229 protein-coding genes, 1 tRNA gene, 2 pseudogenes and 1 riboswitch (2 of these 233 running past the window's edge) are annotated in these 230,686 nt (G+C 37.4%); of the genes and pseudogenes, 77 read left to right on the top strand and 155 right to left on the bottom strand.

Annotation, left to right across the window (positions count from 1 at the left end; genetic code table 11):
* Positions 1-346: the start of an SDR family NAD(P)-dependent oxidoreductase gene (locus tag ACFX4W_RS19245; RefSeq protein ID WP_043982166.1), read on the bottom strand. Its footprint begins 434 nt before the window's first position; only the first 346 of its 780 coding nucleotides appear in the window; its start codon is at positions 344-346; the stop codon falls past the left edge of the window.
* A 308-nt stretch (positions 347-654) separates the two neighbouring features.
* Here ACFX4W_RS19245 and ACFX4W_RS19240 point away from each other — a divergent pair, with 308 nt between their 5' ends.
* Positions 655-1,887 (top strand): helix-turn-helix domain-containing protein, encoded by a 1,233-nt coding sequence (locus tag ACFX4W_RS19240; protein WP_043982164.1) that lies wholly within the window; start codon positions 655-657, stop codon positions 1,885-1,887.
* Positions 1,888-1,961: 74 nt separating this feature from the next.
* Here the strand turns inward: ACFX4W_RS19240 and ACFX4W_RS19235 are convergent, their stop codons facing one another.
* The 9 genes from ACFX4W_RS19235 to ACFX4W_RS19195 form a co-directional block, all read right to left on the bottom strand.
* On the bottom strand, positions 1,962-3,449 hold the full coding sequence (locus ACFX4W_RS19235; protein WP_043982162.1) for a phytoene desaturase family protein: 1,488 nt from the start codon (positions 3,447-3,449) through the stop codon (positions 1,962-1,964).
* A 116-nt stretch (positions 3,450-3,565) separates the two neighbouring features.
* On the bottom strand, positions 3,566-4,156 hold the full coding sequence (locus ACFX4W_RS19230) for a superoxide dismutase family protein (protein ID WP_025752148.1): 591 nt from the start codon (positions 4,154-4,156) through the stop codon (positions 3,566-3,568).
* 188 nt (positions 4,157-4,344) lie between these two features.
* Positions 4,345-4,830, bottom strand: a complete 486-nt coding sequence (locus tag ACFX4W_RS19225; protein ID WP_013056838.1) for a YusW family protein — start codon at positions 4,828-4,830, stop codon at positions 4,345-4,347.
* A gap of 116 nt (positions 4,831-4,946) precedes the next feature.
* Positions 4,947-6,329 (bottom strand): aspartate kinase, encoded by a 1,383-nt coding sequence (locus ACFX4W_RS19220; protein ID WP_043982160.1) that lies wholly within the window; start codon positions 6,327-6,329, stop codon positions 4,947-4,949.
* A gap of 195 nt (positions 6,330-6,524) precedes the next feature.
* On the bottom strand, positions 6,525-8,396 hold the full coding sequence (locus ACFX4W_RS19215) for a PTS fructose transporter subunit IIABC (protein WP_013056836.1): 1,872 nt from the start codon (positions 8,394-8,396) through the stop codon (positions 6,525-6,527).
* Positions 8,397-8,408: 12 nt separating this feature from the next.
* A complete protein-coding gene (pfkB, locus tag ACFX4W_RS19210) occupies positions 8,409-9,323 on the bottom strand; it encodes a 1-phosphofructokinase (RefSeq protein WP_025752144.1) in 915 nt (304 codons plus the stop codon).
* On the bottom strand, positions 9,320-10,072 hold the full coding sequence (locus tag ACFX4W_RS19205; protein ID WP_013056834.1) for a DeoR/GlpR family DNA-binding transcription regulator: 753 nt from the start codon (positions 10,070-10,072) through the stop codon (positions 9,320-9,322). The genes pfkB and ACFX4W_RS19205 overlap by 4 nt, the downstream gene beginning before the upstream one ends.
* Positions 10,073-10,453: 381 nt before the next feature.
* The gene (locus tag ACFX4W_RS19200) at positions 10,454-10,594 is read right to left on the bottom strand and encodes a hypothetical protein (protein WP_013056833.1); all 141 of its coding nucleotides are present in this window, start codon (positions 10,592-10,594) and stop codon (positions 10,454-10,456) included.
* A gap of 122 nt (positions 10,595-10,716) precedes the next feature.
* Entirely contained in the window at positions 10,717-11,070 is a 354-nt protein-coding gene (locus ACFX4W_RS19195) for a YolD-like family protein (RefSeq protein ID WP_043982157.1), read from the bottom strand.
* Between the two features lie 248 nt (positions 11,071-11,318).
* On the opposite strand from ACFX4W_RS19195, the gene ACFX4W_RS19190 reads away from it, so the two are divergent.
* The gene (locus ACFX4W_RS19190) at positions 11,319-12,158 is read left to right on the top strand and encodes a YitT family protein (protein WP_043982155.1); all 840 of its coding nucleotides are present in this window, start codon (positions 11,319-11,321) and stop codon (positions 12,156-12,158) included.
* 157 nt (positions 12,159-12,315) lie between these two features.
* Here the strand turns inward: ACFX4W_RS19190 and ACFX4W_RS19185 are convergent, their stop codons facing one another.
* The 9 genes from ACFX4W_RS19185 to ACFX4W_RS19145 all read right to left on the bottom strand — a co-directional run bounded on the left by ACFX4W_RS19185 (position 12,316) and on the right by ACFX4W_RS19145 (position 21,181).
* Complete coding sequence (locus tag ACFX4W_RS19185; RefSeq protein ID WP_043982153.1) at positions 12,316-13,311, bottom strand: ketoacyl-ACP synthase III; 996 nt, start codon at positions 13,309-13,311, stop codon at positions 12,316-12,318.
* Positions 13,312-13,443: 132 nt separating this feature from the next.
* The gene (locus ACFX4W_RS19180) at positions 13,444-13,596 is read right to left on the bottom strand and encodes a Fur-regulated basic protein FbpA (protein ID WP_043982152.1); all 153 of its coding nucleotides are present in this window, start codon (positions 13,594-13,596) and stop codon (positions 13,444-13,446) included.
* A 347-nt stretch (positions 13,597-13,943) separates the two neighbouring features.
* On the bottom strand, positions 13,944-14,108 hold the full coding sequence (locus tag ACFX4W_RS19175) for a YezD family protein (protein WP_013056824.1): 165 nt from the start codon (positions 14,106-14,108) through the stop codon (positions 13,944-13,946).
* Between the two features lie 372 nt (positions 14,109-14,480).
* Positions 14,481-15,860: a sensor histidine kinase gene (locus tag ACFX4W_RS19170; protein ID WP_043982151.1), complete on the bottom strand. Its 1,380-nt coding sequence runs from the start codon at positions 15,858-15,860 to the stop codon at positions 14,481-14,483.
* 1 nt (position 15,861) lies between these two features.
* Positions 15,862-16,536, bottom strand: a complete 675-nt coding sequence (locus ACFX4W_RS19165; protein WP_013056822.1) for a response regulator transcription factor — start codon at positions 16,534-16,536, stop codon at positions 15,862-15,864.
* A gap of 144 nt (positions 16,537-16,680) precedes the next feature.
* Positions 16,681-17,568: a UTP--glucose-1-phosphate uridylyltransferase GalU gene (galU, locus tag ACFX4W_RS19160; protein WP_043982149.1), complete on the bottom strand. Its 888-nt coding sequence runs from the start codon at positions 17,566-17,568 to the stop codon at positions 16,681-16,683.
* Positions 17,565-17,969 carry a GtrA family protein gene (locus ACFX4W_RS19155; protein WP_043982148.1) on the bottom strand — a complete coding sequence of 135 codons (405 nt, stop codon included), beginning with the start codon at positions 17,967-17,969 and terminating at the stop codon, positions 17,565-17,567. The genes galU and ACFX4W_RS19155 overlap by 4 nt, the downstream gene beginning before the upstream one ends.
* A complete protein-coding gene (locus tag ACFX4W_RS19150) occupies positions 17,962-18,927 on the bottom strand; it encodes a glycosyltransferase family 2 protein (RefSeq protein WP_028408710.1) in 966 nt (321 codons plus the stop codon). The genes ACFX4W_RS19155 and ACFX4W_RS19150 overlap by 8 nt, the downstream gene beginning before the upstream one ends.
* A gap of 13 nt (positions 18,928-18,940) precedes the next feature.
* Positions 18,941-21,181, bottom strand: a complete 2,241-nt coding sequence (locus ACFX4W_RS19145) for a glycosyltransferase family 39 protein (protein WP_377559935.1) — start codon at positions 21,179-21,181, stop codon at positions 18,941-18,943.
* Between the two features lie 240 nt (positions 21,182-21,421).
* Between ACFX4W_RS19145 and ACFX4W_RS19140 the strand changes: the two genes are divergently transcribed.
* Positions 21,422-21,994, top strand: a complete 573-nt coding sequence (locus tag ACFX4W_RS19140; protein ID WP_280559535.1) for a GNAT family N-acetyltransferase — start codon at positions 21,422-21,424, stop codon at positions 21,992-21,994.
* Positions 21,995-22,062: 68 nt separating this feature from the next.
* Positions 22,063-22,539 (top strand): hypothetical protein, encoded by a 477-nt coding sequence (locus tag ACFX4W_RS19135; protein ID WP_013082943.1) that lies wholly within the window; start codon positions 22,063-22,065, stop codon positions 22,537-22,539.
* Between the two features lie 120 nt (positions 22,540-22,659).
* Here ACFX4W_RS19135 and ACFX4W_RS19130 read toward each other — a convergent pair whose 3' ends face one another.
* The 3 genes from ACFX4W_RS19130 to ACFX4W_RS19120 all read right to left on the bottom strand — a co-directional run bounded on the left by ACFX4W_RS19130 (position 22,660) and on the right by ACFX4W_RS19120 (position 24,862).
* Entirely contained in the window at positions 22,660-23,532 is an 873-nt protein-coding gene (locus ACFX4W_RS19130) for an STAS domain-containing protein (RefSeq protein ID WP_043982146.1), read from the bottom strand.
* A 263-nt stretch (positions 23,533-23,795) separates the two neighbouring features.
* A complete protein-coding gene (locus tag ACFX4W_RS19125; protein ID WP_043982145.1) occupies positions 23,796-24,488 on the bottom strand; it encodes an LrgB family protein in 693 nt (230 codons plus the stop codon).
* Positions 24,458-24,862 (bottom strand): CidA/LrgA family protein, encoded by a 405-nt coding sequence (locus ACFX4W_RS19120; RefSeq protein WP_043982144.1) that lies wholly within the window; start codon positions 24,860-24,862, stop codon positions 24,458-24,460. The genes ACFX4W_RS19125 and ACFX4W_RS19120 overlap by 31 nt, the downstream gene beginning before the upstream one ends.
* A 191-nt stretch (positions 24,863-25,053) precedes the next feature.
* Between ACFX4W_RS19120 and ACFX4W_RS19115 the strand changes: the two genes are divergently transcribed.
* Together ACFX4W_RS19115 and ACFX4W_RS19110 are read left to right on the top strand one after the other, a co-directional pair.
* Complete coding sequence (locus ACFX4W_RS19115; RefSeq protein WP_043982142.1) at positions 25,054-25,485, top strand: MarR family winged helix-turn-helix transcriptional regulator; 432 nt, start codon at positions 25,054-25,056, stop codon at positions 25,483-25,485.
* A 105-nt stretch (positions 25,486-25,590) separates the two neighbouring features.
* Positions 25,591-25,872 carry a hypothetical protein gene (locus tag ACFX4W_RS19110; RefSeq protein ID WP_078081757.1) on the top strand — a complete coding sequence of 94 codons (282 nt, stop codon included), beginning with the start codon at positions 25,591-25,593 and terminating at the stop codon, positions 25,870-25,872.
* Positions 25,873-25,908: 36 nt separating this feature from the next.
* Here the strand turns inward: ACFX4W_RS19110 and ACFX4W_RS19105 are convergent, their stop codons facing one another.
* Positions 25,909-26,421, bottom strand: coding sequence for a GNAT family N-acetyltransferase (locus ACFX4W_RS19105; protein WP_043982636.1), 513 nt, complete (start codon positions 26,419-26,421; stop codon positions 25,909-25,911).
* A gap of 190 nt (positions 26,422-26,611) precedes the next feature.
* Positions 26,612-28,036 (bottom strand): phospholipase D-like domain-containing protein, encoded by a 1,425-nt coding sequence (locus ACFX4W_RS19100; RefSeq protein WP_280560795.1) that lies wholly within the window; start codon positions 28,034-28,036, stop codon positions 26,612-26,614.
* Positions 28,037-28,207: 171 nt separating this feature from the next.
* Here ACFX4W_RS19100 and ACFX4W_RS19095 point away from each other — a divergent pair, with 171 nt between their 5' ends.
* Positions 28,208-28,474, top strand: a complete 267-nt coding sequence (locus tag ACFX4W_RS19095) for a hypothetical protein (RefSeq protein WP_043982140.1) — start codon at positions 28,208-28,210, stop codon at positions 28,472-28,474.
* Positions 28,475-28,476: 2 nt separating this feature from the next.
* On the opposite strand, the gene ACFX4W_RS19090 is transcribed toward ACFX4W_RS19095, so the two are convergent.
* From ACFX4W_RS19090 to ACFX4W_RS19080, 3 genes are all read right to left on the bottom strand, one after another.
* Positions 28,477-29,076 carry a DUF3298 and DUF4163 domain-containing protein gene (locus ACFX4W_RS19090; RefSeq protein ID WP_043982138.1) on the bottom strand — a complete coding sequence of 200 codons (600 nt, stop codon included), beginning with the start codon at positions 29,074-29,076 and terminating at the stop codon, positions 28,477-28,479.
* Between the two features lie 362 nt (positions 29,077-29,438).
* Positions 29,439-30,293: a bifunctional methylenetetrahydrofolate dehydrogenase/methenyltetrahydrofolate cyclohydrolase FolD gene (folD, locus tag ACFX4W_RS19085; RefSeq protein ID WP_016763907.1), complete on the bottom strand. Its 855-nt coding sequence runs from the start codon at positions 30,291-30,293 to the stop codon at positions 29,439-29,441.
* Between the two features lie 248 nt (positions 30,294-30,541).
* The gene (locus tag ACFX4W_RS19080; protein WP_043982136.1) at positions 30,542-31,942 is read right to left on the bottom strand and encodes a tannase/feruloyl esterase family alpha/beta hydrolase; all 1,401 of its coding nucleotides are present in this window, start codon (positions 31,940-31,942) and stop codon (positions 30,542-30,544) included.
* 201 nt (positions 31,943-32,143) lie between these two features.
* Here ACFX4W_RS19080 and ACFX4W_RS19075 point away from each other — a divergent pair, with 201 nt between their 5' ends.
* Both ACFX4W_RS19075 and ACFX4W_RS19070 read left to right on the top strand, forming a co-directional pair.
* Positions 32,144-32,614, top strand: coding sequence for a staygreen family protein (locus ACFX4W_RS19075; RefSeq protein ID WP_043982134.1), 471 nt, complete (start codon positions 32,144-32,146; stop codon positions 32,612-32,614).
* 52 nt (positions 32,615-32,666) lie between these two features.
* On the top strand, positions 32,667-33,146 hold the full coding sequence (locus ACFX4W_RS19070; protein WP_016763905.1) for a hypothetical protein: 480 nt from the start codon (positions 32,667-32,669) through the stop codon (positions 33,144-33,146).
* A 33-nt stretch (positions 33,147-33,179) separates the two neighbouring features.
* Here ACFX4W_RS19070 and gltD read toward each other — a convergent pair whose 3' ends face one another.
* Positions 33,180-34,661, bottom strand: a complete 1,482-nt coding sequence (gltD, locus tag ACFX4W_RS19065; RefSeq protein WP_043982133.1) for a glutamate synthase small subunit — start codon at positions 34,659-34,661, stop codon at positions 33,180-33,182.
* Between the two features lie 16 nt (positions 34,662-34,677).
* The gene (gltB, locus tag ACFX4W_RS19060; RefSeq protein ID WP_043982131.1) at positions 34,678-39,231 is read right to left on the bottom strand and encodes a glutamate synthase large subunit; all 4,554 of its coding nucleotides are present in this window, start codon (positions 39,229-39,231) and stop codon (positions 34,678-34,680) included.
* A 134-nt stretch (positions 39,232-39,365) separates the two neighbouring features.
* Between gltB and gltC the strand changes: the two genes are divergently transcribed.
* Together gltC and ACFX4W_RS19050 are read left to right on the top strand one after the other, a co-directional pair.
* Positions 39,366-40,268 carry a glutamate biosynthesis transcriptional regulator GltC gene (gene gltC / locus ACFX4W_RS19055; RefSeq protein WP_013056801.1) on the top strand — a complete coding sequence of 301 codons (903 nt, stop codon included), beginning with the start codon at positions 39,366-39,368 and terminating at the stop codon, positions 40,266-40,268.
* A 160-nt stretch (positions 40,269-40,428) separates the two neighbouring features.
* Positions 40,429-41,499 carry a DUF3900 domain-containing protein gene (locus ACFX4W_RS19050; RefSeq protein ID WP_043982129.1) on the top strand — a complete coding sequence of 357 codons (1,071 nt, stop codon included), beginning with the start codon at positions 40,429-40,431 and terminating at the stop codon, positions 41,497-41,499.
* A gap of 69 nt (positions 41,500-41,568) precedes the next feature.
* Here the strand turns inward: ACFX4W_RS19050 and ACFX4W_RS19045 are convergent, their stop codons facing one another.
* The gene (locus ACFX4W_RS19045; RefSeq protein WP_043982127.1) at positions 41,569-41,748 is read right to left on the bottom strand and encodes an H-type small acid-soluble spore protein; all 180 of its coding nucleotides are present in this window, start codon (positions 41,746-41,748) and stop codon (positions 41,569-41,571) included.
* Between the two features lie 77 nt (positions 41,749-41,825).
* Positions 41,826-42,185, bottom strand: coding sequence for a hypothetical protein (locus ACFX4W_RS19040; RefSeq protein ID WP_043982126.1), 360 nt, complete (start codon positions 42,183-42,185; stop codon positions 41,826-41,828).
* 220 nt (positions 42,186-42,405) lie between these two features.
* On the opposite strand from ACFX4W_RS19040, the gene ACFX4W_RS19035 reads away from it, so the two are divergent.
* The 3 genes from ACFX4W_RS19035 (at position 42,406) to ACFX4W_RS19025 (ending at position 43,344) form a co-directional block, all read left to right on the top strand.
* Positions 42,406-42,714, top strand: a complete 309-nt coding sequence (locus tag ACFX4W_RS19035) for a hypothetical protein (protein WP_043982124.1) — start codon at positions 42,406-42,408, stop codon at positions 42,712-42,714.
* 141 nt (positions 42,715-42,855) lie between these two features.
* Positions 42,856-43,002: a hypothetical protein gene (locus ACFX4W_RS19030; protein WP_013056796.1), complete on the top strand. Its 147-nt coding sequence runs from the start codon at positions 42,856-42,858 to the stop codon at positions 43,000-43,002.
* Positions 43,003-43,131: 129 nt separating this feature from the next.
* A complete protein-coding gene (locus ACFX4W_RS19025; RefSeq protein WP_043982123.1) occupies positions 43,132-43,344 on the top strand; it encodes a hypothetical protein in 213 nt (70 codons plus the stop codon).
* Between the two features lie 60 nt (positions 43,345-43,404).
* Here ACFX4W_RS19025 and ACFX4W_RS19020 read toward each other — a convergent pair whose 3' ends face one another.
* The 4 genes from ACFX4W_RS19020 to ACFX4W_RS19005 all read right to left on the bottom strand — a co-directional run bounded on the left by ACFX4W_RS19020 (position 43,405) and on the right by ACFX4W_RS19005 (position 45,917).
* Positions 43,405-43,839, bottom strand: coding sequence for a MerR family transcriptional regulator (locus ACFX4W_RS19020; RefSeq protein ID WP_013056794.1), 435 nt, complete (start codon positions 43,837-43,839; stop codon positions 43,405-43,407).
* Between the two features lie 523 nt (positions 43,840-44,362).
* Positions 44,363-44,971 (bottom strand): methyltransferase, encoded by a 609-nt coding sequence (locus ACFX4W_RS19015; RefSeq protein ID WP_043982122.1) that lies wholly within the window; start codon positions 44,969-44,971, stop codon positions 44,363-44,365.
* Positions 44,972-45,030: 59 nt separating this feature from the next.
* Entirely contained in the window at positions 45,031-45,207 is a 177-nt protein-coding gene (locus ACFX4W_RS19010) for a hypothetical protein (protein WP_013056791.1), read from the bottom strand.
* Between the two features lie 95 nt (positions 45,208-45,302).
* Entirely contained in the window at positions 45,303-45,917 is a 615-nt protein-coding gene (locus ACFX4W_RS19005; RefSeq protein ID WP_230183946.1) for a poly-gamma-glutamate hydrolase family protein, read from the bottom strand.
* A 391-nt stretch (positions 45,918-46,308) separates the two neighbouring features.
* On the opposite strand from ACFX4W_RS19005, the gene cyoE reads away from it, so the two are divergent.
* Positions 46,309-47,226, top strand: a complete 918-nt coding sequence (gene cyoE, locus ACFX4W_RS19000; protein ID WP_013056789.1) for a heme o synthase — start codon at positions 46,309-46,311, stop codon at positions 47,224-47,226.
* A 24-nt stretch (positions 47,227-47,250) separates the two neighbouring features.
* On the opposite strand, the gene ACFX4W_RS18995 is transcribed toward cyoE, so the two are convergent.
* Both ACFX4W_RS18995 and ACFX4W_RS18990 read right to left on the bottom strand, forming a co-directional pair.
* Positions 47,251-48,189: a carbohydrate kinase family protein gene (locus ACFX4W_RS18995; RefSeq protein WP_162214123.1), complete on the bottom strand. Its 939-nt coding sequence runs from the start codon at positions 48,187-48,189 to the stop codon at positions 47,251-47,253.
* A 1-nt stretch (position 48,190) separates the two neighbouring features.
* Positions 48,191-48,400 (bottom strand): cysteine-rich CWC family protein, encoded by a 210-nt coding sequence (locus ACFX4W_RS18990; protein WP_043982119.1) that lies wholly within the window; start codon positions 48,398-48,400, stop codon positions 48,191-48,193.
* 176 nt (positions 48,401-48,576) lie between these two features.
* Here ACFX4W_RS18990 and ACFX4W_RS18985 point away from each other — a divergent pair, with 176 nt between their 5' ends.
* On the top strand, positions 48,577-49,935 hold the full coding sequence (locus tag ACFX4W_RS18985; protein WP_043982117.1) for a D-serine ammonia-lyase: 1,359 nt from the start codon (positions 48,577-48,579) through the stop codon (positions 49,933-49,935).
* A gap of 31 nt (positions 49,936-49,966) precedes the next feature.
* Here the strand turns inward: ACFX4W_RS18985 and ACFX4W_RS18980 are convergent, their stop codons facing one another.
* The 3 genes from ACFX4W_RS18980 to ACFX4W_RS18970 form a co-directional block, all read right to left on the bottom strand.
* Positions 49,967-51,349: a PH domain-containing protein gene (locus tag ACFX4W_RS18980; RefSeq protein WP_280559531.1), complete on the bottom strand. Its 1,383-nt coding sequence runs from the start codon at positions 51,347-51,349 to the stop codon at positions 49,967-49,969.
* Positions 51,342-51,824: a PH domain-containing protein gene (locus tag ACFX4W_RS18975; RefSeq protein ID WP_257042551.1), complete on the bottom strand. Its 483-nt coding sequence runs from the start codon at positions 51,822-51,824 to the stop codon at positions 51,342-51,344. The genes ACFX4W_RS18980 and ACFX4W_RS18975 overlap by 8 nt, the downstream gene beginning before the upstream one ends.
* A 142-nt stretch (positions 51,825-51,966) precedes the next feature.
* Positions 51,967-53,298 (bottom strand): NAD-dependent malic enzyme, encoded by a 1,332-nt coding sequence (locus ACFX4W_RS18970; protein ID WP_043982112.1) that lies wholly within the window; start codon positions 53,296-53,298, stop codon positions 51,967-51,969.
* A gap of 310 nt (positions 53,299-53,608) precedes the next feature.
* On the opposite strand from ACFX4W_RS18970, the gene ACFX4W_RS18965 reads away from it, so the two are divergent.
* Entirely contained in the window at positions 53,609-54,187 is a 579-nt protein-coding gene (locus ACFX4W_RS18965; protein WP_043982110.1) for an LOG family protein, read from the top strand.
* Between the two features lie 29 nt (positions 54,188-54,216).
* Here the strand turns inward: ACFX4W_RS18965 and ACFX4W_RS18960 are convergent, their stop codons facing one another.
* Positions 54,217-55,428: a cytochrome P450 gene (locus ACFX4W_RS18960; protein WP_043982109.1), complete on the bottom strand. Its 1,212-nt coding sequence runs from the start codon at positions 55,426-55,428 to the stop codon at positions 54,217-54,219.
* A 285-nt stretch (positions 55,429-55,713) separates the two neighbouring features.
* On the opposite strand from ACFX4W_RS18960, the gene ACFX4W_RS18955 reads away from it, so the two are divergent.
* Both ACFX4W_RS18955 and ACFX4W_RS18950 read left to right on the top strand, forming a co-directional pair.
* Positions 55,714-56,445: a ZIP family metal transporter gene (locus ACFX4W_RS18955; protein WP_116733234.1), complete on the top strand. Its 732-nt coding sequence runs from the start codon at positions 55,714-55,716 to the stop codon at positions 56,443-56,445.
* An 83-nt stretch (positions 56,446-56,528) separates the two neighbouring features.
* Positions 56,529-57,077, top strand: coding sequence for a DUF4825 domain-containing protein (locus tag ACFX4W_RS18950; RefSeq protein WP_043982107.1), 549 nt, complete (start codon positions 56,529-56,531; stop codon positions 57,075-57,077).
* Positions 57,078-57,097: 20 nt separating this feature from the next.
* On the opposite strand, the gene ACFX4W_RS18945 is transcribed toward ACFX4W_RS18950, so the two are convergent.
* Positions 57,098-58,000 (bottom strand): GNAT family N-acetyltransferase, encoded by a 903-nt coding sequence (locus tag ACFX4W_RS18945; RefSeq protein WP_043982104.1) that lies wholly within the window; start codon positions 57,998-58,000, stop codon positions 57,098-57,100.
* A 154-nt stretch (positions 58,001-58,154) separates the two neighbouring features.
* Positions 58,155-60,011 (bottom strand): N-acetylmuramoyl-L-alanine amidase, encoded by a 1,857-nt coding sequence (locus ACFX4W_RS18940; RefSeq protein WP_043982102.1) that lies wholly within the window; start codon positions 60,009-60,011, stop codon positions 58,155-58,157.
* 472 nt (positions 60,012-60,483) lie between these two features.
* Here ACFX4W_RS18940 and ACFX4W_RS18935 point away from each other — a divergent pair, with 472 nt between their 5' ends.
* Positions 60,484-60,864 (top strand): plasmid mobilization protein, encoded by a 381-nt coding sequence (locus ACFX4W_RS18935; RefSeq protein WP_013056777.1) that lies wholly within the window; start codon positions 60,484-60,486, stop codon positions 60,862-60,864.
* Positions 60,865-60,920: 56 nt separating this feature from the next.
* Here ACFX4W_RS18935 and ACFX4W_RS18930 read toward each other — a convergent pair whose 3' ends face one another.
* The 12 genes from ACFX4W_RS18930 to ACFX4W_RS18875 form a co-directional block, all read right to left on the bottom strand.
* Complete coding sequence (locus ACFX4W_RS18930) at positions 60,921-61,115, bottom strand: DUF8096 family protein (RefSeq protein ID WP_043982100.1); 195 nt, start codon at positions 61,113-61,115, stop codon at positions 60,921-60,923.
* 84 nt (positions 61,116-61,199) lie between these two features.
* A complete protein-coding gene (locus ACFX4W_RS18925; RefSeq protein WP_043982098.1) occupies positions 61,200-62,198 on the bottom strand; it encodes an N-acetylmuramoyl-L-alanine amidase family protein in 999 nt (332 codons plus the stop codon).
* A gap of 96 nt (positions 62,199-62,294) precedes the next feature.
* Entirely contained in the window at positions 62,295-62,831 is a 537-nt protein-coding gene (locus tag ACFX4W_RS18920; RefSeq protein WP_043982096.1) for a hypothetical protein, read from the bottom strand.
* Positions 62,832-62,966: 135 nt separating this feature from the next.
* The gene (locus ACFX4W_RS18915; RefSeq protein ID WP_043982094.1) at positions 62,967-64,289 is read right to left on the bottom strand and encodes an LLM class flavin-dependent oxidoreductase; all 1,323 of its coding nucleotides are present in this window, start codon (positions 64,287-64,289) and stop codon (positions 62,967-62,969) included.
* A gap of 1 nt (position 64,290) precedes the next feature.
* Positions 64,291-65,013: a riboflavin kinase gene (locus ACFX4W_RS18910; RefSeq protein ID WP_043982631.1), complete on the bottom strand. Its 723-nt coding sequence runs from the start codon at positions 65,011-65,013 to the stop codon at positions 64,291-64,293.
* 165 nt (positions 65,014-65,178) lie between these two features.
* The gene (locus ACFX4W_RS18905; RefSeq protein WP_025752086.1) at positions 65,179-65,952 is read right to left on the bottom strand and encodes an amino acid ABC transporter ATP-binding protein; all 774 of its coding nucleotides are present in this window, start codon (positions 65,950-65,952) and stop codon (positions 65,179-65,181) included.
* The gene (locus tag ACFX4W_RS18900) at positions 65,949-66,659 is read right to left on the bottom strand and encodes an amino acid ABC transporter permease (protein ID WP_043982092.1); all 711 of its coding nucleotides are present in this window, start codon (positions 66,657-66,659) and stop codon (positions 65,949-65,951) included. Before ACFX4W_RS18900 ends, ACFX4W_RS18905 begins: the two co-directional genes overlap by 4 nt.
* A gap of 27 nt (positions 66,660-66,686) precedes the next feature.
* Positions 66,687-67,385 (bottom strand): amino acid ABC transporter permease, encoded by a 699-nt coding sequence (locus ACFX4W_RS18895; RefSeq protein WP_043982091.1) that lies wholly within the window; start codon positions 67,383-67,385, stop codon positions 66,687-66,689.
* 74 nt (positions 67,386-67,459) lie between these two features.
* Positions 67,460-68,281, bottom strand: coding sequence for an amino acid ABC transporter substrate-binding protein (locus ACFX4W_RS18890; protein WP_165575240.1), 822 nt, complete (start codon positions 68,279-68,281; stop codon positions 67,460-67,462).
* A gap of 69 nt (positions 68,282-68,350) precedes the next feature.
* A complete protein-coding gene (locus ACFX4W_RS18885) occupies positions 68,351-68,617 on the bottom strand; it encodes a glutaredoxin family protein (protein WP_043982088.1) in 267 nt (88 codons plus the stop codon).
* Between the two features lie 26 nt (positions 68,618-68,643).
* A complete protein-coding gene (locus tag ACFX4W_RS18880) occupies positions 68,644-69,168 on the bottom strand; it encodes a GNAT family N-acetyltransferase (RefSeq protein WP_013056766.1) in 525 nt (174 codons plus the stop codon).
* A 10-nt stretch (positions 69,169-69,178) separates the two neighbouring features.
* Positions 69,179-69,709 (bottom strand): hypothetical protein, encoded by a 531-nt coding sequence (locus ACFX4W_RS18875; protein WP_043982086.1) that lies wholly within the window; start codon positions 69,707-69,709, stop codon positions 69,179-69,181.
* Positions 69,710-70,039: 330 nt separating this feature from the next.
* On the opposite strand from ACFX4W_RS18875, the gene ACFX4W_RS18870 reads away from it, so the two are divergent.
* Positions 70,040-71,065 (top strand): LLM class flavin-dependent oxidoreductase, encoded by a 1,026-nt coding sequence (locus tag ACFX4W_RS18870; protein WP_043982084.1) that lies wholly within the window; start codon positions 70,040-70,042, stop codon positions 71,063-71,065.
* 226 nt (positions 71,066-71,291) lie between these two features.
* Positions 71,292-72,113 carry a Cof-type HAD-IIB family hydrolase gene (locus ACFX4W_RS18865; protein WP_013082899.1) on the top strand — a complete coding sequence of 274 codons (822 nt, stop codon included), beginning with the start codon at positions 71,292-71,294 and terminating at the stop codon, positions 72,111-72,113.
* A gap of 47 nt (positions 72,114-72,160) precedes the next feature.
* On the opposite strand, the gene ACFX4W_RS18860 is transcribed toward ACFX4W_RS18865, so the two are convergent.
* Entirely contained in the window at positions 72,161-73,504 is a 1,344-nt protein-coding gene (locus tag ACFX4W_RS18860; protein ID WP_013082898.1) for a 2-hydroxycarboxylate transporter family protein, read from the bottom strand.
* Positions 73,505-73,647: 143 nt separating this feature from the next.
* Positions 73,648-75,357 carry an NAD-dependent malic enzyme gene (locus ACFX4W_RS18855; RefSeq protein ID WP_043982083.1) on the bottom strand — a complete coding sequence of 570 codons (1,710 nt, stop codon included), beginning with the start codon at positions 75,355-75,357 and terminating at the stop codon, positions 73,648-73,650.
* Between the two features lie 494 nt (positions 75,358-75,851).
* Between ACFX4W_RS18855 and ACFX4W_RS18850 the strand changes: the two genes are divergently transcribed.
* Positions 75,852-76,256, top strand: a complete 405-nt coding sequence (locus tag ACFX4W_RS18850) for a hypothetical protein (RefSeq protein ID WP_013056760.1) — start codon at positions 75,852-75,854, stop codon at positions 76,254-76,256.
* A gap of 27 nt (positions 76,257-76,283) precedes the next feature.
* Here the strand turns inward: ACFX4W_RS18850 and ACFX4W_RS18845 are convergent, their stop codons facing one another.
* The 7 genes from ACFX4W_RS18845 to ACFX4W_RS18815 form a co-directional block, all read right to left on the bottom strand.
* Positions 76,284-77,774, bottom strand: coding sequence for a peptide MFS transporter (locus tag ACFX4W_RS18845; protein WP_016763874.1), 1,491 nt, complete (start codon positions 77,772-77,774; stop codon positions 76,284-76,286).
* Positions 77,775-78,302: 528 nt separating this feature from the next.
* Complete coding sequence (locus ACFX4W_RS18840; RefSeq protein ID WP_043982081.1) at positions 78,303-79,667, bottom strand: allantoinase; 1,365 nt, start codon at positions 79,665-79,667, stop codon at positions 78,303-78,305.
* A 522-nt stretch (positions 79,668-80,189) separates the two neighbouring features.
* Entirely contained in the window at positions 80,190-81,617 is a 1,428-nt protein-coding gene (locus tag ACFX4W_RS18835; protein ID WP_043982080.1) for a sensor histidine kinase, read from the bottom strand.
* Positions 81,607-82,281, bottom strand: coding sequence for a response regulator transcription factor (locus tag ACFX4W_RS18830; protein WP_013056756.1), 675 nt, complete (start codon positions 82,279-82,281; stop codon positions 81,607-81,609). The genes ACFX4W_RS18835 and ACFX4W_RS18830 overlap by 11 nt, the downstream gene beginning before the upstream one ends.
* A gap of 364 nt (positions 82,282-82,645) precedes the next feature.
* Positions 82,646-83,521: a peptidylprolyl isomerase gene (locus tag ACFX4W_RS18825; protein ID WP_043982079.1), complete on the bottom strand. Its 876-nt coding sequence runs from the start codon at positions 83,519-83,521 to the stop codon at positions 82,646-82,648.
* A 25-nt stretch (positions 83,522-83,546) separates the two neighbouring features.
* The gene (locus ACFX4W_RS18820) at positions 83,547-84,548 is read right to left on the bottom strand and encodes an acyltransferase family protein (RefSeq protein ID WP_043982078.1); all 1,002 of its coding nucleotides are present in this window, start codon (positions 84,546-84,548) and stop codon (positions 83,547-83,549) included.
* A gap of 296 nt (positions 84,549-84,844) precedes the next feature.
* Positions 84,845-86,257, bottom strand: a complete 1,413-nt coding sequence (locus ACFX4W_RS18815) for an amino acid permease (protein ID WP_025752074.1) — start codon at positions 86,255-86,257, stop codon at positions 84,845-84,847.
* Between the two features lie 362 nt (positions 86,258-86,619).
* Here ACFX4W_RS18815 and ACFX4W_RS18810 point away from each other — a divergent pair, with 362 nt between their 5' ends.
* Positions 86,620-87,273, top strand: a complete 654-nt coding sequence (locus ACFX4W_RS18810; RefSeq protein WP_034275912.1) for a GntR family transcriptional regulator — start codon at positions 86,620-86,622, stop codon at positions 87,271-87,273.
* A gap of 179 nt (positions 87,274-87,452) precedes the next feature.
* Here ACFX4W_RS18810 and nhaC read toward each other — a convergent pair whose 3' ends face one another.
* Positions 87,453-88,859, bottom strand: a complete 1,407-nt coding sequence (gene nhaC, locus ACFX4W_RS18805; RefSeq protein WP_043982077.1) for a Na+/H+ antiporter NhaC — start codon at positions 88,857-88,859, stop codon at positions 87,453-87,455.
* A 322-nt stretch (positions 88,860-89,181) separates the two neighbouring features.
* Between nhaC and msrA the strand changes: the two genes are divergently transcribed.
* Positions 89,182-90,099, top strand: a complete 918-nt coding sequence (gene msrA / locus ACFX4W_RS18800; protein ID WP_043982076.1) for a peptide-methionine (S)-S-oxide reductase MsrA — start codon at positions 89,182-89,184, stop codon at positions 90,097-90,099.
* Positions 90,100-90,102: 3 nt separating this feature from the next.
* Here msrA and ACFX4W_RS18795 read toward each other — a convergent pair whose 3' ends face one another.
* Complete coding sequence (locus ACFX4W_RS18795) at positions 90,103-90,798, bottom strand: YqjF family protein (protein ID WP_043982075.1); 696 nt, start codon at positions 90,796-90,798, stop codon at positions 90,103-90,105.
* A 19-nt stretch (positions 90,799-90,817) separates the two neighbouring features.
* Complete coding sequence (locus tag ACFX4W_RS18790; RefSeq protein ID WP_280559520.1) at positions 90,818-91,771, bottom strand: NAD(P)/FAD-dependent oxidoreductase; 954 nt, start codon at positions 91,769-91,771, stop codon at positions 90,818-90,820.
* 199 nt (positions 91,772-91,970) lie between these two features.
* On the opposite strand from ACFX4W_RS18790, the gene ACFX4W_RS18785 reads away from it, so the two are divergent.
* Positions 91,971-92,303, top strand: a complete 333-nt coding sequence (locus ACFX4W_RS18785; protein WP_043982072.1) for a hypothetical protein — start codon at positions 91,971-91,973, stop codon at positions 92,301-92,303.
* A 35-nt stretch (positions 92,304-92,338) separates the two neighbouring features.
* On the opposite strand, the gene motB is transcribed toward ACFX4W_RS18785, so the two are convergent.
* The 3 genes from motB to ACFX4W_RS18770 form a co-directional block, all read right to left on the bottom strand.
* Complete coding sequence (gene motB / locus ACFX4W_RS18780) at positions 92,339-93,172, bottom strand: flagellar motor protein MotB (protein ID WP_014460419.1); 834 nt, start codon at positions 93,170-93,172, stop codon at positions 92,339-92,341.
* Positions 93,165-93,959, bottom strand: a complete 795-nt coding sequence (gene motA / locus ACFX4W_RS18775; protein ID WP_280559518.1) for a flagellar motor stator protein MotA — start codon at positions 93,957-93,959, stop codon at positions 93,165-93,167. The genes motB and motA overlap by 8 nt, the downstream gene beginning before the upstream one ends.
* A gap of 129 nt (positions 93,960-94,088) precedes the next feature.
* Positions 94,089-94,232: a hypothetical protein gene (locus tag ACFX4W_RS18770; RefSeq protein ID WP_014460421.1), complete on the bottom strand. Its 144-nt coding sequence runs from the start codon at positions 94,230-94,232 to the stop codon at positions 94,089-94,091.
* Positions 94,233-94,372: 140 nt separating this feature from the next.
* On the opposite strand from ACFX4W_RS18770, the gene ACFX4W_RS18765 reads away from it, so the two are divergent.
* On the top strand, positions 94,373-94,651 hold the full coding sequence (locus ACFX4W_RS18765; RefSeq protein ID WP_013082883.1) for a hypothetical protein: 279 nt from the start codon (positions 94,373-94,375) through the stop codon (positions 94,649-94,651).
* A 13-nt stretch (positions 94,652-94,664) separates the two neighbouring features.
* On the opposite strand, the gene ACFX4W_RS18760 is transcribed toward ACFX4W_RS18765, so the two are convergent.
* The 7 genes from ACFX4W_RS18760 to ACFX4W_RS18730 form a co-directional block, all read right to left on the bottom strand.
* A complete protein-coding gene (locus ACFX4W_RS18760) occupies positions 94,665-95,324 on the bottom strand; it encodes a serine/threonine-protein kinase (RefSeq protein WP_043982069.1) in 660 nt (219 codons plus the stop codon).
* Between the two features lie 119 nt (positions 95,325-95,443).
* Entirely contained in the window at positions 95,444-96,730 is a 1,287-nt protein-coding gene (locus ACFX4W_RS18755) for a cytochrome P450 (protein WP_080781701.1), read from the bottom strand.
* 107 nt (positions 96,731-96,837) lie between these two features.
* Positions 96,838-98,331, bottom strand: coding sequence for an aldehyde dehydrogenase family protein (locus ACFX4W_RS18750; protein ID WP_280560794.1), 1,494 nt, complete (start codon positions 98,329-98,331; stop codon positions 96,838-96,840).
* A 128-nt stretch (positions 98,332-98,459) separates the two neighbouring features.
* Positions 98,460-101,372 (bottom strand): type I pullulanase, encoded by a 2,913-nt coding sequence (pulA, locus tag ACFX4W_RS18745; protein WP_483879989.1) that lies wholly within the window; start codon positions 101,370-101,372, stop codon positions 98,460-98,462.
* A gap of 149 nt (positions 101,373-101,521) precedes the next feature.
* On the bottom strand, positions 101,522-102,916 hold the full coding sequence (locus ACFX4W_RS18740; protein WP_025752064.1) for an L-cystine transporter: 1,395 nt from the start codon (positions 102,914-102,916) through the stop codon (positions 101,522-101,524).
* 253 nt (positions 102,917-103,169) lie between these two features.
* Complete coding sequence (locus ACFX4W_RS18735; protein ID WP_013082877.1) at positions 103,170-103,538, bottom strand: hypothetical protein; 369 nt, start codon at positions 103,536-103,538, stop codon at positions 103,170-103,172.
* Positions 103,539-103,642: 104 nt separating this feature from the next.
* The gene (locus ACFX4W_RS18730) at positions 103,643-104,926 is read right to left on the bottom strand and encodes an ATP-binding protein (protein ID WP_043982065.1); all 1,284 of its coding nucleotides are present in this window, start codon (positions 104,924-104,926) and stop codon (positions 103,643-103,645) included.
* Positions 104,927-105,251: 325 nt separating this feature from the next.
* Between ACFX4W_RS18730 and ACFX4W_RS18725 the strand changes: the two genes are divergently transcribed.
* Both ACFX4W_RS18725 and ACFX4W_RS18720 read left to right on the top strand, forming a co-directional pair.
* On the top strand, positions 105,252-106,628 hold the full coding sequence (locus ACFX4W_RS18725; protein WP_162214109.1) for a M28 family peptidase: 1,377 nt from the start codon (positions 105,252-105,254) through the stop codon (positions 106,626-106,628).
* Positions 106,629-106,793: 165 nt separating this feature from the next.
* The gene (locus ACFX4W_RS18720) at positions 106,794-108,272 is read left to right on the top strand and encodes a potassium/proton antiporter (protein WP_043982063.1); all 1,479 of its coding nucleotides are present in this window, start codon (positions 106,794-106,796) and stop codon (positions 108,270-108,272) included.
* A gap of 39 nt (positions 108,273-108,311) precedes the next feature.
* Here ACFX4W_RS18720 and ACFX4W_RS18715 read toward each other — a convergent pair whose 3' ends face one another.
* Complete coding sequence (locus ACFX4W_RS18715; protein ID WP_043982062.1) at positions 108,312-109,079, bottom strand: polysaccharide deacetylase family protein; 768 nt, start codon at positions 109,077-109,079, stop codon at positions 108,312-108,314.
* Positions 109,080-109,223 (bottom strand): hypothetical protein, encoded by a 144-nt coding sequence (locus ACFX4W_RS18710; RefSeq protein WP_165575249.1) that lies wholly within the window; start codon positions 109,221-109,223, stop codon positions 109,080-109,082.
* A 139-nt stretch (positions 109,224-109,362) separates the two neighbouring features.
* Between ACFX4W_RS18710 and ACFX4W_RS18705 the strand changes: the two genes are divergently transcribed.
* Both ACFX4W_RS18705 and ACFX4W_RS18700 read left to right on the top strand, forming a co-directional pair.
* Complete coding sequence (locus tag ACFX4W_RS18705) at positions 109,363-109,872, top strand: hypothetical protein (RefSeq protein WP_043982061.1); 510 nt, start codon at positions 109,363-109,365, stop codon at positions 109,870-109,872.
* Positions 109,873-109,893: 21 nt separating this feature from the next.
* Positions 109,894-110,469 (top strand): hypothetical protein, encoded by a 576-nt coding sequence (locus ACFX4W_RS18700; protein ID WP_043982060.1) that lies wholly within the window; start codon positions 109,894-109,896, stop codon positions 110,467-110,469.
* A 45-nt stretch (positions 110,470-110,514) separates the two neighbouring features.
* On the opposite strand, the gene ACFX4W_RS18695 is transcribed toward ACFX4W_RS18700, so the two are convergent.
* From ACFX4W_RS18695 to ltaS, 3 genes are all read right to left on the bottom strand, one after another.
* On the bottom strand, positions 110,515-111,660 hold the full coding sequence (locus ACFX4W_RS18695; RefSeq protein ID WP_013056731.1) for a toxic anion resistance protein: 1,146 nt from the start codon (positions 111,658-111,660) through the stop codon (positions 110,515-110,517).
* Between the two features lie 24 nt (positions 111,661-111,684).
* Positions 111,685-112,329, bottom strand: coding sequence for a 5-bromo-4-chloroindolyl phosphate hydrolysis family protein (locus ACFX4W_RS18690; RefSeq protein ID WP_043982059.1), 645 nt, complete (start codon positions 112,327-112,329; stop codon positions 111,685-111,687).
* A gap of 166 nt (positions 112,330-112,495) precedes the next feature.
* Positions 112,496-114,433 (bottom strand): lipoteichoic acid synthase, encoded by a 1,938-nt coding sequence (gene ltaS / locus ACFX4W_RS18685; protein ID WP_013056729.1) that lies wholly within the window; start codon positions 114,431-114,433, stop codon positions 112,496-112,498.
* A 670-nt stretch (positions 114,434-115,103) separates the two neighbouring features.
* Between ltaS and ACFX4W_RS18680 the strand changes: the two genes are divergently transcribed.
* Complete coding sequence (locus ACFX4W_RS18680; RefSeq protein ID WP_013082868.1) at positions 115,104-115,556, top strand: hypothetical protein; 453 nt, start codon at positions 115,104-115,106, stop codon at positions 115,554-115,556.
* A 2-nt stretch (positions 115,557-115,558) separates the two neighbouring features.
* On the opposite strand, the gene ACFX4W_RS18675 is transcribed toward ACFX4W_RS18680, so the two are convergent.
* Both ACFX4W_RS18675 and ACFX4W_RS18670 read right to left on the bottom strand, forming a co-directional pair.
* Positions 115,559-116,071 (bottom strand): glycosyl-4,4'-diaponeurosporenoate acyltransferase CrtO family protein, encoded by a 513-nt coding sequence (locus ACFX4W_RS18675; protein WP_016763851.1) that lies wholly within the window; start codon positions 116,069-116,071, stop codon positions 115,559-115,561.
* Positions 116,014-117,117 carry a glycosyltransferase family 2 protein gene (locus ACFX4W_RS18670; protein ID WP_162214106.1) on the bottom strand — a complete coding sequence of 368 codons (1,104 nt, stop codon included), beginning with the start codon at positions 117,115-117,117 and terminating at the stop codon, positions 116,014-116,016. Before ACFX4W_RS18670 ends, ACFX4W_RS18675 begins: the two co-directional genes overlap by 58 nt.
* A gap of 136 nt (positions 117,118-117,253) precedes the next feature.
* Between ACFX4W_RS18670 and ACFX4W_RS18665 the strand changes: the two genes are divergently transcribed.
* Positions 117,254-118,765 carry a phytoene desaturase family protein gene (locus ACFX4W_RS18665; RefSeq protein WP_162214105.1) on the top strand — a complete coding sequence of 504 codons (1,512 nt, stop codon included), beginning with the start codon at positions 117,254-117,256 and terminating at the stop codon, positions 118,763-118,765.
* A gap of 31 nt (positions 118,766-118,796) precedes the next feature.
* Here ACFX4W_RS18665 and ACFX4W_RS18660 read toward each other — a convergent pair whose 3' ends face one another.
* Positions 118,797-119,549 (bottom strand): SDR family NAD(P)-dependent oxidoreductase, encoded by a 753-nt coding sequence (locus ACFX4W_RS18660; RefSeq protein WP_013082864.1) that lies wholly within the window; start codon positions 119,547-119,549, stop codon positions 118,797-118,799.
* Between the two features lie 220 nt (positions 119,550-119,769).
* Between ACFX4W_RS18660 and ACFX4W_RS18655 the strand changes: the two genes are divergently transcribed.
* Entirely contained in the window at positions 119,770-121,143 is a 1,374-nt protein-coding gene (locus ACFX4W_RS18655) for an MATE family efflux transporter (RefSeq protein ID WP_098249889.1), read from the top strand.
* 86 nt (positions 121,144-121,229) lie between these two features.
* Here the strand turns inward: ACFX4W_RS18655 and ACFX4W_RS18650 are convergent, their stop codons facing one another.
* Together ACFX4W_RS18650 and ACFX4W_RS18645 are read right to left on the bottom strand one after the other, a co-directional pair.
* On the bottom strand, positions 121,230-121,508 hold the full coding sequence (locus ACFX4W_RS18650) for an AbrB/MazE/SpoVT family DNA-binding domain-containing protein (RefSeq protein WP_025752053.1): 279 nt from the start codon (positions 121,506-121,508) through the stop codon (positions 121,230-121,232).
* A 374-nt stretch (positions 121,509-121,882) separates the two neighbouring features.
* Positions 121,883-122,263 (bottom strand): replication termination protein, encoded by a 381-nt coding sequence (locus ACFX4W_RS18645; RefSeq protein WP_013056721.1) that lies wholly within the window; start codon positions 122,261-122,263, stop codon positions 121,883-121,885.
* Between the two features lie 229 nt (positions 122,264-122,492).
* On the opposite strand from ACFX4W_RS18645, the gene ACFX4W_RS18640 reads away from it, so the two are divergent.
* Positions 122,493-122,927, top strand: coding sequence for an Hsp20/alpha crystallin family protein (locus ACFX4W_RS18640; protein ID WP_013082862.1), 435 nt, complete (start codon positions 122,493-122,495; stop codon positions 122,925-122,927).
* 42 nt (positions 122,928-122,969) lie between these two features.
* Here the strand turns inward: ACFX4W_RS18640 and ACFX4W_RS18635 are convergent, their stop codons facing one another.
* The gene (locus ACFX4W_RS18635) at positions 122,970-123,731 is read right to left on the bottom strand and encodes an anti-sigma factor (RefSeq protein WP_237074837.1); all 762 of its coding nucleotides are present in this window, start codon (positions 123,729-123,731) and stop codon (positions 122,970-122,972) included.
* Positions 123,728-124,294, bottom strand: a complete 567-nt coding sequence (locus ACFX4W_RS18630; RefSeq protein ID WP_025752052.1) for an RNA polymerase sigma factor — start codon at positions 124,292-124,294, stop codon at positions 123,728-123,730. The genes ACFX4W_RS18635 and ACFX4W_RS18630 overlap by 4 nt, the downstream gene beginning before the upstream one ends.
* A gap of 149 nt (positions 124,295-124,443) precedes the next feature.
* Here ACFX4W_RS18630 and ACFX4W_RS18625 point away from each other — a divergent pair, with 149 nt between their 5' ends.
* Positions 124,444-124,842, top strand: coding sequence for a thiol-disulfide oxidoreductase DCC family protein (locus tag ACFX4W_RS18625; protein ID WP_013082859.1), 399 nt, complete (start codon positions 124,444-124,446; stop codon positions 124,840-124,842).
* 159 nt (positions 124,843-125,001) lie between these two features.
* On the opposite strand, the gene proC is transcribed toward ACFX4W_RS18625, so the two are convergent.
* From proC to ACFX4W_RS18605, 4 genes are read right to left on the bottom strand one after another with little or no spacing between them, the layout of a single operon-like run.
* Positions 125,002-125,805 carry a pyrroline-5-carboxylate reductase gene (gene proC, locus ACFX4W_RS18620; RefSeq protein WP_237074835.1) on the bottom strand — a complete coding sequence of 268 codons (804 nt, stop codon included), beginning with the start codon at positions 125,803-125,805 and terminating at the stop codon, positions 125,002-125,004.
* Positions 125,806-125,808: 3 nt separating this feature from the next.
* Positions 125,809-126,471, bottom strand: a complete 663-nt coding sequence (gene bshB2 / locus ACFX4W_RS18615) for a bacillithiol biosynthesis deacetylase BshB2 (protein WP_013056715.1) — start codon at positions 126,469-126,471, stop codon at positions 125,809-125,811.
* A gap of 23 nt (positions 126,472-126,494) precedes the next feature.
* Positions 126,495-126,842: a YojF family protein gene (locus ACFX4W_RS18610; protein ID WP_013056714.1), complete on the bottom strand. Its 348-nt coding sequence runs from the start codon at positions 126,840-126,842 to the stop codon at positions 126,495-126,497.
* 46 nt (positions 126,843-126,888) lie between these two features.
* Positions 126,889-127,572 carry a 5'-3' exonuclease gene (locus tag ACFX4W_RS18605; RefSeq protein ID WP_377560546.1) on the bottom strand — a complete coding sequence of 228 codons (684 nt, stop codon included), beginning with the start codon at positions 127,570-127,572 and terminating at the stop codon, positions 126,889-126,891.
* Between the two features lie 397 nt (positions 127,573-127,969).
* On the opposite strand from ACFX4W_RS18605, the gene ACFX4W_RS18600 reads away from it, so the two are divergent.
* The 6 genes from ACFX4W_RS18600 to ACFX4W_RS18575 all read left to right on the top strand — a co-directional run bounded on the left by ACFX4W_RS18600 (position 127,970) and on the right by ACFX4W_RS18575 (position 137,712).
* Positions 127,970-128,854, top strand: coding sequence for a 5'-3' exonuclease (locus ACFX4W_RS18600; RefSeq protein ID WP_377559915.1), 885 nt, complete (start codon positions 127,970-127,972; stop codon positions 128,852-128,854).
* Positions 128,855-128,886: 32 nt separating this feature from the next.
* Positions 128,887-130,197 carry a hypothetical protein gene (locus tag ACFX4W_RS18595; RefSeq protein WP_377559914.1) on the top strand — a complete coding sequence of 437 codons (1,311 nt, stop codon included), beginning with the start codon at positions 128,887-128,889 and terminating at the stop codon, positions 130,195-130,197.
* A complete protein-coding gene (locus ACFX4W_RS18590; protein WP_377559912.1) occupies positions 130,194-132,965 on the top strand; it encodes a hypothetical protein in 2,772 nt (923 codons plus the stop codon). The genes ACFX4W_RS18595 and ACFX4W_RS18590 overlap by 4 nt, the downstream gene beginning before the upstream one ends.
* A gap of 20 nt (positions 132,966-132,985) precedes the next feature.
* A complete protein-coding gene (locus ACFX4W_RS18585; protein WP_377559910.1) occupies positions 132,986-134,776 on the top strand; it encodes a hypothetical protein in 1,791 nt (596 codons plus the stop codon).
* A gap of 3 nt (positions 134,777-134,779) precedes the next feature.
* Positions 134,780-135,589 carry a restriction endonuclease subunit S domain-containing protein gene (locus tag ACFX4W_RS18580; RefSeq protein ID WP_377559909.1) on the top strand — a complete coding sequence of 270 codons (810 nt, stop codon included), beginning with the start codon at positions 134,780-134,782 and terminating at the stop codon, positions 135,587-135,589.
* 380 nt (positions 135,590-135,969) lie between these two features.
* Positions 135,970-137,712 carry a hypothetical protein gene (locus ACFX4W_RS18575; protein WP_377559907.1) on the top strand — a complete coding sequence of 581 codons (1,743 nt, stop codon included), beginning with the start codon at positions 135,970-135,972 and terminating at the stop codon, positions 137,710-137,712.
* Between the two features lie 157 nt (positions 137,713-137,869).
* Here ACFX4W_RS18575 and ACFX4W_RS18570 read toward each other — a convergent pair whose 3' ends face one another.
* The 6 genes and pseudogenes from ACFX4W_RS18570 to ACFX4W_RS18545 all read right to left on the bottom strand — a co-directional run bounded on the left by ACFX4W_RS18570 (position 137,870) and on the right by ACFX4W_RS18545 (position 145,535).
* Positions 137,870-139,513, bottom strand: coding sequence for a hypothetical protein (locus ACFX4W_RS18570; RefSeq protein WP_377559905.1), 1,644 nt, complete (start codon positions 139,511-139,513; stop codon positions 137,870-137,872).
* Positions 139,514-141,292: 1,779 nt separating this feature from the next.
* Positions 141,293-142,054: pseudogene (locus ACFX4W_RS18565) on the bottom strand (AAA family ATPase); the annotation flags it as partial.
* 104 nt (positions 142,055-142,158) lie between these two features.
* The gene (locus ACFX4W_RS18560; RefSeq protein ID WP_377559903.1) at positions 142,159-142,806 is read right to left on the bottom strand and encodes an ABC-three component system middle component 4; all 648 of its coding nucleotides are present in this window, start codon (positions 142,804-142,806) and stop codon (positions 142,159-142,161) included.
* A complete protein-coding gene (locus tag ACFX4W_RS18555; protein ID WP_377559901.1) occupies positions 142,803-144,317 on the bottom strand; it encodes a hypothetical protein in 1,515 nt (504 codons plus the stop codon). Before ACFX4W_RS18555 ends, ACFX4W_RS18560 begins: the two co-directional genes overlap by 4 nt.
* 486 nt (positions 144,318-144,803) lie before the next feature.
* Positions 144,804-145,055, bottom strand: a complete 252-nt coding sequence (locus ACFX4W_RS18550; protein ID WP_377559899.1) for a hypothetical protein — start codon at positions 145,053-145,055, stop codon at positions 144,804-144,806.
* A gap of 120 nt (positions 145,056-145,175) precedes the next feature.
* Positions 145,176-145,535, bottom strand: coding sequence for a GIY-YIG nuclease family protein (locus tag ACFX4W_RS18545; protein WP_377559896.1), 360 nt, complete (start codon positions 145,533-145,535; stop codon positions 145,176-145,178).
* 272 nt (positions 145,536-145,807) lie between these two features.
* On the opposite strand from ACFX4W_RS18545, the gene ACFX4W_RS18540 reads away from it, so the two are divergent.
* Complete coding sequence (locus ACFX4W_RS18540; RefSeq protein ID WP_377559894.1) at positions 145,808-146,206, top strand: hypothetical protein; 399 nt, start codon at positions 145,808-145,810, stop codon at positions 146,204-146,206.
* Positions 146,207-146,757: 551 nt separating this feature from the next.
* Here ACFX4W_RS18540 and ACFX4W_RS18535 read toward each other — a convergent pair.
* Positions 146,758-147,036: a hypothetical protein gene (locus ACFX4W_RS18535; RefSeq protein WP_377559892.1), complete on the bottom strand. Its 279-nt coding sequence runs from the start codon at positions 147,034-147,036 to the stop codon at positions 146,758-146,760.
* Positions 147,037-147,279: 243 nt separating this feature from the next.
* Here ACFX4W_RS18535 and ACFX4W_RS18530 point away from each other — a divergent pair, with 243 nt between their 5' ends.
* Entirely contained in the window at positions 147,280-147,591 is a 312-nt protein-coding gene (locus ACFX4W_RS18530) for a hypothetical protein (protein ID WP_016763842.1), read from the top strand.
* 50 nt (positions 147,592-147,641) lie between these two features.
* Here the strand turns inward: ACFX4W_RS18530 and ACFX4W_RS18525 are convergent, their stop codons facing one another.
* Together ACFX4W_RS18525 and panE are read right to left on the bottom strand one after the other, a co-directional pair.
* Entirely contained in the window at positions 147,642-148,442 is an 801-nt protein-coding gene (locus ACFX4W_RS18525; RefSeq protein ID WP_043982045.1) for a GIY-YIG nuclease family protein, read from the bottom strand.
* Positions 148,442-149,371 carry a 2-dehydropantoate 2-reductase gene (gene panE, locus ACFX4W_RS18520; protein WP_025752046.1) on the bottom strand — a complete coding sequence of 310 codons (930 nt, stop codon included), beginning with the start codon at positions 149,369-149,371 and terminating at the stop codon, positions 148,442-148,444. The genes ACFX4W_RS18525 and panE overlap by 1 nt, the downstream gene beginning before the upstream one ends.
* A gap of 253 nt (positions 149,372-149,624) precedes the next feature.
* Here panE and ACFX4W_RS18515 point away from each other — a divergent pair, with 253 nt between their 5' ends.
* Complete coding sequence (locus tag ACFX4W_RS18515; protein WP_377559890.1) at positions 149,625-150,545, top strand: CobW family GTP-binding protein; 921 nt, start codon at positions 149,625-149,627, stop codon at positions 150,543-150,545.
* 32 nt (positions 150,546-150,577) lie between these two features.
* Here ACFX4W_RS18515 and ACFX4W_RS18510 read toward each other — a convergent pair whose 3' ends face one another.
* The gene (locus ACFX4W_RS18510) at positions 150,578-150,736 is read right to left on the bottom strand and encodes a hypothetical protein (protein WP_013056708.1); all 159 of its coding nucleotides are present in this window, start codon (positions 150,734-150,736) and stop codon (positions 150,578-150,580) included.
* A gap of 297 nt (positions 150,737-151,033) precedes the next feature.
* Here ACFX4W_RS18510 and ACFX4W_RS18505 point away from each other — a divergent pair, with 297 nt between their 5' ends.
* Complete coding sequence (locus ACFX4W_RS18505) at positions 151,034-151,360, top strand: MerR family transcriptional regulator (protein WP_013082852.1); 327 nt, start codon at positions 151,034-151,036, stop codon at positions 151,358-151,360.
* Positions 151,361-151,451: 91 nt separating this feature from the next.
* Here the strand turns inward: ACFX4W_RS18505 and rarD are convergent, their stop codons facing one another.
* From rarD to ACFX4W_RS18435, 14 genes are all read right to left on the bottom strand, one after another.
* On the bottom strand, positions 151,452-152,378 hold the full coding sequence (gene rarD / locus ACFX4W_RS18500) for an EamA family transporter RarD (protein ID WP_043982042.1): 927 nt from the start codon (positions 152,376-152,378) through the stop codon (positions 151,452-151,454).
* 134 nt (positions 152,379-152,512) lie between these two features.
* Positions 152,513-153,082, bottom strand: coding sequence for a cob(I)yrinic acid a,c-diamide adenosyltransferase (locus ACFX4W_RS18495; RefSeq protein ID WP_013056705.1), 570 nt, complete (start codon positions 153,080-153,082; stop codon positions 152,513-152,515).
* Positions 153,079-153,504 carry a bifunctional adenosylcobinamide kinase/adenosylcobinamide-phosphate guanylyltransferase gene (locus ACFX4W_RS18490; protein ID WP_043982040.1) on the bottom strand — a complete coding sequence of 142 codons (426 nt, stop codon included), beginning with the start codon at positions 153,502-153,504 and terminating at the stop codon, positions 153,079-153,081. The genes ACFX4W_RS18495 and ACFX4W_RS18490 overlap by 4 nt, the downstream gene beginning before the upstream one ends.
* On the bottom strand, positions 153,456-154,070 hold the full coding sequence (locus tag ACFX4W_RS18485; protein WP_013082848.1) for a histidine phosphatase family protein: 615 nt from the start codon (positions 154,068-154,070) through the stop codon (positions 153,456-153,458). Before ACFX4W_RS18485 ends, ACFX4W_RS18490 begins: the two co-directional genes overlap by 49 nt.
* Complete coding sequence (cobS, locus tag ACFX4W_RS18480) at positions 154,028-154,801, bottom strand: adenosylcobinamide-GDP ribazoletransferase (RefSeq protein ID WP_237074833.1); 774 nt, start codon at positions 154,799-154,801, stop codon at positions 154,028-154,030. The genes ACFX4W_RS18485 and cobS overlap by 43 nt, the downstream gene beginning before the upstream one ends.
* On the bottom strand, positions 154,798-155,358 hold the full coding sequence (locus ACFX4W_RS18475; protein WP_162214099.1) for a bifunctional adenosylcobinamide kinase/adenosylcobinamide-phosphate guanylyltransferase: 561 nt from the start codon (positions 155,356-155,358) through the stop codon (positions 154,798-154,800). The genes cobS and ACFX4W_RS18475 overlap by 4 nt, the downstream gene beginning before the upstream one ends.
* Entirely contained in the window at positions 155,355-156,434 is a 1,080-nt protein-coding gene (gene cobD, locus ACFX4W_RS18470) for a threonine-phosphate decarboxylase CobD (protein ID WP_043982036.1), read from the bottom strand. The genes ACFX4W_RS18475 and cobD overlap by 4 nt, the downstream gene beginning before the upstream one ends.
* Positions 156,409-157,395, bottom strand: coding sequence for an adenosylcobinamide-phosphate synthase CbiB (gene cbiB, locus ACFX4W_RS18465; RefSeq protein ID WP_043982034.1), 987 nt, complete (start codon positions 157,393-157,395; stop codon positions 156,409-156,411). Before cbiB ends, cobD begins: the two co-directional genes overlap by 26 nt.
* A gap of 4 nt (positions 157,396-157,399) precedes the next feature.
* The gene (locus tag ACFX4W_RS18460; protein ID WP_230185258.1) at positions 157,400-158,008 is read right to left on the bottom strand and encodes an adenosylcobinamide amidohydrolase; all 609 of its coding nucleotides are present in this window, start codon (positions 158,006-158,008) and stop codon (positions 157,400-157,402) included.
* An 88-nt stretch (positions 158,009-158,096) separates the two neighbouring features.
* Positions 158,097-159,056 (bottom strand): ABC transporter substrate-binding protein, encoded by a 960-nt coding sequence (locus ACFX4W_RS18455; protein WP_014460464.1) that lies wholly within the window; start codon positions 159,054-159,056, stop codon positions 158,097-158,099.
* 258 nt (positions 159,057-159,314) lie between these two features.
* Positions 159,315-159,447, bottom strand: a riboswitch (cobalamin riboswitch).
* 90 nt (positions 159,448-159,537) lie between these two features.
* Positions 159,538-159,852 (bottom strand): thioredoxin family protein, encoded by a 315-nt coding sequence (locus ACFX4W_RS18450; RefSeq protein ID WP_013056696.1) that lies wholly within the window; start codon positions 159,850-159,852, stop codon positions 159,538-159,540.
* A 188-nt stretch (positions 159,853-160,040) separates the two neighbouring features.
* Positions 160,041-160,643 carry a YpjP family protein gene (locus ACFX4W_RS18445; protein ID WP_025752035.1) on the bottom strand — a complete coding sequence of 201 codons (603 nt, stop codon included), beginning with the start codon at positions 160,641-160,643 and terminating at the stop codon, positions 160,041-160,043.
* A 383-nt stretch (positions 160,644-161,026) separates the two neighbouring features.
* A complete protein-coding gene (locus tag ACFX4W_RS18440) occupies positions 161,027-161,803 on the bottom strand; it encodes a class I SAM-dependent methyltransferase (RefSeq protein WP_043982628.1) in 777 nt (258 codons plus the stop codon).
* A 134-nt stretch (positions 161,804-161,937) separates the two neighbouring features.
* Positions 161,938-162,375, bottom strand: a complete 438-nt coding sequence (locus ACFX4W_RS18435) for a BrxA/BrxB family bacilliredoxin (protein WP_013056693.1) — start codon at positions 162,373-162,375, stop codon at positions 161,938-161,940.
* A 242-nt stretch (positions 162,376-162,617) separates the two neighbouring features.
* Between ACFX4W_RS18435 and ACFX4W_RS18430 the strand changes: the two genes are divergently transcribed.
* On the top strand, positions 162,618-163,502 hold the full coding sequence (locus ACFX4W_RS18430) for a polysaccharide deacetylase family protein (RefSeq protein WP_165575254.1): 885 nt from the start codon (positions 162,618-162,620) through the stop codon (positions 163,500-163,502).
* A 31-nt stretch (positions 163,503-163,533) separates the two neighbouring features.
* Here ACFX4W_RS18430 and ACFX4W_RS18425 read toward each other — a convergent pair whose 3' ends face one another.
* The 6 genes from ACFX4W_RS18425 to ACFX4W_RS18400 form a co-directional block, all read right to left on the bottom strand.
* The gene (locus ACFX4W_RS18425) at positions 163,534-164,658 is read right to left on the bottom strand and encodes a conserved virulence factor C family protein (RefSeq protein ID WP_097823632.1); all 1,125 of its coding nucleotides are present in this window, start codon (positions 164,656-164,658) and stop codon (positions 163,534-163,536) included.
* Positions 164,659-164,721: 63 nt separating this feature from the next.
* Positions 164,722-166,620, bottom strand: a complete 1,899-nt coding sequence (locus tag ACFX4W_RS18420) for an ABC-F family ATP-binding cassette domain-containing protein (protein WP_162214095.1) — start codon at positions 166,618-166,620, stop codon at positions 164,722-164,724.
* Positions 166,601-167,254, bottom strand: coding sequence for an HD domain-containing protein (locus ACFX4W_RS18415; protein ID WP_043982025.1), 654 nt, complete (start codon positions 167,252-167,254; stop codon positions 166,601-166,603). Before ACFX4W_RS18415 ends, ACFX4W_RS18420 begins: the two co-directional genes overlap by 20 nt.
* A 124-nt stretch (positions 167,255-167,378) precedes the next feature.
* Positions 167,379-167,855, bottom strand: coding sequence for a glutathione peroxidase (locus ACFX4W_RS18410; protein ID WP_237074831.1), 477 nt, complete (start codon positions 167,853-167,855; stop codon positions 167,379-167,381).
* Between the two features lie 61 nt (positions 167,856-167,916).
* Positions 167,917-168,435: a hypothetical protein gene (locus tag ACFX4W_RS18405; RefSeq protein WP_043982023.1), complete on the bottom strand. Its 519-nt coding sequence runs from the start codon at positions 168,433-168,435 to the stop codon at positions 167,917-167,919.
* Between the two features lie 278 nt (positions 168,436-168,713).
* Complete coding sequence (locus tag ACFX4W_RS18400; protein ID WP_043982021.1) at positions 168,714-170,402, bottom strand: formate--tetrahydrofolate ligase; 1,689 nt, start codon at positions 170,400-170,402, stop codon at positions 168,714-168,716.
* Positions 170,403-170,753: 351 nt separating this feature from the next.
* Between ACFX4W_RS18400 and metA the strand changes: the two genes are divergently transcribed.
* Positions 170,754-171,665: a homoserine O-acetyltransferase MetA gene (gene metA / locus ACFX4W_RS18395; protein WP_043982019.1), complete on the top strand. Its 912-nt coding sequence runs from the start codon at positions 170,754-170,756 to the stop codon at positions 171,663-171,665.
* 214 nt (positions 171,666-171,879) lie between these two features.
* Here metA and ACFX4W_RS18390 read toward each other — a convergent pair whose 3' ends face one another.
* Both ACFX4W_RS18390 and ACFX4W_RS18385 read right to left on the bottom strand, forming a co-directional pair.
* Positions 171,880-172,404: a hypothetical protein gene (locus ACFX4W_RS18390; protein WP_377559884.1), complete on the bottom strand. Its 525-nt coding sequence runs from the start codon at positions 172,402-172,404 to the stop codon at positions 171,880-171,882.
* 22 nt (positions 172,405-172,426) lie between these two features.
* On the bottom strand, positions 172,427-172,594 hold the full coding sequence (locus tag ACFX4W_RS18385) for a hypothetical protein (protein ID WP_377559883.1): 168 nt from the start codon (positions 172,592-172,594) through the stop codon (positions 172,427-172,429).
* Positions 172,595-172,697: 103 nt separating this feature from the next.
* Between ACFX4W_RS18385 and ACFX4W_RS18380 the strand changes: the two genes are divergently transcribed.
* Positions 172,698-172,943, top strand: a complete 246-nt coding sequence (locus ACFX4W_RS18380) for a hypothetical protein (RefSeq protein ID WP_237074829.1) — start codon at positions 172,698-172,700, stop codon at positions 172,941-172,943.
* Positions 172,944-172,956: 13 nt separating this feature from the next.
* On the opposite strand, the gene ACFX4W_RS18375 is transcribed toward ACFX4W_RS18380, so the two are convergent.
* The 5 genes from ACFX4W_RS18375 to ACFX4W_RS18355 all read right to left on the bottom strand — a co-directional run bounded on the left by ACFX4W_RS18375 (position 172,957) and on the right by ACFX4W_RS18355 (position 175,279).
* A complete protein-coding gene (locus ACFX4W_RS18375; RefSeq protein WP_162214094.1) occupies positions 172,957-173,151 on the bottom strand; it encodes a hypothetical protein in 195 nt (64 codons plus the stop codon).
* A 345-nt stretch (positions 173,152-173,496) separates the two neighbouring features.
* Positions 173,497-173,748 (bottom strand): hypothetical protein, encoded by a 252-nt coding sequence (locus ACFX4W_RS18370; protein ID WP_034275938.1) that lies wholly within the window; start codon positions 173,746-173,748, stop codon positions 173,497-173,499.
* A gap of 21 nt (positions 173,749-173,769) precedes the next feature.
* Entirely contained in the window at positions 173,770-174,012 is a 243-nt protein-coding gene (locus ACFX4W_RS18365; protein ID WP_028408812.1) for a hypothetical protein, read from the bottom strand.
* Between the two features lie 583 nt (positions 174,013-174,595).
* The gene (locus tag ACFX4W_RS18360; RefSeq protein WP_014460480.1) at positions 174,596-174,784 is read right to left on the bottom strand and encodes a hypothetical protein; all 189 of its coding nucleotides are present in this window, start codon (positions 174,782-174,784) and stop codon (positions 174,596-174,598) included.
* Positions 174,785-174,868: 84 nt separating this feature from the next.
* Entirely contained in the window at positions 174,869-175,279 is a 411-nt protein-coding gene (locus ACFX4W_RS18355) for a hypothetical protein (protein WP_028408813.1), read from the bottom strand.
* Between the two features lie 160 nt (positions 175,280-175,439).
* On the opposite strand from ACFX4W_RS18355, the gene ACFX4W_RS18350 reads away from it, so the two are divergent.
* Positions 175,440-176,171 carry a polysaccharide deacetylase family protein gene (locus ACFX4W_RS18350; protein WP_162214092.1) on the top strand — a complete coding sequence of 244 codons (732 nt, stop codon included), beginning with the start codon at positions 175,440-175,442 and terminating at the stop codon, positions 176,169-176,171.
* A 464-nt stretch (positions 176,172-176,635) separates the two neighbouring features.
* Positions 176,636-176,800 carry a hypothetical protein gene (locus tag ACFX4W_RS18345; protein ID WP_013056680.1) on the top strand — a complete coding sequence of 55 codons (165 nt, stop codon included), beginning with the start codon at positions 176,636-176,638 and terminating at the stop codon, positions 176,798-176,800.
* Between the two features lie 122 nt (positions 176,801-176,922).
* On the opposite strand, the gene ACFX4W_RS18340 is transcribed toward ACFX4W_RS18345, so the two are convergent.
* Together ACFX4W_RS18340 and ACFX4W_RS18335 are read right to left on the bottom strand one after the other, a co-directional pair.
* Positions 176,923-177,618, bottom strand: coding sequence for a peptidoglycan-binding protein (locus ACFX4W_RS18340; protein ID WP_230185265.1), 696 nt, complete (start codon positions 177,616-177,618; stop codon positions 176,923-176,925).
* Positions 177,619-177,740: 122 nt separating this feature from the next.
* Positions 177,741-178,490: a Cof-type HAD-IIB family hydrolase gene (locus tag ACFX4W_RS18335; RefSeq protein ID WP_280559503.1), complete on the bottom strand. Its 750-nt coding sequence runs from the start codon at positions 178,488-178,490 to the stop codon at positions 177,741-177,743.
* 245 nt (positions 178,491-178,735) lie between these two features.
* On the opposite strand from ACFX4W_RS18335, the gene ACFX4W_RS18330 reads away from it, so the two are divergent.
* Complete coding sequence (locus tag ACFX4W_RS18330) at positions 178,736-179,578, top strand: sulfurtransferase (protein ID WP_043982006.1); 843 nt, start codon at positions 178,736-178,738, stop codon at positions 179,576-179,578.
* Between the two features lie 75 nt (positions 179,579-179,653).
* On the opposite strand, the gene ACFX4W_RS18325 is transcribed toward ACFX4W_RS18330, so the two are convergent.
* From ACFX4W_RS18325 to ACFX4W_RS18310, 4 genes are all read right to left on the bottom strand, one after another.
* Complete coding sequence (locus ACFX4W_RS18325; RefSeq protein WP_162214088.1) at positions 179,654-180,298, bottom strand: FusB/FusC family EF-G-binding protein; 645 nt, start codon at positions 180,296-180,298, stop codon at positions 179,654-179,656.
* Positions 180,299-180,433: 135 nt separating this feature from the next.
* Positions 180,434-180,703 carry a CD3324 family protein gene (locus tag ACFX4W_RS18320; RefSeq protein ID WP_165575258.1) on the bottom strand — a complete coding sequence of 90 codons (270 nt, stop codon included), beginning with the start codon at positions 180,701-180,703 and terminating at the stop codon, positions 180,434-180,436.
* A gap of 375 nt (positions 180,704-181,078) precedes the next feature.
* Complete coding sequence (locus ACFX4W_RS18315) at positions 181,079-181,207, bottom strand: YuzL family protein (protein ID WP_013056674.1); 129 nt, start codon at positions 181,205-181,207, stop codon at positions 181,079-181,081.
* Positions 181,208-181,272: 65 nt separating this feature from the next.
* Positions 181,273-181,953 (bottom strand): class I SAM-dependent methyltransferase, encoded by a 681-nt coding sequence (locus ACFX4W_RS18310; RefSeq protein WP_162214087.1) that lies wholly within the window; start codon positions 181,951-181,953, stop codon positions 181,273-181,275.
* Positions 181,954-182,057: 104 nt separating this feature from the next.
* Here ACFX4W_RS18310 and ACFX4W_RS18305 point away from each other — a divergent pair, with 104 nt between their 5' ends.
* On the top strand, positions 182,058-182,282 hold the full coding sequence (locus ACFX4W_RS18305) for a DUF3892 domain-containing protein (RefSeq protein WP_043981998.1): 225 nt from the start codon (positions 182,058-182,060) through the stop codon (positions 182,280-182,282).
* 12 nt (positions 182,283-182,294) lie between these two features.
* The gene (locus ACFX4W_RS18300; RefSeq protein ID WP_013056671.1) at positions 182,295-182,441 is read left to right on the top strand and encodes a hypothetical protein; all 147 of its coding nucleotides are present in this window, start codon (positions 182,295-182,297) and stop codon (positions 182,439-182,441) included.
* A 303-nt stretch (positions 182,442-182,744) separates the two neighbouring features.
* Here ACFX4W_RS18300 and ACFX4W_RS18295 read toward each other — a convergent pair whose 3' ends face one another.
* The 3 genes from ACFX4W_RS18295 to ACFX4W_RS18285 form a co-directional block, all read right to left on the bottom strand.
* A complete protein-coding gene (locus ACFX4W_RS18295) occupies positions 182,745-183,620 on the bottom strand; it encodes a helix-turn-helix domain-containing protein (RefSeq protein ID WP_014460489.1) in 876 nt (291 codons plus the stop codon).
* Between the two features lie 394 nt (positions 183,621-184,014).
* Complete coding sequence (ribD, locus tag ACFX4W_RS18290; protein WP_165575259.1) at positions 184,015-185,106, bottom strand: bifunctional diaminohydroxyphosphoribosylaminopyrimidine deaminase/5-amino-6-(5-phosphoribosylamino)uracil reductase RibD; 1,092 nt, start codon at positions 185,104-185,106, stop codon at positions 184,015-184,017.
* The gene (locus ACFX4W_RS18285; protein WP_280559500.1) at positions 185,103-185,852 is read right to left on the bottom strand and encodes a GTP cyclohydrolase II; all 750 of its coding nucleotides are present in this window, start codon (positions 185,850-185,852) and stop codon (positions 185,103-185,105) included. Before ACFX4W_RS18285 ends, ribD begins: the two co-directional genes overlap by 4 nt.
* 235 nt (positions 185,853-186,087) lie before the next feature.
* On the opposite strand from ACFX4W_RS18285, the gene ACFX4W_RS18280 reads away from it, so the two are divergent.
* The 9 genes from ACFX4W_RS18280 (at position 186,088) to rlmH (ending at position 194,065) form a co-directional block, all read left to right on the top strand.
* A tRNA-Phe gene (locus ACFX4W_RS18280) sits at positions 186,088-186,160 on the top strand.
* A gap of 262 nt (positions 186,161-186,422) precedes the next feature.
* The gene (gene yycF / locus ACFX4W_RS18275) at positions 186,423-187,130 is read left to right on the top strand and encodes a response regulator YycF (protein ID WP_013085552.1); all 708 of its coding nucleotides are present in this window, start codon (positions 186,423-186,425) and stop codon (positions 187,128-187,130) included.
* A gap of 6 nt (positions 187,131-187,136) precedes the next feature.
* Positions 187,137-189,044: a cell wall metabolism sensor histidine kinase WalK gene (gene walK / locus ACFX4W_RS18270; RefSeq protein ID WP_013059906.1), complete on the top strand. Its 1,908-nt coding sequence runs from the start codon at positions 187,137-187,139 to the stop codon at positions 189,042-189,044.
* The gene (locus ACFX4W_RS18265; protein WP_028409756.1) at positions 189,035-190,402 is read left to right on the top strand and encodes a YycH family regulatory protein; all 1,368 of its coding nucleotides are present in this window, start codon (positions 189,035-189,037) and stop codon (positions 190,400-190,402) included. The genes walK and ACFX4W_RS18265 overlap by 10 nt, the downstream gene beginning before the upstream one ends.
* Positions 190,389-191,168, top strand: coding sequence for a two-component system regulatory protein YycI (locus ACFX4W_RS18260; RefSeq protein ID WP_043977594.1), 780 nt, complete (start codon positions 190,389-190,391; stop codon positions 191,166-191,168). Before ACFX4W_RS18265 ends, ACFX4W_RS18260 begins: the two co-directional genes overlap by 14 nt.
* 18 nt (positions 191,169-191,186) lie before the next feature.
* Positions 191,187-191,981 carry an MBL fold metallo-hydrolase gene (locus ACFX4W_RS18255; protein ID WP_043977592.1) on the top strand — a complete coding sequence of 265 codons (795 nt, stop codon included), beginning with the start codon at positions 191,187-191,189 and terminating at the stop codon, positions 191,979-191,981.
* A gap of 57 nt (positions 191,982-192,038) precedes the next feature.
* Positions 192,039-193,271 (top strand): S1C family serine protease, encoded by a 1,233-nt coding sequence (locus tag ACFX4W_RS18250; protein WP_043977633.1) that lies wholly within the window; start codon positions 192,039-192,041, stop codon positions 193,269-193,271.
* 72 nt (positions 193,272-193,343) lie between these two features.
* Positions 193,344-193,502: a CxxH/CxxC protein gene (locus ACFX4W_RS18245; protein ID WP_063611556.1), complete on the top strand. Its 159-nt coding sequence runs from the start codon at positions 193,344-193,346 to the stop codon at positions 193,500-193,502.
* Positions 193,503-193,585: 83 nt separating this feature from the next.
* On the top strand, positions 193,586-194,065 hold the full coding sequence (rlmH, locus tag ACFX4W_RS18240; protein WP_043977590.1) for a 23S rRNA (pseudouridine(1915)-N(3))-methyltransferase RlmH: 480 nt from the start codon (positions 193,586-193,588) through the stop codon (positions 194,063-194,065).
* A gap of 169 nt (positions 194,066-194,234) precedes the next feature.
* Here rlmH and ACFX4W_RS18235 read toward each other — a convergent pair whose 3' ends face one another.
* Together ACFX4W_RS18235 and ACFX4W_RS18230 are read right to left on the bottom strand one after the other, a co-directional pair.
* On the bottom strand, positions 194,235-195,233 hold the full coding sequence (locus ACFX4W_RS18235) for a tRNA dihydrouridine synthase (protein WP_028409752.1): 999 nt from the start codon (positions 195,231-195,233) through the stop codon (positions 194,235-194,237).
* A gap of 409 nt (positions 195,234-195,642) precedes the next feature.
* Positions 195,643-197,541 carry a PhoX family protein gene (locus tag ACFX4W_RS18230; protein WP_043977588.1) on the bottom strand — a complete coding sequence of 633 codons (1,899 nt, stop codon included), beginning with the start codon at positions 197,539-197,541 and terminating at the stop codon, positions 195,643-195,645.
* 523 nt (positions 197,542-198,064) lie between these two features.
* Between ACFX4W_RS18230 and ACFX4W_RS18225 the strand changes: the two genes are divergently transcribed.
* Both ACFX4W_RS18225 and ACFX4W_RS18220 read left to right on the top strand, forming a co-directional pair.
* The gene (locus ACFX4W_RS18225; protein ID WP_043977586.1) at positions 198,065-199,264 is read left to right on the top strand and encodes a class I SAM-dependent rRNA methyltransferase; all 1,200 of its coding nucleotides are present in this window, start codon (positions 198,065-198,067) and stop codon (positions 199,262-199,264) included.
* Positions 199,265-199,543: 279 nt separating this feature from the next.
* Complete coding sequence (locus tag ACFX4W_RS18220; RefSeq protein ID WP_043977584.1) at positions 199,544-200,977, top strand: anion permease; 1,434 nt, start codon at positions 199,544-199,546, stop codon at positions 200,975-200,977.
* Between the two features lie 29 nt (positions 200,978-201,006).
* Here ACFX4W_RS18220 and ACFX4W_RS18215 read toward each other — a convergent pair whose 3' ends face one another.
* On the bottom strand, positions 201,007-202,458 hold the full coding sequence (locus ACFX4W_RS18215) for an alpha-amylase (protein ID WP_377559876.1): 1,452 nt from the start codon (positions 202,456-202,458) through the stop codon (positions 201,007-201,009).
* A 280-nt stretch (positions 202,459-202,738) separates the two neighbouring features.
* Here ACFX4W_RS18215 and ACFX4W_RS18210 point away from each other — a divergent pair.
* Positions 202,739-202,897: pseudogene (locus ACFX4W_RS18210) on the top strand (ATP-binding protein); the annotation flags it as partial.
* A gap of 49 nt (positions 202,898-202,946) precedes the next feature.
* Here the strand turns inward: ACFX4W_RS18210 and ACFX4W_RS18205 are convergent.
* From ACFX4W_RS18205 to cstA, 3 genes are all read right to left on the bottom strand, one after another.
* Complete coding sequence (locus ACFX4W_RS18205; protein WP_277813714.1) at positions 202,947-203,069, bottom strand: hypothetical protein; 123 nt, start codon at positions 203,067-203,069, stop codon at positions 202,947-202,949.
* A gap of 153 nt (positions 203,070-203,222) precedes the next feature.
* Entirely contained in the window at positions 203,223-204,683 is a 1,461-nt protein-coding gene (gene katA / locus ACFX4W_RS18200) for a catalase KatA (protein ID WP_043977581.1), read from the bottom strand.
* A gap of 274 nt (positions 204,684-204,957) precedes the next feature.
* Positions 204,958-206,766 (bottom strand): carbon starvation protein CstA, encoded by a 1,809-nt coding sequence (gene cstA / locus ACFX4W_RS18195; protein ID WP_043977578.1) that lies wholly within the window; start codon positions 206,764-206,766, stop codon positions 204,958-204,960.
* Between the two features lie 243 nt (positions 206,767-207,009).
* On the opposite strand from cstA, the gene proB reads away from it, so the two are divergent.
* Positions 207,010-207,843 carry a glutamate 5-kinase gene (gene proB, locus ACFX4W_RS18190; protein ID WP_043977576.1) on the top strand — a complete coding sequence of 278 codons (834 nt, stop codon included), beginning with the start codon at positions 207,010-207,012 and terminating at the stop codon, positions 207,841-207,843.
* Positions 207,840-209,084 (top strand): glutamate-5-semialdehyde dehydrogenase, encoded by a 1,245-nt coding sequence (locus ACFX4W_RS18185; protein ID WP_043977574.1) that lies wholly within the window; start codon positions 207,840-207,842, stop codon positions 209,082-209,084. The genes proB and ACFX4W_RS18185 overlap by 4 nt, the downstream gene beginning before the upstream one ends.
* Positions 209,085-209,117: 33 nt before the next feature.
* Here ACFX4W_RS18185 and ACFX4W_RS18180 read toward each other — a convergent pair whose 3' ends face one another.
* Positions 209,118-210,503 (bottom strand): sugar porter family MFS transporter, encoded by a 1,386-nt coding sequence (locus ACFX4W_RS18180; RefSeq protein WP_043977572.1) that lies wholly within the window; start codon positions 210,501-210,503, stop codon positions 209,118-209,120.
* Between the two features lie 189 nt (positions 210,504-210,692).
* Between ACFX4W_RS18180 and ACFX4W_RS18175 the strand changes: the two genes are divergently transcribed.
* The 9 genes from ACFX4W_RS18175 (at position 210,693) to ACFX4W_RS18135 (ending at position 222,145) form a co-directional block, all read left to right on the top strand.
* A complete protein-coding gene (locus ACFX4W_RS18175; RefSeq protein ID WP_043977570.1) occupies positions 210,693-211,469 on the top strand; it encodes an alpha/beta hydrolase in 777 nt (258 codons plus the stop codon).
* A gap of 95 nt (positions 211,470-211,564) precedes the next feature.
* Positions 211,565-212,575, top strand: a complete 1,011-nt coding sequence (locus tag ACFX4W_RS18170) for a LacI family DNA-binding transcriptional regulator (protein WP_043977567.1) — start codon at positions 211,565-211,567, stop codon at positions 212,573-212,575.
* Positions 212,576-212,720: 145 nt separating this feature from the next.
* On the top strand, positions 212,721-213,482 hold the full coding sequence (locus ACFX4W_RS18165) for a threonine/serine exporter family protein (RefSeq protein ID WP_013085528.1): 762 nt from the start codon (positions 212,721-212,723) through the stop codon (positions 213,480-213,482).
* Positions 213,483-213,496: 14 nt separating this feature from the next.
* Positions 213,497-213,952, top strand: coding sequence for a threonine/serine exporter family protein (locus ACFX4W_RS18160; protein ID WP_013059882.1), 456 nt, complete (start codon positions 213,497-213,499; stop codon positions 213,950-213,952).
* A gap of 300 nt (positions 213,953-214,252) precedes the next feature.
* On the top strand, positions 214,253-215,659 hold the full coding sequence (locus tag ACFX4W_RS18155) for a cytochrome ubiquinol oxidase subunit I (protein WP_025752440.1): 1,407 nt from the start codon (positions 214,253-214,255) through the stop codon (positions 215,657-215,659).
* Positions 215,646-216,662: a cytochrome d ubiquinol oxidase subunit II gene (cydB, locus tag ACFX4W_RS18150; RefSeq protein ID WP_043977563.1), complete on the top strand. Its 1,017-nt coding sequence runs from the start codon at positions 215,646-215,648 to the stop codon at positions 216,660-216,662. Before ACFX4W_RS18155 ends, cydB begins: the two co-directional genes overlap by 14 nt.
* Positions 216,662-218,374, top strand: coding sequence for a thiol reductant ABC exporter subunit CydD (gene cydD, locus ACFX4W_RS18145; RefSeq protein WP_377559873.1), 1,713 nt, complete (start codon positions 216,662-216,664; stop codon positions 218,372-218,374). Before cydB ends, cydD begins: the two co-directional genes overlap by 1 nt.
* Positions 218,374-220,119 (top strand): thiol reductant ABC exporter subunit CydC, encoded by a 1,746-nt coding sequence (cydC, locus tag ACFX4W_RS18140; RefSeq protein WP_280560607.1) that lies wholly within the window; start codon positions 218,374-218,376, stop codon positions 220,117-220,119. The genes cydD and cydC overlap by 1 nt, the downstream gene beginning before the upstream one ends.
* Positions 220,120-220,345: 226 nt before the next feature.
* Entirely contained in the window at positions 220,346-222,145 is a 1,800-nt protein-coding gene (locus ACFX4W_RS18135; protein WP_377559872.1) for a cation:proton antiporter, read from the top strand.
* A 28-nt stretch (positions 222,146-222,173) separates the two neighbouring features.
* Here ACFX4W_RS18135 and ACFX4W_RS18130 read toward each other — a convergent pair whose 3' ends face one another.
* The 9 genes from ACFX4W_RS18130 to ACFX4W_RS18090 all read right to left on the bottom strand — a co-directional run.
* Positions 222,174-223,550 carry an O-antigen ligase family protein gene (locus ACFX4W_RS18130; protein WP_043977555.1) on the bottom strand — a complete coding sequence of 459 codons (1,377 nt, stop codon included), beginning with the start codon at positions 223,548-223,550 and terminating at the stop codon, positions 222,174-222,176.
* A 25-nt stretch (positions 223,551-223,575) separates the two neighbouring features.
* The gene (gene murJ, locus ACFX4W_RS18125) at positions 223,576-225,078 is read right to left on the bottom strand and encodes a murein biosynthesis integral membrane protein MurJ (protein ID WP_050690824.1); all 1,503 of its coding nucleotides are present in this window, start codon (positions 225,076-225,078) and stop codon (positions 223,576-223,578) included.
* A 30-nt stretch (positions 225,079-225,108) separates the two neighbouring features.
* Positions 225,109-225,441, bottom strand: coding sequence for an EamA family transporter (locus ACFX4W_RS18120; RefSeq protein ID WP_043977551.1), 333 nt, complete (start codon positions 225,439-225,441; stop codon positions 225,109-225,111).
* Positions 225,434-225,769 carry an EamA family transporter gene (locus ACFX4W_RS18115; RefSeq protein ID WP_013059873.1) on the bottom strand — a complete coding sequence of 112 codons (336 nt, stop codon included), beginning with the start codon at positions 225,767-225,769 and terminating at the stop codon, positions 225,434-225,436. The genes ACFX4W_RS18120 and ACFX4W_RS18115 overlap by 8 nt, the downstream gene beginning before the upstream one ends.
* Positions 225,769-227,484, bottom strand: coding sequence for a DUF6020 family protein (locus ACFX4W_RS18110; RefSeq protein WP_377559868.1), 1,716 nt, complete (start codon positions 227,482-227,484; stop codon positions 225,769-225,771). The genes ACFX4W_RS18115 and ACFX4W_RS18110 overlap by 1 nt, the downstream gene beginning before the upstream one ends.
* Before the next feature lie 5 nt (positions 227,485-227,489).
* Positions 227,490-228,428, bottom strand: coding sequence for a glycosyltransferase family 2 protein (locus tag ACFX4W_RS18105; RefSeq protein ID WP_013059871.1), 939 nt, complete (start codon positions 228,426-228,428; stop codon positions 227,490-227,492).
* Complete coding sequence (locus tag ACFX4W_RS18100) at positions 228,425-229,525, bottom strand: glycosyltransferase family 4 protein (RefSeq protein WP_165575688.1); 1,101 nt, start codon at positions 229,523-229,525, stop codon at positions 228,425-228,427. The genes ACFX4W_RS18105 and ACFX4W_RS18100 overlap by 4 nt, the downstream gene beginning before the upstream one ends.
* A gap of 291 nt (positions 229,526-229,816) precedes the next feature.
* Positions 229,817-230,602, bottom strand: a complete 786-nt coding sequence (locus ACFX4W_RS18095) for an endonuclease/exonuclease/phosphatase family protein (protein WP_013059869.1) — start codon at positions 230,600-230,602, stop codon at positions 229,817-229,819.
* Positions 230,603-230,606: 4 nt separating this feature from the next.
* Positions 230,607-230,686, bottom strand: the 3' end of a protein-coding gene (locus tag ACFX4W_RS18090) for a PTS transporter subunit IIBC (RefSeq protein ID WP_025752447.1). Its footprint extends 1,558 nt past the window's final position; the window shows 80 of its 1,638 coding nt (coding positions 1,559-1,638); its start codon lies off the right edge, out of view — the gene reads right to left on this strand; it ends in the stop codon at positions 230,607-230,609.

Below are 230,686 nucleotides of genomic sequence, written 5' to 3'. Positions count from 1 at the left end.
ATGCTCGAATATTTAAATCAATCATGTTTAACTCTTCATCTAAAGCTGTTTCAATAAATTTGCCGTATAGTCCAAAACCAGCATTGTTCACTAAATAGTCAACGTGCATTTTTTTATTTTTAAGTTCTTCATATAATGACTGTATCTCTTCTTCTCTTGATAAATCCTTAACAACCGTTATGACTTCAATATTATAAGTAGATTTTAAATTCTCTCCAATAGCGGCTAGTTTATCAGCGCTTCTGGCAACTAAAATTACAGGATGCCCATCCTTTGCGAATTGATAAGCTAATTCTTTACCTATTCCTCCCGACGCACCGGTGATGAGCGCATAATGCTGTGACATAGTGTTCACTCCTTATGTTTATATGTTCAAGAACTTAAACATTTAAACTTATCTTATAGGACTCATTTTTTCCCGTCAACTGTTTTCTATACTCTTCTTTTCTTTTGTGTTTTCCATTTTTTCCATTTACGCATTTCTGTACATTTTTTTACAAAATATGCGTTTTCTTTACATAGAAGGCTAATGTCGTCTAGTTTTGACAACCTTTGTCACCTAGCAGGAAAACAAGTGAAGATATGGTGAATACAACATACAACAAATAATCCATTACATAGTTGGATGAAAATAGATAAGGGAGGAAATGAAAAATGATGGAGTCATATACAATTAAAAAAGTAAGTGATCAATTAGAGGTAGAAAAGAAAACGCTAAAACAATGGGAAAAATTATTGGGCAGCTATTTAACAATTGAACGAGTAGATGGAGCCCGTGTCTATACAGAGGAACAAATTGAATTATTTAATGATATTAAACAGCTGTTTGATGAACAATGTACGTTAGATGAAGTCAAAGAATACGTTCAGCTGCTGATAAAAGAACAAGAAGCACAGGAGCATTTAGTGATGGAATCAGAGGCAGCGGTTTCAAAAGAAGAAGAACCGGCACAGTTGAAAACTGCTAAAAAAGAAAACGTCATTGATTTTCAAGAACATTCCAATAAACAAATGAAGCAAGAAAAGAAAAAAGCTGCTGAAAAGCAGGAAAGCATTTCAGAAAATAAGCAGGAGAAGACCCCTCCTATACCTGAAGCACGATTAGCTACTAAAGAAGAAAAGCAGGCTATTTCTGCTTCTATTGAAGAGCCAAAACCAAACGACCTTGTTGTGAATGAAAAAGAACTGCTTCAAGGGGAATTAGTAGAAGCTGTTCGCCGCTATGAAGATGTGTTTGAGGTACTTGATACATTTAAAGCTGATTTGTTAAAAGAAATGCGAGAAGGTATGCGAAATGAAGTTCGCGAAGAAATTGTCGGAGAAGTAAAAAGAGAGCTTGAAAAAAGTGCTACCCAAACTGTAGAAATGGTGGAGTCGGTCGGGGCATACATCTCTGAGTCTTCAGAACGCAGTGCAAGAGATGTAGAAAATATGTCTAAAAAAATTATCCGTTCTAACGAAAAATCGTTTGATGAAGTCACTTCTTTGATTGAAGATTATTCAACAATTGCTGAAGAGAAAACCGAGGATATGCGCCTGTTCATGAAAGATGTCATGGAGAATGCGGATGAATCCTCTAAAGAAATGCAGTATTTATTAGACCGATTCTCCAGTAATTCCACCGTTGCGATGAATCAAGTAAAATTTATGGTTGAAAAATTAAACAATTCTTCAACTAATACGACAGAAGAGCTTCGTGATTTAATTGATTCAATGAATGAGGAACGAGTCTATTATTTAAAAGAAATGGAGAAAGAACGTAAGCTTCATCGTCAGAGCGTAGCTGAACGCGAAGAGATGTTTAGTGATTTTGTCCAAACCTTTAGACAAACCGCCGCTGCTGATATGAAGCGAAAACGGAAGTGGTGGAAGCTGTTCCTCTCCTGAAAACACCGGCCCTATGGTAATAGGGCCGGTGTTTTTTAATGGTATGAACAATAGTAGTTTGTATGTAAAAAATGTTAAGGTAACGTATGGCGATGAGACGTTATACTTTGAAACACATGATAGCCGCTTACCGATACGCCTATAGTTCCCGCTCCCGGAAACACTGTATCTCCGCATAACCATAGTCCTTGTAAGCCAGATCGATGCGAAATGCTCTTGAACAAGGCATGATCTAACGTTTGCGGAAAGCCTCCCACTCCCCCGTTTGGGCGAGAAGTGAACCTTTCCCATGCTTTAGGAGCTCCCGAAATTTGATGCTCTGCTTTTCCAATGCCAGGGATAATGGTTTTAATGCCTGCTACCATTTTTTTCTCAAGAACTTGTTTTTGAAGGTCATAGGCTTCTTTGTTGCTCCACTTGCTAAGATCAATGTGAGTAGACACTGTAATTGTACGCTTGCCTTCAGGGGCTCGAAAACGATCATCAGGATGAGAGACTGAGATAAATAAATGATTTCCTTCTGTCATTTCCCCTTGTTCGGATTGAAGTACTTGCTGAAACAACTCTACATTTTGCGGCAGATCTCTTTCATCAATCGCAAAATACATCGAAAACGTTCCCCACTGCGGAAGCTCGCTTTTTTCTTTTGCCCGCTTATGAATATGTTGGTAATCTTCATCATGCAGTAAAGACTTTAAGCTTTGAACCGGCGCGTTGCATACAACGTCTGATGCACGGTAACGGTTACCTCTATGATCATGCACGATCCACCCGTCATTATCACGCTCTATCTTTACTACTTTCCTTCCTAGAGTCGTTTTTCCTCCGCTGGCTTTAATCGATTTTTGCAGCGCTTCTGCGACTTTGTATAAGCCGCCATTCACATAAAAAGCTCCTTCGTGATAAATATCTAACGCCAAACACCCAATAAGCATTGAACAGTTCTCGCTCGTTGTCTGCATGCTGTCTATTAATTGACCATCAACAAAATGAAGAAAGTCCGCTTCGTCTAGCAAGCTGTGTTTTTTTAGTAAATAACTAAACGATTGATGAAAATAAGGCAACAGCTTCACAGAACCAACATTCAACGAACTTACTAGCCTGCTCCACTCACCGACTGTCAGAGGAGGAAGAACCGGCAGAGGCTGCATGAGCTTGCGAATTTCTTTTGCAATTCTAAAAACATTTTCATAAAAGCTCCTAATATTTTTTGCTTTATGAGGAAATTGTTTTTGAAGATAGGAAATATGCTGATGCCGGTCTTGATAATAAATCAGTGTACGATGAGGAAGATGGACTTTCATGATTTTTTCAAGAGAAACCTTTTCAACTTCTAGGCTAAGGTACGTGCCGATTCGCTCATGTATCCCTCCGTGCTCAAATCCCATTCCAAGCGTCGCCCCAACAGGAAACGTATACAAATGGCGCTGAAATTTCCCTGCACAGCCTCCCCATTCTCGAGAAGCTTCTAAAACCGTCACTTCATAATCATGTTTAGCTAAAAGCGCTCCCGCTGTTAACCCACCTATTCCTCCGCCTATTACAACAACTTGCTTATGCATGTTTTCACCTTCTTTCGTTCTTTCTTTTATTGTGCAAAAAAAAGAAGCTTACCGCAATTTAGAAGCGGCTCGTTACTGAAATAAAAAAGCCGTGAATGATCTCACAGCTTTTTGGCTTATTTTGTAATCACTCCACAAACAATCCGATCTCCTGAGTTTCCTGAAGGATCCGTTGTGTAATCGTCGACTTTATCATGTATCACTAATGCCGATCCATCCATATCCAAAAGAGAATTCGGCTTTCCTTCTTGCAGCGTGACAAGAGAAGCAAAAATTTCTGTATCTACTTTGCCATTTGGAGCAACTTCTAGATTGGGCAAATCACCTGCATGCGGGCCTTTTGTATTTTTAAAGCCGTGTTCACGTTTAAAAGGATTAAAATGGGCACCCGCTGTTTTAAAATCCGGCACCTCACATTTTCCTATTTCATGAATATGAAATCCATGTCTTCCCGGTGAAAGACCTTGAGCAGTTAATTTAATGTGCACGCCGTTCTTTGCTTCTGACAGGGTAGCCTCTCCTACTTTTTTGCCCGATGTATTTGTTAAATCCACTTTAACAGGTTCTACCGATACTTCGCTTGTTTCTTTCGCTTCCTCTGTTTTCAGGTGGTTTTCATGAGCGTTATTTTGCTCTTTTACCATGCTGCATGCTCCTAACAATAACAGAACAAAGACTACGCATCCGTTCATTATCAACTTTTGCATCCGTGATTCCTCCTTTTTCTTATTTATCACCATCCTTTCACTATTTTCCTTTTTTTAGACATCAAAAATAAGATTGAGACATACGTTCACCTTACCAATGAAAAAATCCGAACGAGTTGGATTCTTAATGAAGAACCTCAATTCATCGTTCGGATTTTCCTTCAACTAAAATACTTTGTTTTAACGTCTTACTTCTGTTTAAAGTTGTATTCTTTTTCCGTTCCGTTTGAAAAACGAACTTCTAATTCAAACGACTGAAAATCTTTTTTTAGACCAAACGCATCGATTACTTCCTTTTTTACATCTTCATCGGGCGTGCGCTGATCAAAATTTAACTTTTTAAATTTTGAAGATAATTTATTAAAAGCTTTGTCTCCGTTCAAGTGCTCATCGTTAATATTATCATCCACTTTGGCTTCTATCTCATCATTTTCATTTTCGTAGTCGGCTTCATAATCATTGTTGAGCCCCTTATAGTCTACTTCTAAATCAAATTTTGAAAAGTTAAAAGATGTGTTTTCGCTTTGATTATCATAGCTCATCGGCGTTCCGCCATTCGTCACGCCTTGTTTATTTTGAGCTTCTTTTGCCGGTGCTGCATCATCATTGTGGCATGCTGAAAGTACGCTAATACCTATAAGGGAAAAGAATATGAAAAAGGGTCGTTTCTTCACTGTATTTCCTCCTTTGACTTCACTCTTCCTTCCCTTTATGTCCACAAATCTGATTTTTATACGCCTTCACTAGAAAACCCCGCTCTCTAAAAAGAAAGCGGGGTTTTTCGTCTTGTTTATTTTACATTCGAATAAGAAATACTGTACATGCTGTTAAAATACGTATTGTAAAGAGCTTGAACAGCACGGTCTAAAGCATCTGCTTTCACACCAAACATCATGCTCACCTCAGAAGAACCTTGGTTGATCATTTCAAGATTCACTTCAGCACGAGCAAAAGCTTCTGTAGCTTTTGCAGCAATTCCTACTGTGCTATTCATTCCTTCTCCTACTACCATAACCATAGCAAGATCACGTTCAATAAAGATTTCATCCACTTCAAGTTCTTTTTCAATTCGAGTAAATACACGCTTTTCCACATCTGGCGTAAGCTGATGCTCGCGCATGATGACAGAGATATTATCAATTCCTGAAGGGGTATGCTCGTATGAAATACCTTCATCCTCTAAAATTTCAAGCAATCTTCTGCCAAAACCAATTTCACGGTTTAATAAGTATTTGCTCACGTGGATGTTGCAAAAACCTTTATCCCCAGCGATTCCAACTACCGGCGTATCGCCGTGAGGACGCTCAGCTACAATGAATGTACCCTTTGCTTCAGGATTATTTGTATTCTTTACACATACAGGAATGCCTAGTTTATAAACCGGCTCTAGCGCTTCATCATGGAAGACAGAAAAACCTGCATAGGATAGTTCACGCATTTCTCTGTATGTTACTTCTTTCATTTCATGAGGCTTTTCCACAAGTCTTGGATCTACGCTATAAATAGCATCTACGTCGGTAAAGTTCTCATACAAATCAGCTTTTACTCCCGCTGCTACAATTGAGCCTGTGATATCTGACCCACCGCGCGAGAACGTAACCATGTTTCCTTCTTCAGAGTAGCCAAAGAATCCTGGAATCACCAAAATGCCCGAACGCTCTCTTAGCTGCGGTAATTTTTCATAAGACAGTGGAAGCACTCTTGCTCTTCCGGGTTCATCAGAAACAAAAATACCTGCTTCTTTTGGATTTACATAATGAGCTTCAAAACCTAAATGGTTTAAATAAGCAGCCATTACCTTTGCGTTATTATCTTCTCCACTTGCTTTTAGGCAGTCTAATAAGCGAAATGGATCGTTTTTATGTAAATCAATAAGTGATTGTAAATTCGTAATAATGTCAGTAATAATCGTTTCTGGCATAGACAAGTCCACAACGATTTCACGATAGCGATCAATTACTTGCCCAAACTCATCGACGTAATCTTCTCCAAGCTGTATTTTGGCAGAAAGTGCGATTAGCAAATCTGTCATTTTTGTATCTTCTCCGTATCGCTTGCCCGGAGCTGATACAACCACCAGCTTTCTCTCTTTATCAGACGTTACAATATGCGCAACCTGTTTAAATTTCTCTGCGCTTGCAACTGAACTCCCGCCAAACTTCGCAACCTTCATGTTTGAGACACTTCCTTACTTTGTTTTTAATATTCGATTATTGTACCATATTTTATCAAGTAGAAAAGCTTATCTATCTAACTTTTCTAAAAATTAAAGGAATACTACCGTAATTGTACTCTCATAAAGAACAAATGTCTACCAGAAAAACACAAAAAGACTGATTTTACATCATGTAAAATCAGTCTTTATTTGTTATTCTGCTTTTGGCTTTTTTAATACACCTACAAGGACCGCTGTTACAATTGCACCAATTAAAATTGCTAGTGCATATAAAAGAGGATTTCCTTGTACAATTCCGATAACGAATACGCCGCCGTGTGGTGCTGGTAAACCGATGTGGAACATCATTGTTAAAGCACCTGCTACTGCAGCACCGATAACCGATGCGGGAATCACACGGCCTGGGTCAGCTGCTGCGAATGGAATCGCACCTTCTGTGATAAATGAAAGACCCATTACATAACACGTTTTACCTGTTTCACGCTCTTGGCGAGTAAATTTATTTTTGAACAAAGTTGTCGCAATGGCCATACCTAATGGTGGAACCATACCGCCTGCCATAATCGCTGCGTGTGGTGCATAGTTTCCAGCATCAATCATTGCAATACCAAATGTAAAGGCTGCTTTATTAATAGGACCACCCATATCAATCGCCATCATACCGCCTAAGATAATACCTAATAATACTAAGTTACCTGTACCAAATCCACTTAACCAGTGCGTTAATCCTTTGTTAATCGCACTAACTGGCTCATTTACAACATAAAGCATAATCAATCCTGAGATAAAGATCCCAAATAGCGGATAAAGAAGAACTGGCTTAATTCCATCAAGCGCTTGCGGTAAACCGCTGAATAATTTCTTTAACCCCACTACTACATAACCTGCTAAGAAACCAGCGATTAAACCACCTAAGAAACCGCCTCCGCCAGAAGCTGCTAAAAGACCTGCAACCATACCGGGAGCTAAACCAGGACGATCAGCAATACTCATTGCAATAAACCCTGCTAGTACTGGTACTAGTAAGAAGAATGCATTATCTCCGCCAATTGTTTTTAATGCTGCTGCAAATGCATTGTACGTCGGATCTTTCGGTTCTGCTGAGTGAATGCCAAACATAAATGAAATAGCAATTAAGATCCCGCCCCCTACAACAAACGGAAGCATTGCTGATACACCGCTCATTAGGTGCTTGTAAAACCCTGTACGCTCTGATCCTTTACTTTCTCCGCCTTCTTTGCTGCCACCGCCGCCGCTGTATACAGGAGCGTCTCCTTTTAACGCGCGGTTAATTAATTCTTCAGGCTTGCGAATTCCTTCAGCTACTGGAACTTGAATAACTTTTTTACCTGCAAAACGTTCCATTTCTACTTGCTTGTCCGCTGCAACGATAATAGCGGTAGCGTTTTCAATTTCTTCCTTCGTCAACGCGTTTTTAACCCCGCTGGAACCGTTTGTTTCAACTTTTAGCGTGACATTCATGTCTTTCGCTTTTGCTTTTAAGCTGTCCGCTGCCATATATGTGTGGGCAATTCCCGTTGGACAAGCAGTTACAGCAAGCACTAATTGATCTGAAGCTGTATCTACTTCCTCTTCCGGCGCTTCATTTTCAGTTTCCTTATCATCAATTGCTTTAATGACTTCATCAATTGATGATGCTGTTAGCAACGTTTTTCGGAACGATTCGTCCATTAACAACGTAGACAAACGAGATAATGTTTCTAAGTGAGCATTATTCGCTCCTTCACTCGCTGCAATCATAAAGAATAAGTGTGCAGGCTGTCCGTCTAATGATTCATAATCGATACCTTCTGTTGAGCGTCCAAATGCAATGGCCGGTGTTTTTACCGAGCTTGTTTTCGCATGCGGAATGGCAATGCCTTCTCCAATTCCCGTTGTACTTTGAGATTCACGATTTAAAATTGCTTCTTTATAGCCAGCTCGGTCGCTTAAGCGACCAGCTTCGTCTAATTTTCCAACTAATTCATCAATAACATCAGCTTTTGACGTGCTTTTTAAATCAAGAATGATTGTATCTTTTTTTAATAATTCAGTAATTCTCATTCTCGTTTCCCCCTACTCTACCTTTGTGATTGACACTTGTTCACGAAGCGTCTTTACATCTTCTGCTGTACATAATTCAAGTGAGAATGCTGTGGCACTTCCTGAAGCTACTCCTGTTTGAAAAGCTTCTAATAAATCCCCTTGTTTTACATAAGAAGCAATAAATCCAGCTACAAGTGAATCGCCAGCTCCAACAGAATTTTTTACCGTTCCTTTAGGGACTGTGGCACTGTAGACACCGCTTTCGTTAATAAGCAGTGCTCCATCACCTGCCATAGACACAACGACGTTTTGCGCTCCTTGTTCCACGAGCTTCTTACCGTATACTAGCGCATCTTCTGCACTGTTTACTTCTACATCAAACAATTCTGCAAGTTCATGATGATTCGGTTTGATAAAAAACGGCTTGTGGGACACGACGTCTAGCAAAGTTTTTCCACTTGCATCTACTACAACTTTTACTCCGTTCGCTGCTGCTAGTTCAGTTAACGTTTCATACACAGAACTTGGAAGCGTTTTCGGTATACTCCCTGCTAATACGAAGATATCGCCTTCAGTCATTTGCTTTACTTGAGTCAATAAAGACTGAAGCGCTTCGTCTGTAATAGCAGGTCCTTGACCGTTAATTTCTGTTTCTTTTTCTGTTTTTAACTTTACGTTAATACGGGTATCTCCCTCAACTCTTGTAAAAGCTGTTTCGATATTCTCCGCTTTTAAGTAGTCTTCGATATAGGTTCCTGTAAAGCCGGCTACAAAACCGAGGGCTTTATTATCAACACCTAATCGTTTTAAAACGCGAGAGACGTTAATGCCTTTTCCTCCTGGAAACTTGGCTTCATTCGTTGTGCGATTAAGCCCGCCTTCTTCGAATGCTGAAACATGTACTACGTAATCAACGGATGGGTTCAACGTACATGTATAAATCATGATTTCACAACCTTTATGTCTGTTTTGTTTGCATACTGTATAAGTACATCGCTAGGTACGTCATTTGTTATAATTTTTGCTTCATGTAAATCGGCTATTTTCGCAAAGCTTGTTTCAAAAAACTTAGTGGAATCTGATAAAATATAAGATTCTCTAGACAGCTTCATTGCCGTTTGCTTGATCAATGCTTCTTCTGGATCAGGAGTTGTATATCCATATTGATGATGAATCCCATTCGCTCCCATAAAGCACTTGTCAAAACGATATTGCTCAAGACTTAAAAGAGCTCCATTGCCAATTAAAGCGCCCGTTTTATGTTTAACAGATCCTCCAATTAAATAGAGGGTGATACCTTGTTCTAGCATCGGGTTTAAATGCATTAAACCATTTGTCACGACAACTACATCTTTTTGCTTTAAAAAAGGAATCATTTCATACGTTGTAGTTCCTGCATCTAAAAAAATACAGTCACCTTCATTTATAATGGAAGCCGCATACTCTGCAATGTTTCGTTTATCTTGAACATTTTTAGCAGATTTTTCGATAACGCTCAGTTCGATTCGTTTACTGCGAATAAGCGAAGCGCCACCATGAACACGTTTGAGCATTTGCTCTTCTTCTAGTTGACTTAAGTCTCTTCTAATGGTTGATTCCGAAGCGCCTGTAACTTCGATAAACTCTTGCACTTTTACAAGTTCTTTCTCTTTTAAAAGTTTTAAGATTAGTTGATGTCTTTCCGGCGTTAACATGTTCTAGCTCCTTTTTCAAAAAAGCGTTTTCATTTATTTCATGTACTTACTTTATCACGGTTTACATTCAAAATCAATCATAAAAAATCAAAAACATTCATTTTTTTAATTACAAAATAAAGTTTTTTGAATGAACAATTAGATTTGCATTTGGTTTAATAATAGTTCATACAAAAGGAAATATGCTGGTAATTCAAGAATTTGTCTACTTTTCTCATTATATGTAAAGGTTTTCTTCCACTTAATTAGTTATGACTGTTTTTGACTATTTCTTGACCGATTGAATTTTTCTGACTGAATCAGCCATAGCTTGTCCTGATTTCATAAAAGCCTACACACCAAAAAAGTTGTCCACCTTTTTGGACAACTCAAAGTGACCCATCATTTAAATAAAAACAGAAGCATATATAATATGGAAGCAAGGGCAGAAGAAATAGCTAAACTTGAGATAAAACGAACGAGTCTTTTTTTAATGAACTGCGTTAATTCGATTTCTCTTACTTGAGTTTTTTCATTTTGCATACAATAATCCCTTCTTTAATTAAAATTTCCTAGTAGCTAGAAGTTGCTACTCGCAGAATATGCTTTTATGTATTGTATGCATGCGTTAAAAAAAAGATACAAAACGAACAAAAAAGCTACTCTTAGCTAGAGTAGCTTTCATCTTTCCATACATCTGCTTCAATTACTGCATCTGCTCGAATCGAATATGTATAGCAAGGGCCTGTAACCATCAGCGTATTCGACTGCAGCGAGACTTTATCAATCGTCACTCGTTCATACCTTTGAATATGTCCTGCTTCATAGACGTGAAGCGTTACTGGATAATGCTCCGAGTAACTGTTCATAATGACATTTTCAATATGCTCAATCTTTTCTTTTTTTAACCCTAAAGGCTGCTTATGCGCATCGGGACTGTACATTTTCTTCATTTTCTCTAAATGCTCGGGCATTACTAACTTCGCATACTGTTTTAATTCATCTTGATACACGTTCATTCTCCCCCTTGACTCTTGCTTCTATTTTACCGAACGAACATTCTCATTGCAAAACTTTTTAATCAAAATAAAAGCAAACAATTCATTTTTTCATACTCCATAAAAACTGTCAAAAGATTTTATGTTAATAGCAGAAAATGATTTTAAAAAAAATAATAATATCCCATCTTTAATTCAGTCTCTAGAGTTGGTATAATACATTGTCATGACTGTGTTTTCGGAGCTTTTGATGATTGGAGGTAACGTTCATGATTAATAAAATAAAAGAAATTATCCTCATTATTCTAGGGAGCCTCATTTTCGCACTGGCCATTAATTACTTTGCTATTCCAAATGAATTAGCAGAAGGCGGCGTAACCGGTGTAACAATGATTACCTATTATGTATTAGGCTGGTCTCCGGGTATCACAAACTTTATATTAAACGGTTTGCTGGTACTGATCGGATACAAATTGCTTCATAAACGTGTGATTGTTTACACAATTATATGTATTATTTTCACTTCTCTATTCCTACATATAACTGAAGGACTGGGAAATCCTCTTGACGATACGCTACTGGGGGCTATTTTTGCTGGTATTTTAGCTGGTGTAGGACTCGGACTTGTGTTTAGAGGCGGCGGAACTTCCGGAGGCTCTGCAGTTATTGCCCGCTTAGCTAATCAATATCTAGACTGGAATATTAGCAAAACGATGCTGGCAATTGATTTATTAGTTGTAGCAAGCGCTTATTTTGTCATCGGTGGAGAAAAGACAATGTATACGGTTATTTCTCTTTACATCGGAACGAAGGTGCTTGATTATATTATTGAAGGACTCAACCCTCGCAAAGCAATCACTATTATTTCACACCGTTCAGTTGAAGTAGCCGAACAAGTCAATAAAAAGATGCAGCGCGGCGTCACTGTCTTTTCTGCTCATGGAAGCTATACAAAAGAAGCAAAAGACGTATTGTACGTAGTTGTGAACAAACAAGAACTGCTAGAATTAAAGCGCATTATTCATAAAGTCGACGAACAAGCTTTTGTGGTCGTACACGATGTACGCGACGTCTTTGGATTAGGTTTTACCATTCCAAAGGCCAGTTGAAAACCCGCTGTAAAAAAGCGGGTTTTTTCTATTATATATGTTTGCGCTGAAAATACTGCAAACCTGCTGTTATAAAAAGAATAAACTTTCTTGGAACGACAATAAAAAGCTCTGTAATGAAAAAGAAAAAAGCTAAAAGGCGACGCCTTTTAGCTTTTTAGCTTTTTTCTTTACACGTCCATTTAATTAACAAGCCGCAGTGCGTTAATCCTCCTCCAAACCCATAAAGAATAAGGAGGTCATTACCCTGTACTTTTCCTGTCATTATTCCTTCGTTTAAAGCAAGCGGAATAGAAGCTGAAGATGTATTTCCGCAGTATTGCACACTCGTTAACGTTTTATCCATTGTAACACCTGTTTTAGCACAAATAGCTTCAATCATTCGAAGGTTTGCACTGTGCGGAATAAACCAATTTACATCAGAAAGAGAAATGGAAGTATTCTTTAATAATGCTTCTACTCCTTTTGGAATCGTTCGGACAGCAAAGCGGTATACTTCACGCCCGTTTTGAACTAAATTCCCGCTCGAATTAATTTCTTTTCCTGAAAGAGTATTAGATAAGTTAGAACGATATAAATTCACCCCTCCGCTTCCGTCCGTTCCGTAGTGACATCCTAAGAAACTCGGATTATGCTCATCGTACTCTACAAGCATAGCTCCCGCTCCGTCACCAAACAGCACGCATGTGGCCCGGTCCGTATAATCTGTAATTTTCGACATGACTTCAGCACCAATAACTAAAATCTTTTTATGCAATCCCGACGTCACTAAGCCGTTCGCCACATGAAGGCCATATGTAAAACCGGCGCATGCGGCACTTAGATCAAATGCAGCAGCTTGATCAATATGAAAGTAATCTTGAATCTGACATGCTACGCTAGGAAAAAAGTGATCTGGCGTTGTTGTCGAAACAATAATTGCATCTACATCTTCTATTTCTACAGCATATCGGTTAAGCAAATTTTCAACGGCTCGAATGGCAAGCGTAGACGTGTATTCGCCTTCACCAGCAATTCGTCGTTCTTTCATTCCGGTACGCTGTACAATCCATTCGTCACTTGTATCAACCATTTCTTTTAAATGGTCGTTCGTTAATTTTTGCTTTGGTGTATATATCCCCATTCCTGTGATTCTAGCTTTTGATTGCATCATTTTTCCACCTCAAATCAGTTGATACTTAATTATAACACCTACTTTTAATATCTGGTACTAATTTATTGTTAGATAAAAAGCGCAAAGGCATACCCTTTACGCTTTTTTATTGGATATAAATTTTTCTATCCCTTACCTACTGCGTGCCTGATACTCTTTTTCTAAGTCAGAGAGTGTAAGTTCAAAAAGATGATGGTTTTCTTTTTTGTAAATCCCTTTTTTCAGTAACTTTTCAATGAGGTATTGTTTTCTTTGCCGCACCGCTGCTCGTAATAAATTTTCCATCTTTTCTCCTCCTATTATATTAATTTAAGAATAAAAAAAAGACTCCTAACACAGGTCAGAAGCCTTCGGTAATCCGGTCAGCACAGGAATGAAACTGTCAGATTTTCATAATTTTAAAAAGTACAAAGCTGCTGCTTTAGCAGCTTTAGACTTCTCATCGTCATACTCATACAACCTATAACTCAATTTTAATTCAAAAAATTCTAAATCTTTAACCGGAAAGAAAGTCAATTTTTCTTCGAATACGCACGTTTTCTATATTTAGTACGGTACTTGCTTGCCCCGCCGCCAAGCATTCGCTAGCTAGGCTGGCCCTTCAGTTTCTCTAAATACGTATTTAAATAGGCTTATTTGTGGCTTGCTACTTTGCTTTTAGCTAAAAAGCGGTTTTTTTCCGTGCTGTCCACTTGAGTAATTTGTCCGTCGTGAAGGGTAATTAGTACAGATCCATAGTTGATTTCAGTTAGTAATTTAACAATATAATCTAATTTTTCTTGTGTAATTGAAGCCATTTTATCATTCTCCTATTCATAGATAGATTTATATTTTAGTTGCAGTTGAATAAACAAAGCGAACAACATCTATAAGTACTTGTATAATGTGCAGAAGATAAATACATGGTAATCCTCCCCATATGTTCAGTTGAAGATTGAGATTTTAATGACCACAACCAATGTACAGAAAAGGCCCACACTAGTAGCGAACAAGTATGAGCCTTCGGTTGACCGATCAGCTTCTTTAGCATCCCAATTTTTTCAAAAGATTTATACTATCTATATTATTTACACTTTACCTATATGTCAAGTAGGGATTAAAAAAATAAATAGATATTATTAATTTTTTTTATATCTTTGACCTAATAAAAAAGACTCATCTGCATGAACTTACACAGACGAGTCTTTTTTAGCCCTAATTTTTTGGATAGGCAAGGTTACCGTAAAAATGCTTCCTTGTTCTTTTTTGCTTTCAACACGTATTGTGCCCTCATGTAACCGAACAATTTTTTTTGTAATGGCTAGACCGAGGCCGCTTCCTTTTAACGTTCTCGATTTATCTACTTTATAAAAGCTTTCAAAAATATATTTTTGATCTTCTTCGGCAATACCAATTCCATTATCCTTTATTTTCACGTCTATTTCTTCGTTTTTTAGAGAAATGGATATTTTCACAAATCCATTTTCAGGCGTATATTTAATAGCATTTGTTACTAAATTCAGCCAAACTTGCTCTAACAAATCTTTATCTGCTTCCATTTGAACATTGGATAAATCAAGGTCAATTTCTATGTTCTTTTTTGTCCACTGAGGTTCTAAAGCCATGACCACATGCCTGATTTGTTCATCTAAACGGTATTGCTGCAGCATTAGCGTTTGATGTTCAGAGTCTAGAGAAGCAAGCTTTAGCAAATTGGAACTAAGCTGAGAAAGTCTTGTACTTTCTTTTTCAATAATCGTTAAATATTGTATCTTTTTATCTTCACTGACGATATCATCTTTAAGTGCCGCTGAAAAACCGCGAATAGAGGTCAGCGGTGATTGAATCTCATGCGAAACGCTAGCAATGAACTCTTGCCTCATCGTTTCTATTTTGTTTAATTCTTTAGTCATTTGATTAAAATTTTTAGTTAACAGACCGATTTCATCATTCGCTGCGTGCTCGACTTGCACATTGTATTCGCCTTGTCCGACAACTTTCATCGCTGTACTGAGACGCTTAATCGGTTTAATAATAATCATTGAAACATATGCAAATAATACAATACCCACTAATAAAATCGTAATAAGCTGGATATTTTGAACATCTTGAATAACTGAAAATTGCCGCTGTGGATGAGACTGAATAAATAGAGCATACGACCGTCCATTTTCTTTAAAAGGAAGACCCACTACGTTTGGCTGTGGACGATCATCTTTTTCCTCGTTTAAATTAGAATAACGCTTCCCGTCTAATACTTGATCTACTTCTTTCGGTGTAATTGGAATAGGCGGTCCTGGCTGTCCTAATACTTTTTCTTCATGCTGATCATCAATAATAATAAACGAAAAATGAATGAATGATGAATTAGATAAAAACCTTGCAGCTTTGTCCGAGTCTTCTGCTCCGTACAAATCGATAAAATCTTCTCCCATCTTCACCATATCCTGACCTAATCGCATTTCGAGCTTCTGCTTGCTAAGAAATGTCGTGACGACAACGGTAATCACAACGCTCAATAAAATTGTAATGATGAACGACAGAACCAGCTTTACATAAATTGATTTCACGTTAACACCCTTCTGCTCTATAGCCTAGTCCGCGAATTGTTTTGATTTCCATACCGACGTTTTTCATATGATTAAGCCTCTCTCGCAGACGTTTTATGTGAACGTCTACCGTGCGCTCATCGCCTTCATAATCATATCCCCAAATTAATTGAATAAGCTGATCACGAGTAAAAATTTTTCCTGGAGAACTAACTAACGTGAACAGTAATTCAAACTCTTTTAACGGCAGCTGTTCGCTTGTTTCTCCTGCACTCATCTCTAATTTGGTACGGTCTAGTTTTATATTCCCCATATAGATTACATTGTTAGCTTCTACTCGGTATCTGCGTAAAAGAGCCTTTACACGAGCAACCATTTCCTGAGGATCAAAAGGCTTCACGACATAGTCGTCTGTTCCGATATCAAATCCTTTTAGCTTATCATGCGATTCGCCTCTAGCTGTTACCATTAAAACCGGTATATCAAAATACTCCTTAATCTCCTTTGTTAGTTCCCATCCGTCTTTAAATGGCATCATGATATCAACGACCGCTAGATCAATTCGAAACTCTTCCATTTTTGCCCACGCTTCTTCACCATCTGCTGCTTTTATAATTTTGAATCCTTGATTTTCTAAATATAATGATATCAGCTCTCGAATATGTTGATCATCATCTGCAACTAATATTTGAATCATACATGTCTCTCCCTATTCCTAAGTTTGTCCAGCTTTTACGCACAGTAAGCTCTCTGTTTATAGTAAACAGAGAGCCGCATAAGATCATACAATGATTTTATACTTCAAATATGAACTGAATATGAACAAACGGATTAACTCTTATTAGCTGAAGTTGTTTGCTCGTTCTTTTTCTACAATTCCCTCCAAATACGATAAAAACGTGTGACGTAAATCTCTGCGCTTTAACGCAACTTCTACCATCGCTTTCATATAGCCTACCTTATCTCCAATATCAAAGCGCTGCCCTTCCAGTTCAAGAGCAAACAATCGCTCTTTTTTACATACCACACGCAGTGCATCTGTTAATTGTAATTCATTTCCTACCCCTCTTTCAATCGTTTTTAGATAAGAAAAAATAGAAGGATTTAAAATGTAGCGGCCCATAACGGCAATAGTTGACGGAGCTTGTTCTATCGATGGTTTTTCAATCAAGTCATTCACTTCATGAAGGCTGCCAGATTTATTTTTCGGCTGAATGATTCCGTATTTTGATACCTCTTCAACATCCACTTTTTGAACTCCGATAACTGATTGATTAGTCGTTTCATACGCTTGGATCATCTGTTTGAGCGTAGGTTCTTCAGAAGTCATAATATCGTCTCCAAGAAGAACAGCAAACGGCTCATCTCCAATAAACTGTTCGGCACAAAGAATAGCATGACCGAGTCCTAACGGCTCTTTTTGACGAATATAGTGAATGCTGGCCATTGATGAGATCGTTTGTACTTCTTTTAACATGTCAAACTTGTGTTTTTCTTCAAGCATTTGCTCTAACTCAATTGATTTATCAAAATGGTCTTCAATTGATTTTTTGTTTCGCCCTGTAATAAAAATAATACTTTCAATGCCTGATTTCACAGCTTCTTCTACAATATATTGTACAGCAGGCTTATCGACAATTGGCAGCATTTCTTTCGGCTGCGCTTTTGTCGCTGGCAAAAATCGAGTTCCTAAACCGCCTACTGGAATAACTGCTTTTTTTATCGTCATATATGAATCCCTCTTTCTTTTTTAGTAGTAAATACAAATAATTTAGTACCAATAAAGTTGATACCGACACTTGCGATTGTAATTAAAAGTTTACTGATTAGCAGCGATATACCCCATTTATTATATAGAACAGTCAACAGAAATGATGTTAGGGATAAAGTGATCAAATTTACGATCACGAATGAAATCACCTCACGCTTACTGCTTTTTTCTTTTCTCTCAAACGTCCATTTGCGATTCATGACATAACTGTTTAAGATGCCCGCACTGTATGAAATCCACTGCGCTAGTATGTAGTTAACACCGATTGTTGTTAAAAGTGCGTATACTACAAAATCAATCAGTGTATTTACAACTCCTACTAACGCAAATTTAATAAAAGATATCCATTTGTTAGTCACGAAGTGATACTTCCTTGCGTGTTTCAAGCTGATACTTTTCACGGACGATATAGAGTGGACGATTTTTTGTTTCATCGTAGATGCGGCCAATATATTCTCCAATCATACCAAGAATAATTAAAATGATGCCGCTAAAGAATAGCTGAATGACAATTAATGACGACCACCCGGTGATGGTGCTGTCTGTAAATAACTTCAAATACAGCACTACTAAAAGATAAATAAAGCCGATACCAGATAGAGTTACACCAGCATAGCTAGCTAGCTTTAATGGCTTATATGAAAAAGATGTAATACCATCCATTGAAAGCTTCAGCATCTTTTTCAAAGGGTATTTTGACTCCCCGGCCAAACGCTCGTCTCGCTCATATTCTACTGCTGTTTGCTTAAAGCCAACCCAGCTTACTAATCCGCGAACAAAGCGATTTTTTTCTTGAATGCTATTCATTTGATTGCACACTTTGCGATCTAGCAAACGGAAATCCCCTGTATCAAGTGGAATATCAATATCGGTCATCGCACGTAAGAAGCGATAAAACATAGCAGCCGTTTGTTTTTTAAAGTATGTTTCTCCTTTTCGCTTTGTACGCTTAGCGTATACAACGTCAAACCCTTGCTTCCATTTTTCAATCATCTCTAAAATCAATTCGGGCGGATCTTGCAAATCAGCATCAATCACAACGACCGCCTCTCCTCTTGCATAATCCATACCCGCTGTAATAGCAATTTGATGACCAAAGTTACGGGCAAAATCTAATAAAACAACCGCTGGGTCTTGCTCACTGTACTCTTTAATGATTTCTGCTGTTCGATCTCTACTGCCGTCGTTCACGAAAAGAAGCTCGTAAGCTTCTTTCGTTGAACGCATCACTTCTGTGAGACGGCGGTAGGTTTCATGAATCACTTCTTGTTCGTTGTAGACAGGAATAACAATAGAATATTTAACAATGGAACTCATGTTCATGCCCTCCTTATTTAAGCGTTATTTCGTATAGTGTTCCGTTTCCAGATGGCCCTTGCTGAGCACTTGATGACGTAGACTGCCATTTGGAAGAAGGAATCTCCTTACTATTGTCTTTAATCCAAGTGATAACGTCAGATTGACCTCCCTTGCCCATTCCAGACAAGTAGAAATATTTCACTTCACCTTTTTTAATCATGGCTTTTAATTTACTTACCGTTAAAATTGGATCTGAACCGCTAAACCCACCCATTGCCATTACTGGCTTGCCCGTTTTGATAATGTAAGGTGCAGCTGAAGTTGAGTCCGTTGTGGCAAATAAATATTTTTCGCCTGTATTATTTTTTGTTAAATAGTTTAGTAGCTTTTGGTTTACTTCTGCGTTCATCCCTCCACTTTTTCGTTTTGAAGAGGATGATTTGCTTGAAAAGCTATTTGGCATTTGACTATTATTGGACGAACCGCCTGGCATTTGCATTTGACCACTGTTTGAAGAACTGCTTGGCGGCTGCATTTGACCATTATTGGACGAACCGCCCGGCATTTGACCGCCGTTCGATGATGAATTGCCGCTAGAGCTTCCTGGAGGCTGCATGCCGTTAAAACCAGATTGTTTGCTGTTTGTAGCTGTGCTTGGAGGTCCTCCCATACCGCTTGAAGAATCAGGACCTGCTGATGGAAGCATGCTATTTCCACCATAAATAATTGGTGTCATCGCCCAGTACGCCGGCATCGCAAGTAAGACAACCATTGCTGCGGCTCCTAGGTAGTTCGTCAACGAATTTTTACGCTGTTTACGAACAGCTAAAACAAGAGCTAAAATGACGCCCAGTGCTCCTACACCTGCAATTGGCGCTACGCCGATTGAGCTGACATAAGGAGACATAATATATACTTGAAGTGCTGCTGTTGTTAAAATACCACCTGGCAGCAGCCATGATTTCCAGCCATTATGCTGTTTGTACATGCTCCATAAAGCTACTGCTCCCGCTCCGGCAAATGCAGCGATTGGAGGTGCCAGCATAATTAAATAATACTGATGGAAAAATCCTGCGATACTAAAGAAAACAGCTACTGGTAGCAGCCACGCTAACCAAAATAAACTTTCTTTTTGTTTTGTCGTGTAAGGCCCTTTAAATTTTACTCCGGCAAATAGACCCACGATTGAAAAGATTACAAATGGTAATAACCAGCTGATTTGATCTGATAACCCTTTTTGAAATAGTCGGAATGGACCAGGATTCCCCGTGTTGAACATTCCGTTTTGATTCCCTCCACCTGGAGCCTGCATCTTTTGAGAAGAGCTGCTCTTTCTTTGATTTGAGCTTTGTGAAGAATCAGCACTTGAATTACTAGTTTGTTTTGTTTCACTGCTTGCTGTTTGCTGCTCAGTTTGAGCAGGCTGTTTATGACCGCTTCCCGTCACGCTTGTATTTCCAGTTAAACGATTAATACCGTTATATCCGAAAGCAAGCTCTAGAACTGAATTTGTTTGACTGCTTCCCATATAAGGGCGCTTATCAGCAGAAGTAGAATCTACCACAACTGCCCATGAGACAGAAACCGCGAGCATTAGTGCAGTCGCTGTTGTCAAAAAAGCAATTTTCTTTTTCCAAGTGATTTTGGTTGCCACTACATAGAAAACATAAAATGCTGGTAAAACCATGTATGCTTGAAGCATTTTCATATTAAATGCAACACCAATCATCGCAAAAGCTGCTAACACCCAGCCAAATTTAGCCGTACGCACAGCACGAAATAACATCCACGTTGCTACTAATAATGTAAATACAAGCATACTATCGATATTATTTGTTCGGCTTACCGCAGGTACAATTGGCGTCAGAGCCATGGCAAGAGCTGCAAATCTCCCAGCCCATACGCCAAACGTACGTTTTACGAGTACGTATAGTAAAAGGACTGAACCGATGCCTGCTAATGCTTGCGGTAGAATGACGCTCCATCCGTGAAATCCAAATATTTTGGCACTAATTGTCTGAATCCAAAATACAACCGGCGGCTTATCAATCGTTACATAGCCTCCTGGATCAAAAGATGCATAAAAGAAATTATGAAAACTTTGAAGCATACTTTTGACAGCTGCCGTGTAATAAGCGTTGGCGTATTCATCTGTCCAAATTTTAAATAAGTTCAAAAACGCTGCAATTAAAACAATGGGAACTAAAAATAAGTCTATTCTGTTTTTATTTGAAGTTCGTTCTTCTTTCACTTCACTGTTCATGTGTTTCATTTCACTCCTTCTTAATTTCTGACTTTAGTCTAACAAGCATATGTGAACTGATTATGAACAGAAAAAATAATTTTTTATTTTTCAAAAACCCATTTGACCTCTTACGCTCACCAATGAAATATTTTACAATTAAAGAATCAAGCACATGAAATAGAAAGCGTATTTTTGGAATGCTGCAGCTTCTCTGAAACATTATTATCAACATTTCATCCACTTCTTGCTGAGAAAGGAGACAACTTTATGATTCAAGTAAAAGATATATACGGAAATTTACCCACACTAGAAACCGAAAGACTCCGCTTGCGGAAAGTTACAAAAAAAGATGTGCGTGACATGTTTGAATATGCCTCAAATGAAAAGGTGAGCAGATATGTAAATTGGGAAAAGCACCGAAAGCTTCAAGATACAAAAGAGTTTGTTTCCTTCGTTCTAAAGCAGTACAGCAACCAATCCATTTCTCCTTGGGCTATGGAAATCAAAGCCTTAAAAAAATGTATTGGCACCATTGACTTTGTCACTTGGAACCCTACACATCGCATTGCGGAAATTGGCTATGCGATTTCTGAGACATATTGGAATAAGGGATTTGTTACGGAAGCAGCTGAAAAAGTAATTGCGTTTGGATTTGAAGAAATGGATTTAGTGCGCATTCAGGCGAGGTGCTTTGTTGAAAATGCTGCATCTGAGAAAGTAATGAAAAAAATCGGTATGTCTTATGAAGGAACGATTCGAAAAGCCATGTTTATTAAAGGAGCTCATCAAGACTTAAAGTTATATTCAATCTTGCGAGAAGAATATACACGCAACGCGTAGAAAATGTATAAAATACCTTCCATAACATAGGCTAACTTCAACACTAACTCTTTCTTTTGAGGTGAACAATGTTGGAGCAAGCAATTCAGCATTTAGACTTATCTGCACATGGTTTGTGGTTTCCGATTACCGTTAGTTTATGTTTATTTATTCTTGCCCTTGTTTTATTTAAACGACAGCTAACTTGGCGAGATTTTTATATCACGTTTTGCGTAGTTGGGTTTGTCGGATGGCTTTGTGATGTTATCATTACGCGTGTTTTTAACATGATTGATTTGGGAGATCCAAAAGTTACAGGACTTGGAGATATTCTAAGCTATACATTTATTCCACCTTCCCTTTCCATTTTATTTTTGACTTACTTAACAGCTAAAAATAAATGGGTTTTATCACTTCTCTTTTGCGCTGGTTCACTACTCATAGAATACGGAATGATTAAAAGTGGCTATATGCATTTAAACGGCTGGTTTTTTATCTATTCAATAGTGGTATACTTCCTCGTTTATGCTTTTGTGCTACCATGGCATATGGCATTTATTAAGTAAAAAAGCGGATGTTGATTAACATCCGCTTTTTTACTATGCGCTTACTTTCTATCTGCTGAAATCCATATTTCATACCGACGTTTAGAAGAAGGAATATCTCCATTGCATGTTCATAACCGGTCATTTTATGCGCCGTGATGACACATCCGCGCGGCTATGTTCTTCAGGACGTCTAAACCCAATTTTTAAAAGCGCTGCTTCTAAATTTGCTTCTGTTTTAATTTGATTAAAATCAATTCCCAGTTTCACTACCGTTTGGGCAATTTCCGGTCGTATCCCTGTTATAATAGCTTCCACTCCTACTAATTTGAGAGATCGATGAATTTTGAACAGATTGTCTGCTACCATTGTATCAATAATCACGACACCTGAAATATCCAAAATAAGATAGGATAATTGAAGGCTTGTCCCTTTTTTTAAGCAAGTTTCCATAATAACTTGCGAGCGATGAGTATCAATTTCTCCAATAATCGGCATAATAGCGATACCTTTTGTGACAGGTACGAGCGGAACTGACAGTTCTTCTAGTGACGTGTAAGCTAAATTCATCATGTATCGATTATGCTCATCATAAATTTGACCAAAAACACATGTTACCGTATCTAAAAGCGGATCAATTCGCTCACTGACATGCAGCATGGTAATTGCTGCAAACTGATGCTCCTCTAGTTCTCTTGTAAATACATCCCAAATAACGCTGCGATAGATTGGGAGGATACCGAGTGCTTTTTCTAAAGGAATATTTTTTTCCACTGCATATTTTCCCGTGTCAAGTGCCCATTCTTTAACAAGTTTAAGTACATCCTCTTGTTCTTCAAATAGCGCTCTTCCAAAGTACTCCATAATTGACACTCGCCATTTCAAAATTTTCTTTTCTTTTAATTCCTCTATACTTAGCGTATGCGTAGAATCTAAACGTTCGGCTAATTTTTCTGACAAGCTATATTTATGTTCAAGAATCTTTTTTCCTATATACACGAGCTCCTCTTTCATAAAATATGTTCAGCTCCTCTTTTCTGCTATTTTTACTGCGTATATAACCTTGACTAAGCCTACTTACTCAATCGACAATTGACTAGCCTTCCTAAAAATAACAAAAAAGCGGTTATTTTATGAATTTTCTTTCTTTTTATTATAGTACCAGAGTAAGAGCCGCACAACTGAAAGTTTGCTGCGAATAAAATTCGTCATTTGACATAGAAAACAATCCTCTTTGAACTCAAACAGGATTGTTTTCCGTATTTACTTATCTCACTTTACACTTGGAATAGCCAGACAACAATCGGCCCAAAAACCGAGCCCAGTACAGCGCTTAACGTCATTGATACCGAGCTCATCGATACCGTTAGTTCACCGTATTCAAATGCTTTAGAAGTTCCTAGCGCATGAGAAGCGCTGCCTAGGGCAATTCCTTTTCCTAAAGAACTTTTAATACGAATCCACTTTAAAAGTAAAGGTCCAAGAATTACTCCCGAAAAGCCTGCAATCATAACAAATACCACAGTCATGGATGGCACCCCTCCTAGTCCCGTGGCAATTTGAATTGCAACGGGAGTGGTAATAGACTTAGGAACAATAGATAAAATCAGGCTTCGGTCAATGCCGAATACTTCAGCGAACACAAGTCCGCTAATCATGCCTGCAAATAATCCTACAAACACTCCTCCAATAATAGGAATGCTGTATTTCACTAGCATCTCACGCTGTTTATACAGTGGATACGCTAATGCAACAACCGCTGGCCCCAGAAGTGAATTAATCCATTTGCCTCCAATCATATACTCGTCATAAGAAATATGAAAAGCAAGCAAAAGAAGAATAACGAATACGGTTGTAGTTAACACTGGAATAAGAATTGGGTAGGAGAACCGTACGTATACTTTCGCCATGACTAGATACAGAGCAACTGTAGCTATAATTATAAAGAGCGCGATAAAGAGTTCTTGCACTGTTGTTTCTCCTTTCGTTTGTTCGCTTTCTTTTCTAAAAGTTGACTGGCAGCCCCCGCGGCAGCCATCGTAATGATTGTACTAAGCACAATAATTAAAAACAAAATCGCTCCGCTACTTGAAAGAAGCGAAGGATAATTCATCACTCCCGCCATAGCTGGTATAAATAATAAAGGTAAAAAAGATAACAAGAAACTTGCTCCGTCTTCAATCACCTTGATGGGAACAACTTTGCACGTTAAGCAAATGAGCATTAAAATTAAGCCTATAATACTGCCTGGAATAGGCAGGTGAAGCATGTGGTGAACAGCTTCGCCAATCATAGAAAAGGCATAAAGAATCGCGATTTGTAAAATGATTCGTATCACTTTCATTATAGGTCGCTGTCCTATAGATAAAGAACAGCTGTCCTCCTCTCTTTATTTTGTCATGTTGTCTAACATTTAACTATATAAACATCCTTTACTTTACCTACTTTTACTTGTACTATACAACTATATATACATTTGTATTATACAAGTATATATTTCTTTGTCAATGAATGATTTTGTAAGGAGAGATTATAATGCAAGAAAAAAATTCAATTGAATTGATTGAATATCAACTTACTACCTTTATTAGACGAGCCGTCTATCTTGATAATTCTGAAAATAAAATAGGAAATCTAGAAAGATCAGCTTATTTATTATTGCGGCAATTAGATGAATTTGGACCAGCTCGTGTAAAAGAGCTAGCAGAAGCATTTAAACTCGACATTTCAACTTTGTCTAGACAAGCTGCTGCTTTAGAAAATAAAAAGTTTATTTCCCGCTCTTCTGATCCTTCGGATGGACGCGTCAGCTTATTTGACATCACACCACGTGGAAAACAAATGCTGCAAACTGATAAGCAAATGCGCCTTGAACGCTATCATAGTATGTTAAAAAAATGGTCAAATGAAGAAAAGGAGCTGTTTGGCAAACTACTAATGCGGATGAATGACGCATTTATCGATTAGATAGAAATTCATGAAAATTAGGCTGCTGCTGCAAGGTGTTTGTCCCTGTCTCTTTTCTCTTTTTTACATTTAATGTAAAGAGACTATTGAAAAGGATGTATGATTATGTCTGTTCCGAACAAACGGAAAGCAACGCCCTGCCTCTTCCCTGGCTATAAATGGTGTGGTCCCGGATGCAGTGGTCCCGGATGTCCTGTAAATGATGTAGACTGCTGCTGTAAATACCATGATTTATGCTATGAAGATTATGGATCATGCCGCTCATGTGATGAGCAATTTCTTAACTGTCTTTGCTCCAAAGCAAATCCGTACAGTTTAAAAGGAAGACAGGCATACGCCATGTATACCTATATGCGGCTGAAGTTAGCTTTAAAACAATATGACTAAGCATAAAAGAGGAGAATTGAAGAATTCACCTCTTTCTTATGCCATTTTATCCGTATGAATCCAAAAGCGTTGAACGACAGCTCCGTCCTCTTCTATATAATCCTCGTCTTGTATACCACCGTTTGCCAGAATAGTTCGATGAGAAGCAGTGTTCCAATCATCACACACAACTAATGCCCGTTGAACTCCCAGCTTTTTAATTTCTTGAAGAGATAACTTCAGTAGCAGCTTCGCATATCCTTTTTGTCTTTCGCTTGGCCGAATACCATAACCTATATGTCCTCCGCTGTTTCGCAGTATTTCACTTAGCTCATGGCGGATATTAACTACGCCTATTACTTTTTTGTGATGCATTAGCCAGTAGGTGGAATCGGGTACATATCCTTTTTTTAATCCGATCCCTTTTTCTGCATCTAACAACTCTTGAACCATTTTTTCAAAGTAAGCAGGATCTTTAGCAATTACCCACGGAATCATTTTTTCTCCGCTTGCTTTCCATTCATGATAAAAGCTCATATAAGCCTCTTTATAAGCTGCATCTGGTTTCATTAAAACGGCGGTCTCCACGTGCCTTCCTCCTTTTTGTTTATTATGTTTATACTACCTAGTTTTTCCAATAAATAAAAGAGGATAATTTACGTTATGTGATAAGTTTATTTATTCACTTATTTATAAGATATGTAACAAAAAGCACTCAATGGATATACCATTGAGTGCTTTTTGTTCTACTGCCGATTGTTTAAATAAATTCCTTAAAAAACCTCGTCACTTTTGCAAAGGCGTATAGGAAGGTTCGCTTCATAACAGGTTCTTCTTTCTTTTGGATGTCAGGAGATTTAATCCATCGCTTATGGTTGGCAATAAGGATACTTTTATCCATTTTGTTTTCCATCGCCATCGTCAGCTTTTTTGCAAATTCTTGACTATCGATAATGACCATTGATTCATTATTCAAAAATGTAGAACGGGAATCTAAATTAAAAGAGCCTACGGCGCTCAGTCTTTGATCATAAATCACAGACTTTGCATGGATGGAATAAGGTCCTTGGTATTCGTAAAGCTTTACACCCGTCTTCACAATCGTATCACGCATACTTATATACCCGGAAAAAGCCAACACATTGGGCGTAGATGTAACTGAATTTGTGAGTAGCGTCCATTGAACAGCTGGATTCTTTTTCATTGCTATATACTTTCTCATCGCATTGGTTGGCACCACATAAGGACTTTGAATAAGAACAGAGCGGTTAGCTTCTTCTGCCAGGTTAATAAACGTTTTCCACATAAAAGGCCTTTTATTAAAGCGTTCAATTGGATTATGAATAAAAGAAACACGCTTTGTAGGAACGGTGGAAGCATTCCAATCAATCTTAGGCGTCGCAAACGTTTCTCCTACTTGCTTAGCTTTATCATATTGCTGCAGCAGCAAAGCTTTCATCCTTTTTCCCTGATCGACCTGGTACTGCGTGAGATGATGAAAAGCTTTTTTAGTGTAAGGATGAGCCCATAATTCATTTATATAATTTTGCATTTGAGTGATGACGCTATCTTGTTTATGTTTGCTGTTTGTAATAAAGACATCACGATCATAGACGAAATCTGGAGGAGGCTTTTTAGCCAAATACTTGTCCCCTATATTCCGTCCCCCTATTATGCCTAGCTCTCCGTCTACAATCATTATTTTCTCATGCATACGATTTTGCCACGCCCATGGTTTAAACAATTGAAACGGTTCATAATACTTCACTTCAATATTAGGATGTGAGGCTAATGCGTAGAGCACGCCTCTTCGGTTTCCCCGCAAGCCGTTAGCTATCCCGTCTAAAAGAACGCGAGTATGGACGCCTCGATCAGCTGCTTTAAAAAGAGCGGCCATAATTAAATCAGTTGACTCTCCTTTTCCTATTGAGTAATATGCAATATCAATCGATTTCTCAGCTTCTTGAATCATTTGAATACGAACTCTTCCTGCCTCATAACCATCTTCAAGAAGTCTCACTCGGTCCGTAGACTCCCTGTGACCAAAAAAGCTAGCCGGTTTAATTGAGGCCGTTTCCTCTCCTGTTTTTAAAGGTACATAAAAGAGAACCACCGCCGCTATAACCACGTACAGAATATATAGAGATAAAATAATAAGTAATCCTTTGAATGCTATTTTTATCATCGCAACTCCAGCTTTTTGTCTTTTTCTGTTATCGTTCACAAATAATGATCATTACATACAAGAAACTGCTTCCTTGATTGCTTTGCGCTTTGCCTTTTTGACACATTTATTTTTTCTGATTCACTATTTGTGTAGTATGCTAGTACATATCATAGAAAAAGGATGATGGTGATGGAGGAATATTCTTTTCGTTTTCATATTACAGATTCTTACCCTTTGCAAAATGAAAACGATAAAATAGAAGCTGTTGTACGCACCAAAATCAAGCATGCAGACCGAGGATGCTTGTATGAGGGTTATCTTCGTGTTCATATCACTAAAGTGGGGGTATTTCCTGTAGCAAAAGATATTGCTGAAGCGATTGGCGTTCGTTCGCTTCGTCAGCAGTTAGCGGCCGAATTAAAAAGATACGTACGGCCGCATCGCAATTTTTTATAACTTTATCCAAACATTTGTCCAAGTGGACTTTCATCTTCAATAATATCTTGAATAGCGTAGATAGAAATTGGAAAGTAAGGAATTCCATATGCGTAAGGAGCCAGGTCATACAGCTGATAAAAGAGCACAAGTGACTTATCGGCGATATAAAAATCTTGATCTGGTTTAATTCCTTTATATTCTCCAAGAACCATAATATCACGCTCTTTTATTTGCCCTCCTACTATTTTAGAAAGAATGCTCACGTAATTACTGTCTTTTTTAAATAGATCTTTGAGTTGATACGTTTTTCCAGTCAGCACATTAAACGTTAATGGAACGACAATGGTCAATCCATGCGCTCCCCCGGAATAAGCAAAATTGACAAGTGTTAAGCTGAGCACATTTCGCTCGTTTGTTTTCAACTCATAATAACCCGTTTCTTCTGTATCCGGATTTTCTCCATATCCCTGCTGACGAATTAATTCATTCGTGCGCTGCAAAATTTTACTGTTCATGCTGTGCTGAACAGCTTGATTAGTCAAATGCACAACTGGATAGTAAACGTTTAACTTTTTCTTCACCATTTGTTGAGAATATACGGTTGCAGGCAACGTAACCATCGCTTCCTCCTCTTTGTATACAGGTTGTTACATTCTATTCTATTAGCCTCCATTCCATTACTGAAGCAAAAAAAGATTCAGACATAACGAAATCAATCCAACCTAAAGACGAATAAAATAGATAAATTATCCATTATTGTCACTTGTAACACCGCTATTGATTTCCGCGCAAGATTTCGCTTTCTGCGGAAGTCTTCGCCTTGCCCTCCAATCACCAGCTAGAAGCACCTCCATACATGAAACCTGTGTTGACTTTATCAATGAAAAAATCCGAACGAGTTTGATTCTCAATCAAGAATCAAACTCGTTCGGATCTTCATTCAACGAAAATACCTTTGTCTCAGCCTCTTTTTTACTTCTTATTATTTTACGTTGTTAATTGTTTTAGCAGCGTCTACCGTATTTTTCAATAACATTGTGATGGTCATCGGACCAACTCCGCCTGGTACTGGTGTGATATAACCTGCAACTTCTAAAGCCGCTTCGTAATCAACATCACCAACGAGTTTACCATTTTCCATTGTGTTACCTACATCAATTACAATGGCACCCGGCTTAATATCATCTGCTTTGATAAGTCTAGGTTGTCCTACAGCTGACACAAGAATATCAGCTTGTTTTGTTAAAGCAGATAAATCTTTTGTGCGAGAGTGAGCAATTGTTACCGTTGCACTTTCTTGAAGTAACAGCATGGATACTGGTTTACCAACAATATTGCTTCGTCCAATTACTACCGCATGCTTACCTGAAATTTCTTCACCTGAACGTTTAATTAACTCAACGATACCGTGTGGTGTACATGGTAAATAGCACTCATCGCCAATAACCATATTCCCTACGCTTACCGGGTGGAAGCCATCTACATCTTTTTTAGGAGATACAGCATTTAATACTGCTTTTTCATCAATATGTTTTGGTAATGGAAGTTGAATAAGAATACCATGAACAGATGGATTTCCATTCAAGTGATGGATTTCGTTTAAAAGCTCTTCTTCAGTAATCGATACGTCACGTTTGATAATTTCAGATGCAACACCGATTTCTTCACAAGCCTTTGCTTTTGCTTTTACATATGATTGAGAAGCAGGATTTTCTCCTACTAAAATCACGGTTAAACCAGGAACGATACCTTTTGTTTTTAATTGAGCTACCTCTTCTTTTAATGCGGCGCGCAGTTCTTGCGCTACTTCTTTTCCTTTAATTACTTTCGCTGTCATGATGTTTTTTGCTCCTTTCAACTGTAGCCATTTAATAAATGTACGAATTATAGTTATTAATCTAACACAAAAGTTCGGTTTTGTTCAATGTTTTTATTATTTTTATTTTAAATAGATGAAAATAAATAACAAATAACGTATATTCCGTTCTTATCGTACTATAATATTTTGTATTCACCAAAGGTGTTTTTATTCAAACATTGCTTTTCCAAATTAAAAACCGCACCTTTGGCACGGTTTTGAACGATTTATTTTTCTGTTGATATGCTTTTCTTTGTAGTCAACGGCAGCACGTCTTCCTCTGTTTTTAGATCCTTTACATGCATTTCCTTGAGAGGCGCACTTATTTTCTTATTTTTCGGAGGTTCTTCAAAATTCTCCACCCAATCACATAGCAGTTCAAATCCTTGATACACATAAGGCAGGAGAGGCTGAAGCTTTCGATCTGGGTCAATTTGATGATTCCATACTAAGCTATCAATGTGGTTGCCATTTTCAATTACATAGTGACGATGAAGGTGCTGCTTACCAGAATCTTTTACCAGTTGTTCATAAGGAAAAGCATGAATATCCGGAAAAATAAGAGCATCTAACGACCCTGTAATGCTTATCAACGGAACGGAAATATCACCTGTATTTTCAATTTCACGAACTCTTTGTTTTACATCTTGCGGTCTTTCTTGATAATCATACTTTTCAAAAATAGAATCTAATGAACGATCTCTAACTCCGTTTTCAAAAAGAGTCAAGTATTTTTGCCATGGAATGCTTCGAGGTGCTTGACTGTCAAACTCATCTCTATATATATTAAGCGTTAAAAACCAATAATACTGATCATGATATGGCCATAAAAACTCAGATCCTTTTGGCAACCCTGCTTGATACAAACGGTGCAAAGCTTCTTTTTGCGATTCACCTACGGTGTACAGTGCTTCTTCGGCATGATTTACAACAGGGGTTAAGGAAGTAATCAAGTTATCGTGATCAGCTCGCCACATAACCCCTTCCCATTCAACGCCTCCATTAAAAAGCTGAGGCTCCCCATTTTTCCCATCGTTTTCTAAAGCATAGCGAACAACATAACCCCCATTAGAAATACCTAACGCATACGTTTTTATATCAAAATATTCCGTCACTTCTTTTTGAAGTTTGTGACGATAATTTTCAAACAAAAATCTCTGAGCTAGTTTTGTTACTTCTCGGTATTGAATATGCCATTTTCTAATGGAGTCTTCTTCTTTGACTAGAGCGTTCTTTGCTTTAGCAAATGGATCATCTCTCACTTCTTCTCCCTGAGTTCCTTTATCAGAAGCAGCAAACGCAAACCCTTTTGCCAACACATAGTCACTGAATAGTAAATCCGTTGATTTCTCATCTCGGGTAGCTGGGACTCCTGACATAACTAACTTTCCATTCCAATCATCAGGAATTCGAATGAGAAATTTACCACCATCAACTTCACCTTCTACTTGAACGCCCGTTATTTCTTCAGGCTGATACATGTAATACCATCCATTTTTTTCTTCTTTTGTTCCCCAATAGATAGGAGCCAGCCCAATGTTCCCATAGGCAGTCGCTGCTTGAAATTGAAGAGGATTTTTAGTCGTTAGCCAGTTTCCATACTTACCGTCAAACGTTGTGATATTCAAGTGATAACCTCCATTCACATTTGCTTTTGAAGACACTCTTGGGGACTGTACACGCATAATTCCAGCTAAATATTACCATCCTTTTCTCAAAAAGTACATCAAAACGCCTTTCTTACAGAAAGAAAGTAGACATTTATCACAATTGAGCCTATAGCGCCGTATAATATTGAAATTTATTCAAAAAAAGGAGTGTCAATGACTATGAGTTCGTTTAATCCTTCAAAACTTTCTACGACTCTTATTCCCCCTGCTACTTCCTCCTATCCGGTTTCCGGAAGAAAATATACTCTTACTCATTCTGATACAACCGGTCAGCTTTTTTTAAGCATCGGATGCTCATATAACAACAAGGCGATAGATAAAAATACGCGTGATGAAGTAATAGCTGCGCTTCACGTAACAGACCGACAAGCAGTTATTCAAGGCGAAGTTTTTGTTAGCGGAGGCGAGTTCAGCCGCGAGCAAGCGCAGCTTCGTTATCAGATTTTCCGCCGTGAACTCCCCCTTGCTTTAGAAGCAATGTTTTACGGAGACCAAGCGTTTTTTCAACATTATCCCGACTTGCTAAATACACCAATTTACATTTATTTTATATCGACTTATCAAGAATTTAGAGGGTGGTCCTATTATCAAACTCCTAAATTTTATTTAAAACAAACATGCAGCAGCTAGCACGCTCGTGCATAAACTAATGGGAAATGAACGAGGAAGGTGTGAATGTTTCATGTACAGTCAATGGGTTTACCCCTATATGCCGCGCTATTACCATCCAGTGGTTCCTACTACGAATGAAAATTATTTAGAACCTTATAGATACAATGAAGACTTATTTTCTTATATCCTGCATGAAGAAGAGGAAGTTAGATCTACACGCGATGTAGACAGAGTGATGAAAATTTTAAAACGACAGTATCAGTCCATCTACAGAGATGCTCAAAGAGGCGGGATGGATAGCAAACTAACAGAATACTTATTTCGTTCCATTGTAAGATTTGTTGATGATAACTATAACAATTACAGCGGATCTATTAACGAACGCGTTGAAAAAGCCGCGCGACAGTTAAAAAAACGTGACCCCTGGATATTTGAACTTTTTAACTTATACAGCGTTTCCCCCGCTTCACAAGTTCGAATTACCAACACGATTTTAACCGTTTCATTTGAGAATTTACGTAGAGGAAATGAAGTGCCAAATCCTAGATAAACAAAAAACCGCCACAATTGTGACGGTTTTTTGTTATGGTAATACAGTTGCTCCCATTAGATGGCTATCAACTTGTTTAGCTACTTCACGACCTTCATGAATAGCCCATACGATTAAACTTTGCCCACGACGAGCGTCACCAGCAGCAAAAACACCTTCAACATTTGTTTTGTAATTTCCATACGCTGCATCTACGCGACGATTTTTCGTTTCAACACCAAACGCTGATAGAACCGGATGCTCTGGACCTTCAAACCCAATCGCGATAAAGACAAGCTGAGCTGGCCATACTTTTTCTGTTCCTGGAATTTCGGTAAAGATGTACTGTCCATTTCCACCTTTTACTTTTTCCATTTGAACCGTATGAAGTTCCTTTAGATTGCCTTGCTCATCTGCCACGATTTTTTTCGTTTGAATTGAATATTCACGTGGATCGTCCCCAAACTTCGCCTGTGCTTCTTCATAAGCATATTCAAGATTAAATACATGCGGATATTCAGGCCACATATTATCTGCCGTACGCTCAGCAGGAAGTTGAGGATGTTTACCAAACTGAACAACGCTGCGGCATTTTTGACGAAGAGCAGTAGCTACACAGTCAGCTCCAGTGTCTCCGCCTCCAATAACAATAACGTCTTTTCCTTCAGCATCAATAAATTGACCATCTTTGAAGTTAGAGTCTAAAAGGCTTTTTGTTGAAGTTGTTAAGTAGTCCATTGCAAAGTGAACTCCTTTTGCTTCACGACCTTCTAATACTAGATCTCTTTGCTTCTGAGCCCCTGTACACAAAATTACAGCATCATATTGTTCTTTTAACTCTTCAGCAGTAATGTCTTTTCCAACTTCCGTATTCGTTACAAAATCAATACCTTCTTGCGTCAATAAGCGAACACGTCTTTCCACTACTTCTTTATCTAGCTTCATATTCGGGATTCCATATGTTAATAAACCGCCAGCACGATCTGCTCTTTCATATACCGTTACTGAATGACCCGCTTGGTTCAGCTGATCTGCGCTTGCTAAGCCTGCTGGTCCAGAGCCAATAACAGCAATTTTTTTGCCTGTTCTCTTCTCCGGAATACGCGGAGTAATCCACCCATTCTCAAAGCCTTTATCAATAATAGCGCGTTCGATATTCTTAATCGAAACGGCTGGATCTGAAATAGCAAGCGTACAGGAACCTTCACACGGAGCAGGACAAACTCGTCCTGTAAACTCCGGGAAGTTGTTCGTTTTCATTAAACGCTCTAAAGCTTCTTTCCAGCGTCCTTTATAAACTAAATCATTCCACTCTGGAATTAAGTTATAGATTGGACATCCAGAAGTAAAAGCATTAATATCCATTCCCATGTGGCAAAAAGGTGTGCCACAATCCATACATCGTGCCCCTTGACGGCTTAGCGCTTCATCAGATAAAGGAGCAGCATACTCTTTCCAATCACCTAAACGTTTTAACGGGTCACGTTCCTTCCCTTTTTCACGTTTGATTTCCATAAATCCTGTTGGTTTTCCCATCGTACTCTCCCCTTTCTTACTGAGCTACCGCTTCTTGTTGTTTTGCCGATGCTTTCTTTTCTTGTTTTGCATTTTCCTCAAACGCACTCATAGCTGCTTCTTCTTCCGTTAGTCCAGCTGCTTTTTGCTCTTCAATGCGATTCATCATGCGTTTATAATCATTCGGAATCACTTTTACAAATTTTGAAAGTGATTGTTCCCAATTTTCCAAGACAAATGCTGCTTTATGACTGTTCGTATATTTCAGATGATTTGAAACCATCTCTTTTACTTCTTCTGCTTCTTCGCCTTTTAAGCCCTCAAACCCAATCATGTCTTTATTGCAAAGGTTTTTGAATGCTTCTTGATCATCGGCAAATACGTAAGCAATACCGCCTGACATTCCTGCACCAAAGTTTTTACCTACATCGCCTAATACGACAACGCGTCCGCCAGTCATATATTCACAGCCATGATCGCCAATTCCTTCAACCACTACGTTCACACCGCTGTTACGAACTGCAAAACGTTCCCCTGCTAGCCCGCTAACATAAGCTTCACCGCTTGTTGCACCGTAAAATGCAACGTTCCCAACGATAACATTCTCGCCTGACACAGCTGTTGTTTCCTTAGGTGGAGCAACAATGATTTTACCTCCTGATAAACCTTTTCCGATATAATCATTTGCATCTCCAGTTAGATACATAGACATTCCTTTTGGAACAAACGCACCAAAACTTTGTCCTGCTGAGCCAGTGAATCGAAGAGTAATCGTATCTTCTGGCAGACCTTTCTCACCGTAACGTTTTGTAACTTCACTTCCCACAATTGTTCCAGCTACACGGTTAATATTAGAAATTGGAAGTTCTAACTCGACTTGATACTTATGCTCGATTGCTTGCTGTACCGCAGGCAAAATCTTTTGCATATCAAGAGATTCGTCAATTTTATGATTTTGAGGTGTTTTAAAGGTACGTACACCTTCAGCTTGATATAAAAGAGTTGTTAAGTCTAAGTGCTGAGCCTTCCAGTGATTTTTTGCACGTTCGCTAACGCTTAATACGTCTGTACGTCCAACCATTTCATCCACTGTTTTAAATCCAAGTTCAGCCATAATTTCGCGCACTTCTTGTGCAACAAATTTCATATAGTTAACGATGTGGTCCGCTTCTCCCAGGAACTTTTTACGAAGCTCTGGATTTTGCGTCGCCACTCCAACTGGGCATGTATCTAAGTGACACGCACGCATCATGATACAGCCTAAAACAATTAAAGGCGCCGTAGCAAAACCAAACTCTTCTGCTCCTAGAAGTGCTGCCATGACTACATCTTTACCCGTCATTAATTTCCCGTCTGTTTCAAGCACTACTTTTTCACGAAGACCGTTTAACATAAGTGTTTGATGGGCTTCTGCTAAGCCAAGTTCCCACGGTAGTCCAGTATGTTTAATACTTGTTTTTGGAGATGCTCCCGTACCTCCGTCGTAACCGCTAATGACAATAACATCCGCTACTCCTTTTGCTACTCCGGCAGCAATCGTTCCTACACCTGCTTTTGAAACGAGCTTGACGCTGATTCGTGCATCACGGTTTATATTTTTCAAGTCATGAATAAGCTGCGCTAAATCTTCAATCGAATAAATATCGTGGTGTGGAGGAGGTGAAATTAAGCCTACTCCTGGCGTTGATCCACGCACATCTGCCACCCATGGATATACTTTGTTTCCTGGAAGCTGACCGCCTTCTCCAGGTTTTGCACCTTGTGCCATTTTAATTTGAAGCTCATCTGCATTCACAAGGTAGTGACTTTTCACCCCAAAACGCCCAGAAGCGATTTGTTTAATCGCACTGCGGCGATTATCTCCATTCTCATCCAGAGTGTAGCGGCTAGGATGCTCGCCGCCTTCTCCACTGTTGCTGCGTGCTCCTAAACGGTTCATCGCAATCGCTAATGTTTCATGAGCTTCTTGACTTAAAGATCCAAACGACATAGCACCTGATTTAAAACGTTTTACAATCGAATCAACTGATTCCACTTCATCAATGGAGATAGATGAACGCGATCCATTAAACGAGAACAGATTGCGCAAGAAACCGATGCGTTCTTCATTAGCCGATTCAGAGAATTTTTTAAATAAGCTGTAATCTCCCTTACGGCAAGCCCACTGCAGCGTGTGAATTGTTTTTGGATTAAACGCATGATGCTCGCCCGTGTGTCTCCACTGGAAGTCACTTCCTGATTCTAACGTTTGCTCAATTGTTTCAACATAAGCATTGTCATGACGCGTTTTTGCTTCTTTTGCAATAACATCTAAACCGATACCGCCAAGCTGCGAGGCAGTACCTGTAAAATATTGCTCGATAACCTCTGCACTGATTCCAACCGCTTCAAAAATTTGTGCGCCCCGATAACTTTGCACCGTTGAAATACCCATTTTAGACATTACTTTTACGACACCTTCAGTAACGGCTTTTACATATTTCTCAACAGCATAATCATACGATACGTTCAACGTACCTGCGTTAATTTCATTTTGATATGTTGCAAAAGTAAGATATGGATTAATTGCGTCTGCGCCGTAACCAATCAGCGCTGCAAAATGGTGCACTTCACGCGCTTCTCCCGTTTCCACTACAATGCTCGCCTTTGTACGGTTTCCTTTTCGCACTAGGTGCTGGTGCAGCCCGCTGACAGCTAATAAAGCTGGAATAGCTACGGATTGAGCTCCCGCTTCACGGTCTGTCAGAACAAGGATGCTAGCACCTGCGTTAATTGCCGCTTCAGCTTCAGCAAATACGCGATCAAGATCTGCTTTTAAATCATTTGTAAATACAGCAGATATAACGGCACTTTTGAAATCCGGATGAATGGCAGACTTCAGCTGATCAGTTTGATCGTTTGTTAAAACCGGCGTCTCAAGCTGAATTCGATGAATGTTTTCTTTGGTTGGATGCAGTAAATTCCCTTCTGCACCGAGCAATGTCATTGTCGATGTAACCAACTGTTCACGAATAGCATCAATCGGTGGATTCGTTACTTGAGCAAATAGCTGCTTAAAGTAATTGAACAGCGATTGAGGAAGATCAGACAACACGGCTAATGGAGTATCGTTACCCATTGAACCAAGCGGATCTTTTCCTTCTGTAATAACTGGAACTAAATATTTATGAATATCTTCATACGTGTAGCCAAATGACTTCTGGCGAATGACCAAATCATCGAAGTATTCAGATTTTTCTTCCTGCACTTCTGGCAACGTTACCAGCTGTTCATCTAACCACTCTTGATAAGGCTCAGCCTGTGCCATTTCAGATTTAATTTCTTCGTCTGAAATAATTCGGCCCTCCTCTAAATCGATTAGAAGCATTTTACCTGGGCTTAAACGATCTTTATATAATACATTTTCATCTTCAACATCAATGACGCCTACTTCTGATGAAAGTATGATGTAATCATCTTTTGTAACATAGTAGCGAGCTGGACGTAGACCGTTACGGTCTAAAATAGCACCGATTTGCTTTCCATCCGTAAACGAAATAGCAGTCGGACCATCCCATGGCTCCATTAATGCGCTATGATACTCATAGAAAGCACGTTTTTCTTTTGACATGTGCGGATTCTCAGACCAAGGCTCTGGAATAAGCATCATCGCTGCATGCGCTGGCTTACGGCCGGCCAATACAAAGAACTCTAGCGCATTATCTAACATGGATGAGTCGCTTCCTTCAGCATCTAAAATCGGAAGAACCTTCGGTAAATCCTTACCAAATGCGTCCGAAACAAACTGTTGTTCACGTGCTCTCATCCAGTTTTGATTACCGCGAAGCGTATTGATTTCACCGTTATGAATTAAATAACGGTTTGGATGTGCTCTTTCCCAGCTTGGGAACGTGTTTGTGCTAAAGCGAGAATGCACTAAAGCGAACGCTGAAGTAAAATCTTCATCTTGTAGGTCAAGATAAAAAGCATCAACTTGCTCAGGCGTTAATAACCCTTTGTACACAATTGTTCTACTTGAAAGACTCGTAAAATAAAAACGGTTTTGACGCGCTTGCGCCCAATTTTCCGCTTGCTTACGAATAACATATAGCTTGCGTTCAAACGCTAAGTCATCTTGAATACTGTCATTTGCCCCAATAAATACTTGTCGTACGTACGGACAGCTTTCTTTTGCAACTTTTCCGATTTTTCCGACATTTACAGGTACAGTTCTCCAACCTAGTAACGTTTGTCCCTCTTCTTCAATTAATTTATTAATATAAGCTTCGATTTCTCGACGCTCGTCTTCGTTATTTGAGAAAAAGATCATTCCAACTCCATAACGACCTTTTTCTGGCAAGTTCAATTCAACGCATGTCTTTTTAAAGAACGCGTGTGGAATTTGTACCATTAATCCAGCTCCATCTCCTGTTAGCGGATCACTTCCCTGTCCGCCGCGATGGTCAAGCTGGCAAAGCATATTTAGTCCTTTTTTAACGATATCATGTGACGCTACGCCTTTCAATTGAGCGTATAGTCCGATTCCACATGCATCGTGCTCAAATTCAGGACGGTAGAGACCTTGAGCTTTTGGCATTTGATTGTATGTCATCTTCTTCTCCCCCGTTCGTTTTCTTTATCTTTTTAAGATCACCTGTTTACATTGTAAGTTTTCAAATCAATATAAACAATATATAATTTAGATAAAACTAATCTAATTTTGATATATATAGATGGAGGATGCCTATGGAACTGCGTCAATTACGCTATTTTATGGAAGTTGCAAAAAGAGAACACGTATCTGAGGCGGCAGAATATCTGCATGTAGCTCAATCAGCGATCAGCCGTCAAATCGCGAACCTGGAGTCTGAGCTAGGTGTTAGTTTATTCAAACGCGAAGGAAGAAATGTCAAGTTAACAGCAATAGGAAAAGTCTTTCTTGAGCATACGGAAACGGCTATGAAAGCTATTGACTATGCAAAAGAACAAATTGATGAATACCTGGATCCCGAAAGAGGAACGATTAAAATCGGATTTCCCACAAGCCTTGCTAGTCACCTTCTTCCTACTATTATATCAGCCTTTAAAGAAGAACACCCAAATGTTGCTTTTCATCTTAGACAAGGTTCGTATAAATTTTTAATTGAATCGGTTAAAAAAAGAGATATTAATATTGCTTTTTTAGGTCCTGTACCTGTAGAGGACCAGAGTATAGAAGGCCATATTCTATTCACTGAAAATCTTTTAGCCCTTGTTCCTTCTCATCATCCGCTCGCTGAACGGGATAACATTCGGCTACGGGATTTAAGAAATGAAGATTTTGTGCTATTTCCAAAAGGATTCATTTTACATAAAATGGCCTTCGACGCTTGCAAACAAGCAGGATTCATGCCCAATATTTCATCTGAAGGAGAAGATTTAGATGCGATTAAAGGTCTTGTATCCGCAGGAATCGGCGTCACGCTTCTTCCTGAAAGCACAGTGTCTGAAACGACTCCTCGTTTTACGACTAAACTCCCTATTCATACGCCGCAGCTTCAGCGTACAGTCGGGATGATTATTCCTCGAAATCGTGATTTAGCACCTTCTGATAAAATTTTTTATAAGTTTGTCAAAACCTTTTTTGAACGGCTGGAGCAGTATAAATAAGAGAGGCCCCCTGCCTCTCTTATTCTTTGCTTTATACACTATTCCTCAGCTGATCAATTGTATAAATAGCTCTTCTTCCCCTAAATCTAACAGGCATTGACGCTTACCGGACTCTTTCTTATACTGAAGTAACTGACTAAAAAGAAACAAGGTGACTGCTATGGATTTTAAAATTAATTTTTTATCATTTTACGTAATACAAGTAGAAGGAAAAGAAGAACAGGCTTCTAAACAATATAAGCATTTTCAAACGCTTGATACAGAAGAATATGACGAAAGTTCCATTAAAGATTTTTTAGACGGTGAATTTAAAAAAATTGTAAAACGCAAAGTAGAGCGACACCCCAAAGCAGAACAAGTGCCTACAAAGCTCGGGTATTTTATAGTTGAACCAGGGCACGCTCTCGACTCAAACCCTAATTATAATTTATTTCACCGCACTCGTTTTGCCACAACCAAAGAAGAATTTGAAGAAAATAGCGAACAGTTTATCAATGCATACCTTGATACTGCAGCCGTTCGAGGAGGAGCATTTTTAGTTGTATCTGCTGTTCCAAGAAAATATTTTGATCATGCTTTTGTGTTTATTTTAAAATGTGACTTCGAACCAAAAGTGGCTTCAATTTCAGATGAATCAACCCTTATTCGTCACGTAGAAATGGCGATTACTACTAAAAACATGAAATCTATTCAATACCCCTACATGCCTGAAGAAGGCATGGTCGAAGAAAGTGAACTCGTTATACACCAAGCGTCTCATGCCCGGTACTTTGAAGACTTCTTGAAATTTATTGACTACAACGAACCGATGCCTGAGATTATGAAAACACAAGTGATGGATATGGTGCGTGAACACGTCAGCGAAACGTTTGAAGCAGAAAGCGTAGAGCTTGAACAATTTGAGTCCGACATGGAACTGTGGGCAACAAGTGAAAAGCGTGAGCTTCAAGAACGTTTAGATACGCATCAAGTCATGGAAGCTGCTGCTCATATCGTCGAGCATACGCCTGATGCCGAGCTTAAAATGAAGCTTGGCGAAACAGAGATTAAAGGACTGTTAGCTGATTTCGGGGAAAATATTCACTTAGCGAAAGTGAACGGACGCTACGTGGCGGTAATTGAAGCAGAATCGATTCTGTTTGAAAAAGGCGCGTCTCCGATTGAGTTTCATAAGCCAGGTGATTTGCACGGGATTATTGAAAAAATCAGCAGTAAGAAATGGGAAGAATAAATAAAAGCTAGAGAGCTATGTAGCTCTCTAGCTTTTATTTAACTGAAAAACCAGCTCTATTTATCCACCTTAATTCTCTACTAATTGGCTCACGGAAACATTTTGTTCATTTTCCGGCTGACCTAGCGGATAAATTCTTACCATATCATTTTCTTCGCTTACATGTTGAATATAAACGGCCGTATCGTTATACGTAACGTTAGCCATAACGGGTGAATCAGCAATTTGTTTTGCTCGCTGCTTGTCCACGTTTCTTCCCCCCTCTATGCTGATATACATATAAGGTTTGCTCAAAGAATAGATGCTATTCGCCCCCTAGAGCAGTTCTACCGTTTTTTAGCGGTGCGGTAGCCAAGGTAAAAAACGAAAGAAGTATAGGTCATGAATGCAGCTGCAGCCAGCAAGAGCATTTTGTGATGATGCCAAAGGGCCGCATATGTTTTGATGAAGATTCCCTTTGTAAGTAAAATATATTGATACACAATAAAAGCAACCACTAAAGCAAGAAACAGCACTCGAAACAAACGAATGAAATCAATGTTAGATAAAATGGAAGCAGCTTTTACCCAGGGCGATGTAGGAGGCTCCGCTTTTTTAGTGCTTCGGCTCTTCGACTTTTGTTTCTTTGCAGGCGGAGCTTTTGATTCTTCTATTTTAGGTGCTGGTTTTTGTTTTCCTTGAGCCATCGGTCACTTTCCCTCTTTCTTAAATAAAGTGTCTAAAAAAGAAGCTTTTCTATTTTGCATATTCAAGAAAGGACCGGCTATCTCCTTTTGACTTTTAAAAATACTTTCCTTTTTTAAATACAGAATGTCTTTAGGTATGTGCCTATAGCATTTTTCTTATCTTCGCATACGTTATATCGTGTTTGATTTGAAATTACTATTTAAAAGGAGCGGTGCCCTAATGAACCCTTATTATTTCAACCCTGGATACAGTCCTCAGCAAGTTGATTACTCAGTTCAACAATACTATCCCCCTTACGTACCACAGCATGAAGAATACGATGAAAGACAGCAGCTTCAAAATCTTGGAGGATTTGAACGAAGAATTCGTGCCCTTGAGAGACAAAATGAGGAGCAAGTCAGAGAAATTACTCGTTTAAATCGCGTTGTGGAGCGACATACTGATCGTATAAACAGATTAAATCAGCGCTTACGCAATGTAGAAAGAAGACTTAACATTCCATTTACAGCAAGCCAGGACGGATTTTAAACTAACCTTAAGCATTCCCGTTTCTTTTGAGCGAGAATGCTTTTTTACATGTCTTCTGTCATTTTTGATAGCACACAGGATATTTGATTAAACTTTACATAAAATAAAATTTGACTATGAAAAAGAAAAGGAGAAAATCACATGAAATCCCCTGTTGTTATTTGTCCTAACTGTCATTCTCAAAAAGAGCTTGCTACCGTTTTAACTGCTCAGTCCAATCAAAACGTTATCTATACATGCTCAGCTTGCGGCTATAAGCTGACAAACATTAAAACAAGCAAAGGATAATCAGTATCTCTCACCTCACTTAGTACCTATACTCAATACGTTCTTCTGTCCATATACAAAAATTAACGTTTACGTAAATGTTATTATTTTTGTATACTGATAGTATTATGGGAAAGGGAGTTGAAGAAGTTGAAGTTTAAAATGAAGGAACGCGGGCAGCTGCATTTGAGTCCGGAAGGAAAACAATTAATTTTAGACTTGTACGAATCAAATATGATGGAATCTGTAAATGAAGCTTTGGATGCTGAAACAAGAAGCTTTCACAATGGAAAAGCCGATGGAATACAGGCTATTTTACTTCTTTTAGGGGTACAGCTAGAAGAAAACACTTCACAATCATAAATGAATGCCCTATAAAAACCGTAAAAGCAGACGCACTCTTCTGGTGAATGCGCCTGCTTTTTATGATTCTTCCTGCTCAAATTTTACAATTGCAGTCTTAGCACGATCTCTCAATGACAGAAGGTCAGACTCTACTTTTAAGATATTTTTCTTTTTCTGTTCAATCAGTTTGAGCTGCTCTTCTACCGTATGTAACACTTGCTCTAACTTTTCTTTTTGTTGACTTGTTCCTTTCACTTGCCTATAATCCATCTTTTGTATTTCAAGAGTATCACTTAAAGCAAGAAATTCCTGTAATTCTTGAAGTGAAAAACCCATGACTTCTTTGGCATTCGTAATTTTCTTTAAAAATTCTACATGTTCTTCAGTGTACAGACGAAATCCACCTTCACTTCTTGGAGGTGCTGGCATCAGTCCAATTTGTTCATAATAACGAATCGTACGTTTTGTTAAACCGCTTTGCTTCGCTACATCATCTATTTTTAGTTCACTCATTTTTAAATCCCCTTTAATCAATTCACAATGTCAACTTTTCATACTTGTTACTATTATACACTAACGCTAGATATCTCAAAACAAATCTGAACAGCTGTGCACTTATTTAAAAATAAATAAGCAATTTCTTTACCCTTTTTTAGAGTAAAAAAATTGCTTATACAGTATATGCTGGATTCTTTTCTCTAAAACCTTATCATAAGTGCCGTTTTTGTTAATTTACGATTTAGCATACAAATTAATAAATTTGTTTTTGAGAGTTCTTATTTCTATCCACTAAATGTTTATTAACTTGTATGTAGCCTTCTCTTTCTGTACTAGCCCCGCCTGCGCTGAGTACACCGATAGCCACGCATGCTATCCAACCTAACTTCATTATAACAGAAAGCGCTTACATAATAAAGTGTTATGCTTTAATTTCTAAAAAGTTATAAATACAATCAGCAGGTCTTTTTCCACCTCCTGCTGATTTGTTAAATAGAACCGGCAAGATCCAGCATTATCAAACAGTAAATAGATCGTCTTAATAAGCTACTTTATAAATCAAAAACCGTTCATATGGGTTTTTACGATCCAACTCTGGCAGCATTACCTCTTCTTTTAAAATGAAAGAAGGATGTTTTTCGAGGTGATGAAGATAATCCTCCGAACTATAATATAAAATCAAATCAATCTCGCGTTTATTCTCTTCCCACGAAAGCAAAATATTGTTCACTACTTGGATAAAGATTTGAACTGAAAAAGGATTAAAAAAATAAAAGCAGTTGTCTAATGGATGAATCTTATATTCCTGGGCTAAACAACACTGAAAATGAATAGGATGTTTGCGGCCCTTGGCTTTTTTCAAATAGCGCCTCTGGTTATCTATGGCCTGCTCATAAAAGTGTTCATTCATTTCTATCCCCACGGCGGTGGCATTGCACAGGTAGTTCACATAAAAATTCAGCCTTCCTTTTCCACATCCGAAGTCGACAATTCTATCGCTGCTTGTTAGCTCATACTGAGTGAAAAGTGTTTCTAATGCACTATAAGGCGTGGGTTCATAACGATGGTAATGAAATGAATCATTAAATCCCTTTTGTTCTCCCGTTGTTTTTATATTTAATAAAGCGTCATAATATTGCTCGTTCATGGCCAATCTCCTGTTTATAGTTGTTGAAAAAGAGAAAGAAGGACAGATGCCCTTCTTTCTCACTCTACTTTCACACGCATTTCTGATATTTTAAGACCAATCTCTTCGATTAACTGCACAGCTTCCGCTCGCTTTTGATCATCTAGTGTGCTGATTCCCCGTACGTCTACGCTTTTTAAATATCGATAAGAGGCTTTAAGACGTTCTAAGGTATCTTCTTGGTCAAATGTTTTCATGATTATCTCCTCCAGTATATGTAGTTACTATATGTATACCACAAACATGTCCGTAATAAATCTAACCTGTTTAATAAATACTAAACGTATCTGATTTATCTAAGAGGAAATGCACTTCTAATAGCTGATATATACTCAAAAAATTCTTGGGTTTTCGAATTTTTACGTTCATTTCTCGTGTTAGTTGCAAAAAAAGCTTCTCTTTGCGCTTTACTTATCTCAATTTGCACACCCATCCGCCTAGCTGTTTTATTGGTTATATTTCTAGGGCTTGTACCGGAAAAAGGGTCTTGATCTGATAAAATTTCTGTACTAAAACCTTTGGAAACAAGCGCTTCATACACTTTGGATCTTAATGCCTTGTCAGCACCGCCGATTTTAGTGTGTTTTTCACTTTTATCATTGTATCCATGAAAAGATACGGCATAGTCTTCTTTCGATATAATAGTTAGCGCATGAGGTTCATCAAAATGAGTGGATGTGATATGAAGATCGGCATTTCCTGCTTTCTTTAACCCTTCAAATATATAGTACGAGTATTCGTTTCCTGCTAGCCCAACAGCAAGTTCGGATGTTCCAGTTTCGATACCTCCGCCGTGTATCGCAAGCATAATAATGTTAGAAGGTCTGATTTCGAATTGAATTTTGTAGTCTTGATTGTATACTTCATGAGAGGCAAGTTCAGAGAAGCTAGCATATTTATCTGGCATCATATATCCTCCTTGTGAATAAGACATAGTAAACAAACTTATTAGTTCTTTCTTTAATGTACCACATCTTTTCTTTCATCACATACTATGTGATTGCAATTACCAATAAATATGGTACGATTAAGTTCGAGTTTCTTGCTCGTTAAAAGTTCACCAGATAGTCAAAATTTTCATTTTTAAGCATTCCATTTTTATCTTATAATAAAGGATGTACTTATTTTTAATTGGTAATTCAACATTATTCTTTGTTTTTTTAAAAAGTTCAAGGAATGTTAACAAATTTTACGAGCAACCTTGATGTAATTACGATATTTTTTTGTTAAAATAGTTTAGTTGATTAATAAAGATTAGGTTTATTCATGTAGGAATAAGCTCAAAAAGGAGAATTGCTGTGAAAAATACCGAAGTTATCACAAAGGAATCACTTCCTATCAATCAGTATTTTTCCCGGGAAGTAATCAGTGCTATTATAAAAACTGGGATTATTAAATCGAACTCACTAGGAATGGTTGCTGGGCTTTGTCTCGCAATTGCTGTTAATGACTTAAGCTTTGTGACACAAATTCCTATCATTATTTTGGCTTTAATTGGGACATCCTTTGTCGTAGGAGGAGCTGGGGCAGTTAATAACTTCTATGACCGTGATATTGATGCGATCATGAAACGTACGAAAGACAGACCCACGGTAACAGGAGCGGTCAACCCTAAATTTGCTCTATGGTTAGGACTGGCTTTATTTGTTATCGGTGTAGGCATTTTATTTTTAGTTTCTAACATGGCCGCCATTATGGGTATTTTAGGATTTTTCTTTTATGTAGTGCCTTACACTATGCTCACAAAACGTACAACTATCTATAATACCGAAGTTGGAAGTATTTCTGGAGCTATGCCTCCAATCATTGGCTGGGCCGCTATTTCACCAGACTTATTTCATCCGGTAGCCATTGGATTGTTTGTATTTATGTTTTTATGGCAGCCTCCTCACTTCTACGCTATTGCCATTAGAAGACTTGAGGAATATAAAGCCGCAGGTGTACCAATGCTTCCTGTAGTAAAAGGGATCCGTCGTTCCAAAGTCCAAACGCTTGTATACCTAGTTATTTTGCTAGCGGCATCTTTCTTATTTTTATCGTTTAGTAAAATTATCGCATTTACAATGTTTGGTTTAACACTAGTGTGGATGCTTCTTGGGATTGTTGGATTTAAAAAATTAGAAGATACAAAATGGGCTACTTTAATGTTTGTGTTCTCATTGAACCATCTTACGATTATTTTTGCCCTTATGATTATACTGTCATTTTTTAAATAATAAACGTTCAAAAGCAGGTAGCTATCAGCTACCTGCTTTTATACTAGATACATCTTTTGCTTTAAGCGAAATCATTCCTCCGTACCTTGCCGAAACTGCTCCACCTAACGCGTTAGCAAACATTGTGTACTGCTTCTGTGCCTCCTCACTTTCAGGTAATCCTTTTTCGTGAACACACCATAAAATTCCTGCCATAAATGCATCACCCGCTCCCGTCGTGTCTATCACCTGCACTTTTTTTGCACTCACATGAAGCGTTTGATTTGCAGTAACGGCTGCTGCGCCATTTTCTCCCTGAGTGACCCATACGTACGGAATATGATACGCTCTCAGTTTTTCTAGGCTTTCTGTCAGGTCTGCTGAATTCATCAAAAATAGGAGCTCATCTTGAGAGATTTTCAAAATGTCTGTTTCGGACAAAAACGGTGTCACGATATTTCTACATGCTGCTTCACTTTCCCATCTTTTCATTCGAATATTTGGATCAAACGCTACAAGCATACGATGTTTTTTTGCGAGCTTCACAGCTTCTTTTGTAGTTTCCTGGGAAATCGGATGAAACAACGTACCTGATCCAAAATAAAAAATCGCTGCCTGCTCAAATAAAGCTTCCTGCAGCTCATGTTTGTACACTTGCTCATGAGGTGTAGAATCTATGTAGGAATGGAAGTACCGATCTCCTTCTTTACTTTTATGTACATACACTTCACAAATTTTTTTAGTCTCCGATATTACACAGCCGCTTTGATTCACTCCTTCAATTAAAAGGTTCTTTCTTACAAAATCACTTGTTTCATCACTGCCCAACTTGCAGATATAATATGCTTTTGCTCCTAACTTCTGAACACCGACTGCTACATTAACGGTTGTGCCTCCTAAAAAAGGGTCAAAGCTAGTGTTAAATTCATTTTTAGCAATATAATCAATAAATGCCTCACCGTATGAAATAATTCCTTTTTTCAAGTTAATCCTCACCTTCTTTCTTCTGTCTCCCAACGCATTTGACACATACACACGCTTTTCCTCTGCTTTCTAAAGGAATTTGTTTAAACAGATCAGGAGTAAAAACTTTCTGCATGCACCAACACTTTTCTATTTCTCTGCCTTGTACAGAAGCACAGTTATTTTTTTCTCCGCAGATAGGACATCTGCTATCATCGCCTGAAAATGGCATGAATTCCTCTCCTTTTTTTCTATGCAGTTGTATAGATTATCTTTATTAGTATACAAGATTAGTATACAAGAGGTGGCTAAAATGTGCGTTCTGCTTTTTGATATTTTCGTTTTCAACTTCTTCTATTCTTGGTACTATACATATAAAGGAAATAACATATTGCGAAAGGAGCTTTTATGACAACTCATTTATTTCACCAAAAACCCCTTGCTACATGGATGCATGAATATCCTTTATTAACACCTTTAATCAATAAACAGGAAATACTTTGGATAAATCCTTATATAAAACCTGCTCAAAAAGCACTTTCTTCTCTTTCTTTACATACCAAAGATATAAAAGATGCAAAAGAACGACTTTCTCGCTTTTCTTCTTTTCTTCAAATCGCTTTTCCGGAGCTGAAAGCATCAAAAGGAATCATTGAATCACCTCTTCAAGAAGTTGCATACATGAAAGACTATTTAAATCAACAAATGAATAACATGCTGCAAGGAAAATTACTGATGAAATGCGATCATGATCTTCCCATATCAGGTTCTATTAAAGCAAGAGGCGGCATTTATGAAGTATTAAAATTTGCTGAAAGTCTTGCTATCAAAGAAGGACTGCTTACCGAGGAAGACAGCTACGCTCTTCTAGCTGAAGAACGATGTAAAAAGTTATTTTCTTCTTATTCTATTGCAGTAGGATCTACCGGTAATTTAGGTTTAAGCATTGGTATTATGAGCGCTGCTCTCGGCTTTAACGTCACCGTCCATATGTCAGCGGACGCTAAAAAGTGGAAAAAAGATCTGCTTCGTTCTAAAGGTGTAACCGTTATTGAATATCAGTCTGACTACGGAAAAGCCGTGGAGGAAGGACGAAAGCAAGCCGAAGCAGACCCCGCATGTCATTTTATTGACGATGAGCAGTCTAGAGATTTATTTCTCGGTTATTCCGTTGCGGCTTTACGTTTGAAAAAGCAGCTAGCCGAGCAGCGGATTCAAGTAGACGCCGAACACCCTTTATTTGTCTATTTACCTTGCGGAGTAGGCGGAGGTCCTGGCGGTATTACGTTTGGACTAAAAGCAATATACGGTGATCACGTTCACTGCTTTTTTGCTGAACCTACTCACTCTCCTTGCATGCTGCTTGGATTAATGACCAAGCTGCATGACGGCATTTCCGTTACGGATATTGGACTTGACAATGTAACAGCTGCCGATGGACTAGCTGTAGGAAGGCCATCTAGCTTTGTAGGTGAAACGATAAAATCGCTTATTAGCGGAATTTATACCGTAGAAGATGATCAGCTTTTCCGATTTATTTATGAGCTAGCCAATCGTGAAAATATGTATATAGAACCTTCAGCAGCGGCTGGTTTACAAGGACCTCTCCACCTGATGGAAAGCGGGTCTTCCTATATACAAGCGCAAGGACTAGAAAACGATATGTCAAAAGCTACTCACCTTGTATGGTCAACTGGAGGCAGTATGGTGCCAATTGAAGTGATGAACAGCTATTACGAGCAAGGAAAAAATTTAATGAATAGATAACGTCAAAAGGCATGGAGAACAATGATGTTCTTCATGCCTTTTTAGCCGAAGTAGCTTGCAGAAAGACCGGATGCCAAATCTCAAATGGAAAATATCCGGACTTATAGCTGCCGCTTGTACCCATAGTTGCAATTTTTATTTTCCTGTATCCTTTTTTCCATAAAAAAGTGCCTGCAAACACCTCAATTTCTTCTATTTTCTTCCTTCTAATAATCGTTGTTTTTCGTGTTAAAAACTGCGATCGAATACTGACAAATACATCGTTCATCATCAAGCCGCCTTGACGATAGCCCAACAAGTGAATAAGTACGTATATAAGGCATAGCACAGCAATAATCCACACAAACATTGATTTCCAAAAGCTAATGCCAATCCCTGCTGCCGCAAATAACAAGACCGGTAATAGTAATGGATACCACGCATATTGAATCGCTGTATTTCTTGGACACTTTATATATTCATAGTGCGGCACATATACGTTCATTAATGCTGAAATCTCTTTTTGCTGGATAAACGGGTGTAAATAGACCTTTTCTTTTAAATCAGAGGTTACGACGTTTAACGAAACGGAAGACCATCCAAATAAGCGCCGGACCAACCCTTCCTCTATCGTAACAGCCTGTATTTTATGAAAAGGAATCGTAAGGGATTTCTTATTTAACAATCCGTATTTAATATGTAGATAATGATCGTAGCGCTCTACTGTAAAACCGCCAAATCGTATTACATATAAAACAATAGACAGCAAATAAGCAAGCACCACAATTACAGCCACTAATACAAATAAACCAAGCATCGATTGATGAATCACTTCTTCGTAAGCTGTCTTCACCCAGCGGTTGATATACGTATCAATATACTGATAGAGAAAACCAAGAGCAGCAAATATATAGCCAAAATTCCCGGAAAACGCAGCAGCTAACGCCAGCTGTTTCACCGACACTTTCATCGTACGTTCAGGACTTTTTTCCTTTATTTCCGGCTGACTCCCCGACAGCTTTAACGTATCTTTAAGATGGTGCGCTTCTTTTAGTGAAATACCAGATAAATCAATTTCAGCATCCGTACCGCTGCTGGCCGTGTCAATACGAAGCCGGGCTAAGCGAAGAATTCTAAAAACAAACGGCTGATCTAACTGAATCGATTGAATGCGATTGCGTTGAATAAATCGTTTTTCTTTTTTAAAAATCCCTTTATACAGACGCACTTCCGTTTCTGTTACCTCGTAACGAAATTCCTTCCAAGTAAAAAAAGCAAATAAAGCGACTACGCCTCCCGCTAACAGCGTTGCCCACCAATATGTAAACAATAGGTGCCGATTGACAATAAATACAAACACAAAAGGCAGGATATTATTTTTTATATGTTCAATAAATGCTATTGCAATATATAGCGGATGCAGCCGCTTACTCATCTTCATCATCTACCTCTGCTAGTCTAGCAATATACTCTCGCAGTACTTCAGCATCTCTTTGTACAAGTGCAGGAATTTCGACGCTTCCAGCTGCTGTAATGATTTTAACAGATGCCAAGTCAAATTTTCGAAAAATCGGCCCTGTCAATGTTTCAACGTGCTGCACTTTCACAAGCGGAATTTTCGTATGATACCAGATGAATAGCCCTCTTTGTACATCAATTTGAGTATCTGTGACTTCATATGAATATACATTCATATATACATTTGGAGCTATAATTGTATATATGATAAAGCTCACGACTAATAGTCCAGCTGATATCCATCCAATAATTGACCACCAATCAAAAAAATGAACGAGTAGAAAATAACCCGCTGTTGCAAGAAGCCACAGGCTATGCGTAAAAATGGATTGCCAGCGCATCGCTTTTTTAGCCTCGAGGGGCAATTTGCCCTTTAAATGTTCAAACTCCATAAAAACTCCTTTCTCTACCTTTTTTACTATTTCTATTACTATATTACGTTAAAAAAGGAAAAAAGTTTCACAGTTTGCTATTTTCTTATTATTTTTTGATAAAAAACAAACAAGACTGCCTATTTCGAGGCAGCCTTGTTTGTTATCGATAAACGCCGTCTTTCTCTCCGTGTACAACAGCCGCTCTTTCAACTGCTTCAGATACTGCTTCATGTACAGCTAGATTAAGAGGATGAGGAACTAAATCGCCTGGACGCGTTGAATTTGCAATGGCTTCAGCTGCAGCTACAAGCATCGTATGCGTAATATCACGCACCCCCGCATTTAACACTCCTCTGAAAATACCTGGGAAGCCAAGTACATTATTCACTGACCTTCCATCCGTAGCGTAAATAGCTCCTGCTTCAAGAGCATCTTCAGGTTCAATTTCTGGCTTTGGATTAGAAAGTGCTAGAATGATTTGCCCTTTTCGGATCCATTCTTTTTGTATTAATCCAGGTACACCTGTTGTCGCAATAACAATGTCACAGTTCTCCATAAGCTCTTCTAATGAATCCGCTACTTTTCCACCGTAGCTGACTAAGCGCTCATTCGCTTCAGGAGACTTATCAGCTCCTATCACCTGTTTGACACCGTAAGCCATGAACATTCTGCAAGTAGCGATGCCGGCAGCTCCTAAGCCGATTTGTCCTACTTTTGCTTCTTTCAAATTCACACCTGTGCTGCGACAAGCCGAGATAGCTGCTGCTAGCGTCACAACTGCTGTTCCGTGCTGATCATCATGCATAACTGGAATATCGAGCTCTTCTTTTAAACGTTCTTCAATTTCAAAGCAGTGAGGCGACCCTATATCTTCTAGTAAAATGCCGCCAAATCCCGGTGAAATATTTTTAACCGTTTGAATGATTTCTTCCGGCTCATTTACATTCAACAAAATAGGGATAGCGTTTACATTGGCAAGTTGATCAAATAACGCAGCTTTCCCTTCCATAACAGGCATTCCTGCAACTGGACCAATATTTCCTAATCCTAGTATAGCGGTACCATCTGTTACAATCGCAACCGTGTTTCCAATGCTCGTATAAATCTTCGCTTTGTCCGGCTGTTCTTGAATAACACGGCAAACGTTTGCTACACCAGGGGTATATACTCTTCTTAAGTCAGCGATCGACTCAATTTTCATTTTGCTTTTCATTTGAATTTTGCCGCCTTCATGGGCATGAAGAACTTCATCTGATACTGTATGTAAAGTAATGCCTTCTAAACTGCGAACCGCTTCAAGCAATTCCTCAAGCTGGTCTTCACTTTCTACTTGAACCGTAATGCTTCTCATGGTGTAGTTATGTCCTACTTTAACGGTTTCAACCTCGCCAATGTCTCCTCCAACATTTCCGATAGCTGTTGCTACTCTTCCTAAGTTTCCTGGTACGGTCGGTGTTTGTACCATTAATGTGCGTATTAAATTGTTCATCATATCCCCATATCCCCCCTTGTCTTAATCCTGCAAGTGCGTATACTTACTAAATGAAGCGTTTAAAACGGTCAAATTTCCTATAAGTTCATGTTACCTACTTATCTTACAAGTAGATCCATACGTACTGTCTTTTCCATTAAAAGAAGAGCAATAGATAACGCTTTCAAACAGACGTTTCGCTTTGATTATAAGCAAAGTTTTTAGAATAATCAAGCGATGACATTGTGAAAATTCATAAATTATTAAGAAGGAATTTGTTCTTCATAAACAGAAAAGACTTATATAGAAAAGAAACAAAGGAGTGAAGCAGTTGAAATCAATTTGTGTATTTGCAGGATCAAGCGCTGGAATAAAAACAGAATATAAAGAGACAGCCGTCTCGCTAGGACGCTACATGGCCAAAAAAAACTACCGGCTGATTTACGGAGGCTCACGAATGGGCCTGATGGGAGAAGTCGCAAATGAAATGCTTCAGCATGGAGGCGAAGTCATCGGCATTATGCCCCGCGGTTTGTTTAGCGGTGAAATTGTTCATACCGCGCTGACAGAACTCATCGAAGTAGAGAGCATGCATGAGCGAAAGGCAACTATGCACGAGTTAGCTGATGGTTACATTGCGCTTCCTGGAGGTTTCGGGACATTTGAAGAGTTGTTTGAGGCTCTTTGCTGGGCTCAAATTGGTATACATAAAAAACCAGTAGGGTTATTAAATGTGAACGGCTACTACAACCCGCTTATGCAAATGGTTCAGCATGCCGTAGATGAAGGGTTTTCTACAGATTCTGCTATTCGTCTCATCAATATTTCTGATACTCCTGAACAGCTTATCTCTTCAATGGACACGTACACGTCTCCTTCAGAGGACCAAAAATGGAACACTGAACGCTAAAAAGCAAGCGCATAATTTGCGCTCGCTTTTTAAGCTTTATTAAAAGTAATCTCATATTTTTTTACGCCAAAAACAAAAGGGCTGTCTATTGGCTTTAAAGACTGATTTTGAACTTTCGAGAATTCTCCTTTTTCTAGTAACTTAGTAAAAGCAATTTTCCCTTCCATTCTTGCTAGCGGTGCTCCTAAGCAAAAATGGATGCCGAATCCAAAGCTCACGTGAGGGTTTGTTTTACGATGCACGACAAAAGTGTCAGGCCGTTCAAACTTAGCTGAATCTCTATTTGCACTTGCTGCCCAGCTAATTACCTGCTGTCCTCTTTTAATCTTACACTCTCCAAGTTCTACATCTTCAGCAGCTATGCGTCCAATCGCTTGAATAGGAGGATAATAGCGAAGCGTTTCTTCTACCAGGTTCGGAACCAGCAATATGTCTTGACGAACTTCATTCTGCACGTCTACGTCTTCTGTCATATACCGAACTCCGTTCGTAATTAAGTTTGTCGTTGTCTCATTACCTGCTACTAGCAATAAAATACAAAATCCCAGCACTTCCTCTTCTGTTAAATGCTCGCCGTCGATTTCTGCTTCTAAAAGAAGCGAAATGAGATCTTCTTGTTTATTTTGCTGACGCTCCGCGATAATTTCTTTAAAATACCCTTGTAAAAAAATCACGCCTTCATTACGCTTTTGCATCATTTTCGCAAAAGCTTCGTCTGAATTATTTTCAGCACCGCTCACTAAGTCATCGGAGTATTTTTTAAACAGTTCTCGGTCTTGGATTGGTACTCCTAGCAATTCTGCTATTACAATAATCGGCAGTGGTCCAGCAAAGTCTTCTACTATATCAAACTTTTTTTTCCTGCTTACTTCATCTAATAAATAATCTGCAATCTCTTCAATATGACTCTCTAAGTGCTGAATAGCTCTTGGCGTAAAAGCTTTGTTTACTAAGTTTCGTAACTTTGTATGTTTTGGAGGGTCCATCATTAAAATACTTTCTTGGCGTTCTTCCATTGCTCGTTTGGATGAAAAAAGCGACGGGTTTTTTAAAATATACTTTACTGTTTCATAATCAAATACATCCCAGCAGTTTCGGCTTTCATCGTAACGAATAGGTGCCTCTTGACGCAGACTGTTATAAATATCAAATGGGTAAAGCTGCTGTTCAACTGATTTGATTTCTTGCATAGGAATCAAGTTAGCATAGCGATTTTCTCTTTTTACTGCTTTTGAATTCATCTCGTATTCCTTCTTTCGTTTAAAAGTGACCTCGTTAAGTTTTTTATCCTTCTACAGATCAAAGAATTTTTTTCCATCTTTGTATCTTTTGATCAGACTATCACAAGGTTTTTTCACTTTCAACGGACATAATCAGAAAATTTTGTCAATTATACAGAAGACTTATTTTATTTAAGGTCTAAATCAGTGATTTTTTTCCATTTTTTTAGTTCATTTATCTTGTTTCATAATAATCATAGAGATGGTTACACTACAAGTAAGTACGTAAGAAAGTAGGGATCTCATGTGATAGATGCCCTTATGTGGGGTGGTGTCTCAGGCTCAGCTGTATTAATTGGAGCTATTATAGCTATTTTTGTACCTTTAAAAAAACCGTTGACTGCTTATATTATGGCTTTTGGCACGGGCGTTTTGTTAGGAGCTGCTGCTTACGAGCTCATTCAAGATTCGGTAAAAGAAGCAGGAATCATTTCTTCTTCTTTAGGCTTTTTAACAGGCGCAGCACTTTTTACTCTTCTTGACATCTCCTTAGCTAAAAAAGGCGCTCACAAAAGAAAACGTTCGGACCACCTTGTCCCCGCTAGCTCGGGACTAGCCATTTTTATTGGTACCATTATGGATGCTATACCTGAGTCACTGATGATTGGCGCAAGTTTGATTGAACAGCACCACGTTAGCTGGCTGCTTGTTGTTTCTATTTTTATCAGCAATATACCCGAAGGAATCTCCGGGACAAGCGGACTACTAAAAAGCCAATATAAGCAAAAGAAAATTTTTTCATTATGGCTTTCTGTCTTCTTTATATCGGCTCTTTGTTCTTGGATTGGATATCTATTTCTTCAAAATGCTACCCCAAACATGATGGGTTTTATTGCCTCATTCGCCGGTGGTGGAATTGTGGCAATGGTTGCTTCGACGATGTTGCCAGAAGCTTTTGAAGAAGGTGGTCCTGTTATTGGTTTTATTGCTTCATTAGGGTTATTAACTTCTATTATTTTGGATTATATGTCTTTTTAATGAATAAACTTATATTTTGTATGAAACAAAATATATAGGTCTTTCGTCTTTACAAGTAGATATAAATAAAAGGAGTTACCATTATGAAAAAAATATATGCTTCTCTTACACTTTGCACAGTACTCACTTGCCTATCAGGGTGTGCTTATGCACCTCATAATAATCTGTCTGCCGAAAGAGTCTCTGCTTCTTCTATTCAACATACTTCTTCTTCAAAACATGAGGCTTCAATAGAGGAAATTACAAATAAGCTTCCAGGACACGTTTATTTAAAAGGTATAGCCTTCCAAGATATGCAAAAACCTTATTACTTAACAATTAATTACGCTGCAATAAATAATAATCAGCATACGTTTGAAAAAAGCTGGACGTCTGTTAAAACCAAACGCATACTTTTACATAACGCAACCATCTTACTTTCTGCCGTACAAAATGCTGACAGCGTTCACTTTACTATTAATACGACTGTTCCTCAGACAATCACCATTACTCGAAAAGAGTTAAAGGACTTCTACGGAATAGATCTTCGGAATTATAATGACGTGAAACAAGTATGGAAAGAAAAATTCGAAGGACAGCAAGAAAAAATCGAGGAATTTTATGATGCACATCCAATTACAGAAATGCAGTAAAAGCGGCCCATGGCCGCTTTTTAAAGCTGTTTTTTCATAAACACCTGCTCAAGTTTGATTCCTTCATCTGTATATAAATCTTGAAAACCAAATGATTTTAACATTTTCACGAGTAAGCTATTTCTTTTTTCAGGTACATTATATGTATTGTAAGCAATTGGTCCATACATATTAAAAATAGTTGCTAATAAAAAGCCCAGAACGTCCTCTGAATTTGAGATATGTTCCTTAACGCTTCCTTGATAAAAAGTAACCGAATTCACGATGCCTATGGAAGAAAAATTCCTTTGAAATAACAGATAGCCAACTTCTTCGTTTCTTTCATTCAACGCAATAAACGATTCTCCATCACGAATACAGTCAAATTGATTTTTCCACGGAACATCGTATGTATAAAAGGGTAGGTTCTGAATATCTTTTGCAAGCCTTCGCTTTAACGAATACGTAAGCTGATTCTTCTTTTTAAGTAAAGAAGCGTGAAAACTACCTCTATGCTTTAGAAATAAAAGGGTATCTACAATCTCATATCCATATTTCTGATAAAGGTGAATGGCTTTTTCATTCACTTTAAATGCTTCCAGACTGGCTTCCATTACTCCTTGCTGCTGGTATCTCTCAAGTGTAGCTTTTAGTAAGGCTTCTCCAATTCCTATTTTCCGGTAAGGTAAGGCTACGCTTGTACCTCCATTCCAAGCATGTTTTTTTCCCTTGACCTTTTTTATTCCATTTAACATAATTCCAGCTGGTGTATTATTATAAAAAGCCATAAAAGAATGGTCGACAGATAGCTGATCAAAACCAAACCTACAAGTGAATTGATCTAGTGACAGCTCAATCGGAAGATAATAATCTTCAAAACCCTTATTGAATGCTTGTAATGCATCAGAAAAAGAACACTGGCTTAGAGGCTTAATTATAATCACGGGACATTCCTTCCTTTTGTAAAAAGATAATAAGCTAGAAAATCATTATAAGAAAACATCATCAATAACCTTCTGAATTTTTGTGGTTTTTAAAAAAAGAAAGAGACATACCATTTAAACACCCTGTCTCTTTCTTTTCTTTTAACACTCTATTCTATTGTCTTTTAACCTCTACATCTGACGCTTTCACAAACGCATAGCGGTGATTAAAATAAATTTGATAATATTCGTCTTTTCCAACAATCATTTTGTGATCGTTTGGGTTTGTTGTAAAAGTTGGGGCATAGTAATAGTTACTCCTTACTTTCTCTACCCCCACGTACACCTGCTCTGGAGAAATTTTATACTGAAGTGGCACCATAGCTTTAACTGGTATATCAGAAGGATAGGCTGAAGCCTCCGGGAAAGCTCCTCCGTACACTTGAATGCTTTCTTTCCCTGGTTTTGGCGTTAATAATATCCCTGTACCTTCACTTGTATTTTTATTATGTGGATTATAAAACCAGGCTTTTTGTCCTCCGTACCAAATCGCTGTCCATTCTCCTTTTGTCTCAGCTACTGCATACGTTTGTCCAGTTACTGCTTTGCTTCCCCAGTCTAACGTTTGTTTCGTTCCAGGCCCTGAAGCTGCAGGCTCATTCAGCAGCGGTGAATCATTGCTGGGAGCTTGATGCAAATACACAAAGTTGGCCGGCTGCTTTGGTGCATCTGATACTTCCGGCTGATTGTTTTGAAAGACTGGATTAATCGTAACGGCTAGTTTGTTTGTATGCTGGCGCTCGACTGGGCTTCCTACTAAATCCATGTAGTGCCCCCAATCCCAAAACGGCCCGGGATCTGAATGCATACCTGATTGAGCCTTAGGAGACAAACCCGGCACCTCATCATGACCAATAATATGAGCTCGGTCTAATGGAATATTATATTCTTTGGCAAGGTGGCGTACGAGTCTTGCCGAAGAACGATACATTTCTTCCGTAAACCAAGTAGATCCTTCAAGGGCGAATCCTTCATGTTCAATTCCAATACTGTGTGTATTAAAATACCAGTTTCCTGCATGCCATGCTACGTCTTTGTTATGGATCATCTGTGCGATGTGACCATCACTTGAACGGATTACATAGTTTGCAGCGGCTCTATTAGGGTTAGCAAACAAATCAATCGTTCCATCATAACTTACTTCTGTATCATGAATAACAATATAGCGAACATCTGATTTTTGACGGTTTGCAATATCATAGTTTCCGTAATCTGAAGCACTTTCGCTGAATTTCCCGTAAAATGCAGGGATGTATTCACATTTTAAAGATGCCGGACAATCCGCTTTATTCGTATTGGAATTTTCAGCACGAGGAATCGACATATCTATATTTTGAGGGGAAATTTTAAGATGCTGTCCGTCTGATGTTGTATGCTCTGCTCCTTTTTCCAACGTTTCATATACATCATCGGCAAATACTTGAGCGTTTTCCTTATCCTGAGAAGCACTGTAAGCGGCGACTGCATCGTACCATTTTTGATCAGTGGACGGTATGTTTCCATTTTTGTCTTTTGCGATAAAAGCCAGCACAGCAGCGCCACCGCGAATATTTTGCACAGGATCTTTTTTTAATCTTTCTTTATCTGAGTTAAGCAGCTTAGCAGCTAAGGAGAGAGTTTGCTGTTTATCATATGCTGGTTTTGAAGGCACAGCTCCGTTTCCTTTTCCATCTTCTAAAGAAGGGATGTCTGTTAAATGCATAAGACCGTATCCCCCGGCTGCACTAGGTTTTCCATTATGACTTTCCCAGCGCGACTTGTTGTAGGAAATTGCTTTTAAAAGCGAAGCTGGCACACCAAATTCTTTAGATGCTTGTGCAAATGCTCGCTCTAAAGCTGACTGATTCTCTGCCGCCAAAGCGACTACAGGCTTTTGCAGCGTATGAAGGGGCATATAAGCTGTACATATGACACCAGCCGTAAGCATGGCTACCCCTATCTTATTTAGTTTTAATCTTTTTTTTAGTTTCAAACGTATTCCTCCCCCGTAAAGTATGTAAATGAGGTCAATAAAGACATAATATGACTTTACCTCGTTCTCAACCATTTCGTCTTCTTTCTTTCTATTCCCTTGAGACAATAGTCTAGAAGATTCGACAGAGTTACTAGGAGGAAAGATGTGGTATGAGGAAAAAATCATAAAAATCATCCCTCTTCTTTAAAGCTGCGCTCTCAAAAATGGTTGAGTACAACAGCGGTCCATTCATCCCTTTTGCTGCCTTTTTAATAAAGCAGCAATATTGTAGATAATGACATTCCTTCTATAATTCAACTATTACTAAACCAAATTTCTTAATTTACCAGTTTTTTAACAGACTGTACGTTCGACATTTTAGTAACTTTTCACCATAGTTAACCATGGAAAAGGTTGCTATTATTAAAGACAAGAGAATGTTTACATATGATTGAACGCAGCAAGAACTGCTCTTGAAAGGAGATACCTTATGAGAGGACACAGCATTCCAGCAATTAAGTTGAATGAAGAAGAAAAAGAAAAATTAGAGGAACTTATTGAACACTATAATTTAAAACGAACGTCTCTCATTCGAAAATTTATTATGGATGGAAAAGTTAAGCCTCCTTTAATCGGCAAAGAAGCAGGTGTGGAACTATTGGTTAACCTGCGAAAGATTGAGTCTGAACTAAGCCGGCTAAGCAATAATATGCATCAAATTGCAAAGTACTTACATAAACCAAAAGATAAGCAAAACCATTCACAGAATCTTGAAGAAATCCTACTAGAAATGATGAAAAAACAAAAACATGTACAAGAAGATGTAGAGACTATTTCAGAGCAGCTTAGCGATCATTTATACGTTAAATAGAGAAAAAACGCTCTTTTCATTTCAGAAAAGAGCGTTTTTTATAAAGAAGTAGGGATTTAAATGCTTTTTTTCATGCCGCACTTTGCGCATGTACGGATAAAAATAAAGTCTTTTACTAAGCTTTTAAATTTCACATGTCCACAGTTATCGCATCTGCCTGCAACTTTATCCGGAAACTCCTCATATACATATATTTTTGTTAAATCAATCGCTTCTTGTTGCTCTTCCATTTCCATCACACCTTTATGCATCTTTACGATTCAGCTCTTTATATTCTATCAAAAATAAGTAAAATTACTAGGGTGAAAGCTTCAAAAAACAAGCAGGTTTTTTCACTATTTTTTTATCCGTTCAGCTTTGTACCACCAATTTTCTCTATCTAAAAATGCTTTTACATTCAGTATTTTTTTATCGCGAAGGGTAATGATGGCTGCCGCGGCTCCTTCTTTGGAAAAGGTTACGGCTGTTTCTAATTTCTCTTTTGTCACAAACACTTTTAATGTTTCCATATTCTCTTTTGTTAATTCCGCAGTTGTGATGGTTTCTCCTTCAATGATTGTATCTTTTTTTTCAATAAAATGTTGTCCATCCATCACCCAGGCTGCACGTGTTTCACCATAAACTTGAAAGAAGGTATTCTTTTTTAAATAACCTGTTCTCTCTGACATATTTGCATCCTTATACGTCTCCGTATCCTCGGTTGTTTTTATCCATAAAGGTTTATATAAAAAAGTAGGCTTTAGAAAACCTTCCTCGTCAGAATCTCCCACAGAATTTGTAGATTTAGACTCCAAGTTTAAAAACTGCGCAATCCCTTGTGCATATGCCACCCCCATATCTTTTAGAAATTGAGGATTTTTTAAGAGCTTTGCATCGTGTTCTGTATCAATAAACCCGATTTCAGTTAGTACAGACGGCATATAGGAACGTCTTAACACACTATGATTAGCCAATTTCCTGCCTCGGTTAAAGTGATTGTATTTAGTGAGAACAAATTTCACATGATCGTGAATATCGTTTCGTAACACAATGGTTTGGTTATTTATATTTTTGCTATAAATAAAATCTTCATATCCCGTTTCGCCGCCTAAATTTATATGAATAGATAAGTATACATCAGCACCCCACGCATTGGCTTTGTTGACCCGTTCATTTAATGACAAAAACACATCGGTTGTACGCGTTGTACAAAGAGAAAATCCTTCATAGTGAGTAGAAAGAAAAGAGATGATGTACTGTTGAACAGCTAACACTAAGTCTTTTTCATATAACCCGCTGGCGACAGCCCCTAGATCTGCCCCTCCGTGACCTGCATCTAAATAAATTTTTTTCATCTAACCTGTCTCCTCCTTATCCGTAGCATATGCATGAATAAGCGAAGACGTTTGTTATATAAAACTACTTTTATGTATAAAGCTTTTTACTATGACTCATTTAGAAGTCTTTACAACTGATTTACCATAGCTGGTAACATCAAAATATGTATTTGATCCATCGTCTTCATTGATCACAACATCTAAGTCATGAAAATAACGATGAAGCTTTTTTAACAGTGCTTGATCTTTCGTCTGCTCTAGCTGTCCAGCGAGCTTCTCCATATGCTGAAAGTCTTTCTTTAAAACAGAATCTTTTACTTCAATCGTGCCAATTGTATTATTAATGGCTGTGGCTTCTTCTTGTACGGCAGGCCAGTCTGGATGCTCAATGGCACTCCACCCCGTCAAATCATTTAGTACGTCATGATGTTCAGCAATAAAGTCTTTTGCCTGCTGATCGCTGCTTTCCAGCTTATCAACTTTTTGTTGATCCACTTTAATGGCACTTGCCTTTATACTTTGCTGTGATAAAAAAGGAATTTTTCCGTTTTGGTACAATATCCATCCTGTCGCTCCTCCCCCGACTAAAAAAACGGATAAAGATACCGAAATGATCATACGCTTCTTCTTACTTTTATGTCTTTTTTCCATTTGACTCCTTTCCGGGTATTCAAAACCCTTTAGGCCTTATGAACTGAAACGAATAACCTACAAAAAGAATTTTACCATATTTTTAATATTAAAAATATTAAAAAAGAGACTCCTTCGAGTCTCTTTGAATCCACTTCAGTTAACTTTTACCTGTGTGTAGCGATTTTTAGGAACATTCAACTGCAAGTTACTTCTTAACGTACTCCCTTCGTATTCTGTACGATACAGGCCTCTTTCTTGCAATATCGGTACAACATGTTCAACAAAGTCATCTAAGCCATGCGGAACGCTTGAATGAATAATAAAGCCGTCAGCTCCTTTTTCTTCGAACCACTGTTCCATCAAATTAGCGATATGCTCTGGCGTCCCAATAAATTGTGTTTTAGGTGTAGCAATTCGCAGCGCTGCTTCTCGCAGTGTCCACTTATATTTTTTGGCGTTTTCTTTAATTTTGTCGGTTGTACTGCGGAAACTATTATTCCCTATATCCCCCAAGTCAGGAAATGCATCATCTAATGGAAACTGTGAAAAATCAAAATGATCGAAAAAGCGTCCTAAGTAGTTTAGCGCATGTTCAATTGTCACCAATTGAGAAAGTTCTTCATATTTTCTTTCGGCTTCTTCGTTTGTACTACCAATTATAGGACCAATTCCCGGAAAAATTAAAAGTTCGTTTTCATTGCGTCCTTGCGCTGCAGCTCTCAATTTTACATCTTGGTAAAAAGCTTTTGCTTCTTCTAAATTGTCTTGTCCCGTAAACACTGCGTCAGCCGTTTTTGCTGCTAAATCTTTTCCGCTTTCAGAAGATCCTGCTTGAAACACTACGGGCTGCCCCTGAGCTGAGCGCCCAATGTTTAACGGACCTTCTACAGAGAAAAATTCGCCTTTATGATGCAATCGGTGCAGCTTTTTCTCCTCAAAAAATTGTCCGGTTTCTTTATTTCGAATAAATGCATCATCTTCCCAAGAATCCCATAATCCCTTTGTTACTTCTAGAAACTCTTCAGCTATTCTATAGCGTTTGTCATGAGTGGGGTGCTCTTTTCCATAGTTAAGCGCAGATCCTTCTAATGGAGATGTTACAACATTCCATCCCGCTCGGCCGCTGCTAATATGATCAAGTGAAGCGAATTGTCTAGCCACCGTAAACGGCTCGCTATACGAAGTCGATAGAGTGCCGACTAAACCAATATGAGAAGTGACAGAAGCAAGTGCTGATAGAATAGTAAGAGGTTCAAAACGATTCAAAAAATGCGGAAGCGATTTTTCATTGATATATAACCCATCGGCAATGAACACTAAATCAAATTTTCCTTCTTCCGCTTTTTGAGCCTGCTGCTTGTAAAAACCGAAATTAACGCTGGCATCTGACAAAATTTCAGAATGTCTCCACGCCCCCATATTACCTCCGACTCCATGAATAATAGCCCCTAGCTTTAATTGTCTTTGATGTGTCATATTACCATTCTCCTTTTTCATACCCATTCATAAATTCTCGTAATTGATTGGTTAAACCGCCTGCTCCAAAGCGAAGGACTCCTTCTTTTTCTGTCTTTCTTCCATTTCCTTCTTGTGCAAATTGCAAAAAAGCGATAACGTGAACTCTTCTAGGATGAATATTTTCAATTCCTTCGTCATAAAACCATTGATCAATTGTATTGTAAATCCCTTTATTGACTCTGAATTGACTGTGGCACCAATTAAAAAACTGGAGATCAGGCAGATTTAAATATCTCGCTTGCCCTAGCTTGGAAGCTGTAGCTTCACTAGATACATAGCCCATATGTTGAAATCTTTCCTTTGCTTGTAGCGTATCAGCTTTAATTTGATGCTTTAAAAATTCAATAGAAGGGAATTTTTTCTCTCCTCTCACCCGAAAGATCACGTCGCATTGAACTGTCTCTCCATAAATAACGTCGTTAAAATCCAGAATATGAACCTCAAATGTTTTAGATAGTTCCGATCCAAATGTCGGCTTAACCCCTACATTCATAACTCCTATATGTTCAAGTCCCCGCAGATGAACGAGGACACCATACACGCCATTTTTTAATTCCTCATGCTGAGTATCTATATTAGCTGTTGGAAACCCTAAGTGTCTTCCTTGCTGCCTTCCAGGTACAACCTGCCCTTTTATAATAAGTTTTTTACTTGTTTTAGCTTTTAATGCTCCTCTATTCACTACGTTCACCCTTCTTCCCTTAAGTCTAGTAAAAAATAAAAGGTTCTTTGCACAATGTCACACATTGTGCAAAGAACCTCTAGTGATCTAGTCGGTTTGTTTAATTTGATGATTTCATCATATACTTATTATTCCTATGAGTCAAGTTGGTTTTCGATTAAAATATTAGATTGTTTTTTCATAAATATAAGAGTAAGGAGAATGCGTTGGGTTAATACGCTTGAAAAATTGCTTTGTTCGATCTTCTTTTGGATTTAAAAATATGTCTTCAGGATGACCTTGTTCGACAATCTTTCCTCCGTCCATAAATACCACGTGATTAGAAACTTCACGGGCAAAACTCATTTCGTGCGTAACAATGATCATTGTAATTCCTTCTTCAGCAATTTTACGAATAACAGACAGTACTTCACCCACCAGTTCAGGGTCCAAAGCAGACGTCGGCTCATCAAATAAAATGACTTCAGGATTTAAAGCAAGCGCTCTAGCAATGCCCACTCGCTGCTGTTGACCTCCTGATAACTGACTTGGATAAGCATTTGCTTTTTCAGCAAGCCCCACTTTTTCAAGGACGTCTAAACTGCGTTGTTTCGCTTCTTCCTTTGGCAGCTTTTGAACAATAACTAGCCCCTCCATAATATTTTCAATAACGGTTTTATGTTTGAACAAATTGTATTGCTGAAAAACCATCGTTGTTTTTTGTCGAAGAGTTAAAATGTCTTTGCGGTTTGGCTTTTGGCACTGAACCGTAAATTGATCAATCGAAACTTCTCCTTCATCTGCTTTTTCTAAGAAATTAATGCAGCGTAAAAACGTAGTCTTTCCAGAACCACTCGGTCCTAAAATGGTCACAACGTCGCCTTTTTTAACAATTAAATCAATACCGTCCAATACTGTATTATCACCAAATGTTTTTTTTATATTTGTTAATGCAATCATACAACTCCTCCTCGATTATAAACCGTTAATTTTCGTTCAAGCAGCGCTGTTATCCCCTCTATTAACATCGTCAGCATCCAATAAATAAGAGCAGCAGCAATATAGGCTTCTAAAAACTTGAGATTATTGGAAGCTACGATATTAGCAGCACCGTTTAGCTCTTTTTGCGAGACGATGAATGCGATAGAAGACGTATGCAAAAAGCCGATGAAAATATTACATAAATTCGGTAAAGACAAAGCAAACGCCTGTGGAAAAACAATTCGTTTCATTGATTGAAAACGATTCATCCCAATGGCATACGCGGCCTCAATTTGTCCTTTTTCTACAGCTAACAAACCAGAGCGAATAATCTCTGACATATAAGCTCCCGCTGTAAAAGACAAAGCGATTAATACAAATACGACAATAGGAATGCTGTTTGCATTGAAGCCCCATCCACAGTAACTCGATACTTTATTAATAAATAACGGGAACCCTAGGTAAATAACCATAATATGAAGAATAGCAGGCGTTCCTCGGAAAAATGATACGTATACGTTGGCAATTGGCGTTATTATTTTTACTGAATTGATTCTCACAGCCGCAACAGCAATACCAATAATCACCCCGCCTAGTAACGGACCGGTGGTAATAAGGAGCGTTAAAGGTAATGCCTTTAAAATTTCTACAAATGCTGTCCATATAAACGGTACATCAATAATCATGTTTACACCTCTTTTAGTAAGCTCGTTTTATACATGAACAGGCTGATCATGTTTTTGCAGCTTCTGTTCTGATTTCACAAAAAATTTCTCTAATATAATCGCCACCAAATAATAAATAATGGCAAGTGCGATATATACCTCCACTGCATGAGCCGTTGCAGCGATAATGGTATCTCCTCTTCCCATCATATCCATCACACCAATGGTAAAGGCTAAAGATGTATCTTTTAAGGACCCAATCACAAGATTTCCAAAGTTAGGAAAGGCTACAACGAGAGCTTGCGGCAGCACAATTCGAGTGAACGTTTGTTTTCCGCTCATTCCTATACTATAAGCTGCTTCGGTTTGCCCTTTATCTACACTATTAATGGCACCGCGCATCATTTCAGAAAAAGACGCCGCCGTGCTCAGTGAATACGTGATAATAACAAATACAAGCGGAGCCATTCTTGAAACGTCAATATGAATCAATTGTAAAAGGGCAGGTATCCCGTAAAAAACTAAAAATAATTGAATTAAAATAGGGGTTCCCCTCATAAAAGAAATATAAACTGCTGCTATTTGGCTTAACACCGGTACTTTATAAATACGAGGCAGGGCAATAAACAATCCCAAGGTACTGCCAATCACAAGTGATGCAATCAAAATCCAAATTGTAATATGCAAATAAGATAATACTTGAGGAATAGAGGTGAAAATCAGCTCTATATCAAATGCTTTTCCCATCTTTTTCTCTCCTTTGTTTCCCTCTACAGGTAGCGAAAGGACCCAAGTTCAAGGCTTGGGTCACAGTAAGTGCTTTAGTTATTTCCAGCTGCTTTTGTATAATCTTCTCCCAACCATTTTTTACTTAATTTTGTCAATGTTCCGTCTTCTTTTATTTCTTTTAGCGCTTTATCCACATCTTTTTGTAAACCTGTTTCATCTTTGCGAAGCATAAAATATACTTTTGAATTTGAAATAGCAGGCCCTACAACTTTTTGCTCTGCGTCCGCTTGTTTATTGACAAAGTCAACTGCAAACGGCGTACTAATCGTGGCATCCGCACGCCCTGTTTTCAGCTGCGTTTTTGTATCATCAGATCCTTGGCCCGAATAGACGATATTAATTTTATTTCCATGTTCTTTGTTATACTTATCGATTAAGTTAGCAGAATTACTCGTTGCTCCTACAATTACCTTTTTACCGCTCAAACCTTTAATTGATTTAATAGACGTATTTTTTTCGTTTACAACTACATGTAGCGGAAAGATATTATAAGGTTCTTTGTTAAAAAGGAACTTTTGTTTTCTCTCTTCATTTACTTCCATCTGATGGGCTACTAAATCAATTTTGTTCGATTCTAAGCTCAAAAGTAAATTAGAAAAATCCATTGTCTTAAATTCGAACTTATAGTTTGGAAGACGTTTGTCTATTTCTTTAACAAGTTCTACGTCATACCCTGTTAGATTTCCTTTATCGTCAAGAAAGCAAATGTTCGGAAATTGCGTACCTGTTCCTACAATAATTTTTTGTACTTTGTCTTTGCTTGCGTTAGCCGCTGTTTCTTTATTTGGTGTTCCGCAAGCGGCTAGTAATAAAAGAAGTGATAAAAAGATAGCTGTCAGCTGTAGTTTTTTCATGTGTTTTGTCCCTCACTATGTCTCAAAATAATTTATTGTTTTAATGAATGAATAAAATAGATGTTCCAGCTATTTAACAATTGGTGAATAGTCTTCAATCAATTTTTCTATTTGTTCATAATCTTTTTCAATTACTCCTTTAAACTGCCCCTCGTCTCCAATTTCAACGACCGGTACATGGCGAATACCGTATTTAATTTCAAGTAAATCCCGCAAATAATCTTTTCCTTCTACATCGATACTTTCATATTGATATCCTTTCTCATGAAAATATGCTTTTAGTTCCTCGCAATGATGACAACCTTTTCGATTCCATAATAAAATCTTTGCTGACATGGTTTTTCCTCTTTTCTTTTAAATGATTAATTAGCTTTTTGTAACTCCTTGTGCTTTTCTAACTCGTATCTTTCAGGATGTAAGATTTTTCTTAAGAATACACCTTTTCCTTCTTCTCCTTGATCGACTTCAAAAAAACGTTCATACCCTTTCCTTTCATACATAGGAATCAACCACGGATGTCGATCAGAAGTAGCCAATGTAACGGCAGGTTCCCCCAATTGATCCCGAATAATTGTTTCTTCAACCCATGTTAAGAGTTTAGAACCTACTCCTTTCTTTTTAACCAAAGGATCTACGGCAAACCACCATAAGAAAGGCCAGTTCGTTATTTCTTTATACGTTCTTGCTGTAATCGTAGCTACGATTTTTTTATCACTTTCCAGCACGTAGCAACGGCTGTTTTGAATGTTTTCTTTTACAAGTTCAATCGTTGCCGTTGCGGCTGGAAACTTAATTCCTAGCTCTCGAATCGGCTCGTATGCTCGAAGTGTTAAATTCAACAGTTCTTCAGCATCTTCTACGGTTGCTAATCGAAATAATTCACTCATTTTCTTCACCTCATTTTATAAATGTTTGAAGAGATAGATCGGCTTTATAAATCAGCTCATCCACAGCTTCCTTTAAACGACTTTTGGCATTCGCATTGTTGATGCCTGTAAAAGAGACGTATTCATGCAGCAGAAAAAGAGTGCTGAGCCAATAAGGCCTACCTAAAAAAGACGCTAAAATTTTTAAATCATACTTAGCTTTTAGTAAAGAATTCACATTTTCACCAATAAGAATTGGCAGAAGTATTTTTTCATGCAATAAATCTTTTGGCAATATTTTTGTTAGCCGGTCAAAAGACTGTACGTATATTTCATTTACTCCAGATAACAGAACGATAATACTTTTAGCTTGGTTCAATTTTGAAATAAATCCCTTTACTTCCTTCTGCGCTTCCTGCTTCAAAGCGTGTACATCATGATACAAAATAGTTTCTGCATGCACTCCTTTTGAGGTTAAGCAAGCTTCTAGCTCATCTTTCACTAAGGCTATTTGTTGATAATTATGAGAGCTTCCGTTATATAAAATACATACATCGCTCACTTTCTTCCCCTCCTTTTTATAGCAAAAAGGCTCCTGGAGTTTCCTCAGGAGCCTTTGGTAGACCAATCAGCTTTAATTGTTGTTTCTTTGATAAAACCGGAGAATGAAGTGAAGTGTCTTTGAAACATACTCACTTAATTCTTATTTATCCAAGTTGTTTTATCGGCTTTTCTGTTTGATGATTCAACTATATAGCCTCAAAATGGCAAAGTCAACTTATTTTTCAAAAAATATTTTTCTTTAAAAAAACTCTTTTCATCTGGAAAATCCTTTGCTAAAATTAATCCCAATTATTCTTACCTTTTTTATCAACTTTAAGGAGTGTTTTCAGTGAAATTAAGTATTTTAGATCAAAGCCCACGTTGTGAAGGTGAGCGTGCTGAAGATGCATTTCAGTATACTATACAATTAGCTCAGCTAGCAGAAGAACTTGGCTACCACCGCTTTTGGGTAGCGGAGCATCATGACTCTGCACATGTTGTAGGATCATCACCTGAAGTGTTAATTTCTCACCTGCTCGCTAAAACGCATCATATCCGTATCGGCTCAGGTGGTGTTATGCTTCAGCACTACAGCCCTTATAAAGTAGCAGAAAATTTTAATGTTTTAGCCTCATTATCTCCAAATCGCATCGATCTTGGAATCGGTAGAGCACCAGGAGGACTACCTCATTCTACTCAAGCCTTGCAACAAAACTCTCAGCCCACTAAGTCCTTAACAGACAAACTGATAGAACTTAAACAATACCTAAACGATACGCTGCCGGAAGATCACCCTCTTTACGGTTTAAAAGCCTATCCAAGGCCCGAAAAATCGGCAGATATATTTTTACTGGGAGCAAGTACTTCAAGCGCAGAGCTTGCGGGTTCATTAAACCTTCCTTATGTATTTGCTCAATTTATTAATGGCGATCAAAAAGTGCTGGAAGAAGCGATTTCTGTCTATAATCAGCACGTTTCATCTCGCGCACGCTCGCTTGTCGTTGCCCTTTCCGTCATCGTAGCGGATACCTTAGAAGAAGCAAAAGCATTAGCATCCAGCACAAAAATATTTAAAGTATACTTACAAAATGGGAAGTCCGCTACATTAGGGTCCAAAGAAAAAGCTGAAGAATTTGGTCAGCAGTCCAAAGAAAGCTATCGAATTGAAGAAAAAGAAGCAAACGTTATATACGGTACAAAAGAAACCATTCGTCAAAAGCTTCAAGCTTTGAAACAGGAATTTTCTATTGATGAATTTATCATACTTACCGCTATTCAGAATTTCGAACAAAAAAAGCAATCTTATACGCTCTTAAAAGAAGCATTCAATGAAGGAGATGTGCAGAAAATTAATCAAACTCTAGCTGCTTACTAATCCAGAAGCTGAGATAAAAGTATTTTAGCAGAAATAAAACACGAACCAATAATCAAAAATATCGATTATTAGTTCGTGTTTTTCATTGTTTTATCTACTTCCGAGGAGTTCAAACAAAGTATACGCATACCTCTCATTTTTTCAAAAAATCATTAAATTGAATCAAACGTTTTTTTATAGTACCATATGAAGATATGAGTCTAGTAGAAGAAGGGAATTTAAAAATATGCCTTACAAAATGATTGTTTTAGATTTGGATGATACACTATTATGCGATGATCACACTATTTCTCCGCGCACAAAAGAAGCATTAATGAAGGCGCAAGAATCGGGAGTGAAAGTTGTACTTGCTTCTGGACGACCAACTTACGGAATGGTTCACATTGCGAAAGAGCTCGAATTAGAAAAGTACGGAAGCTTTATTTTATCGTTTAATGGGGCAAAAATCATTAATTGCCTAACAAATGAAGAGCTATTTAGCAGTACATTGTCTCCGAGAACTGTTGCACGTCTCGACGATATTAGCCGCGAAGAAGGCGTTTTAATTCATACATACGTGGGAGATGAAATTATAACCGAAGTAGAAAATAAATTTACGGATATTGAAAGTGACATTACAGGTCTGCCGATCCGTGTTGTTTCATCTTTTACTGATGCCGTTACAGAACCTGTTGTAAAAGTACTCATGCTTGCAGAACCGGAAATGCTGGTTCACGTTGAAAAGAAACTTCAAAAGCAGCTTCAAGGAGAGCTAAGCGTAATGCGCTCTAAACCATACTTCCTTGAATTTACAGAAGAAGGCGTCACAAAAGGGACAAGTCTCCACTTATTAATTCAACAGCTTGGCATTACACGCGATGAAGTGATTGCCATTGGCGACAGTTATAATGATCTTGCCATGATTGAATTTGCAGGACTTGGCGTAGCAATGGGAAATGCTCCTGAAGATATTAAAGAAAAAGCCAACCATGTAACAGATACAAACATGAACGACGGTGTGGCAAAAGTTGTGGAAGAATTTATCTTAAAACCTGTTAGCGTTTCATAAGACAAAAAAGCAGCTCATACGAACCGAGCTGCTTTTTTGTTTTGATTTTATACTCCTAAAAGTTTCATAAGAAGCGTAGCTAAAATAACAGTGGAAGCGCCTCCAAGTCTTGTTGCTACTTGAGCAAATGGCATAAGTGACATACGGTTGGAAGCTGATAAAATCGCTACGTCTCCCGTACCTCCTAAACCACTGTGACAACCTGTTACAATTGCAGCATCCACTGGATGCATTTTCATCATTTTACCTACAAAATAACCCGTTGCTACCATAGCAATAACAACTGCTGCACATACGACCACATAACCTGGTGTAACAATTTTCACTACATCTTCAAGAGGAATATACAAAATCCCTAGCCCCACCATTAACGGCCATGTTAAGCTCGTAGAAATGAATTTGTACATATGGTAAGCACCTTGCTCCATCTTAGCAGGCATTACTTGTAAACATTTGACTAGCGTTGCCGCTACGATCATTAAAACTGGACCTGGAATTCCTAAAAACTTATGTGCTAAGCCCCCGAAAATAAAGAAACTACATGCAATTAAAAGACCTGCGCCCATTAACGAAAAATCTACTGGTTTCTTGATATTTGTATCTTCTGAGATGCCATCTCCGCCTTTTGTCTTCACAAGAACTCCATTACCTGTTAATTCTGGCTTTTTCTCTCCTAGACGCTTCATTAAGCCAGCACATACGATAGCAACGATGTTTCCGATAACAGCAGCTGGAATCATTTGCGACACAAAAGATTCTGCTGAACTACCTAAAATTTGAGAATAAGCAAGTGAAAGTGGTAAAATACCTTCACCAATCCCTCCTCCAATAATTGGTACAACAATATAGAAAAATGTATGTTTTGCTCCGTAACCAAATAACATCCCAACAGCTACGCCTGCAGCTACAGCGGCTAACGTACCTAATACAAGCGGTACGAACATACGTGTAAAGCCTTGAATTAAAACTTTACGGTTCATACCAAGAATACTTCCGGCTACTAAACAAGAAATATAAAGGTATAAAAAGTTTGATGTTTTCATCAAAGTTGTTACCGCTTCCATAGATGCGGGATTTAAAACATTATAAAAAACTAATACGGAAGGTACAAGCAGTGATAAAATAGCTGGTCCGCCAATATCTTTTAAAATCGGAATTTTTAATCCTAAATCACCAAGCAGCATTCCCATTACCATAATAATCGCAAATCCGCCAATCATATCTGGAGGAAGCTCGTTGTAAACGGCCGCGCCATATACAATTAATGCAAGTAAAACGTATAGCGGCAGAGGAATAACTCCTACTTTAATATTGTTGATTCGGTTCCAAAAACCCTTATTTTCAGGCTGTGAATCTTGAGTAAACGTTTCCAATTTACGTGCTGTATTCATCTCATAACCCCCTGTGGTTCTAATATAGAGAATCATACACAAATTCCAAAAAACTATATACGTTATGTAACTTAAGAATTCTTTTTGTAACTAAAAAAAGCACAGCTTCTTTTTTCAGAAGCTGTGCTTTTTCTATCTAAAAATTAAGCATTTACTGTTTCTAAAGCTTTAATTTCTTTGTATGTTGGTTCCCACATTGCTGCTTTTACTGCCGCTTTAACATCTGTTGGAACTTCTTTTGCAACGCCATCTTTAATTGCTGCGTTAGCAACCGCTAAAGCAACGTTATAGGATACTTCACGTAATTCTTCTACGCGTGGTAGTAATGAAGCACCCGGCTTGCTGCTGTCTACCATTTGAGCTACAGCGTGTGCACATGCTGCAAACATGCTGTCTGTAATAACTTCTGCTTTTACCACGATTGATCCAAGACCAAGACCAGGGAAAACAAAAGCATTATTAGATTGACCAATTTCATATTCCACACCATCGTAGTTAACTGGTTCAAACGGACTTCCAGTCGCTACAAGCGCTTTTCCTTCTGTCCAATTTAATAGGTTTTCAGGAGTAGCTTCCGCAAGCGGAGTTGGATTTGACATTGGTAAAATAGCTGGGCGTTCTACATGCTTCGCCATTTCTTTTACGATTTCTTCTGAGAACGCGCCTGCTACACCAGACGTACCAATTAAGATTGTTGGCTTCACTTGTCTGACAACTTCTAGAAGAGAAATTTTGTCTTCTTCACGGTTCCAGTCCTTCACTTCTTCTGCTTTTCGTGCATAAGGCGTTTGGAAACCTAATAAGTCGTCCATGTCATCTGTTAAAAGGCCTCGGAAATCAACTGCCCAGAAGTTTTTGTATGCTTCTTCTTCTGTAATACCGTCTAATACCATTGCGTCACGAACTTGATCTGCAATACCGATACCTGCTGTACCCGGTCCAAAGATTAAAACGCGGTGGTCACGAAGTGGCATTTTAGACACTTGAACTGCTGAGAAAATAGCGGCAAGCGTTACAGCACCTGTTCCTTGGATATCATCATTAAACGTTAGAATTTCTTTTCCGTACTTGTTAATAATGTTACGAGCATTTACATTACCGAAATCTTCCCAGTGTAACAGTGCATTAGGGAATATTTCAAGAGATTTTGAAATGAATTGATCTACGAAATGATCATAGCGCTCACCGCGGATACGTTCATGACGGTTTCCGATATATAAAGGATCATTTAATAATTTTTCGTTGTTTGTTCCTACATCAAGAACAACTGGAAGTACTCTGCTTGGATCGATTCCTGCTGCAGCTGTGTATACGGCTAATTTACCGATAGCAATATTAATACCGCCAACGCCCCAGTCACCAATTCCTAAAATACTTTCTGAATCTGTAATAACCATTAAATCAATGTCTTTACTATTTGCATCGATATTTTTAAGAGCTTCTTCAATGCCTTCTACATTATCGATTGACAAGTATACGCCACCCGGACGGCGATATTCGTGGCTGTATTCTTGGATTGCTTGTCCAACTGTTGGTGTATAAACAACTGGAAGCATTTCTTTTAAGTGATCTTGCAATAAACGATAGAATAATACAGCATTACGGTTCTGTAAATCGTTTAAATACACATTCTTACCAAGATTATCTGCCTGAGCTAAAAATTGCTCATATGCACGTTTTGCCTGCTCATCTAAAGTTAAAGTCATTGGAGGAAGTAAACCTTCTAATCCTAACGTTTTACGCTCTTCTTTTGTAAAAGCTACTCCTTTGTTTAGCATTGGAGCTCCTAAAATTTCTTTCCCACGTAAAGTCGTTTCAATTGTTTCATTATCTGCAAAAAATACGTTGCGCATACGACTATCTTCCTTTCTGTAGACTTGTATGACAAGCATACAAGTTGGTTAGATTTAAGTAAATACCTTATATGAATATTACTCATATTATTCAAATGTCCGTTAACTTTTTATGAATAGCTTGCTAATTCATTTGACAATAGTATATTTTATGCCTATCTATTTCTGCTGTCAACTATTTTAGTAGAGCAATTTTTTAGTTATAAAGCGGTAGAAATTTCTGAATTTAATATCTTTTATCAATTTTCTTTTTATATAGGTACTAAGAACCCTCTTTATTCTATTCATCTCTTCTTAAAAGTCAAAATAATCCTTTAATATGGAAAAAATGTTTAATTATAAAAAATTTATTTTGAAATAATTTTAGTTTACCTATAAAGAATATTTTTTATTTTTTTGTCTATGCTGATTAATGAATTACTATGAATATTTCTTCCTTTCTATCTATACATATTAACTACATAGTTCTTTTTTATAATAATGGAGGTTATTGTATGTTAAAACCAGATACGGCTATTATTTTTGGATTTCTTATCGAAGAAGCGGCCAGTCGATTAGACGATCAAGAGATTAAAGAAATTGCGGCTAAAGAGCTAGAAAATGGAGAATTGGTGTTTGAAGAAGCGAGTTATTTTTATAAACGCTTTTTTATCCCTGCTTCCTCTGAATTAAGACAAGCTCTTCGCCGAGAGGTCTTATCGCTTCATTTAACATTAAATCAAATCAAAAATGCTCATGGCAACGGATCTATGTCTAAAATTGCTCATATGCATCAAATTATTGCAGAAACTGAAAAATCAACAAACGAACTTAACAGACTTTTAAATCTTGCGTTCTATGAGGGTGAGGACGATCAGACCTACGCCTCCTTCATGAATATTTTTTCAAATAAATCATAAAAAAACCGTCCTTAAGGACGGTTTTTCTTATTGAACACCTTTCATTAAACGCTGAATTTTTGGCGAAATCATTAGCACAATTACACCTAAAATGACCGACACTCCGCCCAATGCAGCAAAATAAACAACTTGCGAAATGTTTTCATAGTATTGAACAAGCTGAGCATTGATTGCCTGCGCCGCTGCGCTTGTTAGGAACCATAAACTCATCGTCTGAGCAGAAAACGCTGCAGGTGCTAGTTTTGTTGTAGTTGATAGCCCTACTGGTGATAAACAAAGCTCTCCAACTACAACTAAGAAGAAGCTTAGCACTAGCCATAGCGGGCTCGCTAACGTTTCATTTCCATGAATGCTAGCCGGGATAACCATGACAAGGAAAGAAAGCCCTGCAAATAAAAGTCCTAACGAAAACTTCTTTGGTGTAGAAGGCTGTCTGTTTCCTAATTTTACCCAAACCGCTGCAAAAACTGGCGCAAATATAATAATGAATAGCGGATTTAACGATTGGAACCAGCCAACTGGAATTTTAAAACCACCATACGTTAGCTGCGTATGATCTTTTGCATATGTTGCTAAAATTGTTGATCCCTGCTCTTGAATCGCCCAGAACATTACTCCAGAGATAAAAAGAGGAATGTACGCTAATACGCGTGAACGCTCATCAGCTGTTGTCTTGGGGCTCTTATACATAACAACAAAGTAAATAATAGGAATAACAATCGCTAAAATACTTACAAATAAAATAACGCCTTCAACAGTTAAAATGCCCGCTAAAGAAGTCAGTACAATAAAGATTGCCAGTACAACTACAGCAAGTGCAATGGTACCAAAAACTTTTTTACGTTCTTCTGGTTTTAAAGGGTTTGGAACTTGTCTGCCTGCACGACCTAGGTTTTTGCCTCGTGTAGCCATAAATACGATTAGACCTAAAAGCATTCCTACTGCCGCGATTCCAAAACCTAAGTGGTAGTTATACTTTTCACCTACTGTTGAAACAACTAGCGGCGCGATAAATGCTCCAGCATTTACACCCATATAGAAGATACTAAATCCAGCATCTCGACGGTTATCAGTAGGGCTATACATATCGCCCACAACGCTTGAAACGTTTGGTTTTAATAAACCTGTTCCGATAATAATTAAGAACATTGAAATAAACAGCGCGGTTACACCTGCTGGCAACGCAAGCACTAGATGGCCGAGCATAATAAATATACCACCGTAAAACACCGTATTAGACGTACCTAAAATGCGGTCTGCAATCCAACCGCCAATAATTCCAGACATATAAACAAGGGAACCATAAATAGAAAAGATCGCTAAAGCGGTTCCTTGTTCCATTCCTAATCCACCGTTTGCAATTGTATCGTACATGTACAATACAAGTAGCGCACGCATTCCATAGTATGAAAAACGCTCCCAGAATTCTGTAAAGAACAAGGTAAATAACCCTTTAGGATGTCCGAAGAATCCTTTTTGAGGAACTGTTTCATACACTTTTTCTCTCTCTACCGACATATTCCTTAACCTCTCTTTCAACCGTAAACCACCATAGACAAAACTGTCAAAAAATTATGATGATATAAAAAAATAGAAACAAGAAAATTTTATTCTTATAAAATGATTCTGTCAATATCAGAATTTTACAATGAGTGCATAAAATACGGTTTTCCATTATAAAATTGTACCTATAAAAAGCTTTAAATCAAGATTTCTTTTCTTGAAATACCTTTTCGAAAATTTTTTTATACAAAACCCTTGATTACAAAGCATCTGATTATCTACTTTTCATACAACCAGATAATATTTTTCTTTTTGGGAATTTTTTCTCTATATTAAAAAAGAAACTTTATTATTTTTTCATTATGCTTCCCTCAATCGAAAATATACTTTTTCAGAATAATAAAAACCTCTTTAAAAATATCTGTTTTGTTATAGTAGATACTCATTTTCCCCCTATGTATTACCTTTAATATAAGCCATCCTTATTTTTTTATGTAAAAAAAGAGATAAAAGGTTTATTTTTTATCTCTTTTTTCACTGTACCTACAATTTTACGTATTCACCGTTTACCATTTGTCCTTTGTGAAGAGGAAACACACCTTCTTCTTTATTGTATACAATCGTTCCTCTATTAATGGTAGTTAAAATAACGCTATTAAATACCGTTCCTTCATATATACTGTGCTTATGTTTGAAAACCATTCCTTCTTTTGTCACTTTTTCAGTTTGATCCAGATCAACGATAACCAAATCCGCATCGGATCCCAGCAAGATGCTTCCTTTTTTAGGGTATAAACCGAATCGTTTAGCTGGATTCGTTGATACAAGCTTTGAAATGTGAGGAAGAGAAATCCCTCTAGTGATGGCTCCCTCACTAATCATTGCTTGCAAAGAGTACTGACCGCCTGATATTCCGCCCCAAACTTTAAATAAATCATTCTGATGAGCTGTTTTTAACTCAATCGGACAAGGAGAATGATCCGAAGAAATCATATCTACTTCCTCTGATTGAATACAAGCCCATAATTTTTCTTTTTGACTCCTGCTGCGAAGAGGAGGTGCACACTTAGCCGTTACGCCAATTTCTTCAAAGTCTTCCTCTGTAAAAAGTAAATAATGCGGACAAGTTTCAAGCGTAACGTTCATTCCATTCTTCTTTGCTTCCGTAATAAGCTGCACTGCTTCAGAGCTGCTAATGTGTACAAAGTGAAGCGGACATCCCGTTTCTTCACCGTACTCAAGCGCTTGCTTTACTGCGTTTACTTCTGCTACAACCGGTCGCGTTTCTAAATAATCTTTAATAGCAGTTTGCTTTTGCTTCTGTTTAGCCTGTTCAAGCTTTTGTATTAAGTCATTTCTTTCAGCATGCAGGGCAAGCACTTTATTTAGTTTTGCAATCTCTTTCATTCCTTCATATAATGTGAGGTCATCTGAGAAATCAAATTCAGAACCGGCTTCTGACATAAATGCTTTAAAACCTATTACACCCGAATGAGCCATTTTGGCTAATTCTCCTTTATTACCAGGAACCAACCCTCCCCATAGACCATAATCTACTACTGACTTTTGATCAGCCAGCTTTTTCTTTTCCCACAGCGCTGCTTCTGTTACGGTAGGAGGAACGCCGTTTAAAGGCATATCAAAATATGTAGTGCAGCCTCCTGCGGCCATAGATGCTGAACCGTAGTCAAACCCTTCCCAATGGTCTCGGCTCGGTTCATCAAAATGCACGTGAATATCAATCATTCCAGGCAGAACATATTTGCCTTTAGCATCTACGTATTTTTTTGCTGGTATGCTAACATCTTGCGCTATTTCTGCAATCTTTCCTTTTTTAATCCCTATATCCGCTTTTACTATTTCGTCTTCTAATACGACCGAACCATCCCGAATAATTAAATCGTACATGTTATCAAACTCCCCTTTATTTAACTACTCCATTTTCTTATTAAACGAAGCAGTCTGCTATTGTTCTATCATGCATTGTTTCCTTCAAAAAGTCTTTCTCCTTGTAAAGAAACCTGACACATAGACTGGTTATTACGCTAGTAAATATAACTGAATCATCTGATTTTTACACTCGCTATTTTGTCTAAACTTTTCTTTTTTATTTGGTCACTTTCACTAACTAAAAAGAGATTGAGACATAAATAAATGAATGGACGAACAAATTGGATAAAGGGACAAGTATAGATCGCTTGTGACACTGCTGTTGATTTCCGTGCAAGCCTTTCGTTTCTGCGGGCTCTCACCTCCTATTTCGCTTTTCCCGCAGGAGTCTTCGCCTTGCCTACCAATCAACAGCTAGAAGCAACTATATACATGAAATCTACGTTCACCCTAAACATAAAAAAACCGAACAAGTTTGATTCCTCATCAAGAATCAAACTCGTTCGGATCTTCCTTCAACTAATTTTGTCACAGCCTCTTTTAACTCTTTTTCACTTTTTGTGACATTGGCAACCTTACTGTAAATGTACTTCCTTTTTCTTGTTCACTTTCTACGTCAATTTTCCCTTTGTGTGTTTCTACGATCCATTTAGCGATTGCTAAGCCTAGCCCATGACCTCCCATTTGACGAGATCGCGATTTGTCAGCACGATAAAAGCGGTCAAAGATTCGATCCTTTTCATCTGGATGAATCCCAACGCCCGTATCACGTACTTTTAATATACATTCACTTCCATGCTGAACTACTTGAATGTTGACATTTCCATGAGGAGTCGTATATTTAATCGCATTATCTAACAAAATGTAAATCAGCTGAGTTAGACGCTCTTGATCTCCAGTTACCACTAATTTTTCCGGTGTATCCAGCTGCAAATCAATATGTTTAGAAACCGCTAGAGTTTCAACGGATTCCATTACCTTTTGCACCGCATCTGTAATATCAAAGGGCATCATCGCTTTTTCTACTTTATTAGAGTCTGAACGTGCAAGCGTAAGCAAATCACTGACGAGACTCGTCATGCGCTTCACTTCAGCTTTCATATTATTGATTAATTTTTTAGAAAAAGGATCTTCTGTTACTTCCTCCTGCATTTCTAAAGCATTGATAGAAGAAAGCATAACGCTAAGCGGCGTTCTTAACTCATGGGATGCATCCGCCACAAACTCTTTTTGCTTTTGAAAAGCTGTTTCGATTGGGACCATGGCCCGTTTTGACATTAAGCGGCTGATATAAATGGCTACTCCTACAAACAGTACGGTAAGGCTCAGCATAATAATAAGGAGCCACTTTAACAGCTGATAAAGAAATGAAACGTCTTTTCCAATATAAAGCATCCCTAAAAATTGACCTTTATAAAAAATAGGTTCACCCGCCATCATCAAATCAATATCTATTTTGCCTTCCCCGTTTTGCCCTTTTACTCCTTCAATATGTTCGAAACTAGGGCGCGGGGCTTTTATTCGTTCTTTCCTCACTTCATTTTCAATAGGGATCCAGCCATCAATTAAATTTAATAAGTTAGAGCGAAGCCGCTCGCTCGCTTCGTTTCCCATAATAAGGTCCCCTTCAGGACTGATTACGTAATAAAAAAATTGATCTTCACCGGCTACGACAATGTTTTTGTACTCTTCTTTTGACTGTTGATTCGAGCTGTTTATCGCTTGTTTAATTAAGATGCTTTGGACAATTCGGGACTCTTGCTTTAGCATGCTATTTAAGTTTTGCTGCTGACTGTTGGATACAACCACATATACCAATGCATAAACAATAAACACGAATAATAGCAAAAACAGCATTAGTAATGCGCTATATCGGAATGTTAAACGATTTTGCGTCTGGCTGAATAAATCTTGCTTTACTTTTTGTTTTACTTTCTGTTTAGCTCTTGTAAGGAGTTTAGCTTTCAATTTTGTAGCCTACTCCGCGAATGCTTTGAATAAGATCCTGTTTGTTAAATTTCTCTAGTTTTTTCCGCAAAAGTTTAACCGTCGCATCAATCGTTTTAATGGAAACATCTGATTCATATCCCCATACCCGGTCTAAAATAATATCTCGAGAAAGAACTTGTCCTTTGTTTTTCACTAAAAAATCTAGGAGTTGAAATTCACGAGGACTTAATTGAATAAACTCCTCGTCAAACTGTACGGTTTGACTTGCTCTTTTTAATATCATGCTGGCAATCTCTACTTCTTCTTCTAAAATCGGTGCATAATTACGACGAGACAAAGCACGAAGCCTTGCAAGCAGCTCGTCAATTTCAAATGGCTTAATAACGTAATCATCCGCTCCCGCATCTAAACCTTGTATACGATCTTGAACCGCATCTTTTGCTGTTAACATAAGAATAGCTCCGGCGTATCCTTCTTTTCTTAGACGTTTACATACATCGATTCCGTCTCCATTGGGCATCATCCAGTCAAGAATTAACACATCATAATGCGCTTCAGATGCATAATCATATGCATCATTCCCTTCCGTCACCCATTCGACGTTATAGCCTCCTTTTTTCTTTAGCATATAACTAACTAATTCACCTAGCTGCAAATCATCTTCTGCTAGCAGTACATTCATTCCGCGTAACTCCTTCCTTCGATACATGTCGCTGCATCCTTTTGTTTACTTTATTATACAAAAAGAATCAGCAGAAACAAGCTGCCTCTACTGATCTCTTTTCATTTTAAATTCCCTTAGCTATACTCAGCACGGGCGCAAACCGCTGTCCAGCAGTTTGCGTCTTTTGTACTCTTTATGAATGCCTAACGATTTGATTTGAATATGAAGGATTTGATCCATTAACAGTTTCTGTGACCTTTACAACACGCCGGCATATCTCAGCTCGTACACCTCTGTGCTTCAATTGCTCGACGATTTTTTCTAACTTACTATAAGACGCTGTTTGTTTCATATCCATCCCCTCATTTCGTTAAGGTATTATTTATGAATCAAGTTTGTTTGTAATATCATACTTTTTCTTTAGCTTTTGTAACCATGTTGGATACTCTGTTTGGTATTTTTGATCAAGCAGCGTTTGCTTGATTTTTGCTTTGCTATTTTCATATGTTGCTTTTTGCGCTTCTTTTTTGCCTGTTACTTTAATAATGTGATAACCGTATTCTGTTTTAACAGGATCACTTACTTCATTTACCTTCATTGAAAATGCTTTGTTGGCAAAAGCTTCGACCATATCACCTTTTTTGAAGTATCCAAGGTTTCCGCCATCTGATTTAGAAGCTGTATCTGTTGAATATTCTTTTGCTAGCTTCGCAAAATCTTCTCCTTTATCAAGCTTTGCCTTTACTTCTTTCGCTGTCTTTTCGTCTGCTACTAAGATGTGGCTAGCTTTCACCTGTGCTTCTGTAGCTAGTGAATCTTTATTTTGATCAAAGTACGATTTCATTTCACTATCTTTAATATTAATAGTCGACTCGACCATTTTTTTCGCCTCAATATTCGTCTTTAAATCTTTTTTCAGCTCTGACAATTTTACACCGCTAGATGCTAATGCTTGATTTAATGCATCTTCTCCCCCGTACTGACTTTTAAGCTTTTCTAATTCAGCATTAATTTCTTTATCGGTTACTTTAATATTTTGTTTAGCTGCTTCTTTTGAAATGACTTTTTGTTCAATCAGTGAGTCAAGGACACTTGATCCTCCTTGAGCAAGAAGAGCATCGTACAGCTGATCTTTTGTGATTTTTTCATCACCAACGGTAGCAACCACCTTTGATTTATTCATTGCTACGGCACCGATAGCTACTGCAGCAATAACCACAACGGCTGCAATAATCATAATTATTTTGTTTTTAGACATCGTTAAACTCCTTTTCCATTTCTCATTACTTACCTAAACTTAAACTTTTGCGCGTTGGTAACGGTTTAAGCTCAATTAAAGGTCTTGCAATAGTAGATACGTATTTACTCGACAACAACCACGCCACTCCACAAGCTCCAATTAGAAGAATACTGTATCCTTGTACACTTTCTATCCAGTCTCCAAAAGAAGATAGGCGTATATATTTAATCAGAAACCCATGTAGCACATATACATAAAAGGTTTGAGCACCTCGAGATGTAAAGGACATTGTTTGTGTAGGGATCAAAGCTAGAAAGGAAATCGTCATTGCTAAGCTGATGCTATAAAATAGCATACGAATGGTCATTCCCTCTAATTGATTTACACCTAAAGAGGCATAAGATTTTGAACCAAATAACCACTCTTTCTCAAAGTCCGGTGCTATATACTGGATCCATAGAGCAATAATCAGCAAAGTGCCTCCAGCTACTTTTTTGCAAGAAACCGACGTCAACTTTTTAAAATGTTCTTTTTTCATATAAAATCCTGCTAAGAAGAAGGGAAAGAACACAAAGGTTCTAGAAAGGCTTAACGTTGTTTCCAGCGGTTCGTATAAGCCAATCATAATCCCTAAAACTGCCGCAACGGCTAAAGGATATTTGATTTTTGTAAAAATGAACAACATGGCGTTCCAACAAAATAAACTCAATAAAAACCATAGCGACCAAGCTGGCTGAAACACTGAAACTTTGAATGTGGATTCATCATACAGTTTATAGTCGTATACCGCATAGATAAGTTGAAAAATAATATAAGGAAGTAATACTTTCTTCGCCATCTTCCACATATATCCTTTTTTTCGATATCCCTTTGCAAAATAGCCGCTTATTAAAATGAACGCTGGCATATGAAAGGTGTAAATAAATATGTAGAGCGTCCGTAGCCACTGTTCATCATTAATGAAGGGAGTTAACAAATGGCCAAATACTACTAATACAATTAAGATAAATTTTACGTTATCAAAATACGCATCCCGCTTAGCCATTTGATCTCCTCCTTTCTTTCGCCTTCTACGAATTTGTACGACGTGCTGCTGCGAATATCTTTTCTTTACATTCCTTACTATACATAGTGAAAATGAAAAAACAGTGAAAACCTTGCTTAGTTCTATTTTTAAATAAGGCGCGGCTAAATAAGTTTGACAAACGGCGCCTCTTTCTCTACTATATAGATACGCACCCTATCCAATTCAATTTCGCTTGTTGCGGGACACTTAACCAGTACGGATGGATAGGGTGTTTTTGTATGCAAAAAAAGCAGAAGACCTAGGTCTTCTGCTTTTTATTTTGCTATAGGCTGACTTTCGTTTTTTCTGTTTCCTTTTTTATTTTTCAAATAATAAAACAAGTAACAAAAAAGGACAAAGGGGATACCGCAGTATAATGCGATACGCTGACTCTCATCAAAAGCCAGTCCTACACAAGCAGCAAAGCATAAAACAAACGCTAAAATAGGTACAATAGGATATAAAGGAGCTTTGTAAACAAGCTTCGATACATCATTCCCTTCTTTAATATAGCGTCTTCTGAACATAAAGTGAGAAGCCGCAATAGCCATCCATACAGCTACAACCGCAAATCCAGAAATAGAAACTAATACTAAGTAAACAGTTGTTGGTGCAACTACGCTTGACAGCAAGGACAGACATGCCACTCCCATGCTGATAAGCAACGAATTAAATGGAACTCCTTTAGACGTTACTTTTCCTAACCAAGTGCTGACCATTTTTTGATCAGATAATGACCATAGCATTCTCGAACATGCATATAATCCTGCATTAGCGTTTGATAATAAAGCTGTTAAAATAACCAAGTTCATGATATCTGCTGCGTAAGGAATACCTATTTGATCGAATACCGTTACAAAAGGACTTTCTAACACTCCTGCTTGTTTCCATGAAATCAATCCAGATAGTACAAACATGGCGCCAATAAAAAAGAAGAACGTACGCCAAATGATATTTTTAATTGCGCGAGGTATGTTCTTTTCCGGATCCTCTGTTTCCCCAGCCGTAATACCAATTAATTCTGTTCCCGAAAAAGCAAAGCTAACAGAAACCATCGTAATTAATACAGGCATAAGTCCATTTGGAAATAAACCGCCCTCTCCTGTAAAGTGAGAAAGCATCGGCGCTTTTTCATGACCGCTAAGGGGAATGAATCCAAACATCGCTGCTGCGCCTAAAATAATAAATACAATAATGGTTAATACTTTAATACTTGAAAACCAAAATTCTGTTTCACCGAAAAAACGTACAGATGTTGCATTTAAACCAAATAATAAAAGGGCAAACAGCGCGCTCCATATCCAAACCGAAACGTCAGGAAACCATCTTTGCATAAGCAATCCAGACGCTGTAAACTCCGAACCGACAGACACCACCCAAGTCAGCCAGTAAAGCCAGCCAACCGCAAAACCAGTTCCCGGCCCGATAAACTTCGTAGCGTATACTTGAAATGATCCTGACACAGGCATTGCTACGCTTAGTTCTCCTAGACATATCATGACTAAATACATAATTAATCCACCGATTAAATAAGCAAGGAGTGTTCCCCCAGGACCTGCTGCATTAATTGTGTAGCCTGAATTAAGAAACAGCCCCGTACCGATAACACCGCCAAGAGAAATCATAAATAAATGACGGCTTTTCATTTTTCTTTGTAACTGATTCATAGATGTTGTATTCTCTCCCATTATGTACCTCCTTTTTATAGTAAACCCATCTAAAAACTTGGTTTATTTACATATTCTCTATAGTCTCTTCTCTGAAAAAGTAGGCTCTATTTCTTCGATATGTACAAATTTTGTATATTGTATACAATATACACTTCTTAAATCTTTTTTCGATTATATCATTTTTCAGATTTTTTACAACAATCAATAGTAAAAAATATTTCAATAATTCTATTTTTTATATTCTAACTAAGATTAGACGAAGTGATATGATATGATTATTTTTACACATGTACGTTCTTTCACGCTATTTTTATACTCTCTCATCACCATGACATGATGAGAAAGAACGGCTGATGCGATATTTATTTTAGGGGGAAACAATGAACAAGGGGCCTATGATTTATCATTCATTAAAAGATCATGTATATAACTACATAGCAAGTCAAATTCAAGACGGTACACTGCTGCCTAACGACAAAATAAATGAAGCCAGCATTTGTTCTCAGCTGAATGTCAGCCGAACGCCTGTGAGAGAAGCGCTTATTAAACTGGCATCAGACAACCTATTAGAATACAGACCGCGCAGAGGATTTACCGTAAAGGAAATTGATACACCAAAAAAACTAGAAGTATTTGAAATCGTCGGTGCTTTAGATGGTCTTGCAGCTTCCCTGTCGATTGATCACTTAACGGAAGACGATTTTACGAAGATGGATGAGCTTATTAAAAAAATTGATGTTTCGATTGAATTAGAAAATTATCAGGATTATCAAAAATACCAAACGTATTTTCATCGAGTATATTTGAACCGATGCGGTAATGTGACCTTAAAAGAACAGCTTATATCTTTACAAGACGGATTCATCAGACAAACGTACTTTAGCGATGACAATAAAGAGCTATACGCCATTTTACATGTGATGAATGAACATCACCGCCATATTCTAAAACTTCTGAAGCAGAAAAAAAAGGCGGATGTTCAGCTTTACCTTCAAAATGTCCACTGGAAAATCGAATATCCAGAAATGATTTGATCAAAAAGAGGTTAAGGCATAACTAAATCAATCCAGTCAACAGCTAGAAGCAACAAAATACATGAAACCTACGTTTATCATACCAATAAAAAAATCCGAACGAAGTTGATTCTCCATCAAGAATCTTAATTCATCGTTCGGATCTTCTTTTAACTAACATACTGTTGTCGCAGCCTCTTTTATTTTGCTATAGCAGAACGCTGTTTTTCCTCTTTTACGTACCAAATGAATTTCCCAGTATATCCGTAAATAATCGCCAAAATAATAGAGACAAAGCTGAGCCACATAAACGGCAGATAAGCGAATGTAGAAATCCCAAGCGTTGTAGCTAAAAATACACCGTTGTCCGTCCACGGAACCATCCCTGAAGTTAAGGTTCCCCCTACTTCTGAGTTACGGGCAAGCACTAGACGCTGTATTCTTAACTTGTCATAACTTTTCTCCATAATTTTCGGTGTTAAAATTAATGAAACATACATTGCACAACCAAATATATTCCCTAATAATCCAACGAAAATAGTAGAAGCCGTAACGTTTCCTGAATTGACAAGAATTTTTTCGAATTTAGATAGCAGGACTTCTAAGACACCGAGCTCATCTAATAACCCGCCAAATCCTAGTCCAAAAATAATGACAATAATGGAACCGACCATGCTTAAAATTCCGCCACGATTTAACAGCTCACTTAAAAATGTGTTGTCGGTATTAATTTTAAATCCTTCATAAGCCGTATTAAATGCGCTCGCCACATCCATATGTTGAAAGACAACTGCCCATATAATTCCTAATAACGAGCCAATCGCAATTGATGGAAGAGAAGGTTTCTTTAATGCTAAAAGGACAATAACAGCCAAAGCCGGAATCAGCATCCACCCGCTGATATGGAATGTATCCAACAGCGAAGATTTTAATCCGTCTACCCGTCCGGCATCAAAATCTTTTCCTCCATACATAAATCCTGTTACCGTAAATAATACTGCCGTAATGACGTAAGCAGGAATATCCAACACTAACATTGCTTTTACATGATCAATAACGTTCACTCGAGCCATTGACGCAGATAAAATGGTACTGTCAGAAAGAGGAGAAAGCTTGTCTCCAAAATAAGCTCCTGAAATCACAGCTCCAGCTACTAAAGGAAGCGGCATGCCTAAGCCTTGTCCGATTCCCATCATCGCGATTCCGGCTGTACCAACCGTTCCCCAAGATGTTCCTGTTGAAATCGAGGTAATAGAGCAAATGATAAGTGTAGCAAGTAAAAAGAATGTTGGATTAATAAACTCTAGTCCAAAATAAATAAGAGAAGGAACAACTCCTCCGGCAATCCATGTTCCAATTAACGTACCGACGGCTAATAAAATTAAAATAGCTTCTAAGCCGTTTGATATTCCTCTTGTAATGGCTCCTTGCAGCTGATTATACGTATACCCAAGTCGTACTCCTAGCGCCATAACAATAAACCATGAAATAAATAAAGCGAGCTGAATAGGTAAATCCAAAACAGTTGCAAATGAAATAACAACTGCTAAAAATAAAGCAAGCACAATCATTATTTCCCACATAGATGGTAAACGGGTTGTGTTCAAACTAGCTCCTCCTAAACTGGTATGTAGATTCTGGAATGTGGTATCGTTTAAGAGCAAAACGTCCTTATTTTTTAATTGTTCCTCTTACTGCTCCAACATATGTATTTCTATGAGTACTTAAACAATAAACTGCATCTTTTTAAGAACATAAAATAAGGATACTCGCGTAAACAATAAGCCATTTTCTTTTATCCAGTGGTCATAATACCATAAGAATGTGCTTTCTTACAAGACTCATTATAAAGCGCTTTCTGTTTGTTTATACATTTTAATATATAAATATATTTTCATTTATTTTATTCAACGAAAAGAGGAAAGTAATATGAAAGAATATGCAACGTTTGCAGGAGGATGCTTTTGGTGCATGGTCGCTCCTTTTGATCAGCTTACAGGAATCAGCAGTATCCGCTCGGGCTACGCTAGAGATAAACAAATCACTTCTAAAGCTTCTGCTCTTGTAGAAAAGGAAAACGAATACGTAGAGGCCGTGCAAATTGTATGGGATCCTTCTCAAATTACGTTTGAAGATCTGCTTAACCTGTATTGGCAGCAAATTGACCCTACGGATTCCGCCGGACAGTTTTCAGACCGCGGACCATCGTATCGAGCCATCATCTTTTATCATAACGAAAAGCAAAAAGAAGCGGCTCTCGATTCTAAAAGAAAGCTTGCCCAAAGCGGACGTTTTAACAATCCTATCGTCACACCTATTTTACCTTTTTCTTCTTTTTACGAAGCCGAAGAGCAGCATCAGGATTATTATCGAAAAAATGCATTTCACTATAAATTATACAAAGAAGGCTCGGGGCGCACTGATTTTCTGACGCAGCATTGGCCCAAGGACCGCTCTTACCTCAAAAAGATCCTAACGCCTATGCAATATTTTGTTACACAGGAAAACGGTACCGAACCTCCTTTTACAAATTTATATTGGAATAACAAAAAACAAGGAATTTACGTTGACCTTCTAACTGGAGAAGCACTGTTCAAAACGTCAGATCAGCTTCCTTCTCATACAGGCTGGCCCATTTTTAAGCGCCCTATCTTATACGGAAACATAAAAAGAGTGCCGGCGCAGCATTCAACAGCGCTAAAAAGCAAAGAAGGAGATAACTATCTGGGTTTACTTTTAACAGAAGAAAACAGCGAATACTATCAAGTGAATTCCGCGGCTCTGCGCTTTATTCCAAAAGAGAAGCTTAAAGAAGAAGGCTATGAAGATTTTTTAATTTTGTTTTGATACCTATACTTTTTTAAAAGGGTAAAAATAAGCGGTTACTTTCTTTGCGTAGTGTACAGTTAAATCATGATGGTCCGCCGGACGCAAAAAAGGCTGAGTGATAGAATCATCTCTTATTTCACACTCTCCTTTTTGCAGTTCCCAAGGGTCATGATAAAGATCTCCTCTGTAGACATTTCCTTGATGAGTGGTAAATAAGCAGTAGCGCTCTGTAAGCCAATGAGCTAATTCTCCTTCTCTACTGCGATAGGACGGAGAAATACCTCTATATGTAAGCTTTACTCGCTCTTTTTGTGAGTCTCTGTGCGTTCGAACTGACTGAAAAGAAATATGGTTCTGAGTTTTGTTGAATGTCATAGCAGCGTGGTAATAAGGCAAATGAAAAAACTGACGAGCAATCCATACCCCTAGTGGATTGCTTGCGTCTAAACTAAAAAAATAAACGCCTTTTTCCCCTTTATATGTAACATATGTACGCACATTCAGCTCATATAGCCGTGAAAAGATAGGAACTGCGGGCGTTCCTTTAAATCGAATGTCTGTCATCGTAAAAGGCACAAGTGCAATCCATCCTTGACCATCATAGGTGTCAGGCTCTAACTGACTAGGCAATAAAGAAGCCAAAAATGCCGGATCTACAGGCCAATGAATAAACAGTAAATCTTTCCACGTTTGTTTCATTATCCAATTATTTTTCACTTCTTGGTCCCTCCTTTTTCTAGATGTTCTTTCCCATTAATTCAGCGGCTGCCGATTTCCCTGACAAATATGCGCTCTCTAACCGTGAGTGATTTGTTTCGTCTTCCCTTCTTAAAAAAGCATCTCCTGCCACCAGTAGCGACGGCATAATTTTAGCAAAGGGCTGATGAAGAACTTGTTCAGCCTCTGCATAGCGCCATTTCTTTAACTGAATGCTTTTAATATGATTTGCACCTATCCATTCTTTTATTTCATTTTTTATCGCCCGCAGTAGCTCATGTTCATGTTCATCAAAATGTTTTTCTGACCAGTCTTTATTCATATATATGCTAAGAACGGGCGTCTTTGATATTCCTTTTTGCTCATGATTAACGATTCTTTGGATTGTGCCATAAGGATTCGTGATTTGACCATGATCACCATACAGCATCTCTGTGTAAAGCTCTACGATAGCAACCAAGCAAGGACTAAATTTCAGTGTGTTAAGGATAGATCGCCCCGCCTGTAACCTACTGTTATTAAGCACCTCAATAACCTGAGGAGACGGAGGTGTAAAAATGATATCAGTCGCTTCAAAAATCTCATTTTCTTCTGTATACAGCTGATACCTTCCGTTTCGAAAATCAATAGCTTGAACTTTTCGATTCACGTATACGCGTAAATCTTCAGCTAAATATTTAGCTAGCGCATTCATCCCATTCATACTTTGATACCGAGGATGATGGTCACCAAACCACTTCTTAACCTTTCTATCAGCTATCCATTTATTTACGTCTTGTTGAAATTCATCGGATCTCACTGTAAAAAATTGAGCTCCGTGATCTGCTTTTCCCTCTCCTACTCTTCGGGTAGCCATTCGTCCCCCTACACTTTTACCCTTATCAAGAAGAAAGACCTCTATTCCTTCTTTTTGTAATTCAGCCGCTGCTGTAAGGCCCGCCATTCCAGCACCTACTATTCCTACTCGTCTCATTTTTTCCTCCTTATTTAACGCATTTACTTACAGTATAAAAAAAGCGGAATGATTGAGCTAATTTAAACTGTCTTTTTCATTTAACTGCATTTCTGCTTGTCTCAAAAAAGTAGTCTACGATTCCTTTCAGCTGAGTATACTTGTTGTATGCAAATATATCTTTACCTACTAGCACGTCTATAGATAGGAGGACTGTCATATGATGCTCTATGATATTAAGCACAAAGTATATTACGAAGTATTTAATACAGCTCGCCCTAAAATGAAGGACTCTCACCAAGGTCGAAGCTGGGGATATGTTTATAAAAATCTCAATGGACAACCTACAAAGTTTTGGATTGACTTTACGCATGGACGTTTTATGTACTTTCAAGTTGAAGACAAGTGGTATCGCGTGCAATATTTGCAGTCCAATGATAAGAAAAAAACAGCGGATGTCTTTAAAGGAGCTCTCATTGACTTGATTTTAGATGGAATGGATCTCAAGTTAGTACGAGGAAACTTTGAAAAGAGAAGACTCTTAGCTTTATAACACATAGAAAAACAGCCGTAAAAGCAGTCCTGCTTTTACGGCTGTTTAATTGTACGAGGAGTAATCAATATTTCAACCCTCCTATTTTTCGCTTGTCCCTCTGCTGTATTATTAGATGTCACCGGTTTGAACTCTCCAAATCCTTTTGCACTGAACATGCTTGGATTAAGCTTATCGTTTTTCAAGATAACTTTCATAAAGTTAACTGCTCTCATCACGCTTAACTCCCAGTTGGATTCAAAACCAGCGTTGCGAATAGGTACGTTATCAGTGTGACCGCTAATAATGATATTACGAGGAGGGTCAATCACCAAAAGCTCTGAAATATCATTGGCGATTTTTGTATCTTCACTTCGAACCTGCGCTCTTCCCGAATCAAACAATACATTGTCTCGAATGGAAATTAAGAGACCTTCATCAGTTAGCGAAGTCTGTAATTGATTTGTTAGGTTTTTCTTTTGAATATACGCATTAATTTTAGATTGAATTTGCTGAAGCTCTTCTTGATCAGCTTCTCGAATGGTTTGCTCTTTTTGTTCGCTCGTTAACGATTGTGAAGAAGCAGGAGACTGATTGGGGGCTGTCTCCACTTCATTTGTTTTTTCCGTACTTTTAGCTGCAGGGGTATTTGAAGGCTGAACCGCTTCTTCAGATTCCTGCAGAGATTGAAATTCCATCACGCCCGTTCCTCCAACGAACGCTTCATTAAATGCGCGAGAAAGGTTCTTAAATTTCTGCGCATCCACTGAGCTCATTGCAAACAATACAATGAATAAAGCAAGTAAAAGTGTAAGCAAATCTGAGTAAGGAAGCAGCCAGCTTTCGTCAACATGGTCCTCTTCATGCTTTCGTTTTCTGCGTCTACTCATTTATGCCCACTTCACTTTCTTGAAGAAGCTTTTTACGTTCCGCTGTTGGCAAATAAGAAGCCAGCTTTTGCTCAATTACTTTTGGCGTTTCTCCTTCTAAAAGTGAAAGCACTCCTTCGATCATCATATACTTTACCTTTACTTCATGTTTCGATTTACGCTTTAGTTTATTTGCAAACGGATGCCATAGTACATACCCAGTAAAAATACCAAGAAGCGTAGCAACAAACGCCGCGCTGATTGCATGTCCTAGCGTATCTGTATCTTCCATGTTCCCAAGCGCAGCAATTAACCCTATAACAGCTCCAAGTACACCCAGAGTTGGAGCATATGTACCTGCTAAAGCGAAAATACTTGCACCCGTTTGATGTCTTTCTTCCATAGCATCAATTTCTTCAGACAACACGTCTCGTATATAATCCGCACTTTGACCATCAATAGCTAAATTCAAACCATTTTTTAAGAAAGGGTCATCTACATCAATAATTTGGGCTTCAAGTGATAGTAACCCTTCTTTTCGAACAACTTGTCCCCATTCAGAAAACATGTATACTAAATCAACGGGCTGCAGCATTTTTTGTTCTTTAAACAGGACACCAAACAGTTTTGGGACTCTTTTGATTTCATTTGAAGGAAATGCAATCACTACTGCTCCGACGGTTCCGACAATAATAATTAAAATAGCAGCGGGATTTCCTAACACAGATGGATTAACCCCTTTGAAAAACATACCTACAATAAGAGAGGCTATTCCTAAAATCAGTCCAATAAAAGATGTTTTATCCATATGTAATTCTCCTATCCTTAACTTCCTGTTCTTTCTTTTTGTGTATTTTATCCTCATCTTTTATTTCGACTATTTCATAGAATTTTTAAGCCTTTTATGAATCATATTTATAATTACAGCTTTTCTCTATTATAAAAACACTTTTTTCAACTTTTCATACAGAATATCTGAAGGTCCAGCTATAATCGCTACAATTTGATTTTCCACATAAATAGCAGCCGTCATCTTATTATCAATATCAGCTAAAATGGCAAATCCGACGTTAATGTTCAAGTTTATTCACCTCTGTCACGTTCTTGTTTATTCAACATATAAAAAGAACAGTCTTACCATTTATTTTTCCGTGTCTTATTGACATTTGTAAATTTTATATTAAGATTATGTAAATGAGTTGACAAAATGGAGGTGATATCATGCTACTAGAAAAATACTGTAAAGACACTGATTTATTGATTATCCAGTTTACAATCGAACTAACAAAAGACATTCACGCTAAAATCTCCGCACGTACTTTATTTTATGAAGAACAGGTGATACGTTATGCTGAAAAAAGAATACGTTCTTTCTTACATCCTCTTTCCCTTAAACATACGCTAAAATTTGTCTATCAATCTGAAATACTACAAACCATTCTATTCAAATTAAAACCAACTTTTGAGCAGCAGCATGTATTGCGCTGTATTTCATCTTAAAAAGGAGTTCCCTTTAGCGGAAACTCCTTTTTGATTTGATTCTACGATATAGACGATATGCTTTTCTGATAACGTTTAAAAGCGGGTACGGCAAGCGGATATGGTACTTATCAATAGTCGGATAAAAGGTGTAATAAGCTTTTACAAGGTCTGTCCATTTTTTATCAATACCTTCTTTATAAAAGTCAGAGATATCCACCACATACCCTCTTCCATCTTTCATCATGACATTTTTACCATGCACATCATACGGGTTTAAACCTTGGCTTCTTGCATAGTCCAAAGCTGCGTTCACATCTTTTATGACTTGTTCTGGAATCTTTATTCCCCGCTGGATGGCATCATACAAGGTAACGCCTGTAAGTCTTTTTAAAATCAAGTACGTCTTTCCCTCATGAAAAAGTTGAGAATAAGCTGGGTGAACGCCCAGCTTTCTATACACTTGCGCTTCTTTCTTTACACCATAAATTTCTCTTCCGTATACTTTCACGACAAATTCAGGATAATTTTCGTGCGTAAACACACCCGCATAGTTTCCTTTACCAATAAGTACCCACTCTTTTGTTTTGTTCGTAACTTCAACTGGATCATAGTCACTTTCACTTTGAATCGTAACTTGCGTTAGTAATGATGTTTCAACTAGCGACACTAACTGTTTAATTGTTTTATCCATAGTCCCCTCTAAAAATCCTTCAGTAATCTCTATCAAATATTACCCTATGATAAATCTCAATGCAGGATGTGTCAATAAATTGACAGCCTGATATAAAGAGGGAAAGTATTCCCGTTCATTCAAGACTGCGCGTGAACTTTGTGAACATTCACCTTCAGTTCTTCTTTCATATTCAGCATTACGCCCGCCATCGGAGCAATAGATTCAGGCTCAGTCAGCTGAAATAAAAAGCGCTTTGTCATTTCTGACAGAAAAATGGTTACTATTTCAGTGATATAGTCCATGCCCCTTTCCGCTTGATGCTCAATCCCAAGCGGCATATACATATAGCTTGGGACATCAATGGACCCTCCTTTTTCAAAACGGTCAGGTAAAAATTCACTTGGCTCTAAAAAATAATCTTCATGGCGATGCATCATATAAGGGCTGATTAACATAATCTCCCCTTTTTTGATACTGTAGCCATCTATTTGTATATCTTCACGTGCTTGACGCCCAAATAGCCAAAGAGGCGGATACAACCTCATGCTTTCAGCAATTATTTTGCGCATATAGGTCAGATTTTTGGTTGAAAGTGATTCGCCGCTAGCATAGGCTTGAATTTCTTTATGCAGCTGAAGGTGCTCCCTAGTATTTTGAGACAGTAAATGAATAGACCAGCTGCATACGTGCGTAATCATTTCATACATCGAAAGGAATATAGAATTTAGCTGTTCATATATTTCTCTTTCATCGCTGTCTTCTCCGTAAGAATTCAATATATACTGCAGTAAATCATTTCCTTCGGTTTTGTTTTGAACACGCATTTGAACGCGTTCAAAAAGGAGTTGTTCTAGCTGCTCATCTGAGTCAAGCTGGTGCAAAGGTAGACGAATATAAATTTTGCCTAACTTTTCTTTTTTTCTCATAAGCGCTTGAACATAGTGAATTTTATCTTTCTCCTCAATCGAAATGCCAAATACAAGTTGAAGGAGTACAGCTACGACTATCTGTCTTATGTCTTTTACTATCGTTCGAAGCTGCCCTTCTTCCCACGTTTCCGTATGCTTTTCAATTATTTTTGCGATTGCTTCCTTGTTATAAGTTAGATGTTGTTTTAGTTGTGAGGGTTGAATGGGGCTCATATATAATGCTTCATCTGTCCATAACATTTCTTCGCCTAGCAGCGTTTTAAACATATGCGTTAGTTTAATTTTTTGAAACGCCTTGCTGTTTGTAATGACTACATCTTTAATAAGTTGAGGGTCTCTCGTTACATAAAAGCGTTTGTGCGCAACTCTAAATGTTGCAATTTCTCCATACTGAGTCAAGTTTTCCAAAAAACCCAGTGGGTTCTCTCTAAACTTTTGCAGGTGACCGGTAAGCTTATACGACGAGGGGCCCTGTATAACCGGCAATGTTATCACTCCTTTTCTAAAAATGCGGGACTTAAACAAATAAAAGAGTAGTCCACTAAAGACTACTCTTTTTCACACAAAGATATGCTATTGATTTCCACAAAAATTCTTACTTATTATTCCATATTGATCCATACGCTTTTCACTTCAGTGTAGTTATCAAGCGCATAGCTTCCCATTTCACGACCAATTCCCGACTGTTTATAGCCTCCAAACGGGCTTGCTGCATCAAATACGTTGTAACAGTTCACCCAAACTGTACCTGCTTTAATACCATGAGCAATATAGTGTGCTTTCTTTAAATCCTGTGTCCAGACGCCCGCTGCTAGACCATATGCTGTATCATTTGCTTTGGCAATTAAATCATCGAGATCATCAAACGGCATAGCAGCTACAACCGGACCAAAGATTTCTTCACGAGCAATCGTCATTGAATGATCGACATCTGCAAAGATAGTCGGTTCTACGAAATAGCCTTGATCAAATGGAATGTTTCCTCCTGCGAGTACTTCCGCTCCTTCTTCAATTCCTTTATCAATATAGGTTTTCACTCGTTTTTGCTGCTGCGCAGATACAAGCGGACCCATTGTCGTCTCATCTGCTAATCCATTTCCTTGTTTAATAGATTTCGTTTGAGAAACTAAATCAGCTACGACATTATCATATAAGCTTTTTTGGACATACAGACGACTTCCAGCACAACATACTTGTCCTTGATTAAACATAATACCTGAAAGCGCACCAGGAACTGCTTTTGTTAAGTCTGCATCCGGGAGGATAATGTTTGGTGATTTACCTCCAAGCTCTAACGTCACACGCTTTAAGGAGTCGCTAGCTTGCTTCATAATTGCTTTTCCGACAGCAGTAGATCCTGTAAAAGCAATTTTATCGACAAGATCATGATGAACGAGCGATTCACCTGCTGTTTTCCCGTAGCCTGGCACAATGTTTAGCACGCCTTTTGGGAACCCTGCTTCATCGGCTAGTCGGGCCAAGTAAAGTGCAGAAAGCGGCGTTTGCTCTGCTGGTTTGAGCACAATTGTACATCCAGTTGCCAAAGCAGCTCCGAGCTTCCAAGCGGCCATTAAAAGCGGGAAGTTCCACGGAATAATTTGGCCAACAACTCCTACTGGTTCATATCTTGTATAGTTAAAATACGCTCCTTGCACAGGAATAGTTTGTCCAACCATTTTAGTTGACCATCCAGCAAAGTAGCGGAAATGTTCAATTGCTAATGGAATGTCTGCATTTGATGTTTCACGAATTGGTTTTCCGTTATCAAGCGTTTCAAGCTGCGCAAGCTCCAATTGATGTGTTTCCATTAAATCAGCTAATTTATAAATAAGTCGACTTCTTTCAGCTGCTGACATCTTTGTCCAAGGTCCATGATCAAAGGCTTCTCTAGCCGCTCTGACGGCACGATCAATATCCTCTGGATTTGCTTCAGCTACATCTGCCAACTTTTCACCCGTTGCTGGGTTTACTGTTTCAAACGTTTTTCCCGAAACAGAGTCTACCCATTCGCCGTTAATGTATAGCTGTTTAACTCCTTTTAAAAACTCCACTACTTTCGGACTCATTTCAACTTTTTTCGCTCCAAGATTTTGCATCAAATACATACCTCCCCACGAATTTCGAAAACGCTAACAATGAATATTTTACCATGTTATCTAGTAAAATCAACAATTTCGCATACAATATTCTGAATTTTTCTACATGTATTCTAGTTATCTAAAATTTATCTTACTAGCACAAATGTCGAAAGAGGCGAAACATTTACTGTATTTCCTTTCACCGTACGGAGCGTTTTTGTTCCTGCCTGCTCGCCGTCAACAAGTAATCTCCACGTTCTGTTAGAAGGCAGATGAACCGTTTGAGCTTGTTTATTTGCATTATGAATCACCATTATTTCGTTTGCTTTATCTTTATTGGCTTTAGCATTTAACGTATAACCTACTACGTTTGCTGGTGCATCAACAAAGCGTAAATTTTGATGAATAGCCTGTGCACTCGTCATTCTAAATGAGGAATATTGCTTTCGAAGCGCAATAAGTCCCTTCATATAATCTACTTCTTGGCTGAAAGCTGCTCGGCGCTTCCAATCTAGCTGATTGACAGAATCGGGTGACTGATAGCTATTATGATCTCCGCCTTTTGTTCTCATAAACTCTTGACCTGCATGTATAAAGTTCATTCCTTGAGATGTTAAAATAATAGAAGAAGCAAGCTTATGCATTTGCTTTTTCGTTTGCTCGGTGTCAGCAGGGTTCGTCAGCTGAAGCTTATCCCATAACGTATGGTTATCGTGAGCTTCTACATACGTCACAACTTGATCCGGGTCTTCATACGTGGCAGTGGAATGATCATAATCTATTCCAGCTGCTATACTTTGCTGTATGAGCTTTTCTTGCCCCTGTTTTCCATTAACAAATCCGTTGTCATGATCAAAAAATACGCTGCCTTTAAGACCATCTCGCATACCGTCATTAAAATGAGCGATGCGCTTCATATCCTGAGCGTTTTTCTGATTAGCTTTTAGCTTAGCATCAAGCTCGGTTCCTAGATCCCAGCCCTCTCCTAAGACGATAATGGAAGGGTCAATTTCATCTAACTTCTTTCTCACTTCATTCATTGTCTTTGTATCGTGAATCCCCATTAAATCAAATCGAAACCCATCAATGTGGTACTCTTTTGCCCAATACGCAATAGAATCTACAATAAACTTCCGAACCATCTTCCGTTCAGACGCCGTGTCGTTTCCAACACCTGTTCCGTTGGATAAAGTTCCATCTTCCTTATAACGGAAGTAGTAGCCTGGAACTAATTTATCAAAGCTATGCTCACTCACTGCATACACATGATTATAAACCACGTCCATTACCATACGAAGCTGCTTATCATGAAGCGTTTGAATCATTTGTTTAAGCTCAATGATTCTCGTCTTAGGATTATATGGGTTTGTTGAATAGGAACCTTCTGGGACGTTGTAATTTTTCGGATCATATCCCCAGTTAAACTGCGGCTCGTTTAATTTCGTTTCATCCACCGTACGATAATCGTAAATAGGCAGGAACTGAACGTGCGTCACACCTAAATCTTTAATATGACTGAGTCCTGTTTTTACTCCATTTGGTCCTTTCGTATTCCACTCCGCTACGCCTAAATATTTTCCTTTATTTTTGATACCACTCTCTTTTTGAGACGATAAATCTCGTACGTGCAGTTCATAGATAATCGCATCTTCTGGATTTTTAAATTTCGGCTTATTTGCACTCCACTTTCTCGGATTTGTCTTAGCCAAATCTACGACAACTCCGCGATCTCCATTCACCGTTGTTGCTCGTACATATGGATCAACCGCTTCGCTCCAGCTGTTCCCAATTTTCACTTTGTACGTATAAATTAGTTCATCATGATTTCCTTTTAACTCCGCTTTCCACGTTCCTTTTTCACTTTTGATCATAGAAATTTCTTTTACAGCTTTGGAGTTCCATGATGAATAAGTCACTAGCTTGGCTTCGCTTGCGGTTGGAGCCCATACGCGAAAATTTGTTTGTTTCTTAGAATACGTGTTTCCTAAATCGTTTCCGCTATATGCATACTTTTCGTCAAATTCTTTCGTGCGAACGACATTTCCATTGACTACATCAGCTGAGCCGTAGCCTTTTTGCTTCACTTTATACGTTTTTGTAACGTCCAAAGGCTGTTTTGTTATGATTTTAACTTTAGTAGTAGCAGCGTCTTCTCCCTCTTTATAAGGTATCACTTTCTCAATTTGAGCTCCGTCAATTTCAATGTCTCCTAAACTCTTAGAAGAGTCAAACGGCACGTTTGTTTCTAAGGTGATTTGATTAAATGTATCCATAGTCGCTTTCGTGATTTTCCGAGTGATATCTACTCCAGCTCTATCATAATAAATTCGATTTTGTCCTTGAACAATCCATACTTCTACATTCCCATCTTTACCAACCTTGGTAATAAAGCGCTCTCCTCCGTCTTTATTTTCCCAATCGCTGTCACTAGTAGAATGGCGTACAATAAAACCAATTTTGTCAAATAAATTACCACTTCCACTGTTAATGGCGTAGGTCGCCCTCTTCCCAAAATTCGTGTCTTCCGTAAATTCGATTTGCTTCCCTTCTTTTTCATCACCTGGCCATGTCCAAATGTTCCACCCGCTGTAATCTCCGTCGTACCGATGATAATTTAAGGTAACGTTTACTTTATCAAACTTCGGTAAATCTCGGTATTCACCGTCAGGAGGAGACGTATATGTATGTTCATCTCCACTTTTCACCCATACTTCTCCTTCACCGTTCTCCACCGAAACGAAGCGGTCTCCTCCATCTTTTTCCCACGACTCTGTTCGAACAATAAAACCTACTTTGTCATAAATACCGGGTAATTCAACTTCCGCTACTTTTCCAAATTGATCTTCCTCTGTAAATACGTAAGGCTTCCCTTCTCCTCCTTCAGGAAAAACCCATAATCCCCATTCCTTTGTATCATTTGGAGCAGGCTGATAGTGAATCGTGATTTTAGTTGAGTCTGCTGCAGATGCAAACGATTGCATAAATGGGCTAAAAAAAGAGCTTACTAGTAAGAGTAAAGCCATCAGTACCATTGCATATTTAGTCCAACTACATTTCAATGAAAACCCTCCCGTAAAATAAAGTACGTACACATTTTTCACTATAACCTTTTTTTGAAAGCGTTATCATAAGTATTTTTTCCTATTTTATGTCGATAAAGAAAAAAAATCCATAGTTAACAATGTTAACTATGGATGACGTATCTCTTTTACACTTCTGCTGTTTCAGGTGAGATAGTTTGATCGTTATATACGTTTGTATCTAGCTCTTTTGTTAATTTACTAGTGACGACTCCGGCTGTCATGCTTCCACTTACATTAAGCGCCGTACGCCCCATATCAATCAATGGCTCTACTGAAATTAATAAGCCTGCTAGCGCTACGGGCAAATTCATAGAAGATAATACAAGTAAAGCCGCAAATGTCGCTCCTCCGCCAACGCCTGCTACGCCAAACGAACTAATTGCTACAATGGCAATCAACGTGAAAATAAATGAAGGCGTTAAGGGATCAATACCTACCGTTGGTGCAATCATAACGGCTAACATAGCTGGATATATTCCAGCGCATCCGTTTTGACCAATTGTAAGACCAAATGAACCTGCGAAATTCGCAATTCCTTCTGGAACCCCTAACTGTCTTGTTTGTGTATTAACATTCAAAGGTAATGCTCCAGCACTTGTACGGGAAGTAAAAGCAAAAGCCAATACAGGAAATACTTTCTTAACATATGTGATCGGATTTACACCGATGATTGTTAGAATAACTAAATGAACAATAAACATAGCTGCCAATGCGACATAGGATGCTACAACAAATTTTCCAAGTTTAACAATTGCATCAATATCACTCGTTGCTACTGTTTTGGTCATAATTGCGAGTACTCCATAAGGAGTTAACCGAAGAATTAGCGTCACTACACGCATTACAATTGCATAAAGCGTATCAATAATTTTTGAAAATAACGCCGCTTCCTCAGCCTTTTTACGCTTCACGCCTAAATACGCAATTCCAACAAATGCCGCAAAGATGACAACTCCAATCGTGGAAGTTGAACGTGCGCCTGTTAAATCAAGAAATGGGTTAGCAGGTAATAATTCTACTACTTGCTGCGGGATTGTTTTTGCTTCTAAACTAGATAAATTATTTTCTAAGTCCTCTCCGCGCTGAAGTTCCGCTTCCCCTTTTGTAATTTGGACAGATTCTAAATTAAAGCTCGTTGTTGTAAAAATACCAATTGCAGCTGCTATCGCTGTTGTGACAAGCAAAATCCCAATAATTAAACTACTAATCTTTCCAATATTGCTCGTCAATTTTAAGCGAGTGAATGCCGCTACAATCGATACAAATACAAGCGGCATAACAATCATTTGCAGAAACTTAACATATCCGCTTCCTACAATGCTAAACCAATCGGCGGTCGTCATCGTTACTTCATGAGTCGGACCATACACCCACTGAAGAGCAAAGCCAAAAATAATCCCTAGTCCAAGCGCTGTAAACACACGCTTTGAAAATGATACATGCTTTTTCTGCATCATAAACAGCCCCGCAAGCAATGCGAGCATAATGAGGATGTTTAGGATGACTAATAAGTTATTCATAGATGTTCCCCCTGTAATTTTTTCCATAAATCATGTCTCTATTACTTATAATATAACAATACCAATAAGTCAACTAGGTTTTATGTTTTTTCCTGAAGATAGTTTTTTTGAATAATTTTGACAAAACAAAAAAGCTAAGGATTTTCCTTAGCTTTCTATTTTACGCTTGTATGTACTTCAGTGGTCTTTTGCCCCGTTACCAGAGATGGTCTTTCTTTCATTACACCGGATGTACTACAATTCATATATAGGATTACATTTCATATAATTCATTTAGCCATTTTACAAACAAATGTCTGGGTAATTCTAGTTCGTGAAGCTCGACATATTGAATATCAGATAGCGTCGTCCCTCTAGCCATATAAAAGTACCACTGCCAGCCAATATCTTTAGCAATGGCATAGGATTTAGCTAGATCTTGTCTATTATCTGTCTGCTGCATATCATTCATCCACTGCGTTTCATCCGCTTCATACTCATAATAATGGAGAGTATATTTATCACACCAATACGTAAGGTCCTGATGGGAAAACGGATTTTCTCCGTCACATACTTGAAGCAATAGCATTCTTAAATTTTCCGGTGTATACGGTAATATAATTTTTTGATCTGCACGTCTCATTTTGCTACCTTCCTGACATGTTCGTTTCTTTTATTACATCATGTACGGCTGCGTTTAGCAATAAGAAATGGATGACGTTTTCATTACTTTTCGTTTACAACATTTCATTTGCTTGCAAAAACCGCCGTATCTTCGACATACAGAGGCAGTCGGATTTTAACAATCGTCCCTTTGTTCTGTTCACTCTCAATCTGCAGGGTACCGTGATGATCATGAATAATTTTGGAGCTGATTGTTAATCCAAGCCCCATTCCTTTTTCTTTTAAAGTAAAAAACGGTTCTCCTATATGTTCTAGACGATCTTTAGAAATTCCTACTCCTTCATCTCTAACTTCTATAAAAATATGGTTATCCTGCGCTGTTTTGATTGTAATGTAAATATTTCCAGGCCTATCCATGGCTTCAATTGCGTTTTTAAAAACATTAAGTAATACTTGAATAAGGTGATTTTTATTTCCATACACACTAGCGTTATTTGTTTGTTCATCGTATAAGAAGTCAATGTTTTTCAATAAAGCTTCATGGGAAGTTAAACTCATTACATACTTAACCGCTTCTGTAAGAGAAAACACGCGAAAATGTTCACTTTCAGGTTTTGACAAAAGGAGCATTTCACTGACAATACCATTAATTCGTTCCAGCTCATCAAGCATGATGTTAGCATACCCTATTGCGGATCGGTCTGTTTCTTTCATGAGCTGAACAAACCCTTTAATACTCGTAAGCGGATTTCTAATTTCATGAGCAATTCCAGCAGCTAATTCGCCTACTACAGACAGCTTTTCCTTTTTTATCAGAAGCGCTTCTGCAAGCTTTTGCTGAGTGATATCTCGTCCAATTGTGATAAGAGCTTTTCTTGAGCCATCATCAAAAAACACAGGTACTTTAATAACATCAAATGTTTTGACCTCGCCGTTTGGTATTTCAAACGCTTCTTCCGTACGTACCTTTTCCTTTTTCCTCCAAGCTTCTTCATCCGATGAAATACAGTGTAAGAAAGCAGCTTGAAAGAAAGGGACAAGCTCCCCAAGTTCTGCATCGGTTTTACCCCTGTAATCAATACCCTTTAAATGATAAAGTTCTCTTCCAAAATCATTCACCGCCACCCATTTGCCAGCCCCATCTTTGAAACAAATAAAATCTGGCATTGAATTTATTAATGTAGCAAGCTGATACTGTTCATCAGACACCTGGGTATGAACCGAACGCTTATGAAGTAAATAAAACGTTCCAGCCGTTACGCCCACTAGTAAACTATCTTTTATCAAACTGCTAAGAGCATATGCTCCTTTAAAAAATGCCATTGTTTGAAAGACGATGTACACCCCTACAAGCAGAAGACCCGCTACCGCCGCTGCTTTTCGTACACCCTCCCTATTTTTTATCAATATTTCCCACCAGCCTTTGTTTTTTAAGTGAATACTCTCTATGTCTCATCAATTAAGTTCTGAATATTCTTCTTACTTTTAAACTAGTTTACCTTATTTTTTTATTCTTATCTAATACCTTTTTTTATTACTTTTGACACAGTTTCTTTTATCCTCTTTAGTTGTTTCCGCATTTTCATTTTATTTGAATTATTTTCTCTATCAAAATAGGAATTTAGATACGGAATATACTGGAACATTTAGGTAATAATACTCTTTTTTGTATTTTCTTAATATTGTAAATTCGAGTAGTACCAACTACATCGATAAATTTAGGGGGATTTTAATAAAAAAAACCGTGATTTCTTTGGCTGTAGCAACAAGTTTGACTTTATCTTTTACAAGTGTACAAGCTTCTACTTCTGCAAATGCTTCTCACCATCAAAGTTCTGAACAAAAAGCATTAAAAAAAATCAATGCTGAGAAAATTTATCAAGACATTGCGTATCTCTCAAAAAAACCTCGTGTGGCAGGAACTGAAGCTGAACGCGAAGCTGCTACATTTGTTCAAAAGCGTTTGTCTAAACTAGGCTATGAGAGCGCAGTAGAGCCTTTTACCTTTACCGGTTACACACCAGCAGCTAGTTTTTCACTAAGCGTAAACGGTACCAGCTACTCTCCAACAACTTTTACTTATAGCACCAATGGAAATGTCACTGCTGAAATTGTAGATGGAGGGCTGGGTACAAAAGATAATTTAGCAAACAAAGATGTAACAGGTAAAATTGTATTAGTTCAGCGAGGCACTATTACTTTTGGTGAAAAAGTATTAAATGCTGCTGAAAAAGGGGCTGCAGCCGTCATTATTTTTAATAATACAGACGGTGAGCTAAGCGGAACGCTTGGCGGCGCTAATGATAACTACATTCCGTCTCTTGCTGTTACCAAAGAAGAAGGTGAAAAGATTCTTACTTCTATTCAAAAAGGCGAAAAGCCTTCAGGTACAGTAAAAATTGAAGGAGCTGTCGTAAGTGAGCGAACATCTTATAATGTAACCGCTACTAAACCTTCTACTTTTAAGAAAAAAGGAACAAATGATATTATTGTAGTAGGTGCTCATCATGATTCTGTGGCCGGAGCGCCTGGGGCAAATGACGATGCTTCTGGAACAGCAATGGTGCTTGAATTAGCTCGCGTATTTAAAACTCTTCCTACTGATACAGAACTGCGATTTGTTACATTCGGAGCTGAAGAAGTAGGTTTACTAGGATCCGAGCATTATGTTAGTGAGCTATCTGAAGATGAGAAAAATCGTATTGTTGGAATGTTTAATTTAGACATGGTGGGAAGTCGAGATGCGGGAGATTTGGTGATGAATACAGCTGATGGAACACCAAATCTTGTCACAGAATTAGCTCAAGCTTCAAGTACAAGATTAAATGGATCACCTACGCCATTCCAAGCTGGCGGCCGCAGTGATCACGTTCCTTTTGCAGAGGCAGGAATACCGGCTGCTCTATTTATTCACAGTCCGTCTGAACCTTGGTATCATACGCCTGAAGATACCCTTGATAAAATAAGCAAAGAAAAACTTCAAGATGTGGCTGAGATTGTTGGAACAGCTATTTACGATCGTTCCCGTCCCGATCAACAAGGTTCTTCAGTTAAAAAGAAAGCAACATTTAAAGCTCCTCATCTTTATCACGAGCAAGATGTTAAATAAGAATCTGTCCCTGTTATTCATACATGATCAAAAAAAGAGATGTTTATGCATCTCTTTTTTTGATAAGCAGATTTCTCAAGGTTTTAAATCCATTATGCTACAATTATTATAGAGGAACCTCATTTATTGCTTACATAAAAATTTTGAACAAAAGAGGTGTATTTTTTGGATTTTACGGTAGACCATTCAATTCTTTTGCTATCTATTCTCCTTGTCATAGGGGTACTTACTGCAAAGTTCTCTACTCGCCTTGGAGTCCCTTCGCTTGTACTCTTTATTATTGTAGGAATGGTTGTTAGCCACTACATCTACTTTGACAATGCTCTTTTAACACAAGGATTCGGAATATTAGCGCTTATCATTATTCTTTTTGATGGAGGCGTGCAGACCAAATGGAAAGATGTTAAACGCGTTGTTCGCCCTTCCGTTTCATTAGCTACTTTCGGAGTCCTCATTACGACAGTTTTAACGGGTGTACTTGCCAAATATATTTTAGGTGTTACTTGGCTTGAAGGCTTTTTATTTGGGGCAATCGTTGGCTCTACAGATGCTGCAGCCGTGTTCTCTGTACTAGGGACACAGAATATCCGCCAAAAATTAAACTCCACGCTAGAAGCAGAATCTGGTTCCAATGATCCGATGGCCATCTTCTTAACCGTTTCTATTATTGAATTAATTCAACATCCGGACTCTCCTATCCTCTCATTAATCCTTAATTTCTTTTGGCAAATGGGAATCGGGCTGGTACTTGGTTTAGTACTCGGAAAAGCATCCGTTTGGATTATTAATCGAATTAATTTGGATTCTTCAGGTCTTTACCCTGTGCTTACATTGTCATTGGCCGCCTTAACCTATGGAATTTCCACATTTGTAGAAGCAAGCGGTCTACTTGCTGTATATGTAATGGCAGTGGTAGTAGGAAATGCAGATCTAACTTATCGTCACACAATTGTCCGCTTTAACGAAGGTTTTGCATGGATGATGCAAATTTTAATGTTTATTTTACTCGGCCTTCTTGTCTTTCCTAATCAACTGCTAGATATCATTTGGCAAGGTATACTGTTATCTCTTTTACTTATGTTTGTCGCTCGTCCACTCGGCGTATTTCTTTCGATGATGTTTGCTAAATATTCTTCCAAAGAAAAACTGTTTATTTCTTGGGCCGGTTTAAAAGGAGCTGTTCCAATTGTATTGGCTACTTATCCTATGATGGCAGGTTTGGAGAACAGCACGCTCATTTTTAACGTCGTTTTCTTTGTTGTCTTAACTTCCGCTCTTCTTCAAGGAGCAACAATCGCTCCTTTAGCCAAATTTCTAAACCTTTCTCAAGGTGAAAAAGAGACGGTTCCTCACAGTCTCGAGCTTGTTTCGATGGGCAAAACCAAAAATGAAATGATTGAGTTGAAGCTCGTGGAACATGCAGATATATCAGGAAAATCGCTTGAAGAACTTCACCTCCCTGAAGACATTTTAGTGACTGCTGTTATTCGAGATGATAAACTACTTACCCCTAGAGGAAATACACAAATTTTTGCAGGTGATACATTATATATTCTTATTTCGAAGAAAAAACGGGATAAAGTAAAAGCATTTTTCCAAAAAAATACGTCTGATGGGGACGAAAGAGAAGGAAAAACTAGTTAAAAAATTGGTTAAAGTCTTTACGAGAAAAACAGCACCCGATTATTGAACGGAGTGCTGTTTTTGCTGTTGCATCAAATAAAGAGATTTATAATTGGGGTGATGTTTTAAAAGTTCTGAGACCGTTACAAATTTATACCCCTCTTCCTTTAACTTCGGTAAAATTTGTTTTAATGCTTCAATGGTTTGGGTTCGATCTCCTCCCGTATCATGAAACAATACAATATCTCCTGACCTGGCATGGTTAAGCACTTGACTTACAATTTTACCTACGCCTGGATTTCTCCAATCAAATGTATCTTGATGCCAAGACCAAAGAATAATGGTATACTGCTGATTTTTAGCAGCTTTTACTACACGATCGTCATAATAGCCAGTAGGTGGACGAAACAGGTAAGGTTTTATTCCTGTAATAGCTTGTATACGTTCATCCGCTTTTTCAATTTCTTGTTCAATTCTCTCTACTTCCTGACCCCTTACTTTCAAATGGCTATATGTATGATTAGCAAGTTCATGCCCTTCACGAACTTCTCTTTGAGCAAGCTTGGGAAACGACGTTACTCGATCTCCGACTACAAAAAAAGTTGCTTTGGCACCGTACTCTTGCAATAAATTCAAAATGGTCGGCGTATATTTAGGATCTGGTCCATCATCAAATGTAAGCGCAATTAACTTCTCGTCTTTCATGGGAACTTCCCACACGATATCTCCTTTTTTTTCATAATAAAATCTGCTCTTCTTTGCAGCATCCGCCTGAATACCATAGAAATTAATGGAAACAATAATGATAATTGACAAGTACCATTTCACTCAATGACCTCCTTTTTTGTCTAGGTGTGCTTCATGCGTATTGTCAATAAACGCTTTAATACCAACTGCAAATAATCGTTCATCACCTAAACACACGCGCTGTTGACGGCGATTAGCTGCAGAAGTTGATTTACGGTTTTTCATAGTCTTCTCTCCATTACTAATTGATTGTGTTTTTAGCTTTACCAAAAAGTCAAAAATAAACCTACGGGTTCTAATATGGCGAAAACATTTTTTTATAGTAACTACACGCTGTCTAGCGTTTTGAATAGGAGATATATACATGCGAAAATTTTATTTAGCTTTTCTGTTAATGATAAGCACAACCATGGTTATACTGCCTTCTGTTAAAGCAGTCAGTGAAAGCAATACGAAACATCAGCAGCTGACCGTAAGCGAACAAGGATATTCTCTTTCATTGCCCAATGAATATACGCTTCAAAAAGAAGAGGATGGAAAAGATATTCTTTTTTCAACCAAGACTCCCTATACGTGGATGCGAATTGAAGTCCTTTCCAGGAAAGAAAGTACAAGCAAATCATATCTAGATCGCTCAAAAGAATTATTTGATGACCAGTTTGGAAAATCGTTAAAAATTTCTTCTACATCCCTATTTATTCAGCCTGTTGTGTTTGCATCTACATCCGGGAGTAAAAAAGAAACGGCAAAGCTATATGTACTAAGAGAAACAAAGGGGCACCCTGCTTTAAAAATCACGATGATTACAGCTAAAAATTCTGATGATGAAAAAAAGTTAATTTCAATTGTTAACTCAGTAAAAACGCATGAATGAAAATAGATAAGGAAGCCAGCTATGAAAAAAAAGATATTTCTTGTTTGCTTTATATGTTTGATGAGTGGCTGCTCAACTGCTTTTCGTGAAGAGCTTATTAACACACAAGAAGAAATTCCAAAAGAACGCTTGCCACAGCAAAAGTTCACCTATCCTTACAAAGGAAGCAGCAGAACAGAGGTAGGTTATCTTAAAAAAAGCACCAATCAAAACTATACGCTTTACGTACTAGAAGGATACAAGTTTACAGAAGAAGAGCCACGAAAAGATGTCATTTACAACAAAAAAAATGATGCTTTGTGGATGCGGATTGAAGTGTTTCCACCAAATAAAAGTGTAGATGAGCTCAATAAAGAAACAAAAAAAATTTTAAGAGCTGGCTTTTCAGAAGTGGCTTCCCTTGATACGCACCTCATTCACCATAACTTAGAGATAGCAGCTGCGTACAAAGCATCAGATGATAAAAGTAACGCATACGGTTTTCTCGTTCGAAAGCAAAATCAACACCCTACTTTCCGATTAACGATCTTTGCTCCTAAATCTGAAAGAGATTTAACTCCATTTTTAGAAATGGCGAGAACGCTTCAAAATGCATAAAACAGAGAAAAAGTCGGTTTACAAAGTGTGTAAACCGACTTTTTTTTATTTCATATCTAATAGTTTAGTTTTTAAATCTTTTTCCATTTGATACAGCTCTGATTCTGCCTCGGTACGCTTCGTACGTCCTTCTTCTTGTATCTTTAGCACTTCTTCTAACGTGGTAATCAAATCGGACTGCGTTTTTTTCAATGTTTCGATATCGACAATCCCCGCCTCGTTTTCACGAGCTACTTCAATCGTGTTCTGCTTGAGCAGCTCTGAATTTTTAGTAAGCAAGTCGTTTGTTGTCTTAGATACTTGCTTTTGGGCTTCCATTGCTTTCTTTTGGCGTAATAAAGTGGTTGCGATTACTACTTGATTTTTCCAAAGTGGAATAGCTGTTAAAATAGAGCTTTGAATTTTTTCCACAAGGGTCTGATTGACTTCTTGAATTAATCGAATCTGCGGTGCACTTTGAATGGCAATTTGACGGCTCAGTTTTAAATCATGCACTCGTTTTTCTAGCCTATTGATAAATTGATTTAAATCATTGACCTCCTGAGCCATCAAATAGTCATTTTTTTGAGATGCTGTTTGCTGAAGCTGGGGCAGCGTTTCATTCTGCAGCGCCACTAACTTGTATTCGGCCGCTGCAATGTAGACGTTAAGCGCCTCGTAAAACTGTTTATTTTTATCATATAAGCTATCTAGCATCGTAATGTCTCGATACAGCATTTGTTTTGAGCGCTCTAACTTATCTGCAATTTTATCAATTTCAACATTAATGCTTTGATATTTTGTTAATAAATTTTGAATAGGCCTAGAGACTCCTGAAAATAATCGACCGATGACTCCTTTTTTCTTTGCAGAAAAATCATCGGGATTCACTTGGCGAATCTTACTCATTAAATCTCCTATAACATCTCCTACTGGTCCCGTATCTTTCGTTTGCACATGCTGTAGTACAGATTGAGAAAACTGAGATAGTTCTGACTGAGCTGCTACCCCATACTGTAAGATAGCCTGCTGATTTTTATAATCAATTTGATTTGCGATTTTCTGTGCTTTTTCCTGATATTCCGGTGTCAAATCATCGTATGTGTTTCTTTTTGCAGCGCGAGAGTCCGATTGTACCTGCGGGGTAGGCGACGCAAAAGGATCATCAAGCAGCGCATCTAACGATTGATTTTGATTATATTCTTTCATCATAAAATCCCATCCTTTGCATTTACGTTACTTCGTGCGATTAGTAGCTGTCGGTATATACGGCTGCTCTTCTTCAAATGCTTGTTTTAGCACTTTAAGCTCTACATCTAACGTCAGCTTATCTTGTGAAAGAGCATTTGTTAATAAATGCTCATACTTCCCTGATAACCCGCGCAGCATGTCTTCCGCTTCATGAAGACTTTCTTTTACTTCTATGCTTTTCGTTGGTTTTGATAATAAAAACATATACCTTTCAATGACGGTAACCGTTGATTGTAAGTAGTTCGTAAAAAAAGGCTGAACATCTTTATATCGTGCGGGCTCTTTTTCTACCATTTCAATGATGCTTTTACCTACTTTGTGTAGTTTAGAAAGTTCTGTCCACATATGAACAGACCGAATTTTAAAACGATAGCTTCCAATGGTTCTTAATTGCTTTCTTGCCTCTTTTACTTGATGACGAACGTATGCAATTTCTTCTCTATACGGATTTTGATAATGACGTCGAGCACTGCTCATAATAAAAAACAGGCTCATCACGACCATTACTCCTATACTAATGCCAAAGGATTGAGTCATCGTGGTACTAAATCCAAAATAGCTGACCGGAACGGCTACTGCTCCTGTTGCCCAAATGGCAAGAATCTTTTTTATGATTCGAACGACTTTCATCGCTTTCACTCCTATCTCAAATGTGACCGAACTTTTAAACGTATACATATTATACCATTGTCTTCCCGTCTCTTAAAACGATTACTGTTATAATTTATATACGGATAAAACCTTTAAAGGTTTCACAAAACAAAAAAACAGGCAGCTATTAAAAGCTGCCTGTTTTTTATTGATCTTCGCGCTTGTTGTAATCATACTTCGAGCGTTCAATTGGTTTGAACCCTTCTGGTGTATGAAAGCGGAGTAAATCTCCGTAAACAAGTTTATCTGATAGTTCTAGCTTTTTCTTAACTAGTTCATCATACTTATCATACTGTTTCGCTTCCTTATCTGAAAGCTGCTTGCCCGTTGCGTTGTCATACACTTTCTGATCAACTTTTGTTACCTTAGGTGTAACAAAGTCACCGTTACGGAAAGGTACAACTTGCTGATGTTCTTTTGATAATAAGTCTGTACCAAAGTCAATATAGTCTTTTGTATCAAGACCTAATAAATGCATCACTGTTGGACGAACATCTACGTCTCCGCCATACGTATGATTTACGCCGCCTTTAAGGCCTGGTGAAGTAATAAATAATGGTACGCGCTGCAGTTGAGCTTGTTCAAAATCATTGATGTTTTTACCCATTACTTTGCCCATTGCACGCTTATGGTTTTCAGAAATACCGTAGTGGTCACCGTACATCACGACCATCGTATTGTCTGCTAAGCCAGAGGCCTGTAAATCCTCAAAGAATTGCTTAATTGATTCATCTAAATAACGAGCCGTTTGGAAGTATTGGTCAACTGACTTATCTCCCGTATTGTGAGGTCCAATCGTTTGGTCTTCCTTATCTAGCGGATAAGGGAAGTGGTTTGATAACGTAATGAACTTCGCGCTAAATGGCTGCTTTAAGCCTTTTAGGTACGGCATTGATTCTTTAAAGAATGGTTTATCTTTTAAACCATAGTTCAGCGTATCTTCGTCTGACATATTGTAATAAGCTGAATCAAAGAATTTTTCTACACCCATTGATTTATACATTTCATCACGGTTCCAGAACGATTTTCCATTTCCGTGGAACACAGATGTTGTATAGCCTTGCTGATCTAGAATACCAGATAGCGACTGATAGGTGTTATTTGCTTTTGTTGTAAATACAGAACCTTGAGGTAAGCCGAATAATGAGTTCTCCATCATGAATTCAGCATCTGACGTTTTACCTTGCCCTGTTTGATGGAAGAAGTTATCGAAATACATTGTGTTCTGATCTTTTAGTAGTGAATTTAAGAACGGCGTTACTTCTTCACCATTTAACTTATAACCAATCATAAATGACTGAAGTGACTCTAATGAAATATAGATGACGTTTTTGCCTTTTGCTTGACCGAAATATTCTTTGTTCGGCTCAGCATATGTTGCTTTTGCATAGTTCTCTACCTCAGCCACATCACTGCTATCTGCTAGCGCGCGCTGTGCTGAAGATTTCGAGCTCTGGATGATGTCATAGATCGTATAGTTATACGTTCCTAAATATTTTACTAAATAGTTGCGGTCAAATGTTCTTGTTAATAGTTGAGGACGATCCATTTCCGCTAGTGCGATGTTGGCACTTAAGAATAAAATCCCTGATAAAAATACACCTGTCACAGTACGTCGACTAATTGTTGCTGGTAAGTCAACTTTTTTCCATAGTACTAAAACTAAAAGAATAAAGAAATCTGTGAAGTATAAAATATCAGTTGGGCTAATTAAAGCCATGGCACTGCCGCCTAATTGACCAAAGTTGTTTGACTGAGTCAATACAGGAACAGTAATAAAATCATTAAAGAAGCGATAGTATACTACATTTGCGTACAGGATGAATGAAAGTAAAAAATTCATTCCAAGCAGTGCTCGTACTTTTCCCCGCCCTTTAAATAGTAGTGCAATGGCAAAAAAGAAAATTGCCGAACCAATTGGGTTTATGAAAAGTAAAAACTTTTGCATAAAATTATCTAGCCCTAAGTTAAATTCGATACGATAAACGGTATACGTTTTAATCCAAAACAACAAAACTGCAATTAGAAATAACGGCAGCTGTTTCGAAAAAATATTTTTACCGTTTGTCATGAGCTGTTTCATATTCCCACCTCTGTCTCTATTGAAATTTAAGCTCACTTTTATTTTTATAGTAAATGTAAAAAGAAATCTCCCTTACAAAAAATGTAAGAGAGCTAATCTGTTCTTTCACATTTTAACTCTTTAAAAAAAATTGTCAACACCGCTACGTATAATTTTCACCAAACGTGAGAAAATAACTACTTTCTTATTCCCAGCTATATCGGCTTTCAAACACAAATGTTTCCTATGCTTTTTTTCTTCTCACTATTTAATACGGACAGCTTCTCTTTAAGTTTCACTATTTTATATTTATTTTTTATTTTGTCCACTATACATATAAATTTAACACTTGCCTTAGTTTTCCTTCTCCTTTACAAGAGAATGCATAAAAGCGCTTGTGAATATTTGTTATACTAATACCTCTTATTTTCTTTTCTTTCTACAGTAAACCACATATTTTGAGTTATTTCTTTCCTTAAATTTGAAAAAAATGTGTCAGTTTGCATCGAAAATTTTTATTTTTTTACCTTTTTGTTTATAATATAAATTATAAATATTATTTGAAATTTCAGATCTCTTTAACGTCTGATCTAGAAAGTGCATTTTTTATATAAAATTGGAATGAGTATGGGCTATGCATGCTTGTATACCTAGAAGTTTAAACGTCTTACATTTTTATAAAGGAGAAAAAATGAAAGAATGTATTGTTTTCATTACAAATATTATTAATGTATTGCACGACGGATTAATTTATATTTTTTATTTACTAGGATTTTCTCTTTCAGATAAAGAACTTCACTTCTGGATTATTGGTATTATTGGACTGCTCACGTTTTTAAGCGTTTATATGATCTTTAAATTATTGTCAAAGTGGAAATTTAGTATTACAGCTATTTCTTTTATCTATACCCTTACCGTTATGCTTGTCTTAGTTTTTGCCATTGAAATTCAGCAAGGAATTACCACCCGAGGCAATATGGAATTTGATGATGCCATAGCAGGTTTATGGGGATTTTTAGTCTTTTTTAGTATTTATATCGCCTTTGCTTCTTTTTTTCTTTTATCCAAGAGGTTGTTGTCTTCGAATAAGGAGAAAAAAATAAAAACCGAGGCCCCTACTCGGAGCCAAAGGCACGTGAATTAATTTCATTTGAGTTTCAAAACGACTTGATGAATTCGTATTCGATTATATCGTTGAACCAAAATAAACGGTACGTTTGCGACAATCGCATAAATAACCATCCAAACACCTATAGAAGGAGAGTTCCATATAAAAAAAAGAATAGAAGGAAGTATGCTGATCCAGTGAGTTAACTCTGCTCGATTTGTTTCAATTAAAAAAAGCTGTGCATATTCCTTCGTTCTACTCTCCCATTTCTTTTTATAAAATCCTCGTTTAAATAGCTTTCCTGCATCAGGAAGCCACGTTTTCCATCGGTGCACCCCGAATTTTTTATATATCCCAACTGTTTCCCAGCTTTGAACCTTAAACAGCGCAAGGTCCTTCTTTAAATAAAAGGCAGAAATTTTTGTGCATCTGTAGGCGATCAACATGTGAATCACAAACCATGCCATGATATTAATTAAGAGCTGAGCACCTGTCATTTTATCACTTTCTTCTTTTTTTCTTCTTCTATAGATATGCTGCGTTCTTTCCATTTAACTTGCTTTCTCACCGCCGTTTGGACGAAAGACCATACGAATAGACCCAGAAAAAACAGTACATGAATAGGAAATAAGCACAAAGAAAAAAAAGTAAACGAACCTATTTTCCTTAAGCTATTAAATAAGAGGCTTACATAGCAAATATAGCTGCTAATTGCCAAGCCTGCATGTTGATTCCATAGAGTAGGTAAAAAAAGGATATAATTAATCATACTAGTAAGCCACAAGCTTACTAGAAATAAATAAATGGCTTCCGTTTTCCCCGCACCTGAAGCAAAACTTTTACTCCACCCTCTTATAAGGCTTTTCATACCATTTGGATACATGCGCATGGAAAAAGCTCCCTGTCCACTCATACACGTAATAAATTCACCTTGTTTGTTCATTTTCTCAACCAGCGCCATATTTTCAACCACTTCTTTTTTTATCCCTTCGTGGCCTCCGCTTTGAAAGTAGGAGGCTGCGCTGCAAAGCAAGCACTGCCCGAAACCGACAGAAGGACTTTTCCAATTTTTAAAGGGGTGAAACGCGCCAATCGATGCAAACGTAACATAGTGAAATAAAGCAGAAAGCATTTCATAAGGCCTCTTAACAAGGTGATAAGGATGAACCGACAGCACCCCCCCTTGCTGTTGATAATAGAAAAATACTTTTTCAATTCCGTCTTTCTCTACTGTAATATCAGCATCTAAAAACAAAAGCACCGAGCCTTTTGCTTCTCGTGCTCCATTCCAGCATGCCCATGACTTTCCTAGCCACCCAGCTGGAAGTGCGCCCGGTTGCACTACTTTTACGCCAAATGCTTTGGCTACCCTCTCAGTATTATCTGTTGAGTTGTCATCTACAACAATCACTTCAAAGTCAGCGTTCCGTAACTGGAGTGACTGCAATAAAAAGGTAAGGTTTCTTTCTTCATTTCTAGCTGGAATAATAATGGACAAACATGACATATTGTTTCTTACTATTTTTACACGTTTAAATGTAGGGATAGTGATGACAAGCGTAGCTGTCAAGACAAGAGCAACCAGTAAAAAAGACATCCTTTTCTCCTTTCCTTCACGTATGAAAATTAGCAAACTGGACAAAATAAAAAGTTGTAGACCTATTTTTATTTTGCGTGAAGTCATTTTATACACATTGTTGACAACTCGCTTTTGTTTTATAAGGAGGAAAAAGATGAAAAAGAAAGTAATTGTTGTAGGCGCAGGTTTAGGTGGTCTGTCAGCTGCTATTCGTCTGTCAGCTGATGGATATGATGTAACAATCGTTGAAAAAAGCGAGCGAATTGGCGGTAAGTTAAATATTCGCAGCGGCAAAGGATTTTCTTTCGATACGGGACCTTCTATTTTAACAATGCCGTGGGTGCTAGAGCAGCTGTTTGACAGTGCAGGCCGCAATATCCACGACTACTTAACAATAGAACGAATTGAGCCTCAGTGGAGAACTTTTTTCCAAGATGGAACACAAATTGATTTGACCAGTGACCTTCCTCGCATGCTTCAGCAGCTTCAAGAACTTGCTCCAGAAGACATTGAAGGTTTTTTTGACTATTTATCTTATGCAAATAAAATGTATGAATCAAACTTAAAAAGTTTTTATAAAAAAAGTTTATCTGGACTTCACGATTTACGAACGATGCACACGGTAAAAGAACTGCTTCAAATGGATCCAATGAGATCTATGGATGCTACTACACGCAAATATTTTTCAAACAAACATTTGCGTCAATTGTTTAATTTTTTAATTATGTACATCGGTTCTTCTCCTTATCATGCACCGGCTGTATTAACACAGCTTGCTCACGTTCAGCTAGGATTAGGTATTTATTACGTAAAAGGCGGAATGTACAAAATTGCTGAAGCGATGGATAAGCTCCTTCAAGAACTTGGCGTCACTGTGCATCTAAATACGCCGGTAAAAGAAATTACAACAAACGGAGCAAAGGCAACTGGAATTACACTAGAAAATGGCGAGAATCTATCAGCAGATATTGTGGTATCTAATCTAGAAGCGATTCCAACTTACCGCTATTTATTAAAAAATCATGCGCAAGCAGCTAAGCAAACTCAACAGCTTGCAAAATTTGAACCTACTGTTTCTGGCCTTGTTCTTTTATTAGGGGTTAACAAACAGTACAAGCAGCTTCAACATCATAATTTCTTCTTCTCAAAGGATCAGAAAGAAGAGTTTGATACAATCTTTAACAAAGGTCAAGTAGCCATGGATCCGACAATTTACATTGGCGTATCGTCTAAATCAGACCCTACGCAAGCTCCTGAAGGAAAAGAAAACCTGTTCGTTCTTACTCATGTACCTCCTTTAAAAGAAGGCGACGACTGGGCTGCATTAAAAGACGGCTACCGTGATGTCGTATTGAAAAAGCTTGAGGCAATGGGATTAGAAGACTTACGTTCAAGCATTGAGTTTGAATATACGTTTACTCCTAACGATATCCAGGAGCTTTACGGTGCTAACGGCGGGTCCATTTATGGCGTAGCAACTGACCGTAAGAAAAATGGAGGTTTTAAAATTCCGGCAAGAAGTCAGCTTCTTTCTAACCTTTATTTTGTAGGCGGATCTACACACCCTGGAGGCGGCGTGCCAATGGTGACATTATCTGGTCAGCTTACAGCGGACGCAATTAATGAAGATTTTCAGATTCCTCCTATGCAAAAAGATATTGGATAATGAAAAAGTGCAGGAAATTCCTGCACTTTTTTTAAAAGTTCATTTTTGACTGTCCACCGTCTACGTTTAACGTCGCACCAACTATCCATGAAGCTTTAGAAGATGCTAAAAAGGCAACGGCGTTTGCCACTTCTTCCGGCTCTCCAAAGCGCCCTGCTGGTATTTCGTTTTCAACAAATTGCTTAATCTTTTCCGGATTTTCATCCATTCTTTTTTTCCAATTACCCGTTTCATGCAAAATGCTTCCCGGCGCTACTCCATTTACACGAATTCCTTTAGAAATCATTTCATCTGCAAACGACTTTGTAAAGCTGATAAGTGCTGATTTTGCGTTATTGTACGTGACTTTCCCTCCACTTTCCCTTCCGAAAATAGACGTAACATTAACGATTGCCGCATCTTTTGTCATACGCGTCGCTGCTAGCTTGCTCAAGTGGACAGCTGAAAAGTAGTTAAGCTCCATTGCTTCTTTGAAAAGGGATAAATCTGTTTCCATCGCGGTGCTTCCATTACTTCCTCCAGCGTTATTAATTAAAATATCAATGCTTCCGAAGTCGTTAATGAACTTCTCAATTAATGCAACTCTGTCTGATTCGTTTGTTAGGTCTGCTGTATATGTACGCACGTTTTCTAATTCTGACTGTGCATCCTGTAACGCTTCCTCTCCTCTTGCCGCAATTCCAACGTTTGCTCCTTCTTGAATAAACAAAGCAGCAATAGCCTTCCCAATTCCTTTTGACCCGCCGGTAATAAGTACATTTTTACTTTGCAACTGTAAATCCACACGTATCCCTCCACATTAAATGATAATTACTATACTTTCTATCATAGCTCACTGCATGTCAAAATTAAAATCATATACTGTTTTACCTTTTTACTCCTTTTAAATCACCGCGTTTTATGGATACATTCTTTGAATTTATTGTCAGAACTCTTAGCAAAAACAAGCCACGGCGTGATATAATGCTTTTTGGTGTAAATGTTTTCAAATTGGGGGTTTTTTAATGCAACAAACGTTTTCAACGTCTCAAAAAGTTAAGCGGTTCGTTTTTATTTTATTTCCGATATTGGTCACCCAGTTTGGAATGTTTTCAATGACTTTTTTTGATACGATGATGTCAGGAAGGGTAAGTGCAGATGACTTGGCAGGGGTAGCAATTGGTTCAAGCTTATGGGTACCTGTTTTTACAGGGCTAAGCGGAATTTTAATGTCTATTACGCCAATTGTTGCACAGCTTGTCGGAGCTAATCAAAAGAAAAAAGTTCCGTTCTCCGTCATTCAAGGGCTTTATGTCTCCATTTTAATGGCCGTTGTTATTATTTTAATCGGCTTTTTTGTTGTTGATCCTATTTTAAAAGGGATGAATTTAGAAGCAAACGTAATGCGCATTGCCAAACAGTATTTAATTGCTTTATCTTTTGGTATTATTCCGCTTTTTATTTATACTGTTTTACGAAACTTCATTGATGCTTTAGGGCAAACTCGTACGTCTATGCTTATCACCATTTTAGGGCTTCCCGTTAATGTAGCTTTAAACTATGTATTAATCTTCGGTAAGCTGGGCTTCCCCCACTTGGGTGGAGTAGGCTCTGGTTATGCAACTGCCGTTACGTATTGGTGCATACTCATTGTATCCATTGTAATTATTCATAAAAAAGAACCTTTTTCTAACTTCGATTTATTTAAAAAATTTCATCGTATCTCTTTTTCTACTTGGAAAGAAATATTAAAAATTGGTTTACCTATCGGTTTTTCGGTCTTTTTCGAAACAAGTATTTTTTCAGCCGTCACGCTGTTTATGAGCTCGTATAATACCATTACGATCGCTTCTCACCAAGCAGCTATTAATTTTGCCTCATTTCTCTATATGATTCCGCTGAGTATTTCTATGGCTTTAACGATTGTTGTAGGATTTGAAGCGGGTGCTAAGCGTCATCAAGATGCACGAAGCTATAGCAGGATCGGTGTAACTATCGCTGTTGGCATGGCTTTTGTTTGCGCAGGTCTTTTATTTACTCTTCGAGAATCAGTAGCTTCTTTGTATACAAAAGATGCAGAGGTACTCGCATTAACTTCTCATTTTTTGATTTATGCAATTTTCTTTCAGCTTTCTGATGCTCTTCAAGCTCCTATTCAAGGCGCTCTGCGAGGATATAAAGATGTAAATGTTACCTTTTTAATGTCCTTGGTATCTTATTGGGTAATTGGTCTACCTTTAGGCATTGTTTTAGCAAAATACACCGATTTACAGGCGTTTGGCTATTGGATTGGACTAATTGCGGGGCTTGCTGCAGGCGCAACAGGACTTGCGTATCGTTTGATAAAAATACAAAAAAAACAGCTGCTAGAGGAGAATAAATCTTCTCGAACGGCTTAAACAAAAAAAGAACGTTCTCAAAAGAACGTTCTTTTTTTGTTTAAAGATGGATTGATACTCTTCCTTATACTAAGGCCTAAAACTTCTTATTTATTCAAGGTACGCTCTAACTCTTGTAAAAGCTGTTCCGCACCTTTTTTACTTAACACAACGTTTCCATTCCCAAAGGTTAAGTTTTCACGCGTAATTTCCCCAGTTACTAAGCAAGCACCATACGGGCTATACTTTTGTAAAATAATAATATCTTCATCAACATATATTTCTACTGGATCACCTGTGTTGATATTTAAAATGCGGCGCAATTCAATAGGAATTACTACGCGACCCAATTCATCTACTTTTCTTACAATTCCTGTAGACTTCATAAAATCCATTCCTTTCATAGTAAACAAATAATATCTTCTCGATACAAATCTAGTCAAATTCGTCAGAGTTGCTAAAACCAAAATGCTTGAATGATGGTCTGATAACGGTTTATAAGTTCTTAAAATATGGCAAATAACGCATTAAATAGATTTATATACACTTTGTATCATATCAATTCGTACACTATTTATGAATAGTGCATAATCTTTAAAATCGAATTCATCCATATATGTTAAAAGTGTGTATTTTATCCATAATATAACTATATATCCATCTTTTACACTACTTTGTACCCATTTTATAACTTTTATTCCGACATAAGACGACAAAATCAGCTATAGAAAAAACGTGTCTTTTCTACCTAAAGACACGTTCATTTGGACCCGAAGTTGTCACGAATAGCTTTTTGAATCATAGCTTCACACCGCTCCAGCTCTACTTTTAATTGTTTTTTATATAATTTAGCTTTCTCTTCTCCCTCATTTGTAAATGTATAATAAACCACTTCTTGAAGCTTCATTCCTTCTTTTTTACGCTTCACCTGTTTGAGGACACCGTCTTCAATCAAGTCATGAAGGGCTTTGTATACTTCAGAATGATTAGGTTTGAATCCAAAAGGTCGAAATTCATCTCTTAACACATCTAATAACCGAAGGCCATACAGACGCTCTTGTTCTGTCATCGTAATCATATATAATTTTAAGAAAGCACGTTGTTTTAATAGAAAACCACTGGATGTACGCTTTTCTCTCATCTCAACTTCCTCCTTCACATACTTGCTTTCATTCAGGATAATAGAAAGCTCTATACGTAATTATACTTTTTTTATTCTACATAATCCTTCTTTTTCACTCAAAATCTCTTTTTTTTCTCACATTTTTTCACTTATTTACGTGTTTTTCTCATTTTTTGTAAGCAGGCATTGAATTTTCTTTTTTTCATATATATAGAAGGAATTTACGTGAATATAAGGAGGGTTTCCTTTGAGTAAAAAATATGAAGAGATTGATTGGGGTTCGATTCAGCATAAGGTAGAAGATATGCTTGGAAATCACTTTTGGAGCGATTTAAATCACATCTTGCCCAAGCGATTTCCAAACGTCGACTTATATGAAACCGATAAAGAAGGCATTATCGTCGTTGAGGTTCCTGGACTGCATTCAACTAACGACATTCAAATCAAGTTGGACGCAAATATATTAACAGTTGAAGGAAACGTTCCTTATGCTTATGAAGCATCTAAACAAAAGTTAAAGCTCAACGAACGCCATACAGGCGTATTTTCTCGCACGGTCAAACTTCCTTTTCACTACACAGACGAACCAGTTCGCGCTAAGTACAAAAATGGATTATTGGAAATTCGACTGAATAAGATAGAAAATGATCAAACCATTGCCATACAATTTGAAGATGATTAACTGCACGTAACAAAAACCCTTCTGTTAGCAGAAGGGTTTTTGTTAGAGCGCTGAACTTAACACAATGTTTCCTTTTGGCGTCTTATTATTCGCATTCGGTTCTAAAGTAATCGCCATAACATCCCACTTTTCAGTCTGTTCTTTTTGGCTCATCGTATAGACCACTGTCCCGTTTCCATTTTTATCTGTTACAAAAGCACCTGCCGGATGAGGCTTATCACCTTTTATGAGCCACACCTGATAGACTTCATTCCCCTTTACGTTTTTCAAGTTATTCGCTTGAATAACCACATTTAGATTTCCACCTTTTTTCGTAAGAGATGCTGTTGCTTCGCCAGAAACGTTCGGCTCTGCCTGCAGCTTCATTGTTTTTTCAGATGTAAGAGGTTCGTTTTGAGGAGCAACCGAAACATTTGGCTCTTGTTTGCCTTTGTCTCCATCTTTCAACAGAAAGTAGCTGTTTCCTGCAAGGGATAAAAGAAGTGCCGCAGCTAATCCAATAATGATGGACTTTTTATTTGATTTCTTAGACGCAGCATGTTGTTTTTCATTTTTTAAAGCGATTGGTTCTCTCTTTGTCTCACCTTGTTCTTCTTCGAATACATTCGCAAGTATTCGCTGTTTCATTTCTGGCGGAGGAGATTGTTCTGGTGTCAAATACGTTAGATCTCCAAGAACTTCCTCCAGCTCTCTTAGTTCTTCTTGACAGCTTTGACAGTTTTTCAAGTGCATTTCAAACTCTTTTCTCTCATGGGAAGTCAACTGATCATTATAGTAATCAATTAGTTTATTGCACATACTCATGAATCAGCTCTCCCTTCTGCATCAGTACCTAAATATGTTTTTAATTTCCGCAACGCTAATCGCACCCTACCCTTTACTGTTCCTAATGGGATTTGCTGCTCTTCTGCTACTTTTTGCTGCGTTAATCCCTTAAAATAAACGGATTGAATAATCTTTTTTTGGTCTTCAGACAATTTTGATACAGCGTGCCGCACTCTCTGCTGTTCTTCTTTCCACTGAAGCTGCTCGTCAATCTGAGGATGATCATCTTCAATAAAATCAAAAATTTCTTCTGAGAAAATAGGATCGTTTTTTCTTTTTCTTACAATATCAATCGCGGTGTTTCTTGTAATCGTAAACAGCCATGATGAAAACTTCCCTTTTTCATCGCTGTAAACTCCTTTTCCTCTCCACAGCTTAATAAACACTTCTTGAACAGCTTCTTCAGCAATATCAGAGCTATTTGTTAACCGGTATATAAACGAATAAAGAATTCGCTCATACTTGTCATACAGCAGTTCAAGGGCTTTTTTGTCTCGTTCTTTTATTCTATTGTATAAGACAACGTCGTTTTGCTCTTTCATACCCTTCTCCTTTAACTCTTATGAGTCCTTATTATATAATCGAATTACCTTTGAATTTGGATCACTTTCACATCTTTTAAACGTACCTTTATTTTTCAAAAATGACAAGTAATTATACTTTTTTTATGGAATAGGAGCGAAATCGTCCAATGAAACATTTAATTCTTTTTGATGGTATATGTAATTTATGTAATAGCAGTGTTCAATATATTATTAAACATGATGAACAAGCTTTGTTTTCTTTCGCTTCTCTTCAATCAGATTTCGGAAAGCAGCAGCTAGCCTCTCACGGCTTACTTCCTGAGCAATTAGACAGCATTGTATATATTCATGGAAACCAAAGATATGTAAAATCAACGGCTGCTTTAAAAATCGCCAAGCGCTTAGATGGACCCGTTAAATTTTTATATGCTTTCATTATCATTCCTGCACCTATTCGAGATATAGTATACAACTGGATCGCTCGCAACCGATATAAGTGGTTTGGCAAACAGCAGCACTGCATGCTCCCAACTTCTGATATGAAAAAGCGGTTTGTTGATGACTAAAAAAGTTTGGGCCATAGAGAAAAAACAGTTCCAAAGAGGAATATATGTATGTTAAGGAAGTCTATTCATTAAAAAATCCGAACTGATTCAACATTCCAATGAAAGAATGCTGAACTATAGTTCGGATTTTCCAGCTAACATATGGTTGTATGAGCTTTTTTAGCTTCCACCCATTGCTTTTTTATTCGTTGCTTCAATTGCCTGCTTTATTATTAGGGAAAAGTCTTGTTCTTTCATCACTTTTAACCCTTCGGCAGTAGCGCCGCCTGGAGTTGTTACTTGCTCTCTTAAAGACGCAGGATCTTTGGTTTCATGCAGCATTTGTACAGAGCCATACATCATTTGAATAACTAAATCTTTGGCTGTTTTTTCGTCCACACCGTAAGCAGTAGTTGCATCAATTAACGATTCTGCAAAATAATATAAAAACGCCGGTGCACTGCCAGTTACAGCCGTTAGCTCATGTACTTCTTTCTCTGAACACTCATGCGCTTTACCAATTCCTTTTAAAATCATTTGAAGCACTTCTTTATGCTCTTTTGTGGCAGAAGTTCCAAGTGTATATAGTGACATCGATTGTCCAATCATAGCAGCTGTATTTGGCATAATCCAAGCGACAGGCGTACCCTGCGGAAGATGACTTTCTAAGTAACTCGGACCAATCCCTGCCGCTAACGTTACGACAAATTGTTGATTTAAATGAGTTGAAAGTTCCTTGAGCACGAAAGGATGGGCCTCAGGAGGCATCGCTAAAATAATAACATCCGAATTGTCGACTTCTTGGCGCCAATTTTGCGTCGTTTGTACGCCGTACGTTGTTTCAACACGCTGTAACCGCTCAATATCTCCGTTGTTTGACATCACCACTCCCTCAATACTGTCAGCGCTGCTCGTAACCAAACCAGCAGCTACAGCTTCAGCCATTCGTCCTGCTCCAATAAATAAAATTCGCTGTTTTTTCATCTGTTACTCCCAGTTATATGTCCAGAATTCTTCTCTAGTTAATAAACGTTCCATTTGCGGATAGTCAGATAAGCGATCGAAGTCAATTGCGTTCATCATTCCTTCTGTTTGAGAACGATGGGCTTTTAACGCTTCAATTTTTTTATCTTTCATCGCTGTTACATCAAAAATAACATCTGGTTCTCCAATATGTTCAATACGATCTTTCGAAAACGCATGACACCAAACAACCGGACGCTTTTCTTTTGGCATACGTTTTACCGCTTGAATCGTAGCTGCACCCGTAGCATTATGATCAGGGTGTACTGCAAAGCCAGGGTAATGTGTTAAGATGTGAGTCGGCTTTACATCGTTAATGATTTCTTCAATTTTATCTGCAAAAACATCAATATCAAGAAATTCCAGCGTTTTATCACGAAGTCCTAGCATACGCAAGTCTTGAATATCTAAAACGTTCGCTAAATCTAAAAGTTCTTTTTTTCGGATTTGAGGTAAAGTTTCACGGTTAGCAAACAGCGGCCTACCCATATTTCGTCCCATTTCACCTAGCGTAACACAGGCATATGTAACGGGCGTTCCTTTTTGTCTAGCTTGCGTGATCATTCCTGCTGCTCCATATGCTTCATCGTCAGGATGCGGAAATACAATTAATAATCTTTCTTCCATGTTCTATTCTCCTCTCTTTTCTCTTATGAAAACGGATGTTCACTTAATTGAAGGGCAACTGCTAAACGACCTTCAAAGTCATGCCCAGCTAGAAGAAGTCGGCCTTCTTCATCAATTTCCCAATCTGTTAATCCCTCTGCATAAATCCATCCTAAATCAATTTGAAGACCTACACGATAAGGACCTTCTCCAGTTATCTTTCCGTTTGAAATAGTGACTTTACCATTGCGAATAAAAGCCCCAACTGTCATTACTTTTTCATTTACGTGTGAAGCATATGCACCGTTTGTCGTTTCAAGGTGTACATATACGTCTTTATTTAAAAATGTTTGTATTTTTTTTTGGACTGTTTCTTTATGAATTGGTTGCACGCTTGTTACTCCTTTCTCATGTTCATAAATTGTATTGTACTAAAAATCATGAGCGAATCCTAATGTTTAGTTCTAGACTTTGAATTTCTTTATTCCATCGTTCATAATCATACATAAATGTTAAATATTCCCAATTTAACATACTGATTTCTTGAATGTCTATAATAATCTCAGCAAGTTCACGACTAAGCATACCTAGTTCTTTTCCTTCGGCCAGCTTTTTTTTGTAACGATTAAAAGCTGGATCTAATTGTTCAATTTGTGCATAAATTTCATGGATAGAGCCATATTGTTGAATAAGAGGCAGTGCGGCTTTTTCTCCTACACCAGGAACACCCGGAATATTGTCCGATTTGTCACCAAGCAATGCTTTTACGTCCACCCATTGACGAGGATGAATATTGTATTCTTCTTGAAAGTGCTTGAAGCCATAAACAAGATCGCCAACCTGCTTTTTGGCAATAATTTGCGAAATATGTTGATCTAGGAGCTGAAGCAAGTCTCGGTCATTGCTATAGATGTACCCTGGACTTTGCTTTTCCTTGCTCCACTTGCTTACAAGTGCTCCAATTAAATCATCTGCTTCATAAGAAGACAATGACATTTGATAAATGCCTACTGTGTCAAAAAATTGTTTTAACGTTTCATACTGCTGAATCAGCGGCTCAGGCAGCTCTGCTCTTGTTTGCTTATATAGGGCGTTATATACCCATTTATAGGGATAATTAATTATAAATTATAAATGATTTCTTTTACACTGTTATAACAACTTTTTTTAAATAAAACAATATTCCCTAAATTTGATTTTTCGGGATAAATACATTAAACTATTCAAGAGGAAGTTAGTAGCAGTTAATTTATTTTTTGGATATTGTATTCTTGATGCAATACTAAGACTTAATGAACTATTTAGAGAAAGTTTTTGTTAATTGGGTTACTATACACCTAAATCCTCCTCTAAGAATGTGTGGTGTATGCTAGTTACAACTTATTTTCCCACCTTAACATCAGGTATTCCCCCTAAAAAGGAGTAAATCCTTGACCCTTGTAGAGAATATTTTGCTAACAACTATGTTTCTCTAAGATTATCAGCAATGCGAAAATTGATTTTTTATAAGGAGCTAAGCATGAAAATACAAAAATTACTTTTAATTGATGGATTTAATTTATTAAGCAGAGGATATTTTGCTACCGCCTATGGAAAAAGTGAAGAACAATTGATAAGAAGTAGTAAAGGTGTGTATACAAACGCTTTAAGAATCTTCTTCCAAAAAACATTTAATCTTATCGCTAAACACGACATTACACATTTAGCAGTAGCCTGGGATGTAAAAAGGAACGAAACTGCTAGAAAGCTAAAGTACGATTTTTATAAATCAACACGTTCTGAGCTTCCTGAACCTTTGATTCAACAATACGAAATTTGCACGGAAATCCTAAGCAACATTGGAATACAACAAGTATCTATCCCTTCATATGAGGCAGATGATGTGATAGGAACACTATCTAAAATGTGGTGTTCAAGTTCATACGGAGAATGTTTAATTTATAGTAATGACAAGGATTTATTACAACTTCTTAGTGAGAATACCTCTCAAATAATTGCTTCTAAAAAAAATGGTGAAACAGTTTATTCCCTAAGACATTTTGAAGATGAGTATGGTATTACTTCAAGGCAATGGATTGATGTAAAAGCACTTTTAGGAGATACAAGTGATAATATCCCAGGCTGTCCGGGTGTTGGTGAAAAATCAGCTATACCTTTAGTTCAACAATACGGCTCATTAGAGAAAATTTACGAACAGATTGAAGAATTAGACAAAAAATTCAATCGTTATAAAAAGAAATTAATTGCAGGGAAAGATTCCGCTTATATTAGTAAAGAATTGTCAGCAATCGTTTGTGATATTGCTGAATTACACGAATTCCCATTTACCAAATTACTTTTAAACATTTCAAAAGAAACTTTGTTTAAAGAACTTAATGAATTAGAAATAAGAATAAAATACTGAATTCTAAATTTCAATACATTTGAGGTATAAACATGAGAGAAATCCAAGAAAAAGGTAAATACATCTACAGAGAAAAGTTTTTATATGAGTTTGATGATTACGGTGCTGAACAAGGGGAAGAAAGACACTACATTATTGCTGTAATAGATAAAAACGGCGTTGAATGTCCTCACCCAATAACGGATTTCTTAAGAAGTTATAGAAGTAAATCCATGTCTCTTGAGCGTGAAAGGCAAGTTGCAAGTACAGTCTGCCAGTTCTTGAATTTTTCTAGGAAAATGACAGTTCTAAATGATAAAGATTTTCAAAGTTTAAGGTATGAAGGTATATTTGGACTTAATTTTGAACATGCGTCTAGATTTTTAAGACATGCTGATGATAAAAAAAATCTTGCTGGACGAAGGGTTAAGAAAGATACAGTGGATAGAAAAGAAAAAGTATTAATAGACTTTTATATTTTCTTTCAGGAAAATGGAATAATAAGTCCTAATTTAACGGTACCTTCATATATTGACGAAAAAGGAAAGCGTAAATACAGCTCCCCCTTCGTGAGAACAAGAGGAGCTTATAACACTGAAGTTGTAAAAAAAGGGTTAAGAGATTTTGGTGAAAATCGGCAGCAATTGCTTGTTGAGTTAATTGATACAGCTCTAAGTTTAAAAAAAGGCAAGTCGATAGCGTTTGGCATGGCACTGCAAGCATTTGGCGGGTTAAGGCGCGGCGAAATTGTAAATCTCACTACAGGTAGTATACTTCATTCTGGTAATACTATAGTTGTAGATATTAAGGATAGACAAAATCATTTATTTAAGCATAAAAAAAATACGAAAAAAGAGGCTGTAAAGAAACCTAGGCTACAAGATGTATTACCAAGCGCATATATAAATAAAGTACGTGAAGCCCACAATAACTGGTTGAAATTACATAAATCAAAAGTCAAATTCATAGTTTCTGATTCTCTGTTTGTAAATAAATTAGGATACCCTATGTCTGGAAAAACTTACGAGACAACTTTCAAAAAAGTCGTTGAAGTATTTCTTAAACGATTGTTGGAGCAAAGACGCTACGAAGATTTTTCTTTTTTAACTTCAAAACCCATAAATACTCATACATTACGTGGTGTTTTCACTAACATATGTTTGGATGACCTTGGCATGAATGTACGAGAAACAGCAAATGCGCGTGGTGATAACTGGGATAAAACGGTTGTTGAATATATGGAAGAACTAACAGGAAAACAAAAGATGCAGCGAGCTATTGAACAGTTAGCGAACGCAGTAATTGATAATGAACATAGTAAAGATGTTATTGCCAATTGGAGAGATGGAGCTAATAAAATATGATATCATTTTATAAATTAAAAGCTGACTATGGTATATCTAACAAAAGAGCTAAAAATTTAATTAAATCGGGAAAATTGACTGTTATTAAACAGATAGAAAATAATACTTACATCTCAAAAGGTTCTTTAGAAGATTTTTTGCTGGAACAAGAATCAGTTCTTGAACAACATGTATTTTATGAGGAAATCCTAAAAGAATTTAATCTAATGCATCCAGGAAACTTATACAAATACATAAAAAATTATGAGCATCTTAACAAGCATTTCGAACAGGAGAAGGATTTTATGAAGATAGTTCAGCTACCTGCTCTATACTTTAACAATCCTAGCTCGCGTATCACTAGTTACTTCAGAAAAAGAGATGTGGAAATTTTTCGCACAGAATATATTACCCTTGTGGAAGCACGCAAAATAGCAAAGATTAATGATGGTTCAAGTTTTACTAAATGGTTGAAACGGAGGCCTTCCATCCAAATCTTTTCCTTTGGGAGTCTAAGACATCAGTCTTTTATAAGAAGAGATGCATTAGAAGAAGGCATCAACAAATTCCAGAGAAGCTCAACCTATAAAAGCAACTTTCCACCTATAGAGATTAATGGATATATGACGCAAAAGCAAGCCATTGAAAAGCTAAAGGTTTCTTTAACATTCTTTAGAGAGATTGTTGCTCAAGGCATATTAACCCCTACTCAACTTAATAAAAGAAATGTGCACTATTTTAAAGAAAAAGAAGTGTTAAGTCTTATTCAAAGAAGAAAAAAAGAATATGAACAATTAAGTAAATCTCATTACTCAAAGGATGAAGTGAAAGAGCTTTTTCCTGATGTAAACATAGATTCAATTAATCATGCAACTTATGTAAGAAAGATTCTTCTCCCCTCTTATTTAACCCCTTTTTATAAAAATAAATCAACAGGTGGAGTTGGAAAATGGTTATATCAAAAAGAAGACATCATTAGATACCTAGAAGAGAAACAGCGACGAGACTCTTTACATAATGAAGGCACAATGGATGCACCTATTGACGAATTTCGTAGGCGTTTAAATGTATTAAAAGTTTCTTTTTCAGAGAGTACTCCAATTACTGAAAAGCTTTGGTTTGAATACGCATTTGAAGTGTTAAAATCTAATGAAGGAAACCAAGATTATAGCATTATGAATACTATTCAAGCCCTCACTAGAGCAACTGAACTACTAGTAAAGTATTTAAAGAAAGAGATTTTTGAATATACTTCTAATCAAATTAATTTAAATCTTATGAACAACAACGAAGTATCTAGAAAAGCTAGGGGGTATATTTATCAGTACCTTATTTTCTTAAATAAAGTATTTTTAATGAAGAACAATTTCGCTAAGAATATTTTTAATTTTAATAAGATTGTTAATCCTTTGAGCCTTACTCATTCTAAGGCCCATGAAAAAAAGGTCTATACAACTGAAGAGTATACTTCTCTATTCTCTTTTGCTACCAATCTTGAAGAACATAAAAACAAAGCTATAGATGATGTTTTAAGGTTTATTGATAGTGGCTTTAAAATTAGGAACTATAACAGATATGACTCTGCATGGCTCTATGTATTGTTACACTTAAACAATGCATGGAGACACAGTGATTGTCTTCATATCCCTCGTATAAGCCTTGCTGGAACACAAATTCAAGATTTACACTGGCTAGTAGAAAATGATTTAAACGATGAAGATGTAAAAAGAATTATCTTTAGAATAAAAGCTGCTGATATGCTTGTTAGTAAAACTGGGAAGACTAGAAATTTTTTCTGCGCACCGAAAGTAGAAAGAGCCTTGGCAACTGCTATTGCTATTTGTGAACTTAGAACCCAAGCTTACAATGATACATCTGAAACAATTATATACAAGGTTAATGACGGTGCTCAGATGGCTCCTAAGGTAAAAAAAGAGTTCTTCAAGTACTTTAAAATAAAGAATTTTGATTTCCAAAATAGGGCCATGAATCGAACGCTAATTAGCTTGATAGCACGTATACAATCCGAAACAGGAGATAATAATGACTCGGAGTATATAAGAATCCTAAGAAGTCATATCAATTTTGAAACTACAAATATTTATATTGATATACCTCAAGAGCGAATGGACGAAATATCTCTACAATTATTTGATAGAGATATGTTCGGTCATATAGCAGATGTTTTATCCAATATAGTATTTGGAAAGACCAATATTGAAGCTCAGCAAACTAAGAACATAAAGAATATAAAGGATAATTTTGGAGACATTTATAAAATTGAAGAAACTGCATTATTTCTCAATTCAGTTCAAGAAGTAAGAAATAATGCTTCCCAAGAATTTTTAAAAAGCAATAAAGAGTACAAAGATATTATAGAGAGTATTATAAAGAAAATGCCTCATTCAGAAGCAAAAAATTTATATAATAAAGTTATTACTGGACAAATGCCTAGTAAGAAGAAACACTACCAATGTATAGTTTCAGAAGACAATTGTAAATTCCCAGGTAGAGATTGCGAGACTTGTCCACTGTCAATACCACATTTTTATGCTCTCTCTTCTCTTATAGAACGAATTTTCAATAAAGTCGCACAAATAGAAAAATCCTTATTGAAAGACCTACCAAAAGCCGAAAAAGTAAGACTAGCAAACTGGTTAGCCCTTGATTTACAGCTTCTAAAACATGCCCAAGTAAAGTACGGAAAACAGGAAATAGCAATGTTTGCTACGGGAATTAACGAAAAACTAAAGATTATAAACCCTATTCGGCAATTCCAAACAATTTAAAAAAGAAGTGAGGAGCAATTGTGAACATTGATAAACTAGCTGCTAAGCAACTAATAGACATAGATATTGAACTCGACATTGAAACAGAAGAAATATTCGATTATCAAAACACAGTGAAAGACTCCATAGCTCTTATAGAGAATCTTAAAACGGACGCAGATTTTGTGAAAGTTTTAGAATTTGAATTAGATACATGGGTGTTTGTAAACTATATTAGTGGACATGAAGAAGTTATTGACTTTAGTTTTGTAAATGAATCACTAGGGTTTATTAAGCACGTTGACATTCCTGAGCTTAAAAACGTTTTAAAATGTTGGGTTATTCATCGGCTTACCAAGGATGAACTTTCCCCAAATACCGTGAAGGCTTATTTTAACCATTTAAAGGAAGCACTTATTATGTCTCTCGTATTTAGTGATGAGGCATTTGAAACATATTATGAATATCTGAATGAGTTAAAGTTAGCTGATGGCCCTAAGAGACAAAAAATAGTTTCGGTTTTAAACTTTATATCTTTTTACCATGAATTAAGTTTAGAAGCTCAGTACACTTTTAAATTATATCGGATGCTGAATAATTTAAAAATGCTTCGAAGAACAAGACTTATACCATCAGGACTGGACATTTTAAAATTTTCTAAAATACTGGAAGATTTTTTTGATACTGTCGATAAGGGCAGTGATGAATACATACACTATCTCCCCTTGTTGCTTTGGTGGAAAATAACTACCGTTATTCCTTTAAGACCATTTGAATTTTGCGGTATAACTCCAGATTGTTTTAAATATCATGAGGGAATATGCTATTTAAAGTTACCTCGTTTAAAAGGTTCCAGAAAGAAAAAGTCAAAGCAAAAGAAGAAAATAGACAAAATTGCTATTCCAGGGCATATTGAGAATCTTATTCAAGAGTATTTAAGTAAGATAGAACCTTACAAGCACGTAGGGCGAAAGACTTTAATATCTCGTCTAGTTTATGAGAAAACACTACCTTTTACCAATAAAGCAGGTTTTAGAAAAAGAGATAATGATTCTTTTCTTACCCCTGATTTGGCAACTCTAATAGAAAGATTTTATGCTAGAATTGTCTTGGAAGTTTATCAATTAAGTTATAGTAACCTCCCGCCAGTAGGTAAAAAGCCTAAAATGAGGGTCAAAGAGAAGAAATTTGAACTAATTAGAGTGCGTTCTATAGATACAAGACACATAGCCTTTATTAACATGCTAGCTCAAGGCTGGAGCAAACCTGAAATTGCAAGATTTGGGGGTCACCTTTTACTAGAAACACAAGAAGGCTATCAAAATCATCAGGAATATTGGATTGAAGAAGAAACACGAAAAATGATGCAAAAATTTAGGTTAGGCATCAAAATATCTTCAGATGAGAATAATAGCGAAGTAATGGTAAATAAGGATAGCTTCTCTTTGTCTATGCGCTTAGACGCTGAGTTTAAAAAGAAATTTATCATAAGGCCTCCAATGACTAAAGTCGAAAATAAGTTGGAGCTAGGTTTTTGCACCGACCCTCTTCAACGATGTGAGTCTCACTGTCTTCAGTGTAACTCTTGGCGAATTTCTAAAGAAGAATTTGATGAAAAAAAAGAAGAACTTTATCTTTATATCAAACAATGTGATGACAATATAAGCGATTGCTTTGCTTTTCTAAAAGATTTACAAAGGTTCGTTTTCCAAGACGAATTGAATGATGAAATTGCTTCAAAAATTTTGTCTACCCAAAAAAAAATCAATAACGAAATTTTCAAACGCGCATCAACGCTATATAACCTAGAAAAAAATGGTTTGGGGGTGTAAAGATTGGCCAACAAGTCTAGATTATACGGAAAAGAAGTTATTCAAGAAATTATCCATCGGTACCTTGAAGAAAATGATATTAAAGGAGAAATTGAATATAGCAATGTCCGAGACTATGCATTCAATTTACGGGAAGAAAATGACCCAATTTTCACAAGAAAGATGTATTATCAGTTAGTAAATCAGGCCACCGGGGAAATATCTGAAAAGATTTATAAAAATATTAAACTAAGTGATGACTTTTGGAGAAAGAAACAATATCAAGGAAGACAGTTAATAGATGAGGTAAATGAATTGATGTCAAAAACTGTTGCCGCAACAAAGAAAAGGCAGGTTTTTATACCCAATATCGATTTCATCTTAGAAACGCACAAAAACAACTTTTCTCAATTAAAGCTTCAACTAAAACCTTTAGAAGAGCAATTAAAAACTAGTATTAAAAACGAAGAAATTTTAGAAAATAAGATTGAAAAACTTCAACAAGAGATACAAAAATTAAAATTAAAAAACAATGAAGTTCTTAACCAAAACAGTAAATTACAAGACTCTCTATATAAAATGTTCGAATATAGCGTATCGAAAGACACCCCTTTAGAAAATCAATTAAATACTGGAAAAGGAAAAACAAAAAGAGTAGAACAAGCCCTAAAAGAGGCATTTTGTGATGACCCAACTGCTTTTTACTTAAAATTCAAAAATAGTACTCCCCTTATAGAAAATGACGAACTAGTGTCTAATATAGAATCTTACAGAGCAAAAAAAAATGATACAAGAAAATTGCCAACTTATGATGATGAATATGACTTTGAATAATGCTGCCTAAAAATCCCAGGGTCAATGTCTATTCCAAAAATTTCTTTTTATTTACTAGCTTTTTCAGTAAGAGGTTAATTCATATCTTGTCATAGACTTATGACTCCTTTTATATTTTAGACTATATTCTTATTAAAACATTCTAAAGCAAACAATCATACATAAAAATCATTGTTTGCTTTAGGAAGAACCTTTAAAGTCCTTTAACAAATCCTTCAAGCGACTAGAAATATAGACAAAAACTTATTTCTATCATGTATTTGCAATACTATATTAGATTCTCTTATCTTCTTTTAGTTCTCTAATAAGTTCATTAAATAAAAATAAAAAATCAACATTTAATTTCACAAAATTGTTTGCGTAAAGGTGGCTTAACACTATTGATTACTAATGGAAAAATAAACAACATAAATAAGAAAGAAATTGTGAATAATATGTTTGCATATTCAAATATTCTTTTGAAAAAAGATAATATACTAGAACTCGATAAAGACAAAATTATACACGATTTCTTTCTTGAAATTTTTAATATTAATACTTCTATAACACCCTTTCCTGAATTAAGGAATTTCTTTGTAGACTTTTTTTCATACACAAAGATTGATTACCCTCATGAAAAAGAAGAGTTTTACACCTACCTTTTTAAAGATATTATTAGATTGTCGAATACTCCTCAATATGAGTTTTCAAAAGTGAAAAGTGTGATACAAGATACACTTACGCTCATTGATAACGTAAGGATATACAATCAAGATTTCGAAGAAAAATTAAACACAGAAAGAGGCAATTACTATACTAGAATTGAATCAATAAATAGAGATATTACTAATTATAAAAAAAAATTTAAAGATTATAATTTCTTGATTAAAGAAAAGAAACTAATAACACATGAGTTACTTCCAGCCATAAAGTCTAAAATTGAAGAATGTAGATATTATCATAAGTTAGTCGAACAAGAAATATCCAAAATAAGGAATTTGGATATTGCAGCTTTAGCTCTTATCAAAGCAAAAGAAGCTAACTCAAAGTATAAGTATCAATTTTCTTATATACAAGAAAATGAGGACTATTACAAAACTGGATATGATTATTCAATCACAATAAAATTCACTAAAGAGCTTTTTTCTTTTATAAATACTTACGAAAAAACTTATGCCACTAATAAACAAGAAGCAGAAACCTTACTTAAAAACTATAGATATTCTAGTTATAAGTTAGAAAAAATAAAAAGTGAGAACATTAATAATTATAAAGAAATTTTGTTTAATTATATTAAAGAATCAGAAGTGATTAAATATATAGAAACTGGCACGAAAGATAATCATGTTTTAAACAAAAGATATTCAGTAATAAAAAGTGCAGTAAATGCTTTTAAAAATAAAGACTATCTTGGCTTTATGAATATAGCTCCTATTCAGATTGAAGGTATCTTTTTTGATATGTGTGATGAATTTGAAATTATCCCAGATGAGTTAAGTAGTTATAGCTTAACTACGAAAGTTAATGAAATAGGGACTCGGGTTCCTGAATATGATGAAAAGCCTTATTTCTTGTTTCATTTTCCTTTAATAAGAAACAAGGTTGCCCATGGACTATTTTTGCAAGTTGAGAACATTGAAGTGCTCGCATTTGAAATGCTATTGGACCTACAGTACTTGGTTTACGTAATGAATGAAAAAGAATACATACCTTATGTAGAGCCTCTAAATTTCGTGAAAAAATTCAAAAAGAAACATAATGCAGATTCTCTTGAAAAGATATACAATACAAAGTACGAAAACATCCGAATATTCAGTTGGTTAAATACTAAAAGTTACGAAAAAAGGATAAAGTGGATTTTAAACCCCTCGTATGATTATATTTATGAATTTTATGAATCGGAAGATTTAATGAGCGTTATAATAGAAATTAGAAATTTAATTCACTCGAAAGACTTCTTAAGCTTTGTAAAAGAAAAATACATGCAAGAAAAGAAACAAGATGCTTTCTATCCAAATCAGAGTAATAAATTCTTAAAAAGATGGGAAAAAATAATTTCTTTACTGTTAATATATCTAAAAGAACATAATGAGGAACAAAGAAAGACTATTATTAAATTTAAACGAGAACTAAAGAAATCGTAATTTTTAATTCAGTCTACAAAACCCCTAAAAATGTTTCAGTTAGTGCAACTGTAGTAATAACTGAACAATCAATCACGTTACTAGCTATAGACGAGGGGGAAGAAAATATTCTCCCCCCTTCAATACTAAGCTTCAACCATATGGTAATGGTAGAATTTTATGACCTTAAAATTTTATCGTAAGTAAAATAAAATATGTTTTCATTCTCTTTCTCTATTTGTTCCCCATAAAAGTTAGGTCTACCGGTAACTAAATATGTAGAAACCTTGTACGAGCCAGGCTCTAATCCCCAAGCATTAATTACATCTGTTACATTTGCTTTAAACCATTCCGCACGAGCTTTTATTTTTGGAATATCTTCAAGAATTTTTTTATCTTTTTTTAACATATCTAGGTTACTAATAGCTGGTTTGTAATATTTAATCTCCATCAACACTATAATTTTATTTTTAGTATCTACACAAACTGCATCGATATCTCCTAAATCCATATTACTTTTGCTGACAATTTTTTTCTTTATTCCTTTTCCAATTACAGTTTTAAAATTTACAAGTGGTACATTTTTTTGTTGAGTAGGAACAAAATATTCTTCTTTAATGGCAAAATGCTCAGCAATTTTCATTCCAATTAAATACGCTATATTTTCTTGTGCTTTTTTAAATACCTTAGTTGCAGATTGGCCAAAAATATCCTGAATAAAGTGGTCAGATGATGCAATGTTTTCAAACATTGTCATGCTATTTAATGAATCTGCTGTTCCAATTGCTAACATGTTTTCATATTCAAAGAGAAACTTATAGTCCATGTGAGAATTAGATGGATTATCTACATCACTTTCTTTATAAGAAGGTTTATACGATAGGTATTTAATTATATTTGATAATTTCTCCTGATTGAATAAACCATTTAATTGTTCCTTGAAAATAAATGTTACTCTCATAAATTTATCTTTTGTTAAGGGAAAAATATCGAATAGCTGTTTTTCTTTCTCTGCAATAGAAATAATTGATTCCCTAAATTGATGTAGGTCTTGAAATGAAAATCCAAATAATTTTTCAAGCTCATCATTCACTGTTTTTTTAACTGTATCTATATGGATTTTTCTTTGCTCTAAAAATTTAATAATTGCAGGGTTTTCAAATTTTATTTCTTCAGGTTTTTGAAGTTCTTCTACTTCAAAGTACTGATGGTACCATGCAAGGTAATTATTTTCTAGCCTAAGCTTAAGCATGTCTGGTAAAGAGGATTCCCATCCAAATATACGAGTATTAAGTATATTACTTTCAATTTTATCGATTTCTTCTGAAATCACAAATGCAGATATAAAATTAGTCTCGTCTACTATCCCATCTTCACTAAACATCTCTTGTTCCAGAGACTCAATCAAATTAGAAAATACATGGGAAATATTCCTAACCCGAGTTGCAGCCCAATAATCATTTGGCTCAAGAATTATTTTCCAAGTTGCCAATTCTCTTAAACCTAACATCATAAACAAAAGGTCATCTTTAGGGTAACCTTTTATACACAACTTAAATTGGCTAATTAAATATTCCCTCATACTTACTGCTCCATCAATTTGGTCTGTTTTTCCGTCTCTGTCATGAATAAAAGGATTATATATTCTTTGATGTATATTTTTAAAGTAAACATCTTCATTGCTATCAACTTCCCAATAAGCAATACAGGCAATTCTAAGAGTACCTCTTAAATAGAAATAAAATGCGCAATGAGGACAGCTTTTTTCCCAGCTTTCCTCCACTTCTAAATTCATTTGTTTTTTGCAATTAGGACATTCCATGTGAGAATATACCTCCTATATTAATTATTTTTTATACAATTTCCACTTCAATATCTCAATGCATATATCTTGTTAATTAACTCACTAGAGTACTTTTAGAAAATTATTGAACTTGAACGCCATATTTTCTGGAACTTCCTATATTCTTTTATATTAGGGTTCTTTCAATATTTTATTAAACTACCTCAACATTTTTTTATTTTATTAATCAGTTTAAAGATTTCTACCCAACTACTAACCTATTATCTTATAGCAATACTACTGCTCATACGTTCTTTAGGACTATTAAATTAATAAAACTCGATACGAATAACACAATTTGATTAAAGTTTAATAACCAACATTCCTACTAAAAGTTTAGTTCATAATCATTATCTATCGGATATTATCGTTGGACGAGTTAATTGAATTACCTTTTATAGAAAAAAACTTTCTAAAAATTTAGAAAGTTTTTCGGTAGCACTTAAACTTTAATTTAATTAAAATACTCTAATGTTATTACAGAATATTATATACACCTCTGTTATATAATATTGTTAAAAATATTTAAATGACTTAATTATTAAGTAATTAACTGTTTGTCATTTCTTTAATTAGATAGTTTTCGCTATTTAAATGTAGTTGAATGTTTTTATCCTCAAACGAACCTTTTGCTGATGATGCTAAAATCACTTGGAATTGATGAGGATAAGTTTTTTGAAGATTGTACAATTCCCTCAAAAAAGCGTTAAAAGTCTCAATATCTAAATTTTGTTGTCTTGGCTCATCCAAAATTAATAAAAGGGGGTGATTAGTGTCTTCCTTAAACTTTAGAGCTGTTTCTAATAATGCAGTATAATACGATAGCATTATACGAATTAAACCACTACTTGAGGTAATATTGTATAAATTCATTCCTTCTATTTTTGGACTGTAGTCTTTTGTATCAATTTTAATATTACTATATATTTTCTCAGCAACTGTTTCTTGCACTTGCTCTTTTGTACTCTTTTTCTTGAGGTCTTCCTTAATTTCCTTAATTCGCTTCTCTTCAAAACCAAACCTTAAAAAATCCATGTTTGTTAGCGATTTTTTGAATTTTTTTTCAAAAAATCGGATTTTTCTTTTATCATCATCCTGCTTACTTAGAGCATTTCTTTTTTGGGCTCTTAGCTCTTCTATTTTTGTTTGCACTACCTTCTTTTCTTTTATTATTTTTTCATACTTCGAAATTATTTCTCTGTCCTTTTCTAATTCTTTAGAAGAATTGGATATTCTACCTACTTCTCTTGAATAGTAAACATATTGTTCTAAATTCTTTGGCTTTAATAATTCATCGTATTCATCCATTTGGTTTTTAATTTCTTTAAGTTCAAAACGTGCGGCAGTGAGCTTTCCTTCGGTTTCTTCCATTGCTTCCTTCTTTAATTCTAAGAGCCTTTTAAAATCAGACAGCTCATCCTTTAGATATTCTAATGTTGATGAAGTGTTATCTACACTTTGCATCTCACTACCACATAAACTACAATGGTCTGTTGAGATTTCCAAATCCTCATCTAAATTGAGGTTATTTAGGCATCTAGGACACTTGGTAATAGGAAGCTTACCAATTAATTTCTTTGCAGTTTTTAATTTATCATTTTTCTCAATATCAAATTTAATTTTGTTAATATAGTATTCATATTCAGCGATTTCCCTATTCAAGAGATTTAGCGATTGTTCATATCTTTTAACAATTAAATTAGCTTGTTTAAATTGGGCACGGATGGAGCTTAAAACATTATCTACTACTTGTCTGCCTTCTTCCAATCGGGAGAGCTTTTCTTGTAACTCTTGAATTATCTCTTGATTTTTTATAATTTCGTTTTCAATATCTATCGTATTATCATATTTCAATAAATTAACGACTTCTTTCAAATCCTTAATAGAATTTGTTTTTTGCCTAAGCTGACTTTGGTATTGTTCTAATAAAGAGTCATATTTGGCTACATGCGAAGAGGAGAGTTTCATAATAACCTCAAAGGCTGTTTCTTTTACGGCTTTAATCGTATACCTTGGATTATTTGCCTGTATATCTGTCCATGCATCTTGTATAACAATAAAAAGAGGAATTAAATTCTGCATGTAAAATATTAACCCTTCTTCCTTGTTCTCTTCTGTTATTTTTCTAATAGGGTCTATATTTAAAAATGAGAATAAAAATTCTTGATAGGTCTTATTACCAATTAAATTCCTATCTTTAGTCATTTTAAAGTGTTCTTTTAATGGAGCTTTTTCCGACAAAGATTTCCCACTGTCATTTTCCTCTAAATGAACATCATAAAAGATAATAGCTGCCTCTTCGCTATCCATTGCATCTCTTAAAACAACTACTCTTTGCTGTTGGTTATACAACTGAATATAAACTTGAGCACTTTTAACACGGTCTCCTAAAAATGTTTCTAGGATAGTATCATAATTTATTGGACGTTTTTTCTTACCGTATATATCTTCGCCCTTCAAAGCATAAACGATACTATTTATCAAAGTTGATTTTCCAAAAGTATTTTTCCCATAAATCATACTAATTTCTTGGATAGTACCATTATTTAAAAAACTTACATATCTCCCGTACTCTTTACCACTTTCTCCTATGATTTTTATCTTAACTGCTTCTATAAACATTATTATTCACCTGCATTACCTAAGATTAATTTTGGGAAGTGCTCTCTTACAAACTGCTCTACTGTTTGATTTTGTGTATTTTTTTTAAAGAGTGCGTTTATAGCTTCCATTCTTTTTACCCAAATAGGTTCTTCTTTTTTTATTTCTTGAGCTATCTCTATTCCAAGGTTGGTTAATGTAATACAAAAAGCTTTTTGACTCTTATTAAAATATGAATAATTAACAGCAATTAAATCTTTACTCACCATATAATTTAGGATATTGGGATATTTATGGTCCCATGGCCCTCTTATGTATTGAACCATTGGTGAAAAAGCTTCTTCTGTTTCATAACTTTTTATTTCTAAATTCTTTATGTAGGCCTTTTTATTCTTTATTACTAATGCTTTTTCCAAATAAAAAGGGTATCTAATCAAAAAATCATAAAATGAAAACTTACCTCGGCCATATATAGTATAACTATTAAAGTACCCTGGTTTTAAGATACCACAAGTAAGAATCAGTAATAAAATTCGATAAGCATGTAAATCAAAATCATCCTCCGGATGTTGATAATCTTTTTGTTCTTTTAAAGGCACTGTCTCCATTTTCAGCTCATGATTACGCAAGTAGTTGAAGAACTTTTTCAGTGAGTTATTCTCTTCCATCATCCTATTCGAGCCTCCTTATGCCATTTCAATGAACATTTTGCTGCCATGTGAAACATCTGTCCCGTGACAATATCCGAATCTATTTTAATTCCATTTTTGACCATCTCAAAATTAAACTCCTCTAGAAGTGCTTCCAATTTATCTTGTAGTTCCAAGTAAACGTCGTTAGAATCTACATAAGATGCTTTAGATAATGCCATAGTATGTCGTGTACACAGCAATTGAACTTTTGTTTCCAACTTTTTAATAGCTGAATACGCATTACTCGAATTTAAATGTAACTCTTCAAGATAGATAAGGTAACGGCACCGATATTCTGTACCCATTTCTAAAAAAGAGATTTTCGTGTCTAAATCAGTATTTTCCATATTGTCTATTTTTACTTTCAATTTACTTTGATGGTCATTTTTTTCATTATAAAGAAAAGCTTGTATCACCTCTTCCTCTTTATGAGGGAGCCCTACAAATGCATATTCCTCCAAATAACTTCTTTGAGGATTAATAGTGCCTAGTTCATCAATTTTCTTCTCTAGCTTATCTAAGTGACCATGTACCCCATTAAAACCCTCTCTCAAGCTCTTTTCCCATTCTTCCATTAATTCCTTTGATATTCGTTCTTTTATCTCATCATCAGTTTCTTTTAAAATCTGCTCGAACAAGTCATTATTTAGCATCCTTTCTGATTCCTCTTCATTTGTTGCCTTTTTACTAACCTCTGTAAGTAATCGGCAGAAGTAAATGTTAGGGTCATTTTCTGCTCTTAAAATATTGCGCAAAACGCTTAATGCCTCTGCTTCAAGTACCTTTAAGCTGTCTTCTGCTTTTATTCGTTTAAATTCCCATTCTACACGATTGACAAAGTTTTTAAGATTCTCATTGTCCATTATTTCTGCTTTTAATTCTTGCAGATATAAAAAGTATTCTTCTAGTTCCGTTTCCCATTTATCAATTTTCCCTCTATATTCCTCTATCTTTGCGCTATTTTTTTCCTGAGGAATTTTCTTTTGATTGTCCTTTATATTTTTCCGAAGAGATGACTCTTTTGTTATTTTAGCTTTTTCCAATTCCTCCAAAAGGATTTCCTTAGTTTTTGAAATACTTTCCTCCATGAGGTCAGGATGTAAATCTAGGCGGCCTGCTTCAAGAGACCATTTAGACAAGAGTTTGTCATTGCGGGATATAGATGTATTAGTTTCAAAGGCAAAAACCCCTTCATAATCATCATTCATTAAAAACAAAATAAAAAAGTTATACAAAGACTTTTTCACATCTTCGTGTTTCAAGCTTAAAACTGCACCATAACACTTTAATTGAGTATAATTAATATTTTTTAAGTTTTCTTCACTCTCTTTTATGTCATCTTCTACTTCACAATAAATATTCATATTTTTGTTGTGGCGATAATTGTTTATCCATAAGACGAGGGTCTTTAGATATTGATAAATAAATCCCCTGTTAGGACCAACAGCATCTGTAGGTTTCTTAAAAATTATAAGTTTGTTCTTCTCCATTAAAAGCAACCCCCAAAAGGTTATCAAATTGGTATTTTTTTCACTATTCTATCATATAACACGTATTTTTTTCCTAATTTACCTTTAATTTTTTCCAAATAACAATAAATTTTTCCTGTGTAAATTGTTTTATATTCTCCAACCTACTAATCTTTCTTTTTAAAAAAACATTAGTTTGCAATAGTAATCTTTCAAGTTCAAACCTTTTATTTTCGAAATACTATTAAGCAGGTATAAGTTCACAATGAATCCTGTACGTAACAGTTGTATATAGAGATACTTATGAAAATTCGTTCGATGCTTCATCAAAAAATCATTATAAATAGATTCTTTAACTTAATTCATCTATACGAAAAATTTGTATAGAAATCAACTTAAGAAGCCTCCTGATTTTGGAAAACCAGGAGGCTTCTATTAAATATCGCTTAACAAAATAAATAAATTCTACACTTCATATACTACTACTCGCCCATTAAAGTAAGCAGCTTATAACCTGTTAGTATACAATTTCATTTCCCAAGTAGTAATACTGTAAAAACCCTTGTCGATATTGTCTTTTTCTCTTTTTAAATGCTCAACTAACGCTTTTGGATAGTGGGAAGTATTATGGTCAGGTTTAACATCATCATTAGGACTATATAAGTTAACAGTAAACATAGCCTTTTTAATATAATCCATCCCTACACAACAAAGAAATGAGGTAGAACCTAATCGAAAAACAAACATAATTCGATACATGAATGAAGCTCCTCCTTTTGTTAATAGAGCTTTTCCTACTTTTTCAAGCTCTTTTACAAGCCTTTATTTTCCTTTTATATTCAAACCCGTTGAATATAACTTTTCTACTCATTATCAGATTTATTTAGGGTAAGCAGCATAGCGTACCAACCTTTTGTTAATTATTCCTGACGGAAAAATGTGTGGAGAAGCTTGTATGAGAAGTAATTCTGCTTCTCTTAACAATGTTTGATTCGCATGGGGAATAACAGCTAATACTTTTACAACTAAATAATTTTTATTGAAAGCATATTGAAGTTCAATACTATGATGTTTACCACTTAACAACAAACTTCTGTGAGCAGCTATCCTCGCTCGCAAATCCCTACTGCATCCTATGTAAACTTTATCATTTTGTCGGTTGGCTAAAATATAGACACCTGCCTCTCTTGGGAACTCTGCATTTTGTGTATACTTTAAAAGCTTTTCATTTTTGCTCATTAAACCCCATCTCCTTTACAATTTTAGGAAAACAATAACTTAACTTATATGTGTTCCACAACTTTCTCTCACCAGAAAAGTCTTAAAGGAAACCTACCCCATGCTCCAAGAACCCCTATTACCAGTAATTCTCTCGACGTAAATAATTTTTAGTTAACTGTCTACAGTTAACTGTCATTTATAGATTAAAGTTAACTTATCAAAAAATTCATCTTTTTTTACACAAAACAATAATTTAGTTTAAAATTTTAAAAATTTAAGAGGTGAATTATATGAGAAGTAACCCTAAAAACTTTTCTGTTAAAATAATTAAAGGACATGCTTATATTTATTCATGGTCTTATAGGAGAACGTCTTATCGTACTCATGCCGCATTACAACGTTATTGTTGGAAGTATAGAGGAAGATACGGAACAAGAAAAGTACGAGATTTCATGAAAAGATTAGATGTAAGAGAACGGGTGCATTTAAAGGAGGAGGTTCAGAGGAAGTTAAAAACACATAAGGTGATACAACAACAGGTTGAAGGTTTATTGGACACTGAGCCTTTTAAAAGTCGACATACTTCAATCAATGCAATAAAGAATAGAATTACTCGTGAAAATGAATTAAGAAAGTTCTACAGCACACTAAATTCTCTTATTAGAGAAAGGAATGAAACGAACAAATAGCTTCATTCCATAATTCAGGAGGATAATCTAAACATGAAAAAGGCAATGACAGAATGTTTTACAACTGTCTTTGCCTTTTTACATTTCGTTATGTAGAATCTTTCATAGTTATAAATTGCCTTAAAATTTAATTTGGCTCTAAATTAAAAATTTCAATACTTTGCAAAATGAAGTAGCTTATTCAGTGGTAAGTAGAAAAAAATCGCAACGTCTAAAATATACAAGTTTTCTTTTTTTATACCTTATTTCTTAATAGAATTAATTTTAATTACAAGGAAAGAGGAAGGACTAAATATATATTTAGTCTTAAAAATTTCTTTGAAGAGTATTTTACTAAAGAGAAATGCTTTTGCATATATATGATAAATCTAATTTTTTAAGTTTATTTATTGAAAACGTGAATGGTTCATGAACAAACCTTACGTAAGTATGCTATCCTCAGACTGTTTTTTCATTCTAATAATTCAATAACAAAATACACCAATAAATTTTTTTATTCCAATAAATATTCCCAAGGCTATATGGGAATATTCTAATTACACTTTAAATTATTATTTTTTTGTAAAAATCCCATTAAAAAGGGGTATATAATCTTCATATGTATCTTTACGTTTTGTATCCTCACGCTTAACATCCCAAGCGACGAAAATATGGCTTGGCTCATATTGGTGAATCAATGCATGCATTTTTTGAATCGTTACTCTCAGGGCATTCGTAAATTGGCCCTTACTATTTCTTGTCAACGCTGCTTCATCTCTGCCATAAGAAGTAGCAAAATAACAGCGGCTTAATAAATTAAATCCATCAATTACTAATAGTGTTTCGTTCACATAGTCACGTCCTTTGAAAACTTTGCTCCTTTAGCTTTTAGAGCACACATACTATAGCACTTGTTCTTTGCACGCGTCAATGAAGCGTACAAAGCTCAAAACACGCCCATTTTTTTCTCCCAATGTAAATGTAGTATAAAGATGTTAAATTGTTGTTATGATTTATTCGTTTGGCTTTTAGAACTTTTGACTATCCTATAAAATGAGGATGAAAGATCAATCCTACAAATGAAGGTGAAAAAAGTGAATAAAAACACGATGATTAAAACATTAAAAGTTATATCTGTTGTGTCGCTTCTCGCTTTGTTATTTATCATTGCTTATGATCGTTCCATGTCTACATCCATGATTATTTTGTTCAGTTCGCTCATTTTCTTTGTATTTGTACTTAGCGACTTTTTTTTCGATCGCAAGCCGTGGGGATTAAAAGGCCTTCAATTATATATATCACTGATGTTATTCATCATTGCCATTTTTGAAATGCATCAAGTTGTCAGTTCACTTTGCGTTATTTCCATTATGGCTCTACCAAAAGTTATTGACGAATTAGCTTAAGTGTGAATGATAAATGATAAAATCCATGATCACAATGATCATGGATTTTATTACGTTTTGAGTAGTTTTTCAGAGATGCGAAGAGCTTCTTCTATGCCAAATTTACGCACTAAACTGATGGCTTCCTTTATTTCTCGTTTTTTCAAATCATGGGTCGGATTTAAATTTAACAACACTTGAATAACAACTAAATCCCGCATCGTAAACATCATATTCTTTTTCATATCCCGCTGAAATGTATACTGCTCTTTTAAGAGCCGGTCACTTATTGCTAACACTTTCGACTCCGGAAGATGTAGCTGCGCTCCTGCTTCTTGACAAGACCACAATTTTTTCACTCGATCTTCAGCATTCATATTTGCGACTCGTGCATATGTAATATCGCTGTTTTCTTGACGAATCTCTATCTCTTTTAACGTTGGCTTTAGCACCGTTTTTCGCTTGGAGACTTTTTTCTTATCAACTCCTGTATCCCTGAGGACCCTGCCGTGAACGGTGTAAATGTCGTATTCATTTTCTCTTTTTACATCTTGTTTATTGTATTTTGGAAAATAACCATTTACAAGCATCGTTCTCAGCATATCTAATTCTTTTTTTAATCCATGCACTTCAATATATCCAACAGCACAAATTTCTTTGTGGAATTTTTTTGTGTTGCTAACGCCTTTTCCTGCAACGTGAGCTCTTACTCTTTCTAATAGAGAGCCCGTCGTTGCTCCGATATACAAAAGCCTGCCCGGTTTATCAAAGAAAAAATAAATGCCGGGAGCGGAAGGCAATTGTCCTATTTCTGCTGTACTTAGCAGCTTCTGCAGTACCTGCATGACTGCTAAATCAATTTTCGCTGTCATTATTTTTGATAACCTTTTAACATTTCTTCATACACTTTTAGATGCGTATACACAGTTTGAAGAAGCGGTACGTGTATAGACGACTTTTCAGCTAATGTCAGCAAATATCCTTGAAGGTGGTCTCCTTCAATTTGAAAACTTTTTTCCATATCACGCTGCATCGATGACTTCATGTCATACGTCATTTTGTCCATCGTATTCATATGCTGTTCAATAATCCCTTCAGCTAATGGTGCATCGTATGCCATCATAATATTTTCAACTTCTTTAAAAAGCTCTTGTACGAATTGACGCCCTCCTTTTGCCGCTAGCACTGGGCCAACAGGTGCGCGCATAAGAGTGGTCATGCCTGACATAACCGTAATAAATAAATACTTATGCCACATATCCTGTTCAATATATGAACTTTTTACAAACGAAGCTTTTGTACCGCTGAACGCTTGCTCAATCAGTTGTAATCTTTCTGTTTCCTTCTGCTTAAATTCACCAAATACAAGTCTGTGAGCAGGACTCGTCTGGACGACATCTCCATCTTTGTTTAAAGTTGTTTCAATAAAGCACAGTCCTCCAATAACTTTTTCTTCCCCAAAAGCTTCTTGTAAAGGACCCACGTGAGCCATACCGTTTAGCAAAGGTACGACAACTGTCTGATTCCCTACAAAAGGACGCACATCCTCAATTGCTTGTTTAAGATGATAAGCCTTAGTTGTGAACAAAATAACATCATAAGGCTCTTTCATCTCAGATTTTGTAATAGCTTGTACAGGTGAAGTGAAGTCACCGTGTATGCTCTTGATAACAAGTCCATTTTGTTCCAGCTCTTTTTTTCTGCGATCTCTGACAAGAAAAGTCACATCCTCTCCTTTTTCCACAAGCCTGCCTCCAAAGTAACCTCCAACGCCGCCTGCGCCTAAAACTAATATTCGCATAACTTTTGCTCCCCTTTTTCTTTTTCTTTTATTGTAGCACAGCTAGTTTGAAATTTTATAATATTCTTATTTCATTGTATTTTGAGTTTTTTACAAAAGATAGCCATAGTGCTTTTAAAGTTGTTATAATGAATACAAAAAAAGTATAAAAATTTACGCTTAGACATTTATCCCCTCTTGGATATACTATTTACCAATCCGCAATCGGAAAAGTTTCGATTTAAACAATGTTATTTACATAGGAGAGACTGAAATGAAAACAGAAATCTACATTTTATCTGGATTTTTAGGCAGCGGAAAAACAACGTTGCTTAAACAGCTGATTCAGCAAGAAAAAGATCGTAATCGCAACATTGCTGTTGTGATGAATGAGCTTGGCCAAGTTTCGATTGACTCAAATGAAGTAGAAAAAGACACGCCGTTAAAAGAATTGCTAAACGGCTGCGTGTGCTGTACGATTCAAGGTCAATTTGAAACTCAGCTTCATTCACTTCTACAGGAGAACACATTGGATGCTATCTATATAGAAACAACCGGAGTTGCACATCCCATTGAAGTGTTGGATGCCTGTATGTCTCCTCTTTTTGCGCATCAAGTCACGATTAAAAGTATTATCACCACACTCGATGCAACAAGGTGGAAAGAACGTGGGTCCTTAAGCATTCAACTTCAAAAACTTCTTCAAGAACAAGTAAAACATGGAGATGTAATTTTATTAAATAAAACGGACATGCTGTCTGAGGCAGAAAAGTCTTCCCTGCTTTTTGAGGTTCAATCAATTAACGCTCGTGCAATAACATTATTAACAACATTTTCCCGCGTGAAGCTTGACCTGATTCAAAGAGCTCAGCTGTCTCAAAAACAGCCGCACCATAAGGCTCATGTTGAAGATCATCTTCATTTGAAAACATTTGTATATGAGTTTACAAAAAAAGTGGATCTTGAATTATTTGAAAATTGGCTGCGCCAAATGCCAGATACCATCTATCGTATTAAAGGCTATATGCGCTTTACTCATTCGGATGATACGTATTCGTTTCAATATTCATACGGCATGCCTCTATATATGAAAGAAATGATAAAGCTGCCCACCACTCTTGTCTTTATAGGGGAAAACCTCAACCACATTAAGATGAAACAAGAATTATTTAATCTTGAACAGCAGTCCAATTAAAAATCCCGCCTAGAGCGGGATTTTTTTATTACTTATAAACAGGCATTTTGTACTCTGCGCAAAATTTCATATGCACGATTTCCGGCTAACTCTGTCAACTCTTCAAATTTTTCATCTCTTTTCAAATCAAGTTCAATAATTTCTTTTGCCAGCTCAATAATCTCTTCTTTTTTCAATTGTTGCACAGCCATTTAAAACGCCCTTCCCTTTTAGAATTTATGTATATTCTCACATTTGTTTTCTATTCATCATTTTGAAAGCAAGTGATTAACCACAAGGCTTTATCCTGTATGGTTAACCACTTGGGATCGAGTTAATCATTAGTTTATAGGACTCTTTTCCCTATTTCATTATTTATGTCACTTTTTCTCACATAGTAATTCAAAAATATAACATATATATGTTAGAATGTATTACATGTTATAATTTTTTGTATTTTTTTCCTTTATGATAATAACATACTACTACGTACTCAGGGGTGAGGGAGATTGTCTACGAATGAAGCGTCATATCGAGATAAAAAAGTCATGTCTATTGGGATTGTAAAAGAATTAACCGGTTTATCAGAAAGGCAAATTCGCTACTACGAGAAAAGAAGCCTGCTCTTTCCGGACCGAACCAATACGGGTATCCGGAAATATTCGTTTTCAGACGTCGAACGATTAATGGATATTGCCGATCGCATAGAAGAAGGAGTTCAAACGAGTGAAATACGCACAGAATTGGCCAAAAAAGATGAAGCGAGAAAAATGAAAGAAGTAAAAAACCAAATGCTTCAAGGTCAGTTGAACGCTCATTTCAAGCGGAAGCTATAAAGTATACATACGGTGACTTTCCCGTCTCCGTTTTTATTTCTTTACGGCAGACAAAAAAGCGCATATCTAAAGATATCCGCTTTTTTGTCCGTTAAGCTGAGCGCCCTTTAAAAAATTTCGGCTGATGAGAATTCATGAACTTAGTTTTAGATAAAATGAACATAACCGATCCGCCCCAAATGAACAAAAAGGCAATCATCTCTACGCTAGAAAACGGTTCATGATACACGAATACCCCTAATAAAAGCGTCATGGTAGGAGCAATGTACTGTAAAAAACCGACCATCGATAGCGGAATAAGAGGGGCCCCTTTAGCGAAATATAGTAGTGGCATAGCTGTAGCAACACCGCCTCCAATTAAAAGAGCACTCAGATCAAGCGATTGAAGAGAAAAACTTGAAGATCCTTTCACTAAAAGAAAAATAAAATAAATAACTGCAATAGGTGCAACCATCATCGTTTCAATCGTTAATCCTACTTTTGCTTCTAATTGAATAGTCTTTTTTACAAGTCCGTACAAACCAAAGCTAAACGCTAAGCTTAATGATACCCATGGGATATGCCCGTATGTAACTGTCATAACGATAACACCTATAGCAGCTAATCCAACAGAAGCACCCTGCCAAAAATTAAGCTTCTCTTTTAAAACGACTATACCAAGTAAAATACTAACGAGCGGGTTGATGTAGTAACCTAAACTTGTTTCAATAATATGATTATGGTTAACCGCCCAAATGTAAACGAACCAGTTGATGCTGATCAGCACTGAAGCCACAAATAAAATGACCGCTTGTTTCGTATTACGAAATAATAAACCAAGCGTCTTTTTTAAAGCACTCATTTGCTTTGTCACAAGCAAAAGTAAAAGCATAAAAACAAATGACCATATGACACGGTGAGCGAGTATTTCATTCGCATTCACCTCGCCAAGAAGCTTCCAGTAAAGCGGAAAAAGCCCCCACATAACGTAAGCGCTGGCTGTATAAACAATACCTGCTCGTTTAGAATCTTGATTCATTTCTCAACCTCTTTTCTTTATCTCTCTGTCTCTTATCATTATAGATGCATTTACCTCTTTTTTATAGCTTTATTTTACCTATCGAAATAACTCATAAAAAAACGATCGCTTTTAGCTCGACCGTTTTTTATACCTTATTTTTTAGGCTGTTTAAATACTTTGGCACTGCGAATATACTCTACATCTTGTACATTTTCTCGCGCGTTAGCGATTCGAGCCGCAGCAAAGAAATAATCGGATAAACGATTTAAATACTGAAGCACCGCCGCATTAATTTTATACTCACGCTGCACGCCAACAACAAGCCGTTCTGCGCGGCGTGTAATCGTCCGGCAAATATGAAGCGTTGTCGCTGCAGGTGTGCCTCCAGGTAAAATAAAACGCTCAATGGCCGGCGCTTCTGACATATAGACATCAATGCGCTTTTCAAGTACTGATATCATGTCGTTTGTTACTTTGTACGGATGATCATCTTTTGCAAATGCTAAATCACTTCCACAGTCAAAAAGCTCATGTTGAATCGTAATTAGCTCTTCTTTTACATCTTTTAATGTTGTTTCATCCAGCTGATAAATCGCTTGACCTACAAAGCCATTTAGCTCATCAATCGTACCGTATGCTTCCACTCGAATATCATCTTTATTTACTCGTCCTCCAATTAAGCTTGTCTGCCCTTTGTCCCCTGTTTTTGTGTAAATGTTCATTGTATTTCCTCCTTCAATCGATTAGCAATTCCGTACCAAATGTGATCTACTTTCCGGGCATGTGCCGCTAAATGCTGATACGCATACCCGCATTCATCTCTCCACTGCCGTTCTGTTGGATCTAAAGGAACAATCCCTTTGCCGACTTCAGTTCCAATCACTATTAACTTTTCCCATACACCGCTGTCTCTCCACTTCTGTATTAACTTTTTAACAACAAGGTGCGGAGACTCCAGCTCGCTATGTATTAATTCCTTAACATAGTGCTCAAATCCTTCTAGCACTATGTAACTTTCTTCGAACTCAAGCGCTGGTAAAACAGGGTCTTCATACAAACAATGCCATTTTACCGACTCACTGGCATAATGCTGCTTCACCCATTTTCTTTTGCCGGTAAATGCACCGCCGAATACGAAATGCATGCTCTTCTCTCCTTTGCCTGTTTGTATGTACACGCTACTGAAAAACCTTCTCCATAAGAAAAAGAAACATCCCAAAGCGACGCTGTCTGTTTAAAATGGGATGCAAGTAAACGCAGTGGTCCGCCGTGCGAAACAATAGCAATGTGACGCAATTGCTGACTGGCCGCCAAATCGACCGCTTCTTCCCACGCTGCCCAAACTCGGTTTGAAAAGCTTGAGAAGCTTTCACCATTCGGAGGCGTATGTTCTGTCCAGTGATCAATCCAATTTCTATACGCCCGTATGTTTTTTAAATCTTCATACGTCTTCTCTTCCCAATCTCCAAAATGCAGTTCACGCCAATTTTTACTTTTAACCACCTGAGATTTTGGAAAAACAACTGCACTTGTTTCTAGCGCTCTTTTTAAGTCACTGGAAATAACGAGCTGAGGTTCTAGAAAAAGCTCTTTCAATTCATTTTTCCCTTCTATACTTAAAGGCGGATCACTCCACCCTATATATTTTTTCTGTTGATTTTCAAGCGTCATGCCGTGCCGAATACATGTGATAACCAAAGAATTATCCATAAAAATGTTTCTCCTCCTTCAATGGTTGCCCCTATAACATCTCCTGTTACGCCACCAAACTGCGAACGATAAAATCGTATCCAGAGCCATAAAAAACCGGCAAAGAAAAGAATAATGAATTTATTGTCCATAAAAATAATGAAAATAGCAACTAAGAATAGGCTCATAATGATAAATCCGTAAATAGACCGTTTGGTGACTCCTTGTTGAAAATAAGCAGCCAGACCCGTATCTTTAGCGGGCTTATCTCTCATCAATAAAAAGGCTGCTCCAATTCTTGGAAGGGTAAAGACAATTAAGCATGCCCAAATTGATAAAGAAGAAAGAGACACTAATTCATAGATCGCACTAAAACGCAGCAGCAGCAGAACCATAAGAGAAAGAATAGCAAAAGACCCAACGTGCGGATCACTTAAAATCTGCAGTTTTTTTTCCTTTGACTGATGAGAAAAATAGGCATCGCTTACGTCCATCCAGCCGTCTAAATGAAGGCCACCCGTTAAGATAAGCGGTAAAAGCAAAACTAAAATACTATCAACAATCGTAGTGATAGGTGAAGATTGAAGCAGCTGTAAAAAGCTATAAAACATCAAGCCTAGTAACATACCAATCCAAGGCAGCACAAAAAGTGAGCGTGCCGTTCTTTTTTCAGTCCATTGAACGGTTTTAGCCAGTGGTAAGATCGTAAAAAACTGGAGAGAAATTCGTAGTATGGCTATCCATTCTTTCATATATCTACACATTCCTTTCCTTTTTTAAAACGATAGATTCCCGCTTCTACACAAATAGCCACATCTGCTTTTTCTACAATATACTGATGTAATTCCCCTAACATCTTCATATAGCTATATGTGGGCTCTTCTAACACGCCCGCTTCAAACAGTTCATTAGATACTAGCACAACCGTCTGAGACTGCGCAAACAGCTTATCGAGCGTTTCTGTCATATGACGAAAAACCGCTTGTTTCCCTTCTTTTGTTTGCCACCTTTTTTCTGTTGAAAAAAGCTCATTGGCAAGCCAGTTCGTGACACAATCCAAAAGTATAGCATCATCACTTTGAAGATTTGGCAGAATTTGTTGTAAATCTACAGACTGCTCGATCGTTACCCAAGGCGTGTTCGCTGCTTGGCGTTCTTTTTGATGAAGCTGGATGCGTTTTTGCATTTCCTTATCTGTTTGCCTGCTTGTGGCAATATAAACAGCGCGCTTTGTACAAAAAGTTTGAACCATGTTCTCCGCTGCACTTGATTTTCCGCTTCGAACGCCTCCGCTAATAAAGATGATCATATTTCATCAAGTCCTTGTTTGATTACGTTAAGTAAATAGTCATTTTCTTCTTTCGTTTTCACAGCCAAACGGATATAGCGTCCATTTAAAAATGGAAAGTTTTCAGTATGACGAGCTACCACGCCATGGCTTGCTAAATAGACAAGCCATTCGCGCGTTTTAATAGAAGACGGAACGCTGCAAAGATAATAGTTTGTTTGAGAAGGAGAAACCAAAAGCCCCCATTCCTTTAGTTGACTCAAGATTCGTTCCCGTTCTTGTTTAATATAATGTACGGTTTCTTTTACAAAATCTTTTTCATCCACACATATCATGCCTATTTGCTGCGACAAGCCATTTACACTCCAAGGAGGCTGCTTTTTAGCCATCTTGCTAATGATTTTTTCATTTGCCAAAATATAGCCAAGACGAAGCCCGGCAATATTAAACATCTTTGTCATGGAACGCACAACAATGATATGCTCATAATCCAGAATAAGAGAATCAAATGAAGGCTGATGTTCGACAAAATCAATAAATGCCTCATCAATCATTAAGTATGTACCATGATGAGCAGCAGCTTTTACTACTTTCATCCATTCCTCATGACTATACATAACGCCCGTTGGATTATTTGGATGACAAATCCACAGTACTTTTATGTCCGGAAGAATGCTCATAATCAACTCTATATCCCAGCTCCAGCCATTTTCTTCAGATAAAGGAACGTATGTCACTTCACATCCATAAGCTTTACTTGCCTGTTCATATTCAACGAAAGTCGGCTGTACAATCCCTGCTTTCTCTCCTGAAAATAACGAAGCAATAAGGAAAAACGCTTCAGCGGCGCCATTTGTAGGCAGCACTTGAGCACCTGAAACATGATGATGAGCTGCAAGTTTATTTTTCAGCTCCGTTACTTGAGGGTCAGGATAACTAAACGCTGCACCCTTGAATTCGTTCCACTTTTCGTGAAGCACAAGGGGAGCCCCTAAAGGATTTGTATTCACGCTAAAGTCTTTTATATGCGACAAATTCTCGGCCCCTATTGCTTTTAAAAAGACATTAGGATTAGCTCCATGTGTAGGTAATAGCACTAATAACTCCTCCTAACAAAAGATATAATAACCACGTAGCATAGACCGTCCTTTTCATAATGAAAACAGCTTGTTCAATATGACCGGCTTGCAGAGGAATGAGTGGTTCACCCATTTTTGCACGATTAGATTCTATGCCTTTATATGTATTAAGCCCGCCGAGTTGAATACCTAACAGAGCAGCCACTGCGCTTTCCCCGTATCCGCTATTTGGGCTGGGATGCTTCTTAGCATCACGCTTAATCAAACTCGTTACATGCCCAAGAGAATACTGGCTTTTTGCTACATTAACAGCCGTCATCACCACTGCAGTTAACCGACTCGGAATATAGTTTAATACGTCATCGGTTTTTGCACTAAAGTAGCCGAACAGAAAGTAGCGGTCATTTTTGTACCCAACCATCGAATCACATGTGTTAATAGCTCGGTAAAAAAAGGCTAGGGCTCCTCCTCCTATAAATGCATAAAAAAGCGGAGCTGTAATACCATCACTTGTATTTTCAGCCACGGTCTCTACCGTCGCTCTGGCAATTTCTCCTTCTGACAAACGATCTGTATCTCGTCCCACAATCATACTTACTTCATATCTAGCTTTCTCCATATCTCCTAGCTGAAGCGGCTTTTGTACCTTATAAGCAGCTTCGCTTAAAGAACGAGTGGATATAGTAGTCGCAATCATTACGCTCTCTACTAAAACACCTGCTATAAAATGAACTCCGTACAAAGCATGGAGGAACAAAAAGGGAACAACTCCTGCGAGCACAGCCATACTTATCACAAGAAGCAATCCTTTGAATCGTTTTCCTGCACCTTTATTTAATCTAGAATCTATCCAATAAATCCATTTGCCAAACCAGCGAACGGGATGCGGCCAATTTTCGGGATCGCCTATAATTCGGTCAATTAGTAAAGCAATCGTCATGGCCGTCATGTGTGCAATTATCGCTTGTGTAATACTCATTTCTTCACCTCTTTCCCTTAAGTCCCTGCTCTAAGCTTATTTTCACCAGCTTGGCTACCGCTTGCCCTAAAGCGGTCATAGAGCCTGCATATTCATATAATGATCCTTGCTGAGACGCTGCAACTGAGATGCTGTCCGTAGATGTTCCCGTAGCAATCGTCTTTGTAGCCGGATCTATGACACCCAGCTGTGACAGCGTTTTTGTTTTAGCTTCTGTGGCCGCAATAAAAAGCTGTAAAAACGCTGCATCCGTAAGCGTACCTTCCACGAAAAAAAACATATTAATTGTACCAGGAGAGGAATAGAACGGGACAGCTTCGTCAGCTGTAATATCTACTGCGTTTCCTACTCCAGCCGTTATCACGGAAGCTACTCTTACTCCGTAGCCTTCATAACAGTAAACCGCTCTTTCTTTTAACCACACGGCTGTCATCAACCCTACGATTTGCTCATGGCGCACATTTTCTTTCATCAAATATTGCTCATACTCCAAAGAAGGAGTATCTGAATAATAGTCTTTGTGAACAAATCGATTGTAAAAGGTGTCCGTTTCCGTAATGCCTGTTCCTAAAACCCCTGAGCTGTATGTTTTATAAGAAGTCTCGGTTTTCATGATTAAAAGCTCAGGCCTTTCTTCAATTTTAAGATGTGAAAAGGGACCAATCCCCTTTTCAATTCGAACTGGAATATGGTCCCTCTTCTTATTTATTGTACACCTCAGGGTATACTGCTTTTGCTAAGTCCTCTAAGCCATCTACAATACGAGGTCCTAAGCGATTGATTTTGTTTTGATCAACCTTCTCGATGTTACCCTCTTTTACAGCAGTCATGCTGCTCCAAGCGGGACGCTTCATAATCTCATTTTTGTCTGCATCATACGTTGCGATAATAACGTCAGGGTTTAACTTAACAACTTGCTCTTCAGAAAACTTAACCCAACCTTTTTCACTAGCTGCTACGTTATCAGCACCGATCATAGTAAGCATTTCGTTCATGAACGTACCTTTTCCTGTTGTATAAATCTCAGGAGCTCCTGATACCTCTATCCATACTTTTTTACGATCTTCTTTTGAAATCGTTTTTGCTTTTTTCTCAATTGAAGCTACTTTTTCTTTCATGTCTTTAATTGTTTGATTAGCTTCTTTTGTTTTACCTGTTAATTTACCGATTTGCGTAATAGAATCATAAACCGTATCAAACGTTGTTGAATCTTTTACAACAAATACCGGAATACCCGCACTTTCAATTTGTTTAAATACTTCATCCGAAACGCCCATACTTGAAGCGTGTGCCAGCACTAAATCAGGATTTAAAGCAATAACTTTTTCCGCATTAACGTTCATATCTCCTACCTGCGCTTTTTTCTTTACGCTTTTAGGATAATCATCGTTGCTTGTAACACCGACTAATTCTTTTTCAAGGCCAAGGGCATATACAATCTCCGTATTACTTGGCATTAAGGAAACAATTTTCTTAGGCTGTTTTTTCAACGTAATTTCTTTATCACGCGCGTCTTTTACCTTCACTGGAAATGCAGCTTGTGACGTTTGTGCCGTATCTTGCTTCGTTTTTTTATCACTGTTGCTTTGGCTGCCTGCACCGCATGCAGCAAGTACGATGACTAACAGTGCAATAATGGAATACGAAAGCCATTTTTTCATCTAAATACTCCCCCTATATATTGTTCATTGTGAATACGAAACCTCCACGTTAAAGAAAAAGCAAATGATCATGCAAAAAGCAGCGCTATCCCGTTTTTCCGCTTTGACTATGTATACTGCTCGCCGGCAGCTTCAAAATAAAAAAGCTTTACTTTCAATTGAAAGCAAAGCAGGTAACGTCAAGATAAGCAGGAAAAGAATCCGTTCACTATACTTGATATGTATGTTCATTACCCTGCTTCACCCTTCCTCGAAGGTTTCACAGCTAACAATAAGGCAGGTCTCCTGACTTACGCACAAAGCGCTTACAGTGGCGGGACCGCGCTGGTTTTTCACCAGACTTCCCTTTTCACTCAATCTTTAAATTGAGACCTTATTGCTTTACGATTATTCACTTGTCCTAGTATACCCCACTCATGGAAAAATGGAAATAGCCATTCTCACAAAAAAAGCTGCGAGAATGCTCTCGCAGCTTAAGGGATTAAAGAGTTGCTAAAAATTCACGGACCGCTTCAGGCGTTTTAGCATTTGCACTGTGCAAGTGTGCAATTTTTTCACCGTTTTTATATACAAGAAGAGAAGGAATACCCATTACATTGTTTTCAGCAGAAAGTTCTTCAAACTCATCCTTGTCAATTTTAAACCATGCTTTATCTGTGTTTTCATCAACGATTTCATCAATGAACATATCCAAACGTTTGCAATCAGGACACCACGTTGTCGTAAAAATCCCAACGCTTAGTGTTTCGTTCTTAATTTGTTCGCGAAATTGTTTTTCTTCCGTAAATTGTTTCATTGTGTTACCTCCAGCATCTATTCGTTCCTTCTCACTATTCTATGGTAAGAAGTCTGACTTCATTATAAACGATTTTTTTATCGTTGTGCTAATGTTTCAGCTTATTTAGACCCTAACGGTTTTAGACGTAAAAAAATGCTAGCTTAAAAAAGCTAACATTTCGAAATCGCAGAATGTTGTGTCTATTATCAGCTAAACCATTTAGGCGGCATGTTTCGGTTCCAATAAATTTTCCCTAAATCATAATGCTTCTGAAAATTATCTGCAGCCGCATGATAGTGAAAATTAAACCAGTATCCATCTTTTGGAGGATTTTCACGCCGTACATGAAATCGTATTAAGTCCTGACCGGTTTCCCGGTCATATACATGGAAAATCTTTTCACCGTAGCCAGCAGCAGGATGCTCGCTTATCTCGAGATTCTGAATTGACTGTTCACGTTCAGTGCCAATGTCGGTCAGCACTTCTTCAATTTTAGGTAACACTGCTTGACGAAATTCATCTTCAATGACAGGTCCAATTTTTGTTCCGAATTTTTCCACTGACTGTTTTTCAGCTGATTCCATTGCATACGTAACAAATGATGAAACGTCTTCATATTTTGGTTCTTCATATGGCAAATGAATATCTTCTATAACAGCTGTGACAGGAGTTGTTTCTCTTACATACCCTGCTTTATGTTGCTTGTCCGCTTTTGCATCATCAACGTATAAATATTCTGGTGGAGTGACAAGCCCAAATGTAAATACTGTAATAAATACAACTAGCATTCTTTTTATCCATCTAGGCATTCGTATCTTTCCTTTCTCATCTTTTCCCATATGGTCTTTTCATATCGTAAAATTCATTGTTATAACTCACTAGGTATTGTAACATACTTATTAATTTTTTACCTATATTTGCTTATTCATTTATGCTGCCTACGGGCATTCGAAGACTTTTTAGTTAGCACCTTCCTTCTTCTGTTTGAGGTTGTCACACCGAGCGGAAACCTATACAAGATATTCCTTTTTTGCTGGATGCTTAAACACAAAAGTATTTTTATGTTCAAAAATATATCATACTTTTATGAACTTTAGATGAAATTCATAAAAAAAACTTCCAAAACTTTTTAATTCCTAAAAGGTTTTGGAAGTCTTTTCAATGATCAGGATTCGTTTTACTTTTTTGTTTATTATTGTATATCAATTGTCCCGTAATGAAATTTTGATGTTTTTCGTTTTTGTACGATAAATCCATGTTCTTCAAAACGACTGCTTTTCCAATGATCTTTTAGCACGATCTTTTGTTTGGCTACTCTTTTTGCTTCTTGTATAGCCATTGGCGTTAGCGTAGTATACAGTGCTATTGCTTTAATACCGTTAATTCCATTCGATTCATCAATTTGCTCTTGAAACATAGGATCAAAGTAGACAACATCAAAAGAATTATCTTCACAACACGCCAAAAACGATTCGAAATTTTGATGAACCACGTTTATACGCTTCATTGCATCGTTCAACTCTTGTACGTCACTTTCCCAATTTAAAAGTCCTTGTTTGACTAAATAAGCTACATAGCGGTTGCCTTCTAGTCCGACAACTTTCCCGCTTTTCCCTACCGCTGCGCTCGCCATCATACTATCCGATGCAAGACCAAGTGTACAGTCAAGCACGCTCATTCCTTTTTCCAAACTAGCAGCTTCAATAAACGGATCAGGTTCTCCTCGCAGCCATCTCTTCACTCTAAACATAGCGGAATTTGGATGAAAAAAAATAGGTTCCTCTTCATTTTGGACATGCAATTCTACTCTATTCTTACCGACAACCAGCACGTCTGCAGCTTGAAGATTCTGAAGATCTGCAACGGATTTCTTCTCTCTTACTACAAAAGGTATACTTAAATCAGCGGCTACTTGTTTGGCTTTTACAATCATCTGTTCATTTGTTCGACCAGCAGTCGTAACAATCACTTTCATAACTCCCCCTACACTGTTTGGCTATTTACATAAAGAAAAAGGATGCCGATAGACATCCTTTTTCTTATAAAGTATATGCGATTTTTCTCTAAAAATCTATATACTAGATGTGACAAAAGCAGGACATTTTATGAACAGTGCTGCTTAAAGCCATTTAAAATGTTTTCAAAAATAACTTCTAAAGGCTGACCTTCAATTTCATGTCGAGGAATAAAATGAACGACTTCTTTTCCTTTTAAAAGCGCCATAGACGGTGATGAAGGCTCAATGTCACCAAAATATTCACGCATTTTAGCTGTTGCTTCCTTATCTTGGCCGGCAAAAACAGTTACCACTTGATCTGGTTTTTGCTCAGACTGTAAGTACGCTTGCGTTGCTGCAGGACGTGCTAAACCGGCAGCGCATCCACAAACTGAATTAACGACAACAAAAGTTGTTCCTTCTACGTTTTCCATAAAATCAACTACGGCTTCCTCTGTTGTTAATTCTTCATAACCAGCTTGAGTTAATTCTTGACGCATTGGTTTAACTAACTGACGCATATATTCTTCATATGCCATTGACATATTAACATTCCTCCTAACAATCATTCACGCTAAAAGCATACTATAAAAACCAGGAAAAATCTAGCTACTCACTCTTCAAATCCTTATCGTTGTCCCATTCTTCTTCTCCATTTGACAAAAAGAAGATTAAAACCGGGTCATATCATCTAATTTTTTCCTATAAAAATGTCGATTTTTACTATTAATATTCCATTTTTTGTACTATAGTAGTAAATAGTAATTTAGTAGAAAGGATTTTCAAATTGAACCAGCGATTTAAACCGAACAAACGATTTAAGCCAAACAAACGATTTTATGCATTTTTGTCTTTAGTGTTAGTGATCGTCGCTTCTTTGTTTTTTATTACAGAAGCCAAAGGAAGTGAATCCGCTGCATCTCAGCAAGTATTAGCATCTACTGCGTTACCGCTGAAAGAAACTGCATCTTCAGCACAGCCTGAGAAGCTGCTTAATACACTTCATCATAATATGTATGTAGTAAATACGGTGAACGATCAAAATCAAGCTCTTACACAGCCTGTTTACCTTACGTTTGACGATGGCCCAACACCTGATACTCTTCATATTTTAGATGCTTTGCGTCAATATAACGTAAAAGCAACTTTTTTTATGTTAAAGCATCAAATTGACGCTCATCCTGAAATTGCTAAAAAAGTAGCACAGGAAGGACATGCCATCGGCTGTCACGGCGTCTCTCATGATATTGATGTCATGTATAGTGAAGACGGCGCCGCGTTAAAAGAAATGCAGGAGTGTCAAGCGACAGTTAAGAAAGTAACCGGTGTTGACAGTAAGTTAATCCGCGTTCCTTACGGCAGCGTTCCTTATTTAAAAGAGCCCCACCGTACAGAGTTGCTAAGCCACTTTAAATTATGGGACTGGAATGTAGACAGCGAAGACTGGGCACTTCGTTCTGCACCTAGAATTATTCAGGGGCTTGAACCTCATATTCAAGGGGTTAACTCCAATGGAAGAACACCAGTCATTTTATTTCATGATAAATCCTTTACAGCACAATCCCTTCCTGCTATTTTGACTTACTTAAAGCAGTCGGGCTATCAGCCTATTAAAATTGATAACACCATGCAGCCTATGCAGTTTCCAACTCCCGCTGCAAAACAGTCGTAAAAAAAGATCATTCAAGTGAATGATCTTTTTTTTATGCTTTTCTGCTTTCTGTCATTTGTTTCCAAACAGAACCTTTTGCTTCTTCTCCGCCTTCGATACGTTCAATTGCTAGCTTGATTTGTAAATCTACCTCAAATTCTTTATCATTCTCTGCTGCTTTTAATGCAGAAAGAGCCGTCTCGTCCCCTACCTCGTATAAATACATAGCTGCACGCCAGCGAACAAGCTTGTTTTTATCACCAAGAGCTTCACACATTGCCGGAATACCCTCTTCAAAACCTAAATCTGACATGCAGTCTCCAGCAGTACGGCGCACAGTGACTGATTTATCTTTTAATGCTTTGTATAAATAAGGCAGTACCGCTTTTGATTCAATCATTCCTAAGTAGACCGTAGCTAAGCGGCGAATAGATGCTTTTTCATCATCAAGCGCTTTATTTAAAACGTCTAAATCAGCTTCTGTTGGATCCATTTGTTCTAAATGGGCATAGCGCACTGACCAATCGTTGTCTTCTAGCATTTCTTCTGTAACTTTATAGGTTTTACGCGGCTGTACAACTTTTCCGCCTTCTTTTTCTTCTTGTGCATTAGCCACAAGGCGAGTTAATCTTTCTTGCGGATATGCTGCTGCTAACTCTTCTACAACTTCGTCTCCGATAGCAGCTAACTCTCCGTAACGAACGCCTTGTTCTTTCCATTTTCGTTCTAATACCACATTATCTGAAAAACGTTGAAGTTCTGCTACCGCTTTTGCAAATCGCTCGGGCAGACCAAAGCGCTTTTCTTCATTTCCGTCCGTTAGCTTGACTTGCATCGGTACATTTTTGAACATTTGAACTGACACATTGACTTCACCAAAATGCTCATTCATTTTGTGCTGTTCACTGCTGCTTTGCAAATCTTCACCAAACGCTGCACGAACTTGCGGCAAAATTTGCTTCCAGTCATATTTGGCATTTCGCTCTACTGCTAAGAAGTCCGCTACGTGGTAGACTCCTTTTACCCCTTCTACTTTCAAGATGTCTTGAACAACTTCAGGAGCTGCTTCAGCATTTTTTTCCGTATAGTTATTGCTTTTTCCGCCTGATAGCACTTCGTCTAAATTAATTTTCATTGTATTCGGACTTGGCGTTGGCTCAATTGATTTAATGTTCATATCGTATCGTACTCCTCTCATTAAAATTGTAGCATGTGCCTTATACTCAGTCTAACGACTTGTTTACGCGTTTTCAATTTCTTCAATCAGCTCTGAAAGCTCTGCCCAGCGATCAAGCAGTGAACTTAATTCTTCGTTTGCTTTCTCTTGTTCTAACGATAGGTTATGCGCTTTTGTATAATCGCTGCCCACCTGTTCAATTTCACTTGTTAAGCGTTCAATTTCTTCTTCTTTTGCTGCAATATTATCTTCGATTTCTTCCCATTCTTTTTGTTCTTTATACGTTAAGCGACGCTTTTTCGTTTTCTCCGGCTGTTTTGGCTTTTCTTCTTTCACTTTAGCCTGCTGAACCATTGCCTGCTTCTTCTTCATCGCTTCTTCCAATTGATCTGTATAAGCGCCAAAATAAATCGAAATGTTTCCTTCTCCTTCAAAAACTAGTAAGTAATCTGCTACTTTATCTAAGAAATAGCGATCATGCGATACGGTGATCACAACACCTGGAAATTCTTCGAGATAGTCTTCAAGCACCGTTAGCGTTTGAGTATCCAAATCATTAGTCGGCTCATCTAGAAGCAAAACATTCGGCGATGTCATTAATAATTTCAACAAGTATAAACGACGGCGCTCTCCTCCGGACAACTTTTGAATGGGTGTTCCGTGCGTATGTGAAGGAAATAGAAATCTCTCAAGCATTTGCGAGGCAGAGATCATTTTCCCATCCGTCGTATGCACAACCTCTGCCGATTCTTTAATATAATCAAGCATGCGTTGATTCAAGTCCATATCATCGCTTTCTTGGGTATAGTAAGCAACTTTAACCGTTTGTCCTCTGTCAATTTCACCGCTGTCCGGCTCAATGCGTCCTGCAATCATATTCAACAGGGTAGACTTTCCGCTTCCATTTTTTCCGACAATTCCAATTCGATCTTGTTTTTTCACGATGTGCGTAAAGTCTGAAAGAATGATTTTATTTTCATACGTCTTAGACACATCTTTTAATTCAAACACTTTTTTCCCAAGGCGACTGCCTGCTAAACTTAAATCCAGTGATTCTTTTTCAGAGGAATCGATTTTCCCTTCTAATTCATCAAATCGCTGAATACGCGCTTTTTGCTTAGTCGTACGTGCTTTTGCTCCTCTGCGAATCCAAGCCAACTCATTGCGGTATAAGTTGCTTAATTTTGCTTGAGTTGCTTTTTCCTGATCTTCTCGAATCGCTTTTCCTTCTAGAAAAGCAGCATAGTTTCCTTTATAGCTATATAAATTTCCACCGTCTAATTCAAAAATTCGGTTTGTAACAGCATCCAAAAAATAGCGATCATGAGTAACAAGCAGCACGGCTCCTTGATACTTGGATAAATATTCTTCGAGCCATTTAACGGTCTCATAATCTAAGTGGTTAGTCGGCTCATCTAAGATCAGTAAATCAGGTGTTTGAATTAGACTTTGCGCAATGGAGACGCGCTTTTTCTGTCCACCTGAAAGCTCACCAATTTTTGCACTCATATTTGAAATTCCAAGCTTCGTTAAAATCGACTGTGCGTTAGAATTGGCTTCCCACGCGTTCATCGCATCCATTTTCTGTTGCAAATCATACAATGTTTGCTGATTTTTTTCGTTTGCAGAGTCTTGCTCTAACGCATACAGAGCTAGCTCATAGTTTTTTAATAAGTTAAGAAGAGGTGTATCTCCGCTGAAAACTTGCTCCAAAACCGTTAAGTCTTCATCAAAATCCGGATGCTGTGGTAAATATGTCACGCTGTAGTCTTTAGCATGAACAATATCTCCTTCGTCTCCGAGCTCTAAACCTGCGATAATTTTAAGAAGCGTTGATTTCCCTGTTCCGTTTACACCGATTAAGCCGATTCGCTCATTTTCCGTAATGGTAAATGTTAGTTGATGAAACAGCTCTTTTTCTCCATACGTTTTTGTTAAGTTTTCAACAGTCAGCATTTTCATAATGATAATTCCACTCTTTCTTAAATTGAACTAAAAATTCTTTCATATATGTATGTCGCTCTTGCGCTAGAGACCGTGCTGTTTGAGTATTCATTAACGCAGTGAGCTTTAATAACTTTTCATAAAAATGTGCAATAGCCGTTGATTTCCCGTGTCTGTATTCTTCTTCCGTCATCTCACTTCGTACAGCAATGTTTTCATCATACAAAGGCGTGCCTTTAGCACCTGCATACATAAACGTACGTGCGATACCAATTGCACCGATCGCATCTAAACGATCTGCATCTTGAACAATTTGACCTTCAAGCGTAGCCATAGCCGGACGGTTTCCGCCTTTAAATGACATCGTTTGTAAAATGTGAACGATATGCTTGCAGTTCTCTTCTTCTACCTGCTGACTCTTCAGCCACTCCCACACTTCTTCGTACGCCTTTTCAACATCTTCCACTAGCTTATCATCTACAACATCGTGTAAAAGCGCGGCTAGTTCGATAACTTCACGATTGCCGCCTTCTTTTTTATATAAAAGCACTGCATTTCGACGCACGCGATCGATATGCTGCCAGTCATGACCCGTTGTGTCATGCGCAAGCTTTGCTTGAACCCACTTTTCCGTTTCCACTATTTTATTCATTTGCTCACCTCAATTATATCCACCATTATTTTAGCACAAAGTGAGGCGCTCGTCTCACTGACAGCGGATCACCGGTTGAAAATCCTCGCTGAAAAATAAAAAACAGATGGAGATCCACCTGCTTTTACAGCAATTCTTTTATATCTTTTTGAATATCTTTTGGTGCAGTTTGAGGTGCGTATCGCTTCACGACTTCACCTTGACGATTCACTAAAAACTTTGTGAAATTCCACTTTATCCCTTTGGAACCTAGTAGACCCGGTGCTTGTTCTGTTAAGTATGTAAATAACGGGTGTGCATGCGCCCCTTTTACATCTACTTTTGCAAACATCGGAAACGAAACGCCATAGTTTAACTCACAAAATTGTTCAATATCATTTGAACTTCCTGGCTCTTGACCGCCGAACTGATTGCAAGGAAAACCTAGAACCGTTAGGCCGTTTTCTTTTTCTTCTTCGTACAGCGCCTGCAAATCTTTATATTGAGGGGTGAAGCCGCACTTGCTAGCTGTATTCACAATCAACAGCACGTCACCTTGATAGTTAGATAGCGATACGTCTTCGTCTTTAATTGTTTTTGCCGAGTATTCATACACGCTCATCAAAACGCCTCCTTTTCCCTATTGTAATTCACTTTATTTCGGAAGTACAACTGAAACGCTCTTATGATTTGTCATAAAGAACCTTTAACTGATCAGTCGTTTGCAGCATGTAATCAATCATCTCGATTAAATCTCCTACTTGGTCTTCGTAAATAAATCGGTTAAAGGTTACCTCAATATTGTTTTCGTATTCGCTGCCTCCGACTTCATGAGTAATACGCTGCTTCACAACTCTTGTTGTTCCCCAGATCCGCTCACACATTTCCTGTATATTTTGAAATTCAGCTTCTTCAAACGGTTTTTGTTTTTTTAGCTGAAAATCAATATAAACTGTACACCCTGGTTTTTCTACACGGGAAGGCGTTAATTCGGCATGAATGTTGTCTAAGTCGGTTGATAAAGTTAGCGACGCGGTACAGCAAAAATGCTGTTGAAAAGAAATGCGGTACGTTCGAGTAAACTGAGCTAAGTCTACAAAATCTTCGCGATTCGTAACAGATACTTGCCCAGACAAGTCAAGATCATAGATCTCTCCTTCTACGACAACTTTTAAATTATCAAATACAATTGGATCAAACATTTCAACTACTTCCTTTTTTATAAAATACGAACAGTCAGCTCTTCTTCTTTCTTGCCAAATTAATTCATAACATACCTGTTATTTTGTTTTATCTTGCAAGAAAGAGATTGAGACCCAACTAAGTCCACCCAATCTATATCTAGAAGCCACTACACCCATGAAACTTCTTTTTACCATAACTATGAAAAAATCCGAACGAGTTTGATTCTTCATCAAGAATCTTGCTTCATCGTTCGGATTTCCCTTCAAATAAAATACTCTTACCCTAGCCTCTTCTCTTAAAAAATCCCTAGTGCATGTCCATTCTCGTCAATATCCATATTGAGCGCAGCAGGTTTTTTTGGAAGGCCAGGCATTGTCATAATTGAACCTGTTAGCGCCACGAGAAACCCAGCTCCGAGTGAAGGACGGAATTCCCTTACCGTAATCTTAAAATCAGTTGGTCGCCCAAGCTTCGTCTGATCATCACTTAACGAATACTGCGTTTTGGCCATACAGATCGGCAGATGATCCCAACCATTTGCTTCAAATTGCTGTATTTGCTTTAACGCTTTTGGAGCAAAATCTACGCCTTGTGCTCCGTATACGGTTTTAGCAATAGCTTCTACTTTTTCTGGAATCGAAGCCGACACATCGTAAAGAGGAGAAAACTGACTTTCTGTCTCGTTCATGACTTCAAGAATTTTTTCAGCAAGCATGACGCCGCCTTCTCCGCCTTTTTCCCATACTTCTGTTAAAGCAACTGGAACATTCTTTGAATCACACCAATTCATAAGTGCTTCTACTTCACCTTTTGAGTCCGTCACAAAACGGTTCACGGCTACAACGTAAGGAACGCCGAATGCCTGAATCGTTTCAATATGCTTTTCCAGATTTTCAATTCCCGCTTCTAAAGCCTCAATGTTTTCTTCATTTAAACCCTCTTTAGGAACGCCCCCATGCATTTTCAAAGCGCGAATTGTTGCAACGATTACCACCGTTTCTGGTTTAATATCTGCCATACGAGCTTTAATATTCAGGAATTTTTCTGCGCCTAAATCTGCCCCGAATCCCGCTTCTGTTACTACATAGTCGCCTAGTTTTGCAGCCATTTTTGTGGCAATGACGCTATTGCAGCCGTGGGCAATATTAGCAAAAGGACCTCCGTGAATGAGGGCTGGAGTATGTTCCAACGTCTGTACAAGGTTTGGTTTAATCGCATCTTTTAAAAGAAGAGTAAGCGCTCCTTGTGCACCTAAGTCTGCAACCGTTACAGGCTCATTGTCCATGTTATAAGCTACCACAATAGATGCTAAGCGACGCTTCAAGTCTTGTAAATCTGACGCTAAGCAGAAAATAGCCATAATTTCTGATGCCACCGTAATATCAAATCCATCTTCTCGAGGAACACCCTGCATCGGACCACCTAATCCAATGACGACCTGACGCAGCGCGCGGTCATTTAAATCTACCACTCGTTTCCACGTGATTTTACGTGTATCAATACGCAATTCATTTCCTTGATGTATATGGTTATCTAAAATAGCTGCCAGCGCGTTGTTAGCTGTTGTAATGGCATGCAGGTCTCCAGTAAAGTGTAAGTTAATATCCTCCATTGGAAGCACTTGAGCATAACCGCCGCCAGCGGCACCTCCTTTAATTCCCATTACCGGACCAAGAGATGGTTCACGCATGGCGACAATCGCTTTTTTACCTAATCTATGTAATGCCTGAGCTAAGCCAACCGTCACTGTCGACTTCCCTTCTCCTGCTGGAGTTGGATTAATAGCTGTAACTAAAATCACTTTTCCATCTTGTTTTGTGTGTAAACGTTCCATAACGGACAAAGAAAGCTTGGCTTTATAATGTCCGTACGGCTCTAGCTCGGCTTCTAAAATATCCAGGTGCTCGGCAATCTCTTTAATCGGTTTAATCGTTGCCTCTTGTGCAATTTGCAAATCACTTTTTATTTGCTTCTTAGTTGTCATATAAAAACCCCTTTTCTGCTGAAAATTCTTTTTAAACACTTCATCAAAAAAGGATAAAATCCATTTTCTGGGGGAGATATGAAGTTTAATAAATACAAGAACGACTGTGCTATAAATTTTACTGAGTTTCAGTCAAGCTAAAAAAGCATAGCAACGCTCCAGTTTAACCTTATTGTACCATTTCATTTTAGCCATTACGCATATTAATGCTCTTTTTTTTCAAAATTCAATTGCTTAATATTCTGTATATTCCTATAATAGTATATTGTACATAAATGTTGGACCTCATCTTCACGTGAGAAAGAACATTTATACGCGTCATTACTTCGAAATCGAATAGGAGGAATTTTATTGCCTATTAATATTCCACGTGATCTTCCGGCAAAAGAAATTTTAGAAAAAGAGAGAATTTTCATCATGGACGACGTGCGCGCGGTTAACCAAGAAATTCGCCCGCTTAATATTGTTATCCTAAACTTAATGCCGGAAAAAGAAAAAGCTGAAACGCAATTATTACGTTTACTCGGGAACTCACCGCTGCAAGTGCATATTACACTTCTTTATACGGCAAGCCATAAAGCAAAAACAACGAGTAAAAATCACCTAGATCAGTTTTATAAAACGTTTGAACAAATTAAAGAACGAAAATATGACGGAATGATTATTACAGGGGCACCTGTAGAACATATACCATTTGAAGAAGTAAACTACTGGAAAGAGCTTCAAGAAATTATGGATTGGTGTAAAACAAATGTGACTTCTACCCTTCATATCTGTTGGGGAGCTCAAGCCGGCCTTTATCATCACTTTGGCATTGACAAGCGACCTCTTTCTGATAAATGCACGGGTGTATTTACGCATGTGGTATCGAGTGAAGAACCGATTAAGCTGCTGCGAGGATTTGATGATGTCTTTTATTCTCCTCATTCTCGTCACACCGACGTCGACATGAATGAAGTAAAAAACCATCCTGGCCTTGAGCTTCTTTCCTACTCTGAAGAAGCTGGTGTTTATATGGCTATGTCTAAAGACGAAAAGTTTGTTTTCGTTACAGGTCACCCAGAGTACGACGTTCAAACGCTACAGGAAGAATTTCTTCGAGATACAGAAAGAGGGCTAGAGCCAAAGCTTCCGGAACACTATTTCCCAAACAATGATCCTGACAAAAACCCTTTAAAAACATGGCGTTCTCATGCCAACCTGCTGTTTATGAATTGGTTGAACTATTATGTTTACCAAGAGACTCCATATCTGTGGGAATGAAAGAACCGATCTGTCCCAGTGTTCAATTAAAGTTACGCATGCTCTTTTTGTGTTAAAACTGCAGCAAATGAGAAATAAAATAGAAAACCTGCTGCTCGTTTAGAGAAGCAGGTTTTCTATTACTAATTCTTCTTTATTCCGCAATTAAAGCTTTCTTTCAAAAATTCAGCATCAACAACACTGCTTTTGAGATCCAACACTCACATACTATTGCTCATTCTCCCTTTTCATCTTCATTTAGTTTTGTTTCATCCATTTCCTTCTTTTGTTCTTCTACCATTGTGTCCAGCCACTGGGGCGGCTTGCCGTCTTGGCTTTCATTGTATACTTCCGATATATCTTTTTCTTCCAAAGAGGATAAGATGTCATGAATGTCATTTTGATTGCCTAAAATATTACCGAATCCTTGACTCACTTTTTTATGACTTCTGAAGTTTGTGGGAAAGTTATTACCAAAATTTACAGCTGAAGCATCTTCAATTGTGCCAATGTGGATGTCACCTATGCTAAAAGTTAATTCTAGAGCTTGATCAGGCTCCCTCATTTCTTCCGTATGGGTTAGTGTATAAGGGACACTTCTTTCATTAATTTTAACTGATATTTCAGAAGGACCCTTTTCTTTAATATTCTGACTACCCGATTTTCGATTGACATCAGATTCATTTGTTGTTTTTTTACCTTTGTTTCCCGGCGCTTGATATTGATTCGTTTGCGAAGGAAAAGTATTACCAATATTCAAAGTTCCACTGAGTTCCTTTACATCAATATGCTCTAAATAATAAGACAGTTCGTCCAAGTTTAGTTTGAACGTTCTCTATATCTAAATGAAAAGAATGAACCGTTTTTTTTGAAAGTTCATTCATGTTTTTTTCTAAATCTGTAAGCCTTTTTTCAATGTTTTGGAGTATATTCAGCACCTTTTCATCCATAGAGTTTGACCCCTTATTTGATTTAACACTTTTAGCCCATCTACAACATATAATAGTGTATTAGATGACTTCTATTAATGTCTCATATGTATCGGGAGGAATTATGAAAATACATCTTCGTTCTCCTCAGATCGTTTTTGATGATCTCACCGTAAATTCGGTTAAAAACAACGCAGGAGTTTTTATAGGTAAGAATGTGCAACAAAATTGGGGAACTACAATCAGCAGCAGTAATTCAGGTTTTGGAACAATTTTGGGAGATGATAATCAACTATCCTATAACACACATCTTGTTCTTGGTGAAGATGATGTAAATGATTCTTTTGAACAGGTCAGAAAGGAGGATTGACTCTACGTTTTTATTAATCATTCTTTTTAGGGATTTTCGCAATGGTGGTATTATTTAAAATTTTATTAGAATCACCAACTACTTTTCCGAAACCATCAGAAATTCGACTTTTATGATTCCACTTATATTGAATATTAACGCCGTAAAATAGGCCTGAACTATTTTGAATTTTGTTTACTTTAATCGAATGATAGTGAATATTAGCCATGGACAACACCTCACAGACAGAAGTTTGCTTCATCACATTCAATATAAAACTGAAAATACATTATCTTATGTTTAAATTCTTATCTGTTCACCTCAAATTGAACGTCTCTTTAACCATTTGAGCTTTTACGTCTTTTCTATGATACTTACTCCGTTTACGATAAAAGTATTCCTGTCATTACCTTTTAGTCTATGTTAATAGCTGCGATTACACCCTAAAATAAGCTAGCAAAAAACCATCTGTATAAAAGATGGCTTAACTCTATTACTAATCTATTCTCGCCACTCTGACAGAATAATTAATAGAGTGCTTAATTGGGTATTTGCAGAACCCGTTTTTCCTCATTTAACTTTGTGTAACAGGGGCGTTGTTGACATCTATATTTTCGGAAAAATAGGAATCAACGACATCATTATCGTTAATGATATTTACAATTTGAGAGGCAAAGTTGTTATAGCCGATTATTTCACCAAACCCCGTATTACTTTTCCAATTTACTTGCCAATCTGATTGAGTATTTTCCCCTGTGAAAATACCAGAATTAGTAGAAATATACGTAACATTAAGATTAGTAAATTTTATAATCAACTTTTTCAACTTCTTTCATCTTCTTTTTCCCTAGAATTGAGAAACGGGCTGAGGATTAATATTTTCCGGCTGGGTAATTGGAATGTCACAAACATCTTGATCATTGATGATATTCGTACTGCCCAGTATAGCTGAATTTACAGAAAATCCGTTTCCTAAGTTAAATTTACCTTGGGAATTCCAATCTGGCTGGCTATTTTGACCCGAAGCAATTACTGAATTGGAAACCATACTTACCACATTTATTTGGTTGAAAATGACGGAAACAGGCATTAGTCAATTCCTCCGTTTTCTAAAATTTTAATGTAGTATATGCTTCCTTCTAAAGTATGGTTCAATCGATTTTCTGCAATCAAAAAATGTTAGTTAGGTCTTACAGCTATTCATTTTATCTATTCTTCTTATAAATCATTTTACACTGCCCTTAATCAGCAAGCCTGAAGGGAGGAAATTATTGATTATCCTTAATAAAGAAAAATATTTAGTTATCTTTGTGCACAGCTATGTTTTTCTTTTCAATTTGCATTTAGAATATAGTTTTATCAAATAAATAAAGAGATTGAGACATAACGAAATCAATCTACAGACAAACAAACGGGATAAATGGTCTAGTATGGATCGCTTGTTTCACCGGTATTGATTTCGACGCAAGACGTCGCTTTCCGCGGACGGCCGATGAGCTTCCTCGCCACTTTTGCTCCTGCAGGGTCTCACCTCTTCCGCTTTTCCTCCAGAACTCTTCACCTTAGAAGCACCTACATACAGCCTACGTTCACCCTACCAATGAAAAAATCCGAACGTGTTTGATTCTTGATGGAGAATCAAACACGTTCGGATTTTCTTGTCCCAGCTTTTTTTAAAGTTCTTTAATATATTCAATGACCGAATCTGGAAATTCGTTTCGAATTCCGCAATTCCCACAATAAAATCCGCTATATTCGTCTGTCGCAACGTACTGTCTTAAAAGAAACAATGTTAACCTGTTTGGGAGACCGCATTCTGTGCAAAACGCCAGGTATTTGCTGCGCTGTCTGTTTGCTGACATACGTTTCATCCTTTCGATTAACTATAGAAAGCGTTTTCTTATTTATATGGAGCTTTCTTATTAGTTTATGACAGCAATTACGGTCTACCTCCAATTATTGTCGCGACGAGAAGGGCGGAATAAACGCAGAATTAAATTAATTATAAGCACAATAGCTAAAATGTTAATTAACAACCCAAAAATCCCGCCCAGTGCACCCATATGACCAAGCAAACCCCCAAATAACATCCCTGCCAGGCCGCCATAAAGCAGTCCACGGGCGAATCCTCCTCGTTTTGAACGGGTAACTCCTCGATTTACAGTTCCATTTCTGCGGTTTGAAAAATTAGACCTCGGCTCATTTTGTCTAACGCTTGGCTGTCTATTAAAGGACCGCTTCCCCGAACGATACGACCTTGCACTTACGTTATAGTCATCATGATAGGAAATATATTCAGCTAAGGGAGATAAACTTAGCGAAAAAATCAATGCTACGGCAATCATTATTTTTTTCATCTGCTTTTTCCTTTCTTCACCTAATAGTAACTGTTTATTATAGTACGCTGTTTCATGCATATCATACGCTTTGACACAAAAGGGAAATTCAGCTTCATACAAAATTTTTAATCGGGTATCATAACGTTATACTTTGCCCTAGAAAGGAGCGTGCATGTACATGATACGAAGAATTAGCATACTGCTTTTTACACTGTGTTTCTTATTTAATGGAGCCCTTCCTGCACTATGTAAAGCGGAACAAGTAAAAAATGTAGCTGTGCGTGACCGTTTGCTTTATCAAGGTAATAACCAACTAAAGCAAACCGCCCTAACATTTGATGATGGACCGGATCCGCGCTTTACTCCACATGTATTGGATCAATTGAAAAAGCATGGTATTAAAGCAACCTTTTTTCTTATTGGGGCAAAAGCTCACGAACACCCTGAGCTGGTGAAAAGAATGGTAGCCGAAGGTCATGCTGTTGGGATTCATACCTATTGGCACCCCAATTTACTAAAGGAATCTACTGAAAAGTTTCACTGGGAAATTGCCAAAACTCAGGCTATTATTAAAAACATTACCGGTTTTGAAACACAGCTGTTTCGTCCTCCATATGGAAATTTAACGAAAGAAATGATCAACGAGCTGCCAAATGAAAATGTCTATGCGATTAACTGGTCTTCTGATTCATTAGACTGGAAGCAAATCCCAGAAACAGAAATCACCAATAATGTATTTAAGAACATGCATGCCGGAACAATTGTTTTGATGCACGACGGCGGCCATTGGACCATGGACCTTTCTAACACCGCAAAGTCACTGGATACCATCATTCCTAGACTTAAGCAAGAAGGATATCATTTTGTGACCGTCCCTGAACTTTTGCACATCCCTTATCCAAAAAATTAAGCTCCAAAGAGTTTCTGATTTAGAAACTCTTTGGAGCTTTACGATTTCCCTTGATAGAAAGTAAATATGCCTCTCCTACAAAAAGAGCGTGTCAAAAGATCTAATTCAAATCCATCTTAACACTCAAAAATATGCCTTATTTCTTCAAAACATTATCATACTAAAGATACAAAAAGAGACATTCTTTTTTTGTTCCATCCCTCTACAATAGAGGGAATTTACGGATAACCTCTAAAATAGGTTTTAAGTTGCATGATTAGGAGTAAATATTACTATAACTACTCTCATATTTTTAGACAAGCTGCATATATATAAAATGAGAGAGTCGAACGCATTCCACATATCCCTAAATTTCTTCTTCCCACAAAAAAATTGACGAACTTTTTTTGTCAACAGGTGCGTATAGATATGATAGAATTCCTATATAATGACCTGGATTCATTTCTAAACAAGGAGTTTTGACTATGATTAATGAACAAGAGACGTTGTTATTTATTAAAGAACTTGGCCGCTTGTTGAAAGACTATCAAAACTGTTCAAACGCCTCTGTAAAAAGTGAAATATATAAAGATATCGTGTTGTTGAGCAATGTTATCCAGTTAGATCACGTGAACGTTTCTTACGCTTAGAAAATCCTTTTTATTTCTTTATAAATTTCAGTTTTTCTACTATAACTACAGAAAAGGAAGAAAGGAGACGATTTCCATCCATCTCCTTTCTTCCTTTTCTCGTTATCGGTTTTTATGGTTATTTAGAACATAGTTTTATTAAAATTATTGTAGAGTTTTTCGAGTGTTTTCGGTCCAACTATTCCATCTACCTGCAGATAAAGTGCTTGTTGAAAAGCTTTTACCGCTTTGAAAGTGGAAGACCCGAATATACCGTCTGCGCCTCCAAAAAGAGAATAACCTAAGTGAATAAGCATACGCTGAATTAACTGTACGTGATTTCCTCGATCTCCGTATTTAATTAACATGCTTGAAGCCTTTGGCGTCTGTTTTTTAGGTCCTTTTCCACTTCGAAGCTCCGACAAAGATAAACCGAATGTATATTGAAAATGAGGGTAATCTTTTAAGCTTGTCCAATCTCCTCCCCATTCCAACCCAATCCTTTTTCCTATCTCTCCCGCTTTGTTCCATCTTCGATCAATGGTCCAGTCAACTTTTCCGTCGTTATCAAGCAGCGCAATGTCAAAAGCTAGTCCATAGTTATGATAAGAATACCCGCCTTTGGCATTAGTCACAATACTTCCTGGTGTTGTTCGGCCTTGTGAATATAGTTTGTGCTGATGCTCTATCGATCTAAATCCTTCAGTGATACTAACAAATATGCTTTCTTTATATGCTTGCCCAATGAGCTCGTACGCTTTTTCCTGCACTATTTCATGTACATCTTGCAACTTATTTTCTGCTTTTTGTAACAGCTTGTCTAATGATAAATCACTCATACTCCCCACTCCTTAACTAGATGGCTTCTCCTTATATATACGTATAAGACGAACTCTAAGGGAGGCATCCAGTATCAGTTTATGCGGGAAGCAGTTAAGTTGTGCAACATGGAGAGCTGCTGTTATTTCAGCACCCAGTGGCTGATAGCCTTCGCTACTCCGTTATTGACATTTGTATCTGTCACCCAGTCCGCTGCTTCTTTTACAGCTTCCTGAGCATTTCCCATGGCGATTCCACACCCTGCCGCTTCAATCATAGCCATATCATTTAAGCTGTCTCCCATGGCAATGACTTCATCCATTGAAATGCCCAAACGTTCACATACGGTCATGATCCCTTTTGCTTTGTTAATACCAAGTGCATTAATTTCTAGATTCGTTAAACTAGAGTTGCTAATTTCAAAATCTGAAATGCTTGCTATTTGTTTCAGCACTTCTTCTCGTAAAACATCATCTGGAATATCGTAGCCAAACTTCAGCCATTCCTGTGAGGCAATATCTTCTGGAAATTCGTCTCTCCATACTTTATCCGTAGTCACCGCCCAAAAGTTAAGCTTATGCTCTTGCGTTAAATTCCACATCTTCTCGATATAAGCAGCATCAATTAACTTTCGTTCTACAAGCTCTCCAGATTCATCCCAAATTTCACTTCCGTTTACTGTAATAAGGTAAGAAGATAGCTGAAGAGACTGCGCATATTCACGGCATGTTAAAAGAGATCGCCCTGTGCTTAGCACCACATGAACACCTTGTTCTTGAGCTTTAGCAATGGCCTCACGATTTTCTTTAGAAATTTCTTGCTGATTGTTCAGCAGCGTTCCATCCATATCTAGTGCAATCAGTTTAAATTCTTTTTTTTCATTTGTTTGCATCTTTCTCTCTCCTTCTCTTCAATAGTAGGTACGACATTACGCTGAGCATTTGACTTATACTATGTAACTCTTATTATAACTGTAGCACAGGAGCATTTCGCTCTGCATCAGATAAGCGTTAAAATGGTCAATTATTCTACGGGGAATAATTGAAGGAAAACAAAATAGCTTTGCCGTAATTTACATATAACGCTTTTCATTTTTAGTTATTTCAACTAGAATTTTGGTAAAAGGATGTGAATGTTATGAATACTATTATTTCACCAGCTGACTTACATACTGCATTACAGCACCCCCAACACTCCATTGTGTTGCTTGACTGCCGATTTACCCTTGGAAATTCTGAGGCAGGCGCAAATGCTTATCAAAATGAGCACCTCCCGCATGCTCATTACTTGGATTTAGAAAAAGATTTGTCTTCTGCAGCTGCTTCTCGCGGAGGCAGACACCCGCTGCCTGACGTTCAAAAACTAGCTCAAAAGCTCGGCAGCTTAGGAATTAATGCTGATTCAAAAGTCGTCGTTTATGATGAACAAAACGGAATGATGGCTTCAAGAGCATGGTGGCTACTGCGATATATAGGAATTGAAGACGTAAAAATTTTAAATGGAGGTTTTAATAACTGGAAGCAATCGGGATATGAAACAACGAAGAACGTCCCAGAAGCTTCCCCTCAAACGTTTGTACCTTTCGTTCAACAAGATTGGGGACTTGCAGGAGTTGAATACGTAAAAGAGAATCTTCATAACCCTAATGTTGTTCTTATCGACTCTCGTGAAAAAAGGAGATATCTCGGCTTAGAAGAACCCATTGATTTTGTAGCAGGACATATCCCAGGCGCCATTCATTCTTTCTGGCAAGATGTGTTAACTTCAGAAGGTTTATGGAAAACAGATAAAGAGTGGAAGGAAATGTTTTCAGCTATTGATTCTCACGCTGAAATCATTGTATACTGCGGATCGGGTGTATCTGCTTGTCCGAACGTTTTAGCTTTAAAATCAGCAGGTTTTCCAAATGTAAAATTATATGCCGGCAGCTGGAGCGATTGGATTAGCTATCGTGACAATCCAATCGAGAAAAGCAGATAGACAAAGAAGGCTCAGTCTCACCAAAAGTATAGAGGCTGAACCTTCTCTTTTTGTATTCTTCTTATTAGCCGCATGTTATTTACTGAGCCTTAACATAAAATCATGAAGCCGCTCTAAGGTAAGCAGATTTTGATTACATGCTTCGCTATCGTGACAAATATAATTTCCTCGTTGTGTAAATGTCCCTTGAACAGTTCCTTTGATTTCAGCAGTGAACATACCGACTTCCTCGTAGCTGTGGCAAAGCGTGCATATTCCTTTCTGATTGATAGGTTTAAATGTTCCTTGAATACCTTTTAACTTCTGGGTATACGGCTCCTGCGCTACGATAAACTTTCTGTTTGAGCCTTTATCGATCCAGCTAACATAGGAAATGCTCGTTAGATCCATGCTATCAGCAGAAGGGACTTTTAACTTTTTCACTTTTGGAAACAGCTTTTTCACGCCAGCTTCTGTAAAAGATTTAAATGGAATCACGTAAGGCTTTATCGTTTCTAAAAACACCTCTGCTTGCTCCTTATTTCTAACCTCAGCAACTGACAGCAGTAATTCTTCCTGTTCCTCGCTAAGAACATCAAACACATTTAATACTTTTTCTTTTGCAAGAGCTTTTAAAGCCTGCAGCACATCAGAATTGTTTACTGTTCCATGCCCATTGATAAGAATTTGCGTTTGGCTTTTGATAAAATTATATTGATCATTTCTTATAAACGCTTCCACGTTCTTCACTCCTTCTTCATTTAATTAGCTACTTTTTACTTTACCGTACGGATTCCTTTTATGAAATGTAAAAAATAAATCAGAAATAAACTATACCTAAAAAAGCGCAGGCATTCAGTTGCCAGCGCTTGATTTCTACCGTTGCTTTTTATATACAATTTTTTTGATGGTTTCGGTTGATAAAAAGTATTCACGGGCTAGTTCCTCAATTGAAGTTCCTTTTTCAAACAAATTCTTAATCCGTTCGTTTCGCTCGTCAATCAACTTTCTTCCACCAGAGCAAGTTCCCCATTTTCTTTTTGCCTTCTGCGGCTTTGGAATATAAATGGTTTCTCCTTGAATGTATTTTTGAATTTCACTAATCAGCTCTTTAGGTAAAATATTTGTTGCTTTTACATACGTCATTTCTGCCAGCTCCTTATGTGGTTTTGCTTATACAATAAGGGGCAAAGCCGTATATATTAGAAATGAGATATGCGCGGTTAGGCGATGTCTATTACTAAACCGTCCACCCCATGCAAAGTATCGCCTTTCTAATATCAGGCTTTGCATGAGACGCTGCAGTATCCGGTAAACATCTTTTATTTACCATTTATTACACCTCCACTTTACATCAGCTGTAAACCAAGCTTGTATAAAATTACAATTATTGGCTCAGATTTTATTATAAGCTATCTATAATCTTGCACACAATACCTTCTTATTTATAAAACTGACCCCATAAATAAAACGAACTTGCAGGGAGCTCGTTGTTCTCCCTGCAAGTTCGTTTTATTTTTGTTATGAACGCTTCTGCTTTTTGTTAGCTGAACTGCTTTGAACACCTTGTTCAGAAGTGGTCGTCCCTTGTCCTTCTACATTTGGTGAACCTAGCTCTGATTTTGAGCGGTCTTTTTTAATTTTACTCATGTCACTCACCTCCAGTTTGTAGTGTACCCTTTGTACAGCTACATATAAGGAGAGGTGTGCTGTTTTTATTGTTTCTTGAGCATAAATAGCCATAGAAACGTTAAGGCTTGCTTTAATTCATTTGGAAGCTGTCCAATCAGCTTATCTGTAACATTTCGCTTATATACACCTTCGCCATCGATTACTTCCCATCCATTTTCTTTTGCAAGCTGTTCAAACTCCCACGGCATCATCGTATTGCAAATAACGTCTTCACCATATAGTCTTTGAAAACTATTAGTACGAGGCTGAGCAGTTGGTCCAAGAATACCTATACATGCATATCCTCCTGTTTTTACAACTCGGTGCAATTCCTTCAGAGCTAATCGCGGGTGCTCCGTCCATTCCAGGGCGTTGATTACCATAACCCCTTCTACTGATTCAGAAGACAGCGGGAGCTTCATAATATCAGCTTGAGCGAACGACAAATTTTCACTTTTATGCAGTTGGGATGCTTTTTGAATCATTTCTTCTGATAAATCAAGACCGATTGCTTTATATCCAGAAGCGGCTAGAAGAGACGTCCCAAACCCATCACCGCAGCCGACGTCTGCCACTATACCACCTGATTTAAGATGTTTTTGAATAAATGGAATAACTGTTTTCCGACTTCCGTTTTTCCACATTTCTTCACTTCGGCTATTCCAAAATGATACTTTTTGGTTCCACTCGTCTTGAGCTTGGTCATGCCAATTAAATGTTGTCATTTTTTATCCCCTTTGTACTCTTTTCTTTACCTTATCACTTTTTGCAATGAATAAAAACGACTTTTTCAGCAACCATATAGATGTAAAGGAAGGTGTTTATTTGTATGAAAGAACGTTTCGTTGCGGTACGTAAAAATGCAGAGGGTGACCTGCTAGAATTTCAAACGGCTTCAGGAGCTGTTTTAACCTATGAAGAAGCGTTAAAGAAAGTAGAAGCCGGAGACGTTGAGCATGTGAGTACCTTTGTAGGGAAAGACGGCGGTACGTATATTCGCAGTATTCCTGACCATGACAAAACAAATAATCTCGATGCATTGCCATCATTTTAAAGGAGAATGAAGATGACAAAAAAGAATAATAAAGGAAGCGCTAATCAAAGTAACCCAAAAACGCAGCACCATCTTGTTGAAATGGGTGAAGAAATTTCAAGCGGGGATAATTCAAAGGGAAACAAACGCAACAAAGATCAGTCAAGTAAAACACAATAAAAAAAGCCGTGCTTCTTAGCACGGCTTTTTTTATTAATGTTGGCTTGGAAGACCTAATGTTGAAAAATCTCCTGTTGCTACGCTTGTTCCAACTGAAGCAACACCTGCTACTAATGTAAACGCTAATGCCATACCGACTAATACTTTTTTCATAATTATTTCCTCCTCTTTCTTTGATTTGACTCTAGTGTATCACAGGATAAAAGTAGATGAATTCCTTTCTATCAGCATTTATCCCCTTAAAATCATGGATTTCCTCCATTTTGATAGAAATTTCTCAAAAATTATAATGATAGGAATATTTTAAACAAATAGAGCTTCAAGTTCTTTTTCTACTAGCTTGACGAATCGCTCATTTCGTTGCAGGGTGAAAATGGTCATAGACTTTTCCATATATTCTTTACCTTGTTCAATTTTACCTAATTTGATTAAGCTCTCTCCTGCTTGGTAATGAAGTTCTCCAAATAAATACATTGATTCATTACTAATGCACAAATCGATTCCTCGGTTGCTATATATTAATGATTCATCATAGTTACTCATATCTCCAAGCGTTTTGGCAAGTGCATTTAAAATTCTAATTTTTATATTTTCGTCTTTTGTTTGGGGCAGCTCATTTAAGCTTTTGAGTGCTGTTTGATATGTATCTAGAGCCTGTTCATACTCTTTCTCTTCATAAAGAATAATTCCAATGCTATTTAAAATTTCAATTTCTCTTTCTTTATAAAACGTTGCCGATTGCTTAGTAAGCTCGATCGCTTGGTACATTTTAGACAGCGCATCTTCTTTGTTATGATGAATGTAATACACGCAAATACCTTCGTGCCACATTAAAAATTGCTTGTTCAGCGGATTTTGAAACAGCGGACTTTCTTTTTCTTTTACAATGATATTATGAATAGCATCATAATCTCTCTGACGAATATATTGACGAATTAACGATTGAACCGCATCTACGTAATCAAGTCGAGGTGATTCGACACTATCAAAAAAGTAGTTAACATCTACGCCAAGGCGCTTAGAAATTTTATAGAGGGTAATGCTTGATGGATATTCTTCACCGTTTTCAATTTTGCTGATTTGCGCTTGTGTACAAATGTCTCTTGATAATTCTTGTTGTGTCAACCCTGCCATTTTGCGAAGGTCTCTCATAACACTCCCAATTCTATACTCTCTCATCTCTTTTCTCACCCTTACTTTCACATAATATATTCTCTCTATAAACATATAGTGATTTTATTTAGATAGTCAACTGTAAACACGTTAAAAATTTATACAATGTTTCGAAATTGACCATTCCCTATAATAGCAAATTAATCTATAAGAGTAAAATAGTGTATGATTTCTCTTCTCTAAAAAATCCTGTAAAAAAATAATATTGAGACATAACGAAATCAATCCAGTCTACAGACGAACAAATAGGATGAATAAGCTAATATAGATCACTTGTTACACCGCTAAAAGCACCTGCATATATGAAACTTATGTTCACTATAACAGCAAAAAATCCGAACGATAAATCGTTCGGATCTTCTTCAACTAACATATTTTTGTTCCATTCTCATTCACATTTTTATTTATAAACAGGATATCCAACAAATTTAAAGTCTTTGCCGATTGACGTCACAGAAAGACGCTCCACGTCCACTGCGTCCCACATTTTCTCTATGCCTTTTCCTTCTAGGAAAGTAGGAGCTTCTTTTCCTCCTGAAAGCTTTGGAGCCATATACAGCACCAATTTATCAATTAAACGATTTTCCACGAATGCGGCATTCACTTCGCCCCCTCCTTCAATTAAAAGAGACGACACAAATTTCTCACCTAGTATAGAAAGCATATCTTCAAGATTTACTTTGTCCTCACCGCATGTAACAAATACTTCGACGCCTTGCTTTTCGAGCTGTTCTTTTTTTTCTTTTGAATAGCCCTGACTTGTAAATATCCACGTTGGAGCTAAAGAATCCGTTGCTAGCTTAGATTCAAGCGGCATGCGCAGCTTTGAATCCATCACAATACGAATTGGACTGCGGCCGCCTTCAATACGAGTTGTCAGCTCAGGGTTGTCCTTAATGACCGTATTCACCCCTACTAAGATACCCGCTGTTTCATGACGCAGCTGATGTACATCCAAACGAGCTTCCTCAGACGTAATCCACTTGCTGTGAGAAGAAGCAGTTGCTATTTTACCGTCTAACGTAATCGCTGACTTTAATGAAACAAACGGCTTCTTCGTTACAATATACTTATTGAAGACCTCATTCATTTGACGTGACTCTTCTTCACATACACCTGTTATAACTTCAATGCCTGCGTTTTCTAAAATTTCGACTCCATTACCTGCTACTAAAGGATTCGGGTCTAAAGTTGCTATGACCACTTTTTTTACACCGGCTTCAACTAGCGCTTCAGCACAAGGACCTGTACGCCCGTGGTGTGAACAAGGCTCTAGCGTTACGTAAGCAGTCGCTCCTTTTGCTTGTTCGCCAGCCATTCGCAGCGCGTGAATTTCAGCGTGCGGTTCGCCAGCTTTTAAATGCGTACCAATTCCAACGATTCGATTATCGTTTACAATGACCGATCCTACAAGCGGATTTGGCTCTGTTTGTCCTTTTGTTGATTTTGCGTTTTGTAAAGCTATATTCATATAAAATTCGTGATTGATCAAAGAAGAACCTCCTCTTTTAAATGTCCTGAACGTTTAACTTTAGTATCCAAATACTTTTCATTAAACTGCGATACATCTCCCCAAAGTGGAACGCGCCCTGATAAAAGTGCGCCGTTTTTCTCAAGCGCGATTAGCTTTTTTGGATTATTGGTAATCAGCGTAACCGGTTTTTGGCGCAGCACTTTTAACACGCTGATGGCATCACTATAGCTGCGAGTATCATCTTCAAATCCTAACCCTTTATTCGCTTCTACCGTATCAAATCCGTTTTCTTGAAGAACGTATGCCATTGCTTTGCTGAATAGGCCAATGCCGCGTCCTTCATGATTTGCTAAATAAAATAGCGCTCCGCTCCCATTTTCGACGATCATTTTCATTGATTGTTTTAATTGAAAACCGCAGTCGCAGCGTTTGCTTCCGAATATATCTCCCGTATGGCAGATACTGTGCATACGAATGAGTGCCTCATGCGATTCTTGAAAATCTCCGTACACAAGAACACTAGATTGCTGCATGTCAGCTAAATTAGCTCCTTGCATTTTTTCAATAAGCTCTTCCGTACTTAAAGATCCTTCTTTTACATTATCAGAACGCAACCATGAATACCAACTAAATACTTGTGTCTCGCCATCCAGATTCACAGGGAGCGTAATAGGTCCTACTATATAAATAAAATGGTCTTCATTTTTTACTACGTTAATTTTATCTTTTAAAATTGAAACAACTTTTTGGTTAATCACAGTCATTTCCTCCTCTTATGTGTCTTTCACTTATCTACTATTTTCACATTGTGCTCAATCTCTCACATGAACAACTGTTTTTTTTAGCACTTCACTACATTTATCTTTTTTAATTGATGCATCAGCTTACTAAAAGTAAGTAACTTTACTTGCTTAAAGTATTATATGACGATACATTTATCTTGTAAAGCTTTTATGCTCTTTTTGTTACTTTTAGTAATTAACTTTTATAATTNATTTTGGCTCGGTAGCTCAGTTGGTAGAGCAAAGGACTGAAAATCCTTGTGTCGGCGGTTCGATTCCGTCCCGAGCCATCAAAAAGCATGACTTTATTTAAAGTCATGCTTTTTTCTTTTATTTACATTTAAAAGAAAACGTTATTTGCTTTGTATCTCTTTTGTGGTAATATATTACTTTTGTATTTAGAGATGGTTGAAAATCATATATCTTCATGTATAGTAGAGGATGAACTTGTGACGTTTCAAGGGTTATCAAGTATAATAAAACTACGGTATTCAAACAGTATGAATACTATCTTTTATATTTTGCTTCAACTAATAAAGGAGAACGATGATCATGGATAAACGTATTTTAGTCGTAGATGACGAAAAGCCGATTGCAGATATTTTAAAGTTTAATTTGCAAAAAGAAGGTTACGAAGTATTTTGTGCTTATGATGGCGTAGAAGCACTTGAAAAAGTGGAAGAAGTACAGCCTGAAATGATTTTATTAGATATTATGCTTCCTCAGAAAGATGGAATGGAAGTTTGCCGAGAAGTGCGCAAAAAATATGATATGCCAATTATCATGTTAACAGCAAAAGACTCTGAAATTGACAAAGTTTTAGGTCTAGAATTAGGTGCAGATGATTATGTAACTAAGCCGTTTAGTACGCGTGAATTATTAGCACGTGTAAAAGCTAATTTACGTAGACATCAGCAGGTAGCTGTTCCAACGGAAGAAAGCGAAACGAATGAAATTACGATTGGAGCACTTGTTATTCACCCAGATGCTTATATCGTGTCTAAGCGCGGAGAAACGATTGAACTGACTCACCGTGAATTTGAGCTGCTGCATTATTTAGCGAAGCACATTGGACAAGTCATGACGCGTGAACACTTGCTTCAAACTGTATGGGGTTATGACTATTTTGGTGATGTGCGTACGGTAGATGTAACAGTTCGAAGATTACGTGAAAAAATTGAAGATAATCCAAGCCATCCAATGTGGATTGTAACAAGACGTGGAGTAGGCTATTATTTACGCAGCCCAGAGCAGGAGTAATTTTAGATGAAGAAAGTAAGGCTCCTGCAATCTATTCATTTAAAGTTTGTATTGATTTATGTGCTGCTCATTTTAATTGCGATGCAAATTATTGGGGTCTATTTTGCACGACAATTAGAAAAAGAATTAGTTAACAACTTTCGAACGTCTCTTCAAGAGCGGACAGACTTGCTGACGTATAATATTGGACAAGAAATGGTGAAAAATCGTGATGATGATTCACCCACTCTTGAGGAAGACTTAAAGACTATTTTACGAGATTTTGCTTCAAGACCCAATTTAGCTTCAAATGATATGAATGACATCTCTGAAGTAAGAGTCATTGACCAAAATAGAAGAATCATTGCTACATCGAACTCAAATCCTCAACAGATCATAGGTAAAAAGACTAATGATTTAGCGATTACAAATGCGTTGTTAGCAGGAACAAACTCTGATAATGTATTTGTTGATCAAAGCGGACAGCGAATCAGAGTTATGATACAGCCTATTCGTTTACAGGATAAAGTAGGTGCCAGTCAATCAAATTCAACTAATAAAAATGGAAAAGTTCAGTCTAGCGAAGAAATCTTAGGTGCTATTTACTTAACAGCTTCCATGGAGCCTGTTTACGATCAAATGAGTAATATCAATCAGATCTTTAAAGCAGGTACGGTGATTGCTCTTTTTATTACAGCTATTTTAGGCGTGTTTTTAGCTCAGACGATTACTCGTCCAATGTCTGAAATGAGAAAACAAGCACTTGAGATGGCCAAAGGAAATTTTACTAGAAAAGCTAAGGTATACGGGTATGATGAAATTGGTCAGCTAGCTCTCACATTCAACAACTTAACAAGAAAGCTTCAAGAAGCACAGGCAACTACAGAAGGGGAGCGCCGTAAGCTTAGTTCGGTATTAGCTCATATGACGGACGGCGTTATTGCCACGGATCGAAAGGGAAGAGTAATTTTAATTAATGATCCAGCTGCCGCTATGCTAAATGTTTCACGTGAAACGGTTTTGTCTGATCCAGTTGTTTCCCTACTAGATCTTGAAGAAACGCATACGTTTGAAAGCTTGCTCGCTAATCAAGAGTCATTAATTTTGGACTTTAGTACAAAATCGGATCCCTTTATTTTAAGAGCTACCATTTCCGCTATTCAAAAAGAGACCGGTTTTATTAACGGGATTATCATTGTCTTGCATGATATTACAGAGCAGGAGAAAATTGATCAAGATCGCCGAGAATTCGTAGCGAATGTTTCACATGAATTGCGTACGCCGTTAACAACGATGCGCAGTTATTTAGATGCGCTTGCAGAAGGAGCATGGCAAGATAAGGACTTAGCTCCAACATTTTTAAATGTAACGCAAACGGAAACAGAACGAATGATTCGTCTCGTTAACGACTTGCTTCAATTATCTAAGCTAGATAGCCAAGACTACCGATTTAGTCGTGACCCAATCAATTTTGTGAAGTTCTATCATTACATCATTGATCGCTTTGAAATGACAATTGAACAAGGCATTTCGTTCGTGCGCGACTTGCCAAATGAAGCAATCTATGTCGCTATCGATCAAGATAAAATTACACAAGTATTAGATAACATTATTTCCAATGCAATAAAATATTCACCTGAAGGCGGAACCATTACGTTTTCAATTGCTCAGCATACGCATGAAATTGTTGTGAGCATTAAAGACCAAGGTATGGGAATTCCAAAATCAAATTTAGCTAAAATTTTCGAACGTTTCTATCGTGTAGATAAAGCACGAACGCGTAAATTAGGCGGAACAGGATTAGGGCTTGCTATTGCCAAGGAAATTATTGAAGCACATGATGGACGTATTTGGGCAGATAGTCAGGAAGGAAAAGGAACAACGATTTACTTTACTCTTCCGATTGAAAGTGAGAATGATGACGAATGGGAATGAGATATGAACATATCAAAACGGCCATCTTAGTTGTTCTCGTCGCTTCCAGTTTAATTATGACGTATCATATATGGACGTATCAGCCTTCTTATAAGGTCATTTCAAAAAATCAACATTTGCAGGAAGTTGAAGTGAGTTCAAAAAGTAAAATAGAAGATCATATTCTTCCAACAGAAGTTCTCTATCATCGAAACGATAATCACTACATGTCTCACGACGAAGATGATGTAAACAAATGGGTAAATGAAATGAAAAAGTGGAAATTTTCGAACGTGACGGACGTTTCGGATGCTATTTCTCCTGATGGATTTTTAAATTATGTCCATGGCAGTAATTCTATTGAAGTGCTGTATCCAGACGCGCTGCCTTTGAAAACATTTCAACAGCTTTTTTCATTTTCTCAAACGTCTTTGCCTAATCAAACATTTGACCGTGTACTCATTAAAATTAAGCGTACACCTTCATTTTTCGTGAGCGTGTATCTTGTGAATTATGAGCAAAAAAAGATTTATTCGGTTACAGTCAAGAATTTGGCCAAAGATGATATCAAAGAATTAGAAGATAAGATGAAACGTACGTATGCCCCGAGCTTTGTATATAAAGAAAACAAAAATCGGTATATCTTCCTTCCAGAAAACAATATCACGATGAATAGTGAAGTCTACTATACGAGCATGAGGCATTTAGATATTGAAAAATATAAGGAAGCGCTTTTTAACAACCCAGACTATGCACGGAAAGAAACGTCTACAAACCGAGATGTCTACACCGAAGGTACAAAAGTGATTAATGTTAATACGAAGACAGATGTGATGGAATATGTGAATCTTGTAAATTCCACGACCGAAGTAATGGAAGATTATAATTTAATAAACCGCAGCTTTAGCTTCGTTAATGACCACGGCGGCTGGACGGAATCTAATTACAGGTTCAACAGCTGGAATCGTATTACAAAAGAAATTAGCTATCGTTATTATAAAGATAACTATCCAGTGTACAGCAATCAGGGAATGACTGAAATATATCAAAGATGGGGAAATGCGGAGATTTTAAATTACCGTCGTCCTCTTTATCGTTTTGTGAGAGTACAGGATTCGAGTGTAGAAAAGCTGCAGTCATCTCAAAAGGTGATTCAATTAATTGAAAAACACCAAAACTTTGACCCGAATCTGTTAAAAGATATTTCAATAGGCTATCAGCTAGAAGAAGTCTCCCAGCAGCCAAAAACCGGTGAAAAGACGGTTGAGTTTAATTCTAACTCTGTCAAACTCGTTCCTTCTTGGTTCTATTATTATAATAGTAAGTGGTATCGAATTGCACCGCCGACCGAAGGAGGCGATAACGATGGATTGGAATAGAACAAAAACCATCTTTATTTTCACTTTCTTGATCCTTAATATTTACTTAGGCTATCAGATTTTTAAAACTCATCAAGAAGATCAGTACTCTCTATTTGTGGAGTCGAGCGTTGAAGAACAATTAACGAGTGAAGGCATTGAATATAAACATTTACCTGTAGATGTGAAGGAAGCTTCGTCGTTAAATGCTAAAAGCAAACTGTTTAAAGATGAAGATTTAAAAAAGCTTAAAGAACAAAAAGCAGCGCTGCTTGAGGAAAAAACAATTCGAAGTGTACTAGACAAACCTTTTTCAGTACCTGAAAAAAGTCCCGAAGCAAAGCTAAGTCAATTTCTAAAACGGTATGTGCTCTCGGGTAAGGATTATGAGCTATGGAATGTTAACAAAGAGAAAAAAACAGTTACATTCTTTCAACAATATAAGAAGCATAAAATCTTTGATAATGAAAATGGCATGATTATTGCTCATTTAAATGATAAAGGTGAAATTATTTCGTATGAACAAACGATGCTAGGTTCTGTGAAAACGTTAGATGATGAGCAGGATGTTTTAACGCCTTTAAAAGCATTAGAAAATTTGTTTTTGAAGGGTGAATTGAAAAAGAAAGATTCTGTAACAAAAGTAGAGTTTGGGTACTATACGTTTGATCTGCCACTACTAAATTCTCAAGTTTTAGCACCAACTTGGCACATTGTTGTAAATGGAGATACGAGTTATTTTGTAAATGCCTTTGAAGGGCAGATTATTAAAAAAGGAAATAAATAAGTATTTGGAGTGAGATAAATGAGCCTGCATTTCAGCGTGCTAGCGAGTGGGAGCACAGGAAATGCGATTTTAGTAAGTGATGGAGAACATTCCTTACTAGTTGATGCAGGGCTGAGCGGAAAACAAATGGAAGCTCTATTTCAACAAGTAAATCGCAATATCCCGGATTTATCAGGAATTTTAGTGACTCATGAACATAGTGACCATATTAAAGGACTAGGTGTTCTGGCACGTAAATATAAGCTCCCTATTTTCGCAAATGAAAAAACGTGGAACGCAATGGATGGCTTGATTGGCAACATTGATACAGAACAGAAGTTTCACTTTGAAATTGGCCAAACGAAATCGTTTGGTCAATTGGAAGTGGAGTCTTTTGGCGTTTCGCATGATGCTGCAGAGCCTATGTTTTATGTCTTTCATGAAGGATCTAAAAAATTAACCCTTATTACGGATACCGGCTATGTAAGTGACCGCATGAAAGGTACGATTAAAAATAGCGATATGTACGTATTTGAAAGCAATCATGACGTTGAAATGCTGAGAATGGGGCGATACCCTTGGAGCATTAAAAGACGAATTCTAAGCGACGTGGGACATGTATCAAATGAAGACGCGGCTCTTGCAATGGCAGATGTGATTGGAGATCAAACCAAACGCATTTACTTAGCGCATTTGAGTCAAGACAATAACATGAAGGAAATTGCCCGCATGTCGGTTGCACAAGTGTTACAACAGAAAGACATCAATGTAGAGGACAATATTCTCCTATGTGATACTGATCCAAAAAGACCAACTGATATTGTTTATGTATAGTCTCTAGAAAGGAAGCGAAAAATAACTTCATTTAGTACGTGAATGCAGACATTCACGATGATAAATGAAGGGTTCGGTGATAGTGTGGAACATTATGATGAAGGCCAAGAGCCAAATAGTCGGCCGCCTAAACGCCGCAGAGGATATTTCGCTTCTGCTCTGATTGGAGCAATTATAGGTGCACTTATTGTACTGCTTCTTATGCCAGCCTTGGTGAGGAACGGGATTTTACCAGATGGGTGGATGACGGATGAAAATAGAGATGAACAAACAGGGTCTACCATTCAAAAGTCAGTATCTCTTGACGTCACTACGGCCGTCACAAAAGCTGTTTCTGAAGTCAATGCAGCAGTTGTAGGAGTTGTAAACATTCAGAACTCTGAAAGCTTTTGGAATGATGAACGAACTGATGCCGGGACGGGCTCAGGTGTTATTTACAAAAAACAAGGCAACAAAGCTTATATTGTGACAAACTATCATGTCATTAAAGGCGCTAACGAAATTGAAGTGAGCTTCAGTAACGGTACAAGGGTATCGGCTAAAATTCTTGGCAGCGATGATTTAATGGACTTAGCAGTTCTTGAAATTGACGCAGGCCACGTGACAAAAGTGGCTACCTTCGGAAATTCTGATAAGCTTAAAGCTGGTGAACCAGTGATTGCTATCGGAAACCCGCTAGGCCTTCAATTTTCTGGCTCCGTTACACAAGGAGTTGTCTCAGGGGTTAACCGTGTCATTCCTCAAGATTTGAATGGCGATGGAAATCCTGATTGGCAATCAGAAGTTATTCAAACAGATGCCGCCATTAACCCTGGTAATAGCGGGGGTGCTCTTGTTAATATTGATGGTGAATTAATCGGTATTAATTCCATGAAAATTGCTCAAGAAGCAGTAGAAGGCATTGGTCTTGCGATTCCAATCAACATGGCTAGGCCCATTATTAATGACTTAGAACGATATGGTGAAGTCAGACGTCCGTATCTTGGAGTTAGTACACTATCATTAAGTGAGGTATCAGGGTATCATTTAAAAGAAACCCTTAAGTTACCGCATGATGTAGTAAACGGAGTCGCTGTTCTAAAAGTTGAGCCAGGTTCGCCAGCCGCTAAAGCCGGATTAAAGGAATATGATGTGATTGTTGAGTTAGATCACAGCAAAGTAAGGGACATTGCGACACTTCGCAAACACCTCTACATTGAAAAAGAAATTGGCGATAAAATGAACGTAACGTTCTATCGCGATGGCAAAAAGAAATCCACAGAAGTAAAATTAACGCGTCAAATGAAGTAAAATAAAGTTATCCACAGGGGATAAACTCCTGTGGTTTTTTAATGAAAAGAATAGAGAAAGGAAGATAAATACATGAAGATATATTGCTGTTTAGAACATACAGAACTAGCGCTGGATGTAATGGTAGATGAGATTGAGCTAGCGCCGGTTTTTGAAAAAATAGAAAATTCCACTGACAAAAAAAGCTGTGAATATTGTGAAAATGAAGCTGTATATGTAGTAGGGAACTAATATTCTTATACAAAATGTGGATATAACATGTGGATATGTGGATAATATCTGTGGATAAGAGATAAAGGAGAGGAGAATAGCCTGTGAATATCTCTATTATAACCATTGGAAAGCTAAAAGAAAAATACTTAAAACAAGGTATTCAAGAATATTTAAAGCGTTTATCAAGCTATGCAAAAGTGGAAATTATTGAGCTTGCAGATGAAAAAGCGCCAGAAAACTTAAGTGAATCTGAAATGGAACAGGTAAAACAAAAAGAAGGAGAGCGCATCTTAGCGAAAATCTCAGACGATACTTATGTGATCGCATTAGCTATTAACGGAAAACAAAAGTCTTCCGAGGAACTCGCAAAAGAAATTGATTCATTAGCTACCTACGGAAAAAGCAAAGTAGCGTTTGTCATTGGCGGGTCGCTTGGTTTAAGCAGCGAAGTAATGAAACGCTCAAACGCAGCCCTTTCTTTTTCAAAGATGACGTTTCCTCATCAGCTTATGCGCCTAGTATTAGTAGAACAGATTTACCGAGCTTTTCGTATTATTCGAAATGAACCTTATCATAAATAGATCGTGTGGATATTTTTTCATTAAAAGCTGAGGCAGAAGGAAATGTAAAACCTTCTGCCTCAGCTTTTATCATATGTGGATAAATAGCATACGTCTATAAAAAAGAACAAGAGGTTCTTCTCTCCGATAAAATGTTAGAACAATTGAGTTTAAACAAACGAGATCTTATTTAAGAAACAGAAAAACCTTCGTCTTCTTTCACTCCAGCTCTGTCTTTAAACTCATCAAGCAACGCACGCACTTCGTCAGTTGTTTCCGTGCTCATGAGTAGATTTCTTAATTCACTTGCACCGCGGAATCCGCGAACGTAAATTTTGAAAAAGCGTCGAAGCGGTTTGAAAGGGCGCGGCTCTAATTCTTCAGAATACTTATCATGAAGATCTAGCTGCAGGCGAAGAAGTTCTAATAGCTCTTCGCTTGTGTGCTCTTTCTTTTCTTTTTCAAACGCAAACGGATTATGGAAAATTCCGCGTCCAATCATGATTCCATCAATGCCGTACTTCTCCGCAAGTTCAAGACCTTTCTGGCGGTCAGGAATATCACCGTTAATTGTTAGTAGCGTATGAGGCGCAATTTCGTCACGAAGCTTCTTGATCTCCGGAATTAACTCCCAGTGCGCGTCAACATCGCTCATTTCTTTTTTTGTACGAAGGTGAATAGAAAGGTTCACGATATCCTGTTCTAAAATGTGCTTCAGCCAGTCGTACCACTCATCAACTTGCGTATAGCCAAGACGAGTCTTTACGCTTACTGGAAGCCCTCCAGCTTTGGCTGCCTGGATAATCTCAGCCGCAGTATCTGGACGGCGAATCAGACCAGAACCTTTTCCGTTTCCTGCAACATTCTGCACAGGACAGCCCATATTAATATCAATGCCGCGAAAGCCCATTTCGGCCATGCCAATACTCATTTGACGGAAGTATTCAGGCTTGTCTCCCCAAATGTGCGCAACGATTGGCTGTTCATCATCTGTAAACGTCAAACGTCCTTTTACGCTATCTTTCCCTTTCGGATGGCAGTAGCTTTCCGTATTCGTAAACTCTGTAAAAAATACGTCAGGTCGTGCTGCTTCGGTCACAACATGGCGAAAAACGACATCCGTCACAGCTTCCATCGGTGCCAAAATAAAAAACGGACGCGGCAACTCATGCCAAAAATTATCTTTCATCTTATATCTAAACCCTTTCTTTTAGGGAAAACATATTCCCAAAATTAAAAAGTGTAATTTCTTTTATAAGGTTGAATGCTAGTATAAACTTCAACCAATATATACTTTAATGGTATGGGAGGAAAAGTGCAAGGGAACGAGTGGTTTTGTTTTGCTGGAAATACTTATTGAAACAACTTTTATATCTAGTATTAGTGGGGTGTAAGCAATTAAAAGCAAGCTTGAAGGCATGTACCGGATACTCGCGAATAAATATCCTAAAGCATTTGGTTTGTGTGTAGGCACTTTCTCCAAGGATATTATAAAGTATTCACCATAATTATGATTACGATAAACGATTTTATAAATAACTTCGACTATATAAAAAACCACGTCTGTCACTGCACAACAGACGTGGCTTCATTACATATTAATGCTTTTTGTAAGGAGCGCCGTCCTTAGAAGGCAGTCCAGAAATGTATCCGACACCGCCAGTTTCTTGAATGCCGATGCTTTCTTTCATTGCATTAGCTAGCTCTTCTTTATCAACAGCGGTAATACTTTTGTCGCTGATGTCCTCGCCCGGGTGCTGATAGTTGCTTAGTACGTAGCGAGAGTTTTGAATGTTTTCTACTGCACGAAGTCCTGTTGCTTCTGCTCCCACTGGAACTGAAAGGATGCGTGATAGTTTTTTAGTTTTTACATTATAAGCCCATACGAAGTTGTTTGTATGCAGTGAGCTGTCTTCTCCGATAAACAGTGTATTTAAGTTATTTGAATACGTAAGGTTGTCAGGGTTGGCAATTTTATTTGGGTCCGCTGTATTACCGTATGCATCTGCTTTTTCTAGGTCTTGTCCAATCAGTAGCCCTTCCATGCTTGCAGGAACGTAGCGACTGTTAATCTTGCCGTTTGCTAGGTCTTTTTGATGCGATCCTAAGTTCAGCTGGTAGGTCACACCAGACTCTAATTTTGGAAGCTGGATATCATCTTGTACAGCGCCAGATTCTTTTAGCATGGCACTATTTTGGTAAGAAATAGCCATATACGCTTTTTTGTCTTTTTTGTTAACCGTTAGTCCTTCCATCTTGTTGAATTCAGATGTTGCACCTAAAATTGCACCGTATCGGCGTGATTCTAAAAAGGCAGCTGCTTTTTCCATACCAGGCTTTACTTTTAGGTATTCAACTTTTTTACTTGCAGCGGTTTTCACAGCTTTAAATCCTTTTTTAGGCTGGTCAGCTGTTTCAAAAATATCACTAAATTTTGTGCCTTTGTCGATTATTGTTTTCACTTCATTGTCTGTTGCATGGCCAAGCTTAATCCATTGAAGGTCGCCTTTACCTCCATTTTCTGTGCTCGTTTGTTTAAACTTTGCCGCATAAAGAGTTCCTGCTGAGAAGTCTTTTTCCTTATCTGCTACATACATAAACATCATGGTATTAGACCCATCGTCTCCAAAAAGAGCGGTTTTGTTATCTGGAAGTACCTGCATCATTTCGTGTGAAAAACGGCCTGTGCTGTAATGTTTTACGACGGATGCATGGCCGCTTTCATCCACTGAAATTTCTGGAATCCAGCCGTAGTAGTAAGGGTTTGCTTTTGACGTGTCGCCGAAATAAAGCTTAGCGAAGTTCGTGACGTCTTTATAAGAGCTGGATGAAGGATCTTCAAAAGCACGTGCATCGGGCTCATATTCTTCTGAACCAAGGTGAGTACCCCAATCCGTTGTAGAGCCATTACACGGCGTCCACAAACCATTTACATTGGAAAAATCAATTTTTTTAGCATGGTTGACCGTTAATTTTCCTGTTTTATCATCTCGGTCAACTTGTGTAAGCGTCATTGAAGCGGGAAGACCGGAAATCTCTTTTCCAGCATTATTAACAGATTCATATTCATAATGTGAAATAATATAAGACTTACCGTTGATGGTGATAAAGCTGTTTGAATCCGGTGCGTCTGATACGTACGGTGATGGCTTATCGGGAACGCTTCGGTCAATAATCGGATCCCCGTTTGCATCGATCGGTGTACCTGCGGCGATTAATTCCCCTTTATTATCGACAATTTTATCTTTTGAAAGAAAGAGCTGGTTATAGTTAAGCGGCGTTTCTTCAACGCTTCCATCTTTATACGTTACTTTTACAGATGCCTCTGTATACGTTTTAATCATATTTTCAATCGTAGTAGGTGCTTTCATTGGCTGAAACTCGACGCTTTTGATTTGTTTTGGATGTTGAACTGGGTGATGCTCTGCTGCAAAAGCAGAAGCGGCACTAGAAGCTAAAAGGGTGAGAGATAGTCCAAGAGATACTCGTTTTTTCATGGTTGATAACCTCCAAATTGTATTCATACACTTATTAAATCATTTGATTGTTGAGGAAATATAAAGAGAAGCGCTGGATTTGTTGAGCTGTTGTTAAGAACGTTGAACATTTATATGACAAGTTTAACTAGAAGTTATTCAGCTATCTTTCAGAATTTGTTCAGATAGCATTCAGCCGGGCTTCACAGTGCATTCATGGGCCGCTCTTACAATAAAGACATAGCTAAAGGCGACAAGAAGCGCTTTGGCTCGTACAGCAAAATTGAAAGGTATTTTAGCAGAAAAAAACGTCACTCAGTTCGATGCTTATACGGGGCAAGAGTGCTCATAATTTTTTATCTTAAAACATAAAACATACATTTCATTTTTTATTCATATCAAGCAGAGGGTGTTTCAAGGCATCCTCTGCTTTTCTATTTATAACTAGAAACGGGGCTGTTTATCTATGTTAAGATAAATGTAGATTATTGTTGTAAAATGGATAGAACTAGAATGAAATAAATTAAATAGATAGGGTGTACACATGAGAAAAGAAGTACAAGTTATAGCCAAAGAAGCTTTTATTAAAAAAGTGAACAAGGGTTATCCACTCATTGAAAAAGATGCGCTTGTTGATGGTCATAAACTGCAAGAAGAAGGGGTTATTATTAACTTGGTCACTCCCAAAAATCAATTTTTAGCCAAAGGCTATTATGGAAAACAAAACAAAGGCTACGGATGGATTCTTACGAAGAAGAAAAATGAGCAAATTGACGCGGCGTTTTTTGCTAGAAAAATTCAGCAAGCTATTTCGTCTCGTCATGACTTTTATGCGTCTGAAGACACAACTGCTTTTCGTGTATTTAATAGTGAAGGTGACGGAATCGGTGGCTTGATTATTGATTATTATGACGGATATTACGTCATGAGTTGGTATAGTGAAGGAATTTATCAATTTAAAGAATACGTCATTGAAGCCTTAAAGTCTGCGCCTAACTTTAAAGGGCTGTACCAGAAAAAACGTTTTAACGTAAAGGGGCAGTATATTGAAGAAGATGATTTTGTAGCAGGGGATAAAGGTGAATTTCCTTTAATTGTAAAAGAAAATGGTATTCGTTTTGCCGTTTACTTAAATGACGGAGCGATGGTGGGAGTCTTTTTAGATCAGCGAGACGTCCGTAAAACGATTCGAGATAAATATGCAAAAGGAAAGACCGTGCTAAATATGTTTTCGTATACAGGCGCATTTTCAGTGGCGGCCGCTCTTGGAGGAGCTGCGAAAACAACAAGTGTCGATTTAGCCAATCGCAGCTTGGCTAAAACAATTGAGCAATTTAGTGTAAATGGAATTGATCACGAAGCACAGGACATTATCGTAGAAGATGTTTTCAAGTATTTTAAATATGCGGTCAAGAAGAACATGACCTTCGATCTTGTGGTGCTAGATCCGCCGAGCTTTGCCAAGTCGAAAAAGCATACGTTCAGCGCGGCAAAAGACTACAAAGATTTATTAAAAGAAGCCATTGCTCTTACAAAGCCAAATGGTGTCATTGTAGCATCTACGAACGCAAGCAATTTTGATATGAAAAAATTCCATTCGTTTATTGAAAAAGCTTTTAATGAAAAAGGGGAACAGTACAAAATGATGGAGCAGTTCGCTCTTCCAGCTGATTTTAAAACAATAAAAGAATTTAAGTCAGGTAATTATTTAAAAGTCGTGTTTATTCAAAAAGTAAATCGCTAAATGCAAGGCTGCATGATGAATTCATGCAGTTTATTTATTTTCAAAAAAATAACGCTTACAAGCTATTTTGAAGGGAATAAAATGAAGGTAAGAGATAAATATTGTCAATATATATGATAAAATAATAAAGGAATTATGCTCAACACTTCACAATTTTACAATATCATCCTTACGAAACGTATTTTTACAATTATTTTATTTTAAATGGGATAAGTATTGAGTACGAAGTGGAAAGAGCATACTATTACTATTATTTAAAAACATGAAAGGAGAAAGATTATGGCTGAAACAACAAAAAAGCCTGCCGGCGAAGTGAAATTTATTCCTTTATTAATTTGTCTGGCAATCGGACTTATTTTATGGTTTATTACACCTCCGTCCGGACTTGATTTGAAGGCTTGGCACTTATTCGCTATTTTTGTGGCTACTATCGTAGGGCTTATCATTAAACCATTGCCATTGGGCAGTGTAGCTATTTTATCTTTAACCATTATTGTATTAACTAATACATTAACGCTTGAACAATCGCTCAGCGGTTTTCAAAATACGACGATTTGGTTAATCGTTATTGCATTCTTTATTTCTAGAGGTTTTATTAAGACTGGTCTAGGAACAAGGGTTGCCTATATCTTCGTTCGTTTGTTCGGTAAAAAGACGTTGGGACTATCGTATTCTCTTATCGTAAGTGACTTACTTTTATCACCTGCAATGCCGTCTAATACAGCACGAGCTGGAGGAATTATTCTTCCAATCATTCGTTCTTTATCCGAAACATACGGATCGAGAACTGGCGACGGTACGGAGCGCAGAGTCGGTGCTTTCTTAACAAAAGTATCGTTTCAAGGAGATATGATCACATCCGCTATGTTCGTAACAGCAATGGCGGCCAATCCTCTTGCGGTTAAAATGACGGAACAAATTACAGGCAAGACTATTTCATGGGTTGGCTGGGCAGCGGCTGCAATCGTACCTGGAATTATTAGTTTAATCGTTATTCCGCTCGTTATTTATAAGCTGTATCCGCCAGAATTAAAAGAAACGCCGGAAGCATCTGAAATTGCAGCAAAAAAACTAAATGAAATGGGTCCGCTAAAGAAAGAAGAATGGTACATGATTGGCGTATTTTTACTTCTTCTTGTGTTGTGGATTTTTGGCGCTAATTTAAATATTAATGCAACAACAACTGCTTTTATTGGTCTATGTGCGCTGCTTTTAACGCAAGTGTTAAGCTGGTCGGACATCAAAAAAGAACAGGGAGCATGGGATACATTAGTCTGGTTTGCTGTTTTGGTTATGATGGCAACTTTCTTAAATGATCTAGGCATGATTCCTTGGTTCAGTGATCTGATGAAAGGCACTGTTAGCCATATGTCTTGGATGACGGCGTTGATTGTATTAGCTATTGCATATTTTTATTCTCACTACTTTTTTGCGAGTAACACGGCTCACGTCAGCGCTATGTACGCAGCATTTTTATCTGTCATCGTGGCCGCTGGTGCGCCTCCGTTACTGTCAGCATTAATTTTAGCGTTCTTTAGCAATTTATTTGGCTGTTTAACTCACTACGGAAGTGGACCCGCACCGGTGTTCTTCGGTAGTGGATATGTAACGCAGCAAAAATGGTGGTCGCTCGGCTTTTTAATTTCAATTATTCATATTATCATTTGGATTGGAATTGGCGGCTTGTGGTGGAAACTGCTAGGTCTATGGTAAAAAAACAGTGGCGCAGGCCACTGTTTTTTTTATGCTTCAGCCCAAACGGATACAGAGCCGCCATTTACAGGGAATTGTCCGTAGCCATCTTCTTCAATCACAACTTGGTCCTCTCGGTTGTTTGTGAAGTCAATCCACGTTTGTCCACTTCGGTGTTCGCCGACGAACATTCTCTTTTCGCCATCTTCACCGTTTGACATCACCACAGCGCATCCAGACTTCTCAAATTCCTCTACACCATGCCTTACCCATCCAATAGTATTCGGGTGATCAAAATAATCGTCTTGCTGGCCGTATGCTTTGTCATAGCGTACATGCAAGAGAGTGGAAATATCTTTTTCTTTTCCTTCAATTGGGTGCTCTCCGCCTATCCCAAAATAGTCTCCGTAAAACACACAAGGATAACCGTCTTCACGAAGTAAAATTAGAGCGTAAGCACTCTGTTTGAACCAATCTTCTACCCAAGATTCTAAAGATTCATTTGGCTGAGAGTCATGGTTATCTACAAATGTGACAACATTCAAAGGGTGAGTCTTGACTAATGTATCATCAAAAATCGTGGTTAAATCAAAATCTCTTCCTTGCTGAGAGGCTTCATGCAGTTTATAGTGCAGCGATACGTCAAACAAATCGATTTGATAATCAATCACGTCTAGGAATTCCTGACAGGCTGTTAACTCTGGATTCCAAAACTCTCCCACAAAATAAAAGGGCTTTTCTTGAGAAGAGGACAATTCGTGGGCAAACTCTTTAATAAAATCGTGGTTAATATGTTTAATGGCGTCTAATCGATAACCGTCGCACTGCAGAGTGTCTGCTAACCATTTTCCCCATTTGATCATTTCTTCTCGAACTTCAGGATGATCGTAATCAATATTCGCAAACATTAAATAATCGTAGTTGCCAAACTCTTGATCCACATTTTCGTTCCAGCTTTTGTTTTCTCCGGCAATACGAAAAACGCCTTCTTTTCCATTTTTATCATCGTAATCAGTGCCGTTAAAATGATTAAAGTTCCATTTGAAAGAAGAATATTGATCGCCGCGCCCTTCAAATGTAAACTTTGTCCAACCTTCAATTTCAAAAGGTTCAGAAATTTCTTCTGTTCGGTTCATGGGGTCCACTTCAATGACGTGGAACGTTTCTTTTTCATCTGCTGCAGCTTTATGGTTCATTACAATATCCACATAGACATTAATTCCATGATTATGACAGGCATCAATCGCTTCATGCAGCTCTTGCTTGGTTCCATACTTTGTACGAACGGTTCCTTTTTGATCAAATTCGCCAAGATCGTATAAGTCATAAACGCCGTAGCCATTATCCTCTGATGAAACACCTTTTGTAACCGGGGGAATCCACACGGAATCAATTCCTTGTTCTTTTAGTTGAGGAGCGAGCTCTTTGAGGCGTTGCCAATGCTCGCCATCAGCTGGCACATGCCATTCGAAAAATTGCATAATTGTATGATTCCGTTCCAAGTTAAATCATCCTCCTTTTAAATAAAAAGATATAATCGCTCACGGATAGTTCTTTAGAATCAAATGAGGAATTGATTATATTTTTTCTTTTAACGTTCCTGTTATCCCTATTCCTTAAACCTTTTTCAATGTTTGAAGCTTAAGAAAATCTTAAAATGTTTTCTTCTTTTTTCTTAAAAAATGCAGTTTACAGTAAAACCCATAGACGAAATGACCCATGATATACTTTTGAAAGGAGTGTTAGAAATCAGTGAACGAATATATGATTTTAGTTGTAGGTGCTGAGCTGTTTGAACGATTTAAAAGAGGGGACACTTCAAGACAAACCGATGGCTCCGGACTTGGGTTAGCTATTGCTAAGTCAATTATTGATTTGCACGGAGGAGAACTGAATATTAAAATTGACGGAGATTTATTTAAAGTAACGATTATTCTTTAATGTGAGTGAATATAAACAGCATATCTAGTAAAAAAGAAAAGCAACCTCATTATGCTGGTTGCTTCTCTTTTTTTAGCGTTCGTAATTTTATTCCGCAACCGCAAAGCGTACTGTGCTTTAGTACTTTTATTTCTCTATCACACTGATTACATCTTATTTCTTGTCCAATCATTTCTTCACCCCTTCCTCTTTTTACAAGAATTTAAATAAGTATCCATAAAATATGGATACTTATTTAGTGATAAAATGTTAAACTAATTGAGAATAAATGAGAATATGAAATGAGAAAAATACCTTTATTTTCTCATTACAAAAACTGATATCTTTATTTTACTTGCTGCGGAACAGACAATCCTAAACCATCTGCAATGCGTGTTCCATACTCTGGATCCGCTTTGTAGAAGTGCTGAATTTGACGCAGTTTAATCTCTTCTTTTTCTACAGGCTTCATAGCTTCAACGATGTTTGCAACTAGTCGCGTACGCTCGTCTTTGCTTAGAAGGCGGTATAAGTCACCTGCTTGCGTGTAATGATCGTTATGATCATATGCAACACTATCAGCAACGCCTGAAACAGGGTATGCCGCTTGTTTGTTTTCGTGAGATTCTGTCGGGCCGCCAAAGCTGTTTGGCTCATAATAAACAGAACGGCCGCCGTTATCGTCAAAGCGCATTTGACCGTCACGCTGATAGTTATTTACTTCATTGCGCGGACGGTTAATCGGTAGCGCTTGATGGTTAGCACCCACGCGGTAGCGATGTGCATCGCTGTATGCAAATAGTCGACCTTGCAGCATTTTATCAGGTGATACGTCAATTCCCGGTACAAGCGTTCCAGGTGAGAATGTAGCTTGCTCCACTTCGGCAAAATAATTTTCTGGATTGCGGTCCAAGACCATGCGACCTACTTCAATTAACGGGTAGTCTTTTTGTGACCAAACCTTTGTTACATCAAACGGATCAAAGCGATACGTATCAGCGTCTTCTAATGGCATAATCTGAACGTACAGCTTCCATGAAGGGAAATCGCCTTTTTCAATGGCATTAAATAAATCTTCAGTATGATAATCTGGGTTTTCACCAGCTAGCTTTGCAGCTACGTCTGGAGACAGATTTTTTACGCTTTGCTCTGTTTTAAAGTGATATTTTACCCAAACGCCATCTCCTTTGGCATTAACCCATTTAAATGTGTGGCTGCCAAATCCATGCATATGGCGTAAAGTTGCCGGGATACCGCGGTCAGACATTAAAATAGAAACTTGATGCAAAGATTCAGGAGATAAAGACCAGAAATCCCAAACGGCCGTCGGGTTTTTTAAATGTGTGCGTGGATCGCGTTTTTGTGTATGAATAAAGTCAGGAAATTTAATCGCATCTCGGATGAAAAATACAGGTGTATTATTTCCGACTAAGTCGTAGTTTCCTTCTTCTGTATAAAATTTAACAGCAAATCCGCGAGGGTCGCGAACGGTATCTGCTGAGCCGTTTTCACCAGCTACTGTTGAAAAGCGAGCAAATAGAGGTGTTCGTTTTCCTACTTTAGAAAGGAAAGCTGCTTTTGTATAGGCTGAAACATCATTTGTCACTTCAAAATAGCCGTGGGCACCGGCGCCTTTTGCGTGTACGACGCGTTCAGGAACTCGCTCTCGGTTAAAATGGGCTAATTTCTCTAAAAGGTGAACATCTTGAATTAAAGTAGGTCCGCGTGAACCAGCGGTCATTGAATTTTGATTATCTCCAACCGGAGCTCCCCAACTAGTCGTTAGGTTATTCTTGTTTGTTGTCATCTTAGAACCACCTCTTATTTGAATTTTATTATGTTAGAAATAATAATAACATTTTTAAATAAAAAATCAATACTAAATTATAATTATTATAATTTAAATTGTTAATTTTGAGATGTAGTCAGTGGGGGATACGCATGTGGAATGTACGAACTATTTTAAAAATTTTCTGTATAGTATATTTAGTTTAATAATAAAAATGCCTGGTGTGCAATTATTTTGACCGGCTATTACCATATCAAAAACACGCTTGCTTATATAAGCAAGCGTGTTCGTTTTATATATTTTGTGATAAGTTTGCTTTCGCTGCCAGTTCAGCCTGAGGCGTGCGCCAAAGCTGCGTCCATTTTTGAATCGCAGCAATCATAATAATGAGACCGAGTATAAGCATGATGATTGAAAGAGTTGCATTTAATATGCTGTAACCTGCCGCAGCTTCATTTAAATAGACATTCTTAACCATCCAATAACCTGCGTAGTTAACCGTTACGTAAAGGTAGGCTAGCGGAATAAGGCAAGTAAGCATATAGGAGCGTTTATCTGCAATTCTAAGAATAACGGTTGCTCCAATAATTAAACCAATAGAGGCCATTAACTGATTCGATACGCCGAACAGCGCCCAAACTGAGCCAATATCTCCTGAGAACAATAAATACCCCCACATAAAACAGGCTAGGGCGCTTGCAAAAATGGACCCCGGAAGCCAGTCTACTCGCTTCAATGGCTTATAAAATTCACCGAAAAAGTCTTGAATTAAATAGCGGGAAACGCGTGTACCCGCGTCGATAGCAGTTAAAATAAACACTGCTTCAAACATAATGACGAATTGGAAAAAGTAAGAAGACAGGTGGCTGAACCAAGGAATTTCTGTGAAGATATATGTCATTCCTACGGCCAGTGTAACAGCCCCGCCTGTACGGCCTTCTAAGTTTAGACCAATCTCTTGGCTAAGCTGAGGAAGAGCTGTCACGTTCATGCCGAGCGTTTTGAACACTTCAGGTGTAGAGTTGATTGCAAAATAGTCTCCAGGATGTAAAGCTGTTGCGGCAATTAATGCCATAATTCCTACCAAGCATTCGACTAACATCGCCCCGAAGCCTACAACTTTAATGTCACTCCAACGGTCGAGCATCTTAGGGGTTGTCCCTGAACCAACAAATGCATGGAAGCCGGAAATAGCACCGCAGGCGATCGTAATGGAAATGAACGGCCACACGGGTCCTGCTAAAATAGGGCCGCCTCCGTGAATAAATTCAGTAACTGCAGGAAATGGAATTGCTGGATTTACGAAAAACACGCCTACAATCAGCGCGATAAAGACACCAATTTTCATAAAGCTGCTTAAATAATCTCGAGGTGCTAAAAGCAGCCAAACGGGCAAGGCCGCTGCGAAAAATGCATAAACGGGAAGAATAATTGAAAGTGTTTTAATATCTAGCGTTAAAAAATCTCCTAAAGCTGTTCCTTGAATATAAGGACCGCTAAATACGGCGATTAAAATTAAAATGAAGCCGACGGTAGAAGCCGCTTTTAAATTACCGGTTTTTTTGTGGTAAATACCTACCCCCATTGCGATCGGAATCGTAATTCCAACAGCGAATGTACCCCAAGGGTTTTTCTCAAGTGCGTGTAGCACGACCATAGATAAACCGGCCATTGTGATGGTAATGATAAAAAGCATAGCTAAACCTGTACAAAAACCAGCGACAGGTCCTAGCTCTTTTTTAGCCACTTCGGAAAGCGACTGGCCTTTTTGGCGCATAGATGCAAATAACACAACCGCATCGTGAACGGCTCCTCCGATTACAGCTCCGATTAAAAGCCAGAGCAGTCCGGGCAAATAGCCAAACTGAGCTGCTAAAATAGGTCCAACAAGCGGACCAGCAGCTGCAATAGCTGCAAAGTGATGACCAAATGTTACCCATCGGTTGGTTGGCACATAATCTTTCCCATCTTCAAACTCATGTGCTGGCGTTTTTTGCGAATCGTTTAGTTTCAAGACCTTAACAGCCATGAATGTTCCGTATAGCCGATACGCAATCATTAAAATACAGATAGATCCAATAACAATCGTAACCGCATTCATTACAAATCCCCCTATCCCTTAGTTGTCTGATGTTTGTACTACTACACAACGTTATGTAATTGTGTGTTCCCCTTACAACTTTCATTATAAAAGAAGAAAGCGCTTTTATCACCAGTTTTTCCCTTAATTATTTAAAAAATTAGAAAGTTCAAATTCCCTTTGAAAAACTATAAGACTTTTCGCATAATCTCTGCTATAATTTTTTAAAAAATTAGTACGCATTTAGGTGTTTTAGTTAGGGAGATGAAAAGAGTGAACCATCGTCAAGAGTTACAAAATAGCAAGCGTATCGTAGTCAAAGTAGGGACATCTACGTTGACCTATGATAATGGAGATATTAACTTAGCACGCATTGAAAAACTAGCGCGTGTTTTATCCGATTTAATGAATGCAGGAAAAGAAGTTGTGCTTGTTACATCAGGTGCCGTTCAAGTGGGAGTAAAAAAACTAAAGTTAAAGGAAAAGCCAACTTCTATTCGAGAAAAACAAGCAGCGGCCTCTGTCGGGCAATGTGAGCTTATGCATATCTATAGTAAATTCTTTGGTGAGTACAGCCACATCGTTGGTCAAGTACTGTTAACGAAGGATGTAATCGAAGATGAACATGTGCGCAATAACGTTGTGAATACGTTTGAAAAATTAATTGAAGATAAAGTGATTCCTATTGTGAATGAAAACGATACGGTTGCCATCGATGAGATTGAAAACATCGTGCGCTTCGGCGATAACGATAATTTATCTGCCATTGTTTCGGTTTTGATTCACGCAGACTTACTCGTTATTTTATCTGACATTGACGGTTTCTTTGATTCAGACCCCACAAAAAACCCTAACTCTAAGTTAATGAAAGTAATAGATGGCATTACACCGGAACTTGAAAATTTTGCTGGAGATAGTGGAACTGACGTTGGAACAGGCGGAATGGTCACAAAGCTTACCGCTGCTAAAACAGCTACAAGTGCAGGCGTAAGCTTAATCTTAGCAAATGGTAAAGAGCCAAATATTTTGCGAGATATTATTGAAGGCCAAGAAATTGGAACGTTATTCTTAAAACAAGCTGAAGGAGTAATGAAATGAGTGAATTGCAGCTTAAAGGAAAGCAGGCAAAAGATGCCTCTTATTTCTTAGGAAATGTAACGAGCGAACAAAAACAGCAGGCACTTTATAAAATGGCGGCTGCTTTATTGAATCAGCAAGAAGCGATTTTAAAAGCCAATGAATTAGACATAGAAAAAGCCGTTCAAAAAGGCACATCAAAAGCGATGTTGGATCGCCTATCTTTAAATAAAGAGCGGATTCACGGAATGGCAGACGGCCTGCGCCAAGTAGCTGCGCTTGCGGATCCAGTAGGAGAAGTGCTGTCTATGGCGAAGCGACCAAATGGCTTACAAATTGGGCAGCAGCGTGTACCTATTGGTGTCATAGGAATTATTTATGAAGCGCGTCCAAACGTTACGTGTGATGCAGCAGGCTTATGCTTAAAAGCAGGAAATGCAGTTATCTTGCGCGGAGGCAGCGAGGCGTTTTATTCGAATCAAGCGATTGTTTCTGTATTATCTCAAGCTGCGGCAAGTGCAGGGTTGCCTGAGCATAGCGTACAGCTTATTGAAGATACGTCGAGAGAAACAGCACTGGAGTTAATGAAATTAAATGAATATATCGATGTATTAATTCCTCGAGGCGGTGCTGGTTTAATTGAAGCAGTGGTAAAAAATGCAACGGTTCCCGTTATTGAGACAGGAACTGGGAACTGCCACATTTATGTCGATGAAGAATATGACGGTGACATGGCGGCCAATATTGTCATTAATGCAAAAACATCTCGTCCAGCGGTGTGTAACTCAGCCGAAAAGCTGATTATCCATAAACGAGCGGCTCATGAATTTTTGCCGATTATTGTTCAAGCGCTACGAGAGAAAGATGTAGAAGTACGCGGTGATGAACGTGCGGTAACAATCGTTCCAGATCTTGTTCCCGCAGGGGATGAGGATTGGAAAAAAGAATACTTGGATTTCATCATGGCGGTTAAAATCGTAGATGATATCGATGAAGCGATTTCTCATATTAATGTTCATAGTTCACATCACTCTGAAGCGATTGTAACAACAAATTATGCTCATGCTCAGCGTTTTTTACAGCGCGTTAATTCAGCCGCTGTTTATGTGAATGCTTCAACGAGGTTCACGGACGGAGAAGAGTTTGGTTTCGGGGCAGAAATCGGAATTAGTACACAAAAGCTTCATGCGCGTGGACCAATGGGATTAAAGGAATTAACAACGCTAAAATATATTATTTACGGAGATGGACAAATTCGATAAAAAAGAAGCCTGAGGCATATGCCCAGGCTTCTCTTATTTCCATATACGTTCAATTTCTTCAAGTGACTTTCCTTTTGTCTCCGGAACCCACTTCCATATAAACAAAAATGAAGCGAGACACATAAACATAAAGAATAAAAATGTAAAAGATCCTCCAGCTTTGTTCCAAAGGATAGGGAAAAACTGAGATACAAACCAATTAGCTATCCACAAGAAAAACGTAGAAATAGACATTGCATAGCCTCTCGCGTGATTAGGAAAAATTTCAGAAATCACAACCCATACAACCGGTCCCATAGAAATATTAAAAAGAAATAAATAAAAAACAATAAGTAAACTAGTAGTCAACCCTTCAGTACCTTGAGAATGAAACCCAAAGGAAACGAGAAGCTGCGTAACGGCCATACCAGCTGTGCCAATAAGCAATAAAGCTTTGCGGCCAATCCGGTCGATAAGCCACATGGAACAAAGAACGCCTAAAAAGGCAGCCACACCAATCATAGACGTAACAAGGAGCGATAAATCTCCTCTAGCTCCAGCTGCTTTAAAAACTTGCGGGGCGTAATAAATAATGGCATTAATTCCGACAAGCTGTTGAAAGGCTGCAAGTAGAATACCAATAAGCAGCGCTTTTCGAAGACAGGCCTCTTTAAAAAGCGAAAGAGAAGCTGGTTGATTTTCTTTTAACGATTGCTCAATATGATACAGCTCTTGGCGTGCAATGTGTGTACCATTGATTTTAATTAAAATGTCCATAGCTTCTAAAGTGCGGTTTGCTTTTACCAGCCACCTCGGACTTTCAGGAACAGGAGAAAGAATAAGAAGAAATAAAAGAGCTGGAATACCAGAAGCACCGATAATGTAGCGCCATCCTGTGGAATTCTGCCAAGCGTCTTCCCCAATAGATAAAATGTAGTCATTTACAAAATAGACAGAAACAATCCCAACGGCAACAGCAAATTGGTATAGAGAGCCTAAGCGGCCACGCATGTGCGGAGGGGCTATTTCAGAAATATAGGTAATAGAAAGAACAGAAGCCATACCAATGCCTAGTCCTCCAATAATTCGAGAAATAATCACAAAAGAGATGGATGAAGATAGCGCTTGCATAATTGCGGATACGACAAATAAAGAAGCTGCTAAAAGTAAGATGCTTTTTCTACCGAATCGATCACTCAGTTTTCCTGAAGCAAGTACCCCAATGGCACCACCGAGCAGCAGACTAGATACAACAAAACCTACCATCGTTGGACCAAGATTAAAATGTACTTTCATCAACCCAATAGCTCCTGAAATGACGGCTGTGTCATAGCCGTAAAGCAACCCTCCAAAAGCAGCTGCACATGAAATGAAAATCACGAAAAATAGATTTCCTTTTTGCTCCTTATACTCGTCAGAAGTTACTTTTACTATCCCCATATAAATTCCTCCTTTGAATCACCGTCACTATTTCAATTAAAAAAACGTTATACGTAAAACGTTTTCATAAAAGATGTTTTTATGTTAAACTAAAAATTGTAAATAATCAAACTATTTTTCACCTTTTATATGAATTATGTACGTTTTGTTATCAACCAATAGGGAAGAAAAAATAGGGGGAAGAGAAATATGGCGTTTATGCAATGTGATTTTTTTTCAGAAGTATTGCAAATAAGTACTTCAATGAACGTTTTGATACCGCAGCACACAAAATCTCAAATTGGTTTACAAACCAATACAAGAAGTGAGAAACACCCTACGCTCTATTTATTACACGGTCTTTCTGATGATCATACGATATGGATGAGAAGAACTTCGATTGAACGCTATGCATCAGAATTAGGACTTGCAGTTGTAATGCCAAATGTAGATCGCAGCTTTTATAGAGATATGGCTTATGGAAAGAAGTATTGGACGTTTGTAACAGAAGAACTTCCTCACTTGGCTAGATCATTCTTTCCGTTATCGGAAAAAAGAGAAGATAATTTTGTAGCTGGCCTTTCTATGGGAGGGTATGGCGCTTTAAAATGGGCGTTTCGCAAACCACATCAATTTTCTGCAGCTGCCAGTTTATCAGGAGTGATGGACGTTGAAGGGCTTGGAGGGCGAGGAGAAGTTCAGTTCTTAGATTATCCTTTGATTTTTGGCATGCCCCCTGTTATTAGACCTGAGGATGATCTTTTCTGGCTGCTTGAAAATCGCCGGCGCTATGGAGAAGTGACTCCGCGTATTTATCAATGCTGTGGAACGGAAGATTTTTTATATCAGGAAAATAAACGTTTTTCCGAGCGTTGTAAGCAAGAGCCTATTTGTTTTACATATGAAGAAGGAAAAGGAAGTCACGACTGGGCATATTGGGATCAAAAAATTCAAGATGTGTTAAAGTGGCTGTTTAGTGAAAAGTAGGGAAGGTAGTTTTCAGTGGTGCCGGCTTCTAGTAGTATAATAAAGAAAAATGTTTACTTGGTCGATAGACTAAAAGAAAATGGGAGTCGGTACGAATGGGGAGAAAAAAAGTCACGATTACAGAAGTAGCAAAAGAAGCGGGTGTTTCATTAGCTACGGTATCAAGAATCTTCAATAATAAAGAAGGTAAAATTAAAATTAGTGAAACAACTAAACAAAAAGTGCTAAAAGCAGCAGCTCATTTGGGGTATCAGACGAATCCATTTGCGGCAGCTCTTCGGGCCCAAAAAACAGGGATTATCGGGATATTAATTAGAGATTTAAAAGATCCGTTTCTAATTGAACTATTAAAAAAGGTACAGCAACAAGTCCAAAGTCGAGGGATGGACGTTCTTATTGGACACACGGATTACGAAGAAACAACGGCTGAGCGTCAATTAAATGCTATGATGAACCATTGGTTTGATGGGGTCATTTTATTAGACTATGTAGCTGCTCAGCATCCGTTTGTAGATGTATTAAAACAATATCAAACGCCTTACGTTTCTCTTACAGGAGACGCCTCTTCTGCACTTTGGCCGATTGTACATGTAGATGATGCGGTGGGAATGCAATTAGCTGTTGCTCACTTAACGGGCCTTGGTCATAAGAATATAGGGTTCGTTGGAAAAGCTGTAAGCGGAGTCGAGCACCGTCTGTCCCTTTTTTATCAGTATGTACCGTCAGCAAACGCAAAGTTTGTGAAAGAAGATATGAATAACTCAGATGAACTATATCAGTTTATAAATGAGCTAGCTCATCATCCAGAGCCTCCAACTGCGCTTATTTGTGCTACGGATTACATTGCTCTGAAAGTGATACACTGTGCGTGGCAAAACGGGCTTCACGTTCCAGCAGATTTATCTGTTATAGGGTTTGATGATATTACAGAAGCTAGTGAAGCGCATCCTCCACTAACAACTATCCGTCAACCGATGGAAAAAATGGCTGAAAAAGCAGTAAACCTCTTACTTCAACAAATTCAGGATCAGCAAGAAATAGATCAGATACAGTATAAAATGGCACCTTTATTAGTAGAGCGCGAGACCACAAAACGTATGAATTGATAAGGAATGTATATACTATTCCTGAAAGTGTGAGACAAAAAGTCCACACTTTTTTGCATTAACCATTGCGTCCACTTCCCTCTTTCTTATACACTGTATGCTGTAGGGGAAAAAAACCAAGCTTTAATATGTTTGGAGCGATTTGATGACACAACAAAAATTAGATAAATATGAAATTATGGACGTTAGCTTACTAGCAGGTAAAATTATGTTAGAAAGCGGAGCAGAAACGTATCGAGTAGAAGACACAATGATGCGGATTGCAGCGTCTTACGGTATAAAAAAATCCCACAGCTATGTGACGCCAACAGGGATTATGTTTTCACTTGAAACGAAAGAACCGACGAAAACGAAGTTAATTCGTATTTCCGAACGAACGACAGATTTAAAAAAAGTAACCATGGTAAATAGCGTCTCAAGAACAATCAGTCAAGGAAACATCTCCTTGGAGGAAGCGTATGAAATGCTACAAGAAATTGAAGCAACAAACGTAGCTTTTCCACTATGGGTTCAACTTGCAGCTGCATCCATTTCTAGCGGATGCTTTTTAATCATGTTTCAAGGTTTATGGACGGACTTTATTCCAGCTATGTTTTCAGGAGGTCTCGGATTTTTAACCGTGGTGTATTTCCACCGTCTTATTCCGATTCGCTTTTTTGCTGAGTTTACCGCTTCGTTAGTTATTGGACTTTTATCAGCTCTTTTAGTCGCTTCAGGACTAGGCACGCAAATCGATAAAATTATTATTGGATCCGTTATGCCACTCGTTCCTGGCTTATCCATTACCAATGCAGTGCGAGATTTAATGGCGGGACATTTACTGTCTGGATTATCAAAAGGAGCAGAAGCGTTTCTGACGGCATTCGCTATCGGTGCAGGTATTGCCATTGTATTTACACTTCTATAGAAGGGAGGCATCATATGCATATCGTAGAGCAGATAATTACAAGTTTTATTGCTTCAGCAGCATTTGGGATCATTTTTAATGTTCCACGTGAATCATTATTAAAAAGTGGCTTTGTCGGAATGATTGGCTGGCTCATTTACTATTTGCTAACGTTCTATGGCGTAGATGAAATTCCAAGCACAGTTGCATCGGCCTTCTTTATTGCTATTATTAGTCAAATTTACGCAAAAATTTATCGAACGCCGATCATTATTTTCACCGTAGCAGGTATTATTCCGCTGGTTCCGGGAGGAACAGCATACGATGCCATGCGTAACTTTGTAGAAAATAACTATAATGAAGCGATTAGTCTTGCAGCAAAAGCCTTTATGATTTCAGGTTCAATTGCCATTGGTATTGTGTTTTCTGAAGTCATCAACCAAATCATTCGTCAGTCTAAATTAAATGCCAAAGCAAAATATCGACCATAGAGAAGCAAGCTCAAATCAGAGCGTGCTTTTTTTATGAAAAAATAAAGAGATCCTTCACTTTTTTGTCACAAGAAAGTCACGCTTTAGTCTAAAAACGTTCAAAAAATGTCCGTGCACAGCTAAAAAAATAGACTATACTATGTAAATAGAAAGAGAGATATTACATATGTATGTGAAACATTGAGCATATCTATCGAATTATTATGCTCAATGTTTCACAATATAAGTAAAAGATGCTCAGAAATGAGCAAAGTATCTATGGAAATGATGAATGTTCTTATATATGAAAGGAGAAAGAAGATGGATACAGTTATACTATCACGTATTCAATTTGCATCAACGACGCTGTTTCATTTTATCTTTGTACCGCTATCTATCGGTCTTGTCTTTTTAGTAGCGATCATGGAAACGATGTACGTAGTAAAAAAAGATGAACAGTATAAAAAGATGGCAAAGTTTTGGGGGCACTTATTCCTGATTAACTTTGCTGTCGGAGTCGTAACAGGTATTTTACAAGAATTTCAGTTTGGCATGAACTGGTCAGAGTACTCAAGGTTTGTAGGAGATGTATTCGGTGCGCCGCTTGCTATTGAAGCACTGCTCGCGTTTTTTATGGAGTCCACTTTCCTTGGACTGTGGATTTTCGGGTGGGATCGTTTGCCTAAATGGCTGCACTGTCTATGTATTTGGCTTGTTAGTCTAGGTACTATTTTTTCGGCGTTCTTCATTTTAACGGCTAATTCTTTTATGCAGCATCCGGTTGGAATGGAGCTGAATAATGGCCGTTTAGAAATGAATGACTTCTTTAAATTGTTAACAAACGGTCAGCTGTGGGTTGAATTCCCTCATACCATTTTAGGTTCGTTTGCAACAGGCGCCTTTTTTATCACGGGTGTCAGTGCCATTATGCTCTTGAAGAAAAAACATTTGGCTTTTGCCAAAAAATCATTTCAAGTTGCCATTATTGTAGGGTTAGTTTCAGGTGTGGGAATTGCGTTATCTGGTCATGAACAGGCTGGATACTTAGTTAAGACACAGCCGATGAAAATGGCCGCAAGTGAAGGATTATGGGAAAACAGCGGAAGTCCAGGCGCTTGGACGGTGACAGCAAATATTCACCCAGATGAAAAGAAAAATACGGGGGAAATCAAAATACCTTATTTATTAAGTTTCTTATCATACGGGAAATTTTCAGGTTCCGTTCCTGGGATGAACGAGCTACAGGAGCAGTATACGGCGAAATATGGAGCAGGAAATTATATTCCACCCGTTCGGACAACATTTTGGAGTTTCCGCATTATGGCTGGTCTAGGTGGCGTATTATGTGCATTAGGCATTTGGGGCACGTACTTGCTTTCTCGTAAAAAACTTCAAGAAAGCAAACTATTTTTGCGTATTATGACGATTGCCATTGCCTTTCCGTTCCTTGGAAGCTCAGCAGGTTGGATTATGACAGAGATTGGCCGTCAGCCTTGGGTTGTATTTGGCTATATGAAAACGGAAGATGCCGTGTCTCCTGGTGTAACAGCAGGTGAATTGCTGTTTTCTATTATCTCGTTTTCATTCTTTTATTTAATTTTAGCTGTGATTATGGTGTTCTTGTTCGTTAAAGAAATTAAAAAAGGTCCAGATCACGATCACGAAGCACATACAAAAGTAGTATCAACTGATCCGTTTACCAAGGAGGGATACAATGTTTTCTCTTAATGAATTCTGGTATTTACTAGTATCCATTCTGTTTGTTGGTTTTATCTTTTTAGAAGGCTTTGATTTTGGGATTGGAATGGTGTCTCGTTTTTTAGGAAGAAACGACTTAGAGCGACGAGCTTTTATTAATACAATCGGTCCTTTTTGGGATGCAAATGAAGTTTGGCTAATTTCAGCAATCGGTGCTATGTTTGCCGCTTTTCCAAACTGGTATGCAACGCTATTAAGCGGGTCATATGTTCTTTTTGTTCTTCTTTTGCTTTCGCTTATTGGCCGCGGTGTAGCATTTGAATTTCGAGGGAAAGTTGAAAAACAAGCGTGGAAAAATGCATGGGATTGGGTTATCTTCTTTGGAAGTCTTTTTCCACCTCTCATTTTTGGTATCTTATTTTCAGCGCTAATGAAAGGACTGCCTGTTGAGCGCAATATGCAAATGAATGCCGGCTTTTCGGATATTGTTAATCTATATACCATCACAGGCGGCGTTACGTTAACAATGCTTTGCTTATGGCACGGACTTATTTTTGCCACGATCCGTACGATGGACGATATTAGAGATCGTTCACGGAAGGTCGCTATGAAGCTTTTGCCTATAAATGCTTTATTACTTCTTATCTTTTCAGGCATGACGTTTTTTGAAACAGATTTATTCAGTAATCATAGCCGCTTGATGCTATATACATTTTTCATCGGTATTTTCGTGTATTTACTAGCAGGATTTTTCCTTACACGTAAAAAAGACGGATGGGCATTTGCTATGTCTGGCTTAATTTTAATTTTATCAATTTCCTCTATATTTGCAGGATTGTTTCCAACCGTTTTGGTTAGTTCAATCAATGAAAGCTATAGTTTAACGATTCATAATGCAGCATCAGGGAATTATTCCTTAAAAATTATGTCTTACGCTGCTATTGCATTACTGCCTTTTGTGTTAGGTTATCAAATTTGGAGCTACTACGTTTTCAGAAAACGTGTAGATCATAAGGAGCATATGGAGTATTAATGGGTAGAAATTTAATGGTTTACAACGGAATAAAAATGGTTCTTGCCATGTTAATAGGGCTTATTACTATTCAAAGTGTAGCCATTATTTTTCAAGCTAAGTGGCTCGCTGAAGTAATTACCGCTCTTTTTCATGGTGAAAGTTTAACCTCGCAGACAAAAGCAATCGGATTGTTTTTGTCTGCCTTTATGATTCGTCAAATCGTAGGTTTTATAGTAAAAAAAACAGCATATCAATTTGGAGTCAAAACGACTCAGGAACTTCGTTTGATAGTCATGCAAAGCATTTTTTCATTAGGACCGCGTTTTACCAAAGATGAAGGAACAGGAAACTTGGTGACGCTCATCACCACAGGCCTACAGAAGCTTCGTGCTTATCTCGAGCTGTTTTTGCCTAAACTGGCTGCCATTAGCGTAACACCTTGGCTGGTGCTTGCTTTCGTTTGGTACCATGATCGGCTTTCAGGCATTATTTTACTTGTGACCATGCCAATTTTAATTTTATTTATGATTTTGCTTGGATTGGCTGCACAAAAAAAAATAGACAGCCAATGGGAGACATATCACGTGTTGTCCAACCACTTTGTAGATTCGCTTCGAGGGTTAGAAACTTTAACATTTCTCGGGAAAAGTAAGGAGCATGCTGAAACGATTGAAAGAGTCAGTGACCGTTATCGAAAAGCGACAATGGGAACGCTCCGGATTGCTTTTTTATCTACGTTTGCTTTAGATTTCTTTACGATGTTATCTGTAGCCATCGTGGCTGTTATGCTTGGTTTGCGGCTCGTAAACGGGTCTATGACATTAGAGCCTGCACTTATGATTTTATTGCTGGCGCCTGAATATTTCCTGCCGATACGAGAAGTCGGAAATGATTACCATGCAACATTAGACGGAAAAGAATCCGGAGATGCATTACTTAAGATTGTGAAGCAGGCTGAAAAATCGCCGGCTAAAAAAGAAGATGTTCCTAGTTGGACTGAAAATAGTAAACTTCAATTAAGGCATATCACTGTAAAATATGACGAAGAGCATCCACCTTCTCTTGAAGATGTGTCACTGCATGTTAAAGGAATGCAGAAAATTGGAATCATCGGAAAAAGCGGAGCTGGAAAATCGACGCTTATTGATATACTAAGCGGCTTTGTACAATCTACAGAAGGCTCTGCTGAAGTAAACGGCGTGCCAATTGATTTACGCTCAGATGCTTGGCAAAAGCAGATTACGTATATCCCTCAGCACCCATTTATTTTTAATGGAACAGTAAAAGAAAATATTGAATTTTATCAAGACAGAGGCGGCTCATATGATTATGAAGATGCTTTAACGAAAGCAGGACTTTTATCAACGGTTCAACAGATGCCTAAGAAGGAAAATGAAATGATAGGGGATGGGGGGCGACAGCTTAGCGGCGGCCAAGCTCAAAGGATTGCTCTAGCAAGGGCGTTTCTAAGCGACCGTCCTATTATTATGCTTGATGAACCAACGGCACAAGTCGATATTGAAACGGAATATGAAATAAAGCAAGATATTTTAACGATGTTCCAAGACAAGTTATTTATTTTAGCTACGCACCGTCTGCATTGGATGAAAGACATGGATCTCATTGTTGTAATAGAGGACGGAAAGGTTGCAGAAATCGGTAATCATCAAGAACTGATTCAAAAAAAAGGAGCTTACTATCAATTTTTACATGAAGAGGAGGAGACATGATGAAATATAAAAGTTGGATATGGCCCTACTTTAAAACATATAAATATCGTATCTTTTCTATCTTATTACTAAGCTTGTTAACGATTGGTTCTGCTTGCGCGCTAATGTTCACGTCAGGTTATTTGATTTCAGCTTCTTCCTTACGGCCAGAAACGATTTTATTGGTGTATGTTCCAATTGTACTTGTGCGTACATTTGGTTTAAGCCGAGCCGCTTTCCGTTATGCGGAGCGTCTTGTCAGTCACGATTTTATTCTTCGCATTTTAGCTAAAATGCGTACGCGTCTTTATCATTTGATTGAACCGTTAATTGCTACATCTCGCTATCAAACAGGAGATGTTTTAGGAGTTCTCGCGGAAGATATTGAAAGTTTACAAGACTTGTTCTTGCGTACCATTCTTCCAACAATTTCAGCTGTTATTTTATACGTTATTTCGATTGTAGCTTTAGGATTCTTTAGCCTAAAGTTTGCATGTTTGATTGCCATCTATTTATTTTTATTAGTAGTAGTAATGCCGCTTTTTTCCCTTTGGCATATGAAGGCAGCCAATCAGCGATATAAATCAAGCAAAGCACAGTTATATGCCAAGGTCACAGATGGCTTTTTAGGAGTTGCTGATTGGGTGTTAAGCGGTCAGCAGCAGTCATTTTTTCATTCGTATGACAAAACAGAAAATGAGTTAGACGGCATGGATCGTAAGCTTAAACTATGGACGTATTACCGAGAATTGTTTGGACAACTTATTGTAGCAGGTTTAATTGTCACAATGATTTGGTTTGGAGCTTCTCTTTTTGCAGATAAAGAGCTTGCAGGTGTGTTTATTGCTGCTTTTATTTTAGTAGTATTTCCTTTATCTGAAGCCCTGCTGCCAGTATCCAATGCAATAGAAAAGATTCCTCAGTTTGAAGAATCATTAAATAGAGTACAGGCAATGGAAAAGAACTGGGAAGATGTGAACGAAAAGAAAAAACATACTCTTTCTCTACCTTATGAAGGTTCATGGAATTCGGTTAGATTAAAAGTTGAGCATGTAAGCTTTCGCTATAGTAATGAGGAGGAGTCAGTCATTCATGATCTTTCATTTCAAGTCGAGCAAGGGGAAAAAATTGCGATTCTTGGCAAGAGTGGAGCTGGAAAATCGACTCTATTAAAGTTGCTGCAAGGCTCCTTAGTACCTACAGAAGGCACAGTTCAACTAAACGGTCAGTCTGTTGCTGAAGTTCGTGAAGATGTACCAAAACTCATCTCTGTATTAAATCAAAATCCTTATTTATTTAATACAAGCGTAGCCAACAATTTATTACTAGCTAATGAAAAAGCTACAAAAGAAGAAGTAATTGAGGTCATGAAGCAAGTGAATATGCACTCCCTTGTGGAAGGTTTGCACCAAGGATATCAAACGCCGATGCTCGAAACAGGTCAGCGCTTCTCGGGAGGAGAACGTCAGCGGATTGCGTTAGCACGCGTTCTGCTTCAGCATACGCCAATTGTTATGCTAGATGAGCCAACTGCAGGGTTGGATGCTATGACTGAAAAGCGTCTATTATCCACTATCTTTGAAACTCTTCAAGATAAAACCTTAATTTGGGTTACGCACAATTTAGTTGGGATGGAAAAAATGGATGAAATCTTATTTTTACAAGAGGGTAAGATAGCCATTCGAGGAACACATGATGAATTACTTGCGACGAACAGTCACTATCAAAAGCTATATGAATTGGATCATCCGGCAAAAAGCCTTTAGCAGAAGCTAAAGGCTTTTTATTATTTGATCATAAAGTGAAATTCGACAAACACGAGTAAAATATGTGTCGAATGAAAGAAAACAGCTTGGATTCAAAGAAAAGAGTATGCGTTTAGCATTTTTGAAAAAGTGGTAAAACAAGGTAGTGTTTGTTTCTTCCTGTATAACATCGGTTTATTTTAGGGAAAATATATACACATTATGCGAACGAGAGAAGGAAGATACAATGGAACCTATGCTTATACATATCACGCTCGTAGTGGGACTAGGAGTTCTATCTCAGTGGCTGGCTTGGAGATTTAAGTTACCAGCAATTGTCGTGATGTCAATTATCGGACTGCTAACAGGCCCTATTTTAGGTTTAATTGACCCTAAAGCACAATTTGCTCAGCTTTTTGATCCTTTTGTATCGATTGCTGTAGCTGTTATTTTATTTGAAGGCAGCTTGAACTTAGACATGAGAGAGGTAAGGGGAATCGAAAAGCCCGTGTTTCGCATTGTGACGCTCGGAGCCATGCTAGCTTGGATTTTAGGCTCTTTAGCTGCTCATTATATAGCGGATTTATCATGGGCGGTGGCAATTGTTATCGGAGGGCTTTTTATTGTGACGGGTCCAACCGTGATTTTACCTCTTTTACGACAAGCTAAATTAAAACCAAAACCAGCAGCGATTTTAAAATGGGAAGGTATTATTGTTGATCCATTTGGTGCACTCCTGGCCGTTTTTTCGTTTGAAATTGTTCAATTTTTAGTGCTGAGAGAAGTCAGTGGAAAAACAATTCTCTTTTTCTTTGCAGCCTCTATTATTGCTGTTTTAATAGGATGGCTTCTTGGCCGCGGAATAGGATGGATGTTTCAAAAGGGGCATATTCCAGAGTATTTAAAATCTCCTGTCGTATTTATTGTTGTTATTGCCTGCTTTACGATAGCTGATGAAATTAAGCATGAAACAGGTCTTCTAGCAGTGACAGCGATGGGGATTACCCTTGCTAATATGCATATTTCATCTATTAGTGATATGCGACATTTTAAAGAGAACATTTCGGTTCTATTGACTTCTACTATTTTTATCATGTTAACGGCTGGACTGACGATGAAGACCATTACTGAAATTTTTCATTGGAATATTATTTTGTTTGTTTTACTTATGCTGTTTATTGTCAGACCTGTCTCCATCTTTTTATCAACGGTAGGGACAGATTTATCTATAAAAGAAAAAATACTGATTGGCTGGATTGCCCCGCGCGGCATTGTGGCGTTAACGGTCTCAAGTTACTTTGCGAAAGTACTAATCGATGAAGGATCTAAAGATGCTTCCATCCTAACAACACTGACATTTGCTTTAGTATTTGCTACGGTTTGTGCACACGGTTTTTCCCTTTCCTGGCTAGCTAAGAAGCTTGATTTATCAATTGGAGAAGAACCTGGTATTTTGCTTGTAGGAAGCAATGATTTTACGGTTGCCTTTGCTTCCAAGTTAAAGCAACTGGGCTATCCAGTGTTAGTTGCTGATTCTTCGTGGGAGCGGTTAAGAGTTGCGCGCAGAGCGGAAGTAGATGTGTATCACGGAGAAGTTCTAGCTGAGCAAACGGAATATCATCTAGATTTAACTCCTTATGAATACGTGATTGCTGCAACTGAGTTAGATGCATATAATGCACTTGTTTGTACTGCTTTTCTTCAAGATATGGGACGGAACAATGTTTTTCAATTGAGTATTCGTGATCAAGAAGATTCAAGAGAAGATGTCGATGAAATTATGCACACGGTAAGAGGACGCATGCTCTTTAAGAAAGGAATTACGTGGGAGTTTCTACATCATAAAATGGAGCATGGACATACGATTTACAATACAAAAATTACGGATGAATATACGTATGAAACATATCTTGAGGAGAAAAGCGATGATTCTCTTTTACTAGCAGTGAGCAAGCAAGGAAAGGCATTGAGTTTTTTTGCTCATGATCAAGAAATAAACGTTAATGCGGGTGATACGGTGTTAAGCCTTCAGCCGTTAAAAAGATAAAAAAACAGGCCTTCAGTGGCCTGTTTTTTTATGCTTGTCTTTGTTTAAAATGAATGACGAACAGATAAGCAGCAGCTGCTGCAAAATAGATAGTAACGGCTGGTGCGGTGAAGACATGCCCAGCTACAAAAGCAATTCCAAGAGCTAATACAATTGCTGTACTATACATCATAAAGCTTTCATCAAGAAGCTGTGACGGGTTTTTAAATAATCGAACCAGTACGGTTAAACCAACTACTAGAAGTGGAAGAACCCATAGTAAAAATCCGATGATACCTAAAGAGAAAAACAGATCATAAAAATCCATTTCAATCATCTTTGGCGGAAGCTGTTTTGTATAGTCACCAGAAAAGCCCATACCTATCATTTTTCTTGCAATAGGTGCTTTTGCATACTCTTCCTTATGATGAGCTAAAAATTGCTCACGGCTGCTTAGAATCAGATTTTGAATATCTTTGTCATCTAAATTTGATTCCTTTTGCTTTTTCTTTTTAGCCGGCTTTTCTTTTTCTTTCTTTTCCGGCTTTTCTTGCTTTGTTTTCTCTTTTTTAGCCTCTAACATATCGATGTGCGTATATGTGTTTTTATAAGCTGGAGAAATCGGAGTGGTTGCTCCGGTTACAATTAAAAGCAGAATCGAGATTACTAAGTTGGCTTTAATTAAGCTGCGTTTATTCGTAAATAATTTTGCAAATAAGACAACTGTTGCTACAACTAAAGAAAGAATAACGGCACCTAAGCCTACTTTCGTTCCAAGCATGATGGACGAAACAGCTAACAATATAAAAGGAATCCAGTAATAAGCTTTTGAAAACGAACGTACTTTATCTAAAGCTAAAAGCAGTGTGAGAGGAAGCAAAATAGCAATGGTTGCCCCTAGCTCATTCGCTGCATAAAACCAGCCTTTGAATCCGATTTTATTATACTGATAACTCTCTAGTGCTGTACCTGTTAGCATTGTACCGATAAAAACAATACTGATGATGAGTGAAGCAGTCAATAAGTTTTTGCTCAATATTCTTTTTACATCCAAAGACGATCGATAATGTGAAAACATCACAATCATTCCAAGTAATGTAACGTTCATATAAACAACCTTATTGAAAAATTTAATTTCTTGCCCAATATAATAAGGATCTTTCCATTGATGATTTAAGTAGATATTGAGTCCAAGAAAGAGTGCAAAAACAATAAGGTAGATAATCGAATATCTAGCCCATTTTGATTGTTTAGCAAACACTAAAAGTAGGACACCTGCAAAAATCATATATAGAAAGCGAATAACAACCCCAATTGAGAGACCACTATCCATGTTCAAAACCATGTACGTCGTTAGCATATCAATAATTGGCTGAATTGAAATAAAACCAACGAACAGAAAAAATAACCAGTATGTGTTCTTCATATAGTACTCTCCTGTTTTACGTGAATTAACGTTTTCTTTTAACTAAAAGCATAACACCTTCTACTCTGCATAATAGCGTCGACATTAAGTATACTAAACCACCTGCAAGACAGACAATACCAAATCGTAAGATAACATGTAATGAATTCAAAAATGCGATGTCCTTCAAGAAGAACATGAGGATAGCAACAGGTACAGAAGCTAAAAGAATTTTTCCTGTTTCTTTCACTAGATATCCGTAATGGAAGTGATTGATTTGTTTTGCCAGCATAACGAATACGATGGCCGTATAGAAAAAGGCAACCACTGACATGGAAAGTGCTAATCCTTGGTATCCCATAAATTTAGTGAAAATCATGTTAAAGATGATGTTTAACACAATGGATAATAAGCCTGCTCTCATAATAAGATAACCTTTTTGAAGAGAATAAAATCCTTTTGCAAGAACAGCTTGCAGCGAATAGAAAAACACCGAACCTAGGTAATAATAAGATACATCGGTTGTTTTTAACGTTGAATTTGCGTCAAATGCACCGCGCTGATAAGCAATCATTACAATGTCTTTCATGTAAAAGATCATAATAACAATCGTCGGAATCAGCAGCATCAGCATAAACGTAATCCCTTTTTCAATTCCAGATTTAAAGCGTTCTTCATCTTTTTCAGAAATGGCTCTGGCAATCAGCGGATAAATAATGGTTGCGACCGTAACCCCGAATATTGCCTGGGGAATACTTACAAGTCTGAAGGCGTAATTTAAGTATGAAATAACACCTTCACCAAAGGAGCCAGCAAAGAAGAAGTTTACAGTTAAATTAATTTGACCGACCATAATGGTCACACCAACAGGGATGAATACTTTATAAAAAGCCACCACTTCATCACGGTCAATTTTTTGCTTCCATAACAGCAGATGCTGCGGTTTAAAATAGACAACTTTAATTAAGAAAGAAGCAATTGTTCCTATAAAATAGCCAAGAGCAATTGCATAGCCGCCCATAATTGAATGTAATAGGATTGTACTTAAAATCGTAAATAGTACAACAACCGTTTGAGAAAACACAGAGAAAGAATATTGACTTCGTGCATCAAATACACCTTCGTATACGGCATTCACTCCAACTAGTGAAAGAGATAAAAAGTACATAACGCCCGTATAAATTCCTAGTTCAATTGCTGCTTTGGAAAAATTAGAGTACGAAGCGGGAAAGTAAAAGAAAGCAGCAATTGATCCGAGAACCGAAATAATGAAACAAATAAGAAAGGTTGATTTAACAATATTAGTCAAATGAACCTTTCCTTTATTTTCTTTTTCATAACGTAAATAACTAGGAATAAACGCATCCTTCATCCCCGTTAGCATAAATAAAATAAAAGCGTTTGGAATGATCATTGCTGCGTTGTATGAATCGACAATATAACTTGTACCGAAATAGTTAGCAATAACTAAATCACGAATCATACTAGAAAATTTCAAAAATAATGTTGATATGAGCAGTAAAATGCTCGCGAATTTTAAGTTTTTCATGCGAAACTCCTACCTTTTCAAGTTATCTCATCAACTATTAGCAATAAAGAAGCATCCGACAATTAGAAGAATACAGCCGATAACTTGTTTTGTTGTAACTTTTTCTTTAATTAAAAAGTAACCGAATGTTAATGTCCAAATATACGTAATAGACGTGAGCGGAAATACAATAGAATAAGGTAACAGCGTTAAAACATACACATTAAGCAGAGCTGCCGCCCCGTAAAAAAGGCCGCCACCCACAAAGCAAATAAGCGCTAGCTTTATCTTTTTTTTATTTAAATACGTAGAAATATACTTGAAAAAGACAGCTCCAACTGAACCTAAAAGAGTCATAATAAGTAAAAGAGGGATACTATTCATCTTGGCCACCTACTAAAATTACACCTACGATAATAATAAGAGTACCGACCAGCTTCATAGGGCTAATGGTTTCATTTAATAGAAAGAAACCAAGAGCAATGCTGATTACGTATCCTAGGCTTAAAAATGGATGAAGCAAGGAAACTCTTTCAAATTTAAAAGCGGCAATCATAAAAACCGCTCCTAATCCATAAAGAAAAAAACCAATAATTAAATTTAAGTTAAATGAAGCTTCGGACAACTTCCAAAAAAGTTGTCCAACAGCTGTAAACAGGGAAGCCACAATAATGAGTGTGATTCCTAGCTTTTTGTTGTAATTGCTCTCCATCAGGAGGTCACATCCCTTTCTTTCTGATCAAATCGGATAAAAGGAAGACCAATAAAGAAGAAAGACACAAATACGCTTGCTAATAAATATCGAAAATCTTGAGCCGGCAATGCCGCAAGAACAGAAAGCGTGTTAAGAGCCCAAGGAATGACGATAATAAGTGACGTAATTCCTCTTCGAATCACTAGCATTAATGAAAATAATAAAATGACACAGTGATAAAAAGCTGGTTTCCATAAGAATGTAAAAACAGGGTGCTTAAAAATAGCTAAGTAAGCATTGGCAGTATGCGTAATAAACGGCTCGATTACTTTATTTTTAAGACCTAAATCATTGCCGTAATAAATGTTGGTTACATACGTATCTGTGTAGCCATCTTTAAAAGGATTGATTTGCCATACTAAAGCTGTTTGTTTGAGAAACCCTTCCGTTGCTAGATAAGGATTTTTGATGACAATGCTAGCATAATTCTTAAAGTAAAGACCTAGATCATTAAAAATAAACTCGCGGTCGTAGTATTTCCAAGTGAATTTAATAGGATCGCTTTTATATGGATTGTACTTTTCTTTCCACAATTCAATAGGAAGCACTTTATTAAAATATTCGCGCTCTTCTTTTGACATCTCCCCATCATTTGAAATGATGTTTGCAATTTGTTGAGTTGGGATAGACAAAGCTTCATTTGGATCCGAAGGCTGTACATCAAGCCACGTGAACACAGGGCCTGTAACAATCTTTTGTAAAATAAAGACAACTAAGAAAATCGTGACAAGAGGTTTCCAATTTTTTCTGAATAAGACGATCATTAAAAGGAAAGTCAAAACAAATACAGGAAAACCATTATGTCTAAAGAAAGCTACTCCAAATGCAGAAAGTAAAAGTAAGAAAAAGCCTGCTTTACTTTTAATCCAAGCACCTTTTGACAAATAGATTTTTGCGATATTCACCGTAAAAAACAGCAGAAAAGCACTGTATAAAATATCTTTCCAAATAATAATTGAAAAGATTAAAAAGCTTGGAATAATGACAATAATAGCTGTTAAAAGTCCAATCATAACAGGATGTGCTTTGCGTTTAATGAAAAAATCGAACGTATAGGCGTATATGCTTACTACAACAGCAATTTGCGTGAATGCTACAATTCCTGGGTTATCCCATATTTTTGTCAGCAGCATAATCAGCCACGTAATCATAATAGGGTGCCAATCGTTAAATTCTCCGTTATGTGCCTGTCTCCACTGTGCTAATGAATCGGGAGTCATGGCCGCTGGGAAAAAGGCGAACCAGTAATATAGACTAACAGCTAAAATAAGAATCGTAACAATTCCTAGGTAACGCTTTGGGTGTGCAAATGTATAGTGAAAATCGTTTATCTGTTTGATAGCGCTGAGTACAGCGGCCGTTAGCAGCATTGCCAATAAAGTACGGCTGACGGCATACAAAACGAGTAAGAAAATAGTTGAGCTCGTCATATGTAAGTTATCTAAAAGAGAAAACTGTACGATAAACGAAAAAACAATCAGCAATAGCCATTCTAGCGGTTTAAATGAAGCATAAGCTCTATTTTTATAAATAAAAATAGAGCTTATGATGGTAAATACAAGTGCAGCAAAAAGGGAAAGATAGTGAACACCGTCTGGATTACCAATACTTAAACCGATAAGAATAATTAAAGCTGTTACTGTAAGCAGCAAAATACTTTTTTTATTCTTCATCATTGTTATTCTCCTACTTGTTCAATCTGTTCAATTTTTTTATTTAGTTCTAATTCATATTGCTTGCGATTTAATGAAGCGATTGTATCTAGAATTAATCCACAGACGAAAGATAAAACACCTAACACCATCAATCCAGTTGCTAAGATAGATGAAGGTACTTTGGTAATAAAGCCTGTATCAAAAAATTCATAAAGTACTGGAGCACCAACAGCTAATCCTGCGACAATAAATAACACTGTCCAAATGGAGAAGAACTGAAGCGGCTTGTACTCTTTAAATAACGTAAAAATCATTCGTAACACTTTAAATCCATCAGAGAACGTATTAAGTTTCGATTCGCTGCCTTCAGGTCGATCGCGATAATCGATCGCGATTTCTTTTAGGCGGAAGCGTTTATCTAACGCGTGAAGACTCATTTCTGTTTCAATTTCAAATCCCGGGCTCATCACAGGTATTGATTTTACAAATAATTTATCGTACGCACGATAACCTGTCATGATATCTTTAATGTTGCTTTTGTACAGGCCGTTAATTAAAGAACGTACTAAGTTGTTTCCGAAATTATGGAAAGCACGTTTGTTTTCTTCGAGATACGTTCCGTTTGATAAACGATCTCCAATGACCATGTTAGCTTCTCGATTTCTAATAGGCTCAATTAATTGATGAACAAATTCTGCAGGATACGTATCATCCCCATCTACCATGACATAACAATCTGCATCAATTTCTTGAAACATCGAACGTACAACGTTTCCTTTTCCTTGCTTGAATTCTTTTTTGACGATTGCCCCGTGTTCAAGTGCAATTTCACTTGTGCGATCTTTTGAATTGTTATCGTACACATAAATATCTGCACTAGGCAGTTCGCGTTTGAAATCGTCAATTACTTTTCCAATTGTTACTTCCTCGTTATAACAAGGAATTAAAACTGCGACTTTCATTTTTCCACCTCATCAAAAAAAATTGTTGGGAGTTGTTCAGCAATTACATCTACTGTGTAGCGGTTTGCTGTTTGTAACGCCTGTTGAGACATTTGCTGTTTCACATCTTCAGGAAGATTAATAAAAGCCTGTAGTTGTGAAGCTAGTTCGTCTACATTTTTAGGTTCAAAGAATAGACCATTCTTTCCGTTTATAATGTAATCTTTTAGACCACCAATCTGACTCCCAATTACGGGTGCTCCGCAAGCCATAGCTTCGAGGCCGACTAAGCCCAAACTTTCTCCTTTTCTTACGGTCGGAAACACGAATGCTTCAATTGCATTATATACGTAAGCAAGAGAGGACTGAGGAAGGAGAGGGAAATGGATGACTTTTTCCTCTAGGCCCAGAGTCTTGATCATTTCTTTAAATGCAGCTTCATCTTTTCCGCTTCCAACGTATAGGTATTTGTAAGAAGTGGGCATTTGTTGTTCAGCTCTTGCAATTGCTTGCAGATAGTATTCCCATCCTTTACCCACATCGATGCGGCTTACACATCCAAGATAACGGATAGTAGGGTCCAAGTTTAGTTCTTGATAAGCTTTGCTTTTATCTGCATAAGGGTGAAACAGATCTTTATTCACTCCTCCGCTTGGAAAAATATAGATTGGGTTAGGAACCTTATATTTCTCTTCAACGAGCCCTTTATAATAAGGAGAAGGAGTAATAATTTTAGTAGAATGGTGCAATAAGTCATTTACTCTAGGCTGATACTTTTCCTGTGAAGGTACTTCAGGTACAACGTCTGAACCATGCACGTTTGTCACAATCTTCACATTCTTCTTTAGCTTTTTAAGAATCAGCAGCGGAAGAGCATTATGAGATGCATAATGTACGTAAAGGTAGTCGTAGTTTTTTGTCAAGCCCGTCAAGACGACATTAGCATAATGAGAAGCATAGCTAAAAAGCTTGCTTAATTTACTTGTCTTTTTTTGCATGACAATTTTATCAACTTGAATACCATGTTGAACTAAAATTTTTTCAGTGTTTTGAACAAATACACCATAGCTAGGGAATTGTTCCGAAGGATACATATTTGAAATCAACAAAATTTTCATGATTGTTTCACACCTATTTTTCTTTATTAGTTTATGATAATGACAACGGGTGTTCATTTAAATAGAGCTTACATGTATCATCTTACTATTAAGTTGAGCGATTTCATTGATAAACATGCAAAAATGGGTTGCATATCGCCAACATCACAATATTATAGCACACCTACTTTTTAAAATGCGAAAGTTTATCGGACACTTCCAAAACGATAGATAAAGCAGTAAAGAAGATGATTTTCACATCATCATAATCACACGAAAAAAAGCGAACGCTATTCGTTCGCTTTATGTCACTTATTTCACTTCAACGCTTACCCCAAAATGGTCAGAAACAACGGGATAATGTATGCCGTTAAACACCACAGTTGATGACTGAATATCCTGCGCATGACTCGATAGAATTAGATCAAGGCGCAGTGCCCGTTCATTATCATCCCATCCAGCAATGTTACCTTTAACTGTAATACCGCTGTCTTTTTTATTCGATAGAGTATACGTATCATAGAGGCCTTGGCTCAACAGGTAGTCGTAACCTTCATTTCGTCTATGAGCGTCATTATTAAAGTCTCCAAGTAGGAAAAATGGGTTATCTTTGTGTACATGAGCTAGCAGTGTATCAACTTGCTGCTTGAACGGCTCTTCCTCGTCATCCCACCAGCCAAGATGACAAGAATAAAACGTAAGAAGTTCTTTTTCATATTCGATTGTGGCTCCAACAATTCTTCTCGTTTTCCAATAGTCAATATTTGACGTTTGTGAAACAAAAAATGAATGCTCTTCAATAATCGGGTGTTTCGTTAAAATGGCAATTCCTTCTTCATACACTTCATAGCCTATATGAGATAAATCCCATACCAATTGATAGTCTTCACCTTGCTTACCCAGTTCTTTTGCTAAAAGCCAAGCGTAATTATCGCTGCGAATGTAGTCATATACATAAGGTGCGTCTACTTTTTGGCTTACTTCCTGTAAAGCAATGACATCATATTTTTCTTTTTTAATTACTTCAGCTAGACAAGATAACTTGTCTAGCTGATTTTCCTCTTGCCAAGAGTGGCAATTTAACGTTAATAGCTTCATTATGTTAAGCTCCTAACAAATCTTGAATGTCGGATTTCAAAACATCCGCTTTAGGTCCATAAATAGCTTGTACCCCTTTATCTT

Origin of the sequence: Priestia sp. YIM B13489 (assembly GCF_042787645.1) — a bacterium.
Lineage (GTDB): Bacteria > Bacillota > Bacilli > Bacillales > Bacillaceae_H > Priestia > Priestia megaterium.
Note: the sequence above shows the minus strand (reverse complement) of the source record. Positions and strands in the feature narration are given on the sequence as shown.

Coding starts and splice junctions, on each gene's coding strand:
- ACFX4W_RS19240 (WP_043982164.1), top strand. CDS start 655: ATGATGGAGTCATATACAATTAAAAAAGTAAGTGATCAATTAGAGGTA.
- ACFX4W_RS19235 (WP_043982162.1), bottom strand. CDS start 3,449: ATGCATAAGCAAGTTGTTGTAATAGGCGGAGGAATAGGTGGGTTAACA.
- ACFX4W_RS19230 (WP_025752148.1), bottom strand. CDS start 4,156: ATGCAAAAGTTGATAATGAACGGATGCGTAGTCTTTGTTCTGTTATTG.
- ACFX4W_RS19220 (WP_043982160.1), bottom strand. CDS start 6,329: ATGAAGGTTGCGAAGTTTGGCGGGAGTTCAGTTGCAAGCGCAGAGAAA.
- ACFX4W_RS19215 (WP_013056836.1), bottom strand. CDS start 8,396: ATGAGAATTACTGAATTATTAAAAAAAGATACAATCATTCTTGATTTA.
- pfkB (WP_025752144.1), bottom strand. CDS start 9,323: ATGATTTATACATGTACGTTGAACCCATCCGTTGATTACGTAGTACAT.
- ACFX4W_RS19205 (WP_013056834.1), bottom strand. CDS start 10,072: ATGTTAACGCCGGAAAGACATCAACTAATCTTAAAACTTTTAAAAGAG.
- ACFX4W_RS19200 (WP_013056833.1), bottom strand. CDS start 10,594: ATGCAAAATGAAAAAACTCAAGTAAGAGAAATCGAATTAACGCAGTTC.
- ACFX4W_RS19195 (WP_043982157.1), bottom strand. CDS start 11,070: ATGAACGTGTATCAAGATGAATTAAAACAGTATGCGAAGTTAGTAATG.
- ACFX4W_RS19190 (WP_043982155.1), top strand. CDS start 11,319: ATGATTAATAAAATAAAAGAAATTATCCTCATTATTCTAGGGAGCCTC.
- ACFX4W_RS19185 (WP_043982153.1), bottom strand. CDS start 13,311: ATGATGCAATCAAAAGCTAGAATCACAGGAATGGGGATATATACACCA.
- ACFX4W_RS19180 (WP_043982152.1), bottom strand. CDS start 13,596: ATGGAAAATTTATTACGAGCAGCGGTGCGGCAAAGAAAACAATACCTC.
- ACFX4W_RS19175 (WP_013056824.1), bottom strand. CDS start 14,108: ATGGCTTCAATTACACAAGAAAAATTAGATTATATTGTTAAATTACTA.
- ACFX4W_RS19165 (WP_013056822.1), bottom strand. CDS start 16,536: ATGATTCAAATATTAGTTGCAGATGATGATCAACATATTCGAGAGCTG.
- galU (WP_043982149.1), bottom strand. CDS start 17,568: ATGACGATAAAAAAAGCAGTTATTCCAGTAGGCGGTTTAGGAACTCGA.
- ACFX4W_RS19150 (WP_028408710.1), bottom strand. CDS start 18,927: ATGAGTTCCATTGTTAAATATTCTATTGTTATTCCTGTCTACAACGAA.
- ACFX4W_RS19145 (WP_377559935.1), bottom strand. CDS start 21,181: ATGAAACACATGAACAGTGAAGTGAAAGAAGAACGAACTTCAAATAAA.
- ACFX4W_RS19140 (WP_280559535.1), top strand. CDS start 21,422: ATGATTCAAGTAAAAGATATATACGGAAATTTACCCACACTAGAAACC.
- ACFX4W_RS19135 (WP_013082943.1), top strand. CDS start 22,063: ATGTTGGAGCAAGCAATTCAGCATTTAGACTTATCTGCACATGGTTTG.
- ACFX4W_RS19130 (WP_043982146.1), bottom strand. CDS start 23,532: ATGAAAGAGGAGCTCGTGTATATAGGAAAAAAGATTCTTGAACATAAA.
- ACFX4W_RS19120 (WP_043982144.1), bottom strand. CDS start 24,862: ATGAAAGTGATACGAATCATTTTACAAATCGCGATTCTTTATGCCTTT.
- ACFX4W_RS19115 (WP_043982142.1), top strand. CDS start 25,054: ATGCAAGAAAAAAATTCAATTGAATTGATTGAATATCAACTTACTACC.
- ACFX4W_RS19110 (WP_078081757.1), top strand. CDS start 25,591: ATGTCTGTTCCGAACAAACGGAAAGCAACGCCCTGCCTCTTCCCTGGC.
- ACFX4W_RS19105 (WP_043982636.1), bottom strand. CDS start 26,421: ATGAAACCAGATGCAGCTTATAAAGAGGCTTATATGAGCTTTTATCAT.
- ACFX4W_RS19100 (WP_280560795.1), bottom strand. CDS start 28,036: ATGATAAAAATAGCATTCAAAGGATTACTTATTATTTTATCTCTATAT.
- ACFX4W_RS19095 (WP_043982140.1), top strand. CDS start 28,208: ATGGAGGAATATTCTTTTCGTTTTCATATTACAGATTCTTACCCTTTG.
- ACFX4W_RS19090 (WP_043982138.1), bottom strand. CDS start 29,076: ATGGTTACGTTGCCTGCAACCGTATATTCTCAACAAATGGTGAAGAAA.
- folD (WP_016763907.1), bottom strand. CDS start 30,293: ATGACAGCGAAAGTAATTAAAGGAAAAGAAGTAGCGCAAGAACTGCGC.
- ACFX4W_RS19075 (WP_043982134.1), top strand. CDS start 32,144: ATGAGTTCGTTTAATCCTTCAAAACTTTCTACGACTCTTATTCCCCCT.
- ACFX4W_RS19070 (WP_016763905.1), top strand. CDS start 32,667: ATGTACAGTCAATGGGTTTACCCCTATATGCCGCGCTATTACCATCCA.
- gltD (WP_043982133.1), bottom strand. CDS start 34,661: ATGGGAAAACCAACAGGATTTATGGAAATCAAACGTGAAAAAGGGAAG.
- gltB (WP_043982131.1), bottom strand. CDS start 39,231: ATGACATACAATCAAATGCCAAAAGCTCAAGGTCTCTACCGTCCTGAA.
- gltC (WP_013056801.1), top strand. CDS start 39,366: ATGGAACTGCGTCAATTACGCTATTTTATGGAAGTTGCAAAAAGAGAA.
- ACFX4W_RS19050 (WP_043982129.1), top strand. CDS start 40,429: ATGGATTTTAAAATTAATTTTTTATCATTTTACGTAATACAAGTAGAA.
- ACFX4W_RS19040 (WP_043982126.1), bottom strand. CDS start 42,185: ATGGCTCAAGGAAAACAAAAACCAGCACCTAAAATAGAAGAATCAAAA.
- ACFX4W_RS19035 (WP_043982124.1), top strand. CDS start 42,406: ATGAACCCTTATTATTTCAACCCTGGATACAGTCCTCAGCAAGTTGAT.
- ACFX4W_RS19030 (WP_013056796.1), top strand. CDS start 42,856: ATGAAATCCCCTGTTGTTATTTGTCCTAACTGTCATTCTCAAAAAGAG.
- ACFX4W_RS19020 (WP_013056794.1), bottom strand. CDS start 43,839: ATGAGTGAACTAAAAATAGATGATGTAGCGAAGCAAAGCGGTTTAACA.
- ACFX4W_RS19015 (WP_043982122.1), bottom strand. CDS start 44,971: ATGAACGAGCAATATTATGACGCTTTATTAAATATAAAAACAACGGGA.
- ACFX4W_RS19010 (WP_013056791.1), bottom strand. CDS start 45,207: ATGAAAACATTTGACCAAGAAGATACCTTAGAACGTCTTAAAGCCTCT.
- ACFX4W_RS19005 (WP_230183946.1), bottom strand. CDS start 45,917: ATGCCAGATAAATATGCTAGCTTCTCTGAACTTGCCTCTCATGAAGTA.
- ACFX4W_RS18990 (WP_043982119.1), bottom strand. CDS start 48,400: ATGCCATTTTCAGGCGATGATAGCAGATGTCCTATCTGCGGAGAAAAA.
- ACFX4W_RS18985 (WP_043982117.1), top strand. CDS start 48,577: ATGACAACTCATTTATTTCACCAAAAACCCCTTGCTACATGGATGCAT.
- ACFX4W_RS18980 (WP_280559531.1), bottom strand. CDS start 51,349: ATGAGTAAGCGGCTGCATCCGCTATATATTGCAATAGCATTTATTGAA.
- ACFX4W_RS18975 (WP_257042551.1), bottom strand. CDS start 51,824: ATGGAGTTTGAACATTTAAAGGGCAAATTGCCCCTCGAGGCTAAAAAA.
- ACFX4W_RS18970 (WP_043982112.1), bottom strand. CDS start 53,298: ATGATGAACAATTTAATACGCACATTAATGGTACAAACACCGACCGTA.
- ACFX4W_RS18960 (WP_043982109.1), bottom strand. CDS start 55,428: ATGAATTCAAAAGCAGTAAAAAGAGAAAATCGCTATGCTAACTTGATT.
- ACFX4W_RS18950 (WP_043982107.1), top strand. CDS start 56,529: ATGAAAAAAATATATGCTTCTCTTACACTTTGCACAGTACTCACTTGC.
- ACFX4W_RS18935 (WP_013056777.1), top strand. CDS start 60,484: ATGAGAGGACACAGCATTCCAGCAATTAAGTTGAATGAAGAAGAAAAA.
- ACFX4W_RS18930 (WP_043982100.1), bottom strand. CDS start 61,115: ATGCATAAAGGTGTGATGGAAATGGAAGAGCAACAAGAAGCGATTGAT.
- ACFX4W_RS18925 (WP_043982098.1), bottom strand. CDS start 62,198: ATGAAAAAAATTTATTTAGATGCAGGTCACGGAGGGGCAGATCTAGGG.
- ACFX4W_RS18920 (WP_043982096.1), bottom strand. CDS start 62,831: ATGGAAAAAAGACATAAAAGTAAGAAGAAGCGTATGATCATTTCGGTA.
- ACFX4W_RS18915 (WP_043982094.1), bottom strand. CDS start 64,289: ATGACACATCAAAGACAATTAAAGCTAGGGGCTATTATTCATGGAGTC.
- ACFX4W_RS18905 (WP_025752086.1), bottom strand. CDS start 65,952: ATGATTGCATTAACAAATATAAAAAAAACATTTGGTGATAATACAGTA.
- ACFX4W_RS18900 (WP_043982092.1), bottom strand. CDS start 66,659: ATGATTATTGATGTACCGTTTATATGGACAGCATTTGTAGAAATTTTA.
- ACFX4W_RS18895 (WP_043982091.1), bottom strand. CDS start 67,385: ATGGGAAAAGCATTTGATATAGAGCTGATTTTCACCTCTATTCCTCAA.
- ACFX4W_RS18890 (WP_165575240.1), bottom strand. CDS start 68,281: ATGAAAAAACTACAGCTGACAGCTATCTTTTTATCACTTCTTTTATTA.
- ACFX4W_RS18885 (WP_043982088.1), bottom strand. CDS start 68,617: ATGTCAGCAAAGATTTTATTATGGAATCGAAAAGGTTGTCATCATTGC.
- ACFX4W_RS18880 (WP_013056766.1), bottom strand. CDS start 69,168: ATGAGTGAATTATTTCGATTAGCAACCGTAGAAGATGCTGAAGAACTG.
- ACFX4W_RS18865 (WP_013082899.1), top strand. CDS start 71,292: ATGCCTTACAAAATGATTGTTTTAGATTTGGATGATACACTATTATGC.
- ACFX4W_RS18860 (WP_013082898.1), bottom strand. CDS start 73,504: ATGAATACAGCACGTAAATTGGAAACGTTTACTCAAGATTCACAGCCT.
- ACFX4W_RS18855 (WP_043982083.1), bottom strand. CDS start 75,357: ATGCGCAACGTATTTTTTGCAGATAATGAAACAATTGAAACGACTTTA.
- ACFX4W_RS18850 (WP_013056760.1), top strand. CDS start 75,852: ATGTTAAAACCAGATACGGCTATTATTTTTGGATTTCTTATCGAAGAA.
- ACFX4W_RS18845 (WP_016763874.1), bottom strand. CDS start 77,774: ATGTCGGTAGAGAGAGAAAAAGTGTATGAAACAGTTCCTCAAAAAGGA.
- ACFX4W_RS18840 (WP_043982081.1), bottom strand. CDS start 79,667: ATGTACGATTTAATTATTCGGGATGGTTCGGTCGTATTAGAAGACGAA.
- ACFX4W_RS18830 (WP_013056756.1), bottom strand. CDS start 82,281: ATGAATGTACTGCTAGCAGAAGATGATTTGCAGCTAGGTGAATTAGTT.
- ACFX4W_RS18825 (WP_043982079.1), bottom strand. CDS start 83,521: ATGTCTAAAAACAAAATAATTATGATTATTGCAGCCGTTGTGGTTATT.
- ACFX4W_RS18820 (WP_043982078.1), bottom strand. CDS start 84,548: ATGGCTAAGCGGGATGCGTATTTTGATAACGTAAAATTTATCTTAATT.
- ACFX4W_RS18815 (WP_025752074.1), bottom strand. CDS start 86,257: ATGGGAGAGAATACAACATCTATGAATCAGTTACAAAGAAAAATGAAA.
- ACFX4W_RS18810 (WP_034275912.1), top strand. CDS start 86,620: ATGAACAAGGGGCCTATGATTTATCATTCATTAAAAGATCATGTATAT.
- msrA (WP_043982076.1), top strand. CDS start 89,182: ATGAAAGAATATGCAACGTTTGCAGGAGGATGCTTTTGGTGCATGGTC.
- ACFX4W_RS18790 (WP_280559520.1), bottom strand. CDS start 91,771: ATGAGACGAGTAGGAATAGTAGGTGCTGGAATGGCGGGCCTTACAGCA.
- ACFX4W_RS18785 (WP_043982072.1), top strand. CDS start 91,971: ATGATGCTCTATGATATTAAGCACAAAGTATATTACGAAGTATTTAAT.
- motB (WP_014460419.1), bottom strand. CDS start 93,172: ATGAGTAGACGCAGAAAACGAAAGCATGAAGAGGACCATGTTGACGAA.
- motA (WP_280559518.1), bottom strand. CDS start 93,959: ATGGATAAAACATCTTTTATTGGACTGATTTTAGGAATAGCCTCTCTT.
- ACFX4W_RS18765 (WP_013082883.1), top strand. CDS start 94,373: ATGCTACTAGAAAAATACTGTAAAGACACTGATTTATTGATTATCCAG.
- ACFX4W_RS18760 (WP_043982069.1), bottom strand. CDS start 95,324: ATGGATAAAACAATTAAACAGTTAGTGTCGCTAGTTGAAACATCATTA.
- ACFX4W_RS18750 (WP_280560794.1), bottom strand. CDS start 98,331: ATGCAAAATCTTGGAGCGAAAAAAGTTGAAATGAGTCCGAAAGTAGTG.
- ACFX4W_RS18740 (WP_025752064.1), bottom strand. CDS start 102,916: ATGAATAACTTATTAGTCATCCTAAACATCCTCATTATGCTCGCATTG.
- ACFX4W_RS18735 (WP_013082877.1), bottom strand. CDS start 103,538: ATGAGACGTGCAGATCAAAAAATTATATTACCGTATACACCGGAAAAT.
- ACFX4W_RS18710 (WP_165575249.1), bottom strand. CDS start 109,223: ATGAAAAACCGTAAATCAACTTCTGCAGCTAATCGCCGTCAACAGCGC.
- ACFX4W_RS18705 (WP_043982061.1), top strand. CDS start 109,363: ATGCGAAAATTTTATTTAGCTTTTCTGTTAATGATAAGCACAACCATG.
- ACFX4W_RS18700 (WP_043982060.1), top strand. CDS start 109,894: ATGAAAAAAAAGATATTTCTTGTTTGCTTTATATGTTTGATGAGTGGC.
- ACFX4W_RS18695 (WP_013056731.1), bottom strand. CDS start 111,660: ATGATGAAAGAATATAATCAAAATCAATCGTTAGATGCGCTGCTTGAT.
- ACFX4W_RS18690 (WP_043982059.1), bottom strand. CDS start 112,329: ATGAAAGTCGTTCGAATCATAAAAAAGATTCTTGCCATTTGGGCAACA.
- ltaS (WP_013056729.1), bottom strand. CDS start 114,433: ATGAAACAGCTCATGACAAACGGTAAAAATATTTTTTCGAAACAGCTG.
- ACFX4W_RS18680 (WP_013082868.1), top strand. CDS start 115,104: ATGAAAGAATGTATTGTTTTCATTACAAATATTATTAATGTATTGCAC.
- ACFX4W_RS18675 (WP_016763851.1), bottom strand. CDS start 116,071: ATGGAAAGAACGCAGCATATCTATAGAAGAAGAAAAAAAGAAGAAAGT.
- ACFX4W_RS18670 (WP_162214106.1), bottom strand. CDS start 117,117: ATGTCTTTTTTACTGGTTGCTCTTGTCTTGACAGCTACGCTTGTCATC.
- ACFX4W_RS18665 (WP_162214105.1), top strand. CDS start 117,254: ATGAAAAAGAAAGTAATTGTTGTAGGCGCAGGTTTAGGTGGTCTGTCA.
- ACFX4W_RS18655 (WP_098249889.1), top strand. CDS start 119,770: ATGCAACAAACGTTTTCAACGTCTCAAAAAGTTAAGCGGTTCGTTTTT.
- ACFX4W_RS18650 (WP_025752053.1), bottom strand. CDS start 121,508: ATGAAGTCTACAGGAATTGTAAGAAAAGTAGATGAATTGGGTCGCGTA.
- ACFX4W_RS18645 (WP_013056721.1), bottom strand. CDS start 122,263: ATGAGAGAAAAGCGTACATCCAGTGGTTTTCTATTAAAACAACGTGCT.
- ACFX4W_RS18635 (WP_237074837.1), bottom strand. CDS start 123,731: ATGAGTATGTGCAATAAACTAATTGATTACTATAATGATCAGTTGACT.
- ACFX4W_RS18630 (WP_025752052.1), bottom strand. CDS start 124,294: ATGAAAGAGCAAAACGACGTTGTCTTATACAATAGAATAAAAGAACGA.
- ACFX4W_RS18625 (WP_013082859.1), top strand. CDS start 124,444: ATGAAACATTTAATTCTTTTTGATGGTATATGTAATTTATGTAATAGC.
- proC (WP_237074835.1), bottom strand. CDS start 125,805: ATGAAAAAACAGCGAATTTTATTTATTGGAGCAGGACGAATGGCTGAA.
- bshB2 (WP_013056715.1), bottom strand. CDS start 126,471: ATGGAAGAAAGATTATTAATTGTATTTCCGCATCCTGACGATGAAGCA.
- ACFX4W_RS18600 (WP_377559915.1), top strand. CDS start 127,970: ATGAAAATACAAAAATTACTTTTAATTGATGGATTTAATTTATTAAGC.
- ACFX4W_RS18595 (WP_377559914.1), top strand. CDS start 128,887: ATGAGAGAAATCCAAGAAAAAGGTAAATACATCTACAGAGAAAAGTTT.
- ACFX4W_RS18590 (WP_377559912.1), top strand. CDS start 130,194: ATGATATCATTTTATAAATTAAAAGCTGACTATGGTATATCTAACAAA.
- ACFX4W_RS18570 (WP_377559905.1), bottom strand. CDS start 139,513: ATGGAATGTCCTAATTGCAAAAAACAAATGAATTTAGAAGTGGAGGAA.
- ACFX4W_RS18560 (WP_377559903.1), bottom strand. CDS start 142,806: ATGATGGAAGAGAATAACTCACTGAAAAAGTTCTTCAACTACTTGCGT.
- ACFX4W_RS18555 (WP_377559901.1), bottom strand. CDS start 144,317: ATGGAGAAGAACAAACTTATAATTTTTAAGAAACCTACAGATGCTGTT.
- ACFX4W_RS18550 (WP_377559899.1), bottom strand. CDS start 145,055: ATGTATCGAATTATGTTTGTTTTTCGATTAGGTTCTACCTCATTTCTT.
- ACFX4W_RS18545 (WP_377559896.1), bottom strand. CDS start 145,535: ATGAGCAAAAATGAAAAGCTTTTAAAGTATACACAAAATGCAGAGTTC.
- ACFX4W_RS18540 (WP_377559894.1), top strand. CDS start 145,808: ATGAGAAGTAACCCTAAAAACTTTTCTGTTAAAATAATTAAAGGACAT.
- ACFX4W_RS18525 (WP_043982045.1), bottom strand. CDS start 148,442: ATGACAGCGAAAATTGATTTAGCAGTCATGCAGGTACTGCAGAAGCTG.
- panE (WP_025752046.1), bottom strand. CDS start 149,371: ATGCGAATATTAGTTTTAGGCGCAGGCGGCGTTGGAGGTTACTTTGGA.
- ACFX4W_RS18515 (WP_377559890.1), top strand. CDS start 149,625: ATGAAAACAGAAATCTACATTTTATCTGGATTTTTAGGCAGCGGAAAA.
- ACFX4W_RS18510 (WP_013056708.1), bottom strand. CDS start 150,736: ATGGCTGTGCAACAATTGAAAAAAGAAGAGATTATTGAGCTGGCAAAA.
- rarD (WP_043982042.1), bottom strand. CDS start 152,378: ATGAATCAAGATTCTAAACGAGCAGGTATTGTTTATACAGCCAGCGCT.
- ACFX4W_RS18495 (WP_013056705.1), bottom strand. CDS start 153,082: ATGAACATTTACACAAAAACAGGGGACAAAGGGCAGACAAGCTTAATT.
- ACFX4W_RS18490 (WP_043982040.1), bottom strand. CDS start 153,504: ATGCATTTCGTATTCGGCGGTGCATTTACCGGCAAAAGAAAATGGGTG.
- ACFX4W_RS18485 (WP_013082848.1), bottom strand. CDS start 154,070: ATGGATAATTCTTTGGTTATCACATGTATTCGGCACGGCATGACGCTT.
- cobS (WP_237074833.1), bottom strand. CDS start 154,801: ATGAAAGAATGGATAGCCATACTACGAATTTCTCTCCAGTTTTTTACG.
- ACFX4W_RS18475 (WP_162214099.1), bottom strand. CDS start 155,358: ATGATCATCTTTATTAGCGGAGGCGTTCGAAGCGGAAAATCAAGTGCA.
- cbiB (WP_043982034.1), bottom strand. CDS start 157,395: ATGAGTATTACACAAGCGATAATTGCACACATGACGGCCATGACGATT.
- ACFX4W_RS18460 (WP_230185258.1), bottom strand. CDS start 158,008: ATGAAAACCGAGACTTCTTATAAAACATACAGCTCAGGGGTTTTAGGA.
- ACFX4W_RS18455 (WP_014460464.1), bottom strand. CDS start 159,056: ATGAAAAAATGGCTTTCGTATTCCATTATTGCACTGTTAGTCATCGTA.
- ACFX4W_RS18450 (WP_013056696.1), bottom strand. CDS start 159,852: ATGAAACAATTTACGGAAGAAAAACAATTTCGCGAACAAATTAAGAAC.
- ACFX4W_RS18445 (WP_025752035.1), bottom strand. CDS start 160,643: ATGCCTAGATGGATAAAAAGAATGCTAGTTGTATTTATTACAGTATTT.
- ACFX4W_RS18435 (WP_013056693.1), bottom strand. CDS start 162,375: ATGTCAATGGCATATGAAGAATATATGCGTCAGTTAGTTAAACCAATG.
- ACFX4W_RS18425 (WP_097823632.1), bottom strand. CDS start 164,658: ATGAACATTAAATCAATTGAGCCAACGCCAAGTCCGAATACAATGAAA.
- ACFX4W_RS18420 (WP_162214095.1), bottom strand. CDS start 166,620: ATGAAAATGCTGACTGTTGAAAACTTAACAAAAACGTATGGAGAAAAA.
- ACFX4W_RS18415 (WP_043982025.1), bottom strand. CDS start 167,254: ATGAATAAAATAGTGGAAACGGAAAAGTGGGTTCAAGCAAAGCTTGCG.
- ACFX4W_RS18410 (WP_237074831.1), bottom strand. CDS start 167,855: ATGAGCGTGTATGAATACTCGGCAAAAACAATTAAAGACGAAGACGTA.
- ACFX4W_RS18405 (WP_043982023.1), bottom strand. CDS start 168,435: ATGTTTGATCCAATTGTATTTGATAATTTAAAAGTTGTCGTAGAAGGA.
- ACFX4W_RS18400 (WP_043982021.1), bottom strand. CDS start 170,402: ATGACAACTAAGAAGCAAATAAAAAGTGATTTGCAAATTGCACAAGAG.
- ACFX4W_RS18385 (WP_377559883.1), bottom strand. CDS start 172,594: ATGGATGAAAAGGTGCTGAATATACTCCAAAACATTGAAAAAAGGCTT.
- ACFX4W_RS18380 (WP_237074829.1), top strand. CDS start 172,698: ATGAAAATACATCTTCGTTCTCCTCAGATCGTTTTTGATGATCTCACC.
- ACFX4W_RS18375 (WP_162214094.1), bottom strand. CDS start 173,151: ATGGCTAATATTCACTATCATTCGATTAAAGTAAACAAAATTCAAAAT.
- ACFX4W_RS18365 (WP_028408812.1), bottom strand. CDS start 174,012: ATGCCTGTTTCCGTCATTTTCAACCAAATAAATGTGGTAAGTATGGTT.
- ACFX4W_RS18360 (WP_014460480.1), bottom strand. CDS start 174,784: ATGTCAGCAAACAGACAGCGCAGCAAATACCTGGCGTTTTGCACAGAA.
- ACFX4W_RS18355 (WP_028408813.1), bottom strand. CDS start 175,279: ATGAAAAAAATAATGATTGCCGTAGCATTGATTTTTTCGCTAAGTTTA.
- ACFX4W_RS18350 (WP_162214092.1), top strand. CDS start 175,440: ATGATACGAAGAATTAGCATACTGCTTTTTACACTGTGTTTCTTATTT.
- ACFX4W_RS18345 (WP_013056680.1), top strand. CDS start 176,636: ATGATTAATGAACAAGAGACGTTGTTATTTATTAAAGAACTTGGCCGC.
- ACFX4W_RS18340 (WP_230185265.1), bottom strand. CDS start 177,618: ATGAGTGATTTATCATTAGACAAGCTGTTACAAAAAGCAGAAAATAAG.
- ACFX4W_RS18335 (WP_280559503.1), bottom strand. CDS start 178,490: ATGCAAACAAATGAAAAAAAAGAATTTAAACTGATTGCACTAGATATG.
- ACFX4W_RS18330 (WP_043982006.1), top strand. CDS start 178,736: ATGAATACTATTATTTCACCAGCTGACTTACATACTGCATTACAGCAC.
- ACFX4W_RS18320 (WP_165575258.1), bottom strand. CDS start 180,703: ATGACGTATGTAAAAGCAACAAATATTTTACCTAAAGAGCTGATTAGT.
- ACFX4W_RS18315 (WP_013056674.1), bottom strand. CDS start 181,207: ATGAGTAAAATTAAAAAAGACCGCTCAAAATCAGAGCTAGGTTCACCA.
- ACFX4W_RS18310 (WP_162214087.1), bottom strand. CDS start 181,953: ATGACAACATTTAATTGGCATGACCAAGCTCAAGACGAGTGGAACCAA.
- ACFX4W_RS18305 (WP_043981998.1), top strand. CDS start 182,058: ATGAAAGAACGTTTCGTTGCGGTACGTAAAAATGCAGAGGGTGACCTG.
- ACFX4W_RS18300 (WP_013056671.1), top strand. CDS start 182,295: ATGACAAAAAAGAATAATAAAGGAAGCGCTAATCAAAGTAACCCAAAA.
- ACFX4W_RS18295 (WP_014460489.1), bottom strand. CDS start 183,620: ATGAGAGAGTATAGAATTGGGAGTGTTATGAGAGACCTTCGCAAAATG.
- ACFX4W_RS18285 (WP_280559500.1), bottom strand. CDS start 185,852: ATGACTGTGATTAACCAAAAAGTTGTTTCAATTTTAAAAGATAAAATT.
- yycF (WP_013085552.1), top strand. CDS start 186,423: ATGGATAAACGTATTTTAGTCGTAGATGACGAAAAGCCGATTGCAGAT.
- walK (WP_013059906.1), top strand. CDS start 187,137: ATGAAGAAAGTAAGGCTCCTGCAATCTATTCATTTAAAGTTTGTATTG.
- ACFX4W_RS18265 (WP_028409756.1), top strand. CDS start 189,035: ATGGGAATGAGATATGAACATATCAAAACGGCCATCTTAGTTGTTCTC.
- ACFX4W_RS18260 (WP_043977594.1), top strand. CDS start 190,389: ATGGATTGGAATAGAACAAAAACCATCTTTATTTTCACTTTCTTGATC.
- ACFX4W_RS18255 (WP_043977592.1), top strand. CDS start 191,187: ATGAGCCTGCATTTCAGCGTGCTAGCGAGTGGGAGCACAGGAAATGCG.
- ACFX4W_RS18250 (WP_043977633.1), top strand. CDS start 192,039: ATGATAAATGAAGGGTTCGGTGATAGTGTGGAACATTATGATGAAGGC.
- ACFX4W_RS18245 (WP_063611556.1), top strand. CDS start 193,344: ATGAAGATATATTGCTGTTTAGAACATACAGAACTAGCGCTGGATGTA.
- ACFX4W_RS18235 (WP_028409752.1), bottom strand. CDS start 195,233: ATGAAAGATAATTTTTGGCATGAGTTGCCGCGTCCGTTTTTTATTTTG.
- ACFX4W_RS18230 (WP_043977588.1), bottom strand. CDS start 197,541: ATGAAAAAACGAGTATCTCTTGGACTATCTCTCACCCTTTTAGCTTCT.
- ACFX4W_RS18225 (WP_043977586.1), top strand. CDS start 198,065: ATGAGAAAAGAAGTACAAGTTATAGCCAAAGAAGCTTTTATTAAAAAA.
- ACFX4W_RS18220 (WP_043977584.1), top strand. CDS start 199,544: ATGGCTGAAACAACAAAAAAGCCTGCCGGCGAAGTGAAATTTATTCCT.
- ACFX4W_RS18205 (WP_277813714.1), bottom strand. CDS start 203,069: ATGATTGGACAAGAAATAAGATGTAATCAGTGTGATAGAGAAATAAAA.
- katA (WP_043977581.1), bottom strand. CDS start 204,683: ATGACAACAAACAAGAATAACCTAACGACTAGTTGGGGAGCTCCGGTT.
- cstA (WP_043977578.1), bottom strand. CDS start 206,766: ATGAATGCGGTTACGATTGTTATTGGATCTATCTGTATTTTAATGATT.
- proB (WP_043977576.1), top strand. CDS start 207,010: ATGAAAAGAGTGAACCATCGTCAAGAGTTACAAAATAGCAAGCGTATC.
- ACFX4W_RS18185 (WP_043977574.1), top strand. CDS start 207,840: ATGAGTGAATTGCAGCTTAAAGGAAAGCAGGCAAAAGATGCCTCTTAT.
- ACFX4W_RS18180 (WP_043977572.1), bottom strand. CDS start 210,503: ATGGGGATAGTAAAAGTAACTTCTGACGAGTATAAGGAGCAAAAAGGA.
- ACFX4W_RS18175 (WP_043977570.1), top strand. CDS start 210,693: ATGGCGTTTATGCAATGTGATTTTTTTTCAGAAGTATTGCAAATAAGT.
- ACFX4W_RS18170 (WP_043977567.1), top strand. CDS start 211,565: ATGGGGAGAAAAAAAGTCACGATTACAGAAGTAGCAAAAGAAGCGGGT.
- ACFX4W_RS18165 (WP_013085528.1), top strand. CDS start 212,721: ATGACACAACAAAAATTAGATAAATATGAAATTATGGACGTTAGCTTA.
- ACFX4W_RS18160 (WP_013059882.1), top strand. CDS start 213,497: ATGCATATCGTAGAGCAGATAATTACAAGTTTTATTGCTTCAGCAGCA.
- ACFX4W_RS18155 (WP_025752440.1), top strand. CDS start 214,253: ATGGATACAGTTATACTATCACGTATTCAATTTGCATCAACGACGCTG.
- cydB (WP_043977563.1), top strand. CDS start 215,646: ATGTTTTCTCTTAATGAATTCTGGTATTTACTAGTATCCATTCTGTTT.
- cydD (WP_377559873.1), top strand. CDS start 216,662: ATGGGTAGAAATTTAATGGTTTACAACGGAATAAAAATGGTTCTTGCC.
- cydC (WP_280560607.1), top strand. CDS start 218,374: ATGAAATATAAAAGTTGGATATGGCCCTACTTTAAAACATATAAATAT.
- ACFX4W_RS18135 (WP_377559872.1), top strand. CDS start 220,346: ATGGAACCTATGCTTATACATATCACGCTCGTAGTGGGACTAGGAGTT.
- ACFX4W_RS18130 (WP_043977555.1), bottom strand. CDS start 223,550: ATGAAGAACACATACTGGTTATTTTTTCTGTTCGTTGGTTTTATTTCA.
- murJ (WP_050690824.1), bottom strand. CDS start 225,078: ATGAAAAACTTAAAATTCGCGAGCATTTTACTGCTCATATCAACATTA.
- ACFX4W_RS18120 (WP_043977551.1), bottom strand. CDS start 225,441: ATGAATAGTATCCCTCTTTTACTTATTATGACTCTTTTAGGTTCAGTT.
- ACFX4W_RS18115 (WP_013059873.1), bottom strand. CDS start 225,769: ATGGAGAGCAATTACAACAAAAAGCTAGGAATCACACTCATTATTGTG.
- ACFX4W_RS18110 (WP_377559868.1), bottom strand. CDS start 227,484: ATGAAGAATAAAAAAAGTATTTTGCTGCTTACAGTAACAGCTTTAATT.
- ACFX4W_RS18105 (WP_013059871.1), bottom strand. CDS start 228,428: ATGAAAGTCGCAGTTTTAATTCCTTGTTATAACGAGGAAGTAACAATT.
- ACFX4W_RS18100 (WP_165575688.1), bottom strand. CDS start 229,525: ATGAAAATTTTGTTGATTTCAAATATGTATCCTTCGGAACAATTCCCT.
- ACFX4W_RS18095 (WP_013059869.1), bottom strand. CDS start 230,602: ATGAAGCTATTAACGTTAAATTGCCACTCTTGGCAAGAGGAAAATCAG.